Origin of the sequence: Mammaliicoccus sp. P-M59, from assembly GCF_022386135.1 — a bacterium.
In the GTDB taxonomy this organism is placed as follows: Bacteria; Bacillota; Bacilli; order Staphylococcales; family Staphylococcaceae; genus Mammaliicoccus; species Mammaliicoccus sciuri_A.
On sequence record NZ_JAJNJJ010000004.1, the window covers coordinates 57,672 to 232,849 of the forward strand.

Here is a 175,178-nt window from a genome sequence, read left to right on the forward strand (position 1 = left end):
AGTGTGTCGTTGGCACAGATTCAAAATCCCACTTAGGCATATGTTTCGTATCAATTGCTGTTCTTAAAATATCTCCGACATATGCTGATGACCCTGCTCCCGTAAATAGTACCTTTAACTTCCCAGTTGCGTTTTCCTCTATATCTTTAATGAATTTGTCAAAATCTGATTTAATATCTTTAATAATCTCTTCTGTTAATTGCCACATTTCAGGTTGTTGTTTTATCTCTGAATATGTGTCCGTTGTGTTTAACAATACTTTCCCCTCCAATGTTGGTAATGTTGTCATAACCAGTTTGTATATATAAAGACTATATTAAGTCTACTGTGTACTTATAGTCTTTACCGCTTGCAACACTCTCTGTGTACTCAATAATCTCATTATTTACAAAACTATATCTTTCTATAAACATACAAGGATCATTAACATGCTTTTCTAAATGTTGCGCTTGTTCTTTAGTTATATTTTTTGCTGTTAATGTTTCATAAGCATGATTGATTTGAATATGGTAATGCGTATTTAATGTTTCATATAATGAAACTTCATTAAAATCAAATCGATCTAACCCTTCGCAATTCTTTAAAGGTAAGTAACTAGTCTCAAACACTAACGGTTTATCATTGGCTAATCTTAACCTTTTAAGTTCATACACTTCTTGAAATGATTTGAGCTGCATTTTTTCTTGAATATAGATACTTGGCTGTATTCTTTGAATACTTAACACCTTTGTACTTGCTTTGTCGCCGCTTTTTTCAACTTCATCTTTGAAGCTATAAAGATTGTTCATCTTCTGATTATATTGATTACCTAATACAAAAGACCCTTTACCATGTTCTCTTTGAATTAAGCTTTCCGCTTCTAAGTTATCTAGCGCTTCTCTAATTGTAATTCTGCTAACATCATATTCATCGCAAAGCTTTCGTTCTGACGGTAACTTGTCGCCTTCTTTGTATTCACCAGAAATAATCTTATCTTTAATCTTTGTGTAAACTTGATAATATAAATGTGTATTTTTTAACATCTCAATCATTCCTATTCCAACTGGTTATAACCAGTTTTAATTATAAATCATTCTCTTTAAAATGTAAACGCTTTATAAAAATGTATATTTGCACTACTCTAACTTTTAGGTCGATACGGTCTTATGCTCATAAATATTGCGACAAGAGCGAGTATCAATAATGAAGAGGCAAATATCAATGCGCCATTATAGTTATTAGAACTTCCGATAAGAATACCTGCAAAGTAAGGTGCCACAACTTGTCCGAGACTATAGATAAATGTTAGTAAAGCGACTAAATTTCTTCCTGAGACAGCACTCATAAGCTGGCCACGCGACATAAATAAAGTCGTTAAGCCTAAGAATGTCCCACCAAACAAACATGAACTTATGACTAAACTTATAATATTATGCGAAAACACCGGTAAAATCACGCCAATAATTTGAAGAATGAATGCTAAATATATCGCTTTAATAAATCCAATTTTATTGCCTAAAATAGACCATAATACACATGAAGGTATTGCTGCCATACCCACAAACATCCAACTAAGGGCTGCATATTCTTTTAAATCAGGAATTGATTCAACAATCGCAACTAAGAACGTTCCTGTGACAATATATCCTGCACCTTCTAACAAATAAGCAATTGAGAAACATACCATAAACCATTTTGTATATAATGTGCTATTTTGATCATTTATATGTATTGTCTTTTGTTTTAAGTTAACAGGTTCTTTAATTTCTTTCATAAAGAATATAACAATAAAACCTAGTACCAATGAAGCGATACCTAAGATAATCCATGTTGATGCCCAAGTATTATAATCCGTATAAATTTGAATAAATATACTACTTGTAAAGATACCAATCCCTACACCACTATATAAAAATCCAGATAAATGAGATTTCCCGCCTTTATTTAAAGACTCGAGCACAACATTTGAAGCTAACACAAATACAGTACCACTTGTTATACCAGCAATGAATCTTAAAATATTCCATACAATAAAACCTTGCGTAACACCCATCAATAGAACAGAGATAATATTGATTAATAAATAAATTTTTAAATCTACGACTTTACTTTTAATAATTAAAAAGGTCGGAATCATCGCACCAATTAAATATCCTAAGTAATTGACCGTAGCCAGTAAACCAGCATTTTCGTTTGTTAAATGAGTCGCCTTTTGCATAAAAGGTAAAATAGGCGTGTACGAAAATCGCCCAATTGCCATGACAATAAATAGTGATAACATTCCTAGTAGTAATTGTTTATATGCTTTATTTGCTGACAATTTATGCACCTCATTTTCTATATTTAAACATTATTATCCTCCTCATAGTATTAATATACAAGATGAATTTATAGTAAAAAGATATGGAGAATGAGTGTGATGAGGGTTGTTGCGGGTTCTTATAAACACTTCTGGCTAAACTTGTTCATAATAGGGCTCTTGTGAACACTTCTGCACAAACTTGTTCATAACGGAGCTCTTGCGAACACTTTCGCCTAAACTTGTTCATAACGGAGGTGTTAATTACAAAACTCGGCCGAAGTGTTACTATGGGCCGCTATAATTACAAATCTCAGCCGAAGTGTTACTATGGACCTCCTTAGTTACAAAAATCGGCCGAAGTGTTACTAAGGGTAGCCTTAGTTACAAAACTACTGAGAATTGTAATTACTGGGATCCTTATTTGCACTTCTCATCAAACTTGCTAATAACGGTATCAGTATTTGCACTTCTCACCAAACTTGCTAATAACGGTATCAGTATTTGCACTTCTCACCAAACTTGCTAATAACGACCTCAGTATTTGCACTTCTTACCAAACTTGCTCATAAAAAAACGGGACATGCTCAATGTCCCGTTTCAAATCATTACTTTTACGCGTGTGTTCTCTTAAATCTTAATGTATATTCTTTAAAAGTAATGAAGCATTTATTTTTCTCGTCATATAATTTATATTTCAGTGATTCTAAACTCTCTTTAATTGTTATGGTTGTTGCGTGATGTAATGGTGGTGTCTTTTCGTGTGCTTGTTCTAATTGATAGTTTGGAATTCTTGGACTTAAATGATGAACGTGATGGTAGCCAATGTTCCCTGTCATCCATTGGAATACTTTTGGTAATTTATAATATGAACTGCCTTCTATAGCGGCTTTTACATAATCCCACTCTGATGATTCTTCGAAATATGAATCTTCAAATGTATGTTGAATATAAAATAACCAAATACCTAACATACCTGCAATAAACAACATTGGTAGAAATACAAGTACAAATGGAACGGCACCTACAATAAAGAAAATACCTACATAAAGAACTAGCAAGATTATATTATGCAACCATGTGTTACGCTTTTCTTTAGCTTTCGCATTTTTAGCATTCATTCTGTTTGAAATAAACATAAGAAATATTGGTCCTAAAATAAACATTACAAACGGATGTCTATACATTCTATATTTAAATTGAGTGAATTTTGAAGCTTCATGATATTCTTCAATTGTCATAACCCATATATCACCAATACCACGTTTTTCTAAATTCCCGCTACTCGTATGATGTATAATATGCTCTCTTCTCCACTTTTCATATGGGAAGAATGTTAATAACCCAGTTATATTTCCTAACAAATCATTGTTCTTTTTCTTACTCAAAAATGATCCGTGGCAACAATCGTGAAAAATGATAAATGTTCTAATAATAAAACCAGATGCCAATACACCACATAGGATCGATAATGACCAATGCAATTGATAACTTACCAAGCCACCAACAATAAGCGCAATTAATGGGATGATTGTGTTTATAATTTGAATTGTACTTTTCTTTAAATTGTTATTTTCAAATGGTTTAACCATTTTTCGAAGTAACTTTTTCTTTTCTTTTTCGATGATTTACACTTCCTTTTTATTCAATAAATATAAAAAAAAGAAGCACTTGAATGAATCAAGTACTTCCATCTCTATTAATCATGATATAGCATATTTACAAGCTTTACAAACAAAAAATAAACCCAATAAAACGATTACTATACTACTAAAATTTATTTTATTATAATAACAAATTATAACTTGGTCATAACAGTTGATATACACACTATATTCATCTTCGAATACATATACAAAATGATACAATAATAGTATAATACTTTATATTTTATGGAGGTGTTTATGTGGAACTAATCGAAAATAAACATAGCAACAACACATCTAAACATATAAATAAACAATTACAAATACAACCAAAAGAAGTATTAGAAGACAAAGATACTAGAAAATCTCTCGTACTCGAAAAAAAGAAATCTATATCTGAATTGACAGTCGAAAATATCTTTGAAAATTATAATGAAAAACCTGAAAATACATTACTAGTATCTTTTGAAAGTATAGGCAATGAAAAATGGTAAAATAATAATCAATCTAAATATTAAAAAGTACCAAGAAAGCGATTATGCGTTTCTCAGTACTTTTTTTAAATCATTCTTTACGATTCCTTACCACATAATATTTTTAACTGTTTCATCGTTTAATGCTTTTACGATTTCAGCTACTAATTTTACTGCGTTTAAGTAGTCTTCTTTATGAAGGATTGATACGTTTGAATGCATATAACGTAATGGAACGCCGATTGAGATTGTTGGTGTACCTTCGTTTGCTACGTGAATACTACCTGCATCTGTTCCGCCACCTGTTATATTATCCCATTGAACATCAATGCCTTTTTCTTTTGCTACGTTTTTGATGAATTTTCTAAATCCAACGTGACCGATATTCGTACCGTCCATTAACAATACAAGTGGTCCGTTACCTAATTTCGTTTCGTGATCTTGCCCTTTCATACCTGGTGTATCATAAGCAATACCTACGTCCACAGCGATAGATAAATCTGGCTTAATTTTGTTAGCAGCAACTTTCGCACCACGTAAACCAACTTCTTCTTGTACAGTTGCACCTGAAACTAAGTTAATACCAAGGTCATCATTTTTAAGTTCGTTTAATACATCAACACTTAAGGCACAACCGAATCTGTTGTCGAATGCTTTTGCTGTTAAGTAGTTACCGTCACCTAAAGTTTCAAACTCAGAATAAGGTGTCACCATATTGCCGATTTCAATGCCTAGACCTTCAACCGCTTCTTTATTATCAACACCTATATCAATAAACATGTCTTTAACATCGACAGGTTTTTTACGTTCTTCTGGACTTAAAACGTGTGGAGGTTTAGAACCTATAATACCTCTGATTTCTTTGCCTTCATCTGTTGTAATCGTTACTTTTTGTGAAAGCATCACTTGGTTCCACCATCCACCAATTGTTGTGAATTTAATGTAACCATCTTCATCGATACGTGTAACCATAAATCCAATTTCATCTAAGTGACCCGCTATTAAAATTGTTTTAGAACCATTTTTAGCGTTCTTTTTCCCGAAAATACCACCTAGATTATCTTCAATAATTTCATCACTTACAGGTTCTAAGTATTCTTTCATTTTAGATTTAACATTATACTCAAATCCCGAAATACCATTAATATCTGTAAGTGTTTTTAATAATTTTACTGAATCTGCCACAAAAAAATCCCCCTTAAAATTAATTAACACTTTTACTATATCATTCTATTTAAAAAATGTATCAAACAAAGGTTTAATTTAATTGATTTTTCAGTATTTTAAACAAATTATTTGAATGATCAATGACAATATCAAAATTTTCAAGAAGAGGATGCATGAATAATTCATATTGAATACGTCTTTCATCTTGAGATGCCTTTAAAAATTCTATATCTATTCCTCTTACATGTACATCACGATCAAATCTTCTTTTCAGCTCAGTTTCATTATCCGTATAAATGTAGATGGATAAATCAACCCATTTGGAATCTATAAATGTGGTAGTCATACCTTCTAAGATTGTTACTTTCTTTGTCGCATCTAAACGTTCAGATTGTTGCCATGGTGTTTCAATCGTCATGATATCTATACCATTACGTAAAGCACGTATATCGCGTTCCAGAATATCAACATTATGCGCTTCAGGCATACAAGCCGTTACTTTCGCTTCATGCTCTATACCGTTATACATATATTTCGCCTTCGTATGTTTTCTTAAATTCGAGTTTACTATATAAGTATCTGTACTGATCAAGTTATAGTCTTTAGGGTCTAGACATTGTATTAATTCCTGACAAAATGTACTTTTTCCTGAACCACCATGTCCACTAATTCTAATCATGATTTGATGGTTAGAGCGCTTTATAAATTCAACGACTTCTTCAATCACAGCATTCATATTCTTATTACCTTCACTCATCATTTAGCCCTTTCCCGTCTAATATATGATCGATATATTTTTCTACTCGACTAACGCGTGTTGCTGGACGCTTTGCTTGACTAATATAGTATATATATTGGCGTTGTCTTCCTGGCGTCAAATTATAGAAAGCTTCTTTTAAGTTACTATTTTGCTCAAGTTGTTCTTGTAGTTCAACTGGCATTTCATATTCTTCTGTTTTCTTTAATTCTACTTTAGCACCTGACTTTTCAAGCTCGATTGCTTCTTCAACATAAGATTTAATAATATCTCGTTGCTCTTTAATTTGATCTACATTGGTAAATCTCAATTGTCTAGCAGCTTGAACATTTTTCGTTTGTTGAATCAATATTTTTTCAGGATCTTTAAGTAATGAACCTTTATGAAATAAAAGTGCACAATATTCTTTAAATCCATGTATCAATACAACATTCTTACCTTTCAATGTATAACATGGATGCATCCATTTATAATCTTCTTCTAAATCACATTCACGTATAATTTCTCTTAATCGTTCAAATTCATCTTTCCACTTTTTTTCACGTTGCATAAAAGCTTCAACTTTAGGATTTTTCTCCATTTTTTCACTCCTCAATATCATTTCCTGAATGATTTTAATTTATTATATACTAAATGATTAAAAAAGAGCAGATATCCTTAAATATAAGAAATTTCTGCTCTTCTTTGTGACTAATGTATTAATTTTTGTCTATTTTTATCATACTTTTATTCGTATCATGATAAATTTCATCATTCATTTCTTGCATTTTGCGTTCTACATTTGTTATTTCTATTGAACACTCTTTTAATTTTTCTTCATATTGTTCAGTAGATACATGAGAATTCTTATATCTTAATTTATGTTCCAAACTCGCCCACATATCCATTCCAATTGTTCGAATTTGAATTTCAACAGGTATCATTTGAACACTTTCCGCTAAAAATACAGGAATAGATACAACTAAATGTAAACTTTTATATCCATTCATTTTAGGATTTTCTATATAGTCTTTTCTTTTTAACAATTTTACGTCAGTTTGTCTAAGTAATAATTTTTCAATTGTATAGACATCTTCTAGATAATTACAAATCACTCTTATTCCCGCGATATCTTGAATATTCTCTTTTGCTGAATTCGCATTTAAAGGAAATCCTTGCGTCTTAATTTCTTAATAAGACTTGGAAATTCTTTAACACGCTTTTCCATATGGTGAATTGGATTATGTTTATAAGCAACTTGGAATTCATCGTCCAATATTTTCAACTTTGTCCCGATTTCTTCTAAAGCTGCAGCATATTGATGTTGTAGTTCTACAAAATTAAACAACTCTTCTAGCGCTTGTTCAGAAGACTGCGCGTATTCAATTTCACCTAAATTATTCGTAAATTCCTTCTTTAATTCTGCTAAATTGATTGTTGGTTTTCTTTCTATATACATAGATATGCTCCCTTATATTTTTAAATAAAAAATATATATCACTTCATCTAATTATATCATTTAAAAGTTTGCGATTAAAGAAAGTCGATATACGATTGATTGTTCTTAAACGTTTGTAAGACAAAGAAAAACGCGCAAGACTCGTAAGCCTTGCACGCTTATAAATACAAATATATTTCTCAATACTACTTTAATTCTGGCCAGTATTCTTTATTTGCTTCAATAAGGTCATCTAGTATATCTTTAGCTACTGATGCACTCGGAACTGTGCGAGATAACGTTAGTGCTTGCCATAGCTTTTGATAAGATTGTTCTTCATAAGCTTCAACTGTTAATTTCTCAACACCTACTTGTTGTTCCATTAAACTTTTTTGGAATCTTGGGATTTCACCAACTGATAATGGTTCTGGACCTTCGCTACCAACTAAACATGGAATTTCAACCATCGCTGTTGGTTCAAAGTTTGAAATGGCACCTTTATTCTCAACAATCATTAACATTCTTTCTTTCGTATTAAACGCAATTGCTCTTGCTAAGTCTACGATATAAGATGCATGTTCATCTATTGTTAATTCTGTTCCTTCAGCAGTACCTTGATCAATGATTTTTTGACATTCACCGAACACAAATTTTTCTCGTCCTGCCATTACTTCATTTGCTCTTGTATAGTCTTTGTTTGAATGTTCCACAACATAATCAGGGAAGAAGTAATATTTTAAATATGTGTTAGGTAACGTATCTTTATCAAGTGCTTGTACATCACGCGCTTTCTTGAACGTATCATTCCAACTTGCTTCTTGTTCAATATCACTGCCCGTATCTGTCGAATACCCAAATTGTTCAACGTGTTTAATGATACTTGGCATTAAATCATTACCTGACTTATCTCTTATATCTGTCCACCAACCGAAGTGATTCAAACCATAATATTTAACGACCATTTCTTTTCTAGATTTCAGCCCAATATTTGTTGCCATCAGTTCTTCAATTCCAATTGGCATATCACAAATATTTAAAATTTTAGAGTGAGGTCTTAATTTTCGAGTTGCTTCAGCTACAATTGCTGCTGGATTTGAATAATTTAACATCCAAGCATCTGGTGAATATTGTTCCATGTAATCTACAATTTCTAGTACGCCTGTAATAGAACGCATACCATAAGATATTCCACCAGGTCCACACGTTTCTTGTCCAACTACACCGTGTTTCAATGGAATCTTCTCATCTTGTTCTCTCATCGCATATTTACCAACACGTATGTGTGCCATAACGAAATCTACATTTTCAAAAGCTGTTTTAGGATCCGTACTCGCCAGTAACTTAACACCAGGCGCTCTTTCACTAAGAAGTATTTCACAAGCATCCGCAATGGTTTGTTGTCTATCACCATCATTGTCGTATAGTTTAATCGTATCAATCGGAAAATCTTCTAAATGGTCCAGTAACATTAATATAATACCTGGCGTAAATGTACTTCCGCCACCTGCTATTGTGATGTTAAATTTCTTCATTATTTATGACCTCCATATATTTATATCATCGTTTCAAATGAATCTCTTACTTGAGGTACACTAAGTCCCACAATTACTTGAACATTTGTACCACTTTTCGCTACACCATGTGCCATTTGATTATGTGTGAAATAGTCATTATCTTTTACTAAACTTGGATCTTTAACCGTTACCCTTAATCGTGTCGCACAATTTGTAACGTCTTTAATATTGTCTTTGCCACCTAATCCTTCTAAGAAATAAATAGCTTTCGTATCGTATTCTGATGCATTGTCATCCATTTGTGTATCAGCACTTGCTTTCTTAGATTTATAATCTTCTTTCGTATAAAGCTTAGCTTCTCCATCATCAGGCACACGTCCAGGTAATGGTACATTAAATTTCTCAATAATAAACTTAAATACAAAGAAGTAAATTACAACAAAGATGATACCAATGATAAATTGTGCAACGTAAGTCATACCGTGATTAGAGAATAATGGAATCCAGTTTATAGCCGCGATTTCTATCGCACCACCACCTTGAATACCCACTACACCAAATAGGTACATAATTGTAACCATTGTCGCACCTAATAATGCATGAATTAAGAATAAGTATGGTGCTATAAATAAGAACGTAAACTCTAATGGTTCTGTAATACCTGCGAAAATTGCTGTTAATCCAGCTGGTAATACTAATGCTAATACTTTTTTCTTGTTCTCTTTCGGTGTTGAAGCGTACATCGCTAACGCAATACCTAAACAACCAAATATTTTAATGTTACCTTGTAACAAGAATCCATATGGATAAAGTTCTTTAAGAGATTTAGCAGAATTTGAGAATTCTGTTAAGTGTTGAATCCAATAAGGTTTCAATCCACCGTTGACCGCTGCAGGTCCATATTCAAATGGTGTGTATATGAAATGATGTAATCCTGTTGGAATCAGTATTCTTTCTAAGAAGTGGAATAGCCAAACCCCTACAAATCCTGATTTCAACATAACACCTTGTAATGAACCGATACCTGCTTGTACTGTTGGCCATACCGCACATACGATAAAAGCGATTGGGATCATAACAAAGAATCCAATGATAACAACGTATGGTAGACCTTGGAAAATACCAACCATTTCAGGTAATTTCTTATCATAGAAACGATTATGTATCCAAATGACAATTGCTGATATGAAAATTGCACCAATGATACTTGTGTCTAATGTTGGAATACCAGCTATTTCTTTTACACCCGTTAAATTTTCAACACCCTTTGATAAATCTACACCGAACGTCTTTGGCCAAAGGGTTAAAATTGCATTAATAAAATTGTTAAATACTAAATAAATCATTAAAGCTGCTAGTGTTGCTCTACCTTGAGCTTTTTTAGCAAGTGAGATTGGAAGTCCAATCACAAACGCTAGCTCCATATGGTTGAATATTGTCCAACCACCCGCTTCAATTAAACTCCAAATTTTAAACCACATTGTGCCATCTTCAGCTATTGAACCCATAATATTTGGATTTTTAAATAATGTTGCAAATCCTACAACAATACCAAAAAATGCAAATAGTAATACCGGAACAATCATGGCACTACCAAATCGTTTAATTGCATTCATATTTTAACCCCTTTTCCTCATCAATTTATCTCAACAATATAGGAAGCGCTTACATTTGCCAATAGGTTTGACGTAAATAGAAATCACATAGTAAACTTAGATTATATTTTCATAACATGAAAATTTTTTCACTTCGAATGGAGGATTATAATGATTTTGGATAAACTGATTAATGAACATTATCAACAACTTAATGACAACGATATACATATCATACAAATGATTAATCAAAATATTCACTTGATTCATCGATTAAAAATACAAGAAATCGCCGATATATCACACACTTCAATTTCTTCTATTCACCGACTCGCTCGCAAACTTGGCTTTGATGGTTATAGTGATTTTAAAGCTTACATTAAATTAAATAGACAAACATCTAAACCATCGACAGATATCATTGAAAGTTTAGAGCAAGATTTACAACAAACTATGAAACATTTAAAAATGATCGACTTTGATTATATAAGCGAACAAATCAATCAAGCGCCATATATCTACATATATGGTACAGGTGTCGCACAACTAAACGTCGCACGTGATGCTCAACGACACTTTCTTTCTATTAATAAAAGAGTCATGGTTATTAACGACGAGAATGAACTTAAAATCGCTATGAATCAAATGAATAAAGATGATTTAATTTTCATCATTTCATTATCAGGCGAAACATCACACTTAAGAGAGAACGTCGAGATTATGCACACACGAAATATTAGTTATATTTCCATTACAACATTAAAGGATAACTATTTAGCCCAGAATGCGAGCTACAATATATATGTTAATAGTTCTCCGATAGAACTATTTAATCAAACTTCTTATTCCAGCTTCTTACCGTATCACATTGCTTTTGAAGTCATCGTACGTAAATTCAGTGAATGGAAACTTGCTCATTAGGGTATAATTATCATATAAACGATGAAAAGTTCTATAGGAGGTTACATCATGAATAAAGTATTCATAACTGGAGAAATTCCAACAGAAGGATTAGAAATGTTACAAGAACATTTTGAAGTAGAAGTCTTTGAAGGGGATCAATTAATTACGAAAGATACTTTACTTCAAAAAGTAACAGACGTAGATGCAATTATAAGTCCACTATCTACAAATATCGATAAAGAAATTATTGATCAAGCACCAAACTTAAAAATCATCGCAAATTATGGTGCTGGTTTCAATAACATTGACGTTAAATATGCGAGAGAAAAAGGAATAGATGTTACAAATACACCGAAAGCTTCAACAAATGCTACAGCAGATTTAACGATTGGCATTTTACTTGCCGTATCTAGAAGAATTGCTGAAGGCGATCAACTTTGTAGAACAACTGGATTCAACGGTTGGGCACCATTATTCTTTAGAGGTAGGGAAGTCTCCGGTAAGACTATCGGCATAGTTGGACTTGGTGAAATAGGTTCTGCTGTTGCTAGACGTGCCAAAGGTTTTGACATGAACATCCTTTATACTGGACCACATAGAAAGCCAGAACAAGAAGCTTCATTAGGGGCTACTTACGTCAGTCTTGATGAGATGTTAGAACAAGCAGATTTCATTACAATTAATGCTGCCTACTCTGATGATTTACATCATTTATTCAATAAAGATACTTTTGAAAAAATGAAAGATACAGCATATATTATTAACGCATCTCGCGGACCTATCGTTGATGAACAAGCTTTAGTTGAAGCTCTACAATCTAAAACAATCGAAGGTGCTGCATTAGATGTATTTGAATTTGAACCAGAAATTACAGATGCACTTAAAACAATGGACAATGTCGTGATAACACCGCATATCGGAAATGCTACATTTGAAGCACGTGATGAAATGGCAAGAATCGTCGCAAATAATACGATTAAGAAACTACAAGGTGGTACACCAGACTACATTGTGAACAAATAATAAAAAGATCCTCGCACTCATATTAAGAGTCCGAGGATTTTCTTTTATTTAATAAGTTTTCTTTATCGATGATCGTTCTTAATTTATAAATACTTTCTTTTATATCATGTTCATCAATATATGAATAAGAAAATCTTAAACTATGCTTTTCTTTTTCTGAATATATCTCCCCTGGATGAATGAGTAACCCTTCCTCTATGGCCAGTTGGAATAACCTTTTTAAATCAATACTTTCATTAAATTTGAACCATATATAGAAAGACCCTTCTACTTTAGACCATCTACCAATATCTAAGAAAGATTCTGTTAAAGCATCTTCCATCATATCTTTGCGCCTTTTTAAATTGCGTTTAATGTCTTCAATATGTGTCTCATGGTAATGTTCTAACCATTTAGTAGCTATAAATTGAGAAATCGAACTTGCACCATAGTCATTTTGCATTTTTAAATCTGCTAAATGATTAATGACCCGTTCGTTACCAATTAACCACCCTATTCTGAGACCCGGGCTAACTGTTTTAGAAAGACTTCCTAAATACAGCACATTATGACTTGTATCAAGCTCTTTCATAGATTTAGGTATCGGACCTTCAAACCACAGCTCACTATATATATCATCTTCCACAACAGGAATACCCTTCGCTTTACACTGTTCAAGAATTTGTTCTTTCTCTTTCAATGTATATGTGTGTGATGTAGGATTGTGCAATGTAGGATTACAATAAAATATGCTATTACTGTAATCTTCATCTTCTTTAAAAATCGCCTGAATATTGTTTCTTATATAATCAATTGATAAAGGAATCATTTTGGAATGAATTTTGTGCCAAGTTCTAATTGAATTGATATAAGATGGTGTTTCAACGATAATTTTTGATTTAGGAATTAATAATCCATCAGCTATCAACTTCAAACCTTGTAATGCACCAGAAGTGATACAAATTTCTTCTACACTACACTCAATACCTCTTTTTTTAACTAGTTCTTTAATTTGTTGCCTCAACTTAATATTTCCTTTAGGTGCTTCATAATTTGAAGTCAATTGACGACTTAAATCTTTAGAAATGATTTCATGAAATGTATCATTAGGTATTAATTCTGGCGAAAGTTCGCCTGTCCCTAATCTCACCATGTTAGGTATAAATTCGCATCGATTAATTTCTCTAATATAATATTGGTTGTTCTGGTTAATACTATTACCTATATAATCTTGCCAATTTAAATTGTTACTCACATACTCATTCCATTTATTTTTCGAAACGTATATCCCTTTTCTTTCTTTACTTTCAAGCACGCCATAACTTTTCAAAATATCAATAACGTGTACAATTGTTGATCTATTTACACCATACTTTTGTGTTAAAGCTCTTTGCGAAGGTATTTTCATACCAACTTCTAATTGTCCATTATTAATATCTCTTAACATATCATCTATAATTTTTTGGTAGATAGGTTTTTCCATAAATGTAACTCCAATCTGGTTGGGCATAAATTTAATTCTGGATGATTTCATTGTAGCTTATTTCTTTTATACTATACAAAAAGGAGGTTCAATCAAATGTTTCAAGCAGTCATCCACGGTCTTTTATTAGCACTCGGTTTAATTTTACCATTAGGTGCTCAAAATATATTTGTTTTTAATCAAGGTGCAAATCATAAAAGCTTAAATAAAGCTTTACCCGTTGTTATTACAGCTGGTCTATGTGACACATTACTCATATTACTTGCAGTGTTTGGCGTATCACTCATCTTAAATCATTATCCATCACTGCAATTAATCATATATATCGTTGGATTAATTTTTCTATTGTATATGGCTTGGACGTTATGGAACGAAAAATCATCAAGCAATGGTTCAGACTTAGCAATATCAGCTAAAAAACAAATCAGCTTTGCATTATCTGTATCATTACTCAATCCACACGCCATTATGGATACAGTAGGTGTTATCGGTACAAGTGCATCACTATATTCAGGGTATGAAAAAATCGGATTTACAGTAGCAACAATCTTTATCTCTTGGTTCTGGTTCTTCGGACTCGCTATAGCAGGTAAACAAGTCGGCATGTTTGATAAATCAGGTAAATTTATCATCATATTGAATAGAGTATCAAGCATCATCATCTTATTCGTCGCAGCACTCATTATTAAAAATATAATCAATATGTAGAATGAGGTAAATGTATTGCTTGGGATTTAAGGTGGGGGTTGTGGGGCTCATTTTCGCGTATTTTTTAAAATTTATTACCCGCTAACGATCTTGTTTCACTTTCTTGAACGTTAGAATTTCTAACGATCTTGTTTTCGAGTCTTGAGCGTTAGCGCCCCGTTTTCACGCATTTTTTAAAATTTATTGACCGCTAACGATCTTGTTTCACTTTCTTGAGCGTTAGAATTTCTAACGATCTTGTTTTCGAGTCTTGAGCGTTAGAACTACTTTTTTTCAGTTTTTGAGCTCATTTTCGTGCGCTAACGATCTTGTTTTACTTTCTTGAACGTTAGAATTTCTAACGATCTTGTTTTCGACTCTTGAGCGTTAGAACTACTTTTTTTCAGTTTTTGAGCTCATTTTCGTGCGCTAACGATCTTGTTTACGATTCTTGAGCGTTAGATTAGTTTAAACAAAATAAATGCTGGCACTAATTTATTAATCAGTGTCAGCATTTATTAAAAAGTAGAATTTCATCATTATGTTTAACTTTTTATAAAGTTCCATTCAAAAATTGTGCTTCTCCTTTGAAGAAACTCCAATCTTCATCTGTATTCTCGACTATACTAAACATAACGTCTTCTTTTCTTATATTTAATTTGTCATGCAACTCATTTACAACTTCTCTATAGAACTGTACTTTTTGTTGTTGGGTTCTTGGTCTTGTAATAATCGTGAAAATTATAACACCCTCTGTTCGCTCTACACCTAATCCAGTATCTAATATTTCCATCTCATAATCTTCATGTTGCGTAACTATTTGATATCTATCACCTATTGGCGCATCAAATGCAGTTAGCATTGTTTCATATGCTATATCCAATATTTGTTTGATTTCACTCTTTTTTCTTCCTTTTATTATATCTATTTTCATTAAAGGCATATTATCCACCACTTATCGTCTTATTATACTTTGCCATTAGATTGGCATTTATAAATAATTGATTCAACTGTTCGTTCGATTGCTTTTTTACTTGGGTTCAATATTTGTTGTGGATTAAACAAACTTGTATCGTTAGTTAATACTTCTCTAAGTTCATTACTCCACGCAATATTTATTTCTGTATTAAAGTTAATTTTTGCGTGACCTAATTTTATCGCTTTCACTAAATCTTCGTCTGATATACCTGATGCACCATGTAATACTAAAGGTATATCAATTGTTTCTTGAATTTCTTTCATTTCTTTAAATCCTAAATTAGGTTCACCTTTATATTTACCATGTACTGACCCGAGTGCTGGTGCCAATGTATCTATATGTGCTTTTTGTGCTAAGTTTATACAATCTTCTAACTTCGCATATTGTACATTTCCTATGACACCGTCTTCGTTTCCACCAATTGCTCCAACTTCACCTTCTACAATCACGTTATTTTTATGTGCATATTCTACTACTTGTTTGGTAAGTTCTATATTTTCTTCAATTGGTAATTTAGACCCATCAAACATAACTGAATCATAACCAGCATCTACTGCTTTCTTACACCCTTCAACAGTTAAACCGTGATCTAGATGTATAATTACTGGTACAGTTATATTCATTGACTCTATTTTATTTCTGATTGTTTTACAGATAAAATCATACCCACCTAAAAAGTCTATAATTTTATCTGTCGTTCCTAAAATAATGGGGGAACGTGTTTTCTCAGCAACTTTTAAAATACATTCAATCCATATTAATCCGTTAACATTAATTTGTGGAATAGCATAATGTTCTGTCTTTGCTTTGTGTATAAATGTATTCATTCTATAACGTTCCACCTTCCTTTTTTAAAGTGTCTTTGGTTGTTTATTTAATAGCGACTTAGGTTCATTTGATAGTAACGACTCTTTACATTTCACAGCAATTTCTTGAGCTTTATAGCCATCTTCTATTGAACAAATTACATCAGTGTCATTTAAGATAGCTTCAATAAATCCATCCATTTCTACTTTATAAGCGTCACTATAACGTTCTAAGAAGAAGTATGGCGGATTGTCTTTAGATATTCCTTCAGCTCTATGATAATTTAATGTCGTTGTTTGTTCATTACCTACATCAATTGCACCTTTATCACCCAATACTTCAACTCGTTGATCATATCCATATACACTTCTTCTACAGTTTTCAATCATGGCCATTGAGCCATTTTCGAATTTAAGTGTTACAAGTGCTGTATCGATATCATCATATTGAGCAATTTCAGGGTTTACAAGTGCACCACCAGTTGCATACACTTCTGTTATTTCAGATTGCATTAAATATCTTGCCATATCAAAGTCATGAATCATCATATCCATGAAAAGCCCACCTGAGCGTTTAATATATTCTACTGGTGGTGGCTCTGGGTCTCTTGAAGTAATCCTTAATGTTTGAATATTACCAAGTTCACCTTTATTTAAAATATCTCTTAACTCTTTGAAGTTTTTATCAAAACGTCTATTAAAGCCCATTTGCAGTTTCACATTTGATTGTTTTACCGCTTCTAATGCAATTTTTGCTTCATCAATAGACAAACTAATCGGTTTCTCGCAGAAGATGTGCTTTCCTTTTGCACTAGCTTCTTTAATGATATCTACATGCGTATCGGTAGGTGAACATATTACTACTGCATCTACCTCAGGATCATTAATAATATCCATATGATCCTTAGTTTTATTTTCTATTCCTGCTTTTTTGATCCAATCTTCCATCTTGTCGCAATATAAGTCTGAAATCCACTTAATATTTACATCTTTATGTGTTCTTAAATAATTTATATGTAATTGGCCAATTCTACCTGCTCCAATTACTCCGAATGTTAGTGTCATATTTTTCTTCCTCCTATGCTAATCCGAGTGGTGAGAATAATACGTATGTGCCAATAACTACAAATATGATAATACCACCTACTAAATATCTATGTTTCCATGGTGTGATATCTACTTTTGCGTAATTTACACTGAAATCAAACTCATCAGATGGTTTCCATTTATTGAATAACATCACTATAAGTAAATCTACAAAGAATAGTACACTTAATACATATAAGAAATGTATTTCTGTAATCAAAACTTTTGAAAGCGCATACAATACAATGTGTAAAATAAACATCACTTTAGCGCCAAGCTGTGATGTACGTTTTACAAAAAATCCTACCAATACAAGTACTAAAAGTGGCATGTTATAAATACCATTAAACTCTTGTACAACTGCATATAAACCTTGTGGGAACAGAGAAATCATTGGTGCAATTATTACAACAATTACACCTACTAATACTGTAACCAATCTACCAATTCTTGATACTTGTTTATTACTAGCTTCTTTGTTGATAATTGATTTATAAAAGTCTAAAGAGAACAAAGTTGCTGTACTATTTAAAGATCCAACAAACGAACTTAGAATAGCACCAAAAATAACTGCTCCAAATAGACCATATGCCCATTCTGGTAATACTTCATTAACTAGCATTGGATAAGCATTATCAGGATTTGTAACTTTGTCTCCTAACATATTGAATGCTAATACACCTGGAAATACTAAGAATAAAGCACCAAAAATTTTAAATGTACCTACATACATAGCACCCTTTTGTGCTTCTTTTAAACTTTTACCAGCAAGTGCTTTTTGAACAATCATTTGGTTAGTACACCAGAAGAATAAATTGTTGAAGAACATACCAAAGAACAACGTTGGCCATGGTACTATCTTAGAATCAATCGCACCCAGTGAATTGAGTTTTTCCGGCGTGTTCTGAACCACTTTATCAAACCCATGTAAGAAGTTTCCATCTCCAAAAATAATGAGACCTAAAGTTGGTATAGCAAGTCCACCTATAATTAAACCGACACCGTAGATAGAATCACTATGTGCACTTAAAGATAATCCACCTATGAATAAATATATAATTCCTACTATACCTATTACTGTTGATATTAAAATAACTGCAGTCATATCGCTTATATTTAGCATTTCACTTACATTGAAAATTTTATTAAACACTAGTGCACCAGAATATAAGACAACTGGTAAGAATGAAACAACATAAGTAAATATGAATAATAAAGATACGAGTCGTTTCGTGAAAGTATCAAATCTCATTTCAATAAAATCTGATATTGTATCTACACCATACCTAAAATATCTAGGTAAAAAGACAAGTGCTAATATTACAATGGCTACTGATGATGTTACTTCCCATGCCATAACTTCCATACCTGCAACGAAACTTTGACCATTTTGACCAACTATTTGTTCTGTAGATAAATTAGTCATAATAATTGTAGAAGCAATTGTAAAACCTGTTAAACTTCTACCACCCATAAAGAATCCATCTGAATCTTGAGTATTAATCTTTCTACTTCGTAAGTAAGCATATACACCGACACATATAACAACTAAAACAAATGAAATTGCTGCAAACATACTCATGATAATTCTCTCCCTTTAGGAGCCCTTAACTCCTATACCATTTTGTTTAAAATTTTATTGATATTGTGCTATATATTCTTTTGCTTTTTTTGCATATATAAATGGATTTGCAATCGCTGGATCTTGTTCAGCTTCAACTACAATCCACCCACTGTAATCAGATTTATAAATTAAATCTAAGATAGGTTTAAAATCTATTACACCATCTCCAGGTACTGTGAACATACCTTTTTTTACACCATCCAAGAAGCAACTACTTTCTTTATCTACAGCTTCTTTAACATCTTGTCGAACATCTTTAAAATGAATATGTTTTATCCTATCTTCATATCTTTCAAATATGTCTATCGGATCTTCGCCAGAAAGGACAAGGTGTCCTGTATCAAATAAGAGAGAAACATTATCTTTGTTTGTTCTTTCCATTAATTCATCTATTTCTTTTGTCGTTTGTACACCTGTACCCATGTGATGGTGGTATACGATTTCCATATCTTTTTCATGTGCTAATTGTCCTAGCTTCTCTAATCCGTCTATTAATAATTGCCATTCTTGTTCGGTGAATATAGGTTTTTCTTTAAATAATGCTTTCGTTAAATCTCCTTGAATACTATTGCCTTGTTCTGACACAACAATAACGTTAGCGCCTAATGCATGTAAAAAATCTCTATGTTTTATAAATGCTTCTTCTGTTACTTCATATGGTTCGGAAGTTAAATATAAGCTTAACCATGCACTTGCGACTGATAGTCCTCTTGGTTCCAAATATGATTTCAAAACTTCAGGATCTTTCGGGTACTTGTTACCAATTTCTGTACCTTCATACCCAGAGAGTGCCATTTCACTTATACATTGCTCAAATGAATTTTCACGCCCTAGTTCTGGCATATCATCATTTGTCCAAGCTATCGGTGCACATGCGTATCGAATATTTTTAGTCATTTACTTCACCTCACAACTTAATGATTGTTTTCTTTTCATAAGATTCTTGCATTGCAATTGCAACCTCTGTACTTTTCAATCCATCAATACCTGTTATTGATGAAGGAACATTATTATTGATAGATTCTATAAATGCATTAATTTCATTAATAAATGCTAGTTTGAATCGTTCAGGAAAATGACCTGAAGTCGGTCTAACGACGCCGTTTTTGTCATAAAGTGTAACTAAGTTTTTCTCAGGTGCATTTCCGATTCTTATCATGCCTTCAGTTCCTATGATTTCTGTTTCAACATGGTATCCATGTTGTGCATTTCTTCCTGCTAATAAGTATGCGATTGTACCGTCATCTAATTCTGCCAGACATGCACCTGTTTCCAATTCTTCACATTCTGTTAATTCAGGTGCTGCTATGTTATTACCTAGTGAATAAACAGTTTTAAATTCTGAACCTGTGAACCAGCGTACTAGATCAATATCATGAATCGACATATCTAAAAATATGCCACCACTCGCACTGTTCTTCGCAAATTGGATAAAGCTATCTAACCCTGCACTAGGATCAATTCCATAACATCTCATTGCTGTAATTTTGCCTAGTTCACCATTCTGAACAACGTCTTTAGCAAACTGGTATGAATCATCAAATCTACGCATAAAACCTAACTGAAACACTTTGTCTGAGTGACTATTTATTTTTTCAACAACTTGTTTGATATTATCTAACTCAAGTCCAATAGGTTTTTCTGAAAAGACATGCAAACCTTTATCTAATGCTTGTGAAATTTGAACAGCATGAAATCCACTTGGTGAAACAATTACAACTGCATCTAGCTCATCGTTTTCTATCATTTCTGAATAGGATGTATAGCAATTTTTTACACCTAATTCATCTTTGGCGTATGCTAATTCTTGCTCAACAACACTTGCAACAGCGAATAATTCTGCGCCTTTCACATGATTAACAATGTTTTCTGCATGCACTTTTCCTAATCTACCTAAACCAACTTGACCAATTTTTATTTTTGTCATGTTATGAATCTCCTTATTAATATTGTTTTGCTTTTTTCATAGCTTGAACCTTTTCTTGATATGATGTATTTATATTTGATTTTTCACTATGTTCGGATACACCAACATTCCAGAATGATTCATATCCGTCAGTCATTGTTTTAGGTAAAGTCTTAATTTCTATTAATGTAGATTTTGTTTCTTTTTTAGCATCTTTAATTGCATCTTCTAAAGCTTGAAGACTGTTAACCTTGTATGAAACAGCACCATATCCTTCTGCAATTTTCTTATAATCTACATTCATGACTTCGCCGTTATAATCATTAAATTCAGTACAAAAACTTTCACTACCATTACCCATTTGTAAATTGTTGATACAACCAAATCCACTGTTATCGAATAATACAATGTTAATTTTATAGTTATATTGCAATGCAGTTAGTAATTCAGTGTGCAGCATCAAGAAACTTCCATCACCAACTAATGCATATACTTCTTTTTGAGGATTTGCTATTTTTGCACCAAGTGCAGCTGCAATTTCATACCCCATCGTAGAATAACCATATTCCATATTGTAAGTATTAAATATATCGGTCTCCCACAATCTTTCTAAGTCTCCTGGTAAAGATCCAGCAGCGGCAACGATTATTGCATCATTATCGATTGTTTCATTAACTTTAATAACCGCATTTGTTTGTGGTAATTCCGTTTCTAAGGCTTCAATGTATTGATTAAGTTTTTCTTTACTAAAATGACCTGATATTTCAGCTTCAAAATCATTTTTATTAATATCTACATGAGATAATCTTTCTCTTTCTTCTGACCATTTATTTTTTAAATCATTTACTTCATCTAATATATTAAATTGACATTTACTTAATGCTTTATCCAATAAACTAATTGATATTTTTGCGTCTCCAACTACTTGTATCGCATCTAATTTATAAGCATCAACTCTATTAACATTAATGTTTATAAATTTTGCATTATCAAAGTTAGCTACTGTCTTTGAGCTAGTTGTAAAGTCTGAATACCTTGTTCCAATACCAATAATGACATCAGCTTCTTTTGCATATAGATTGGCTGCTAAATTTCCTGTAACGCCAAGACCACCAAGATTCAATGGATGAGAGGCTTCTATTGTTGATTTACCTGCTTGAGTTTCTGCAATAGGAATATTCGTTTTTTCTATAAATGCTTTTATAGCATCTTGAGCTTCTGAATATTTAGCACCACCACCAACAATTAATAGTGGTTTTTTAGCTGTCTTCAATAGTTCAACTGCTACATCTATTGATCTATTAGAAGGTTGAAGTCTATCAACATAATGTACGCGCTTTTCAAAAAATGTTTTTGGGAAATCGTATGACTCTCCTTGAACATCTTGGCTCAATGCTAATGTCACAGGACCCGCTGTTTGAGGGTTTGTCATGACCTCAAATGCACGAATTAAGGCAGACATGATTTGCTCAGGTCTCGTTATGCGATCAAAATATCTCGAAATTGGTTTTAACGCATCATTTGTAGTAATACCAATACTTTGAGGGTTTTCAATCTGTTGTAATACTGGATCTGGTTGACGAGTTGCAAATGTATCTCCTGGTAAAAATAATACTGGTATATGATTTGCTGCGGCTGTACCTGCTGCCGTTACAAGGTTAGCAGCACCTGGACCGACAGATGTTGTCACTGCAAATACTTTTTTTCGTAAACTTTGTTTACTAAAACCAATTGCTGTATGTGCCATACCTTGTTCATTTTTGCCTTGGATTATTTTTAATTCTTTTTGATAATTTGATAGTCCTTCTCCTAAACCAAGGACATTACCGTGGCCAAAAATATTCATGACACCTTCAACAAATCTTGTCTCTTTTCCATCAATCGAAATATATTGTTTCGTCAAAAATCTAACAATTGCTTCTCCAGTTGTTAACTTCACTGTATTAACCATGTTTAATACCACCTTAAGATTGTTCTTTAATTAAATTTTCTATTTTATCAACTGTAGGCATCGCTTCAGATGAACTATGACTACTTACAACAATCGCTGCTGATGCTGCACCATATTTCAATGCTTCTTCAACTGACTTACCTTTAACCAATGCATAAATAAATGCGGCTGCGTATGAATCACCAGCACCAAATGTTTTAACGACGTTGGCTTTAAAGGCTTTACCTTCATAAGTATTGCCTTCTTTATCAAACGCATTTGAACCTTGTACACCGTGTTTAATGACAACTAAATGTGGATTAGCTTTAAATAATAGCTCACTAATTTCTTTGTCTGATAATGCCTTATATCTTTCGACCATATCAAATTCATCACGTGTGCCAATTACGACATCAGCTTGTTCAGCAACTAACTCATAGTAAATAGAAGTTTCTTCTTCGTTTTTCCAACTATAAGGTCTATAATCCAACTCAAAGATTACTTGTACATTATGTTTTTTCGCTAGTAACAGTGCTTTTAATACTGCCTCTCTTGATGGAGATTTAGCTAAAGCAGTTCCTGAAATAAGCAAATATTCCGAATTTTTAACGTATGATTCATCTACATGTTCAGGTGCTAAATATAGATCTGCTACTTCTTCTCTATACATTAATATGCTAGACTCACTCGGACTTTTAATTTCTGTAAACGTTAAGCCGATTTTATGTTCATCTTCATCTACATGTATTTGAGAAGTATCAACGCCTACTTCTTCAAAGTAATTCGTAATAAATCTTCCATGTTGATCATCTGATACATTGGCAATCATACCCACATCTAATCCTAACTTTGCCGTACCAATCATGATATTAGCTGGTGAGCCACCAACATATTTGCGAAATGATTCTGTTTCTTCCATTGGTCTATTAATTTCTATTGAGTTTAAATCTATTGCTGCACGACCTATTGCTATAATTTGTTTTTTATTAGACATTCACGTACACCCCTTATTCTCTATCAATAATCCATTCATGATCTGGTTGATTATAAAATTTCCAAACTTTTTTAGGTCCTGCCATAACATTTAAGTAATAACCATCGTAACCATCAGGTACAGCTACTGGATGATAACCTTTAGGCACAACAACAACATCACTATTCTCTACTGTCATCGTTTCATCTAATGAAAGGTCGTCTGTAAACACACGTTGAAAGACGAAACCTTTACTTGGATTCATTTCATGATAGTAAGTTTCTTCAAGTAATGATTCATTTGGTAAGTTATCAACATCATGTTTATGTGGTGGATAGCTCGACCAATTACCTTGATCTGTATACACTTCAACGACAAGTAATTTTTCACTCGCTGTATGTGTATCAGGTAAAATATTATGAACATGTCGTTTATTTGAATTTTTACCTCTATCTTCTACTGAGTTCTCAGATGCTGGGTTTAATTGTGTTGCTCTTTCTTCATCTGCTGGTGAATAACAAAATACAACTCTTGAATCTTTATTCGCTTTAATTGTCACTTCATGATTTTTAGAAATATAGATACTGTCTGTTGGTATTTTTTCAAATACTGAATCTCTTGTTCCTAAATCTTCATAAGAACTTTCTCCATCTGACACATCAATGTTGCCAGTTAAAGCGACAATACATAGTTCAAAATCACCTGTTGATTCTGTGTAAGTACCTTGTGATTTTATGTCTAAAACTTTAAAACCAATATAAGCTAAATCAATATCTTCAGGTTTCAAATCATGTATCACTTGTACATCATCACTTAATGGATGATGTACAGGTTTATTTAATAATCGAGCCATCTCTATTTTTCACTCCTTAAAATTGTGGATTACCATGTCTTGCAGTTACGACCTTACGATGTGTGTAGAAATCAATACTATCTTTACCGTTTGCATGTAATGAACCATAGAATGATGATTTCCATCCTGAGAATGGGAAGATTGCCATTGGTGCTGGTACACCTAAATTAATACCTAACATACCTGCATCAATATACTCTCTGAAGTATCTAATAGATGATGCACTGTCTGTAAATAAACATGCACCGTTCGCAAATTCAGATTGATTCGCTAATTGAATGCCTTCTTTTAGATCTTTTACTTTAACAAGTGATAGCACCGGTGCGAATATTTCATCTTGCCATAATTTCATATCAGTTGTAACATCTTCAAAAATAGTCGGTTTTACGAAGAAACCATCTTTGTTGTTGTCTTCTCTACCATCTAATACGAGTTTGGCACCTTCTTCGACACCTTGATCAACGTAATTTAATGTACGTTCAACATTTTCTTCTCTAATAACTGGACCTAAGAAAACATTATCTTCTAAGCCATTTCCGATAACGATATCTTTAGAAGCTTGTACAAGTTTTTCTTTAAATTCGTCATAAACACCTTCTTGAACAGCTACTACAGCTGCTGCCATACAACGTTCACCTGCTGATCCAAATGCTGCACCAATTACATCTTTAACTGCGCCATCAATGTTCGCATCATTTAAAATGATTGTATGGTTTTTAGCACCTGTTAAACATTGCGCACGTTTTAAGTTTTCAGTTGCTTTTTTATAAACATATTCACCTACTGGTTTAGAACCAACGAATGATACAGCTTTAATATGTTCATTTTCACAAATACCATTCACAACATCATGTGCACCATGTACAACATTGAATACACCTTTAGGGAAACCTGCTTCTTCAATTAACTCTGCAAGTTTATTAACAAGTAATGGTGTCTTTTCAGAAGGTTTAATCACAAATGTATTACCTAATGAAATAGCCATTGGGAACATCCAACAAGGCACCATCATTGGGAAGTTGAATGGTGTGATACCACCTACAACACCTACTGGATATCTATAGCTTGTTCCTTCTATATTTGTAGCGATACTTGAAAGTGAGTCACCCATCATTAAAGAAGGAGCACCTGCAGCGAATTCAACATTCTCAATACCTCTTTGTACTTCACCTAAAGCTTCTGTCGTATTCTTACCATTTTCTTTTGTAATAATTTCAGCTAATACTTCTCTATTGTCTGTTAATAATTGTTGAAGTTTGAATAAAAGTCGAGCACGTTTAGGTACAGCAACTTCTTTCCATTCTTGAAACGCTTCATGTGCAATTTTTGCCGCTTCATCTAATTCTTCTCTAGTTGAAACAGGTACTTTAGCAATCACTTCTTTAGTAGCTGGATTGTATACATCTATTGTTTCCTTACTTTTTGACGCTTGCCATTGTCCATTAACGTAATTCTTTAAGATTTCTACCATTTACATATCCTCCAGTTATAAATATTAAAGTAACCGCTTTCATCACCTTTTAAAAAATGAGTATATATTGATTAACTATTGGTTACTTGTTGAGATAATATTATAATAACGAGTAGAATATGTCAAATTTTGAGTAACTTATATTTTTTATAGTTGTTATATAAGCAAATTTTGGGTATATTGTAAGAAATGGGGGAATCGTATATGAAATCTAAACGAATTTATGAAATAGAATCTTTCATAAAAAAAAACAAAACAGCTTCAATTGATGAATTGAAGGACACATTTAATGTATCTGTTAATACAATAAGGCGTGACATCAACCTTTTAGTAGATATGAATGTAGTTAAAAAAGTTTATGGTGGTATTGAAGTTATCGAGGATGAATATAAAGCGGTTGATTATCAAAAAAGAAATGTTGAGAATTATCAATCAAAAAAACATATCGGTCAATTAGCTGCTGCACATATCGAAACTAACGACATTATTTATATTGATACAGGAACAACAACAATACATGTATTAGATTATGTCGACAAAAAATTATCATTTACAATTATTACGAACAGTCTTGATATCATGAATAAAGCTTCACAATTTGAAAATGTAACTTTATTTATCATTGGCGAAAAATACAAACCACGTACACGATCATTCATAGGAATAGATACTAATATTTTATTGAATAAATTTAATATTAATAAATGCTTTATGGCAGCTACTGGTGTTAATATTCCAAATGGTCTATCTAATTCAGAGATGGAAGAAAATTTAATCAAACAACTTATTACAAAAAAAGCACGGGAAACTTATGTTTTAGCGGATAATAGTAAGATAGGACATTCAACATTACTAACATACTGCAATTTAAGTGACGTAGACAAAATAATTACTAATAAAGTACTCCCTCAAGAAATACAACAGTTCTGCGATGAAAATGATATTAAGGTACTATATTAGTTAATAAATATAACACGCGTGGATTCTTGATGCGCTAACGATCTTGTTTCGTTTTCTTGAGCGTTAGAATTTCTAACGATCTTGTTTTCCACTCTTGAGCGTTAGCACCCCGTTTTCACGCATTTTTTAAAATTTATTGACCGCTAACGATCTTGTTTCTGTTTCTTGAACGTTAGAATTTCTAACGATCTTGTTTTCGACTCTTGAGCGTTAGCGCCTCGTTTTTGCGCATTTTTTAAAATTTACTGACCGCTAACGATCTTGTTTTACTTTCTTGAACGTTAGAATTTCTAACGATCTTGTTTTCGACTCTTGAGCGTTAGCGCCTCGTTTTTACACATTTTTTAAAATTTATTGACCGCTAACGATCTTGTTTCACTTTCTTGAGCGTTAGAATTTCTAACGATCTTGTTTTTGAGTCTTGAGCGTTAGCGCCTCGTTTTCGCGCATTTTTTAAAATTTATTGACCGCTAACGATCTTGTTTTACTTTCTTGAGCGTTAGAATTTCTAACGCTCTTGTTTTTGAGTCTTGAGCGTTAGCGCCCCGTTTTCGTGCATTTTTTTAAATTTATTGACCGCTAAAGATCTTGTTTTACTTTCTTGATCGTTAGAATTTCTAACGATCTTGTTTTCGACTCTTGAGCGTTAGCGCCTCGTTTTCACGCATAACAAAAAGACGTGATACTGCTATTTTCTAGCGGTATCACGTCTTTATTTATCTTATATTAAGATGTTAAGGCTATTTCATTATAGAATTCGTCTATATTTATCGATTGGCCGTGGTTCAGTCTTGATTCTTCTGCTGCGAATGCCATTAAGTGGCTGATTAAGGATTTACTTGCTATGGATTTAGATACATTCTTGTCTGAGCTATTAATTGCATCTATAAAATCTCTTATAATACCTTCGTCTCCTCCACCATGTCCACTGCTCACTTCAGGGAATTTAATGACTTTTTCTTCTCTTGTTAAAAAGTCAAATATGCTTATTTCATTTGTTTCCATATTCCCTCTTATTTCACCTTTTGTTCCCATTATTTGAACTATTCTTGTTTGTTCTCTTGTAAATGCGCTCATACTAAATGTTGCTGTTGCGCCATTTTCAAATTCCATATTCACAACTTGGTGATCGACAACGTCATTATCTGATTGGAAGACGCATTTTCCATAATCCGTATGATTTAATCTTTCAATGATCGCTTCGTTAGAATTTTCTTCTGTAAATTTCATCGCCCATCCTCTACCGATACCTAAATAATACCTTCCAGCGTGAAATGGACATTCATTTTCTGCTGGACATCCGTCTAAACATCTTAATGGTGCGCCTTCTGGTTTGTTAGCTTCATTAAAGTACATCAATGAACCAAAGGAATTGATCCTTTTACAATCTTGATCCATGATATAACTGATAATATCCATATCATGGCAAGATTTAGCTAATATCATTGGACTTGACTGTTCTTTACTTTTCCAATTTCCCCTTACAAAACTATGCGACATATGCATATATTCTACATTTTCATTGAGTTGGATAGATGCAATCTGACCAATATCTCCATTTTGAACGATAGATTTTATTCTGCTCCAGAATGGTGTATATCTTAATACGTGACAAATCGTTAATGTTCTATCCATTTCTTTCGCTTTTTCTACCATTTTAATGCACTCTTCAGGACTAGGAGACATCGGCTTTTCAAGCAACACGTGATATCCTAAATCTAATGCTTTCATCGTTGGTTCAAAATGGGCTTTATCTTGAGTACATATAATTGCTATATCAGCTTCTGGCTTTAAGTCCAATAATGCTTTCCATGATTCTTGTACGTATCGTTCATCAAGATTATGGTGACTGCTTACACGTTCTCTTCTTTCTTTAACAGGTTCTGCTACCCCAATTAATTTAATTTTATGAGGTAAAGATTTTATCAAATTCGCGTAAACTCTTCCCCCACGGTCACCTGCACCTAACAAAATCGCTTTTTTTATACCCATTGAATCGTCCCCCTTTATCATTCAATAGTTTCATATTACTACTATAAAAGTAAAAAATCACACATTTATCATTATTTTTTTGTTCATATTTGTTCAAAATTGTTATTATTATAAATAAAAAAACAGTAGGCATTCAAATTATAAAAATGAATGTCTACTGTCTAAGTATTGATATATTCAATTACTGACCTTGATTTTGTTGCATTTGCATCAATTCATCTGCTGTAAATTGTACATCAGTTCCAATAATAATTTGGATATTTTTATCACTAATTACTTTGTTTCCTAATGCGCCAGATTGTTTGATTTTATCTTGATCAACAACACTTGTATCTTTTAATGTTAGACGTAATCTTGTTGCACAGTGATCGATAACTTCTATATTATCATTACCACCAATTGCTTCATATATAAGCTTTGTCTTATTAGATACTTTCACACCACTATTGTTTGTTGAAGTACCCGCTTCATCTTCTTCAAGACTAGGATCTTGCTTTGCCGCTTCTTCCATTAAGCCATCTCTACCTGGTGTCTTAAGATTAAATGTACGAATCGCAAAATCAAATACAACGAAGTATACGACACCCATAATCAAACCAAGGACAAGTAACATTAATGGCTTATTCGCAATTGGAATACTTAAACTTAATAAATAATCTATTAATCCTGCACTAAATGTAAATCCTGCAGTCCAATGGAATGTTGCTGCTATAAATAATGAAATACCTGTTAATAACGCATGAATTCCAAATAACATCGGTGCTGCTACTAAGAATGAGAATTCTAATGGTTCTGTGATACCAGTTACGAATGAAGCGATCGCTGCTGTAACCATTAAAGAACCTACTACTTTTCTATTACGCTTTTCAGCATTTTTCCAAATCGCTAATGCTGCAGCTGGTAATCCAAACATCATAATTGGGAATAAGCCTGCTTGGTATCGACCAGTTATACCCGCTTCACCTTTACTAGACCAGAAGTTTGCAATATCATTAATACCTGCAATATCAAACCAGAATACTTGGTTTAACGCATGATGCAATCCAAATGGTAATAATAAACGGTTAAAGAATCCGTATAACCCTGCCCCAAGAGGACCAAGTTTAGAAATCATTTCCCCAAATGACACTAATCCATTATATACTGGTGGCCAAATAAACATAAGCGCGATAGAAATCACTAACATTGCCGCCGCTGATAATATCGGCACAAGACGTTTACCACTAAAGAAAGCAAACGCTGTTGGTAATTTCGTATCTTTAAATCTATTGTAAATTGCAGCTGTAACTAGACCACAAATAATCCCGATAAATACATTACTAATACCCGTAAATGCGATATCAACTTTATCCTCAGCAATATGCAATACTTTCGCCATTGCTTCTGGCTTTAGTACTTGTGTAACCACTAAAAATGATACAAGTCCACTAAGTGCAGCTGCTCCATTTTTATCTTTAGACATACCGAATGCTAACCCTACCGCAAATAGTATTGGTAAATTATTAATAACGGCTAAACCACCATTTGCTAAAAAGTTCGCAACGCTATTTCCTTCCCCGTTAATTGCACCTGAATCAATAAAAGATGCGATACCTAAAAGTAACCCGGCTACCGGTAAAATGGAAATAGGTAGCATTAGAGACTGTGCAAATTTTTGCATATAAGCCTTCATATTTTTCTCCCCTTATATATTTGTTGGAAACGTAATCTCTATTACATATTTACCACAAAAAACATTTGATGTATATAACGAATTAATATTTCAAAAACTTAAAATAATCAATTAATTATTTTTAACAAAAAATAATAAGCATTTCGTTAATATTTATATCAACATACTTTCTAAAAAATTAAGAGCCTGCAACAATTTCAATGTTTCAGACTCTTATACGCTTATTTATTCACTTTTTTAACAACTGATGACTTCAATCCGATTTGTCCAAAGCCAGGTATTTTACAATCAATGTCATGACCATCTTCTGGGTCTACTAATTTGATACCTTTAACTTTTGTACCTTGTTTAATAGAATTAGATGATCCTTTTACTTTTAAATCTTTAATGACCGTTACAGTATCTCCATCATTTAATTCAACACCATTTACATCTTTAATAACTGTGTTTTCTTCATTTGATGCATCTTCGTCGTTTATAGACCATTCATGATTACACATAGGACAAATATAAAATTGTCCATCCTCGTAAGTATATTCTGAATCACATTTAGGGCAATTTGGTAATGTTGCTTCCATCTTTCAACCTCCGAAAGTTTATAATAACCTCTATAATTTATCACATTTTCATAAATACTGGTATTGGATTTTTCATAAATTTAAGGTTTCATGATGATATATGACGTAATCGCTTTTACTTTAGCATCTTTTTTATGATTTTCAAATTCATACATTTCAGCAAAATAAATTTCCTCACCAGAATTCAATATAATTGTGCCATGTGAAGAAGCTTCTTTACCGTGCGTAAGCATTGATTTAATTTCAAGGCTAGATACTTTTTGCAAGTATTCATTTATTTCTTCTAAAAATGCTTTTCTACCCTTTAATTCAAAAGAACCCGGTACTTTCCATACTAAATCATCTGTTAGCCATTCAGTGAGATACTTTTCATCACCAACTAGTGAAGCAATCACAATGTCTCTAATAATTCTTCTTTTTGGTGCATTATCACATTTTAAATCTCCCAGTACAGTGAATTTTACATTTTTTAAATCATCATCTAATTGACTAAATGATAACCCTTGTTCTACTAATGCTTCTTTCAAAATGCCTATTGCTTTTGGTCCCATACCATGTAGTTTCGCCAAATTATGTTCATCTAATTGAGCAACCTGTTCTAACGTCGTAATGTTGATCGTATTCAAAGCATTTGTTGCTGGTTTCCCTATTTTCGGCAAATTTGTCATCCGAACACAGCTCCCTTTATGAAATGTCTTTTCGTTTAAACCCTATAAATCCAATCATGATGAGCACTATAGATATTATGATTAATATACTTATACCCGAATAATTCATATCTTCAACAGGTATTTCAGGAATATGATGAAATGGCGTTATATCTTTTAACCAGTCTTTAATATTTAACAATTGTCCTAAGTAAACGACAAAAAATGTATAAGTTAAATATAAATAAACGATAAAGTGTCCTTTATTAAACCATCCTAAAAGTACAGCACCGAGTGCTACGAAAGATATAATGGCTGGTATATGCACAATCCCTGCCTTTATTATTGTCCAAAAACTAAATGGATCATCTAACACAGATGCTTGGGCAATATACAAACCGAATGCAGCGATAAAAATCATAAAAATAGCATTAAATAATGAAACAACTAAATAGCTACTCAACAATTTAATTCTTGAAATAGGTCGAGACATTATAAGTTCTATTCGATGAGTATCTAATTCGTTTTTTATTTTGTATAAACTTAATAGTGCAGGTATTGTTGATACGATAGCCATTATAATCATTAAAGTCGGTAAGAATGCTTCTATATAATGATCACCTTTCCCAGCTACCATTTGCTGCAACATTTCATTATCTTTAATAAAATCATCTAACTCACCAAATACTGATCCATATGAAGCGCCAAATACAAACATTCCTATTGCCCAGGAAATAAGCCCTACTTTATACAATTTAAGTTGTAAACCTAGTGGAGATAACCATATTTTATGTGCAGTTCTTTTACCTGGTTTAGAAGGCAGTAAGCCAGACTCTATATCTCTTCTAAAATAAAGTATCATCGCTATCATTAAGAATATAATAGCCGTTATCAAAGTTAAGACGATTGGCCACCAATTATTTTCAGAATAAGCAAACGTTCTTGTAATCCATCCTAGAGGTGAAATCATAGAAATATCTTCATTTATGACATCACCAACCGCTCTCACTAAATAACTTAAGAGTAATACTGTAATACTATAGCCTGTAACACTACTACTTGTTTCAGTTAACTGTGCGAATATAGCTGTCATCATACCAAATAGAATACCAATTGATCCTAATGAAACTGCATAAACGATTGAACCTTGCCAATCCACACTATCAATATTCATTAAAGGTAATATCACCATAATCAAAATGGTTATCATGATATTCACAATTATCATCTCAATAAGTGCACTTACGAGAGGAGATACTTTTCCAACTGGCAATGCTCGAATCATTTCAATACGACCTGCAGATTCATCTCCTCTTGTACTTTTTGAAACAAGTAAAATACTCATTATTGCAACGAGAATACCTGTAAATAGTAACATCTCGTGTGTAAATAACACGCCAACTGATACGTGTTCAAATTGTCCTGGTCCTAACATTGCTTCCATTGCAGGATTTTTAGAAGTTTCAACAATTGGTTGCATATCTGATTGGTGTGGATACATACTTTTAAATGTTGGTGGTATAATAACCGTTAAAACGACAATACCTAATATCCAAAACACCATTTTCCATTTATGAGTCTTGAGGTAAAATAACGTTAATTGTCCAACACCGCTAAAGAGATTATTCATATTACTCACCTCTTTCAATATTCACACCATAATGTCTCATAAATAAATCTTCTAATGTAGGTGGCATACTTTCTAATTTCAGCAACTCAAATCGACTTAAATATTTAATAATATTAGAAACTTTCTCTGAATCCACTTGAAAATGATACATCTCACCTTCTTTAGTAATATCATGTATACCATCTTGCTCTTCTAAATCTGTTAAAGCTTCTTTAGACTGAACGACGAAATGCATTCTCGTTAAATGTCTCAAATCATCCAACGTGCCCATTTCTACGATTTCACCTTTTCGAATAATGCCGACTCGGTCACATAGTTTTTCTACTTCACTTAATATATGACTTGATAATAGTACACTTTTGCCCTCTTTTTTCTTTTCTAATACACATGATTGGAATACTTGTTCCATTAAAGGATCCAATCCAGATGTCGGTTCATCTAATATAAGCAGTTGTGCATCAGTAGTAAATGCAGCGATAAGTGCAACTTTCTGTCTATTACCTTTAGAATATGACCCACATTTTTTAGTAGGGTCTAAATCAAATTTTTTAATTAGTTCATCTCTTTTCTCATTATTTTTAGTGCCACTTAATTTCAGAAATAAATCTATCACTTCTCCACCTGTTAAGTTTGGCCACAAATTCACATCACCTGGAACATAGGCAACTTGTTTATGAATTTGAACCGCATCTTTCCAGGCATCTTTATCAAATGCCTCAATAGAACCAGAATCAGGTTTAAGCATCCCTAAAATTGCTTTAATGGTCGTAGATTTCCCAGAACCATTTGGACCGATAAATCCAAATATTTCTCCTTCTTCAACAGTGAAATTTACACCGTTTAAAGCTTTAAATTTACCAAACGTCTTCGTAACATTATTTACTTTTAACAATGTCATATTAATCACGATCCTTATAGAAGATTTTACGCATTTCTTTAATATATAAATCAAATTCATCATAAAAGCTTTGATAATCATTCTGCTCGATCATTTGATGCGTTATTCGTGTCTTCATAGATTCTGCTAAACCATCAATCGAGTACTTTATAATATTGATAGACATTTCAACATTTAAATTATCTTTAAAAAGATCCTTATCTAAATCTTCAAATAGTGCATTTTGAACTTTACTTTGTAATTGTTTAATATGTTGGTCTTGTTCTCCAGATATATAATGATGTTCAGATTCCTCCAGAACAATTTTCGTTAAAAACTTCGACATATGAGGATGAATCGTCATTAAATTAGATTTTATTTTCGCTTGTTTAACTAACCTATTAAAAATATCTTTCTCAGAAGTATCAATCTGTTTAAAATAATATTCCTCAATGAAATCTAATGAATAATCCACAAGAAATTTAAATAGTCCTTTTTTATTTTTAAAGTAATAAAAAAGCATCCCTTTACCAATACCAGCATTTTCAACAATACGATTCGTAGAACTTTGTTGATAGCCATAATTAGAGAACTCCATCAGCCCTGAATTGATTATTTTTTGACGCTTTTCTTCATCTAAATTATAGAATGCATCATTCATCATATACACCTTCCAAAACATATTAGACCAGTTCGGTCGACTACATCATAACGCTATCGACCACATTGGTCAATTATTATTACTAAATAAAAAAGCCGCCAATTCGCAAAATACGAATTGGTGGCTTTTTTAGTACTTACAGCACTATGTACTGACCCCTTTGTTTGCATATAAAGATAAAAAATAAATCGAATTTAAATTAAAGACCTAAAGCTGTAATCAAATCTACGATTGGTTGTAAGATACTTGTTAACATAAGAAACCTCCTCCTTTGTTTAAGTTATTCTTATTCTATATCAAATAATTATAAGTACATAAAATGAGTAATATTACATTACTCATCGTGTTATATATCCTCACCTTTGTCTTACATTTAAAAACATTTATTTATATTAATATGCAAAATACAAATAATCGTAGTATAATGCTTTTTATATTGTTTTTTAAATCTTATTGTTTACATATGTTTTATTGCATCTAAGGAGAGCGAATAGAAAATGGAAAATCATGAGTTAAAAAGAAGTATGTCTAACCGGCATATTCAGTTAATTGCTATTGGTGGCGCGATTGGTACCGGTCTTTTTCTTGGGGCTGGTAAGAGTATTTCATTAGCGGGTCCATCTATTTTATTAGTTTATATTATTATTGGTTTTTTCTTATTTATTATGATGAGAGCTTTAGGGGAATTATTACTTTCAAATAGTAACTATAATTCTTTCATTGATATTGCTGAACATTATTTAGGTCCTTTATTCGGGTTTTTAACTGGATGGACGTATTGGTTTTGTTGGGTTGCAACGGGTATAGCGGATATTACGGCTGTTGCTAAGTATATTCAGTTTTGGTATCCGGATGTTCCTGCATATGTTTCTGCAATTGCGACTGTTGTTATTCTCTTAGGTTTAAATCTTATGACTGTTAAATTATTTGGTGAGGTCGAATTCTGGTTCGCGCTTATTAAAATTATCGCCATTATATTATTAATTGTTATTGGTTTATGGATGATATTTAATGGCTTTAAATCTAGCACAGGTATTCAATCCGGATTTCATAATTTATATAGTCATAATGGTTTCTTCCCAAATGGTGCTATGGGCTTCTTACTGGCATTCCAAATGGCGGTATTTAGCTTTGTAGGAATTGAACTTGTAGGTGTTACAGCACGTGAAACGAAAGATCCTGAAAAGAATTTACCTAAAGCAGTTAATTCTATCGGTATTCGTATTTTAATTTTCTATGTATTAAGTTTATTAATCATTATGAGTATTACACCATGGAATAAAATTGATCCTGCTGAAAGTCCATTTGTTAATTTATTTGTATTAGCTGGTATTCCAGCTGCTGCGGGTATTGTTAACTTTGTTGTGTTAACTTCAGCTGCTAGTGCTGCAAACAGTGGATTATTCAGTAATAGTCGTATGGTTTATGGTTTAGGTCAAACAGGTCATGCTCCTGAAGGATTAAGCAAGACAAATAAACGTGGTGTCCCTTATCCAGCATTAATATTCTCAGGTGTTGTATTATTCTTCGCTGCGATATTAAATTATTTTATACCGGATGACGTATTTACACTCGTTACGACATTGGCTACGATATTCTTTATTTTTATTTGGTCTATCATTTTAATTTGCTATATCAAATTTAGAAAAGAAGATAAATCTTTACATGAAAAATCTAAATTCAAAAACCCATTTGGTGTGATTGGATCATACCTTGCATTAATATTCTTTGTATTTGTATTAGTTATTTTGTTCTTTGCAAATGATACACGTACAGCATTAATGTACTCACCATTATGGATTATACTATTGCTTGTTGTTTATTATTTGAATCAGCGCAAGCAATCTACTTCAAATGAATAAATCTTATAAACAGTAAACATCGTCATATGACATGTTTACTGTTTTTTTATTGAACAAATGTTATATACCATCGAATAATATTTAAATTCTTGTTATATATTGAATGCAATTAATAGTGTAATATTTATCTATATATTCTAAATTTTTAGAAAATACTATTAACTTCTTGATTTAGATATGCTAAAGTTTGACTATTAACTTTAAAAAGGAGGGAATGCTAATGGTTAGTGAACCGCTTATTTCAGCAACAATACTATTCGCATTAATCGTTCTCGGGGAAATTATATCTTATCTTACAAAGGCTCGTGTACCAATGCTCTTAACAGCAATGGTCAGTTACTTGCTTTTATCTTGGGCAGGCGTCTTACCTGAAAAGATATTAGATAATGCCATTTTACCTTCGCTAGGCGCGCTTATTATTGCACCAGTTATTATGCATATGGGTACAATGATGCCGCTTCATATACTTAAATCACAATGGAAAGCAGTTGTTATATCAATCTTAGGTATATTGGGTTCAACAACCTTAATATTAGTCTTCGTTACGCTCCTATTTGATTTCCGTACTGCCGCTTCAGGTGTTGGACCTATTGCTGGAGGTATCGTCGCGCTGCTCATCACAGTCGAAAAGCTTCAAGATTTAGGATTGGCCAATCTCATTGTTTTACCAGCTATCGTGCAGGCACTTCAAGGTGTTATTGGTATGCCATTAAGTTCTATTCTTATGAAGCGCTATTCAAAATATTACTTAGCAAATAGACATTCAGATAAAAATGTCGCTAATATTTCTAATAAAAATGAATCCAAGAAAGAAACGATATTTAATAAGAATCCGTTACTTCAAAACAATGTTATCAGACTGTTTATTATGTTCTTCTTAGCAAGTATTGCCTTCATGATTGGCGAAGTAACAGGCATTCATTTCACGCTCGTCAGTTTATTATTTGGTGTCATCGGTTTGAAAATTGGATTATTTGAACAAAAAGAACTGGAACGTAATCAATCATTCACAATTATGATGGTTATTATCATTTTAATCGTTATCGGTTCTATGGGCGGCATTAAACCACATGATTTATGGGAATACCTACCTGCTATTTTATCTATTCTTGTTATAGGTACAATTGGTATTTTAATTGGTGGATTTATCGGTGCTAAATTAATTGGATGGAAACCAACTAAAGCATTACCTGTTGCTTTAACCGCATTATATGGTTTCCCAGGTGATTTTATTTTATGTGAAGAAGTCAGTCGATCTGTTACTGATAATGAGGAAGACAGAGAAGATGTATTTAATGAGTTATTGAGCCCAATGATTATTGGTGGGTTTACAACAGTTACAGTTGCATCTGTTATTTTAACATCTATATTAATGAACTTTATTAAGTAATTGAGGAGGACTTAGATATGATTATAAAAAACATCAATTTAATAGACGGTACTGGAAAAGACATTCAACGAGGTGTTGATATAAAGGTTGAAAATAATGTCATTTCTGAAATTGGTACTCATTTAAATGGCGACAATATAATAGAAGGAAATGGTCAATATCTATTACCTGGTATGATTGATAGTCACGTACATGTTATGTTGGAAATGGAACCTTTAGAGAGAAGATTAGCGACACCTTTTTCATATAACTTCTACAAAGCAATTGATCATTTAAAACGAACAGTTGATGCAGGTGTTACAACCGTTCGAGATGCTTTAGGCGCAGATTTAGGTTTAAAAGAAGCTGTGAATGATGGTTTAATACTCGGACCACGTTTACAAATAAGTGTTAACGCATTAACCATTACAGGTGGCCATGGAGACAGTTATACTAAATCTGGTATACAACTACCTATTTTGCAAGATGGCTATCCTGGATTACCGAGTGGTATATGTGATGGTGTGAATGAAGTCCGTAAAAAAGCACGCGAAATGTTAAGAGCTGGTGCTGATGTATTAAAAGTACATGCAACGGGTGGTGTAACAAGTGCAACTGACCATCCAGATTATACGCAATTCTCATTAGAAGAATTAAAAGTCATTGTAGAAGAAGCTCAATTTAGAAATAATCGAAAAGTTATGGCGCATGCTCAAGGTTTACAAGGTGTTAAACAATGTATAGAAGCAGGCATTCACTCAATTGAACATGGTATCTATTTGGATGATGAAGCTGTTCAATTAATGAAAGAAAAAGAAATGTACCTCGTACCTACATTACTCGCACCTCTTTCCGTTATAGAATTCGCTGAAGAACTAGGTATGAGTGAAAATTCTATTAAGAAATCTAAACAAGTCATGCAAGACCATATTGATAGCTTTAAAAAAGCCCATCAAGCTGGTGTGAAAATAGCAATGGGTACTGATGCAGGTGTCTTCAAACATGGAACTAATTTAAGAGAATTAGAGCTTATGGTTGAACACGGCATGACAGAAATGGAAGCCATTGTTTCGTCTACTAAGACAGCTGCTGAATGTTTAGGTTATGACGAAGACTTAGGTACAATTGAAGTAGGCAAGAAAGCAGACTTTATTTTACTAGATCAAAATCCTTTAGAAGATATCAAAGTATTAAGAGATCCAAATAACATTAAAGTTGTTTCAATAGACGGTCAAATCGTCAAAGACATTAGATAATATCATAGTATTTAAAAATGTATTCTAGAAATAGATACAAAGAACCCCCTAAAAGTTGTCACTTTTAGGGGGTTCTTTTCTTACATATTACCGATTGATAAATATTTAGTTTCTAAATAAGGTTCAATACCTTCGATACCGCCTTCACGACCATATCCACTTTCTTTAAATCCACCAAATGGTGCATGCGCTGCTGATGGCGCACCATCATTCCAACCTATCACACCAAAATCAAGCTTCTTATAAATATCAAATCCTGTACGATAGTCATTCGTGAAGAAATAAGCGGCTAAACCATATTCTGTATCATTGGCAACTTTAATAATCTCATCTAAATCTTCGTATGCCATGACTGCTGCGATTGGTCCGAATGTTTCTTCGTGCATCACTTTCATTTCAAGATTAGCTTGTCTAATAACGACTGGCTTTAAGAAATTTCCACCTAATTTTAATTGTTCTAATGGTAATGACAATTCTCCACCATTTTGAACAGCATCTTCAATTTGGTCAATGACTTTATCTACAGCTTGTTGATTAATGAGAGGTCCCATTTCAACGCCTTCTTCTAAGCCATTTCCTACATTTAATGCATTTACTTTTTCAGTTAAACGTTCTGTATAAGCTTCTTCTATATCTTGGTGTACATAAATTCTATTTGCGCTTATACAAGTTTGACCTGAATTTCTAAATTTAGTCGCGATTGTTTGATCAACTGCTAATTCAATATCTGCATCTTTATGAACAATAACTGGTGCTAATCCACCTAATTCCATCGTGACATTTTTAACTGTATTTGCAGAATCTTTTATTAAATGTTTACCGACTGGTGTAGATCCTGTGAATGTTATCTTCTGTATAATTGGACTTTCAGTAAATATTCTACCTGCGTCTTTACCGCTTAATACAACATATTGAATGGCATCTTCAGGAATACCCGCTTCATGTGCCAATTCAACCATTCTTATCGTCGTTAATGGTGTTTCTAAAGCTGGTTTACAAACAATTGTACAACCTGCTGCTAATGCTGGCGCCATTTTTCTCGCAATCATTGCTGCTGGGAAATTCCAAGGAGTAATTGCACCAACAACACCTACTGGGAACGGATCAGTGATAATCTTTTTACCTTTTTGATTAGCAGGTATAGTCTTACCATAAATACGTTTTGCTTCTTCTTGATACCATTGAATGTAACTATTTGCGTAAGCAACTTCGCCTAATGCTTCTTTATAAGGTTTACCGTTCTCTAATGTAATTAATTCTGATAATTCTTCTTTATGTTCATCAATTAATTGATACCATTTTAATAAAAGAGATGAACGTTCATGTGCATCTTTTTCACGCCATGATTCATATGCAACTTGCGCTTTATCAATTTGTTGAATAGCTTCTTCCTCTGAAGTATAAGGAATCGTCTTAACGACTTCATTCGTTGCTGGATTGTATACTTTTAGCTGTTTCAAATACTTCATCCCCTTTTGATTTTGTTAAATATAAGACTGCTGCTATACCATACCATACGAATACGATAATCCATTCATGTGGCCAAATAAGTGATGACGGCATTCCTGGTAAATAAATTGCGATAAATGCAATACTTAAAATAACAGCAATCCAACCGACTACTTTACCACTTTTAATACGATATGGTCTTTCTAAATTAGGCTCGCTTTTTCTTAATTTCAAAAATGCACAAGCAACTAAGAAATAACCTAATACAACACCGATGCCACCAGCATCAACAATCCATACTAATGCAGGACGACCTAATAATGGTGCAACAAATGCTAATACACCAAGGAATATAATACCGTGTGTTGGTGTTTTGTATTTAGGGTGAATGTATGCAAACCACTTAGGAATCATATTATTTTTCGCCATCGCATATAAAATACGACTACCACCGATAATAAATGCATTCCAACTTGTGATAATACCAGCAATTCCACCTAATACGAGTAATATACCAAATCCACTTGATCCAAATAAATTCACCATTGCATCTGCTGTAGCTAATTCACTTGTATTTAATTGACTTGGTGTTAAACCAGTTGCAACACCAAACACAATTAATAAATAGAAGATAACCGATGCTATGATAGAGATAACTAAAATACCACCAATTTTTTTAGAAGGTGCTTTTACTTCTTCAGCTATTTGTGGAATAACATCGAACCCTACAAATAGGAATGGAATCATGATCAGTACAGACATTGTTCCGCCTACACCACCATTAAATAATGGTTTAAGATGTGTAAAGTCACCATTGAATCCTGCACCAAAGAATAATAATAAACCGACACCTACAATAAATATTGTAAATACAGTCTGCATAACTGCAGCTGGTTTAACGCCAAAGTAGTTTAATGACGTTAATATAACACTACCTATAGAACCGATAAGTACCCAAGTTAAGTAAACATCCCATCCAGCTAAATTCCACAATAAGCCAGAATGTTCAAATGGTATGACATAGTCTATAACAGTTGGCAATGCGACTGCTTCAAAAGTAATAACAGATACATAGCCAAATAACACTGACCAACCAGATATAAATGCTACGCCAGGACTAAATGCTTTCTTAACGAATACAAATCCGCCACCTGTTTCAGGAATTGCAGAGGCAAGCTCTGCATATGTTAATCCAATAAAAATTACTAATAATCCACCAATTACAAATGCGATAATACTACCTAGAAATCCTGCTTGTGAAATCCATTCTCCCGAAAGAACAACCCAGCCCCATCCAAGCATGGCGCCAATCGCGAGAAATAATACGTCTGCTATGTTCATTGATTTATTAAATTGAGAATTCATAATTATACCCCATTTTTATTAGTCAAATTTCTTAAAGACTAGATTCTAAGATTGATAATCCTTTGTTTAATTCTTGATCTGTAATGACTAATGGTGCTAAAAATCTAATCACATTTCCGTTAATACCAGCTGATAATAATAATAAACCATTTTCATTTGCTGCTTTAACAATTTGTGACGTTTTAACTTTATCAGGTGATTGCGTTTCTGGATCAACAATTTCCATTGCGACCATTGCGCCTAATCTACGAATATCTCCTATAAATGAATGTTCTAATTTAAATGCTTCTAATCTTGATTGAATCGTTGCACCAAGTTGTTCAGCTTTAGCATTTAAGTTTTCTTCTTCAATAATTTCAATTACTTTTAATGCTGCTTCACATGCAAGTGGATTTCCTGCATATGTACCACCAATTTCGCCTGGATTTGGGCTATCGATAATTTCACTACGTCCAACAACACCACTTAATGGGAATCCTGCTGCTAGAGATTTTGATACAGTCATTAAATCTGGAATAACATCAAAATGCTCAATTGCAAATGTCTTACCAGTACGTGCAAAGCCTGTTTGAATTTCATCTGCAATAAATACGATACCCTGTTCTTCACAAATATCTTTTAATGCATGAATAAATTTCTTATCTGGAATGATAAATCCACCTTCACCTTGTACTGGCTCAATCACTACACATGCCACTTCTGAAGGATCCACTGTTGCGATAAAGAAATTCTTCAAATCTTTAATGACTGAATCTATGTATGCCTCATCACTTAATCCTTCAGGTTTATCTGCTAAATAAGGATATGGTGCTTGATATACTTCTGGTGCAAATGGGCCAAACCCAAATTTGTATGGTCTTACTTTACTTGTCATAGACATTGTTAAATTTGTTCTACCATGAAAACCTCTAATAAATGATACAACTTGTTGTCTACCTGTATATTTTCTAGCGATTTTCACAGCGTTTTCTACTGCTTCTGCACCAGAATTTAGTAATACTGTTTTCTTTTTATGGTCACCTGGTGTAATTTCTGCTAATTTCTCTGCTAATTTAATATAGCTTTCATACATAATCACATTGAAACCAGGTAAAATAAATCTTTCAAGCTCGTTTTTTAAATGTTCAGTTATTTTAGGATGTGAATGACCAACGTTTAATGTTCCGATTGCTCCTGCAAAGTCAATCCACTCTGTACCGTCTTTATCTGTAACTGTTGCCCCTTTTGCAAAATCAGCAATATGTGTATTACCATTACTGACACCTCTTGCTACATATTCGTTACGTAAAGATTCTAATTGTTCTTGAGTCTTACCCATCAAAATCCCTCCTATTGTTTATTTAGTACATATTAAAAAAAGATTGGTATAATGAAAAGTACCAGTTTTTAATTTTTAATAGTACCAGAGGGGCGAACGATATGACTCAAACTTACAAATATAGAGAAATTTATCTCAAATTAAAACAAGATATACTCTCTCAGAAATATAACAGTCACGAAAAATTACCATCTAAAAGACAACTTTCAATTGATCAAAATGTCAGTATTAACACTGTTAAGAATGCTTATGAACAACTTTTTGCTGAGGGTTATATTTACACAAAGGAAAGACAAGGTTACTTTGTTGAGGCATTAAATAAGTTAATCATTCAAGATCAACATATTACGCAACCTTTAAACAATAACCCAACTCAAATTAAATCTTCATATCGTTATTCTTTATCGCATATGACAACCGACATCTCACAATTTCCAATAGACTTATGGTCTAAATATGTGAAAGAAGCTTTTCACCTTTTCAAACATGAAATGTCAGAAATCCCTGTATATAAAGGACCGCTTGAACTAAGAAAATCAATCGCTCAATTGATTTCATACAAAAGAGGTGTCGTCTGTTACCCTGAACAAATCATTGTCGGATCAGGTACAGCGAACTTACTCAGTAGCTTATTCAAAGCATTCTCAAACAATCAAAAAATTGCTATCGAAAATCCCGGCTATTCAAGGATGAGAAAGCTATTTATCGGCATGGGACAGGATGTCGTTAATATTCCACTAGACAACAAAGGGTTATCTGTTGAACATGTGAAACAGGCAAAGCCGGATTTTGTCGTGACAACACCTTCACATCAATTTCCAACAGGCACGATTATGCCAATTTCAAGAAGAATTGAATTACTCAACTGGGTAACTGAACATAATAAATATATTATAGAAGACGATTATGATAGTGAATATAAATATGGTACAGACAATATTCCTTCATTATATAGTTTAGATAAGAATGAACGTGTCATATATTTGGGTACATTCGCGAAAACATTAATGCCAAGTTTAAGAATAAGCTATATGGTCTTACCTTATCCACTCTTATATAAATTCGATGCGATAACAGATACATCCATTACAGATTTAAGCTTAATCAATGCTTACGCGCTTCATTTATTTATTAAATCTGGAAACTATGAGAAATATATTCGTAAGATGCATCATACTTATACTGAAAAGAGAGAGCTTTTTCTAAAAGTATTAAAAAAAGCATTTAAAGAAGACGTCTCGATATACGACATGGAAGCAGGACTACATTTTCTAATTAATATTAAGACGGACTTAAGTTATCAAGAAATTGAACAAAAGGCGCATGACCACGATATAGAATTATATACGATTAGACGTTTCATGGCTGATGAACCTGAAAACACACCATTTAAGACACTCATTATCGGGTTTGCGAAAATAAATCGAGAAGATATCGAACCTGCTATTTTAAAATTAAAAGACATTATTTATGAAAGTCATTGATAAATAAAAAAAATACTTTCATAACCAACGCTTCTAAACAAGTTTGGTCATGAAAGTATGATTGTCTTCTATTATATATACTATTTCTTATAATTGATTTGATAACTTGTGACACTATTAAATGTGTCGCCTTTTCTTAAAATTGATGGTGCTGCTTCATTTAATAAATTAATATCATTAGGTAGTGATTGCGTTTCTAATGTAAAGCCACTATGTACATTAATAGAGTCTTCATGATCATTCCAATCTACATCATTCAATGTAAATATGACAACTTCATTCTGATCAGTCGTCATTTCAAGTTCCAATTCATCATTCGACACTTTGAAAGTACCATCTTCTAATGTCACTGGATGATCAATACCATTAAATTGATTGATTTGTTGAAATCCACTGTCGAATATATCTTTAAAAGTTATACTATCTTTCCCAATTTCTACATTAATATTCTCTGTATCAAGAGATTCCACAATTTGATTATCTTTAAGCGGATAGAATTGAACGTTATGATGAAGTTGATGATTTTCAATAGATGCATTTGTTTCATTCAAATTAAAATACACATGATTCATCGGATTCAATAAAGTATCTTCAGTACTCGTTGCTTCATATATAATTGTCCATTTCAAATTTGTTAAATCATATTGATGTGTTACGGTCATGTTAATATCACCTGGGAAATGATCAACTGAATGTTTCAATTCTACATGATATACAATGCGAACAATATCATCTTCATTAACAATGTCATAATCACACACTTGAGTATATAAACCGTTAGAGCCACCATGTAAATTATGAACACCATCATTTTGTTCAAGCTGATAGGATTCACCATTTAATACAAACTGACCATTTTCAATTCTGCCACCATATCTTGCAACAGTCGCACCAAAGAAATAAGGATTTTGCTCATAATATTCTATTAAATCATCACTTTCAGTCGGACCAAGGATAACGGATCTACCATCAATTTTCCAATCGACAATCCGCATACCAAAATTCGTAAATTGAATCTTTGAACGCTCATCATAGATTGTAATCAAATCTATATTCTTCTCTTTATCTAAAGTCTCAATCTCAAATGACATTAGCCTCATCCTATTCTATAAAGTGTACATGCAGTTAGTTAAAGTTTAGCATATTGTTCCAATCAATTCTCATTTACATGATCAAACGAATCAGCGTAAAAGTCATATTTCATATTATTCGTTGGTAAAATTCTTAATTTAGCTTTCCCTACAATTTGTTCGTCGGTAATGAGTCCAACATCTTGGCGACTATCATTACTATTCAAACGATTATCACCGAGGACTAAATATTTACCTTCTGGAATTACTTTTTCACCATCAGAATTTTTTGTATCTGATACATCAAAGTTTTCCGTTAAATACTCCGTGAATTTATGCTTCTTATTAAAATCTAAATAAGGTTCTGCAACTTTTTCATGATTAATATATAATTGATCATTCTTATAACTGACAGTATCACCAGGTACACCTATTAATCTCTTAATATAATCCTTTTCTTCATTCGCATGAAAAATAATCACATCACCTCTATCAATCGTACCAAGCGTTTTCGAAATTTTACTAACAATCAAATTGTCTTTATCATTAAACGTAGGATACATTGACTGTCCATGCACCTCATATCTACTAAATAAAAAAGTCGTAATAAGCCACGCCACAACAATAGCGACAACGATAGACGCAACCCATTCCATTAAATTCTTAACCACTGTAACCCTCCTCAAACTCATATTATTATTTACATGTTATTCAAACGATAGCATATATTCAAGCATTCTTCCCTTTATTGCTCATTTAATATTTAAATGATAATATTACATTATTATATTATACTGAAAAGAGGTATTCTCATGAAAGTATCTTGGATATTGTGGTGGATTTTAACAATCATTGAAGTTGGTGCATTTTTAACGTTCTCAATCTTTTTATGGTTTAGAGAAGTTGATGCCACTGGAGCTGTGCAAACAACAGAAATAAAATGGTTCTCTATCGGTATCATGGCAACACTTTTTATCATTCCATTCTTAACACAACTCGTTTGGTTAATCGTCAATCTCATCACTTCTAAAAAGTTAAAAGCTCAAAATCAAAATATGTAAATATAAATTAACGATACACTCCGTCACTTTCACTTAGATAAAAGATAAAGTCATAGAGTGTATCGTTTGTTTTTAATTAAAAGAGCTATATCAATTCTTGACCCTTTTTGCTACTTTATATGCAGCTATTATAAAGAGAAATATTGAAACTCCCCATAATACTGCAGATAAATTGGTTAAACTTCCTTCTAAATTAGTTGCGATAACTGGAAGTATACCTGCTATTAATATTAATAAAATAATTTGTTTCATAAAGATTCACCCTTTAGTACACTATTCTTTATTTTGGCCATCCTAAATAAATAGCAAAGATAATAAGAACCGCACCAACAACTATAGATCCTTTATAAATATTATGTTCTTTTCTACGTTTTATGCCAACTACTACAATCACTAAACCTAATATAAATGAAAGTAACATTATATAAAAACCCATATGACATACCTCCTCATTTAGTATATTATTTTACCATAAAATGTCATAAATGGTATAATGTTATATAATCAGAAAAATAACGCTTTGAAAAAAGTTTAAGGAGTGTTACGTATGAAAGTTAAAGAATTAATCAAGCAAAGCTACGATGACTTATTAGAGTTAGAATTAACAAGCTATAATATAGCAGTTGTACTAGTTGCGGTTGTTGTCTTAAGCGTCTTAATCACACCTTTATTTGGGATTCCTGTCGGACTTTTAGGTGGCGCATATTACTTAAAAAATTATAAATAATATTTAAAGCCCGTTTTCAAGGAAACGGGCTTTATTGATTAATTCATTATATACTTGCTTGAATTAAACCTATTACAATTACGACAACAAGATAAATCACAGTCCATATTACTGCTGTCTTTCCTTTAAATCTACTTGTTGCATATAATACAACTCCAAATAAATAGGCTGCCAATAATGTTGATAAATCAAATACACCGAGATAATCATTACTTTGGCTAAATACTGCCAAACTTGTAATAGAGTGTTTAACTGGATCTAAACCAACAATTGCTATAATAGCTAAAACGATGAGATTAAAGATTGTTGTAATTAATTTTACAAACGTTGCAGCTGCAAATAAACTTGAAGCTTTAACATCAGATTTCATAATTTTTGAGATGATAAGAAAAATTAGAAATGAAAAAGCAATGCCTATAATTGGTGCTAAAATACCACCTATGTATGCAAATACTGTAGTAAAAGTAGACATTTGATCAATTTCAGTTTCACTTAATCCAGCTTCTTTTAAATCAGCTGTAAGATCCGTTGTTATTGATGTAATCCATATTGAAGCAACTGATAAAATAATGACCAAAATCATATTTAACAACCACTTAGGTCGTTCTCTATAGTTGTTTAAAGTTGGTGCAAATAATAAATTTGAATGTTTCATCACTATACTCCTTTGCTTTTTGTATAATTTAAGGTTAACATTCATAAAGCATTAATAAAATAGTTAATTATATAATTAATATTCTTAAATTTTATAATCGTTATTTAATTTTTGCATAGAATATGATATTCATGTACTTCTTAAAGAACTATGCAAATTAAATATTCATATGATCACTCAACAGAAATAGACAAAATATACCAAATTATGCTATTATGTAAATGAAAAAGGCAACGTGCGGTCACACGTTGCCTGTGAGCCCGTTAAAAAGACGGTGGATTTTTGATTAGGTTAAAAATAACCATCTAAACCTCCAAAGTTAGAGATGGTTATTTTTTATGGTTATTTTTACTAATTAATACTAAACCAATGATCGAAATAACAATCATTAGTATTTCATAATCAGTCATATTACTCCTTTCTAGGAGTTGAAACCATTATCATAGGCATCACCCCTTTATTTAAGAGATTAGCCACCATCCATCTAACTTGCTCTGTTATATTATACCAAATTCCCATTATTTGTAACATTGTTTCAGTATTATAATAGACAAAATATATGTATTTATTTTATAATATATACATAAAAGGCAACGTGCTACAACACATTGCCTATGAGCCCGTTAAAAAGACGGTGGAAAATTTATTAGTTATTAAATAACTATCGCCTCCTCCAAAGTTAGCGATGGTTATTTTTTATGGTTACTTTTACTTATTAATACTAAACCAATGATCGATATAACAATCATTAGTATTTCATAATCAGTCATATTACTCCTTTCTAGGAGTTGAAACCATTATCATAGGCATCACCCCTTCATTTAAGAGATTAGCCACCATCTATCTAACTTGCTCTGTTATATTATACCAAATTCCCATTATTTGTAACATTATTTTTAGGTTGTTATAGACAAAATATTCGTATTTATTGTATAATATGTGCATAAAAAGGTAACGTGCTGTAACACGTTGCCTGTGAGCCCGTCAAAAAGACGGTGGCTTTATATAAATGCCGTTAAAAATAACCATCGAAACATTCCAAAGTTAAAAACAATTATTTTTTATGGCTATTATTACTAATTAGTACTAAACCAATTTCACAGGTGTCACCCACCTTCTTTAAAAGGGGGGATTCACCATATAACCATCGATTTTTCAAAGTTAGCGATGGTTATTTTTTTGTGCTTTTTTATGGATATTTTTAATTTTACGCTCTATCAATCATGTATGATTCCACTATTGTTTGTGAATTACATAAAAAAACATGAATAATTAATTACAAATTTAATATTCTTAAATCTCATAAGTATTATTTTTTATTGTTCCTAACTGTGATAACATTTCCCATGTGAGAATAAAAATATATAGGAGTGGAATAAATTGAAGCGTAAATTATTTTGGATAATCGGGATTGTCGTTATCATTTTGTTAGTTGTTGTTGCGCTTATTGTAAAACAAACGACAAATGACACAGACGATAAAAAAGACGGTTATGATACATATAAAGTTAAAAAGGAATCCCCTTTAAGTATTTCTGGTAAGGCTGCACCTACTAAAATTAAAACTTATAACAATAATGATCAGTTAGGTGAATTTGTGAGTACTGTTGTTGAAGATGGTCAATCTGTTAAACAAGGTGATCAATTGATTAACTATAATGTGAATGATCAAAAGCGCCAAGATTTACAAGATAAAGTAAATGCTGCACAAAACAAGGTGAATCAAGACTACCAAAATATTAATCAGAAACCGAACAATAATGATTTACAAAACACTTTATCTAAAGATTTAAATACATTAAGTGAAGCTAACAAGCAATTATCACAGTATGATCGTCAAGTAAATGAAAGTATGTATGCTTCATTTGATGGTAAAGTCGAAATGGAGAATGATAATGACGCTAACAGTGGTGAAGCGATTTTAAAATTAGTCGCAAGTGAACCTCAAATCAAAACTTCTGTATCAGAATTTGATATTACTAAAATTAAAGTTGGCGATGAAGTTAACGTGACGGTGAACAGTACTGGTGAAGAAGGTAAAGGGAAAGTGACAAAGATTTCTGAATTACCTACAAGTTATGATGATAGTAACCAAAGTGAATCGATGAATACTGCTGATCCAGAAAGTGAAACAACTCAGACATCTAATCCTGTTTCTAATAATCCAAGCGTTGGAAAAGGCAATTCTAAATATCAAGTAACGATTGGTAAATTAGACATTTCTGTACGTAGTGGATTCTCAACTGAAGGAGAGATTCCTTTAGATACGATTAAATTACCTAAGTCTGTATTAACAAAAGGCAATCATGTATTTGTTGTCGATAAAAATCATAAAGTTCATAAACGACATATTAATATTAAACGACAAAATGGTGAAATATATGTTGAGAAAGGACTTAAATCTGGAGATAAACTGATCATTTCACCTAAGAAAACATTAAATAATGGTGAAAAGGTTGAGATAGCATCATGATTAATTTAGTAAATGTTAATCGACACTTTAAAAACGGAGAAGAAACAAATCATATATTGAAAGATATTAATATATCTATTGATACAGGTGAATTTATCGCGATTATGGGCCCTTCTGGTTCAGGGAAAAGTACATTGATTAATATTTTAGGTTTTATAGATAGAGGATACACAGGTGAATATCTGTTTGATGGTGAGAATTATCAACAAGTTTCAGATAATAAGCTTGCCTTTATTAGAAATAAAACAGTCGGTTTTGTCTTTCAAAATTTTAAATTGATACAAAATAATACGATTATGGAGAATGTTAGTATCCCCCTATTATATTCAGGTATGTCTTCAAAAGAACGTAAACAACGTGTTGAATCTGTCTTAAAAGACGTTGGAATAGCAGATAAAAAACATCTTGTACCGAATAAGTTATCGGGTGGTCAACAACAACGTGTCGCCATCGCGCGCTCGATTGTCAATAAACCTAAATTCATTATTGCTGATGAACCAACAGGTGCGCTTGATTCTCAAACTTCTAAAGATATTATGGATTTATTTGTGCGACTTAATCGCGAACAAAATACAACCATGATTATTGTTACGCATGATCGTAAAGTAGCTGAACAAGCTGATCGCGTGATACACATATTAGATGGCCGTGTTCAGCGAGAAGAGGTGATAGAATGAAGAACTTACCGAATATCATATCAGTCTCTCTCAAATCTATCATGAAGAATAAACGCCGTAACATCTTTACGATGATTGGTATTATTATCGGTATAGCTGCAGTCATTACCATTATGTCTTTAGGTAATGGTTTTAAAAAGACAGCATCTGATGAATTTGCTGATACGGGTGCGAGTAAAGGACAAGCTATGATTAGCTTCATGCCTGAAAATATGGAAGGCTCTAAAGAAAATCCATTCGACAAACAAGATATTGATCTCGTCAAACAAATAGACGGTGTCACAGACGCTAAAATTAAAGAAGATGACAGTCAAAGTTATGGGGCAAAAATGACCAATTCACAAAAGCAATCTGACATCAATATCTTTAAAAAAGACTATGTCGACAATGCATCTGAAGGTAAAGGATTCACACAATCAGATAATGAATTGAAAGAAAAAGTCGTCACAATCGATCAAACAATTGCTAAAAAAGCGTTCAAAGGTGACGCGATTGGTAAGACGTTATTTATAGATGACCAAGGATTTAAAATTGTAGGTATTGTCAATAATCCTATGTATGAAAATACAGTGAATATGCCAAGCGAAACTTTCAATCGATATATGGGTGACTTAAGCCAGGACCTTCCACAACTTGAATTAAAAGTAGATAACGATGATAACAAAAAAGAAATTGCTAATAAGGCAGCTAAGCTCTTAAACAAAAGAGGTTCAGGTATGAGCGAAGGTAGTTATCAGTATTCAGATATGGAAGAAATCATGAAAAGTATCACACAAGTATTCGATGCCATTACGTACTTTGTTGCAGCAGTAGCAGGTATTTCATTATTCATTGCGGGTATAGGTGTGATGAACGTTATGTATATTTCAGTCGCTGAACGTACAGAAGAAATTGCGATAAGACGTGCGTTTGGAGCTAAAGGTCGAGACATTGAAATACAATTCTTAATAGAAAGTATCGTGCTATGTCTGATCGGTGGCATTATCGGATTAATCATAGGTATTTTGATTTCTAAACTTGTAGAAGCCGTTACGCCTGATATGGTTCAAAGTGTTGTGAGTCTAGGTTCTATTTTACTTGCTGTCGGCGTTTCAACATTAATTGGTATTGTATTTGGTTGGATACCAGCAAGGTCAGCATCTAAGAAAGAATTAATAGATATTATTAAATAGTTTAAATATAATTTAACCGCCACATGAGTTATCATCCAACTCATGTGGCGGTTTTATTTATTATACTTCAGTTAATGCATCATTAAAATCTGCTTTCATTTTATGCCATGCTTCATCGATACGTTCATCTAAACCGAATAGACCGCTTCTTCCCAATATATAAATATCTGGATTGGCTTTTTGAATTTTACTAAATGTCTTCTTATTTGAAGAGCCATCCATTTCAATTAAATATTTGTATTGATGTTCATCTCTTAACTTTCTCAATTCTACTATTTTATCTAATGTTTCATCGATAAATTTTTCTCCAGCAAACCCTGGGTCAACCGTCATAATTGTAATCTTATCTAAATATTGAATATAAGGTTTAATCACTTCAATGGGTGTTTCTGGATTTAATACAATCCCTACTTTTTTATCTTGATCATGGATTTTATGAATCAATCGGTAAGCAACACCATTGACGACTTCTGCATGTATGCATATATAATCTGTATCTACTTTTAATAATTCATCCACCCAAAACGAAGGTTCTGTGACCATTAAATGCGCAGATATGGGTACGTCAGAAATTTTCTTAACTTGTTCAATAAACCAAGGTGACAGTGTAATATTCGGGACATAATGACCGTCCATAATATCTATATGATAAGATTCTACGTGCTCATTCAAAAATGTAATCTGCTCGCTAAATTTATCTAAGTCCATCGTCATTAATGATGGTGAAAACTTTACATTCTCCATGTATTAAACCTCCATTAGTATACTTTAATATCGTCTAATTCTATGTCATCTTCTTCGATTTCATCGATCATTTCTTCTGATTCATTTACAGGTTTCTTAAGTAGTATAAGTACTAGAGCTGTAACAATAACATTTGCTACGATAGCGATGACGAAACCTAATGGCTGAGACATTGTTGGAATTGCTAACATGCCACCAAACGGCACTTTCGAGTCAGCGTTCATCACCATTGAAATCGCGCCACCTACTGCACCACCGATTCCTGTAGCAATAATACATCTAATAATGTCGTTTAAGACAATCGGTAAGACACCTTCTACAATTTCAATAATGCCCATTGGAAATGCTGTTTTTAATGTTTCTACTTCTACTTTTTTATAAATATTTTTACGCATTAATCTTCCAATCCAATATGCAAATGCGAATCCAATTGGCGTCGCTGTGTTAACGACAATCAATGCTGTTATAGGTTCATGAATACCTTGTGCTTGTAGTGTTAATACAAATGCAAATACTGTTTTATTAATTGGACCACCATAATCGACACTTGCTAATACACCGATGATAATGCCATAAATCAATTTAGAAGTACCACTAAGAGATTGTAAATACTCAGTTAAAATATGCGTAAATTGTGTAATTGGCGCTCCGATTACATAGACCATAATGAGCCCACCTACAAGTGAAGCAATAAACGGAATTACAAGCATCGGCATTAAGCCTTTAGCCCAATTTGGCATTTTGATATATTTAATAATTAATACAACAAGATAACCTGCCAAGAAGCCACCTATTAATCCTCCGATAAAACCTGATCCAACTGCATTAGCTGTTAAACCAATAACGAGGCCAGGTGCTATACCTGGTTTATCAGCAATTGAATAAGCGATACCTGTTGCAATAACAACTGGTAACATGCCTAGTCCAGCACCGCCAAGTGTTGCAAGTACATCCCAGAATGAATAGCCAGTCTTCGTTAAATCTGTTGATGAATCTCCACCTAACGCCATCCCAATTGCAATCATGAATCCCGCTCCACATACAACTGGAATTAAATAAGATATTGCCGTAAGTAAATGACCTTTTAAATTCAACTGATTAAAAAATGTTTTCACGTTATCTCCCCCTTTGTTAGTTAGATAAAATTGCTACAACTTCTGTTTTATTTTTAGAATTTAATAATTGCTCAATCACTTCATCATTACTCAACTTTCTTGCGATTAATGATAAGAGTTTCAAATGCTCTTTAGAATTGTCGCTATCTTCACCAACTGCAAGTAAAATAACGACTTTCGCACCTGTATCATCTAAAGATGGCCACTCTACTTCATCTTTTAAGACGCCAATTGCAATACCAACTTTGTTAACGCTACTACTTTTCCCGTGTGGAATCGCCACAAAGTTACCTATACCTGTTACGCCTTCTGACTCTCTTTTATAAACAGCTTCTAAAAATGCTTCTGAATTGTCTATATATTGTTCTTTATCAAATAAATGAACGAGTGTTTCTAAAGTTTCTTCTCTATTATTTGTCTCAAGTTCTGTTAAGATTGTGTTCTCATCTAATACATCTATTAAATTCATATGGCATCTCCTTTATTGTTGTGAAATTTGTTCGATTTTTTCTATTAATTTATTTGGAGATTTTATTGCGACATCTGTCGGTATTTCGATGACTTTTTTACCTTCAAATCTTTCTTTAGCGCTTACCTTTACATCTACAGCAAGCAACACGATATCAGCTTGTTTTATATCTTCAGGTGACAATTCATTTTCTACACCTATTGTCCCTTGTGTTTCAATTTTGATATTATGACCTTTCTTTTCAGCTGCTTTTTCTAACTTTTCAGCTGCGATATATGTGTGTGCAATACCTACTGTACAAGCACAAATACTCACGATATTCATATTTCATTCCTCCAATTATAATAATGACTCTACAAAGTCTTCGTCTGCTAAATTCCTCATAAATGCTTGAATGTCTTGCAATACTGCTTGATCTTCTTGTGGTTTAAGATTTAGCAAAATAATCAATTTCAATGGCTGGTCATGCCAGTTCATAAGATTTGTCTCATTTTTTATTAAAAATATTTTAGTCTTTAAAATGTTCTCACTTTGAATGTGCGGTAAAATCACTTCTGGAAAAATTTCAATATTCCCATGTTGTTCTCGCTCGTGTACTTCTTCAATAAAAACACTTTCAGACTGAATGTACTGATCTTTCTTTAACTGACTACCTATTACTTCAATGACATCTTGATACATTATGTTAGTTGTTTTAATTTCATAAAATAACGATTCATTCATTGTTATCACCTAACATTTCTATCATCTTTCGCAATTTAATTTGATCATTCTTATTAAACATTGCGCTGATGACCACGATTGGAATTTGCTTTACTTCAGGTATATGAACAGTTGAAATAATCAAATCTATTTTATGCAAGTCTTCTTCTTGTATATCAAAAGAAGATTTAACATCTACAATCTCAATTTCTGGTACGTTTCTGTCTATTTTGGTTTTCAATAATTCAGAAGTACCTATGCCTGTAGTACAAGTAATCAGTGTTTGTATTTTCTTCGGGTTTCTCTCAAGTTCTTTCGCAAAATACAATGTTAAAAAGCCTATTTCATCGTCATTCATTTTTTTAATATGATATGTTTCAGAAATTAGATCTGAAATCTGTCGAATAACTGTAAATACATGTGGATATTCAATTTTAATTTGTTCTATTAAAGCATTCCTGACATTTAACCCATGTTCAATTCGATTGAGCATCGGTTTAATATGTTTAAGAAGTTGCTGCTCTAAATCAATATTTTTAAATGAATGATTTAATTCTTGACTCGCACCGTCTATCAATGCATTTGTTATATCGATGACTTCTTGTGAATATTGCATGTCTTCTTGATTATGCTGAACATTTTGCGTTTCAAATCTCGAAGAAATAAGATATTCAAACAAATAAATCCGTTCATTTTCAGGTAATTGAGTATGAAGATATTGTTCAACATTGCCAATTACCATGTCACTCATTCTATAAAATGATTGATACTCATTTTTTAACTTTATCAATTCAGGTGTCTTTCTATCTTTGTTTTGTTTGATCACACCTCTTTTTCTAAAGCGCATGATTAAAATATATAAATGAGAGAAAATGTTCACATTATAAGGATAAGGAATAATCATATCTTTATAACTCTCAATCTTATTGATTTGTTCTTGCACAAAATGTGCATCTTTATCCTCATTTTGATCCATAACATTATAAGCAGAGAAATTAGACAGTTGCCCATCTCCAATGAGTTCTAACAATGCATTTCGAATATCACTTTCATCACCATTTATAGATAAATGACGATTCTTTCTTTCTAAATTTAAATTAAAACGTTTTAACATCTCTTCAATTTTTTTCTCATCTGTGTTCAGTACACTTTCAGAAATATAATAACGTTCGATAATATTAAAGATAGATATCGATTTAGGGGAGATTAACAATAAATCTTTTGTCATCATATTTCGTCTTTCAATAGGAGAAAACAAATCATTTTGATGAAGATGCCCCGTTTCATGCTGTTCAATATATTCTTTATCATCAATACGATAGCCCTTACCTTTTTCAGATATAATAAGAGGCTCTTTATAATAATCATTTATACGTTTAACAAGTCGATAAATCGTTTTAGTAGAAACATTTAGATGTTTCGCCAATCGATTCGAATCGACAAACGAATGCGCATTTAATAAGTAATGAATTAACTTCTCTTGATTATCACCTTCCATGACTTTTACAACCTCCCTGTAGCTTTATCATAAAACAAATATATGTAAGCGTTTTACTTTTGTTTGTCCATTACAATAGACATTAAAATATCATTCATTATAAACTATCGCGTTACTAAAGTAATGAATTAACCTCTTTTACACTTCTACATCTGTAAAAAGTCTGCATACCAAATAAAATTGCGCACAAAAAAACTCACTTTAGCAAAATTGCTAAAATGAGTTTGAAATTAAAGTTCTATTAAACGCCTGAATACGCCATAAATCCGCCATCGACTGGTACAGTAATGCCATTTACAAATGATGAATAATCTTTATCTAATAACCATAAAATCGTACCGATAAGTGCTTCTGGTTTCCCAAATTCTCCAAGAGGTGTTTGACTTAATATTTTTTCTGAACGTGCCGTCAGACTTCCGTCTTCATTTAATAATAAGTCTCTATTTTGTTCTGTTAAGAAAAATCCTGGTGCAATCGCATTAACTCTAATATCTTCCTCTGCAAAATAAACAGCCAACCACTGCGTAAAGTTATTAATAGCAGCTTTTGCAGCACTATATGCTGGCACTTTAGTCAATGGTGCATAACCACTCATGGAAGAGAAATTAATAATGCTTGCATGTTCTGACTTCAGTAATTCTTTGCCGAATACTTTAGCAGCGACAAATGAGCCAATAAAATTATTATTAAATACATGTTCAAATCCACTTTGTTCTAAATCAAAAAAGTTCTTTTTATCTTCAGCATTGTATGACTCTGAATCTGTAATAGCGTCAGGGTTATTACCACCTGCACCATTAATTAAATAGTCAATTTTTCCAAATGCTTCTAAAATTTCATCTTTAGCTTTCGTTAGCGATTCTTCATTCGTAACATCAACTGAATAGTTACGAGCAATACCACCTTCAGCTTCTATTTCTTTAACAACTTCTACACCTTTATCATAAGTACGATTTAAAATGGCGATTTGCATGCCTTGTTTGCCTAATTCTTTCGCAATTGTTCTACAAAGCACTCCGCTTCCACCTGTAATTACAACGACTTTATCTTTTAAACTTTCATGTTTACTAAACATTTTTACCAGACTCCTTTTCAAGTTGATATGCATCCCATAATCCATTTAAGTACATAATGCCTAATGCTCTATCATATAATCCGTATCCTGGGCGACATTCTTCATTCCATAAATGTCTACCGTGATCTGGACGAATGTATCCTTTATAATCTGCATCTGATAAATGTTTCATAATTTGTGCAATATCAATATTACCGTCTTCTGTAAAATGAGAAGTTTCTACAAAACTGCCATTTTCGGAGATGCGAACATTTCTAATATGCATAAATGGTGCATGCTCATGGTATTTCAAAGCAATTTCTGCCATATCATTATCTTTAGAAGCACCCATAGAGCCCGTACATAACGTAATCGCATTATTTGGACTATTATTAATCTCAAACATTCTTTCGTAGCTATCTGCACCAGTTATAATTCTTGGTAAATTGAAAATAGAATATGGTGGATCATCTGGGTGAATTGCCATTTTAATACCGCAACGTTCTGCAGTTGGAATGATTGCGTTTATAAAGTATGCAAAGTTTTCCCATAATTTTTCTTCATCTATATCTTTATATGCTTCAAATAGTTCTGAAATTTGATCTAATTTTTCTGGTTCCCAACCTGGCATTGTTAGATTTTTACTCGCACTTGAAACAGTTTCTATTAATTCTTTCGGATCTAAATTTTTAACTTTTTCATAATCAAAGTATAGTGCTGTAGAACCATCTTCTAATGGATGGAACATATCTGTTCTAGTCCAATCAAATATTGGCATGAAGTTATAACAAATAACTTCCACACCATATTCAGCTAAATTCTCAATAGTTTGTTTGTAGTTTTCAATTAATTCATCACGTTCACTATTACCTAATTTAATAGATTCATGAACATTCACACTTTCAACAACTTTTGCATTAAATCCATGTGATTCAATATATTCAACTTCTTCTTTAATTTCATCTTTTTCCCAAACAGCACCAACTGGCTTTTCATGAAGTGCCCATACAATCCCAGTTGTATTAGGTATTTGTTTAATATCTTCTAATGTAATTGTGTCATTGTTTCTTCCGTACCAACGAAATGTCATTTCCATTTTATCCATCTCCTAATTGCCGATTATCTTTCTATTATACCTTTACCACTCAAGAAACTTTCTACTTGTTCTAAATATGGCAATCCTTCGTTATCGCCTATTACTTCTGTAACCATTCCGCCTACTGCATTTGCGAATCTTACACGCTCTTTTGCTGTATATCCTTTACTTAAAGCGAACAAGTATCCGCTTGAAAAGCCATCTCCAGCGCCTACTGTATCGATTGGACTTACTGGAAAGACTTCTGTTTCAAATTGTTCTTCATTGCTTACAAATTGTGTAGGTAAATGTCCACCTTTGACAATGATTTCTTGTAAGTCTTGTTCTTTTAATAAATCTTCAATATTTTCAAATGGTGTCGCTATTTTAAGAATTTCTAGTTCTTCATCACTTGTTAACAGAATATCTGTATAAGGTAATAATGCGCCTAGACTTTCACTTGCTGTTTCTTTAGACCAAGTTTTTAGTCTTATATTTGGATCTAAAGTTACAGTTGTATTTGCTTTTTGTGCTTTTTTCATCATTGATTGTATCAGTTCAATTTTATGATGTAATAATGCGACAAACACACCACTGACGTGGAAATAATCAATATCATCAAAGTTAATATGTGCGACATCTTCTTCTGTTAAGTCTTTAATGGGTGCATTGTCTCGATAATAAAATGAAGCACCGCTTCCATCTGCATTGATTTGTTTAAAATAAACGGACGTGTTTTTACCTGGTACTTGTTCGATATGCTCTGTATCAATACCTTCTCCACGTAAATTATTGATAATGTGTTGACCAAATTCATCTTTACCCACTTTTGAATAAAAAGTTGTTTCTAACCCTAATCTACTCGCACCAATTGCTACATTTAATTCCGCGCCTCCAATTGTTCTATGGAATGTATGATTAAATTTCAAAGGTCCTTTATTACTAGGATTCATGGCTATCATGGAATCACCTATTGTGAAAAGCCTCATTTCTACCACTCACTTTCATCGATTTCTAACAGCTTCTACATACTTTTGAGCTTTTTCTGAAATAACTTCAAAATTATTTCCTGTAAATTCTTTCGTTAAGTCGCCACCAATACCTACAGCGAATGAACCTTTTTCAATCCAATCTGATACGTTATCTAAATTCACGCCTCCAGAAGGCATCAATTCAACATTAGGTACTGGACCTTTAATATCTTTAATAAATCCGGCACCTAATTGTCCTCCTGGGAACAGTTTAATTAAATCAGAGCCATTGCGTAACGCTTCTATAATTTCTGTTGCACTACTACAACCTGGTAAGTATGGAATAGAATATACATTACATAATTTAGATATATTGGTGTCTAAATGTGGACTTACAATATATTGAGCTCCTTTATTAATCGCAATTTGTGCTGTAGCAGCATCTAACACTGTTCCTGCACCTAGAACGATATCATCACCATATTGTTTATGTACTTGATTAATCACTTCTTCAGCATTCGGTACAGTAAACGTAATTTCTATATTTTTAAATCCACCTTTAATGATTTCATCCACAATTTTCTTTGTTTCATCCTCGTCATTCCCTCTAACAACAGCAACGAGGTAATTTTCATGTAACTGATTTAAAATTTTATACTTTTTCAAAATAGCCCTCCGTTCCACATTATGATACAATGTATTGTATAGTAATATTTAGTATTATTATAACGTTTGTGAAAACGTTGTCAATTATTTATTTTCATCTATGTTACTTAATTCATAGATTAATTTATGCTATATTTTTATCAAAGAGGTGATGATTATGGCTTCTAACGTTCAATCCATTGACCGTGCATTAAGCATTTTAGAAATCATATCTGAAAAAGAACAAATATCATTAAAAGACTTAGTAGATGAAACTCAATTATCTAAAGCAACTGTACATAGACTTGTTAATTCATTGATTAGCAATGGCTACGTTCAACAAAACGCATTGACCAATCAATATGAAATAACTTTTAAAATGTTCCAACTTGGGAATAAACGTGTACAAAACATTGATTTTTTAAATGTAGCTAAAAGTATGATAAGTCAGCTGATGACAACAGTTGGGGAAACATGTCATTTAGTAGTGGAAGACAATAACGAAGTGGTATATATAGATAAATTTATACCAAGTAATAACAATCGATCGATGGCATCAAAAATTGGGAAACGAGCACCTATGTATTGCACAGCAGTAGGTAAATCTATCCTTTCGACGTATGACAATGAAAGAATCCAAGAAATATGGAATCAATCGAATATAGTTAAACTAACCGAAAATACAATCACAGACTATGATCAATTCATTGATGAAATAGCAGTCATCCGAGAACAAGGTTATTCAGTAGATAATGAAGAAAACGAAAAAGGCATATATTGCGTAAGTACTTACTTCGTAAACTATCGAAACGAAGTCCAAGGCGCTATCAGCCTTTCATTCCCTACAACAGAATTAGATAAGAAAGAGTTCTTTGTAGATGAATTAAAAACATGTGCCAACAAAATTTCGAGATTACTTGGGTATCATTAAGAAATTTAGTAATTTTAGAGCGGGGGTGGCGCACGATATCTCTCAGTCTTCGTGCGTTACACCCTGTTTTTATACCCTAGCGCACGATATCTCTCAGTCTTCGTGCATTATGATGAATGATTTATAAGGGGGCGTTTACATGTATGTACCAAAATATTATCAGATGAGTGATTATGAAAAAATCAAAGATTTTATGATGCATAATAATTTTGTAACCATCATTACTTATGACGAATTAAAACCACTTGCTACACATTTACCTGTTAATATTGAAGAAAAAGATAATACCTTATATGTATCTGGACATTTTGCAAAGGCTAATAAACAATGGCAAACAATCGAATCAAACGAACATATCCTTATCATATTCCAAGGTCCTCATGCTTACATTTCTTCTACATGGTATGAAAAAGAAGATGTTCCAACTTGGGATTACCAAAGTATACATGCGTATGGTAAAGGGCATTTGTTAAGTGAGTCAGAGTTAGTAGATGATTTGACGATCCTTTTAAATAAATATGAAAGTCATCGACAAAATGGTGCTACTTGGAACAATTTATCAGATCAAACGAAAAAACAAGTTAAAGGTATTGTAGGTTTTAAAATGGAAATTGAAGAAATTGATGCTGCTTATAAACTAAGCCAGAATCGTAGTGACATTGATAAAAAGAATATTGTTGAGGAACTTAATAAAAGTGAAAATCCTGCAGATACAGTATTGGCCAAAGAAATTGAAAATAATAAATAAATGTTGTTACATATAACCCCCTCACTTTTAATATTAGTGAGGGGATTTTTTGTATTTATCTAAACTCATAGTTCTTAATTTCATTTACGATCGTATTATATTTATTTGTCTTGTATCTTGATTTGTTAGACACTATAAAGAAATTCCGATTTAAATCTAGGTCGTTTGTAACGATATAATCTTCATCAAATGATTTTATAGAGAAATTAGATAATATCGTAAAGCCCATATTTTGTTTAACGAGTTCTAAAATTAATTGGTTATCGTTAATGACGACTTTACGGGATGTTAAATTCAATTGCTGTAATAGCATATCTTGATAATATCTTATTCCTGATCCTGTTTCTCTAACGTAACATCTTAATTGATTTAAATTTTGGTTTGTTTGTTTATTTTTCACGAGTAATAATTTATCTCTTGTTAGGACTTCACTATTGATTTTGTCGTCCAGTACTGGCTTTTCGATAATGCCTAGGTCTAGTGAGTAATCTTTCAACTTACTTAATATATCAGCTGAGTTATAGACATAAATATGAATATTGAGTTTCGGATATTTTGTTTGTAGATAGATTGTTAAATCTAATAACATCGATTGACCAAATGTGTGACTCGTTCCTATGACAAACTTCCCTTTCACATCTTCTTTATGCTGATTAATTTTCGTCTGCAATTGCTCATCTAATATTGCTAATTGGCATGCATAGTTATATAACTCTCTTCCCTCTTCTGTCAAAATAATATGCTTTCTTGTATTTTCAAAAATCTTAATTTGATATTTCTCTTCAAGTGTTTTGATATCTCTACTTATTGATGGCTGTGATTTATATAACTTTTCGGCAGCATTCGTAAAGCCCTCTTCTTCTACAATAACTTTTAAGATTTGTAATTTATCTTCCACTGCAACCACCTCATATCATTTTTGTTATATTATATATTTAAAAATAGCATTTCACAAATATTCATCTTGCGCTTAAACTTACGTTGAGGTGAACATTATGGGGGAGAGATTTAATAAACGTTTTTTACTCGGTATTGGCTTTACGTTTTTAGTTGCTATTGTCAGTATACTTTTATCGTATTTACCGGTATTTAATAAAGTCGGGGCACTCGCAATTGCGATTATTACAGCTATTTTATATAGACATTTCAGAGGATATCCAACGCAAATCGAATCGGGGATTGCATTTTCATCAAAAAAATTATTAAGATTTGCGATTATTCTATACGGACTTAAGTTAAATTTATGGACGATTATTCATCAAGGTAGCACATTATTATTACTAGATGTTGGTGTCGTCGCTTTTGCGATATTGTTTATTTTGTTTTTAAATAAAATCATTAAAGGAGATAACAATTTAGTCTTGTTATTAGGTGTTGGAACTGGTGTTTGTGGTGCAGCTGCAATTGCCGCGATATCACCTATCCTTAAATCTAAAGACAGTGATGTTGGGATTAGTGTAGGTTTAGTGGCCATAATGGGTACAATATTCTCTTTAACTTACACGTTATTATTCGCTATTTTTCCAATGAATGCTGAATTTTATGGTATTTGGTCAGGTTCAAGCTTACATGAAATTGCACACGTTATTTTAGCAGCAGATGCCGGTGGTCAGTCATCACTAGGTATTGGTTTGTTAACTAAGTTAGGTAGAGTATTTCTATTAATACCATTAAGTATTATTTTCTTAATCATCGTTAATAGAAAGAGATCACATAAAGTGTCACAAAAAATAGACTTTCCGTACTTTTTAATTGGATTTTTAATCATGAGCGCTGTGAATACGTTCATTCCTATTCCTGAAGCCATATTAAATGTAATCAGTACATTTACAACACTCATCTTAATTATGGCAATGGTCGGTATCGGTCTAAATGTATCTTTCAGTGACTTAAAAACAAAAGCATTCAAACCAATGATAGCAATGCTTATAACGTCAATCGTGTTATCAGTATTAACATTTATTGTCGTTGGATTTTTATAATAGCAATATCAGGGTATAACATAGAGATGATTCAATTTTGAGAAAGATTGTGATTAGATGCTGTTATACCTTAAATTATATTTAATACTAATAATTTCCATGTTCAATTATTTATTTATACAGCCTGATGTCCCTGCAACCTATAAAGATACATTTACTAAAGCAACACATCATGATTATCAAGAAGCTTTTAAATTAGGTTCACAAATTCCAAATGAACATCTTAAAATCAAACCATTTCATTCAAACGATAAAACTATCAATCAAGCAGTTGGTAAAGTCACATCTGATGAAACAGGTAAGTCAGGAAATGGCGCAACAGGGTTTGTCGTCGATGATCATACAGTTATCACTGCGTCACATGTCGCAAGTGATGATGATGGAAATAAGGAAAAGAAACAATTTTATTTCTTTCCAGCTAAATCTAATCAATATACACCGATGAAATTCAAGATTAAGCAATTTTATAAATCAAACGAAAGAGATGTCGCAGTACTCATTACTGAAAAATCATTAACACCTAAAATTAAACCTTTAACTATAGCATCCGAACGTGAAATTCAACATTTGAAACCTAATTCAGCATTATTTATGGCAGGTTATCCAAATGAAGAACCATATGACGGTCAATATATGTATCAATCAAAAGGATTCTATCTTAAACCAACTCAAGACTATATCGAATATATCGGACACATGCATCGAACAATAGGATTTTCAGGATCTCCAGTATTTAATCAAGACAACCATGTCATCAGTATACATGCACACGGCATTCGTCCAACAGAAAAAGTCAAAAACCCATCAACTAGAGACATATACACAGGCGGACCACTCATCACCGGTAAGACAAAAGCATTTATAGAAGAACATAAAAAATAACGCTGGGATATAAAATCCTAGCTTTAAAGTATCTATTTATATAGATTTTAAGACATACAAGCGTCTGGGACAGAAATGTTCTAGACGCTTTTTCATATTTTTAGAAATAAAGGCTGAATATTGCAAGTGAGGTGTGACTAGCAATATTGGAGGGCTGAATATTGCAAGTGAGGTGTGACTAGCAATATTGGAGGGCTGAATATTGCTAGTGGAGCGTGACAAGCAATGTTGGAGGGCTGAATATTGCTAGTGGAGCGTGACAAGCAATGTTGGAGGACCTCGTATTTATCAAGACTGACCAAACAAGATAAATAGACGCTTCGTATGTTGCAAGACTCATCAAGCAAGCAACTTAGAACCTCCGTATGTTGCAAGACTGATCAAACAAGCAACATAGACGCTTCGTATGTTGCAAGACTCATCAAACAAGCAACATAGAGGCTCACGTTTACATTGATTTTTCCATATAAAAAAGACTGGGACACAATGTAATGTCTCAGTCTCATTTAATATTTCTGTGCAGTATTAATTTTTATATCTGCGCCACAACGCCGATTACTTATTAATGAGATTATACTAATTCATGTTAAATTATACAATAATTTTCACTCTAAAATTCGAGATATTTTTCATTATTGTCTGTCAGAAAAAGCTCTTTTTCGATTTTTATCTATTAACCATTTATAACAGGAATGAGTATATGAGAATCATATTTTCCACCAGCATAAATATTGTGAACACCTTTATTAACTGTTTCTTCGTGTTCATAACGTGTTTTGAGACCTGGTGTACTATTACCTTTAACGACTTCACTTGCTTTTACGACTACTTCAAGTTGTTCACCTTTTTTAAATAATGTACTTGAAGGTAAGATTTCAATTTCTACTGGCACGATTTCATCTTTAGCTAATTTAAGCTCAGTTTCGTGTTTATGCCATGGTTGTAATGGTGTTGATTTTTCAGTATCTAATTCTCTGTGTGATACACGTAACCAACCTGATGCGACTTGACCATGTTCAATATGGTTGAAGTCTGGGAAATTTACTTCTTCGCCTTGTTTATTGATTTTTTTAATGCCTACAAATAAATCCATATCATCCGCTTCTTCTGCAGATACCCATAATTTCAATTTCATATTACCAGTTAATTCAGTATCTTCATTAAATACTTTATTAAATTTTACTTCGTCTTTGCCTTCTGATTCACTATTATAAGAAACTTTAGTTGATGCTTCTGGTTTCAAATCTTTTAAAGTCATGTCTGATCCGTCTAAATATAAAGCAGTTTCTTTAGTGTTAGGTAATGGGAAGTTTGTTGCTGTTTTAGTATTACCTCTATAAAATTTATCTCTTACTTCATAACTTACTTTAGGTGTATCTTTCCAATCATTTTCAATACCTTTTAAATAATAATCGAAAAATTCTTTTTGTTGTTCAAGAGATTCACGTGCATAATAAGATTCCCATTCTTTACGGCCATGTATTTTGAGCCATTTATCTTCTGATGATGCTTGTTTAAATCCTTCAAAAGTACCGCGATTATGCAATCCTTGAGTTGACCAACTTGCACATACAAACATTGGTACTTTAATTGCTGATAAATCTGCTTGTTTACCTTTCCAATATTCGTCAAACACCGTATGAAGTTTTTGTTCTTTTTTCAAATCTTCAATTTCTGTTTCTGGCCATCTTGCAACAATACCTTCATACCAGAATCTATAGAAACCAGTATCTGGTATACCACCATGGAAAGCAATTTCTCTGTACATATCATTTAAACCTTCCCAAGGTATCATCGCTTTTAAGTGTGATGGATTTAATGAAGCTACCCACCATTGTGTTACAGCTAAATATGAAACACCATTTGTACCGACATTGCCGTTACTCCATTCTTGTTGTCCAGCCCATTCGATAACTTCTGCATAATCTTTCGCTTCTGAAAGACCCCAAGGATATAATGCACCTTTAGATTTCGCACTACCTCTTAAAGCAACTTTTACGACAACATAATCGTTTGGTACCCAGAAACCTGGATCTGGTGATTCTTCTGGTGTAATACTTGATGTAGGAATTGCACCAAGTGTTGGCCATAATGAGCCCATATTTGTAATTTTTGGTTTGTTATCTTTACCATATGTGTCAGCTGACATGACAACAGGGAATTTCCCAGGTTTATTAGGGCGAATGACGTTTACATATAATACTGCACCGTCTGACATTGGTACTGCTACATCTTTTTCCATGATCATTTCTTGATTACCATATTGAATACTATCAACAACAATATGATTGATGCCTTCTTTAATATCTTCAATTGGTGTTACTGTTAATTTTGGATTACCTAGCATTTGTTTAGTCATATATTTCAAACCCTTTCTTTATATAGTGTTACTTTGAATACATGCAAAGCTTAATCCTCATACACATATTACACAATAATCACGACAACTAAAGGTGTTCGAAAATGAACAAACTGATTAAAATTGTTCATTATTTATGCTTGAAATGGCATTTTATGATTTATTTAAGATAATTCTTTATACTAAATATACAAGTCTTGATAAGAGGAGATGTCGTGAATGACACAAGATAGAAGGAACCGAAAAACTCAAAGTGCTATTAAAGATATTTTTCTAAATTTACTACAAAAGCATTCATTTTATGACATTACAGTCCAACAAATAGCTGATCTTGCTGATATTAATAGAGGTACTTTCTATTTTCATTATGTAGATAAATATGATTTATTAGAAAAAATGGAGAACGAAAAGATAAACGATATTCAAACATTTATTACTGAGCAAAATAAAAATGCTGTCTCTGATTCTCCTAAAGATGTAGTCCATAATATTATGGCGTATTTAATTGAACATATTGATCATCATTTAGAGTTTTATAAAACGATGTTTAACATTGGGCAAGTTTCCATGTTACAAGAAAAGCTTTACCAATTGATATTTGATCATTTAAGTTCATATAAAAATATCAACAACACTATTGGTGATATTCCTTTACTATATTTCACAAGCTATGTATCAGGTGCAGGTATTTCATTTATTAAACATTGGATACAAGACGAAAATAGAATCGATAAATCTCATTTAATCAAACATTTCACAACCATCGTCAATAATGGTCCCGTTCCATTAATGGAAAAAGAACAGTTCCCAAAATAATTTTAGGAACTGTTCTAAGTTTTTTATGCTCATCAATTTATAAACCAGCTTGTTTGCACATTTGGTCCTAGTACATTGGCATCGACATTTTGATTAAGTTCTGATGAATAGTAACTATCTGTGTATTGCCATAATACATGTTCTCTTTCAGGTTGTGTTTCTTGATATGAGGCTAACCAATAACCATCATAAGAGCCAACAGCATTCGCTGTATGATTAACCATAAAGTCTTCATAAGAGTATAATAATACTTTCTTATCACCTGAATACTTCCTCATTTCATTCAACCAAGCGAGTGTACTTGCATTCGTATCTCCTGAAGCAACTGATTCTTCCTCATAATCATTGATATAGAAACTTGCATTAGGTGCTCTATTATATAGCGATTTCGCTTCTGTTCTTGCTTCACTTGCATTTTCATACATACTATATGTATATACACCATACTTCATATTATTGGCAGAAAGTAATTTTGAATTTGTATCAAATGTTGCATCTTTATAGTCTGAACCATACTGTGCTCTTATAATAATAAAATCATAATTAGCTTTAAGCTTTTTAACTTGAGCTGACGTTAATTCTCCTTGCCATTCTGATAAATCAAGTATCGAATCATCTTTAGCTACTGTCGAAGATTCCTCTATTTCTTGTTTGTTTCTAAAAGTATTTTGATTTTCATTTTCTATGTATTTCTTATAACCATGACCCATCGTACCTTCTTCTTGGGCCGCTTCTACTTCTTCTGATGATACATTAATGATAAACATCATCGTCACGACTGTTATCATCATTTTTAGAAATCTTCTAGACATTTAAATACTCCTTGTCTTTGATGTATATTTTATTAAACTTTATCTATTACAGGTTTTCCATTCTCATCTAACAATGGTGTTAAACCACTGCCTGTACCTACCCAAGCATTAATATAATTTACGCCTGTTTCACGATCAACAAGAATCGAAATGCGACCTAATCCTTTAACATTATCTACCGATTTAACAAAAAATCGATTATTATCTTTTGAATCATTATCTTTATTACCAAACATATTTTTTCCTCCTTTTCTCATATAATGGTATAATATTTGCCATTATAATTAAATGATAGGAGCTAAATTTCATGAAAATCATCACAACTTTTGATGAATTAAATAAACAGATTGATGCACATACATTCACATTAATCTATGTATCTAGCGAGAATTGTTCGGTATGTAAAGCGGATTATCCAATCGTACAAAAAATGGTTGAGGAATATGACATTCCAGCATACGAAATTGTTGCTAACCAAATGCCAGAAGCAGTCGGACAATTAAATTTATTCACTTCACCTGTCGTATTACTTTATTACAAACAAAAAGAAGTTCACCGACAAGCCCGTATAATAGCCTTTGATGAACTTCAATATCGTATAGAACAATTTAACAATCTATAACACTATTCAACTATCGTATAGAAATCAATTCTCGTTACAGTACCTGTTTCATCAGAAGTGAAGGCAATTTTATAACCATTTAAACTCCAAGAATATTGACCTTCAACACTTCTTGGACTGCCTGATTTACTGAAATCTGTACCGTATGAATCAACTACATCATCTATTGATAAATTAAATTGATTTGCATTTGTCGGTTGTGCATTAGCATCTAAACCGTAGTTACTATATACATTTAAATTTTGATCATATAAATTTATATTTTTAGCTTCATCTTGATGTTCTTTAGCATAATCCTCATGTGCAGGTGTTTCATATCCATTTAACGTGAAATTACCTGACTCAAATCCTTTTTTGAATGTATCCGTTATGAAAAATCCAGGGTCATAACTCACATATCCATTGTAATAAGAAGTATAAGGTTGAGAAGCTTGGCTATCCATATTACTGTTGCTCGCCGCATCAACGGAATGACCGTTACCCGCCGCGCCTACCGTAAATACTGTCGCTACTGCTAAACCGGTTGAAACAAAAACTTTTGAAAATTTGTTCATTCGATTACTCTCCCTTTATATAGATTATGTATCATAAGATGATACACCTTCACCCTACACTTTTAAATTCCAATTACAAGGAATATTAAATAAAACATTTATTTGTTTTTATTACTTTTGTTTAATAGTAATCATTTTAATAAATTTAAAAACCCCAACCCGATATTTTCGAGTTGGGGGTTAATATATACTTCTTTTGCTTTATCAATAATGTCTCAAATTACACCGTCATGTTTTTTAATAAATGTGTAAAGATATGCCAAGATAAAGCATAATACTGCTGTAATGCTGAACGAAATAATATAGAATACTGAATTAATGTCAAAAAGTATACCTGCAACTAAAATTCCAAAAGGCATCATTACTTGTGACATTGTTTGCGACAACGCTAAATATTTACCTTTTATATGTTCTGGCACATTTTTTTGTACATAAATGTTTATCGGTACATTACTCAGTACAACGCCGCTTCCGATAATAAATATACTTATAAAATATATTACAAGTATCGATAAATTATATAAATCTGATATAAACGGAATACATAATATGAGTATTCCTACAGCTAAAGTAATCATGGCAACTTGCACATTTGCTACAAGTGTTCCTTTATTCTTCAATTTAGGATAAATCAAACCAAACAATATACCTGCTAACGGAAATCCTGTTTCAATGATTCCTAACTGTTTAGAATTCATATTAAATATAGTGACAAAACTTCCTGGAATACCTACCGTAACGAAACCAAACATAAAGTTAATGATAGATCCTGATAATAGTATTAAAAATATATCTTTATTTGATTTCAAAAATTTAAATACAACTTTATAACTGTTAAAGAATGTATCCTTAACTTCTTCATAGACTTTATTTTCTAGAACTTTATTAAACGCAATATTAAGCACTATTATTAATGAAATGAGCTCAGTTACAAACATAATAATCATAAAAGTCTTAATATCGAAATAAGCGTATACTATTCCACCTAAAATTGGAGCACCAATTTGTAATACATTCTGAATGACATTTCTATATGAAACTGTTTGATCTATAAAACGTTCACTAACTAAACTTAATAAACCACTGTTAAAAGTGAGTGATACAGCCATATCTGTAACTGTCAAAATGATTACAATTATGTATATGTATAGAAGTTGGTTTAAACTATTTGGTATTAAGTAAATACTTATAATTGATAAAATCGAAATGCACTGCATAAATATGATAAATGCTTTTTTATTAATCTTATCTATATAATATCCGATAGCAGTACTGCCCAATATAAATATGAGCGAATATATAATCATAATATTAGAAAAGGCTTGTACACTTCCTGTTATCTTTAAAACATGAAATGAAAGCGCAAAGGTAAATAATTTACTGCCAATAATGCTAAAAAAGGTAAATAAAATAATAAATATATAGTTTTTCTTCATATTGCATACCACCATATCATGACTTACTTTAATTATATACAAATTATCCTATGTGTGGAATAAGTAAATATGCAACCTCTAAAACATTTCCAATTTTTAAGATTAGCACTTGTTATTCTCAAATAATTTTGTATAATTGAGAAATGTTATCAATTAGAAAATGGGAGGCAATTATGAAAAAGTATATTACCGTCATCGTTTGTGTACTTTTATTATTATCTGCGTGTAGTAATAGTAAAGATGAAGTCAGTCATAAAGATACTGTCACAATTAAGAAGACTTTTGAATATAAAGAAAAGAATAAAGATCATAATAGAGGCAAGAAAAAAACTGAAACTGTAACAATACCTAAGAATCCTAAAAAAGTTATTGTCATGGATTATGGCGCTCTAGATATTATGAAAGATTTGAAATTACAAAATCATATAACGGCTATTCCTAAAGGTCCAAATGGTGATTTCTTACCAAGTTATTTATCAGAGTTTAAAGATGATAAATATACCAATTTAGGGAATCCCGGCAGACCGAATTTTGAAAAAATCGCTGAAGAAGATCCGGATTTAATTTTAATATCATTTAGGCAAGCTTACACTAAAAACTTAAAAGAATTTAAAAAGGCCGCACCTAACGCAAAAGTACTTTACGTGAGTCCTGATGATGATCGTTACATAGAATCTATTAAGGAAAATGCACAAAATATTGGAAAAATATTCGATAAAGAAAGTGAAACTGAATCACTCATAAAGAAACTTGATCAAAAAGTTAAATCTGTAATAAGTAAAGTGAATGATGATACCGTTATGTTTGCGAATATTGACCAAAAAGGCATTAAGACATACGGTAAAACTGGTAGATATGGTGGCTTTTTAAGTGGTGATTTAGGTATTAAACATATTGATCCAGATATGCCAGCGAACTCAAGCGGACAGTTAGTGTCATATGAATATATCGCTGAAAAGAATCCAGACAAAATCTTCTATATAAATAGAACAGATGATGATTCTAAAGGATTAACACAAGAACTTGAAAATCCAGTCATTAAAAATGTCAGTGCAATCAAAAATAAAGATATACTGAAATTCGATTCCAACACATGGTTCTTCGGTTCTGGTGGCATTAGTTCAACAATTAAACAATTAGATGATATAGAGAAAGCTTATTAATTCAATATTTTATACAGCCCTTTTGTAATGATATAATGTAATAAATTACACATATTTTTACAAAGGGGATTTTTAATGTATACAGATAAAGAATTAACTTTTCGTACGAACAGGTTGACGATTCGACCTTTAAACTATGATGACCACAAAGGTTGGATTGAAGGTTTTGAAAATCGATATCCTTCGCAATATAAACACGACAAAGGGAAAATCAATATGGAAGAATGCGACGAAACTTGGTTTAAAGAACTCGTTGATAAACAACAAGCGCTCATTAAACAAGACGATACTTTTATATTTGGAATATTTTTAGAAAATGGCAAACATGTAGGCATGCTGGATATTAAAGTATTAAGCAGATCAGACTTCCAATGGGGAGAATGCGGCTATTTCATACACAATCAATTTTGGAATCAAGGTTATGCATTTGAAGCTATGAAAGAAGTCATCAGCCAATGTTATAAAACATTAAAACTACATCGAATAGAAGCACATATTAATGTAGATAACGAACCTTCTAAAAAACTCATTAAAAAATTAGGATTTGAATTTGAAGTATTAAGAAAGAACTTTATTTATGAATTTGATGAATGGACAGATAACGAAGTATATTATATTAACTTACATAACGAAAAATTGATTGAATCTTAAAGATTGAGCGACCCGAAAACAAGGTTTTCGGGTCTATATTTTTATTTTATCGGCCTGCAAATCCCATTTTCGGGTCGATAATTATTTTTATCGGTCCATATTTCTCACTTCTGGACCGGTAAATTTTTTTATCGGTCCATATTTATCTTTTCTGGACCGGTAATTTATTTTATCGGTCCATATTTCCCGTTTCTGGACCGGTAATTTATTTTATCGGTCCATATTTATCTTTTCTGGACCGGTAATTATTTTTATCGGTCCATATTTATCTTTTCTGGACCGGTAATTATTTTTATCGGTCCATATTTCCCGTTTTTGGACCGATAATTCCCACGCATCGGTCCAGAAACCTCCTCTTTTTCCTCACTCTTCTTCTATTTCACTTTTATTTCCTATTTTATATTCCTTAACAGTATGAAGCGTCTCTCTAAAAGTGTATAATTACATTACAAGTGTGTATAAGCTATTTGAATCCCCCAAAATAAATGTTTATGACACGCATGTCAAAATGGATGTGACAAAGTTGCATTTACTAATCATTGTATATGTACATACATCTTCGTATGATTAAGTTACAAAATACTTTTTATATAAGGGAAGGTGTGTTCAATATGGCAGAACAAGCTGAAAAGAAAAAAGGCATTGGTCCTAAGGTTCAAGCTTTTGGTTCATTTTTAAGTAGTATGATTATGCCAAACATTGGTGCTTTTATTGCTTGGGGGCTAATTACAGCACTGTTTATCAAAGATGGTTGGCTACCTAACGAAGAACTTTCTTCAATGGTTGATCCAATGATTAAATATTTAATTCCATTACTTATTGCATTTAGTGGTGGTCGTTTAGTTCACGGTTTACGTGGTGGTGTCGTTGGTGCGACAGCTACTATGGGTGTTATCGCGGCATTCCCAGATACGCCGATGTTAATCGGTGCAATGATTATGGGTCCATTACTTGGTTGGTTAATGAAAAAAGTTGACCAATTCTTAGTTCCTAGAACACCTCAAGGCTTTGAAATGTTATTCAATAACTTCTCAGCTGGTATTCTAGCTTTCATCATGGCGATTGTTGGTTTCAAAGGATTAGCGCCATTAGTTGAAGGACTTATGAAAGTCTTAGGTATGGGTGTTGACTTCTTAGTTTCTCATCACTTATTACCATTAGTAAGTATTATTATTGAACCAGCTAAAACAGTATTCTTGAACAATGCAATTAACCACGGTGTCTTAACACCTCTTGCATCTGAACAAGTAGCTCATGCTGGTAAATCTATTCTTTATACTTTAGAATCAAATCCTGGACCAGGTTTTGGTATTCTATTAGCTTATATGGTATTCGGTAAAGGTACTGCAAAAGCAACTTCATATGGTGCTGGTATCATCCACTTCTTAGGTGGTATTCATGAAATTTACTTCCCATATGTTTTAATGCGTCCTTTATTACTAGTTGCCGTTATTTTAGGTGGTATGACTGGTGTTGCAACATTTAGTATGTTTGACTTCGGTACTACTGGACCAGCATCTCCAGGTTCAATCTTAGCTTATATCGCTATTACACCTAAAGGAAGTTACTTAATTATGTTACTTGGTATCTTCTTAGCAACATTAGTTTCATTTGTAGTTGCATCTATCATTTTAAAATTCACTAAAGATCCTGAAGGCGACATTGAATCAGCTACTGCTGATATGGAAGCTCGTAAAGGTAAAAAATCTTCTGTTAGCGGTGCTTTAACTGGTTCTAAAGAACAAGAAAAAGGTGAAGCTTCTGAAGAAACAGAAGAAAAAGATGAATCTGAAGAACTATTAGATCAATATGACACAGAAAATATTGATGCACATGATTTCTCTAATGTTAAAAAAGTTATCTTTGCTTGTGATGCTGGTATGGGCTCAAGTGCTATGGGTGCTGGTATGTTAAGAAATAAATTCAAAAAAGCTGAGTTAACTGATATTGAAGTTACAAACACAGCTATTAACCAATTACCAGATGATGCTGATGTTGTCATTACGCAAAAAACATTAACAGATAGAGCAATTAAGAAAAATCCTAAAGCCATTCATATTTCAGTAGATAATTTCTTAAATTCACCAAGATATGAAGAATTAATTAACGAACTGAAAAAATAATTTTACACAAAGGAGTGAAGAACGATGATGATCAGTAACCGGGAAAAGAGTATTCTCAAATTACTATCTGAGCGTCTTCACTCTTTTTTAACAATTCATGATATTGCACAAGCACTTGGTATTTCTTCTCGAACTGTTCATAGAGAGATGAAAAGCGTTGAAGATACACTGAATAAATATCACTTATCTCTGACAAGAGTTCCTAAATTAGGATTACGTATTGAAGGAGAACCAGAAGACATTGACAATTTTGTACAATCATTGACTGAACAAAATACTATTGATTTATCTGATGAAGAAAGAAAAGTTATTATTCTATACAACCTTATTCAATCTAAAGATCCAGTAAAATTATATAGTCTTGCGAATGAAATTGGTTCATCTACACATACACTTAACAAAATCATTGAACAATTGGAACCTGAATTACACACATTTGAACTTTCATTAGAACGAAGACGTGGCGAAGGTTTGATTCTGAATGGTGAAGAAGTCAACAAAAGGCAGTTACTTGCTAGAATCATGTTAGAAAAATTAGATGGTGACAGCGTGTACTCTGTAGTAGAAGATCATTTCGTATATCATACGTTAAACGAAACACATCTTCGAGGTATTGTTGATATAGATAGATTGTTTAATGTTGAACGCTTGTTAATGGATGAACTCGGTACATTACCTTATACATTAACTGAAGCAAGTTACCTCACATTAACGATTCATATCGTTTTAGCAATTGAACGTATTAAGCAAGATGGACATGTAGAAATTGAGGATGATATTTTAAATGAATTGATTTCGACTGATGAATTTAAAGTATCAGAGAGACTTACCAATGTATTAAGCGATATATATGATGTAACATTTAATCATTCTGAAATTGCTTTTATTACAATGCATTTAAGAGGCGCAAGACGTCGCCACGAAACAACTTATGAAAACAATGACATTCATAAGCAGCGCGTAACCGAACTTATAGAATTTGTAAAAGATCAAGGATTTTCATTTAAAGATGAAGATGCCCTATTCAAAGGATTAAATTTACATTTAGAACCTGCGATTAATAGACTTGAGGCAAACATTGAAACCTACAATCCGCTTACCGAAATGATAGAAACCTATGATCAAGAGTTATTTGAAGCTGTTTCATCAGGTTTAAAGATTGTATTCATGAATTATCATTTTCCAAAAAGCGAAGTTGCTTATATCGCACTTCACTTTGGTGGCATGTTACAAGCCAAACAAAGACGTTCATTACATGTTCTCGTTGTATGTAGCAGTGGAATTGGTACAAGCCGTATTCTATCCAATCGTTTGAAACAGCATTTTTCTGAAATCACGCAAACTACCGAAGTTTCTGTCAGTAGTTTAAAGTCGATTGATTTTTCAAAGTATGATGGCATGATTTCAACTGTAGCTGTAGACACAAAGTATCCGCACATTACAGTGAATCCTTTATTACCAAAGCAAGACGCTGAAAATGTGAAATACTTTTTGAAATTACAGCAATCTGTTGTCCATGATCCTCAAAATACGCAGAATCAAGAACAACCTCTATCATATGAAGATTATGATCGCACTGTAACTTTTATAGAAGAAAGTTTGGCACTAATTCAAAATATGATCGTTGAAAAGAAAAAAGTAACACAGTTAGAACGATATCTCATTCAAACATTGTCGAAGCATCGTGTGATTGACAATACACATACGTTCAGTGAAAAGCTTAACAGCCGGATGAATTTACAAGGCTTTGCATTAACCGGTTATCCAGTTGCTATTCCCCATCTTTCTGATGAATCAATCAAAAAGCCACAATTGATTATTACGGAATTAACAAAACCATTAATGCTAAAAACGATTGAAAATGAACAACAAGAAGTAAATTGGCTTGTATGTATGTTTATTCCGAGAAATTCGGAACAAGGACAACTTATGAGCGAAGTGTCATCCTTAATTACAGAACATTTGGATGATATTGATCAGTTGTTAAATGATAGAGTAAAGATAGAGAACACACTCAAATCATTTTTCTTAAATAAATTAAAACAAAAACTAACGAAAACGGAGTGAATTAACATGACAAAATTATTTAATCCAGAAAACATTTTTATGAATCTTTCAGTAAATTCTCAAGAGGAAGCTATCGAAAAAGCTGGCCAAGCATTAGTTGAAGAAGGTGCTGTAACTGACAAATATATTACTGCAATGAAAGAACGTGAACAAATCGTTACAACATATATGGGTAACTTCTTAGCTATCCCACATGGTACAGATGAAGCTAAAACTGAAGTATTAAAATCAGGTCTAGTATTACTTCACATTCCAGATGGCGTAGATTGGGACGGCAATGAAGCTAAAGTAGTTGTTGGTATCGCTGGTAAAGATGGCGAGCATTTAGATATTCTTTCACAAATTGCTATTGTATTTAGTGAAGAAGAAAATGTTGAACGTGTTATCAATGCACAATCTAAAGATGAAATTCTTGCAATCTTTGAGGAGGTTGAACTTTAATGAAAGCCATTCACTTTGGTGCTGGTAACATCGGACGTGGCTTCATAGGTAAAGTATTAAATGATAATGGCTATGAAGTGACATTCGTCGATGTTAACGAAACAATTATTAATCAAATTAATGAAGAAAAAGCTTATCAAGTTGTTATCGCAAATGAAGAAAATACTAAAGAACCTGTTTCAGGCGTTAAAGGTATCAATAGCATTACTGAAACAGACAAATTGAAAGAAGCGATTTTAGAAGCAGACGTCATTACGACAGCTGTAGGTGTAAACATCTTACCTATTATCGCTAAATCATTTGCATCATTCTTAAAAGAACGTGAAGCTGGTAAACCATTAAATATCGTCGCTTGTGAAAATGCTATTATGGCAACAGATCAATTGAAAAAAGCCATTTTAGATATTACAGGTCCTTTATCTGATGACATTAGCTTCCCTAACTCAGCAGTTGACCGTATCGTACCTCAAGGTCAAAAAGAAGGATCATTAGACGTATTAGTTGAACCTTTCTTTGAATGGGTTGTAGAAGCTTCAAAATGGCAAGGTACACAATTACAAGATGTACACTATGTTGATGATTTAACACCTTATATCGAAAGAAAATTATTAACAGTTAATACAGGTCATGCTTATTTAGCTTACTTTGGTCAATACAAAGGTTACAACACAATTCTTGAAGCGATTCAAGATGAAGAAATTAATGCAGGTTTACGTGAAGTATTAAAAGAAACAAGTGAATATCTTGTTTCTAACTTCGATGAGTTTACAAAAGAAGATCAATCTTACTATGTTGATAAAATAATTGGTCGTTTCCAAAACCCATATTTATCTGATGATGTAACAAGAGTTGGTCGTGGCGTATTACGTAAAGTTGGACCAAACGATCGTATCGTTAAACCGCTAGTAGCTTTATCTAAAACGAATAAAAAACATTCTGAACTCGTTAAAGCACTTTGCTATTTATTAGAATATCAAGATGAAAACGATAAAGAAACAGTAGAGAAAAACGACTACATCAAGGAACATAGCGTTGCGGAATTCTTAAGTAAATATGCAGAATTAGAATCAGATATTATCGAAGAAGTAATCATTCAATATACTTCAATCAATAAATAATTTTTAAGAAGTCGTATGTTAAATACGACTTCTTTATATGGTTAATTTTATAATATTCTCATTTAATATCGGCATATTTCGTAATTTTCAATTTATTTTATTGATAGAATTAATAATAACCATGCACTTTAATTTTTTGAGATTATATTATACCTACCTTTCGTTTGTGACAGTTATATTATTTATATTATTATTTAATTAAATCCTACTCTTATTAGTTTACATACAGTTATTTTTAGGCTAAAATAAGTAAATAATTGATAAACTGTATTTATGAATTAAAAATTTAAAACGCTTCCATGTTGATAATGCGAGGCTTTACCACCAAACTGTATTATTTCAATTACAGAAGCAAAATACTCACTTCTAGGGGGATTCAAAATGGCAATTTCTAAAATAGAAAATTGTTCCGATTTATTAGCACTTGTAACATATGTGGACAAATTAAAATCAATCATTAAAAAGGATTTTTCACTTAGCTTTGAAGAATTCGCTGTATTAACTTACATTAATGAAACAGACGATGAAGAATATCATCTTAAAAAAATCATTAGCAAGTTAAACTACAAACAACCACAAATTGTAAAAGCAGTTAAAAACTTATCACAACAAGACTACTTTACAAAAAGAAGAAATGAATATGACGAGCGTACAGTTTTAATTCTAGTTAATAAAAAACAACGTAAATCAATTTCTGAAGTGCTTGAAAAAATCGATAACGAAATCGCTAAAACTGAAATTAACGAATAATATGACGAAGCGGAGACATTCTATGATGTCTCCGCTTTTTTGTGGGGTGTGGGTGATCTGGGGCGATTGGTAAACTAGGTATTCTTGGAAAAGATGTGAGTTTACTGCTTCTTTAACTCACATCTTTTACTATCTCGTGAGTTTATTACGCTTTTAACTCGCATCTTTCATGATCTTGTGAGTTTACTACTTCTTTAACTCACATCTTTCACGATCTCGTGAGTTTAATGCCTCTTTAACTCACATCTTTCACGATCTCGTGAGTTTACTACTTCTTTAACTCACATCTTTTACTATCTCGTGAGTTTATTGCCTCTTTAACTCACATCTTTCATGATCTCGTGAGTTTACTGCCTCTTTAACTCACATCTTTAACGATCTTGTGAGTTTATTACGACTTTAACTCACATCTTTCACGATCTCGTGAGTTTATTACGACTTTAACTCACATCTTTCATGATCTCGTGAGTTTATTACGTCTTTAACTCACATCTTTCACGATCTCGTGAGTTTACTGCTCCTTTAACTCACATCTTTCATGATCTCGTGAGTTTATTACCTCTTTAACTCACATCTTTCACAAACCACACACCTTCCTCACCTTACCAATAAAAAGCTAAGACATCATCAAATGCCCTAGCTCGCTTTATTATATGACTTGTTTATCTCTTACTGGTTGGTTTAAAAAAGATGATACGACTTGTTTGAATTTTTCACTTTCTTCAATAAATGGTGCGTGCCCTGAATGTTCAAATATTTCTGTTTGAGCGTTCTTAATATTTTCCGAATCATTATCAATATCAAAAGGATCATGTTTACCTTTCACGATAAGTGTTGGTATATCTATATGATCTATTTTGATATTTATACCATTTATAGATCTAACAGAAATTGCATCTTCTTCTGGTGTCATTCGATAATATTTTTTCACTTCTTGATACCATTTAAAAGTCGATTTAACATCATGAAATATTTCATTGAACAATATTAACATTGCTTCTTCTTTACTAAATCCTGCGACTTTATCTCTATGTTTAGCTATTAATTTAATAAGTGGTTGTTTACCTTGATTGGAAATTGAAGATACGAGTACTAACTTTTCTACTTTATCTGGATGTTGGTTTGTAAATTCTTGTGCAATGACGCCACCCATATCATGTCCTAATATATAAGCTGATTCTATGTCTTCAGCATCCATTAAATCTACAATATCATCTATATGATTTTGGATGGAAATTTCTTGTTGTTTATCTGATTTACCATGTCCCCTAGAATCCATTGTATATATTGTAAATTGATCTTTCAGAAGCTGTACTGTTGAATTAAATGTCGCTAAATTCATATTTAATGCATGTAACATAATTAATGGTTTCCCTTTACCGTGTTTTTCATACACTATATGAGTCCCATCCCTTGTTAATAATTCTCCCATAATGAGTACCTCCCTACTTTACAGTAATAATATACCCATTTAACAATTTTTCACACTTATAATATTAAGTTAATGCCATAAAAATAAATGCAAAAAATGATTGTAGCCAATACATCATTTTCTGCATTTATGTTATACATATTTTCTTGTAGAATACATCATTACAAAATAAAGGATAATCACGAGGATAATAGACCAACTTGCAAATGTAACAATCATAATTACTGTTTCATTCATCGTTATGGATGCGATTGTTTTTTGAATAACTGCTAATCCCATTGCACCAACTTCGAGCTTTTTCATAAATATTGCGAGTATAACGAGAAGAATCCCTATGCCAAATATGGCTTGAAATACTTGTAACGGTAATACATACATTCCTAACGTAACATTAAATATTTTAAGCATACATAGAACAATGCCTATACTAAATAAGAAAATATTGGTCATCATCAATTTCTGATTAGGATAGAGATAACTATGTTTTTTTATAATTAAATATATAACGAGTGAAATAGACAATATAATTACAAAATAAAATATATACAATCCCGTTACGGCATTAAACGGAATGAGCTTTTTATCAAATAAATATGCTAATAATAAGAAGTGTAGTGTATAAAAAATGATTGGATTATAATTTACAACCACAATATTTCTCTCTATGATTTGAAGTATTTCAGCGTGAGATTTGTGTCGATATTCTGCATAGTCTATATCTTTCTCATCTGACTTTTTCATATCCTTCTTTAATGAATGTTGTACTTTATCAATTTGTTTAGGTAATACACCGACATGCTGTAAATAGTCATTTACATTTTCCAGCAATACATTATTGTTCGGACGCAAATAAATACACCACCTTCATTATAATATTGTATAAATTAATCCCCTATTATGCAATATGTATATAACATAACAGGGGATTAAATTCGTTATTGATTTAGTATTTACCTATATCAACACGATATACTTTAAATTGTTTACTATCAGGTGTTGCTTTTGAAAGCTGGAAGTGTGCTTGTCCATTATTCACGTAAGCATAACCGCCCGTGTACTTATTATTTTGTACACGTTTAGTTGTATTGTCACCAAGAATTGAGACAAGCGAATCTAATTTCACATTTGTTAATTTGTCATAAATCATTGTAACGCGTTTAACTGTTTCTTTATTACCTTTAACTTTGGCAGTAATAATCATATGTCCATTTTTAGTATCAAATTCGTAATAATTTTCTCTATCATTACTATCATCAGAATATGAGAACATTAAATTAGGATACTTTGATTTAATTTTAGAAATCTTATCACCAATTTTAATACCTTCGATTGTTACTGTACCGTCTTTATAGGTCTGCACATTATTTTCGTTAATATTTAATTGATTTTTAGTTGCAGCATTTGCCTCAGCAAAAGTTGAAAATGGCAGAACCATAAGTACCATTGCAATTATTAAGAGACATTTTTTCATATGAGGTTCTCCTTCAGTCTGTGTCTTATATGCTATGCATTGAACTGCGTTAATTATAACATAAAGATTACAAATTGACCACTTTTATTACAATCATGTAACAAAACCGTGAAATATCGCTTGATTAACTTAAAAATTCTTCCAATACTTTAATGAATTTCTCTTTTTCTTCAATAAAAGGTAATTCTCCTGAACCTTCAAACAGTTTAAATTCAGCATTCGGCAACAGTTCACTTATTCTTTTACCTTCGCTATATAATATTTTGCCATCGTATTGTCCAGAAATGACGAGCGTACGTGTTTCAATATCTGGAAGTAACGATATAATATCAAAGTCTTTAAAAGAGCGCTTAACAGCAATTTCTTCTTCCATCGTTTGAAGGTCATTCGACGGAATATGTGACTTTACAAACTTTTTAGCTTGTTTAATATTTTTATATCTGAATCTTAATAAATATTTTTCTTTGTCCTCATCAGACATCGTTCTAATTTCATCAGCATGTCTATCATAAATACGGTTATCTGGAAACGTTGAATGATCGTCTGTAGGATTAATTAACACCATGCCATTGATTAAATCAGGATTCTTATATGTGAGACCTGTTGCAATTGTTGCGCCAAGTTCTAGGCCAATTACATATGCGGAGTTAATGAATAATGCATTTAATAGTTGCTGAATATCTGAAATATAGTCATCTACTCTACTATCATGTGGTGTATCACTTAAGCCATGACCTCTCAAATCAATAGATATAACTTGATAATTTTTACTTAATTTTTTAATCAGTGGTTCAAAGACATCCATGTCTTGAAAAACACCATGTAACAAAATAATTGGATAGCCGCTACCTTTTGTTTTATAGTGTATGGCAACATTTTCTTTCGTTAAAAATAAGTTCATCATGCTTCACCTCTTTCGATTTGTTTACAAACATCTATGAGATCACTTAAACTTTCGATTGTATAATCTAATTCGTGCTCCTCTGGTGTGCCAATGACTGAATTAGCCATCCATGCAGTCTTCATGCCCATAGCATGTGCTGCTGCGATGTCATTTAAAGGACAATCTCCAACATATAATGCATGATGTGCCGTTATGCCAAGATGTTTCAATATATCTTCAAATATGATTGGGTCTGGCTTCATAGCCCCCACCTCATCAGAAGTTGAAACATAATGAATGTATGGATAAATACCGATTGCATTCATAACGTGTGTAATTTCTTCACTCTTACCATTCGCTACAACACCTAATTTATAACCCATGCTGCGTAGTTTATCCAATGCTACCAATGTATCATAGAAAGGAAAATGGTATCTGTAATGATGCATTTTATAGTCGTTATAAAATGTCTTCCACGATATCCTTTCTATATTTAATCTCTTTACGAGTTCTTGATATACCCATTCAACATCTTCTATACCATAGGGATTTAACGTTAAATATACCTTTTCAAAATCACGTCTTTGGACTGTTACCATTAACTCATGAAATCTCTCAAACTGTTCTTCCAAAAACTTCATTCGCGATTTCTCACGATCTACAAGCGTATCTTCTAAGTCAAAAATAATCGCTTGAATATCACACGAACACATGTCATCATCCCTTTCATAGAAACATTTTAAACTATTCCATAAAGAAAGCAATACAATTTTTACATACAAAACACCAACCCTCTATCATAAAGTTTAAAGGATTGGTGTCCGTATGCTATTGGTTGTGATTTAATACTGATAGATACCTTAAATATTCAGTAAGTTCTTTCTTTTTTTCGCTGTTCTGTAATCATTAAATACATCATAATCGGTATGGCAATAATTGAGAGTATAATGCCAACCGGAATTTGAATCGGACTTATGATAATTCTGCCAACAGTATCTGCAATTAATAAAAGTGCGCCGCCGATTAATAAATTCAATATCATTTGAACGTTAATAGGTACCTTGTACACCCTTCTAACAACTTGAGGTACAATCATACCAATAAATCCAATAATACCCGTAAAACTAATAATAACGGCTGTCATTATAGCAGCTAATAGCAAACATGTCCATGATATCAATCGAACATTCACACCCAGTGTAGTTGCTTTATCTTCACCTAATTGAATCATTTTAATATAATGACTCATCATAAACAAGATTAAGATACAGATTAAAGTAACAATCCCAGTGATTTCTACAGTTATTTTTTCGGCAGATGAAACACTACCAAACATATATGACACCATGCTATTAACTTTATCCGGCTTAAGCAATAAAAGGATATAGAGTGCCGAACTAAAGAACGCACCAATAAAAATACCTGAAAGTATCATTGTTGCTACATGAAATGTTTTAACCATCGTTTCTGTAATCAGTACAACAACGATAAGCGTTAACAAGCTGAAGAATATAGAAAATAGTGGCACAAACCAAATGGATACGCCGATAAATACGGCAAGTGCACTTCCGAATGTTGCCCCGCTTGCTAATCCTAACGTAAAACTATCCGCAAGTGGATTATTCAATATCGTTTGATAGATTTGACCACTCATGACTAACCCCATACCAGCAATTAATGCTAAAAGTGTCCGCGGTACTCTTAACTTGTAAAAAATCGTCCATTCAAGTTGATTATCAAATTTCCATGTTATACCCGTAGATCCTACGAATAAAGAAATGCCAATTGCAAACAATAGAACGAGAAACCATATCACAACATGGCGATAAACGTTATGATTATTAGTCATAAACTTTTTCAGAAAGTTCTTTTAGACCTTTCGCTAATCTTGGTCCTGGTCTAGAAATCATATCTGCATTGAGTGCATGAACGTGTTTCTCTTTAACAGCTTTAACTTGGTCAAAACCGTCTCTATTGTTATTTAATTTTTGATATTCCGCTTCAGACTGTCCACTTGTTGTAATCATAACATCAGGATTTCTTTTAAGAATACTTTCTTTATCCGTTTTAATCCATCCTTCTTGATCATGATAAAGGTTCTTAGCTTTGATAGAAGTTAACATATCATCATAAAACGTATTTGATCCTGAAGTGTAAATGTCAGGTTGAGAAGAAATTTCCATAAATACTTTTTTACCTTGTTGGTCTTTAGGAACATCTTTTACAACGTCTTCTATTTCTTTCTTCACTTTACTTACTAATTTATCCGCTTCTTTTTCTTTACCTGTTACTTTTCCAACTTGTTTGAATGTATCATACATTTCATTAATTGAATTTGCATCATCTATGTAGACGACTTTCACGCCTGCATCACTTAATTTTTTTAAATCTTTTTCTTGTGTAGATTTGTTCGACTCATGCGCCAAAATTAAATCAGGTTTTGCTTTTAATAACGCTTCTGTATCGAGTTTAAAGGCATCGAATTGTTTTTTATCTTTCACATCTTTAGGATAATCATCAACAGTTGATACACCAACGACTTTATCTCCAAGTCCTAACGCGTATAATATTTCTGTATTACTTGGAATAAGTGACACAATACGCTTATATTCTTTCTTATCTGTTGTTTCTTGTTTCGTTTCTTTCTTGTTATCCGTATTATCTCCGCTTTGGCAACCCGTCACGATGATCATAGCAGCAAAGATCAAATAAAATATTTTGTTTATTTTCATACTTAATCCCTCCATATATTTAATTAAAAAATGGTACACAAAAAGGCGCAACTCAAATAAGATTGAGCTGCACCTCAATTAAAATAATGATTAAATTACATAGATTCTGGAGCTGACACACCTACTAATGCTAACGCATTGCGAAGTGTAATACGCGCCGCTTCAATTAAAGCTAAATGCGCTTTAGTCTTCTCTGCATCATCTGTTAATACTTTCTCTGCATTATAGAACTTATGGAACTGTGCAGCCAAATCTTGAATATAATTCGTAATACGATGTGGACTGCGTGATTCTGCAGCAGAAACAATTGTTGGTTCAAATTCAGCAATTTTCTTCAATAAATCAAATGCTTTTTCATGTGTAATTAATGATAAATCAACATTTTGATCAATCGTGATACCTTTTTCTTCTGCTTGGCGAATAATAGATGATATACGCGCATGTGCATATTGTGCATAATACACTGGGTTATCTTGTGATTCTTTCTTAGCTAATTCCATATCAAAGTCAAAGTGCGTATCAGGACTACGCATCGTTAAGAAGTAACGAGCAGCATCAATGCCCACTTCATCCATAATGTCACGTAATGTAATAGCATTACCTGTACGTTTACTCATTTTCACTTCAACGCCGTCTTGTAATAATCGTACCATTTGCATAATTTGTATTTCAAGACGTTTTGAATCTACGCCAAATGTTTCAAGAGATGCTTTTAAACGATTAATATAACCGTGGTGATCAGCACCAAATAAATTAATTAATTTGTCAAAACCACGTTCTACTTTATCGTAATGATAAGCGATATCTGGTAAGAAATACGTATACGTACCGTCTTGTTTAATTAACACACGGTCTTTATCGTCACCAAATTCTGTTGTTTTTAACCATGTTGCGCCATCTTGTTCATAAGTATAGCCTAATTCTGTCATTTTATCTAAAACAGCTGAAATTTTGTTTGTTTCATATAATGATGTTTCACTGAACCAATTATCAAAATGAATATTAAAATCTGCTAAGTCTTGTTTTAATTTTTTCATTTCATAATCTAAACCAAGTTTACGGAATGTCTTAATACGTTCTTCTTCAGCTTGATCTTTAATTTCAGGATGTTTTTCAGCTAAGTCTTTACCGATTGCGATAATATCTTTACCGTAATAACCATCTTCAGGTAATTCAGCATCTAAACCTAACGCTTGGTTATAACGCGCTTCAATAGAATGCGCTAAATTTTCAATTTGTTTACCTGCATCGTTAATATAATATTCACGAGTTACATCATAACCAGCTGCACTTAACACGTTTGATAACGTATCACCTACTGCTGCATTACGTGCATGTCCAATATGCAAATCTCCTGTTGGGTTTGCAGATACATACTCAACGATGATACTTTCGTTTTTACGTTCTTCTGTTTGACCAAATGTTTCGCCTTTTGATAAAGCTGTCTTAATAATTTCAGTTAAATATTGTTGATCTAAATAAAAGTTAATAAATCCAGGACCTGCAATATCTACTTTTTTAACATTCGCTTTATTTGTATCTAAATTTTCAACGATTTGATTCGCAATTTCACGAGGATTTTTACGCGCTAATTTTGTTAATACCATCGCAATATTTGAAGAGTAATCTCCATTTGCAGGGTCTTTAGGTGTTTCGATTTTAATTTCTGGAACTGTTTCTACAAGTTCAGACTTAATGATACTTGCTTTAATTTCTTCAATTAACGTTTCTTTAACTTGGTTAATAATGTTCATTCATTTATCTCCTTATAATTAATTTGAAATTGGTATGTTCCAAGTAACCCAGTTTGATCACTTAGCTGATAATGTATCCTGAGTTTACCTTGTTGATCGTCTATAAAATGTTTGATTGATAATGTATTAACGTGCATTGTCATGCGTCCTGCTTCAGTATCATAATAACTAATCGTTTCCTGTCCTTCAACAAAATGAAAGACTGTTTTGACCGCGCCTGTACGGTGGATTTTCACGCCATCATCTTCAATTTTAAGCATGTTTTTTACGATTTGTTCATCAATCGTTTCTTCATATCTAATTATATCGCTATTTCTTCTATGAAATGTACCTGATGTTTTTGTTTGAAATGTTTCTTTCTCGCCATTTTGTTTCACGACTTGTTTAATATTTATATTAATATTTTCTTTCATAATTGGCCACCTCACCGTTTAAGAACGTATATCATTATAGCATATTTGACTATTAAAATTAAAAAAAGCAGGGCGAAAAGCGCCTGCTTTTTTTAGTGTCCTAGCTATAGTAGCTATCAACTATTTTACTTATGATATTGTGAAAAGACAATAGCTATTTAGTTGAATTGTGATAATTCACAATTAAGTCACAAAATAGACATATTTAATTTATCTCTAAAGATGATTTTAGTTCATCACTGCTGTTATGCCACATTTCAGAATTATGTTCTTGAAGGAATTTTTTAAGAATTGCTCTATTTTCGTCACCAATTTGGTCAATCTTCACTTGATGTTTCATAGATTTATCCATCATATTCACATGTTCTGGCATACTTTTATATCCACGCTTCTTAGGTTTATTAACCATTAAATAGCAACCTGTTAGCCCTGCATAATATGGACCTTGTTCGCCACGTTCAGTTGTAACCCAGCAAAGCCAATATTCTTTTGCTTCTTCACCTTTGACTTCTTCTATATCTTTAACCCATTTCACACGCTTTTCTACTTCAGCTCTAGCATGCATGGCACCAATATCGATAAATGCAGTTTGTTCTGATACATCGACAAATACAGGCGCAACGTTGTCTAAACTTATAGAGCCTATATTTGTACCTTTATGCCCATCTAATGGATCATTTTTAATGATATTAAATTGAAATCCTTTCTTTTCAGCCACTTGTTTCACCTCATTTAATTCATGATTACATCATACTAGAGTATCAGACTGACATTCAAGTTTGTAATCTACACGAGTTCATTTAATATATTGATAATATCGCCTTTAATCGTTTCGTCTTCCATTTCTATAATTAATTCTTTAGGATAATACAGTTTATAGTCTAAACGTTTAATCCCTGTAATACTATGGATGATGACTGACTGGCTACTAATTTCTTTAATACGACCTGTCTTCTGTAATAGATGTATCGGCTGTCTATTTGATCCTGGTCGGTCATAATCATACGGTAAGTCTGAGAACGAGTCACAAACGAAATAATATTCTGGGTCAATGCCGCCTTTTTCAAATAGATCTGTCAGTTCACCAATCGTAATAATAGATCCATCAAATGGTAAGTATTTAAACAAATCACGATTAACAAACCTTTTACTTAAATCACTTAAGATTGGATCATCTTCTTCAGTCCACTCTTCTAAATAATACATTACGACCGCTTCATCAAGACGAATATAATCAGCGATTGAAACGTCTTCTTCAAAAAATGGAATTAAATATTTGGGTTGTTCTTTAAATGAATACCCTTGATCATAAAGTACTTTCGCACGCTTAAAGCAGCGATTAAGCAACACTTCTCCACCTCGACTCACCGGGTGAAAATAAATTTGCCAATACATTTGATAACGACTCATTAAGAAGTTTTCAACTGCATGCATACCACTTTCTTTAATCAACACTTCATCTTTAGACGGACGCATCAATCTCAGCACACGTTCCATATCAAATTGACCGTAACTCACACCTGTAAAATAAGCATCTCGCTGTAAATAATCCATGCGATCAGCATCTATTTGAGATGAAATCATTGATATGACTAATTTATTTTCATGTGTCTTATTAATCACTTCTGCTACTTCAGCTGGAAAATCAGGCGACACTCTACTCAATACTTCATTAACTTCTGTATCACCTTTAATGATCAGCTGTGTAAATTTTTCATGATCCGTTAGGAAGATTTTTTCAAAACAGTGTGAAAATGGACCGTGCCCTAAATCATGTAAAAGTGCTGCACATAATGCGAGTGGTCTATCCTTATTATCCCAATGTGCACGTCCTTCAAATACTTCGTCTATCATACGTCGTACAATTTCATATACACCTAGAGAATGTCCAAAGCGACTATGCTCAGCTGTATGGAAAGACAAATAGAGTGTTCCAAGTTGTTTAATTCTTCTTAAGCGTTGAAATTCTTTCGTTTTGATAAGATCCCAAATTAATTGGTCTCTTACGTGTATATAACGATGAACAGGGTCTTTAAAAACTTTCTCTTCAGGTAATTTTTTTGTTCCATAAGCTTCCTGTGTCACTTTGTTCCCTCCATTTCATCCAATTATTCTACAATAAATTCTATTTCTCCGACATTTTCATATACGGCTTTATACTCCCCTTGTGATAAAGGTTTAGGCAAAATAAATGTTCCACTTGAAATAAACATGCCAGGTTTTAATGAACGATTATATTCTTTAATTTCATTAATCAACCACTTAACAGCTTTAGCAGGATGTCCTTCAACTTCTGTACTAAATCCAGAAGCTAATTCTTTACCGTCTAAATATAATGTCCCTTTAATGTTATCTATATCTTCATAACTTAATTTCTTAGGTTCACCGTAAACAACGCCACCACTTACTGCGCTATCAGCAATAATTTCTGTTACAGATAAATTAGGGAACCAGTTACTAAAACGTGAATCCGGAATCTCTACCCCTGGTGCAATCAAACATTTATTCATAATATCTTCAAGGCTATCTTCTTCTGTTAATTCTTCTTGAACAATAAAGACTAATTCTAACTCTGCTAAAGGCTCATTTAAATCATTTAAATAAATATGTTTGTCCAGAATAGTTGTTTCTCCCATTGCACCATATAATGGCGTTGTTGAAGAAAAGATATCTCTTGTTTCTTGACTCGTTAAACTAATTTTATAACCTTTATGAATTTCAGTTTCTTCCTTACGCTGCAACACACCTTCTTGAATATCATATGCAGCATGTTCAGTTATATTCGATGGTAAAACACCATTTGGAATAATTGATTGATTCTCATAAGCTTCATAAAATTGTGAAATCCATTTATTTAGTGATTGTTCCATTACAATCAACCTCCTAAAAAGTTTTTTTCATTAACGTCGTGCGCATTGTGTCACCAAAAAGTAATTCTTCATATTCACGTATCACTTCAAAACCTTCCTTTTTATAAAAGGCTATACCGATATCATTCTTGCCATCCACTTCTAAATAAACTTCATGATATGAATCTTTGTATTGATCTAAACCTGCTTGTAATAAAGCTTTACCATACCCTTCACGTTGCGCTTCAGGTAGAACATAATGAGAAGATAAATACAATTCAGTTCCTTTGATAAAATTAGCAAAACCAACAATCTTATCTTCATCTTCTGCAACAAAGAAATCAGAATCATTAATGCGCTTTTGAAGCATCTCTTTAGAATAAGACGCATTTAAAAATGCCGTCACAGTGCTCGCAGTATAAATATTGGTATACGTGTCATACCAAGCCTTAGACGCTACATTTTTAATACCTGAATAATCTTCAATTGTTGCTTTTCTTACATTTGCCATAAATATCTCTCCTCTATCTACCTTACACATCAATCGTCAATTCATGATGTCTATTAATCTAAGTTTGTAAATCCCCGTTTAATAATGTTCTAATGTACACATTTTAAATAACTTTATATCTCACGTTATAAATAATTATATCATTTATATATTAAAAACTATAATATTCAGAATACTTAATTATACCCGAAAACCCTACAGAAATGTAATATTTGTTAAGTATGTTAACACAAATTTAAAATACAGAACGTAAAAATATAAAAAAGGAAAAACTAACAATCATTTTTACTAAATAATAACCTCCTTCCATTTATATATAGATTTTTAGGATGTTCATTTTAATTTGTCATTTATAAGTATAAATCATTAATTTTCGGAATTATCCGACTTGTTATTTCCTTAACCGTATGCTATTTTTATTTTGTAATTTTATAAAAAGGAAATGATGATGCAATATTAAGTAGGAATTTCAAAGAAAATTTCTTACTGTACTTAACAGTTCAAATACCAAATTAAAAAGGATGGCGAAAAGATGTAATATTACTAACCCTTAATAAAAACAATTGAATAGTAAAATCTTTAAAGGGAGTAATATTTTTATGCATAAATCATCATTTCGCTTTTTATGGATTGGCCAATCTCTCGCAAATAGTGGAGATGTCTTTTATATGGTTGGTTTAATAGCAATCATATATGGAATATCAGGATCTGTAACTTATATGGCATTTGTGCCCTTTTTTATCACAACATCGCGATTTTTAAGTGGCATGATTGCGCCATTAATTATTGAACGCGTCCAATTAAAATCATTGTTGGCATATTCACAATTTGGAAAGACAATTCTTATTCTCATTCTTGGATGTTATACAGAAATTTTTCCTTCTTCTAGCACCATTTTCTTGATTTTTTTATTAGTAATTGCTATTTCTTTTTTAGATGGATGGGCAAACCCAGCAAGAAATGCTTTAGTCCCTATATTTATTGAACAGGATTTTCTAGTGAAGGCTAATAGTTTTCTTGCCATTCTTGACCAAACGATTCGTCTTGGTGGATGGACAGTTGGGGGAATACTCGTTGCTATTATCGGTGGTGAAAATGTTATATGGTTAACATTTTTCTTATTTGTAGCATCTACTATCATGATGTTTCTAATTCAAAACGTCGATAAAAACGGATTTAGTCAAGAAAAACAAAAAAAGCCTTCGAATTGGGACATATTAAAAGAAGGCTGGATAACCATATGGCATACGCCTACTTTACGTACCATAAGTATTGTTGAATTTTTTGAATCTATAGCAAACGTGGTATGGGTAGCTGCAATTATGTATATTTATGTTGAGCAAGTCTTACAAACGAGTGAACAATGGTGGGGATATATAAATGCCAGTTTCTTTGCTGGATTAATGATAGGTGGCTTTTGTAGTTTAAAATGGTCACATTTAGTAACTCGACTTTCTAGTTATGTTATTGTAGTGGGTTCTTTTGGGGCTAGTTTGACTACTCTAATGTTTGGTTTAGTATCGACTCCATGGATTGCACTAGTAATATCTCTGATATTTGGAATAGTAAATCAAATTAAAGATGTAGCTCAACAGACGGCTGTACAAAAGAGTGTTGTTCATAGACTTCTTCCCAAAATATACTCTGCAAAAGACGCTCTAGTAACTGCGACTTTTGGAGTTTCTTCATTAGTTTTAGGTAACTTGACTGATATGTTTGGAGTGAGGTTCACATTTTTATTAGCAGCAACACTTCTCTTCGTTTCTACAATTTTTCTGATGACAAACCGTAACAAGATTAGCTAATCGAATTAAAAAATATGTTAAATAAATAAAGGGAGCAGGACAGAAATCTAATTTGTATAAAAAGATTTCGTAATCTCTCCCGGCAAGGCTGACTAGATACTAATAAAGACTGAGACATTACATTGTCCCAGTCTTTTATTATTTATTTGATATAAAGTTTGAAATTTCTCAGTAATACCTTTGTTTAGTGACTAAAAAATATTAACTAAACTTTTCAACCTTTTTTATATAATCATTAATATATGTAACATACTCTTGTTCAGTTTCAAAAGGTAGTTCTTTTGGATCAACAAATTTCAAGTCTAATGTTTCATCATTATTAGTATTCATAACACCCTCAAATTGATTTGTATAATACAAAGCAGTCACTACATTAATTTGGTCATTGTTTTTCAAAGTAAAAGAATAGTCATTTCCTGAATATAAGTTTATTAATTTCAAATTAGAAATTTCAAGGTTACTTTCTTCGTACACTTCTCTAACTGCTGTATGTTCTAAAGTTTCACCAATTTCCATTAATCCACCTGGTAATCCCCAATTACCATTACTTCTTTTCTGTAATAGAATCTTCCCATCTTTTTCTATAATGACATTTGAACCCACTAGAATTAATGGATCATGTCCAATTTTTCTTCTAATATTTTCAACATAATTCATTAATAGACCCCCAATTATTTATTTGTATAAATTTTTATTAATGTCTACGCACCTATATATCCACATATTACCAAAAATAAAAATTAATCTCAAAATATCGAACTTTAACAAACAATATAAAACATTAGATAATAATTTTTAGGGTGAACGATTTTATTCAATAAAAAAAGTTCCTCACAAAAAGGAACCATTTTTATTGAAAGTATATTTATTTAATCGGGTGCATTCCGTCTTTCCAAGTTGTATAAATAAGTTTACCGCCTTGGTCTTTAAATTTCTTATTTGTTACGCCGCGCTCAAATGGTGCTGCTGGCTCGATGTTTAGAGTTGGTGTGACGTTTAATTCGTTGGCATACCATTTAGCCCAATCGTCTCCTTTTACGGGCTCATCATCTGCTACGTTATAAATACCTGATTCAAAGTTTAATGCTTGAATGGCTGTTTCAACTGCATCATCTATATGAATAAATGATTGTACGCCGTCTGTCATCGTAACTTTACCATTTATAAATTGATTATAAATCATTCCATCTTTACCATACCAAGTACCTGGTCCGTATAATAAACCGTAACGTAAAATAACATGTTTGTTTAATCTAGCTGATTCTTTTTCTAATCCTTCTACACCATCAACTGTTATTTTACGATCGCCACTAGCGTCATAGTCTAAACTTGTTTCTTCTGTTGCTAATGTATCTCCAGCTTCATAAACAAATGCAATACTTTGTGATTGAATATGTGGCACATCATGTTTAATTGCCGCTTCTACAAGATTTCTTGTACCTTCTATTCTAACTTTCGTATTAGCTGACATATCAACTTGTTTTAAGTCCGTGATTTCGTTCATGATTATATCTGGTTTAAAATCACCGATACTTTTTTCTATTGTGTCATATTCTAATATGTTACCTATATATGCTTTTACACCTGCATTATCAAGTTTTTCTTTACCTTTTTCAGAAGTCGTTAACCCAGCTACTTCATAACCTTCTTCAATTAAGCGTTTAGTTAATTTTGTACCTATTAAACCAGTAGCACCTGTAACAAAAATTTTAGTCATGATAATCCACCTTTTTTATTTATATTTTCATTGAGATATATACCCATTTTCAAAGTATAAAAACCATCCTAAAAAACATCAAAATTTTTATTATGTAATGACATAATAATTTATAATGTCACTATTATTAGGTATATAGGCTAATTGACTTATGTAAGCGCGTTATTATATCATTATGTAAATACAAATAAGGAGTGTTTATTTCTATGAAATCTTATACAATTGATGACCTTTGCCGAATGATTGATCACACTAACTTACATGCAGATGCAAGCCCAGAAGATATAAAACAACTTTGTGAAGAAGCAAAGAAATACCATTTTAAGATGGTTGCTGTTAACCAAGTACAATCTAAATTATGTTCAGAAATATTAGCTGGAACCGATATAGGAATAGGCGCTGCCATTGCTTTTCCATTAGGACAGACTTCTATTGAATCTAAGAAGTTCGAGACGCAAGATGCGATTCATAACGGTGCTACAGAAATTGATTATGTTATTAATGTTACTGAATTGAAAAATGGCAATATTGACTACATCAAAGAAGAAATGTCTTCAATAGTAGAAATTTGTAAAGCACACAATGTCACTTCAAAAGTTATCTTTGAAAATGCCTATTTAACTAAAGATGAAATCAAAACTTTATCACTTATCGCAAAAGACGTTAAACCTGATTTTATTAAAACATCTACTGGCTTTGCGACATCAGGTGCAACTGTAGAAGATGTTAAATTAATGTACGAGACTGTAGACGGCGAAGTTAAAGTTAAAGCAGCTGGTGGTATTCGTGATACTGATACATTTATTAACATGATTAAAAATGGTGCAGAAAGAATTGGCGCTAGTTCAAGTATCAAAATCATCAAAGCATTAGAAGAACGTCTTACAGAATCAGATCAGAAAACAATAGAAATTGGATGATAAATTATGATAAACAAACCTTTACATCAACAAATTAAAGAAGATTTACTGAATAAAATTGAATATGAAGACTATAAAGTTGGCGATAAAATTCCAAATGAAGTTGATTTGGCTTCACATTATAAAGTAAGTAGACCTACTGTTAGGCAAGCAATTAATGCACTTGTTATTGATGGCTTTTTAGAACGTCGAAAAAAGCGAGGTACAATCGTTCGACAACGTAAAATCAATCAAGAATTTACACACGTCATCGAAAGCTATAATGATGAAATGACAAGAAAAGGATTAATCCCAAAGACAAAAGTTCTATCATTGAAATCAGAAGTTGCCAATGAAGAAGTCACCCAACAATTAGAACTAAAACCTGGAGAATCTGTATATAAATTAGTCCGTTTAAGATATGCAGAAGAAGATCCAATCGTTCTTGTAACAACTTACATTCCACTATCATTAGTACCTAATTTAAAAGAAATTGATTTTTCAACGACGCGATTTTACGAAGTGTTAGAAAAAAATCAAACACCTATCAAAGAAATTACGAGAAAGCTTGAATTAATCACAGCAGATGAAACCGTAAGTGATTTATTATCTGTAGAGATAGATGCCCCACTCTTCTACTTCCATAGTGTGGGTTATATAGAGAATCGTGTACCAATAGAATATTCTGTTTCTAAATACAGAGGCGATTTAAACTCATTTATCTTTAATATCTCTTCATAATCTAGTTATGTTCAAACAATTGTAAGCTCAACGATAGCAATAATGCAGTCCAATCATGAATAAAAAGGTGATATGCTATGACAAATATATTAGAGCACTTCAAATTACAAGGTAAAGTTGCAATCATTAGCGGTGGCACAATAGGAATAGGTCAATCAATGGCATTAGCATTAGCACAAGCAGGCGTTCAGATTATCATTGCAGATCATAACGCCTCATCAACAAACAAAACACTCTCAGGAATTAAACAGAGTGAAGACATTGAAACAATAGCATTAAAAGTAGACATAACCGATCCAACATCGGTAAATCAAATGCTCAATAACGTCATAGAACAATTTGGCAAAATTGATATGTTAGTCAATAAAGTTGGGATGACATACAACGTAACAGAAGACGAACTCACATTTGAAAATTGGAATAAAGTTATGAATCTAAACTTGAATGGAATATTTTAAGTGAGTTGATGTTTGAAGGCTGTGTTGGCAGGGCTATAGCGCACGAAGACTTCTAGATATCGTGCGTTATAGGGTTAAAATGGCGCTTGGCGCACGAAGACTCCCAGATATCGTGCGTTATAGGGTTAAAATGGCGCTTGGCGCACGAAGACTCCCAGATATCGTGCGTTATAGGGTTAAATTGGCGCTTGGCGCACGAAGACTTCTAGATATCGTGCGTTATAGGGTTAAAATGGCGCTTGGCGCACGAAGACTCCCAGCAAACTCCTTCACTATAATTTTATAAATATAAAATTTAAAGGCCACGCTTATAAAAGCGCAGCCTTTTTTATTAAAATTGTACATATTTATTTTATCCTTAATACATACGTATACATTCATATACTAGATCGAAGAATTCGTCGACTTTGACGTTTTTGGCTACTTTAACGTTATGTTCTTTTTTGAGTACGTCGGATTCGTCACATACTGTTCGTCCATAACTTGGTCCGCGGTTAATGTCGATTTCTACGTACATATCTTGAACTTCAAATAAGTCTTTATTTACGAGGTAGCCTATTGTTGTTGCATCGTGTAATGGACCCGCTTCTAATCCAAATTCTTGGAATTGTGTTTTTAAAGTAAAGTTCATTAAATCACTAAACAATTGCCCAGCTTTATTATTTGTTGATTCCATACGTTTTATAATTTCAGGTGTGCATAGTGTCTTGTTTGTTACATCTAGACCCATCATGACGATTGGTACACCTGATTTAAAAACAATATGTGCCGCTTCTGGATCAGCAAAAATATTAAATTCTGCTGATGGCGTGAAATTACCGTTACCGTATGCACCACCCATTAATACGATTTCTTTAATTTTAGATGTGATGGATGGTTCTAATTTCATCGCTAAAGCAATATTGGTTAATGGTCCAGTTGGTACTAGCGTAATATCTCCTTCGCTATCTAATAAAGTATCAATGATAAATTGTACCGCTCTTTTATCTTCGGGTTCTCTATTTAACGTATCAAATACAGGACCATCCATGCCTGTTTCTCCATGGACATTGTCAGCAACTACACGTTCTCTCACTAAAGGTTCAGACGCCCCACTATATATTTTAACGTCCATATTCAAGTGTTGTGCAACACTCAAACCATTCTTAACAGTTTTCTCAAGCGTTTGATTCCCTGAAACAATTGTTATACCCAGTAAATCAATATTAGGATGAATGTATGCCATTAACATCGTTATTGCATCATCATGACCAGGGTCGCAATCTAAAATTATTTTTTGTTTTTCCATTATAATTCCTCTCCTTTTTGTAAGCCTTTTCTTTATTCTTGTATTATACTTCTGCAAAGATTAAAGTAAGTATGAGAAATATCATATAAGAGGTGTGAAATATTGAGAGAAATTTATAATGACAAACTTAAACAAGATTTAATAGACCAATTCAATTATTTCGATCTCTTTGGATTTGATGTGAAACAACACGTAAAACTCTTTTTCATTCCTCAAAAAGATCATATTATTCAAGACACTCAAAAACCCGAATATTTATTTTATCTTGTTAAAGGAAAGACAAAGTTATATGAATACATGGAAAATGGGCAAGTTTCTTTAATCGATTTTTTTGAGCCTTCTTCTTTTATAGGAGAAATGGAATTGATAGATGAACACGCTGCACCTCTTAATGTCCAAGCAATAGAAGATTGTTGGTGTTTAGCAGTACCACTTAATGAACTTAAAGACACTTTATTAACGGATCCCGTATTATTAAAGAATTTATTATCTTATATCGCACATAAGAACATGAAAAACATTCGAACTTCAACACGTAACCAATCATATCCATTGTCTAAAAGACTCGCTTCTTTTATTTTAGTTACAGAACAAAATGGTAAGTATGAAGAAAAACATACACAAGTCGCACAATATTTAGGTGTATCTTATCGACATTTATTATTTGTTATCGCAGACTTTGTACAAAAAGGATATTTAGCAAAAGAGAAAAATAGCTATAACATATTAAATATGGATGAACTAAAAAAGTTAGCAAATATATAATATGGTATAAAAAAGCATATTTTATTTAATTTGATGCATATCGTCTTTACAAGTTGTATAAATAATTTTACCTCCTTGGTCTTTAAATTTCTTGTTCATAACGTCGCGCTCAAATGGTGCTGCGGGTTCGATGATTAGAGTTGGTGTGACGTTTAATTAATTGACATACCATTTTTAAACACAAAAAAGATTTAAAAATAGAGATAGAGAGTCCTTTTGAATATATATAGTATAGTGAAGATAGAGTAAAAGCACCCATATAATCAACAGGTGCTTTTTTAATATATTTTTTCATCATTATATTTTAATATCTTAGCACAAAGTCTTATTTGCATTAACATTGAGTAACCAAATGATAATGCTCCTACAGATGAAACTTGAAATGATAAAGCAAATATTTTTATTAAAGCAACATAACTAATAAAACATGGTATTAAAAATATAAAAATAAAGTTAAAAATTATATTTCTTTTGGATATATTACCTCTCCTTTAATTTAAAATCCAAAAAACAAACCAAAGAATATAATTGGGTATAGTATCACTATATTAATTACATTTAATATAATACTTATCACTAAATATTTAATAATTTTTTTGTTTTTAAAATAATTATATAAGAATAATAAAATTGACATTACTAATAAAAGAGCTGAAGCGTCAGTAAATATCACAAGTGCATCTCCACCATAGAAATTCGGGAAAAGATTATTGCCGAAAAATAAAAGTATAATAAATAAAATATAATTTAATAGATTTATCACATTGATTAATTTCAAAATTATACGCCTCCTTTTTTACATCATATACCAATTATCCAAAAATATGTATATAATTAGCGATAAATAATATGAAATTAAAAAAGTTAGCAAACATCTAATATAGTATAAAAAAATCCCCCACTACATGTTGTAGTAAGGGGATTTATAGCTAATATTTATATTATGACTGTGTCTTTTTCAACTTCTTATTTAACTTCTCGTCTAATTCTTTTTGTCGACGTTTTCGTTCTTCATTTCTAAGTCGCAATCTTTCTTCTTCTTCTGGATCGCGTTTCTTTTGAAGTTGTTTTTGGATTTTTTCCATTAGTTCGTCTTCTGTTAAAGCGGCACATGGGCGGTTATTTACGAATGCGAATGTCTTTCTTCTACCTGGTCCACAATATGATTGGCATGCTACTTCTATTTCAGCTTCTGGGTCTAATTTTTTAATTTTTTTCAAAAGTGATGGCAAGTTAACCGCTTGGCAATCATCGCAGACCTGAAATTTATTTCGCATTTGTTTCCCCACCTTTCTTAATTGTTAATTTTGCAATAAATTATTATACCACCTTAACAGTTGTTTGAGAATGTCATTTTATCGTTTTTCCATATTTCGAATCATTTTATCATTGCGTTCAATCATTCTTTCGAAATATTTATCGTACAATGTCCATTCTTCTGTTGTGACAGGATCCATATTCAAAGTTGCACCTAAATTTTTCAAACTTCCTAACAATTTAAATAGTATGTCGTTAGTTGTATATTCAGTGCCTAATAATTCGTTCAATGAAGCCATGCTTTCAGGTATGATAGTCGGATAAATGAATTTTGTCTTTTCGTTTTTCAGTGCATGTTCATAGAATGCTTTCATCATTTCGGCACGTTCAGCGCCTGATCCTTCCACACATAAATAGATTTGAACTGCTATACCGCCTCTCACTCTTCGTTGTGATATACCAGCAAATTTTTGATTATGAATACTTAAGTCATAACTACCAGGGCAGTATGATGCAGTAATTTCTTTATTCTCAATTTCATTAGTATCTTCTTTAAACATTTCACGAATAAGACGTAACATCACTTCATATCCTGTATCAATGGATACATCATGCTTACCTTTAAAGATTAAAGATATATTCAGGACACCTTTATCTAACACAACACCTAATCCGCCAGAATTTCTAACGATTGCACTATAACCTCTAACATCTTTTAAATATGCAATACCGTCTTTTAGATAAGGTAATCTAGAATCATGTATGCCTAATATCACGACGTGATTGTGTATCCATGTCCTAACAACACTTGGACTTTTATCATTTCCTACTTGATCACAAAATGTATCATCGAAACTAAAGGACTGCATTGGCTGCAGTCCTGAAGTGTGGTCAATGTATCGCCATTCTTGTGTAAAATAATCTTGCAAATTTGCCATGATTATAATGTTTGAGCAGCTGTAATGATTGAAAGACTATATACGTCTTCAGCTGAACAGCCACGAGATAAATCGTTAACAGGTGCGTTTAAGCCTTGTAATACAGGACCAACTGCATCAAATCCACCTAAACGTTGTGCAATTTTGTATCCAATGTTACCCGCTTCTAAGCTAGGGAAGATAAATACATTTGCATCACCTTGAATTTCAGAATTTGGTGCTTTCTTAGCAGCAACTTCTGGTACGATTGCTGCATCAAATTGGAATTCACCATCTAATACAACATCTTTTAAATCTGTTTCTTTTAAGTTTTCTTGAGCAATAGAAACTGCTTCAGATACTTTTTCAGTATCAGGTGATTTAGCTGAACCTTTAGTTGAGAAGCTTAACATTGCTACTCTTGGAGACATACCAAATGCTTGAGCAGTCTTAGCACTTTCGATTGCAATCTCAGCTAAGTCTTGTGCATTAAGTTCTGGGTTAATTGCACAATCACCGAATACATATTGTTCTTCACCTTTAGTCATGAAGAATACGCCAGATGTTTTTGTAACGCCTGGTTTTGTTTTGATAATTTGTAATGCTGGACGTACAGTGTCTGCAGTTGAATGTGCTGCACCACTTACTAATCCGTCAGCTTGATTTGTGTAAACTAACATCGTACCGAAGTAGTTAACGTTATTTAACAATTCTTCAGCTTGTTCTTGAGTTGCTTTACCTTTACGACGTTCAACAAATTTTTCTACTAAATCTGCTTTTAGTTCACTTGTTTCTGGGTTGATGATTGTAAGACCATCAATTGATAAGTCTGCACCAGCTGCAGTTTCTTTAATTTTTTCTTCATTACCAAGTACGATTGGTGCAACCAAATCCGTAGCTTGTAATTTAACTGCTGCTGTTAATACGCGCGCATCTTCACCTTCTGGTAATACGATACGTACATTTTTACCTGTTAGTTTGTCGCTTAGAACATTAAGTAAATTAGACATAATTGCCTCCTATATATGATTGCTATTATTTTTCCATTCACAATTATAACATTTTTTCATAAATTTTCACGTATCTAAACTGTGAATTTATATTGGATATTTTTAAAATATTATCATTTATATTCTGAAAGCAACATTTTCCATTTTTTATTTAAAATTTTATCCTTTGAAACTGTAAATTTTTCGTTTGGTTTTAAGTTTGGATCTTTACCATTGTAATCTTTAGTTGCAAATCCAGTTGATAGTGATGGTTCACTATTCGGCTTGAATTGATATTCGTATACTTTACCGTTATCTGCAAACAAATATTTCGTAATCGGTTGATCCATTTTAGCGACACTACTGTATCCTTGAATATTAGTTAAATCTTGTGCTCGTTCATCATAACCACCTTGAGTATGCTGTCCTTGATACATCGTTAATCCGACAACATTATGGATCTTAAAATGTTTCCACCCTGGTTTATTATGATCTGTTATTTGTATTTCACCATCGTCAGTAATCGCATATCCATCACCTTCCATTTGTTCGTTTCGACTAAAATAACGATTAGTTACTGCTTTATTCTGATCTTGGCCATATTCGTCAGCAATTTTTAATAATTTTTGTTTCAATGCATCTTTGTCTTGCTCTGAAAGTTGAATCTGCTTAGTTACTGCATGTTTCGTTTCACTATGCTGCTTTGTTTCTTCTTGCGAACCATTTTGGCAACCGCTTAATATCATTATCATCACAATGGCCACACTTAAATAATTGAATACACGTCGCAAAGTAACCGCTCCTTCTATTAACAAATAGGCGCCTCCATATCATCATATTTGAAGGAGACGCCTTATGGATATTTATTTAACTTTGAAATCTATGATTAGTCTTTTTTAATACCGAATTCATCGACTAATTTAACTGTTCTTTGTTCACCTTTACTAATATCGCCATGTAATTGATAAATTTTAACGACTAATTTACCTTCAGATACATCATAAACTGAGAAGTTCTGATCAGATGAATCTCGATTATTTTCATGACTATCATTAAAAGCATCTGTCTTATGAGGTTGCTCGCCTATCGCAAACAAACTATTATAATGATCTAATTGTTCTTGAGTTAAATCTTCTAGCTCTGGTCTAACTTTCTTAATATGTTCTAAAGGACGATCATATATACTGTCATACGCTTTTGTACCACCTGTATTAGGCAGTACGTAGACTGAACCTTCCGGATTGTCATAATAAGTGATGTTATCTTGACCTCTAATTTGTTTAGCATCTTCTTTCTTAGCATTTACAAAGCTATTTTTAGTCGATGTATGTTCTAGTGGTTTCGTACGCGAAAGCACATGGTCATGACCTTGTAACACTAAATCCACATCTAAATCATCAATTTGTTGAGTGAGTTCGTCACGTATTTTAGCGACATCTTCATCTGATAATGCATGATACGATTTAGAATACATTGGTTTATGCAGATTTAAAATAACCCATTTAGAGCCATTCTTTCTGGCATCTTTAATATCTTGTTTAATCCATTCCATTTGTTCTTTGCCAATTGCTTTTTCTTCAGGATTATCTTTAGATTTCTTATTATCATTCGTATTAGCGACAACCATATGTGCACCATTATAATCAAACGAATAATAAGAACCACCATTTACCGCATTGTTTTCTTTAGGTACATTGACATGTTCGTTATACTTTGTCAGTAATTTTTCATCATCTTCGCTTAGCGCATATTCGTCATGATTACCTGGTGCAGAAGCTACAGGTAATGACATAAATGATGGACGTGATTGATCATATAAATCTAACCACTCATCTTCAATTTCTGCAGTTTCTACAAAGTCTCCTGTGTGTAATGCGAAGTTTGGATTACCTGCTGTTTGAATAGCATTGCTTAACGTATCTGCTCCAAATTGTGCTTCATTTCTTACATGTTCATTCCAATAAGCATTTTGTGTATCTGTATACTGTACAAATTGGAAAGGATCGCCGTTGTTGCCAGAAGTCTTAAATTGTCCAACTTCACTTTGAGGACCACTTGCGCTACCTACGCGATAATAATATGTAGTATTCGGCTTTAATCCCGTTGCTTTCGCTTTATAATTATATTCAGGAACTGTCATTAGTTCAGACTTCCCATGTTTATCACCGCGCGTCCATTCAGCACCTTGTGCATGTTCATCTGTATAATATCCATTTATTCTCTCTTTACCTTGAGCATCTTTTACAGGTTCACCTTCGTCATCTTTTTCTACATCCGCAAAGATGAAATTGCCGTTCTTATCTCGTTCAACATATTTAGAATCTACTTGTTTAGAAGTTGCATCAAACGCTTGTGCATCATCAAATTGACCCGTCTCTGACACCCAAACTTTAGCATCATTAAATTGATCTGTTGTATACCAATTAAAAGCCATTTCTGTTTTCGTATCACCATTAAAATTCGTAATAATACGATTCGGCTGATTTTTCTTAGGTACAGGCGCTACCTCCGGCTTCTGTGACATCACTTTAATATCCGAATGAGCTTGTTGATTCACAACAGACGAATCACCAGCACCACTCGCCTCAACCGTACCAGTAGTAGAAATCCCTAATAATAACATCATACATGCCGTACCACTAATGAATCTCTTTGCTATTGACTGATTATACATGTACACTTCCTCCTAATTAACCCTATAGTGATTTAAAAAGCAATCTATTAAGAAGTGTATCAATCATATTTTAACCCTATGTAAAGATAGTATGAGTATTGTATGAATGTAATATGAAGAGAGATAAGTTAGGAGAAAGTACACCGGGCAATATTAATGAATCTATAATGTAAAATTGGTAAAATTATTACATAAATAGAGGGCATATAATAATAATTTGGAGGTTGTATATTTCATATAAATCTTAGTTTTATTATAAGGAGGGTTTATTCTTGATTAAAGCAATAGCGGTTGATATGGATGGGACTTTTTTGAATTCAGAAGGCACTTATGATAATGATTTATTTAAAGATGTATTCTCGTATTTAAAATCACAAAACATAAAATTTATCATAGCGAGTGGTAATCAATATTATCAACTTAGAAGTTTTTTCCCAGGGGAAGATAAATATATTTATTACATAGCAGAGAATGGTGCTATATACGCTGATTATAATAATATTACCAATGTCGCAGAATTTGACGAACAATTATTAATGAATATCTTGGATGAATTAAGTAAGCATAATATTGAGTTTGTTTTGTGTGGTGTAAACAGTGCTTATATTTTAAGTAACTCAAGTGATGCTTTTAAATCTGATATGTCAAAATATTATTATGAACTTAAAGAAGTGAATCATTTAAAAGACTTGCCTGAAGATAAGTTTGTTAAATTGGCTTTATCCGTTTATGATAATGGGCACGAATTTAGAGACTTATTAAATGAAAAGTATGGAGACCAGATTGTAGCCGTTTCTAGCGGGCATCATAATATTGATATTATTCTTAAAGGTGTTAATAAAAGTAGTACGCTTAATAGTTTATTGAAAGAATTAGGATTAACTCGAGAAGAACTGTTGGCTTTTGGTGATGCTGGAAATGATAAAGAAATGTTGGAGTTGGCAAATTATAGTTATGCAATGAAGAATGCCAGTGAGGATATTAAATCAATTACAAAAGAAATTGCGCCATCTAATGATGAAAATGGTGTCTTGTTAACAATTAAAAAAGCACTAAACATATAATTCAAAAATTGATACAAAGGGAGATTATTATGAAAATAGAACATGTAGCATTATGGGCGGACGATATTGATAAATTGAAAGATTTTTATATAAAGTATTTTAATGTAACGAGTAGTGAATTATATTTCAATGAAAAAACGAAATTCAAATCATACTTTTTGCATTTTGAAGAAGGCAGTCGCTTAGAAATAATGAACAAACCATTTTTGAAAGGTCATTTAGGTGATGGTAAAGGCTATGCTCATATCGCTATTTCAGTTGGTGATAGAGAAGCGGTTGATAGCTTTGCTCAGCAATTTAGCCAAGATGGATATCCATTGTTAAGTGGTCCAAGAGTTACAGGTGATGGTTATTATGAGGCAGTCATTCAAGATCCAGAAGGAAACTTACTTGAGTTGACAACTTATTAATAACTTAGCCTATAAAATAACAAAAAAGAAGCTCAACTCGAGCTTCTTTTTTTATATTACTTTATTTTTTTAATAGTTCTTTTTTAAATGTTTCTGCTTGTTTCTCTACTGAGATTAAATCTCCGTATAATGCTTCATTACTTGTGTAGTAAATGACGTTATTGTTTTTAACTGCTTTATTATTTTTCCAGATAGTTGAATTTGTAAATTCATTATTTGGTTTTTTACCGTCTTTTGTTGGAATAAATAAGTAGTCTCCTGAATAATCGTTAAATTTTTCTTGAGGTACTTTCATGAATTTTTCTTTTGGCATTGCTTTTTTAGCTTCTGGATCTTCTTTTAATTTGAAACCATCGAATAGTGCGTCACTACCTCTACCGAATCTTGCGCCGAACTGATAAATATCTTTAGCTTGTACGTCCATAATTGAAGCTGTTTTATCTGCTCCGATATGTTTTTTAATTTCTTTACCATCTTTTAAAAGTTTATCTGATAATTCGTCTGCTTGTTTTTTAGCTTTTTCTTCTTTGTTTACTAATTTACCGTATTCGATATGAGTTTGTTTATAATCTGTGTCTTGTACTTTTAGTGATACAGTTGGTGCTATTTTTGAAAGTTTATTATTATTTTTATTTTCTTTATACGTTACGATTAAATCTGGTTTAAGCTTCGCTGCCGCTTCAACATCTTCTGGATCTATTTTCTTAACGTCTTTCATATCTAAATATTTAGAATCTGGGAATACACTTGTGATCGCTACTGGTTCTACACCTAGTTTTTTCAAGTTACCATAGTTAGCTGTCAGTAATAGAATACGCTTTGGATTTTTAGGAATTTTTACTTTTTCGCCGCCTTCAGTCGTAAATGTTCGTTCTTTACTGTCACTTTTACTACTTGATGCTTCGTTGTTATTACCACAAGCTGCTAACAATAACGCTAAACATAATACAAAACTTAATAATTTTTTCATTTCTACACCTCTTATTTTATTTTAAAACGATGGAATTAACGTATCTTCATGTTTTTCTTTTAAATATTTTTTAACTGCATCACTTTTCATAACTTTGTGCAATTCTTTAATCTTTTCTGAGTCTTTATTATCTTCTCTTGCAACGAGTTGAATTGAGAATCGTGAATCAATGTTTTTCTCTAAGAACAATGCGTCAGCAGGTTTTAAGCCAATTTTAGAAATATAAGTTGGATAGTTATAAACAAGTGATACATCTTTTTCACTATAAGTTTCTGCTAAGTTCAGTAAGTCTACTTTCAACCATTTGAAATCTTTAGGATTTTCGACGATGTCTTTCGTAGTGCCATTTACACCAACGTCGTCTTTCAATTTAATAAGACCTTGTTCTTCAAGAATCGCTAATGCTCTACCTTCATTTGAAATATCATTTGGTATTGCTACTTTTGTCCCTTTTGGAATGTCATTGATGTCTTTATATTTTTTAGAATAAAAACCAACTTTTGCATCATAAATCGGTTGAATTGCGACTAAATTTGCTTTACGTTCTGAGTTGTATTTTTCCATAAATGGTTTATGTTGCGCGAAACTTGCATCCGCTTCTTTACTACTTACCATATCGTTATAAGCAACGTTGTCATTCACTTGGACAAGTTTAATTTCCCAGCCGTCCTTTTTAGCTTCTTTTGCTGCTTGTTTAACAACGTCTGTCATTGGTGGTGCTTGAGAAGCTACTTTAATGACTTTGTCTTCATTATCTTTTTTATTCGCACCACAGCCTGCGATGATAATGCTTAACATTAATAACATAACAAATAAACTTTTTTTCATTTCTACACTACTTTCTTTTATCTATTTTTTGAGCTATAAAGTTTCCTAACATTTGTATGATAAATACACTGATAATGATGATGATGATTGAGAAATACATGATTTCATTTTCATAACTTTGGTAACCGTATCTGATTGCGAAATCACCTATTCCTCCACCGCCAACAATACCCATGACTGTTGAATAAGACACCATGCTTACTGTCGTCGTTGTATATGCCAATATAATGCCGCTACGTGATTCAACTAATATGAAATTCCAAATATATTTATATGTTGAGGCACCTAGAGATTCTGCCAAGACTTTAATATCACCAGGAATATCTAATAATACTTGCTCAACCAATCTTGAAAATATCGCGATACCTACAATACTTAAAGGGATAATCGATGGATATGGCCCAAACGCACTCCCTAATATCATACGTGTAAGTGGGATTAAACTGATTACAAATAATAAGTACGGGAATGAACGTATAAATGTAATTAAGAAATTAAATGACCAATAATAATTGATATTTAACGCTTTAATACTTGGGTTTGATAAAAATAATGCGATGCCTAGAGGTAGCCCAACTAGTAAAGTGATGAGCATGGAATAACCTAACATAATGCACGTTTCTTGTAAGGACTGAATCAATTCTGGTAAGTAGTAATTTATCTTCTCTAAAAATGTCATTCTTCTAAACTCTGCCTAACATTCTCTAAATAAGAATTCGTATTTCTTTCTACACTTACTACTTTATTATCCATAACCTCTAACAATTGACCGTCCTCCATAACACATACTTTTTCACATAATTGTTTAACAACGCTCAATTCATGCGTCACAAAAATAATCGTAATGTTGTATGCTTTATTCACTTTCTTCAACATCTTAATGATGATTTCCGTGTTATGTTCATCTAAACTACTTGTCGCCTCATCACACAATAAAATATCCGGGTTTCTCACGAGCGCTCTTGCTAATGCAACACGTTGTTTCTCACCACCGGATAATTGTGCTGGATAATAATCCTTTTTATCATTTAACCCTACAAACCCTATTAATTCATCTACTTTTGCTTTATCTTGCTGATTAATAATTTTTAAAGGCAAAGCGATATTTTGCTGAACATTAAGGTTATTCAACAAATTATAATTTTGAAATACCATACCTATTTTTTCTTTATACTTCCTTACAACACGCTTTGATAATGCTTCTGTATCTTTCCCGTCAAAAACAATGCGCCCTTCTGTTGGTTGTTCTATTAAATTCAATAATCTCAGTAACGTCGACTTTCCCGAACCACTTTTACCGACAATACCTGTAACAGATCCTGGTTCTATCGTTAAAGAAAAATCTTTTATAGCAAAATTGTCATTATATTTTTTTGAAACATTTTCTAATTTATACAACTTTATACTCCTGTAAAATTATTTTAAAAAGGAAATCTATTTTCATTATCTAATAATTGAAATCGATAATCAATATCAATTAATACATTTAAGTATTCTTTCTTTCACAACAATGTAAAAAGTTGAGTCCTTTCAACCTTATCTAGTATGATAGACTTGTAATGAAGATATCTTTTCTAAAAGGAGCGAAAGTAAAATGAACGAAGCAGCAAAAACATTAGATGGTTGGTACAGCTTACATTTATTTTATGCAATTGATTGGGCAAGCTTAAAAACTGTACCTGAAGAAGATCGAAACACAATGATCAGCGAATTCAAGACTTTCCTTGAAGCGTTGGAAACAGTTCATAATAATAAAGAAGGTTCTCATGCTTTCTATAACATAACAGGCCAAAAAGCAGATTTAATGTTATGGTTCTTAAGACCAGACGTTAAACAATTAAATGCCTTAGAAAATGAATTTAACAAGTTAGATATTAGCGACTTCTTAATTCCAACATATTCATACGTATCAATCGTAGAACTTTCAAACTATCTTGCAGGTGACTCTAACGAAGATCCATATGAAAACCCACATGTTAAAGCAAGATTATATCCAGAAGTACCACGTTCAGAGTACGTATGTTTCTACCCAATGGATAAAAGACGTGACGGCGAAGACAACTGGTATATGTTAGACATGGATCATAGACGTAGCCTAATGCGCTCACACGGTTTAATCGGACGTAGTTATGCAGGTAAAGTAAAACAATTTATTACAGGTTCAGTAGGACTAGACGATTACGAATGGGGCGTAACATTATTCAGTGATGACATGTTACAATTCAAAAAATTAATCTATGAAATGCGTTTCGACGAAGTATCAGCAAGATATGGTGACTTCGGAGCATTCTACGTAGGTAATATATTAAACATTGATGAATTAGATACATTCTTCAAATTGAAATAATATAGAAATAGCCTGGAACTGAGTGAAGTTCCAGGCTCTTCATATTTTGAGTGCTAATGATGTTGATTTGCAGGCCGATAATTTATTTTATCGGCCTGCAAATTCCGTTTTCGGGTCGATATTGTTATTTATCGGCCTGGAAATCCTGTTTTCGGGTCGATATTTATTTTTATCGGCCTGGAAATCTTATTTCTGGACCGATAATTTTCCGTATCGGTCCATAATATTAATTAAGGCTGGGACATAATATAATATCCCAGCCTCAATCTCATTGCCAACTATATTTAACTAAATATATTGATGAATAATGTAACAATTGGTACGCCTAGTAAATCTATTAGGAAGGCGCCAACTACTGGAACTACTAAATAAGCTTTTGGTGATGCACCGAATTTTTTAGTTATAACATCTAAGTTAGCCATGGCATTTGGTGTTGCGCCTAGTCCATGTCCGATAAATCCGCCTATCATAACTGCTGCATCATAATTTTTACCTAGTCCTCTAAACACGACAAATACTGAGAATAGTACGATAAATACAATTTGTACTAATACAATAATTGTTAACGGCAGCGCTAATTGATAAATTTCTGTTAATTTAATACTCATTAACGCGATTGATAAGAATAAACTTAATGAAACATCACTTACTTGGTTTGTAATTTTCATATCAATAATGTTTAAGTTTCCGTAATCAGAGATGTTTCTTATGATAACTGCGACAAACATTGCGCCAACATACACAGGAATATTTATTCCTGTTAAATTCGTAAATCCATCTCCAATATATGTACCAATCGCCATACATACTGCAATAATTGTAAATTGAACAATAAATACTGTTGTAGGGTTCATTCTACTATGTAAGTTCTCGTTATATCCCACTTCGCTAAAATCAATACCTGTATCTTTAGCATCTCCTGGTTTCAAATCAAACTTTTTAATTAAATATCGAACCACAGGGCCACCTATTAATCCACCTGCAACAAGTCCTAATGTCGCTGCAGCAAGTGCCGCTGTTACCGCAGAGTCTACACCTAATGATTCTAATGTCTTACCGTATGCCGCTGCATTACCATGACCACCTTCCATGGACATTGATCCAGCAGTTAAGCCAAGTAGTGGTGGTATATTTAACACTTTAGATAATGACACACCGATTACATTTTGACAAAATGCTAAAATTCCGCAAAAAATAAAATATAAAATCAGTACTCTTCCACCAAGTTTTAATAATTTTAATGACGCACCTAAACCTATTGTTGTAAAGAATGCCAACATAAAGAAGTCCTGTAGAAAATCAGAATCTAATTTAATTGTAATGACATTTAATGATTGTAAAATAGCAACTACAATAGCAAATAACAAGCCACCAATTACTGGCGCAGGAATACATAGACGTCTCAATATAGAAACTTTATTTACAATACCCTCACCTAATAAAAGTAAGACACATGCTATAGCTAAAGTTGTGACAGCATCAAACTGTAACATCATCGTTCCCCCTAAAACCTTATATTTTTATCTAGAAATCGTTTTCAAACACTGATGAACATTATACCTATCTCAAGTAAAGAATGCTACCTTCTATAAATGAGAAATAAAATAAATTCACAAAAAGATTATTATACAATTATTTTAAGTCGAAAAATATTACTAATAAAAAACCAGACTAACGTCTCTCGCTAGTCTGGTATACTATCTATTTATTTTTTCACTTCTGTTTTGGCTTCTAAATCTATCATTTCTTCTTTTGTCTTATCTAATACTAAATAGTTTAACTCATCGTTCGTCATTTTCTTAAGTGATGGGTATCTTATCATAAAGAATACAATACCAAGCACTAACCAAATGAACAACGCGATATAAGATGGTAATGATAAACTTGCTGGTGATCCTGGGATAAGTAATAAACCTAAGAATATACCAGCGATAATTGCACCGATAATCGCAAATGTTTTGTATTTTGGATGATACATCATGCTTCGTTTATCGTATGAAAATAGTTTAAATGCTGATAAACATGTTATGAAATAAGCGATTGAAACACCTGTTGATGACATATCTACAATCCATGTTAATGCTGTTCTACCTAACCATGGTGCAGCGAGTGCCATTACTAATATAAATATAATACTTACATACGGTGTATTATATTTTGGGTGTAACTTTTTAAAGACGCTTGGCATAACAGATGCTCTACCCATAGAGAATAACAATCTACTTGAACTCATAAAGAATCCGTTCAATCCTGTGAATATCCCCATCAATATTGCGACGATTAATACTGCTAAACCAACAAACGAGAAGGCTTCTTGAACGACTGAACCTGTCACCCATAAATCTCCACCTACAGATGATGCATCTTTAAACAACCAACTTGTTAAAAGTATCATCATCACATACGTAAGCGCTGAAGCAATCAAACTAAATACGATTAACTTGAACGTCTTACTTGGTGAAAAGTTAAATTCTTCTGCGGTTTGCGGAATATTATCAAAGCCTACATATGCCCATGGTGCAACTGCCAGAATTACAACGATTGAGGCAAGCCAACCCATGTCATTATTGACAACAGGCTTAAGATTTGAGAATGAAAAATCATGCGTGAAAAATGATCCTGCAAATAAAAGTATAACAACAACTGCTAATACCACACAGAATATATATTGCAGACTTCCTGAAAAACTAGAACCTTTTATACTTATCCAAGCAAATATTAACAATATAAGTGATGATAGTATAATTTCAGTTATGTACACATCCCAACCTGCTACTGTATATAATTTACCTTGTTCTAAAAATCCCGGCATAATAAATTTAAAAAGCAAACTAAATGCTGAGGCGTTTAAAGCAACGATACAAATATATCCAAAAGTTAAAAACCATGATGAGAAGAATGATACATATTTACCGAATCCTAAGTATCCGAATGCAAAAGCACCACCTGATACTGGGAACTTTTCAACTAATGCACCGTAACTAACGGCAATAACAATCATCAATAATGCCCCGATAAATATACCGATTGAAGCGCCTAATGGTCCAGCCTGACTAATCCAGTCACCTGGTAGTATAAATGCACCCCAACCTATACTTGAGCCGTAAGCAATGGCCCACACAAATTTTTCTGATAAGTTCTGATCTAAATTTCCTCTTGATAAATCTTTCTTTTTCCTAGCCATACATGTTCCACCCTTATTTTTTTAAATTTCGTGAAACGTAATTAACCTTTAATTAAATTTTCCAAACAGCAATTACGAGTAATAACCAACTTGCTATAAATAACACGCCGCCAATTGGTGTAATAGCGCCAAGTATTTTAATTTGAGTTACAGCAAGTATATATAATGAACCACTAAAGAATACTATGCCAAACGTCATTAACCATCCAGCTATGTTTAAACTGATAGATGTTGTGCCCGAAATAATACCAATTAAAATTAAACCGAGTGCATGATACATTTGGTATGTTGTTGCTTTACCCCATATATCTAAGTATTTAGCCGATAATTTATTTTCTAAACCATGTGCCCCAAATGCACCTGCTGCTACAGCGATCATTGCATTAATTGCACCTATTATAATAAATAATTTCATTTGTTATCTCCCTTTCTTATTTAAAAATCAAATATTGAATCTCCGTTACCTATGCCATCATCTGTTGTTAATTGATTGTCTGATTTATTTACAGATGGTTCATTACGCACTTTACCACCCATTTTTCTAATTTCTTCATCTGAAATTTGTGGTTTTGCTTTTGGTGTTGGTTTAGGTGTAGAAGAAATATTTTGTTCTACTTTAATATCGTGCGTTAAATCGTCTTCTTTATCTACCAATCCACTTAACGTATGAATGGCATGCATGTGGCGATTAAAGACTTCATTTGTTGAAGCATTGTCAGCAGCAACGAGTTCTTCTTCTATTGCAGCAATTAATTGTGATCTACTTATCATTAAATGTCACCTCCACACCAATTAATGGGTTCTTTACCACTCGCAATAAGATATTCATTCGTCTTACTAAATGGTTTAGACCCAAAGAATCCTCTATAAGCCGATAATGGACTTGGATGTACAGATTGTATAATATGATGGCGTTCTGTATCAATAAGCTTGATCTTAGATTGTGCAGGTTTACCCCAAAGTATAAAAACAACATCTTCTAATTCACTGGAAACATGTTTAATAATTTCATCCGTGAATATTTCCCAACCAATATTTTTATGTGAATGTGCTTGATGTGCTTCTACTGTTAAGACGGTGTTTAAAAGTAATACACCTTCCTTAGCCCAATCTTGCAAGTGAGGTGTCGTTCTCTTACAACCTATATCGTCTTCTAATTCTTTATAAATATTTCTTAATGAAGGTGGGAATTTTGCGTCTGGTTGTACTGAAAAAGCTAAGCCATGCGCTTGATTCGGACCATGATAAGGATCTTGCCCGAGAATAACCACTTTCACATGATCTAAAGGTGTTAAATCAAATGCTTGATAAATATTTTCTCTATCAGGATAAATCGTCTTACTTTTATATGCTTCTTCTAAAAATGACTCCATTTCAGAAAAATCATGTTCGGATTTTATTTTATGAAAAATTTGTTGCCAATCCATATTATTCACCTCAATAAAAATGATAACATAGCACTCAAGAAAAGGTCATAACTATTTTTTACAATTAAAAAACGTGATATGATGAAATATATGAATTATTGGGAGGAATCATCAATGGCATTAAAAAAAGTCTTAACAATAGCAGGATCAGACACAAGTGCTGGAGCTGGAATGCAAGCAGATTTAAAGACATTCCAAGAGCATGACACATATGGAATGGTTGCATTAACAGCAGTCGTTACAATGGACCCACAAACATGGTCACATGACGTAACACCATTACCTCTTGATTTACTAGATAAACAATTAAACACAGCTATTTCAATCGGACCAGATGCAATTAAAACAGGTATGCTTGGTTCTGAAGAAATTATTAAACGTGCACGTCAAACATATGACGAAGCAGACGCTGAAATTTTCGTAGTTGACCCTGTAATGGTATGTAAAGGTGAAGACGAAGTACTTAACCCGGGAAATACTGATGCAATGATTAAAGAACTATTACCAAAAGCAACAGTCGTTACACCAAATTTATTTGAAGCAGGTCAACTATCAGGTTTAGGTAAACTAACTTCAATTGATGATATGAAAAAAGCAGCAGAAAAAATCCACGAACTAGGTGCACAATATGTTGTCATTAAAGGTGGAAAAGCTCTAGAATCAGATAAAGCTTATGACTTATACTATGACGGACAAAAGCATGTCCTATTATCAACAGATAAATTCCAATCAAGTTATAACCACGGTGCAGGTTGTACATTCGCAGCTGCAACAACAGCTAACTTAGCAAACGGCGAATCACCAGAAGATGCAATCATACATGCAAAAGCATTCGTAGCATCAGCTATTAAAAACGGTTGGAAAATGAACGACTTCGTAGGACCAGTAGATCACGGCGCTTCAAACCGTATCGAAAAAATAGAAGTATATACTGAAGAAGTATAATAAAAAGCTGTACGCGTGTGCGTACAGCTTCATAATGTCGACAAGGTCTTAGACTTTGTTGGCATTTTTTTGTGGGGAAGCTAGGAGGTTGTTGCTATTGGGGTTAACGACGGGAGCGGGGGTAGCGGGAGCGTTGTGAACACTTCTCGCCAAACTTGTTCATAACGAGGGCGTTGTGAACACTTCTCGCTAAACTTGTTCATAACGGGGGCGTTAGTTACAAAACTCAGCCAAAATGTTACTAAGGACGTCTATAATTACAAAAGTCGGCCAAAGTGTTATTAAGGACAGCCTTAGTTACAAAACTCAGCCGAAATGTTACTATAGACAGCCTTAATTACAAAACTCGGCTGAAATGTTACTATGGACCGCTATAGTTACAAAACTCAGCCAAAATGTTACTATGGACCGCTATAGTTACAAAACTCAGCCAAAATGTTACTATGGACCGCCTTAGTTACAAAACTCGTAACAACTGTAAACATGGCACTAACTATTTGCACTTTCACCCAAATCTGCTAATAACGACACCACTATTTGCACTTTCAACCAAAACTGCTTTTAACGATAAGAGTCCACCACATGAATTTCTCACAACCAACCCCCAAATATAAACAAAAGCCGAGACAATGTTTCTTGTCTCGGCTTCATTTAATACGATATGCACATGCGTAAAGCTTTTCTATTATGATTGCATGATACTAAATTCCGCTGTGACTTTTGCCACTTCTTTGCGGTTCTTAAATAATGTCATTTGATATTGATAAAATGCATTATCTCCCTCTTTTGTTTCATTTAAACATTCTAATTCTGCGATGTAATTTTCTAATGTCATAATACGTTCTGTCTGTTCAAACTCACTTTTAATTTGTTTAAGTTTTGTATCATTTCTCATAAATGGCTTAAAACTATTAAACTCTCGAAGTACGCTTAATAAGTATTGAACAGGTACTTCTTCATAGTACTGATATCCCATTATATTACAATAATCTAAAACCGCTTCATCGTTAAATGAAATGCGCATTGTTTCCAATAATTCCACCCGCCATTTCTTGAGGCTAATCTCAGTTGTAATTGTACTTTAAAGAGTATCATCATTCAAGTGAATTTTTACTACGACTTATTACTCTAAATGTCTTCTTCTTCACTTAAATACGCATTATTATCTAGTATAACTTCTACATTAGGATGATTATACAAAACAGATGCTGGTAAGTCTGTTGTAATGTCACCTGTTAATAATCGTTTAATCGCTTCTGCTTTCTTCGGTCCATAAGCTAATAGAATTATACGTTTAGCTTTCATAATAGATTGAATACCCATAGAAATGGCTTGTTCTGGTACTTCTTCAATTGTTTCAAAATATCTACTATTCGCTTCTATTGTAGACTCCGTTAAATTCACAATACTTGTCACACTATCAAATGAAGTGCCTGGTTCATTGAAACCAATATGACCATTTTCTCCAATACCAAGTATTTGAACATCTATAGGTCCTTCTTGATCTAATAAAGCTTCATAACGTTTCGTTTCTGCTTCTAAATCTTCTGCTGAACCGTTTGGTAAATGTATACGCGATTCGTTCCAAGATGGTAAATGATTAAAGAGTACGTCATGCATATATGTGTAGTAACTTTCTGGATGATCATAATCAATACCAATATATTCATCTAAATTAAATGTCGTGATTTCACTCAAATCAATTTCATTAATTCTAATCAAGTTCACAAGTTGTTCGTATACACGAACCATCGTTCCACCAGTCGCTAATCCAAGCACACTTTTTTTATTTGAAATAATTTGCTTTAATAACTCATTCGCAACATAGTGGCATGCTTCCTCTTTAGATCCTAAATTCATGATTTGCATAATTATCCCTCTATTTCTTTTATAAATCTTTTCGCTATTTCTAAAGGTCTCGTAATAGCGCCGCCAACAACTGTACAATGTACGCCTAAATCTGTTACACGTTTAAACATTTCAGGTGTAATAACGTTTCCTTCTGCGATTACTTTTGCGTTAACATTGTCTAATACTTCTTTTAAAAATTGAAAATCATTTTCGTATAATACATGACCTTTTGTATATTCTGTATAACCTCTTAAAGTTGTACCTACATAATCAAATCCTAATTTATCGGCCTGAATAGCTTCTTCTAAATCAGAAACATCTGCCATAATTTCAACGTTTGGTGCATGCGCTCTAATATATGAAACAAGTTCTTCAAGTGACTCTTTAGGTCTTTCTTGTTTCGTCGCATCTAACGCAATAACTTCACAACCACTTTCAATTAATTCATCGACTTCTTTTGAAGTTGCTGTGATAAATACTTTTGAACCTTCATAATCACGTTTTACAATGCCGATTACCGGTAAATCAACTTCTTCTTTAATAGCAATAATATCTTCTTTCGTATTTGCTCTAATACCTTTAGCACCTGCTTGAGATGCAGCTAAAGCCATCTTACTCATAATAAAAGATGAATGTAATGGTTCATCCGGTAAAGCCTGACATGACACGATTAATCCTTGTGGTAACATTTATAAAAACACTCCTTATTGATTTTCTAACGCTTCTTCTACTTCATTTTTTATAGTCGTAACATGCGGACCATAAATGATTTGAATACCTGTTCCTTTTTTGACGATACCTCTTGATTCTGTCGTCTTAATGAGATCTTCGTTGAACAAATGCTCATCATTAATCGTTACACGTAATCTTGTTGCGCAACAATCGACTGTATCTATGTTTTCTTTTCCACCTAAACCTTTAATAATTGTTTCGGCACGTTCACTTGCTTCAACAGTTTGAACCGCTTCACTATCTTCACGTCCTGGTGTCTTAAAGTTAAATTTCGTAATTAAAAATCTAAAAGTCACATAGTATAAGAAGAACCAAACTATACCAATCGGAATGACTAATAAATAGTTCGTCTTACTATTCCCTTGTAACACACCGAAGAGGATATAATCAATGAATCCGCCACTAAAGGTTTGACCGACAGTGATGTTAAATATGTCAGCCATCATAAATGCTAAACCATCAAATATTGCATGGATAACATATAATACTGGTGCTATGAATAAGAAACTAAATTCAAGTGGTTCAGTAATACCTGTTAAGAATGATGTTAATGCTGCAGAAAGCATTAAGCCACCTACTACTTTTTTCTTCTCTGGTTTAGCTGTGTGGTAAATTGCTAAAGCTGCACCAAGTAATCCGAACATCATTGTAATAAAACGACCAGACATGTATCTTGAAATACCTGAATAATAATGTGTTAAATCTGCATCTCCTAATTGTGCGAAGAAGATATTTTGAGTCCCTTGTATGATTTTCCCGTTGATTTCCATCGTACCACCAAGTGCAGTTTGCCAGAATGGTAAGTAGAATATATGATGTAAGCCAAATGGCCCAAGCATACGTAATATAAATCCATAAATAAACGTCCCGATGACACCTGTTTTATTAACAAGACCACCCGCATTGAATATCCAACCTTGAATCGTTGGCCAAACAAAGAACAAAATAACACCTAGTACGATTGACGCAATTGACGTTACAATCGGTACGAATCTAGATCCACCAAAGAACCCTAAGAACGGTGGCAATGTGATTTTGTTATATTTATTGTGTAGCATGGCAGTCATAATACCGACGATAATCCCACCGAACACACCTGTTTCGACAGTTTGAATACCTAGTACCATACCTTGTCCTGCTTTAGCTAATGCTTCTGTTGCTGCAACATTATCCGTAATCGTTAATAATGCGTTCATCGTCGCATTCATAATTAAGAATCCTAACATTGCTGCTAAACCTGCTGTACCTTTATCTCTTCTTGCCAAGCCTATCGCAACCCCGATTGCGAATAATACTGGTAAATTCGCAAAAACGATATTCCCCGCTGATGACATTAAAATAAATATATACTGTAATAAATCTACGTCTAAAATCGGATATGCTTTAATTGTGTTTGGATTACTTAAAGCACCACCGATACCTAATAACAACCCTGCTGCAGGTAAAATTGCTATGGGTAACATAAATGATTTCCCGAATTGCTGTGCTTTATCAAAAATTTTACTCATTCGAACACCTACCTCCCTATTTACCCTAAATATAACACCATGAAAATTATAGTCAACTTTATTATTTGTTTTGAAAAATATTTTCAATTATAATGTTATTTATTCTATAAATTGAGGTGTCCTTCATGAATTTTGAAAATCGTATTCAACAATTTTCATACCTTTTCACAAAGTCCGATGAAAAGATTGCTAGATTTATACTCGATCATCCAGTTGGTGATCATTTTTCAACAATTACTTCTTTAGCTTATGCAATTGGTGTATCAACTTCTAGCATTACAAGATTTAGTCATAAATTGAACTATCAACATTTTCAAGATATGAAGTTCAATATTCAACAAACTTATGAGAAGACGGATATTCAAAACGTTCCGCTCATTAAAAGAATCCATGAATATCATCAAACGCTTATACAACAAACTGGTGAATTTATATCTAATGATAAAATTAATCAACTGATTGATATTTTGACTAATAGTCGACAAACACTTTTTGCAGGTTTAGGGAGTTCTGGTTTAACGGCAACTGAATTCTATTATCGAACGATGAGAATGGGCATAGCTGGAAGTTCTGTAACTGATGCGCATCAAATGAAAATTGGTGCTTCGCTATTAGATAGAAATGATGCGTTAATTGCTTTTTCTAATAGTGGCAAGACAGAAGAACTGATTAATGCTGCTAAAATTGCGAAATCTCAAGGGGCAACTGTTATTGCGATTACAAACTATGCTGGCAGTGAACTGACTGCTTATTCTGACATTGTCATCATGACGATTGATCAAACGAGAGTGAACGATAAACAATTCATTAACACACAAATTTCAGCACATTTCTTGATTGATGTTGTCAGTTATATGTTGTTAGAGCGACAAGATAATATGAATCTTTATCAGCATACGAGAGATGTCATACTTCAAGACAATAAATCATAACTTGTGAGCAGAATGTATATAAATTTACTCAAGAATTTAGTAGAATAGTAAAGTATATACTATGAGGAGTGAAAGGCATGGAATTAATTCAAGTAGATCAAGTACAATCACTAATATCGGAATATGAAAATAAGCCAGTTTATCTCCATGTAGAAACAACAAATGGTGCTTATGCAAACCATTTTGATAGCAAAGTATTTAATGCTGGTACATTTTTAAGAAATATTCAAGTTACTTTTACACACGCACATTTAACGGGTGGTAATAAGGAACCTTATCGTGTTGGTTTAAAATTAGACAACAACGGTTGGGTTTATGTTCAAGGATTAACACATTATGAAGTAACTGAAAATAATGAACTATTAATAGCGGGACTAAATTATGAAGGACAACTTGCTGCAACTTTAGAAATTAGTAGCAATCCTTTCAAGGATTAAGAGGTGAATACAATGAATGACGAAAGACAAGTATTAGTTATTTTTCCACATCCAGACGACGAAGCATTTGGAACATCAGGTACATTAAGTAAGTTCGTGGACAATGGTACACCAGTAACTTACGCATGTTTAACGTTAGGACAGATGGGCCGTAACCTAGGTAACCCACCTTTTGCTACACGTGAATCTTTACCATTTATAAGAGAACGTGAATTAGATGCAGCAGCTGAAGCGATTGGTATCACAGATTTAAGAAAAATGGGCTATAGAGATAAAACAATCGAATTTGAACCTAAAGATGAATTAGATAATATGGTAAAATCATTAATAGATGAACTTAACCCATCATTGATTATTTCATTCTATCCTGGTTATTCCGTTCACCCTGACCATGAAGCAACTGCAGAATCAGTTGTAAGAACAGTCAGTCGTATGGAAGCATCAGCGAGACCTAAATTACACCTTGTGGCATTTAGTAATGACACTTACAGCGATTTAGGAGAACCGGATATTAATATAGATATTACTGGATACGAAGAACGCAAGATGAAAGTCCTTAAAGCTCATGCGTCTCAAACAGGTCCAATGTTACAAAACCTTGCTTCAAATACTCAAGAAGGTGAAGCAGCTAAAGATATGTGGATGAAGACAGAACATTTCTGGACATATCATATTGAATAGATAGTGGAGGCAATGTGAATGACACAATTAGATTTATCAACACGTGAAGCGCGCTGGAAATATTTCGGTTCAGTTGACCCTATTAAAGGTACAAAGCCAACTGAAAAAGAAAAGATGCCTGATTTACAAAGCTCTAAGAAAGATTTCCTGTTCGAAATTGAACATGTTGGTATTAAGAACTTAATTTACCCTGTAAGAATTGATGATTTTCAAACAGTTGGAAACTTCGAATTTTCAACTAGTTTAAATCAAGACGAAAAAGGTATTAATATGAGCCGTATTATCGAAAGTGTTGAAAAACATTATGATAACGGTGTAAAACTAGATTTCGATCATCTAACAACATTATTAAATACACTACAAACTGCAATGATTCAAAATACTGCATCAGTTGACGTAACAGCAAAATGGTTCTTTAACCGCTTTAGCCCAGTTACAAACCAAAAGGCAGTCGGTCATGCAGATATTAGATATATCTTATCCGTTTCAGAAGATAAAATAACAAAGAAATCTTTAGGTATAGAAGTACCTGTAACAACGTTATGCCCATGTTCTAAAGAAATTAGTGAATACTCAGCTCATAATCAGCGTGGTATTATCACAGTCCTAATTGATTTAGATCCAGAAGTAAGCCTACCAGATAACTACAAAGATATTGTATTAGACGGTATGGAGGCTAACGCAAGTTCAATGTTATACCCAATCTTGAAACGAACAGACGAAAAAGCCGTTACAGAAAGAGCATATGAGAATCCAAGATTTGTAGAAGATTTAATTAGATTAGTAGCAGCTGATTTAGTAGAATTAGATTGGATTCAAGGATTCGAGATCGAATGCCGAAACGAAGAATCTATACATCAACACGATGCATTCGCAAGATTAAAATATACTAAGTAATTTAAATAGAGAACGGACCGACGTAGAACAGTCGGTCCGTTTTTTGGGGTTGTGGATGCGGGAGGACTATTGGTTGATCTTCATGAAAGCAGTACAGCCATACTTATCTAATGACAATAACTCATTCTTTTCATAAAAATTGATAGTCTTTTCTGATGTATCCGTCATTAATACAACTTGTCTAACATGATTAAATCGTTCTTTAATCATATTTAAAAGTTTGCTACCTATTCCGTTACCTTGATAATCAGGATCTATAAGAATATCTTGTACATATGCAATTGAATGGTCATCACTAATAACTCTAGTCAATCCAACTAATTGATCATGATTCCATACAGTTACAAAGTAACATGCATTTTTTAAAAGCACAGTCATATCTTCATTATTCTTTACATATACATCCCAACCGACACTTAAATATAACTTTTGTAAATCCTCATTGCTAGGTATTCTCTTTATTGAATATTCCATGTTGATACCCCCTATTATTGCTTAATCATCAAGTCATTAAAAGTACTTATTATTTTAATAAGGTAATTATACATTATTATAGGGGTTTGTGATGTTATATGGGGTGGTAGGCTCGTTTTCGGGTCGATAAATTTTTTTATCGGCCTGATAATCTCGTTTTCGGGTCGATATTTTATTTTATCGGCCTGTAAATCCCGTTTTCGGGTCGATATTTATTTTTATCGGTCTGCAAATCCCGTTTTCGGGTCGATAATTATTTTTATCGGCCTGCAAATCCAGTTTTCGGGTCGATAAATTTTTTTATCGGCCTGATAATCTCGTTTTCGGGTCGATATTTTATTTTATCGGCCTGTAAATCTCGTTTTCGGGTCGGTAAATTTTTTTATCGGTCCATATTTCCTGTTTCTGGACCGGTAATTTTTCGTATCGGTCCATATTTTCCACTCCCATCCCGACATTTCCACCATTCTCTATAAAGAAAAGAGCAACAGCCTAAGCTGTTGCTCTCCTCTTATTATGAATTTACTTCTTCTGTTTCAATCCATGGGTTATTTTGTATTAATTTTGTGATTTGTTCTGTAAATAATTTAACGCGTAATTTAATATCATCTACATCTACATAATATGTGCCGTCTTCTGTTTTACCATAGTCTGCATCTTGTGTTGAGATTTGAACTGGCACTGCGATACCTAATAAGTTTCTCATAATAATACGTAAATGTGATAATGGTTCTGTACTGCGCATACCACCACTGTTACATATTAAGCCAACAGGTTTCATTTTAAATTGATCCATCGTTAAATGATCTAATGCATTTTTCAGTATACCTGAATATGAACCGTGATAATTTGGTGTACCGATAATAATTGCATCGGCTTCTTCAGCTTTCTCACGTAATTCATTTACATTATCTTTAACGCGTTCGTCATTTAAATGCTTGCCTGATACATCTAAAAACGGTATTGGTTTATCATATAAATCAAACAATGTTACTTCTGCACCTTGTTCTTCTAAATTACCTCGAACAAATTGTGCTAGTGCATGTGTATGTGAATATTGTTTTGCGCTACCTACAATAAGTAATACTTTCAATGTTGTCACCTCAAAATTTTAATGATTATCATTACCGACCATTATAACATACAAAAAAAGTATGAATTCAAATTTATAGAAAAATCATTCTTTTGGACGATGTTTTAGCGGTCATAATCTTTGAGTGCATGTATAATCGCTTTACCTACACCACTGTGTTCATTAGTGTCTGTAACATAATCTGCTATCTCTTTAACTTCGGGTGCACCGTTTTCCATGGCAACTGCATAGCCTGCTTTTTCTAACATAGAAACGTCATTTAAATTATCACCAATTGCCATTACATCTGACATTGGGATGTTTAATTGATTTGCGATTTCTTCTAAAGCGATACCTTTTTGAGCATCTGAATGCGTAATTTCGATATTCCCTCTTGATGATGAAGATACAGCTAAACTTTTTGATTCAGAAATTTCAGCTTTGGCTCTATCAATTTTAGATAAGTCACTCGCGAATGCTAATATTTTCAAAATGATTTCGCCTGGTCTATTTTCGATTTCATCGTAGCTATCAACAGTTTTTAAAGTACCGTTGTCAATTCTACTTTGAATGTTGGCACGGATTTTCTTAACATCTGCTTTTTGACCTGCTTTTTCAGCGATATCAACGTAGATTTCTAAATCTTTTTCTGGATCTTCTGTATATATACCGAAGTTTGTATATACTTGATAATAAATATCTTCTTTATTTAAGACGCCTGTGATTTTGTTGATTAATGGACGTGTTAATTTAGATGTATGAACGATGTTGAATTCTTCATCTCTTACTTCTGCACCATTCAAACAAATATATGGTAATGTTAAATCTGTTTTTTCAATTGGACTGTTTGCTTCATAAAATGCTCTACCCGTAGCTATAACGACAGTTATCCCTTTAGATTGTGCATACTTTATTGCTTCATAATTCTCATTAGAAACTTCATGTGCAGCGTTTAATAAAGTACCATCCATATCTGTTGCGATTAACTTAATCATGAAAGTAACCTCTTTTCTTTATATTCAACATAAATTTTAACAAATAACCGTAATAATCTCTATGAATCTGTATTATTCTGCTTAATTTGTTTTTTTAAAATCCTTTTTTCCTTAAAAAATGTTCGTAACATATCTCCACATTCTTGTTCGAGTATCCCTCTTTCAACTGTTGATCGATGATTGAAGCGTGTATCTTCTATTAGATTCATTAAGCTACCACTACAACCGCCTTTTAAATCTGTCGCGCCGTATACGACATGAGGAATTCTACTCATAACAATAGCGCCTGAACACATCACACAAGGCTCTAACGTAGCATATAAAGTTGTATCTTCAAGACGCCATGAATTAAGGTGCTTGGCCGCTTCTTGTATCGCTATCATCTCAGCGTGCGCTACAGGACTTTGATCATGTTCTCTTAAATTATGCCCTCTGCCAATTACTTCATCTTTATAAACAATTATTGCGCCAATCGGTACTTCATCCATTGCCCAAGCTTTTTTTGCTTCTTCAATTGCAAGTTTCATATATTTTTCATGCACGTCACATTTCACTCCGTTTAATTTGTGATAGAATAGGTATGTCTATTTTAACATCTGGAGAGATATATATGAAAAAAACCTTTATCGCAATTGAAGGACCAATCGGCGTCGGGAAAAGCTCTTTAACGAAAAAGCTTGCTGAAGCGCTCCATTACACTGAAGAATTTGAAATTGTTGATGAGAATCCATATTTAAGTGATTTTTATGACGATATTTCTAAATGGAGCTTTCAAACCGAAATGTTCTTCTTGTGTCATCGTTACAAACAGTTAACCGATTTAGAAAATATTAATGGTATTGTGAGCGACTATCATATCTTTAAAAATAAGATTTTCGCTAAAAACACATTAAATGAAACTGAATTTGATAAATTTAGTAGAATTTATGATATCTTAACTGAAGATATTCGCATGCCTGACCAAATTATCTTTCTCGATGCATCCCTCGAAGTACTTCAACAACGAATTGCCCATCGAAATAGATCGTACGAAACTCAAATTGAAAATGATTATTTAGCTCAACTTAAACGTGACTATAATCAATTTTATGAAGAAGTAAAAAATGAAATTGATGCCATTCAAATCGATACTTCTCATTTAGATTTCGTGAATAACACCGCAGATTATCAACAAGTCTTAAACTTATTACAACCTTTGATTGGAGAGATTATACATGACAAATAAAGTCATACCAAATGATGCTATCATCACAATTGCTGGTACTGTTGGTGTTGGAAAATCATCTTTAACACAAGCACTTAGCGAACGACTAAACTTCAAGACTTCTTTTGAAAAAGTCGATAACAACCCTTATTTAGAAAAATTTTATCACGACTTTGAACGTTGGAGCTTCCATCTACAAATTTACTTTTTAGCAGAACGCTTTAAAGAACAAAAGAGAATGTTCGAATATGGTGGCGGATTTATTCAAGACCGTTCAATATATGAAGACGTTGATATATTTGCTAAAATGCACGAAGAACAAGGCACAATGACTGAAGAAGATTATGCGACGTATAGAGAATTATTTGAAGCAATGGTTATGACACCTTACTTCCCTAAACCAGACGCATTAATCTATTTAGAATGTGACTATAACGACGTCATCCAACGTATCCAAAGACGTGGACGTCAAATGGAAATCGAAACAGATGAAGCATATTGGAAAAAATTATTCTCACGTTATGATAATTGGATTAACAACTTTACAGAATGTCCAGTTGTACGTGTAAATATTAACGACTATGACTTATATGAAGATCCAGATTCCATTAACCATATTATAGATAAAATTGCGCATGTCATTGAAACACACCGTTCAATCGATACACGCGTGAAATAATAAAAAGGCCATAAACATGCTGTTATAAGCATATTTATGGCCTTTTATTTTATTTACTCCATTCCGCTTCTTGTGCGTAAAATTCATTAATATCTTGATAAATAAAGTCTGCATCTGATAAATCTTCTTTATTACCCGTACCGCTCAGAACGCCAATAACTTTCTTGAAGTGTGCATTCTTACCCATTTGTATATCTGTTGGTGTATCGCCTATAATCACAATTTCGTCTGGTGATACGTTCCATTTTTCATAAAAGTCTTCTACCATTTTTGGATTTGGCTTTTGATAACCGTTAATGGATGCTGTTATTTTTTCATCTATTAAATGACCTACACCTGCATCTTGAATAAATCGATTTGTCCCGTCGATATCATCACTTGTTATAATTGCAACTTGGTATGATTTCTCTTTAAATGCGGTTAATGTTTCTACCATTCCTTCTATAACGATGGTTTCTGGCTCGTACTCTTCGATTAAATCTTTGCTTAATTGTACTGTCCAGTCTTCAATTTCTTTTGGATCAGCATTTTGTGCAAATTGTGTAAACACACGTATGATATCAGCTAATGTTCCAGATGCTAATATACCACTTGATAGAAATTGTCCGTCTACATATCCTAACGCTTCTTGTAATGCTTGTTTCTGCTCTATATGATATTTCTCAACAAAACGATCGATCATCACAAGTGATATTTCAGACCATGTTTCATCAAACTTAAGCAATGTCCCATCTTTATCAAATAATAACCATTTAATCATCACTTTACTCCTTTAAAAAAGAGCCTGCTACAGATACTGTCTCAGACTCTCTTCTTATTATTGAATTTATTTACACAATTTCAATGTGGCTTTCTTGTCCTACAACAACTCTCCAACCATGTTTATCTTCTTTCTTACCTGTTTGGATTGCTGTATATTCATCAAACAACGTTTGAGTAACCGGACCGATTTCATTATTATTAATTGTAATTTCAGCTTCTTCGTATTTTAGGAATCCTACTGGAGAAATAACGGCTGCAGTTCCTGTCCCGAAAATTTCTGTTAAACGACCGTCATGATGAGCATTTATAATATCATCAATAGATAATCGTTTCTCTTCAGTTTCATAACCTAACTCTCGAGCAAGTTCGAGAACTGTTTTACGCGTAATACCTGGTAAAATACTACCATTCAACTCAGGTGTTACAACTTTGCCATCGATGACGAAGAATATATTCATACTTCCGACTTCTTCGATGTATTTTTGTTCAACGCCGTCTAACCATAATACTTGATCAAATCCGAGTTCATTAGCACGTGTTTGCGCGATTAAACTTGCTGCGTAGTTACCACCACATTTAGCAAATCCAACGCCACCTCTTACAGCACGTACATATTCATCTTCAACATATATACTTGTTGGTTTCATTTGATCATCACCGTAATAAGCGCCTACTGGAGAAAGTATTACTAAAAATTCGTAGTCCGTAGAAGAACGCACACCTAAGTATGGTTCAGTTGCATATACAAATGGTCTAACATATAAAGATTGACCTTCTCCACTTGGAATCCAATCGCGCTCTAAATCAATAAGTTGAATTAAACCGTTCAACACTTTTTCTTCATCGATTTGAGGCATTTCAAGTCTTTTTAAAGATAAATTAATTCGCTTGAAATTTTGGTCAGGTCTGAATAACGTAACTTCATCACCATCTTTATATGCTTTCATTCCTTCGAACACTGTTTGTCCATAATGAAGCCCTTGTGCACTTGGTGACAACGTAATCGGCCCATATGGAATTATTTTAGGCTCTGACCAGCCTTCACCCTGTTTATATGACATAGATAGCATATAATCAGTAAAGATTTCGCCAAAGACCAAATTTGAAAAATCCGGTTTCTCTTTAAGCTGTTCACGCTTTTCTACGTAAAATGTTTCTGTCATAATGATTCCTCCTAGGCTAATTAATAATTAATGTTATCAAGTATATCAGTCATAGAGGCGTTATTCAATGAATTTTTGGAAAATTTAAAAAATATACACAATAAAATTACTGTTTAGCTAAATTATCTTTTTCTTCAATGGCTTTAAGCATTAATGATGTCATTTTTTCTAAATCATAAGTTGGTGAAAAGTCCCACTCTTCTTTCGCACAAGTTGAATCAATAGAATTTGGCCAGCTATCAGCAATTGCTTGTCTTTCTGGATCCACATCATAACCTAATTCGAAATCAGGCATATGTTTTTGGATAGCAGCTTTAATTGTCTCAGGATCAACGCTCATTGCGCTCACATTGTATGCATTACGGTTAATTAATCGTGAACTATCCGCTTCCATCAATTTAATGATTGCATCAATAGCATCATCCATGAACATCATATCCATAAATGTACCTTTATCAATATAGCTATCGTATCTTCCTTCTCTGATAGCTTTGAAATAAATTTCCACTGCATAGTCAGTTGTACCGCCACCTGGTTCTTTAACATAAGAGATTAACCCAGGAAATCTCATACTTCTAGTATCTACGCCAAATTTCGTGTAGTAATAGTCACATAATAATTCCCCAGCTACTTTGTTTACACCATACATTGAAGTTGGTCTTTGTATTGTAACTTGTGGAGTCATATCTTTAGGTGTATTTGGTCCAAACGCACCGATCGAACTTGGTGTGAAGAATTGCATATCGAATTCACGTGCTATTTCAAGTGCATTCACTAATCCACCCATATTTAAATTCCAAGCGAATAGTGGATTCTTTTCAGCAGTTGCTGAAAGTAATGCCGCCATATGCATTAAAGTATCTGCATTGAAATTTTTAACTAATTCATGGAATCTTTCTTGATCTGTAACATCTAAAATTTCAAATGGTCCATTATTAATTTCGCTGTCACTTTCTGGTTCTCTAATATCAGTCGCTAATACATTTTCATTACCATATTTATTTCTTAACTTTATAACTAATTCTGTCCCTATTTGTCCTAACGCCCCAGTGATTATTATCTTTTTCATTTTAAATCCTCCTGTATTGTTGAAATGTTCATTTGTACGCACAAGAAAGACAAAAGCGCTTTCTTCAATGATATTTTACTATATTTTTATCGTTTTGTATACTTCAGAAGTACATTAGAAAGATAAATAAAGTTACCTAATACAAAAAAACAATCGTATTGTAATACATAAGTCGAGAATAAAATGTTAGTTACGGTATGTTTCGTTACAAAAGTACGGAGTTCAGTTACTAACTATCGCCTGAATAGTTATAAATTAAAAGCGCATGGGACGTATACATTTGTCCCATGCGCTTGATGAAATATTAATTATAGTAATCCTAATTCTTTACCGATTTTTTCATAAATATCAATTGCTTGATCTAGTTGTTCTTTTGTATGAGCGGCTGTTGGCATGTTTCTTACACGGCCTGTACCTCTTGGAACTGTTGGGAATACGATTGCTTTCGCATACACACCTTCGTCCATTAATCTCTTACTAAATGTTTGAGCTTTTTTCTCTTCACCGATAATTACAGGTGTAATTGGTGTTTCTGAATGACCAATATCGAAGCCTTTTGCTTTTAAGCCTTCTTTTAAGTAATTAGCGTTATCCCATAATTTATCATGTAATTCTGTAGAAGCCATTAATTTTTTAACTGATTCTGTAATAGCTTTAGTATCCCCAGGTGCTAATGAAGTTGAGAATAAGAATGGTCTTGACGCAACTTTTAACCAGTCGATTAAATCTTTAGTACCAGCTACATAACCACCTACAACACCAATTGCTTTTGATAGTGTTCCGATTTGGAAATCAATTTTGTCTTGAAGTCCGAAATGTTTAACTGTACCTGCGCCTTTACCCATTACACCAGAACCATGCGCGTCATCAACATATGTGATTAAACCAAACTCTTCAGCAATTTCTACAATTTCAGGTAATTTTGCTACGTCTCCATCCATTGAGAATACGCCATCTGTAATGTACATAACTTTATTATATTGACCTGATTCAACCGCTTCTTTAGCTTTCGCTCTTAAATCATCCATATCTGAGTGATTAACACGAATAATTTTTGCTTTAGATAAACGACAACCATCAATAATTGAAGCATGGTTTAATTCATCAGATAAGATTGCATCATTTTTATTCATAACAGCTGAAATAGCAGCCATGTTACAGTTAAAGCCTGATTGGTATGCAATTGCACTTTCAGTACCTTTGAACTGAGCTAAAGTTTCTTCAAGTTCTCTATGCAAGTCTAATGTACCATTAATTGTACGTACTGCCCCCGCACCTACACCGTGAGAATCTATCGCATCTTTAGCAGCTTTCTTTAAATCTTCATCTGTTGCTAATCCAAGATAGTTATTTGAAGATAAGTTAATGTAATTTTTACCTCCAATTGTAATCTCAGCACCATTTGCACCTTCAACGACATCAATCTCGTTATATAGGCCATTGTCTTTTAATTCATTTAAATTTGTTTGTAAGAATGAATCTAATGTTTGTACCATTTAAACCTTCTCCTTTAGCACTTTTTCTCAATCATAACACATCAAAATCAAAGAATTAAGCGTTATCATCTTAAATTGAATTGTTTAAATTTTCTATAAATTTTGCTACAATTATCATATTATATTTTTAAAGAACTGAAAGAAGGTTTATTAATGGTTAATTGGAAAGAAGAAGTAGATAAAAAATTCGATCGACTTGTAGACATCAGAAGATATATGCATAAAAATCCTGAACTATCCTATCATGAGGAAAAAACTCATGATTTTATTTTATCTGAATTAAAGAAACTAGATAAATTAGAGATTAAAGCGCCAGTCGGGGAACGTGGTATTGTCGCTAAATTAACAGGGAATGAACCTGGTCAAACGATCGCATTTCGCGCTGACTTTGATGCTTTACCTATTCAAGATGAAAAAGACGTACCTTATAAATCGACTGTTGATGGTGTAATGCATGCTTGTGGTCATGACGGTCATACCGCTACACTCTTAACATTCTGTGAAATACTGCATGAACATCAACATTTGCTTAAAGGGAATGTTGTTTTTATTTTTCAATATGCAGAAGAATTAAGTCCTGGCGGTGCTAGCCCAATGGTTGATGATGGTGCATTAGAAGGTGTCGATAAAGTTTATGGAAACCATTTTTGGAGTGGTCATGAAACATCTTCAATTAAGACACGTCCTAATGAAATGATGGCATCACCTGACTACTTTGAAGTGACCATTCAAGGTAAAGGTGGTCACGGCGCTAAACCTCATACATCAATCGATCCGATTGTAATCGTAGCTGAATACATTTCTAGCATCCAAAAAATCATTTCTCGAAACTTAGACCCAATAGATCGAGGTGTGATTACAGTTGGGAAAGTAGATGCGGGTACTGCATTTAATGTTATTAGTGATACGGCTACTTTAGCGGGTACTGTTAGAACATTTAAACCAGAAGTTAAAGACACAATAGAAGCTGAGCTTGAACGTGTCTTAAAAGGAATTTGTTTAGCCAATAACGCGACTTATGACTTTGAATACCGTAGAGGCTATCCTACAGTCGTCAATCACGAAGAACAATATGAAGTGGTTAAAGAAGCTGCTGAGCGCTTAGATTTAACTTATGAAGACATCCCTCCTATGATGATAGGTGAAGATTTCTCATACTACTTACTTAATCGTCCAGGTTGTTTCTTCCTAACAGGTAGTGGTAATGAAGATAAAGGCTCAACTGCCCCACACCATCACCCTATGTTTGATTTAGACGAAGAAGCGATGAAAACGACGACACAAATGTTTATTCAAGTACTTGAGATAGAAGGTGTTCTATAAGAATGAAAAATATTTTATTACAAAAAGTTGAAGACTATTATGATGAAATGATTGAAATCAGAAGATATTTACATATGAATCCAGAATTATCTTTTGAAGAAGTGAAGACAACTGCTTATATTGCACATTACTTAAGAGAATTAGGCATTGACGTTCGTGAAGGTGTCGGTGGACGTGGTGTTGTAGGTACATTAAACAAAGATAAAGAAGGTCCTACATTAGCGATTAGAGCTGATTTTGATGCATTACCTATCCAAGATGAAAAGGAAGTACCTTACAAATCAACAGTTGATGGCGTCATGCATGCTTGTGGTCACGATGCCCATACGGCTGTATTGTTAATGACTGCGAAAATTTTATCTGAACATAAAGATGAAATTAATGGTCGCGTCGTCTTTATTCACCAACATGCTGAAGAAGTCGATCCTGGTGGTGCTATTCAAATGATTGCTGATGGGTGTTTAACAGGCGTTGATGCGATTATCGGGCAACATGTATCTAGTCATTTAGATGTTGGTAAAATCGGCTATAAATACGGTACAACGACAGGTATTCCGGATGACTTCTGGATTACTTTGAAAGGTAGAGGTGGACATGCTGCACATCCTGATCAATTAATTGATCCACTCGCAGCAGGTATACAATTATGTAACGATTTACAATACATTGTTTCACGTAAAACAAGTGCACTCTCTCCTGCCGTTTTATCCATTACAATGTTCAATGCTGGAGAAACGAATAATGTCATACCAGATACATGCAAAATTGGTGGAACGATTAGAACTTTCGACTCAGATACACAAAATAGTGTCATAGAAGGCTTTAAGAAAGTATTAGAAGGCATTGCGACTTCTACCGACGTTACTTACGACTTGAAATATAGTAAAGGGTATCCCCCTGTCATTAACACGGAACGTGAAACTGATCTTATATTAGAAGCGACTAAAGAAATTGATAGCGTTGAAGAACTCGTAGAATTAGAAGCAAGTTTAGGTGGAGAAGATTTTTCTTATTATCAACAGCGTGTTCCCGGTGCATTTTTCTATACAGGCACGAGAAACGAGCATTTCAAAGCCGACTTCCCTCATCACCATCCAAAGTTTGATATTGATGAGCAAGGCTTAATAAACGCTGTACGCATCTTCTTACTCACAACATTTAAGTTTATGGAAAGGAATGATATTCATGACATTAACGACTGAAGTTAATCAATACATGGATGAATTAATAGAAATTAGAAGACATTTACATCAGCATCCCGAACTTTCTTTTCAAGAAGAAAATACAAAGAAATACATAGCTGATTATCTTGAAAACCTTGGAATTGAAGTTAAAAGAGAGGTCGGTGGTAATGGCTTGTTAGGTTATATAAAAGGTGGACATGAAGGCCCAACGATTGCATTAAGAGCTGATTTTGATGCATTGCCAATTCAAGACGAGAAAGATGTACCTTATAAATCTAAAGTCGATGGTGTGATGCATGCTTGTGGTCATGATGCGCATACAGCAAGTTTACTCATCACTGCAAAAATTCTTAAAAAGCACGAGCAAGATATTCATGGGAATGTCGTATTAATCCATCAACATGCTGAAGAGTCACTTCCTGGTGGCGCTAAAGCGATGGTAGAAGCAGGTGCACTCGATGGTGTGGATTATGTCTTCGGAACACATACAGCAAGTCATATTGACGCAAATAAAGTTGGATTTTGTTCTGGACCAGCATATGCTGCAGCAGATTCATTTGAAATTGATATACAAGGACTAGGCGGACATGGCGCTATGCCTCAACTAGCTAAAGATCCTATCGTTGCTGCATCTTCATTGATTGTCCAAGCACAAAGTATCGTTTCAAGAACAGTAGATCCTTTAGAATCGGCTGTCGTAACGTTCGGCACATTTAAAGGTGGTAATGCATTCAATGTAATCGCAGATAAAGTTCAATTATCAGGCACTATTAGAACATATTTACCATACGTTAAAGATCAAATTAAAGAACGATTAAACGGCATATTAAACGGTATCGAATCAAGTTATGGTGTTAAATGTCATTTGAAATATCACGATGGCTATCCACCAGTAGTAAATCATGAGAAAGAAACAGAATGGGCTAAAAAACTTGCTTCCGAAATTGATTCAGTTGAAGAAGCTTTCGATTTCCCTCCTTCTTTAGGTGGCGAAGATGTTGGTTATTTCTTACAACATGTTCCAGGAACATATTTCTTTACTGGTGTAGGTAACGAAGCACTTAAAGCGACTTATCCGCATCACCATCCAAAATTCGATTTAGATGAACAAGCACTACAAAATAGCGTCAAATTATTCTTATCTATTATTGAACATAGTGATGAATTAGAAAAATAAGCAATAAAAAAACCGAGACAACTTAATGTCTCGGCTTTTATTTTGTTTAATCAAGTTTGTTCAATATCGAATTAAGCTTCGATGATTGTAACAACGCCTGATCCAACTGTACGTCCACCTTCACGGATTGAGAAACGAGTACCGTCTTCAATAGCGATTGGTGAAATTAATTCAACGTCCATTTCAACGTTGTCGCCAGGCATAACCATTTCAGTACCTTCTGGTAAGTTAACTACACCAGTTACGTCAGTAGTACGGAAATAGAATTGTGGGCGGTAGTTTGTGAAGAATGGAGTATGACGTCCACCTTCGTCTTTAGATAATACATAAACTTCAGCTTTGAATTTAGTGTGAGGTGTGATTGAACCTGGTTTAGCTAATACTTGACCACGGTTAACGTCTTCACGAGCAACACCACGTAATAATGCACCGATGTTATCTCCAGCTTCAGCGAAGTCTAATAATTTACGGAACATTTCAACACCAGTTACAGTTGTTTTAGAAGATTCTTCAGTTAAACCGATGATTTCAACTTCTTCACCAACAGTGATTTGACCACGTTCAACACGGCCTGTAGCAACAGTACCACGACCAGTGATTGAGAATACGTCCTCAACTGGCATCATGAATGGTTTGTCAGAGTCACGTTCTGGAGTTGGAATGAATGTATCAACAGCTTCCATTAATTCCATGATTTTATCTTCGTAAGCTTCGTCGCCTTCTAATGCTTTTAATGCTGAACCAGCAATTACAGGAACGTCGTCGCCTGGGAAGTCATATTCAGATAATAAGTCACGAACTTCCATTTCAACTAATTCTAATAATTCTTCATCGTCAACCATGTCAACTTTGTTTAAGAATACTACTAATGCAGGAACACCTACGTTACGTGATAAAAGAATGTGTTCACGAGTTTGAGGCATTGGACCGTCAGCAGCAGATACTACTAAGATACCGCCGTCCATTTGAGCAGCACCAGTGATCATGTTTTTAACATAGTCAGCGTGTCCTGGGCAGTCAACGTGCGCATAGTGACGTTTTTCAGTTTCATATTCGATGTGTGAAGTATTGATTGTAATACCACGTTCTTTTTCTTCTGGAGCGTTATCGATTTGGTCGTAAGAACGAGCTTCTCCGTCACCAGAACGTTTTGCTAATACAGTTGCGATAGCAGCTGTTAAAGTAGTTTTACCATGGTCAACGTGACCGATAGTACCAATATTGGCATGTGTTTTTGAGCGATCAAATTTTTCTTTAGCCATTATGAAATCTCTCCTATTCATATTAAAAATTATTTTTTATTTAAGCCTCATGATGGTTACTCACCATCATGAGGATAACCTATAGTTAATTTATAAATCATTTTGATGAAAAAATCAATTTATTAAAGCGAATGTATTATTCACCTTTGTTTTTCTTGATAATTTCTTCAGAAATTGATTTAGGAACTTCTTCGTAGTGATCAAATACCATAGTATAAGTACCACGACCTTGAGTGTTAGAACGTAAGTTTGTAGCGTAACCGAACATTTCTGAAAGTGGAACAAATGCACGAACAACTTGAGCGTTACCGCGTGCTTCCATACCTTCAACACGTCCACGACGACTTGTTACGTCACCCATGATGTCTCCCATGTATTCTTCAGGCATAACGATTTCAACTTTCATCATTGGCTCTAAGATTACAGGGTTACATTTTTTAGCTGCTTCTTTAAGTGCTAATGACGCAGCAACTTTGAAGGCCATTTCAGATGAATCGACATCATGATATGAACCATCATATAGTTTAGCTTTAACGTCAACTAATGGATATCCAGCTAATACACCGTTTTCCATAGCATCTTTAAGACCAGCTTCAACTGATGGAATGTATTCACGAGGAACTACACCACCGACGATAGCGTTTTCGAATTCGAAGCCGCCACCTTGTTCGTTAGGTGTGAATTCAATATGAACATCACCATATTGTCCACGTCCACCTGATTGACGAGAGAATTTACCTTGAACTTGTGCAGATTCTTTGAACGTTTCACGGTAAGATACCATTGGAGCACCAACAGTACATTCTACTTTGAATTCACGTTTCATACGGTCTACTAAGATATCAAGATGTAATTCACCCATACCACCGATGATAACTTGTCCAGTTTCATGGTCAGTGTGTGCATGGAATGTTGGATCTTCTTCTTGTAATTTAACTAATGCGTTAGTCATTTTATCTTGGTCAGCTTTAGATTTAGGCTCAACAGATAAGTGAATAACAGGTTCTGGGAATTCCATTGATTCTAAGATAATGTTATCTTTTTCATCACATAAAGTATCACCAGTACCAGTATCTTTAAGACCAACAGCACCTGCAATGTCACCAGAATATACAGTAGAAATCTCTTCACGAGAGTTAGCGTGCATTTGTAGGATACGACCTACACGTTCACGTTTACCTTTAGTAGAGTTTCTTACGTATGAACCAGATTCCATTGTACCTGAATAAACACGGAAGAATGTTAATTTACCTACGAATGGGTCAGTCATAACTTTAAACGCTAATGCAGCGAATGGCGCTGAGTCATCAGGTTTAGCAATTACTTCTTCATCTTCGTTATCAGCTCTATGTCCGATAATAGGTTTAACATCTAATGGTGATGGTAAGTAGTCAATAACAGCGTTCAACATTAATTGAACACCTTTGTTTTTGAATGCTGTACCACATAATACAGGGTAGAATTCAACATCACAAGTAGCTTGACGGATAGCCGCTTTAAGCTCATCAACTGTGATTTCTTCTCCACCTAAGTATTTTTCCATTAATTCGTCATTTGATTCAGAAACAGCTTCAATTAAAGCTTCACGAGCTTCTTCAGCTTGTTGTTTATGAGATTCTGGGATCTCAATTTCGTCAATTTCAGTACCTAAGTCATTAGTGTATTGGAAACATTTCATTTCTACTAAGTCAATAATAGCGTTGAAATCGTCTTCCGCACCAATTGGTAACTGAATTGGGTGAGCATTTGCTTGTAAACGCTCATGTAGTGTACCAACTGAATATTCAAAGTTAGCACCCATTTTGTCCATTTTATTAATGAATACAATACGAGGTACTCCGTAAGTTGTAGCTTGACGCCAAACTGTTTCAGTTTGAGGTTCAACACCTGATTGCGCATCAAGAACAGTTACAGCACCATCAAGTACACGTAATGAACGTTCAACTTCAACTGTGAAGTCTACGTGTCCTGGTGTATCGATGATGTTTACACGGTGACCATCCCATTGTGCAGTAGTCGCAGCAGAAGTGATTGTAATACCACGCTCTTGCTCTTGTTCCATCCAGTCCATTTGTGAAGCACCTTCATGTGTTTCACCAATTTTATGGATACGGCCTGTGTAATAAAGAATACGTTCAGTAGTAGTAGTTTTACCAGCATCGATGTGAGCCATGATACCGATATTACGAGTGTTTTTCAAAGAAAAATCTCTTGCCATAGTATTCTTACTCCTTCCAAAACATTGGATATTTGGTTGTTGTTTATATAGATACTTTGATACCCTAAGTGTTTAAAAAACTATAGATGACCTATAAATAAGCCTCTTTATAATTTTAACGCTTAGGGTTCTAAGTTCTATCTTACCAACGGTAATGAGCAAACGCTTTGTTAGCTTCTGCCATTTTGTGAGTGTCTTCACGTTTCTTAACAGCACCACCAGTGTTATTGGCAGCATCTAAGATTTCATTAGCTAAACGCTCTTCCATAGTTTTTTCACCACGAAGACGCGCGTAGTTAACTAACCAACGTAAACCTAAAGTAGTACGACGTTCTGGACGTACTTCTACAGGTACTTGATAGTTTGAACCACCTACACGGCGAGCTTTAACTTCAAGTACAGGCATGATGTTGTTGATAGCTTCATCGAATACTTCCATAGCATCTTTACCTGAACGTTCTTGAACAAGTTCGAATGCAGAATAAAGAATTCTTTGAGCAGTACCACGTTTACCATCAAGCATGATTTTGTTGATTAATTTTGTTACTAATTTAGAGTTGTGAATTGGATCTGGTAAAACATCTCTTTTTGCAACTGGACCTTTACGAGGCATAATCGTAATCCTCCTTCCTCATTATAAAGTTTAATTGATTTATCGTCATTTAAAAAACTGTTATTTACAGAAATTTAATGTCAAATTATTTTTTAGCAGCTTTAGGTTTTTTAGCACCATAAAGTGAACGGCTTTGCATACGACCGTCAACACCAGAAGTGTCTAAAGCACCACGTACGATATGGTAACGCACACCAGGTAAGTCTTTTACACGTCCACCACGAATAAGTACAACACTGTGTTCTTGTAAGTTGTGACCAATACCAGGGATATACGCGTTTACTTCGATGTTGTTTGATAAACGAACACGAGCATATTTACGTAAAGCTGAGTTAGGTTTTTTAGGTGTCATTGTTCCTACACGAGTACATACACCACGTTTTTGAGGAGAGTATACAGTAGTCATTTTTTTCTTCATGCTATTGTAACCTCTGTTTAATGCTGGTGCAGTTGATTTTTGTGTTTTGCTAGTACGAGGTTTACGTACTAATTGGTTAATAGTAGGCATCTTTAATGTCCTCCTCTCTTCATTTCTTAATTCCACACATCCAGGTGGTTCATTTTAAGTCAAATAAAAATAGTAAGCACAGCTTACACATTTATTTAAGCAATGCAACAACTGTCGCATTAACTTCTATTCCATAGCGTGATCCAAGTTCTTGTCGACTAGGACTATAACTTATCGGAACGCCTGTCTCAAATGCTATCGATAACACTTTCGACAAAATATGAATATTGACATCTTGAGCAATGATTACTTGACGTACATCATGCTTCAATAATGCTTTAGTGGTCTGTTTTAAACCAATGACATAACTGTCTTGATTTAAGCTTAAGGCTTTTTCATTAGACATTTCATATCCTCCAAAGCGTCTGCTTTCATCAACCTTAACAATAATAACATTGCACAGTTATAAAGTCAATCATTTTTAAAGTGTTTTTATAATAAAATACAAGCTGTTCTAGGAACCTAGAACAGCCCATATATATTAGTCAGTCACAACTTGTTCTTCAGGTACTACTTCTTTTTCAACTTTTTCAAAGTCAACACCAGTATATCTTCTCATACCTGTTCCGGCAGGGATCAATTTACCGATGATAACATTTTCTTTAAGTCCAAGTAAGTCATCACGCTTACCTTTAATAGCAGCATCTGTAAGTACTCTTGTTGTTTCTTGGAATGAAGCAGCTGATAAGAAACTTTCAGTCTCAAGAGATGCTTTCGTAATACCAAGTAATACAGGTTTAGCAGTTGCTGGACGTTTACGCGTCGCAAATACTTCTCTGTTTGCATCAGTGAATGTATGAATATCAACTAATGCACCTGGTAATAGTTTAGTATCTCCTGCTTCAATAATTCTTACTTTACGAAGCATTTGTCTAACCATAACTTCAACGTGTTTATCTGAAATTTCAACACCTTGCATACGGTAAACTTTTTGTACTTCTTTAAGTAAGTAACTTTGAGTAGCATTTAAGCCTGCAACAGCTAGTAATCCTTTAGGTTCAATTGAACCTTCAGTCATAACTTCACCACGTTCTACGTATTGACCTTCTTCAACTTTAAGTCGAGCAGTACCTGGTGCGTTATAAGTACGGATTTCATTTTCGCCTTTAACTTTAATTTCTTGTTGACGATCTTTAACGATCGTAATTTCAGTTACTTCACCATTAATTTCAGAAATAACTGCTTGTCCTTTAGGGTTACGTGCTTCAAATAGCTCTTGAATACGAGGTAAACCTTGAGTGATATCGGCACCTGCCACACCACCTGTATGGAATGTACGCATTGTAAGCTGAGTACCTGGTTCACCGATTGATTGTGCAGCAATTGTACCAACTGCTTCACCAACTTCAACTTGTTCACCAGTTGCTAAGTTCTTACCATAACATTTTTCACATACACCGTGACGAGTGTTACATGTAAATGCAGAGCGAATATGCATTTCAGTAATACCTGCATCAACTATTTGTTTAGCAATATCTGCAGTTATTAATTCATTAACTTTAATAATTACTTCATCTGTTTCAGGATGACGTAATGTTTCTTTAGAGTAACGACCTTCAATACGTTCAATGAATGGTTCGATTAACTCTGATCCTTCTCTAATATCTGAAACAAGTAAACCACGGTCAGTTCCACAGTCTTCTTCTCTAACGATAACATCTTGTGCTACGTCAACTAGACGACGTGTTAAGTAACCTGAATCGGCAGTTTTCAGTGCTGTATCGGCAAGACCTTTACGCGCACCGTGAGTAGAGATGAAGTATTCAAGTACTGTTAAACCTTCACGGAATGAAGATTTAATAGGTAACTCGATAATTCGACCAGATGGGTTAGCCATCAAACCACGCATACCAGCTAATTGAGTGAAGTTAGATGCGTTACCACGGGCACCAGAGTCACTCATCATGAAGATTGGGTTTAAGCTGTCTAATGACATCATTAATTTAGCTTGAATATCATCTTTAGCTTTTGTCCAAATTTCAATTACAGCAGCATAACGTTCGCTTTCAGTGATTAAACCACGGCTAAACTGTTTCTGTACTTTATCTACTTTGATTTCTGCTTCTCCAATAATTTCTTGTTTATCAGGAAGTACCACAATGTCAGAAACCCCAACTGTAATACCAGCTTTAGATGAGTATTTAAATCCTAAATCTTTCATCTTATCAAGCATTACTGATGTATCTGTAATGTGGAATTTATTAAAGATTTCCGCAATGATTTGACCTAAGAATTTCTTGTTAAATGGTTTAACAAGTTCAACATCTTGTAAGTACTCGATTAATCCACCTTCTGGAATATCAGTAGGTGATACAAAGTATTTGTCAGGTGTTGATTTTTCTAAATTGAAATTCGTTGGTTCATTAATATACGGGAATGAATCCGGCATAATTTCATTGAATATCACTTTACCAACAGATGTGATAAGTAATTTATTGTTTTGTTCTTCTGTAAATGTTGGGTTCTTTAATGATCTTGCATGAACAGCTATACGTGAGTGTAAATGAACATAACCATTTACATACGCTTTAATAACTTCATCTGTTTCACTAAAGATTTCACCAGCTCCTGTAGCGCCTTTACGTTCAAGTGTTAAGTAATAGTTACCTAATACCATATCTTGAGAAGGAGTTACGACTGGTTTTCCATCTTTAGGGTTCAAGATGTTTTGAGCTGCAAGCATTAACATACGTGCTTCTGCTTGTGCTTCTTTTGATAATGGAACATGGACAGCCATTTGGTCACCATCAAAGTCAGCGTTATAAGCAGTTGTTACAAGTGGATGAAGTCTGATTGCACGACCTTCAACTAGTGTAGGTTCAAATGCTTGAATACCTAAACGGTGAAGTGTTGGTGCACGGTTTAATAGTACTGGATGTTCTTTAATAACATCTTCTAGTACATCCCAAACTTCTTCTTCCATTCTTTCTATTTTACCTTTTGCATTCTTGATGTTTGTAGCAATTTCACGTTCAACAAGTTCTTTCATAATGAAAGGTTTGAACAATTCTAATGCCATTTCTTTCGGTAAACCACATTGATACATTTTAAGGTTTGGTCCAACTACGATAACTGAACGACCTGAATAGTCAACACGTTTACCAAGTAAGTTTTGACGGAAACGACCTTGTTTACCTTTTAACATATGTGACAATGATTTTAATGGACGGTTACCTGGTCCAGTTACTGGACGACCACGACGACCATTATCAATTAAAGCATCTACAGCTTCTTGTAACATACGTTTTTCATTTTGAACGATAATACCAGGTGCACCTAAGTCTAATAAACGTTTCAAACGATTATTACGGTTGATAACACGACGGTATAAATCATTTAAATCACTTGTTGCGAAACGTCCACCATCTAATTGAACCATTGGACGAATTTCAGGTGGAATAATTGGTAATACATCTAAGATCATCCAAGATGGATCATTACCTGAGTGACGGAATGATTCAACAACTTCTAGACGTTTAATTGCTCTTGTCAATCTTTGTCCTGTTGCTGATTCTAATTCTTCACGTAATTCTTTTAATTCTTTATCTAAGTCGATATCGCTTAATAAGTCACGGATTGCTTCTGCACCCATTTTTGCTGTGAATTTACCTGGATATTTATCATAATACTCACGGAATTCACCTTCAGTTAATAATTGTTTCTTCTCTAATCCAGTTGGACCTGGATCAATTACAGTGTAAGAAGCAAAGTATATAACTTCTTCAAGTGAACGTGGTGACATATCAAGTAAAAGTCCCATACGACTTGGGATACCTTTGAAGTACCAAATGTGTGAAACTGGAGCTGCTAATTCAATGTGCCCCATTCTTTCACGACGCACTTTTGATTTAGTAACCTCTACACCACAACGGTCACAGACCATGCCTTTATAGCGTACTCTTTTATATTTACCACAACTACATTCCCAGTCCTTAGTTGGACCAAAAATTTTCTCACAGAATAAACCATCTCTTTCAGGTTTTAACGTACGGTAGTTAATTGTTTCTGGTTTTTTCACTTCACCAAATGACCAAGAACGGATCTTTTCAGGTGAAGCAAGTCCTATTTTCATGTAATGGAAATTATTTACATCAATCAAGGAGCCTACCTCCTTCAATTTAAATTAGTTGTGCCGGTTGATTGATAATGTATAACAAATGAAAAGCGCAAATGTTTAATCAAATGCGCTTTATTAACTTTTAGTCAGTTACTTGTTGTCCTTCTATTGATGCATCTTGTGAAACACCTAAATCAACTTTCTTGTCCATCATATCTTCATCTTCTAAATCACGCATTTCGATTTCGTTATCGTGTTCGTCCATAACTTTAACGTCTAGACCTAAACTTTGTAACTCTTTCATTAATACGCGGAATGATTCAGGAACACCTGGTTTAGGGATGTTTTCTCCTTTTACGATAGATTCGTAAGTTTTAACACGACCTACTGTGTCATCAGATTTATAAGTTAAAATCTCTTGTAAAGTATATGCTGCACCGTAAGCTTCAAGTGCCCATACTTCCATCTCACCGAAACGTTGTCCACCAAATTGAGCTTTACCGCCAAGTGGTTGTTGTGTAACAAGTGAGTATGGTCCAGTAGAACGCGCATGTAATTTATCGTCTACCATGTGTGCAAGTTTAAGCATGTACATTACACCTACAGATACACGGTTATCAAACGGTTCACCAGTACGACCATCGTATAGTACAGTTTTACCATCACGAGCCATACCTGCTTCTTCAATAGTTGACCAAACATCATCATCGTTTGCACCATCAAATACTGGTGAAGCAACATGAATACCTAAATTCTTAGCTGCCATTCCAAGATGAAGTTCTAATACTTGTCCGATATTCATACGAGAAGGTACACCTAATGGGTTTAACATGATGTCAATTGGTGTTCCATCTGGTAAGTAAGGCATATCTTCTTCAGGTAAGATACGTGAAATAACACCTTTGTTACCGTGACGACCACACATTTTATCTCCGACATGTATTTTACGTTTTTGAACGATGTATACACGTACTAATTGGTTTACACCTGGAGATAGTGAATCATCGCCTTCTTCTCTGTTAAATACTTTAACATCTAATACAATACCACCTGCACCATGAGGTACACGTAATGATGTATCACGAACTTCACGAGCTTTTTCACCAAAGATTGCATGTAATAATCTTTCTTCAGCTGTTAATTCAGTTACACCTTTAGGCGTTACTTTACCAACTAGGATATCTCCGTCTTTAACTTCAGCACCAACATAAACGATACCACGATCATCTAAGTTCTTAAGCGCGTTGTCAGAAACATTAGGAATATCACGTGTGATTTCTTCAGGTCCTAATTTAGTGTCACGAGCTTCTGATTCATATTCTTCAACGTGAATTGAAGTATAAACATCATCTTTAACAAGACGTTCACTCATGATTACAGCATCCTCATAGTTATAACCGTCCCAAGTCATGAATCCAACGACTACGTTACGTCCAAGTGCCATTTCACCAAGTTCCATTGAAGGACCATCAGCTAAAATTTCACCTTTAGAAACAATGTCTCCGCTCGCAATGATTGGACGTTGATTGTAACAAGTACCTGAGTTACTACGTTTGAATTTAGATAATGGGTAACGATCTAATTCTGTTTCGATCTCTTTACCGTTCTCTTCAACAATACGTCTAACAAGGATTTCTTTTGCTTCTACGTGCTCAACTCTACCTTTATACTTAGCAACTACTGCTGCACCTGAATCACGTGCAGTTACGTGTTCCATACCAGTACCAACGAATGGTGCTTCTGGGTTCATTAAAGGTACCGCTTGACGTTGCATGTTCGCACCCATAAGTGCACGGTTAGAGTCATCGTTTTCTAAGAACGGAATACATGCTGTCGCTGCAGAAACAACTTGTTTAGGAGATACATCCATGTAGTCCATACGTTCTTTAGGTTTCGTAGTGTTGTCCCCACGGAAACGACAAAGTACTTCGTCATCTACGAATTTACCAGTTTCATCAAGTACAGAGTTTGCTTGCGCAACTACATAGCTGTCTTCTTCGTCAGCTGTTAAGTAGTCAATTCTGTCAGTAACTTGGTTTGTTTCGATGTTTACCTTACGATAAGGTGTTTCAATGAAACCAAATTCATTAACTCTTGCATAACTTGATAATGAGTTGATTAAACCAATGTTTGGTCCCTCAGGCGTTTCAATTGGACACATACGACCATAGTGAGAGTAGTGAACGTCACGTACTTCCATACCAGCACGCTCACGAGTTAAACCACCCGGTCCTAATGCTGATAGACGACGTTTATGCGTCAACTCTGCTAATGGGTTTGCTTGGTCCATGAATTGAGATAATTGAGAGCTACCAAAGAATTCTTTAATAGATGCAATTACTGGACGAATATTAATTAATTGTTGAGGTGTGATTGAATCAGTGTCTTGAATTGACATACGTTCACGTACAACACGTTCCATACGTGATAAACCAATTCTGAATTGGTTCTGTAGTAATTCTCCTACTGAACGTAGACGACGATTACCTAAATGGTCGATGTCATCTGTGTAACCTACACCATGTAACAAGTTGAAGAAATATGATAGTGAAGAAATAATATCTGCTGGCGTAATACATTTCACTGCTTCATCAGGGAATGCATTACCAATCACTGTTGTCGTACGTTTTTCTTCATCACCAGGAATATAAATTTTAACTGTTTGAACTTCTACTGGCTCATCTAAGACACCACTATTAAGTTCATAAACATGAATATTAGCGTTTGATTCTAAAACATCGATGATTTTATCTAAATTACGACGGTCTAAAACAGTACCTTCTTCAGCCGCAATTTCACCTGTTTCAACGTCAACGATAGGCTCAGCTAAAGTTTGGTTGAATAAACGATGTTTAAGATGTAATTTTTTATTCATTTTGTAACGACCTACTGCCGCTAAATCATAACGTTTTGGGTCAAAGAAACGTGAATATAATAGACTTTTAGCGTTCTCTACTGTTGGTGGTTCTCCCGGACGTAAACGCTCATAAATTTCAAGCAATGCTTGGTCTGTTGTTTCAGTATTATCTTTGTCTAATGCATTTCTTAAATACTCATTATCACCAAGTAAATCAATGATTTCTTGATCTGATGAGAATCCTAAAGCACGGATTAATACTGTAATTGGTAATTTACGTGTTCTGTCTATTCTTACGTAAGGAACATCTTTAGCATCTGTTTCATACTCTAACCATGCACCACGGTTAGGAATTACAGTAGTTCCAAAACTCACTTTACCGTTTTTATCAACTTTTTCGTTGAAGTAAACGGATGGTGAACGTACAAGTTGAGATACAATAACACGTTCTGCACCGTTAATTACAAAAGTACCAGTGTCAGTCATTAATGGGAAATCACCCATGAATACTTCTTGATCTTTCACTTCGCCTGTTTCTTTGTTAATTAAACGGACTTTAACGCGTAATGGTGCTGCATATGTTGCATCACGGTTTTTAGATTCTTCTAAATCATACTTTGGTTCACCTAGACGGTAATCTACGAACTCTAAAGAAAGGTTACCTGTAAAATCATCAATTGGAGAAATGTCGCGGAACATTTCTAGTAAACCTTCTTTTAGAAACCATTCATATGATTTCGTTTGAATCTCTATTAAGTTAGGTAGTTCTAAAATCTCGGAAATTCTCGCATAACTTCTACGAACACGATGTCTTCCATACTGGATAAGTTGACCTGTCAACAGATTCACCCCTCAAATATTGTGAATATAACTTTGCGCCTTACAAAATAAATATAATAAGACAAAAAGAAAACGGAAAGTCAATGATTCCATTTTCTATTTCGTACGACTTATTCCTAACATTCAATTAAGGGCGACGCAAAAGTACACACTTATTGAATATAATTTTTAACATTCTATTACTATATCAGAACAAAACACCAAAATCAAGCTTTTACACTTTTTAAAATGTAATAACCCTTGCTTTTTTCGATTATTTCTGCATTACCAAAAACATCTTGCATTTTTTTCTTGGCAGAAGGCATACCTTGCTTCTTCTGAATTACAACTAATAGCTGTCCACCACTCGATAATACTTCGATGCTTTGCTCAAGAATTTTATGAACAATTTCCTTCCCTGCTCTAATTGGAGGGTTTGTTAATACAAAATCAAATTCTAAATCTAATACATCATCTAAACAGTTACTTACTTTCAACTGAGCATTTTGAATGTTGTTAAATCGTTGATTATCTTTTGCCAAATCCAATGCACGTTCATTAACATCTACCATTGTCACTTCACTATGCGGAAGTACTTTCGCACACATTAAACCTATTGGACCATAACCACAACCCACATCCAATATTTTCTTTTTAGGACCAGGGGGATTTGCATTTAAGAAAGTTGTTACGAGTAAATCAGACCCAAAGTCTATTTTCCCTTTTGAGAAAACACCATGGTCTGTCTGAAGAGAGAGTTTGTTATCGCGATAAAAATAATCGAAACTTTCTCGTTCCGACTTCACGTTTGGATCGTTATCAAAATAATGACTCATTACGCCACCTCTTTATTGATTAAATGAGTAAATAAAAACCCGTTATCATGATAATAACGGGTTTTTTGATTTAATACAGAGATTATTTTAATTCTACAGATGCGCCAACTTCTTCTAATTTTTCTTTTAAAGCTTCAGCGTCTTCTTTAGATAAACCTTCTTTAACAACTTTAGGAGCGTTGTCTACGATTTCTTTAGCTTCTTTTAAGCCTAAGCCAGTTGCTTCTTTAACCGCTTTAACAACTTTAATTTTTGAATCTCCAGCTGAAGTTAATTCAACGTCGAATTCAGTTTTTTCAGCTGCTGCATCTCCACCAGCTGCGCCAGCTGCTGCTACAGGAGCTGCTGCTGTTACACCAAATTCTTCTTCGATAGCTTTTACTAAGTCATTTAATTCTAATACTGACATTTCTTTAATTGCTTCAATAATTTTTTCATTAGACATGATATATATCCTCCATTAAATAGTTTTATTTGTTGCTGAATTATTCAGCACTTTCTTCTTTTTGTTCTCCAACAGCTTTAACTGCATAAGCAAAGTTACGAACTGGAGCTTGTAATACAGATAGTAACATTGATACAAGACCGTCTTTTGATGGTAATGAACCGATAGTGTTAACTTCTTCTGCAGATACAACTTGTCCTTCAATAACACCTGCTTTGATTTCTAACGCTTCGTTTTCTTTAGCGAAGTCAGCAAGAATTTTAGCTGGTTCAACAACTTCTTCGTTTGAAAAAGCAATTGCGTTAGGACCAGTTAATGTTTCTTCTAAACCTTCGATACCAGCAGCTTCAGCAGCACGACGAACTAAAGTGTTTTTGTAAACTTTATATTCGATACCTGCTTCACGTAATTGTTTACGTAATTCAGTAACTTGCGCAACTGTTAAACCACGGTAGTCAACAATAATTGTTGAAACAGAATTTTTAAGTTGTTCAGTAATTAAATCAACTTTTTGTTGTTTAGCTTCAACGATTTTTGAATTAGACATCTCTACACCTCCATATTAATTGTCCGTGCTTTTATGATGAGGTTTCTCAACAAAAAAGCACTTTTTACCCACGGCAAAAAGTGCTTGAATTTTATACGTTCAAGTCAATTTAAGCCTCGGTAGGATCGCTTTTTAAGTTCAAAATTGAACTCCTACTGTCTTAGGTTAAATATTACACATCCAAAACTATAACGCGTTTTGGAGTTGAAGTCAATATTTTTATATTATAATTTAAAGCTTGAAGTATCAACTTTGATACCAGGACCCATTGTTGTTGTAACAGCAACAGATTTGAAATAAGTACCTTTAGATGATGCTGGTTTAGCTTTAGTTAATGTATCTTGAATTGTTTTGAAGTTATCAACTAATTGTTGCTCGTCAAATGATACTTTACCAATAGATGCATGAACAATACCAGATTTTTCAGCACGGTATTCTACTTTACCTGCTTTAATTTCTTCTACTGCTTTTTTGATATCCATTGTTACTGTACCAGTTTTAGGGTTTGGCATTAAACCTTTAGGTCCTAATACACGACCAAGTTTACCAACTTCACCCATCATGTCAGGTGTTGCAACGATTACATCAAAGTCGAACCAACCTTGGTTGATTTTGTTAATGTATTCTTCACCTACATAATCTGCTCCAGCTTCTTCTGCTTCTTTGATTTTATCGCCTTTAGCGAATACTAATACACGTTGTGTTTTACCAGTACCGTGTGGTAATACTACAGCACCACGGATTTGTTGGTCATTCTTACGTGTATCAATGCCTAAACGAAATGCAACTTCTACAGATGCATCAAAGTTAACAGTACTTGTTTCTTTTGCTAATTTAATCGCTTCTTCAACAGCGTATGTTGCAGTACGATCGATTTTAGCAACTGCTTCTTGATACTTTTTACCTTTTTTAGCCATTTTGTTTTCCTCCTTTAGTGGTTTTAGCGGAATGTTACCTCCCACGTGCATTATCATAAAGACAATGCAATAGCAGACAGCGAAATAGCCGCCTGCTTAAACTTTAAAACTCAATTATTCTACGACAATACCCATGCTGCGTGCAGTACCTTCAACGATACGCATAGCTGCTTCTTCAGATGCCGCGTTTAAGTCAGGCATTTTAGTGTTAGCAATTTCACGTACTTGGTCTTGAGTTACTGTAGCAACTTTAGTTTTGTTAGGTTCACCAGAACCTTTTTCTACTTTAGCTGCTTTTTTAAGTAATACTGCTGCAGGTGGTGTCTTAGTGATGAAAGTAAATGAACGATCTTCAAATACTGTAATTTCAACTGGAATGATTAAACCTGCTTGCTCTTGTGTACGAGCGTTGAATTCTTTACAGAATCCCATAATATTCACACCGGCTTGACCTAATGCAGGACCAACTGGTGGTGCTGGGTTTGCTTTACCTGCAGGAATTTGCAATTTAACAACTTTAACTACTTTTTTAGCCACGATGTGCACCTCCTTGATATCGTGATGTGGTCATGGGGTAATGATATTTTACCCTCCCACTCTTCATTTCGTGACGAAATGGTTGCGCATAGTACGAGCGCGACCTTTAAATAATAACATTGAAATTATGAAATTTCAAGTGTTTTTTTACAACTTTTCAATTTGATCGAATTCAACTTCGACTGGTGTTTCTCTACCGAACATATCAACAAGTACTGTTAATTTGTACTTCTCAACATCGATTTCTTTGATTTCACCAACTTGGTTACTAAATGGTCCACTTGTTACGCGAACTTGTTCACCTAATTCAACTTCTACGTCGACAGTTTTTTCTACCATACCCATTTGTTTAAGGATGAATTTCGCTTCCTCAGGTAATAATGGATTTGGTTTAGATCCTGCACCTGCAGAACCAACGAAGCCTGTAACACCAGGTGTATTTCTTACGACATACCATGATTCATCAGTCATAATTAACTCAACTAATACATATCCAGGGAAAGTCTTCTTGATTTGTGTCTTCGCTTTACCATCTTTAATAGATGTTTCTTCCTCTTCAGGAATCACAACTCTAAAAATTTGTTCTTGCATGTTCATTGTATCAACACGCTTTTCTAGGTTTGTTTTGACTTTATTTTCATAACCTGAATAAGTGTGCACTGCATACCATCGTTTAGCGCCTATCTCTTCTGACATTTTGCCACTCCTTACTATCTAATCAAATTAATTAATTCTGTAATTCCTAAATCTAATGCATAGAAAAAGATTAAGAAAAAGATTACTGTACACACTACTATTGTTGTATATTTAACAAGTTCTTTGCCAGTTGGCCAACTTGTTTTCTGCATTTCTGATTTTACGCCTTGAAAGAAGTTTTCTTTTTTAGCCATTGATTTTCCTCCTTTTAGATGGATTCTTTATGCAATGTATGCGTATTACAAGTTTTACAAAACTTTTTTAGCTCTAATCGTTGATCTGTATCTTTTTTAGGGACTGTATAATTTCTAGCTCCGCATTTCTCGCAATTTAAAGGGACTTTTCTCATCTTATCACCTAATTCATTCTAATCCTAGATTAATATACAAAACAAAACACCTAATTGTCAAACAAAGCTGAAGTAATTTCAGCCTTGTTCAGTTTCTTTTTTAATCTGTATTGTGCGTTGTATATATGTTTCACTGGTACATCTAGTTCATTTGATATTTCTTTTTTTGTTTTTCCTTGTGCCGTTAATTTTAGAATGTCTGTTTCTATAGGCGATAGTTTATTTGAATCCATCAAATAGGATAGCGAACATTCTGTTAACATTTCATTTTCAAAATCCTGACCATGACCATCTCTAAGACACTCTATTAAATTAATCGAATCACTTTTTGTTTCATCAATACTCAATGAATCTTTTAGTATTTGATACTTAGTACTTTTAACTTTTCTTATATAATCAATTTTAGCATTTTTAATAATGACATTCACACAATGTATAAAGGACTCCTGCTTGTCACAATCAAATGTGAGTGCTTGCTTATACAATTTATATCTTATAATTTGTGCGATGTCCTCTTTATCATTATAAGGTAGTCTCAATGTGCCTACCCGCTTCTGAATGTCACTTTCGAAAACATTTAATAATTGATTAAACGCTTCTTTGTCACCGTTTTGAATATCAGCAATCCATTTTAACAACTGATTATCAGTATTCATGTCATTCATCATGCTCATCCCTTGTTGTTGTTTTGAGCATATTTTACAGAGCGACTTCCTTATAAATCAAACTTCAAAAAATCATTTTTATCGATTATTTCTTCTCCATTTTTCAAATTGCTGTAATACTTCATCTGGCAAGTTCAATCTATTCCTAGGCGTCTTAGTTTTAATTTCTGATAGATGCTTTGTAACTACAGATTCTTGATTTGCAATTGTTGACCACATTTCTCTTGATGAGATTCTATACGCACCTGAACCAAAAATAGCATGTTGTTCACTCATATCACTTGTGACTACTGTAATATGCGTAATATGTTTTCTATATAATTCATACGTTAGTCTTTCGATATAACTATCTGCTGTTTCTTTTCCTTTCGTATAAACAACTTTCACACCGTGCTTAAATTCTACTGATTCAGTACCTTCTACACCATATGCATCAAAAACAACAATCATTTCACCATCATGCTGGGTATTATAATTGATAAGTGTGATTAACAATTTATCTCTCGCTTCTTCTAAAGAAACTTGAGCAATGGAAGACAATTCGCTTGATTGTCCTATTAAGTTATAGCCATCAATAATTAAATAGATATCTTTCATTATGATTGTCCTATTGGATGCCTTTTTCTATAAACTTCATACATAAGCAGACTTGCTGCAACAGAAGCATTTAAGCTATTAACGTGTCCAACCATTGGTAATTTAATATAAAAATCACACTTATCTTTCACTAATCGACTCATACCTTCGCCTTCACTGCCTATAACGATAACAAGTGGCATTCCAGCATCCATTTGTCTATAATCAGTCGCATTCTTTGCATCTGTACCTGCGACCCAATATCCTACTTCTTGAAGTCTTTCAATTGTTTGCGGTAAATTCGTCACGCGAATAACTGGAACATGTTGAATGGCACCTGTTGAAGCTTTTGCTACTGTTGCATTTAACTGCACAGATCTTCTCTTCGGAATAATAATGCCATCAATACCTATTGCATCAGCTGTTCTCATAATAGAACCTAAATTATGCGGATCTTCTAAACCATCTAACATCAATAAGCAAGGTACATGGTCAATATCTTTTGTTTCTGAAATGAAATCTTCTAATTCTTTATATGGATATGGCGCAATTTGTGCAGCAATACCTTGATGCGGAACATCTGTTAAATAGTCAATTTTTGATTTAGGTACAGTTTGGACGACTATTTTTTCAGATTTTGCAATTTTTAAAATTTCACCAATTTGTTTCTTGTTAATACCTTCTTGAATTAATATTTTATTAATCGTATGACCTGAAGTTATCGCTTCTTTGACTGCATGCCTACCAACTATAATCGATTCATCCATTGGCTCCCACCCTTTCTTCTGTTATTTCAATCATTTTATTAACGAGTTCTTCCAAGCGTTCTGTTTCATCTATTAAGAATAAATAACCGATGACCGCTTCGATTGCTGAACTTTTTCTATACGTTTGTATATCTGTATTCTTCGCTTTCGTATAACTTTTTGCGTTACGACCTCGTTGTATAATTTCTAATTCTTCTTCTGTAAAAAATTCATTTTCCATCAAAATATTAAGTGCATAAGCTTGTCCCTTTGCAGAAACATATTGTTTAGACAATTGATGTAATCGATTAGGTTTCCCTTTTATTTTAAGGATAATATGCTTTCTGACATACGTATCTAATATCGAATCACCCATGTAAGCTAAGGATAACGGATTTAACATTTTAATTGTTAGTTTATCCACGTCTAAACCTCACACCTTGAGCTGTGTCTTCAAGAATAATATTTTGTTCTTTTAGTGCGTCTCTAATTTCGTCCGCTCTTTGGAAGTTCTTAGCTTTTCTTGCTTCATTACGTTCTTCAATTAATGCTTCAATTTCTTCATCAAGCAATTCATTTTGTTTTTTACCTACTAATGGTACACCAAGAACTTCACTAAAGATTTCATACACTTCTTTGAAACGATTAATTGTTTTTGTAGAAGTTGTATTTTCAAGTAAATATTTATTACCTAATTTATTCAAGTCATACCATGCAGTCATTGCATTAGCTGTATTGAAATCATCATCCATAGATGTTTCAAAGTCTTTTAATATTTCATTAATACGTTCGATATGTTGTTCTGTTTCATCTTCTTCTAATACAGCATGTTGTGCTCTATCAACTAATGATTGATAACTGTTTCTTATTCTTTCTAAACCTCTACTAGCTGCTTGTACAAGTTCTAAATCATAGTTAATTGGATTTCTATAATGCGCACCTACCATAAAGAATCTTAATACATCAGGGTCAATTTCTTTTATAATGTCATGAACTAAAATAAAGTTACCTAATGATTTACTCATTTTTTCATTGTTAATATTTACAAAGCCGTTGTGCATCCAATAATTCGCGAATGTCTTATCATTGTGTGCTTCTGATTGGGCAATTTCATTTTCGTGGTGAGGGAATTGTAAGTCTGTTCCTCCAGCATGGATATCAATCGTATCGCCTAAATGTACTTGTGCCATTACAGAACATTCGATGTGCCAACCTGGTCTACCTTCACCCCATGGGCTATCCCATTTAATTTCGCCTGGTTTAGCTTTTTTCCATAAAGTGAAGTCTAGCGCATCTTCTTTTTGTTCACCAGATTCTATTCTAGCGCCAACTTTTAAGTCATCTAATGATTGATGGCTCAACTTACCGTAATCATCAAAACGTCTTGTACGATAATATACGTCACCACCACTTTCATATGCATAGCCTTTTTCGACTAATACAGCTATAAACGCAATAATATCGTCCATGTGATCCATTACTCTTGGGTTCGCTGTTCCACGTTTACAATTTAAAGCACCTGTATCTTCGTAGAATGCTTCAATAAAACGATCCGCAATTTCCGGAACCGTTTCACCTAATTCATTTGCAGCTTTGATTAATTTGTCATCAACATCTGTAAAATTAGATACATATTGTACATCGTAGCCACGGTATTCTAAATATCTTCTTACAACATCAAATGCTACTGTTGCTCTTGCATTACCAATATGAATGTAGTTGTAAACTGTCGGTCCACATACATACATTTTTACTTTTCCTTCTTCGATAGGAATAAATTCTTCTTTTTGTCTTGTTAACGTATTATATAACGTAATCATCAACAATCTCTCCATTCTTCGTCTTTTCAAGTTGACGTTCTAATTCTTTTAATTGTTCATATATTGGGTCTGGTAAATTTGTATGATTAAAGTTCTTACCAATTTTCAATCCATCTTGTTTCACAATTCTACCTGGAATACCAACTACTGTAGAATAATCTGGTACATCTTTGAGAACGACTGAGTTCGCGCCAATATTCACATTGTTGCCGACTTCAATATTACCTAATACTTTTGCACCAGCAGCTATCAGTACATTATCACCTATATCTGGATGTCTTTTTCCACGTTCTTTACCTGTCCCACCAAGTGTTACACCTTGGTAGATTGTTACATTATTGCCGATACGACATGTTTCACCTATTACAATACCCATGCCATGGTCGATGAATAACCTCTTGCCGATTGTAGCACCTGGATGAATTTCAACTCCTGTGAAAAATCGAGCAATTTGAGATATCGATCTTGCTATAAAGTACATTTTTTTCTTAAAGAACCAATTAGCGATCAAATAACTCCATATAGCATGTAGCCCAGAGTAAGTCATAACGACTTCAAATGAAGATCTTGCTGCAGGGTCTTGATCGAATACCATTTGAATATCATCTTTGACTCGTTTAAACATTTAAATCCCCCCTCAGATAACAAAAAGGCGCCCCTAACAATAATTGCTAGAGGTGCCTTTTTGCACGGTTCCACTCTTTTTAGCATTAAAAAATGCTCACTCTTTTAAATATTAACATCATCATATTTGTAATAAAGGTGCATTCGCTTAAGTAATGTGGCACATTTTCAGCAACCATGTACTCTCTAATTTCACATTAACTAATCTACTTGTCCTTTAAGTCATTTATATAATAATTTTTCGTTCTAAAAAAATCAAACAAAACGTTTTAATCTGTTAAGTACTTTATCTCGACCTAACAACGCAATTGTATTCGGTAATTCAGGGCCATGAGTTTGACCTGAAACAGCGACACGTATAGGCATAAATAATTGTTTACCTTTGATGCCTGTTTCTTTTTGAACAGCTTTAATTGATTTTTTAATTTCTGCTGGTTCAAACGGCTCTAAAGTTTCAAGTTGTTTCACAAGTTCAGCCATTACAGTTGGAACTTGTTCACCATCTAAGACTTCTTGTGCTTCGTCACTGAAATCAAGATGTTCTCTGAAGAATAACTCAGATAAAGGAACAATTTCTCCTGCATAACTCATTTGTTGTTGATATAAACCTACTAAGTCTCTTGCCCAAGTTAATTCAGCTTCAGATGGACTTTCAGGTAATAGACCTGCTTTAACCATATGTGGAATTGTCATTTCAAAGACTGTTTCAGAATCTTTTTCTTTCATGTATTGGTTATTAATCCATTCTAATTTTTTCTTATCAAAGAATGCTGGTGATTTAGAAAGACGTTTTTCATCGAAGATTTTAATAAATTCTTCTTTAGAGAAGATTTCTTCTTCGCCTTCAGGAGACCATCCTAATAAACCAATAAAGTTAAAGATTGCTTCAGGTAAATAACCTAAATCTTTATATTGTTCTATGAACTGTAGAATTTGACCATCACGTTTACTTAATTTTTTACGCTCTTCATTAACGATTAATGTCATATGCGCAAATTGTGGAGGCTCGAATCCAAACGCTTCATAAATCATAAGTTGCTTAGGTGTGTTTGAAATATGATCATCACCACGAATAACGTGTGAAATTTCCATGTAGTAATCATCAATTGCAACTGCAAAGTTATAAGTTGGGATACCATCTTTTTTAACGATTACCCAGTCACCGATACCATTTGAATCAAATGATACTTCACCTTTAACGATATCATCGAATTTATATTCTTTATTTTGTGGCACTCTAAAGCGAATACTTGGTTGTCTACCTTCTGCTTCAAATGCTTCTTGTTCTTCTTTTGTTAAGTGTGCGTGTTTACCACCATAACGAGGCATTTCACCTCTTGCAATTTGCTCTTCGCGTTCTGCTTCTAATTCTTCTGAAGTCATATAACATTTATATGCTTTATCTTCAGCTAATAATTTTTCAATTAATGGCTTATAAATGTCGCCACGTTCAGATTGACGATATGGACCGTATCCTCCGTCTTTATTAACAGACTCATCCCAATCTAAACCTAACCATTCAAGGTTAGAAAATTGTGATGCTTCTCCGTCTTCTAAATTTCTGGCTATATCTGTATCTTCAATACGTATAACAAAGTCCCCATTATAATGTTTCGCAAATAAATAGTTAAATAATGCGGTTCTTGCGTTACCGATGTGTAAGTAACCAGTCGGACTTGGCGCGTATCTTACTCTTACTTTGTTACTCATCGTCTCACTCCTGTTTTATTCTTTACTTGTTAATAATACCACAGCTTGTGCTTGTATGCCTTCTTCTCTTCCTAGAAATCCTAATTTTTCATTCGTTGTTGCTTTTACATTTATATCTTCAATAGACACGTCTAATACTGAAGCAATTGCACTTCGCATTTGATCTATATAAGGCCTGAATTTAGGTTGTTCCGCTACAATTGTAGCATCTACATTCCCAAGTTTATATCCTTTTTTCAAAACTTGTTCATAAGATTCTTTAAGCAATAACTTTGAATCTGCATCTTTAAAAGCTGGATCTGTATCTGGGAATAGCTTTCCTATATCTCCTAGACTTGCAGCACCTAGAATAGCATCCGTAATTGCATGGAGCAACACATCTGCATCACTGTGACCTTTCAAACCATGTGTATGTTCAATCTCAAGACCACCAATGATCAATGGTCTTGCCGGATCAAATTCATGCACATCATAACCGTAACCTATTCTAAACATCGCAAATACCTCGCTTCTCTAGTATAGAATGTGCAATGATTAAATCTTCGTGTGTTGTAATTTTGATGTTGTCGTAATCACCATTTGATATATGTACTTGATACCCTGCTCTCTCTACTAACGAAGCATCATCCGTACCTAAGTAATTTTGTGTTTCTGCTTGTTCATAAGCTTCTAAAATTATGTTTCTTTTGAACGCTTGAGGTGTTTGAACTTGCCACATTGTTGAGCGATCGTAAGTTTGTTCAACAACACCATCGATCACTTGCTTGATTGTATCCTTAGCTTGAACTGCTAAAATCACTGCATCTTTTGTTAAGGCATCTTGATATAATTGGTTAATTTTTTCTTGTGTGATAAATGGTCTTGCACCATCATGAACCATCACAACTTCGGAATTAATCAATACTTTCAAGACTTCATTAATGCTATGTTGTCTTTCTTTTCCACCTGGAATAACACCAGCAACTTTACTAAAGTCCTTTAAATGGTCTTCCATTAATTCAACTTCGTCTGGATGTGCAGCAATAAAAATCTGTTCACATGAATCTATTTCTTGAAACACGGCAACAGTTTGACGAATAATTGTTTCACCGTTAATTTCTAGAAATAATTTGTTGATTTCAGTTCCCATCCTTTTACCTTGTCCAGCTGCAGGAATAATTGTCGTAAACCCCAATTTATGACACCTTCTTCGCAAATATAATTCTACCAGAGGAAGTTTGTAGTAAGCTCATCACTTCAACAGGAATTGTCTTTCCTATATATTCTCGTCCTTTTTCAATGACGACCATTGTACCATCATCAAGATAACCAACACCTTGATCATCTTCTTTACCTATTTTCGTAATTAATAAATCGAAAATATCCCCTTGGTGTAGTACTGGTTTAATCGCTTCTGATAAATCATTTACATTTAGAACTTTTATACCTTGAACTGCACATACTTTATTCAAATTATAATCTGTTGTAATAATACTTGCTTGATATCGTTTAGCTAAATTGATTAAGAGGGCATCTACATCTTTATGTGTAGACGTTGGTTCAATAATTGAAATCGAGAAATCTGTTTTCTTCAATTCATTTAATATATCTAACCCACGTTGTCCTTTATCGCGTTTAACACTGTCCTTTGCATCCGCAATGACTTGTAACTCTTCAATAACACCTTGAGGTACAAGGATTTCTCCATCTATAAAATGACACTTCACGACGTCTAATATTCTTCCGTCAATAATAGCACTTGTATCTAAAATTTTTGCGTATTTCGAAGTTGTTTGTCTCGTTAAAGAATTAGATATACTTTCAGGAAATAATCGTAAAATTTCTTCTCGTTTTTGCAAACCAATCTGAAAGCCTAGATAACATAAAAAAGCAGCAATAATAATAGGTAAAATATGTTTCAGAACTGGTGCACCGATCATTTCTAATATAAACGAAACCATAACCGCGATCATTAAGCCTATCATGACACCAACTGTGGCGAAGAATATTTCAAGAATACTCCTTTTTAATAAATATTTTTCTCCTTGATCAGCCATGTCTACAATCTTATCAATCAAAAAACCAAACAATAGGAAAATAACAACTGCACCTATAAGACCATCGATATATGGATTTGTCAGTACTTGTTCGGGTTGGATACTAAACGCATTAATCAGTTCTGGAATCACCATAATGCCTAGTGAGGAACCTATGACTAAATAACACAGTATGATTAGTCCTTTTAAAATTTTCATACGTTAACCTCCTAATGGTTAATTATGCATTAAAAGCAATTTTCAATGCTTCTCTTGTTGTTGATACGCCAATAACTTCTGTACCTTCAGGGAATTCTAAACCTTTAATATTATTTTTAGGTATGATAATTCGTTTAAATCCTAATTTAGCCGCTTCTTGTACACGTTGATCAATTCTAGCAACCCTTCTTACTTCACCTGTTAAACCGACCTCACCTACGAAACAATCATCACCTTTAGTAGGTTTATCTTGGAAACTTGAAGCTATCGCGATAACAATACTTAAATCTACAGCGGGTTCACTTAATTTTACACCACCGGCAATTTTGATATATGCGTCTTGTTGTTGCAATAAGAAATTCTCTTTCTTCTCTAATACAGCCATCAATAAGCTTAATCTATTGTGATCAATACCTGTTGCCATTCTTCGTGGATTATGAAAAGTCGTTGGTGTTACCAAAGCTTGTACTTCAACTAAAATAGGTCTCGTACCTTCCATAGTTGCCACAATAGTTGAACCCGATACATGTTTCGTTCTTTCTTCTAAGAACATTTCAGACGGATTTTTAACTTCGTTAAGACCCGTTTGCTTCATTTCAAAAATACCCATTTCATTTGTCGAACCAAAACGGTTTTTAACTGCTCTTAATATTCTGTATGCATGATGTGTATCACCTTCAAAATACAAGACTGTATCAACCATATGTTCTAACAAACGTGGACCAGCAATTTGTCCATCTTTCGTTACGTGTCCAACAATAAATGTAGCAATGTTCATTTGTTTTGCGATATGCATTAAATTTTGTGTACATTCTCTAACTTGAGAAACAGAACCTGGCGCAGAAGTGACTTCAGGGTGGAAGACAGTTTGAATGGAATCTATTACTAATACATCTGGTTTTTCTTTTTGAACCATACTATGTATAATTTCTAAATTCGTTTCAGCATAAACATTTAATTCTCCTGAATCTTCAACTAATCTTTCAGCTCTTAATTTCGTTTGTCTTACAGATTCTTCACCTGAAACATATAAGACATTTTTTTGTTGAGATAAAGCCGCACAAATTTGTAATAACAATGTGGATTTACCAATACCAGGGTCGCCACCAATGAGTACAAGCGAACCTTCTACAACACCGCCACCTAATACGCGGTTAAATTCATTGATTTTAGTCTTAATTCTAGGTGTGTCTTCTTCTTTGACGTCTTTTAATTTTTCTATTTTTTGTGCGGGTACATCTGACTTGAATGTATTTTTAGGACCTTTAGTTTCTTTATGTTCTATTGATTCTTCCATTTGGTTCCATGCACCACAATTAGGACATTTCCCCATCCATTTTGGAGATTGATATCCGCAGGCTAAACACTCAAATATTACTTTCTTTTTGGCCATTCAACTTACCTCCGTATTAATTGAATAGTTATATTTTAAACTTGACTGACATTAAAAACAAATTAATATACTTTAAAATCAATATAAAAGCCCGCAAACTATTATGATAAATAGTTTGCGGACTCATTATAATATTAAATTAACATTGTTGATTTTTAAGCTTTTGAAGTTTCTTCTGCTTCTTTATCTTCCTTATGATCTGATAAATCGAATTTAAATTCATCATCTCTATAATCTACAATGACATCTTTACCTACTAAATCTTGTCCAGATAAGATTAATTCACTTAAATTATCTTCGACGTGTTTTTGAATAGCACGTGTTAATGGTCTTGCACCATATTCTGGATCAAATCCTTCATCAGCAATTTTTTCTTGTGCTGAATCTGAAAGTGTAATGTGAATACCTTGTTCTGATAATCGTTTCGTTAAGTTACCAGCCATTTTATTCACAATTTCTTTAAGATGTGTTTTTTCAAGTTTGTGGAAGACGATAATATCATCTACACGGTTTAAGAATTCTGGTCTAAATTGTTGTTTTAATTCATCCATCATTGTTTTTCTGATAGTTTCGTAATCCGGTCCACTTTCTTTAGCACCGAATCCAACAAATTTAGCATTTTGTAATTCTTGTGCACCAACGTTTGATGTCATGATAATAACAGTATTTCTAAAGTCTACTTTACGACCTTTAGAATCTGTTAAATGACCATCATCTAACACTTGTAACAAAATATTAAATACATCTGGATGTGCTTTTTCAATTTCGTCAAATAGGATAACTGAATATGGTTTACGTCTTACATTTTCAGTTAATTGTCCACCATCATCATGGCCTACATAACCTGGAGGAGAACCTACTAAACGGCTGACAGAGTGTTTCTCCATAAACTCACTCATGTCCACTCTGATCATAGCATCTTCTTCACCGAACATTGCATCAGCTAATGTACGTGCAAGTTCAGTTTTACCAACACCAGTTGGTCCTAAGAATATAAAGCTACCAATTGGTCTCTTAGGATCTTTAAGACCAGCACGGGCACGTCTTACTGCTTTAGAAATAGATTTAACTGCATCGTTTTGACCGATTACACGTTCATGTAAGATAGTTTCTAAGTTTAGTAATCGTTCTGACTCAGTTTCGTTTAATTTCGTAATTGGAATACCTGTCCAATTTGCGACAACAACTGCTATATCTTCAGCAGTTACACAAGTATTTTTCTCACCTTGTGCTTTTTTCCATTCGTTTTTAGTATCTTCTAATTGTTTTTCAAGTTTTGTTTGTTTATCTCTTAAATTAGCTGCATTTTCAAACTCTTGAGAATGTACGGCAGCATCTTTTTCTTTCTTAACTGTTTCTAATTCTGATTCAAGTTCTTTCAGACTTGGAGGTGTTGTATAGTTTCTAAGTCTTACTTTAGAACTTGCTTCATCGATTAAGTCGATTGCTTTATCAGGTAGGAATCTATCTGAAATGTAACGGTCACTCATATTAACTGCCGCTTCAATCGCTTCATCTGAAATATTAATACGGTGATGCGCTTCGTAACGATCTCTCAAACCTTTTAAAATTGCAATTGAATCTTCAGTATTTGGTTCATCAACTGTTACAGGTTGGAAACGACGTTCTAATGCAGCATCTTTTTCAATATATTTACGGTATTCATCTAATGTAGTTGCACCGATACATTGTAGTTCACCACGCGCTAATGCTGGTTTCAAGATGTTTGATGCATCGATAGCACCTTCTGCTCCACCTGCACCAATCAGTGTGTGTAACTCATCGATGAATAACACGATATTGCCTGCTTGATGAATTTCTTCCATTACTTTTTTAAGTCTTTCTTCAAATTCACCACGATATTTAGTACCTGCTACAACAGTACCCATGTCTAATGACATAACGCGTTTACCTTTTAATGTTTCTGGTACTTCGTTTTGTACGATTGCTTGTGCTAAGCCTTCAACGATAGCCGTTTTACCAACACCTGGTTCACCGATTAATACTGGATTGTTTTTAGTTCTTCTACTTAACACTTCAATGACACGTGTAATTTCATCTGAACGACCAACTACTGGATCTAACGTACCATCTTGCGCAATCACAGTTAAGTCTCTTGCTAATCCATCTAAAGTTGGTGTTGCTTGATTTTTAGTCGTTTGAGCATTTTTTGAACCTTGCTCTGGACTACCTAATGATTTAACAACTTGTGCTCTTGCTTTCGTGATATTTAAATCTAAATTAGCAAATACACGTGCTGCCACACCTTCGTTCTCACGAATTAATCCAAGTAATAGATGTTCTGTTCCAACAAATGTATGGTTTAACTTTCTTGCTTCATCCATTGAAAGTTCAATTACTTTCTTAGCTCTTGGTGTGTAATGAATCGCACCAACTTGTTCTTGCCCTTGGCCAATTAAGTTTTCAACTTCTTTTGTTACTTTTTCTTCAGTAATACCGAAAGCATCTAACACTTTAGCTGCTATGCCTTCAGGTTCTTTCATTAAACCTAATAATAAATGTTCCGTACCTATATTTGAATGATTCAATCTCATTGCTTCTTCTTGTGCATGCGCTAATACACGTTGTGCACGTTCTGTTAATCTACCAAATAGCATAAACTAACCTCCTATTTTATATATGTTCTCTTAAAAAGGTTGCTCTTTGTTCATCTACAGATTGTTCCGAGTCATTACCTTCAAAGAATGGTGTTTGTATTGTAACCATTAAATTATCAAAATTAAAGTTATTACTCTCGATATGTCCTAAATCTATACCCAGTTTCATTTCACTTAATCTTAATGAAGCTTCTTCAACAGATATTAATTGTGCAGATTTCAATATACCTTTCGCACGATGAACTCTGTCTTTTGTTTCCATATGATTAAAACGATCAAGTCTTTGTCTAATTTGTTCTTCTTCACTAATGATTTGTTCAACAATTTGTGTTAAATCTTCAATGATTTCTTCTTCAGTCTTACCAAGTGTTAATTGATTGGATATTTGATACACATGACCAAGTGCACCTGTACCTTCACCATAAATACCTCGAATAGTATATCCGAATCTATTGATAGCTTGTCCAATTCGTTTCATACGTTTCATAATGCTTAAGCCAGGTAAGTGCAACATAACACTCGCTCTTAAGCCTGTTCCAATGTTCGTTGGACAAGTCGTTAAAAATCCATGTTGTTCATCATATGAAATCGTTAAATGTTTATCAAGTTCATCATCTAATTTAGATGCTGTTTCATACAACTCGTTTAACACGAGATTGTGACCCATAACTTGTATTCTAACGTGATCTTCTTCGTTGATCATAACACTTGTTGATTCATCTTCATTTAATAATACTGCACCAAATTTCTGTTTTGTCAGTGCTGGGCTAATAAGATGTTTGAACACGAGTTTGTTTTGATCCAGTTCACTTAAATCTGATAACTTCGTCAATTTCAATTCTGATAATGCTTTACTCACTTTTTCTATTACTTTGTTGCCTGTTTCATCATCTTCTTCGTATTTGAGCGGATGAACTTCGTCTTGAAGGTTACGTGCAAGTCTTATTCTAGAACTCATGACAATTGGCGTGTCTTCTGTTTCTTTCATCCAATCGCTAATATGTTCATTCATATGCTCTTCCATTTACTCGACCTCACCTTCTGCTTTCAATGCTTTTATTTCATCTCTTACAACTGCTGCATCTTCAAAGGCTTGCTCTTCAATTAAGCCTTGGAGTATTTTTTCTTTCTCAGCAATTTGTTGTTTGAGTTGTATTTTACTTCTTGAAGATACAGGTATTTTACCTGTATGCTCCCCACTGCCCGCTTGAACTCTTCTAATAATTTGCGGTACATCATCTTTAAAAGTTTCATAGCAGTCATGACAACCAAACTTACCAACTTTAGCAATATCTGTTAAAGTCATGCCACAAGTAGGACAGTGCTTTTCTTCTTGTGGTTGAACTTGTTTAAAGTTAATACCATGTTTACCTACTAAATATTGTAGAAATTGGTTCACAACAAATTCTTGGTCCAAATTTTGATCACTCATATGATCATCTTGGAAATAAAAATGTTCTGAAGCACAGTTTTTACATATCCATTGTTCTGTTTTATGTTTCTTACCTGTTGATGTTAATTGAATTGTTGCTTCTTCTTTACCACAAATTTCACAAAGCATACTGTCACTCCTTTTTAACTATAATGTATGACGGCAAGTATACGTTTCAATATATTTGCTCGAATAATATCTCTATATGGTATTTCTATTTGCAATGTATCTCTATGAAGCGTTTGAACAATCATTTTTTTCTCTCTATCTGTAATTAAGTCATTTTCATACAAACCATCCACAATTCTAAATGCATTTGCTTGTGAGATTTGATCACCTGTCAATTCAATTAGATGTCTAATGAATGCTGATTGACTATTCGTTTCAACTTTTGAAATACGAATGTAACCACCGCCGCCTCTTTTACTTTCGATAGCGTATCCGTGCTCATTTGTAAATCTTGTTTTTATAACATAGTTTAATTGGGAAGGTACACAATCAAACTTTTCAGCAATATGTGCACGTTTAATTTCAACGACATCTCCTTGAGCCTCCTCTAGCAATTGCTTTAAGTATTGCTCAATGATATCCGACATGTTGTGCATTAATTCATCACCTCTTTTGACCTTCTTTGACTATATTATATGTTCTGTTGTTTATTATTTCAATTAATTTGTTTCTTTAAAAATTTTTAAAATTTTATACCGCTTTCAAAAGAAATAAGTTATCATATAAGGTAGGTTATGATTGAGTATAAACGAAGGGAAAGGTGTGTCAATTATGCATTATATTATCGGGATTATCGGTATCTTATTATTCCTATTTCTAGCATGGTTAGTAAGCTCTGATAAAATGCGTGTTAGATGGCAGTATATAGGATTAATGATCGTAATCCAGTTTATATTTGCTTTCTTATTATTAAAAACAACAGGTGGATTAACTATCATAGGTGGTATTTCAAGTGGTTTTGGCTACATCATAGCAAAAGCTATGGAAGGGATAAACTTCGTATTTGCGGGTATTGCAAATATCGATCCTAAGACAGATAAGCCTGTTTCAGTTTATTTCCTTAACGTATTAATGCCAATTGTGTTTGTATCAGCACTTATCGGTATTTTACAATATCTTAAAATCTTACCTCTTATCATTAAATATTTAGGTTTAATTATTTCTAAAGTTAATGGTATGGGTAAATTAGAATCATATAATGCGGTCGCATCTGCAATTTTAGGTCAATCAGAAGTGTTTATTTCTATCAAAAAACAACTTCCATTAATTCCTAAACATCGTATGTATACATTAACAGCTTCAGCTATGTCTACTATATCTGCATCAATCGTTGGTGCATATTTTACGATGGTTGAACCAAGATACGTTGTAACAGCTATCGTATTAAACTTATTTGGTGGATTTATTATGGCATCCATTATTAATCCATATACAGTAGATCCAAAAGAAGACGACATCATGATTCAAGAATCAGAAGAAAAACAATCATTCTTCGAAATGTTAGGTGAATATATTTTAGATGGTTTCAAAGTTGCTGTTATCGTAGCAGCAATGTTAATCGGTTATGTTGCATTAATCGGACTATTAAATGGTGTTACGTCTAACATTTTAAGTTTCGTTTCTGGTGGTTCAGTATCATGGGACTTCCAAACATTAATCGGATTTGTATTTGCACCATTTGCCTTCTTAACAGGTGTTCCTTGGGCAGATGCAGTACAATCAGGTAGTATTATGGCTACTAAAGTTCTTTCAAATGAATTTGTTGCGATGGGTATTCTACCTGATGCAGATATTTCAGAAAGAGCAAATGGTATCATTTCAGTATTCTTAGTTTCATTCGCAAACTTCGGTTCTATTGGTATCATCGCGGGTGCTGTTAAATCATTAAATGACAAACAAGGGGATAATGTCGCGCGCTTCGGTATTAAATTATTATACGGTGCAACATTAGTATCATTCTTATCAGCTACAATCGCAGGATTTTTCTTATAATAAAAAGAAGCAGTCTACAGAACAATAATCGTTCTGTAGACTGCTTTTTTGTTTATTATACTTGCTCTGTTTGGTATTGTTTTACGATTTCTTCAATGAAATACGCCATTATTTTGTAGTCTTCAGTAAGTTCCGGATGGAATGAAATACCTAAGTATTGATTTTGTCTTACAGCTACAATTCTATCTTCGACCTTAGATAATACCTCAACACCTTCATGAGCTGATTGTATGTGAGGTGCACGTATAAATACGGCATTAACCGCTTCTTCAATACCTTTAACATCTAAATCTTGTTCAAAGCTATCTACTTGTCTACCAAATGAATTTCTCTCAACTACAACGTCCAATTTATTTAAATGACTTTCTTGGCCAACTACTTCTTTCGCTAAAAGTATTAACCCAGCACAAGTTCCATACATAGGTAATGAGCTATTTCTTAGTGCTTCTGTAAAGCCGTATAAATCCATTAAACGACGCATAGTCGTTGATTCTCCACCAGGTAAGACTAAACCATCAATTTCATCTAATTGCTCTACATGCTTAATTGTAATACCTTCATGGCCAGCTTTTTCAATATGCTTAATATGTTCTCTTACAGCACCTTGTAAACCTAGGACACCTATCTTCATATTACCATCCACGCTCTTGCATACGTTCTTCTAATGATAATTGATTGATGTCTAAACCTTTCATAGCTGGTCCTAATTCTTTAGACAATTCAGCAATTAATTTATAATCTTGATAATGTGTAGTTGCTTGAACAATTGCTTTAGCAAATTTTTCTGGAGCTTCAGATTTAAAGATACCAGATCCAACGAATACACCGTCAGCACCTAATTCCATCATTAACGCAGCATCAGCTGGCGTTGCAACCCCACCTGCTGCAAAGTTTACAACTGGTAAACGACCTAAATCTTTAATTTCTTTTAATACTTCATATGGTGCACCAATATTTTTAGCTTCAGTCATAATTTCGTCGTCACTCATCACAACTAATTTACGCACTTCTGCGTTCACTTGTCTCATATGACGAACTGCTTCAACTATATTACCAGTTCCTGGTTCACCTTTCGTACGTAACATTGCAGCACCTTCACCAATTCTACGTGCAGCTTCACCTAAATTACGGCAACCACAAACAAATGGCACTGTAAATTCATCTTTTTTCAAATGATATTCTTCATCAGCTGGTGTTAACACTTCTGACTCATCAATATAATCAACGCCCATTGATTCCAATACGCGTGCTTCTGTAATATGACCAATTCTACCTTTAGCCATAACAGGAATAGATACAGCATTCATAACTTCTTCTACAATACGTGGGTCAGCCATTCTTGCTACCCCACCTGCTGCTCTAATATCAGATGGTACGCGTTCTAATGCCATTACAGCAACAGCACCTGCTTCTTCAGCTAATTTAGCTTGTTCGGCATTAACCACATCCATGATTACGCCACCTTTTTGCATTTCTGCCATACCTCTTTTAACTTTATCTGAACCAGTAATTTTTGACATCGAAAAACTTCCTCCTTTTAAATCGCTTACTAGTAGGTTATACTAAATTCTGAACTGGTAAAAGAGTCAGATTTATCAAATAATTAGTGGTCAGTTTTCGAGGTGAATAAAATGGAAATGCTCATGTTCGACATCAATAGGAAGATTAATACGCCAATATACATACAACTATATGAAAATATCAAAAAAAACATTATTAACGACGTTATGAGGTATAACGAGAAATTACCTTCCAAAAGACAATTAAGTCATTATTTATCGGTTAGTCAAACAACGATAGAACACGCTTATCAGCTACTTTGTGATGAAGGTTATATCTATAGTAAAAATCGTTCTGGCTTTTATATTAATGATATCGTTAATCTACCGGTAACCTATAAATCCAAGATTCCTGAAGCTCACTATATAGAAGAACAAAAGTATCAATATAGCTTTAAACTAGGCGCAATAGACAAAACGCATTTCCCGAATGACCTTTTTAGAAAATACGCTAAAGAAGCATTTGATGAACAGCAAATAGATTTATTAGATAGTGGCCATAAACAAGGTGATTTTAATTTAAGAAAAGAAATCAGTTATTATGTCTTTCATAGTCGCGGCGTAAATTGTTCTCCAGATCAAATTGTCGTTGGGTCGTCAACAGAACAGTTATTATCCATTATTACAGATATCATTTCAGAGTCTAAATATATGATAGAAGATCCTTTATACAAACAAGTGAGAGATTTATTAAAAAGAAAACATATCCCATTTGACTTTATTCCCGTTACGCAAAATGGGATTGATATAGAGGAAATTATCAAGACGGATAGTGATGTTGTGTATATAACACCTAGTCATCAATTTCCAACTGGTGTCATTATGGACTTAAAACGACGAACACAACTCATCAAATGGGCTTCAGAACAAGACAATCGATTTATTATTGAAGATGACTATGATTCAGAGTTTAGATATAGTGGAAGGCCGATACCAGCACTACAAAGTTTAGATCATTCAGATAGCGTCATATATGTTAGTACGTTCTCTAAATCTATTTCGCCTTCGTTGCGTGTAGCATATGCTGTACTTCCGAAAAATTTAATTGCTTTATATCACAAAAAGACAAACATAGAAGGTGGCACCGTACCAAGACATACACAATATATGTTAGCAAGGTTTATGAATGAAGGACATTTCGAAAGACATTTAAATCGCATGAGAAAAATATATCGAACTAAAAGAGATATCATACTCGAACAACTCAAAAAATACCCTGAAACCTTTTCGATTTCAGGGGAATTAACGGGAATGCATTTTATATTAAATGTTCATAATGGTTTATCTTTAGAGGAATGTATAAGAAAAATTGAAGCATGCAATATCGATATTAAACCCCTCTCTCATTATCGCTTTAAACAAACTGATGAGAAACCTCACTTTGTTCTCGGATTCGGTGGTATTAATATTGAAGATGCCAAAACACATATCAATAGTTTAATAGAATGTTTAACCAAATAAAAAAAGACTTCATCGCGAAGTCTTTTTTTATTTGCTATGACTTAAACTTTGTAATTTCATTAGTTCATTTCTAATACTTGTATATTCTTTTAATTCTGGTAAATCAATTTTTTCATAGTCTGCATTAAAGACCACTTTCTTACAAATATTCTCATAAGTCGCTAAATAAAGTCCTAAGTCATGGTCTGATAGCGTCGTAATCTTACCTTGTGCATAAGCTCTTTCTAACGTAAATGCTAATTGTTCAACTGTAAATATAATCGGATAAACATATTCAATCTTTTTAACTTTGTTATCCATTTCATTCAACGCAGCTTGATACATTGCCTTCGTATTCATGATCTCAGTGTGCAAATCTGTGATGACTTTTGATTTTGCAATATTATGATGATACTTATTAGAAGAAAATATTGCATGAAACAAACTTGCTTGTAGTTTTAACGTATTATTAATCGTCTTAGGTAATTTTTTAGATGCTTGATTTCTTCCTACTATCAGTACACCAATTAAACCTATTACTGAACCAATTACAACATCAACAATTCTTGGCATCACTAAATATGTATCGAAATGTTGAGTGATTGCTGCTGACATTAAAAGAACATTCGGCGTGATGAATGTGACTGCAATTGTATAATTAAATGCGACTAATAACTCAGCTGTCCCCATCAAGATGGCCATTAGTATGACAATCGTCCATGTATTAGGCTCAAATGATAAAATTAAAATTGCGACTAACATACCTGTAATTGTACCTACTGTTCTTTGCAATGCTCTTTGGATTGTAGAGAGTGATGATGAACCTAATAATACAGAACAACAAGATATTGGTATCCAATATGCTCTTTCAAACCCCATACCAAATGCAATAATAACTGAAGTAAATAATATAATTCCATATTGCATCGAAGACATTAAAACTAATGAATCTCTTGATAAATTTTCTTTAATAATTCTTGAGTACATCGGTTTTCTATAAATAATTTGTTTATCAAATTGTAAATTCTTATCGTTAAGAATAATGACTGTATCATTAATTAATTCAGCTAATGACTTTATGTAAGAGCTCTCTCCATCATATTTAATCGGTACATATTGAGCAGATTCATTTCCTGCAATTCTAAGCTGAATATAAGTAAGTGCTTCACTTATTTCTATTGGTAACTCTTTATAACCTTGAGAAGATAATTCTAAACAAGCAGACCATATAGCTTCACCGCGCCCTTTTAACTGCAACATTCTATTATAACCATGCGTTTTATTCCAAAAAGCATTAGCTGTCGTCAAAGTATTTGTTGCATGATGTATCGCATTTAAAGTATTACTACGTGCATCATCAAATTTTTTCCCACTAAAATTTTCAGTTAAATATGCTAAATTTTTATAAATATTTGATACACTTTCAGCTTCCGGTTTTTTATGATTAAACATTGCATCAACAATTACAACAATTGTACTGACAATACCACCACATAAAACAAGTAATCCTCTGTTTAGGAAATCTTCAGGCATAATTGGCATAATAGAAGCTACACTATATGTAAGTACAAAGAATAAAGAAGAAGGACCAGGTATTTGAAAAGCTTTTAAAACGAAATGACCTATCATCCCTATAAGTCCTAATACTAATGCATATAAAAATGGAATCGTTATTGTAATCGTTCCTAACATGATACAAACACTTAATACTATAGAAACTGCTATAACTTTTCTAATTCGTGAAGGATATGACCCATTAATAATGTATATATTACTAAATGATCCTAATAACGCAGTTAGTCCTAGATCGAATCTTCCAAGTAATACACTTCCAGCTAAAATGATAAAAACAATAATAGCTTGCATAAATGCTTTTTTAGTTGCAAGATTGTTCTTATTCACTTTAAACATCACATCAAAATACTTTTTCATGTTATATCTCCTCTCACAATTTTCAAGCAAAAAAAAGAGACCTAACAGGTCTCGAGTGCGGCTCATCGCATCCATTTATAAATATTTGCCCGGCAACGTCCTACTCTCGCGGAACGTAAGCCCAACTACCATCGGCGCTAAAGAGCTTAACTTCTGTGTTCGGCATGGG

Annotated in this window: 173 protein-coding genes, 1 rRNA gene, 1 pseudogene and 1 other annotated feature (1 of these 176 only partly in view); of the genes and pseudogenes, 47 read left to right on the plus strand and 128 right to left on the minus strand. The window is 33.3% G+C overall.

The window, feature by feature from the left end; translation table 11 throughout:
- The 4 genes from LQ617_RS07840 to desA all read right to left on the minus strand — a co-directional run.
- Positions 1-256 carry the 5' end (the start) of an SIS domain-containing protein gene (locus tag LQ617_RS07840; protein WP_239740133.1) on the minus strand. It extends 845 nt beyond the left edge of the window, so 256 of the gene's 1,101 nt are visible here — the first part of the coding sequence; the start codon lies at positions 254-256; the stop codon falls past the left edge of the window.
- Positions 257-311: 55 nt separating this feature from the next.
- A complete protein-coding gene (locus LQ617_RS07845; protein ID WP_196308191.1) occupies positions 312-1,022 on the minus strand; it encodes a GntR family transcriptional regulator in 711 nt (236 codons plus the stop codon).
- Positions 1,023-1,120: 98 nt separating this feature from the next.
- A complete protein-coding gene (locus LQ617_RS07850; RefSeq protein ID WP_239740134.1) occupies positions 1,121-2,299 on the minus strand; it encodes a YbfB/YjiJ family MFS transporter in 1,179 nt (392 codons plus the stop codon).
- A 593-nt stretch (positions 2,300-2,892) separates the two neighbouring features.
- Entirely contained in the window at positions 2,893-3,870 is a 978-nt protein-coding gene (gene desA / locus LQ617_RS07855) for a Delta(5) desaturase DesA (protein ID WP_239740135.1), read from the minus strand.
- A gap of 314 nt (positions 3,871-4,184) precedes the next feature.
- Between desA and LQ617_RS07860 the strand changes: the two genes are divergently transcribed.
- Positions 4,185-4,418 (plus strand): AbrB/MazE/SpoVT family DNA-binding domain-containing protein, encoded by a 234-nt coding sequence (locus LQ617_RS07860; protein ID WP_159316174.1) that lies wholly within the window; start codon positions 4,185-4,187, stop codon positions 4,416-4,418.
- Between the two features lie 87 nt (positions 4,419-4,505).
- On the opposite strand, the gene LQ617_RS07865 is transcribed toward LQ617_RS07860, so the two are convergent.
- The 6 genes and pseudogenes from LQ617_RS07865 to LQ617_RS07890 form a co-directional block, all read right to left on the minus strand.
- A complete protein-coding gene (locus LQ617_RS07865) occupies positions 4,506-5,582 on the minus strand; it encodes a M42 family metallopeptidase (RefSeq protein WP_126477329.1) in 1,077 nt (358 codons plus the stop codon).
- Positions 5,583-5,655: 73 nt separating this feature from the next.
- Complete coding sequence (locus LQ617_RS07870) at positions 5,656-6,324, minus strand: uridine kinase family protein (protein ID WP_239740136.1); 669 nt, start codon at positions 6,322-6,324, stop codon at positions 5,656-5,658.
- Positions 6,314-6,901: a YdeI/OmpD-associated family protein gene (locus LQ617_RS07875; protein ID WP_239740137.1), complete on the minus strand. Its 588-nt coding sequence runs from the start codon at positions 6,899-6,901 to the stop codon at positions 6,314-6,316. The genes LQ617_RS07870 and LQ617_RS07875 overlap by 11 nt, the downstream gene beginning before the upstream one ends.
- 118 nt (positions 6,902-7,019) lie before the next feature.
- Positions 7,020-7,759 (minus strand): annotated as a pseudogene (locus tag LQ617_RS07880) (GTP pyrophosphokinase).
- A gap of 185 nt (positions 7,760-7,944) precedes the next feature.
- Entirely contained in the window at positions 7,945-9,270 is a 1,326-nt protein-coding gene (locus LQ617_RS07885) for a 6-phospho-alpha-glucosidase (protein WP_239740138.1), read from the minus strand.
- A 20-nt stretch (positions 9,271-9,290) separates the two neighbouring features.
- A complete protein-coding gene (locus LQ617_RS07890; protein ID WP_037590360.1) occupies positions 9,291-10,868 on the minus strand; it encodes an alpha-glucoside-specific PTS transporter subunit IIBC in 1,578 nt (525 codons plus the stop codon).
- Positions 10,869-11,018: 150 nt separating this feature from the next.
- Here LQ617_RS07890 and LQ617_RS07895 point away from each other — a divergent pair, with 150 nt between their 5' ends.
- Positions 11,019-11,768, plus strand: a complete 750-nt coding sequence (locus tag LQ617_RS07895) for a MurR/RpiR family transcriptional regulator (RefSeq protein ID WP_037590359.1) — start codon at positions 11,019-11,021, stop codon at positions 11,766-11,768.
- A gap of 48 nt (positions 11,769-11,816) precedes the next feature.
- Positions 11,817-12,773, plus strand: coding sequence for a 2-hydroxyacid dehydrogenase family protein (locus LQ617_RS07900; protein WP_191836113.1), 957 nt, complete (start codon positions 11,817-11,819; stop codon positions 12,771-12,773).
- A gap of 22 nt (positions 12,774-12,795) precedes the next feature.
- Here the strand turns inward: LQ617_RS07900 and LQ617_RS07905 are convergent, their stop codons facing one another.
- Positions 12,796-14,235, minus strand: coding sequence for an aminotransferase-like domain-containing protein (locus LQ617_RS07905; RefSeq protein WP_239740139.1), 1,440 nt, complete (start codon positions 14,233-14,235; stop codon positions 12,796-12,798).
- Positions 14,236-14,331: 96 nt separating this feature from the next.
- Between LQ617_RS07905 and LQ617_RS07910 the strand changes: the two genes are divergently transcribed.
- Positions 14,332-14,943, plus strand: a complete 612-nt coding sequence (locus LQ617_RS07910; RefSeq protein WP_239740140.1) for a LysE/ArgO family amino acid transporter — start codon at positions 14,332-14,334, stop codon at positions 14,941-14,943.
- A gap of 532 nt (positions 14,944-15,475) precedes the next feature.
- On the opposite strand, the gene LQ617_RS07915 is transcribed toward LQ617_RS07910, so the two are convergent.
- Genes LQ617_RS07915 through LQ617_RS07960 form a run of 10 tightly spaced genes read right to left on the minus strand, consistent with a single transcriptional unit; the run spans position 15,476 to position 26,550 of the window.
- Positions 15,476-15,865, minus strand: coding sequence for a tautomerase family protein (locus LQ617_RS07915; RefSeq protein WP_191836115.1), 390 nt, complete (start codon positions 15,863-15,865; stop codon positions 15,476-15,478).
- Positions 15,866-15,888: 23 nt separating this feature from the next.
- Positions 15,889-16,728: a class II fructose-1,6-bisphosphate aldolase gene (fba, locus tag LQ617_RS07920; protein ID WP_159316167.1), complete on the minus strand. Its 840-nt coding sequence runs from the start codon at positions 16,726-16,728 to the stop codon at positions 15,889-15,891.
- A gap of 24 nt (positions 16,729-16,752) precedes the next feature.
- Positions 16,753-17,772: an inositol 2-dehydrogenase gene (gene iolG / locus LQ617_RS07925; RefSeq protein ID WP_204255197.1), complete on the minus strand. Its 1,020-nt coding sequence runs from the start codon at positions 17,770-17,772 to the stop codon at positions 16,753-16,755.
- A 13-nt stretch (positions 17,773-17,785) separates the two neighbouring features.
- Entirely contained in the window at positions 17,786-19,375 is a 1,590-nt protein-coding gene (locus LQ617_RS07930) for a solute:sodium symporter family transporter (protein WP_037590352.1), read from the minus strand.
- Between the two features lie 54 nt (positions 19,376-19,429).
- Entirely contained in the window at positions 19,430-20,314 is an 885-nt protein-coding gene (iolE, locus tag LQ617_RS07935) for a myo-inosose-2 dehydratase (RefSeq protein WP_037590351.1), read from the minus strand.
- A 10-nt stretch (positions 20,315-20,324) separates the two neighbouring features.
- Positions 20,325-21,344 carry a Gfo/Idh/MocA family protein gene (locus LQ617_RS07940; protein WP_037590350.1) on the minus strand — a complete coding sequence of 340 codons (1,020 nt, stop codon included), beginning with the start codon at positions 21,342-21,344 and terminating at the stop codon, positions 20,325-20,327.
- Between the two features lie 16 nt (positions 21,345-21,360).
- Positions 21,361-23,274 (minus strand): 3D-(3,5/4)-trihydroxycyclohexane-1,2-dione acylhydrolase (decyclizing), encoded by a 1,914-nt coding sequence (gene iolD, locus LQ617_RS07945; RefSeq protein ID WP_239740141.1) that lies wholly within the window; start codon positions 23,272-23,274, stop codon positions 21,361-21,363.
- 13 nt (positions 23,275-23,287) lie between these two features.
- Positions 23,288-24,247, minus strand: coding sequence for a 5-dehydro-2-deoxygluconokinase (gene iolC / locus LQ617_RS07950; RefSeq protein WP_239740142.1), 960 nt, complete (start codon positions 24,245-24,247; stop codon positions 23,288-23,290).
- 13 nt (positions 24,248-24,260) lie between these two features.
- Positions 24,261-25,079 (minus strand): 5-deoxy-glucuronate isomerase, encoded by an 819-nt coding sequence (gene iolB, locus LQ617_RS07955; RefSeq protein WP_239740143.1) that lies wholly within the window; start codon positions 25,077-25,079, stop codon positions 24,261-24,263.
- A 16-nt stretch (positions 25,080-25,095) separates the two neighbouring features.
- Complete coding sequence (locus LQ617_RS07960) at positions 25,096-26,550, minus strand: CoA-acylating methylmalonate-semialdehyde dehydrogenase (RefSeq protein WP_103360919.1); 1,455 nt, start codon at positions 26,548-26,550, stop codon at positions 25,096-25,098.
- Between the two features lie 204 nt (positions 26,551-26,754).
- Between LQ617_RS07960 and LQ617_RS07965 the strand changes: the two genes are divergently transcribed.
- The gene (locus tag LQ617_RS07965; RefSeq protein ID WP_185805808.1) at positions 26,755-27,510 is read left to right on the plus strand and encodes a DeoR/GlpR family DNA-binding transcription regulator; all 756 of its coding nucleotides are present in this window, start codon (positions 26,755-26,757) and stop codon (positions 27,508-27,510) included.
- 726 nt (positions 27,511-28,236) lie between these two features.
- On the opposite strand, the gene LQ617_RS07970 is transcribed toward LQ617_RS07965, so the two are convergent.
- The 7 genes from LQ617_RS07970 to LQ617_RS08000 form a co-directional block, all read right to left on the minus strand.
- Positions 28,237-29,502 (minus strand): Gfo/Idh/MocA family oxidoreductase, encoded by a 1,266-nt coding sequence (locus tag LQ617_RS07970; protein WP_204194513.1) that lies wholly within the window; start codon positions 29,500-29,502, stop codon positions 28,237-28,239.
- A gap of 181 nt (positions 29,503-29,683) precedes the next feature.
- A complete protein-coding gene (gene nagE / locus LQ617_RS07975) occupies positions 29,684-31,174 on the minus strand; it encodes an N-acetylglucosamine-specific PTS transporter subunit IIBC (RefSeq protein ID WP_191836117.1) in 1,491 nt (496 codons plus the stop codon).
- 221 nt (positions 31,175-31,395) lie between these two features.
- On the minus strand, positions 31,396-31,752 hold the full coding sequence (locus LQ617_RS07980; RefSeq protein ID WP_025904427.1) for a zinc ribbon domain-containing protein YjdM: 357 nt from the start codon (positions 31,750-31,752) through the stop codon (positions 31,396-31,398).
- Positions 31,753-31,832: 80 nt separating this feature from the next.
- Positions 31,833-32,420, minus strand: a complete 588-nt coding sequence (locus LQ617_RS07985) for a helix-hairpin-helix domain-containing protein (protein WP_239740144.1) — start codon at positions 32,418-32,420, stop codon at positions 31,833-31,835.
- A 16-nt stretch (positions 32,421-32,436) separates the two neighbouring features.
- The gene (locus tag LQ617_RS07990; protein WP_239740145.1) at positions 32,437-34,029 is read right to left on the minus strand and encodes an ABC transporter permease; all 1,593 of its coding nucleotides are present in this window, start codon (positions 34,027-34,029) and stop codon (positions 32,437-32,439) included.
- Between the two features lies 1 nt (position 34,030).
- Positions 34,031-34,927, minus strand: coding sequence for an ABC transporter ATP-binding protein (locus LQ617_RS07995; protein ID WP_204255519.1), 897 nt, complete (start codon positions 34,925-34,927; stop codon positions 34,031-34,033).
- 1 nt (position 34,928) lies between these two features.
- Complete coding sequence (locus LQ617_RS08000; RefSeq protein ID WP_239740146.1) at positions 34,929-35,570, minus strand: TetR/AcrR family transcriptional regulator; 642 nt, start codon at positions 35,568-35,570, stop codon at positions 34,929-34,931.
- Positions 35,571-36,064: 494 nt separating this feature from the next.
- Here LQ617_RS08000 and LQ617_RS08005 point away from each other — a divergent pair, with 494 nt between their 5' ends.
- The 3 genes from LQ617_RS08005 to LQ617_RS08015 all read left to right on the plus strand — a co-directional run bounded on the left by LQ617_RS08005 (position 36,065) and on the right by LQ617_RS08015 (position 40,054).
- Positions 36,065-37,429 carry an amino acid permease gene (locus LQ617_RS08005; protein WP_196307620.1) on the plus strand — a complete coding sequence of 455 codons (1,365 nt, stop codon included), beginning with the start codon at positions 36,065-36,067 and terminating at the stop codon, positions 37,427-37,429.
- A gap of 220 nt (positions 37,430-37,649) precedes the next feature.
- Entirely contained in the window at positions 37,650-38,819 is a 1,170-nt protein-coding gene (locus tag LQ617_RS08010) for a hypothetical protein (protein ID WP_204188351.1), read from the plus strand.
- A gap of 17 nt (positions 38,820-38,836) precedes the next feature.
- Entirely contained in the window at positions 38,837-40,054 is a 1,218-nt protein-coding gene (locus LQ617_RS08015) for a metal-dependent hydrolase family protein (protein WP_159316158.1), read from the plus strand.
- Between the two features lie 80 nt (positions 40,055-40,134).
- Here LQ617_RS08015 and LQ617_RS08020 read toward each other — a convergent pair whose 3' ends face one another.
- Genes LQ617_RS08020 through gabT form a run of 3 tightly spaced genes read right to left on the minus strand, consistent with a single transcriptional unit; the run spans position 40,135 to position 44,186 of the window.
- Positions 40,135-41,514, minus strand: coding sequence for an NAD-dependent succinate-semialdehyde dehydrogenase (locus LQ617_RS08020; RefSeq protein ID WP_239740147.1), 1,380 nt, complete (start codon positions 41,512-41,514; stop codon positions 40,135-40,137).
- Positions 41,477-42,868 carry an APC family permease gene (locus tag LQ617_RS08025; RefSeq protein ID WP_119475298.1) on the minus strand — a complete coding sequence of 464 codons (1,392 nt, stop codon included), beginning with the start codon at positions 42,866-42,868 and terminating at the stop codon, positions 41,477-41,479. The genes LQ617_RS08020 and LQ617_RS08025 overlap by 38 nt, the downstream gene beginning before the upstream one ends.
- 31 nt (positions 42,869-42,899) lie before the next feature.
- The gene (gene gabT / locus LQ617_RS08030) at positions 42,900-44,186 is read right to left on the minus strand and encodes a 4-aminobutyrate--2-oxoglutarate transaminase (RefSeq protein ID WP_239740148.1); all 1,287 of its coding nucleotides are present in this window, start codon (positions 44,184-44,186) and stop codon (positions 42,900-42,902) included.
- A gap of 101 nt (positions 44,187-44,287) precedes the next feature.
- Here gabT and gabR point away from each other — a divergent pair, with 101 nt between their 5' ends.
- Positions 44,288-45,670, plus strand: a complete 1,383-nt coding sequence (gene gabR / locus LQ617_RS08035; RefSeq protein ID WP_206180480.1) for a MocR-like transcriptional regulator GabR — start codon at positions 44,288-44,290, stop codon at positions 45,668-45,670.
- Positions 45,671-45,750: 80 nt separating this feature from the next.
- Here gabR and LQ617_RS08040 read toward each other — a convergent pair whose 3' ends face one another.
- Positions 45,751-46,761, minus strand: a complete 1,011-nt coding sequence (locus tag LQ617_RS08040; protein ID WP_204194506.1) for an aldose epimerase family protein — start codon at positions 46,759-46,761, stop codon at positions 45,751-45,753.
- Positions 46,762-46,823: 62 nt separating this feature from the next.
- Positions 46,824-47,411, minus strand: coding sequence for a signal peptidase I (lepB, locus tag LQ617_RS08045; RefSeq protein ID WP_025904440.1), 588 nt, complete (start codon positions 47,409-47,411; stop codon positions 46,824-46,826).
- 141 nt (positions 47,412-47,552) lie between these two features.
- Between lepB and LQ617_RS08050 the strand changes: the two genes are divergently transcribed.
- Positions 47,553-47,801: a DUF3923 family protein gene (locus tag LQ617_RS08050; protein WP_037590089.1), complete on the plus strand. Its 249-nt coding sequence runs from the start codon at positions 47,553-47,555 to the stop codon at positions 47,799-47,801.
- A 90-nt stretch (positions 47,802-47,891) separates the two neighbouring features.
- Here LQ617_RS08050 and LQ617_RS08055 read toward each other — a convergent pair whose 3' ends face one another.
- Together LQ617_RS08055 and LQ617_RS08060 are read right to left on the minus strand one after the other, a co-directional pair.
- Entirely contained in the window at positions 47,892-48,053 is a 162-nt protein-coding gene (locus tag LQ617_RS08055) for a hypothetical protein (RefSeq protein ID WP_158258743.1), read from the minus strand.
- A 28-nt stretch (positions 48,054-48,081) separates the two neighbouring features.
- Complete coding sequence (locus LQ617_RS08060) at positions 48,082-48,237, minus strand: hypothetical protein (protein ID WP_037590088.1); 156 nt, start codon at positions 48,235-48,237, stop codon at positions 48,082-48,084.
- Positions 48,238-48,348: 111 nt separating this feature from the next.
- Here LQ617_RS08060 and LQ617_RS08065 point away from each other — a divergent pair, with 111 nt between their 5' ends.
- Positions 48,349-48,528: a VraH family peptide resistance protein gene (locus tag LQ617_RS08065; RefSeq protein ID WP_037590087.1), complete on the plus strand. Its 180-nt coding sequence runs from the start codon at positions 48,349-48,351 to the stop codon at positions 48,526-48,528.
- 46 nt (positions 48,529-48,574) lie between these two features.
- Here the strand turns inward: LQ617_RS08065 and LQ617_RS08070 are convergent, their stop codons facing one another.
- Positions 48,575-49,183, minus strand: a complete 609-nt coding sequence (locus tag LQ617_RS08070) for a YIP1 family protein (RefSeq protein ID WP_204194504.1) — start codon at positions 49,181-49,183, stop codon at positions 48,575-48,577.
- A gap of 1,380 nt (positions 49,184-50,563) precedes the next feature.
- Between LQ617_RS08070 and LQ617_RS08075 the strand changes: the two genes are divergently transcribed.
- From LQ617_RS08075 to LQ617_RS08085, 3 genes are read left to right on the plus strand one after another with little or no spacing between them, the layout of a single operon-like run.
- Positions 50,564-51,655, plus strand: coding sequence for an efflux RND transporter periplasmic adaptor subunit (locus LQ617_RS08075; RefSeq protein WP_239740149.1), 1,092 nt, complete (start codon positions 50,564-50,566; stop codon positions 51,653-51,655).
- A complete protein-coding gene (locus LQ617_RS08080; protein ID WP_204255511.1) occupies positions 51,652-52,332 on the plus strand; it encodes an ABC transporter ATP-binding protein in 681 nt (226 codons plus the stop codon). Before LQ617_RS08075 ends, LQ617_RS08080 begins: the two co-directional genes overlap by 4 nt.
- The gene (locus LQ617_RS08085; protein WP_037590083.1) at positions 52,329-53,504 is read left to right on the plus strand and encodes an ABC transporter permease; all 1,176 of its coding nucleotides are present in this window, start codon (positions 52,329-52,331) and stop codon (positions 53,502-53,504) included. The genes LQ617_RS08080 and LQ617_RS08085 overlap by 4 nt, the downstream gene beginning before the upstream one ends.
- A gap of 60 nt (positions 53,505-53,564) precedes the next feature.
- Here the strand turns inward: LQ617_RS08085 and alsE are convergent, their stop codons facing one another.
- The 10 genes from alsE to LQ617_RS08135 all read right to left on the minus strand — a co-directional run bounded on the left by alsE (position 53,565) and on the right by LQ617_RS08135 (position 61,798).
- On the minus strand, positions 53,565-54,248 hold the full coding sequence (alsE, locus tag LQ617_RS08090) for a D-allulose 6-phosphate 3-epimerase (protein ID WP_204188344.1): 684 nt from the start codon (positions 54,246-54,248) through the stop codon (positions 53,565-53,567).
- Positions 54,249-54,262: 14 nt separating this feature from the next.
- A complete protein-coding gene (locus tag LQ617_RS08095) occupies positions 54,263-55,363 on the minus strand; it encodes a PTS fructose transporter subunit IIC (RefSeq protein WP_239740150.1) in 1,101 nt (366 codons plus the stop codon).
- Between the two features lie 16 nt (positions 55,364-55,379).
- Positions 55,380-55,832, minus strand: coding sequence for a PTS sugar transporter subunit IIA (locus tag LQ617_RS08100; protein WP_037590080.1), 453 nt, complete (start codon positions 55,830-55,832; stop codon positions 55,380-55,382).
- Positions 55,833-55,844: 12 nt separating this feature from the next.
- Positions 55,845-56,156 (minus strand): PTS fructose transporter subunit IIB, encoded by a 312-nt coding sequence (locus LQ617_RS08105; RefSeq protein WP_037590079.1) that lies wholly within the window; start codon positions 56,154-56,156, stop codon positions 55,845-55,847.
- A 15-nt stretch (positions 56,157-56,171) separates the two neighbouring features.
- On the minus strand, positions 56,172-56,555 hold the full coding sequence (locus LQ617_RS08110; protein WP_239740151.1) for a PTS sugar transporter subunit IIA: 384 nt from the start codon (positions 56,553-56,555) through the stop codon (positions 56,172-56,174).
- Positions 56,548-58,032: a BglG family transcription antiterminator gene (locus LQ617_RS08115; protein WP_239740152.1), complete on the minus strand. Its 1,485-nt coding sequence runs from the start codon at positions 58,030-58,032 to the stop codon at positions 56,548-56,550. Before LQ617_RS08115 ends, LQ617_RS08110 begins: the two co-directional genes overlap by 8 nt.
- A gap of 241 nt (positions 58,033-58,273) precedes the next feature.
- Positions 58,274-59,107 carry an SDR family oxidoreductase gene (locus LQ617_RS08120; RefSeq protein WP_037590076.1) on the minus strand — a complete coding sequence of 278 codons (834 nt, stop codon included), beginning with the start codon at positions 59,105-59,107 and terminating at the stop codon, positions 58,274-58,276.
- Positions 59,100-60,182, minus strand: coding sequence for a mannonate dehydratase (gene uxuA, locus LQ617_RS08125; RefSeq protein ID WP_107565798.1), 1,083 nt, complete (start codon positions 60,180-60,182; stop codon positions 59,100-59,102). The genes LQ617_RS08120 and uxuA overlap by 8 nt, the downstream gene beginning before the upstream one ends.
- Positions 60,183-60,205: 23 nt before the next feature.
- Positions 60,206-61,150 carry a sugar kinase gene (locus tag LQ617_RS08130; protein WP_239740186.1) on the minus strand — a complete coding sequence of 315 codons (945 nt, stop codon included), beginning with the start codon at positions 61,148-61,150 and terminating at the stop codon, positions 60,206-60,208.
- 15 nt (positions 61,151-61,165) lie between these two features.
- Entirely contained in the window at positions 61,166-61,798 is a 633-nt protein-coding gene (locus LQ617_RS08135; RefSeq protein WP_239740153.1) for a bifunctional 2-keto-4-hydroxyglutarate aldolase/2-keto-3-deoxy-6-phosphogluconate aldolase, read from the minus strand.
- Positions 61,799-61,955: 157 nt separating this feature from the next.
- Between LQ617_RS08135 and LQ617_RS08140 the strand changes: the two genes are divergently transcribed.
- Together LQ617_RS08140 and LQ617_RS08145 are read left to right on the plus strand one after the other, a co-directional pair.
- Complete coding sequence (locus LQ617_RS08140) at positions 61,956-62,708, plus strand: IclR family transcriptional regulator (RefSeq protein ID WP_025904769.1); 753 nt, start codon at positions 61,956-61,958, stop codon at positions 62,706-62,708.
- Between the two features lie 139 nt (positions 62,709-62,847).
- Positions 62,848-63,456: an FMN-binding negative transcriptional regulator gene (locus LQ617_RS08145; RefSeq protein WP_239740154.1), complete on the plus strand. Its 609-nt coding sequence runs from the start codon at positions 62,848-62,850 to the stop codon at positions 63,454-63,456.
- Between the two features lie 55 nt (positions 63,457-63,511).
- Here the strand turns inward: LQ617_RS08145 and LQ617_RS08150 are convergent, their stop codons facing one another.
- Positions 63,512-64,354, minus strand: coding sequence for a LysR family transcriptional regulator (locus LQ617_RS08150; protein ID WP_037590071.1), 843 nt, complete (start codon positions 64,352-64,354; stop codon positions 63,512-63,514).
- Positions 64,355-64,451: 97 nt separating this feature from the next.
- Here LQ617_RS08150 and LQ617_RS08155 point away from each other — a divergent pair, with 97 nt between their 5' ends.
- Both LQ617_RS08155 and LQ617_RS08160 read left to right on the plus strand, forming a co-directional pair.
- Entirely contained in the window at positions 64,452-65,438 is a 987-nt protein-coding gene (locus tag LQ617_RS08155; protein WP_239740155.1) for a YeiH family protein, read from the plus strand.
- Positions 65,439-65,537: 99 nt separating this feature from the next.
- Complete coding sequence (locus tag LQ617_RS08160; protein ID WP_239740156.1) at positions 65,538-66,320, plus strand: trypsin-like serine peptidase; 783 nt, start codon at positions 65,538-65,540, stop codon at positions 66,318-66,320.
- A 673-nt stretch (positions 66,321-66,993) separates the two neighbouring features.
- On the opposite strand, the gene LQ617_RS08165 is transcribed toward LQ617_RS08160, so the two are convergent.
- The gene (locus tag LQ617_RS08165; protein ID WP_239740157.1) at positions 66,994-68,679 is read right to left on the minus strand and encodes a CocE/NonD family hydrolase; all 1,686 of its coding nucleotides are present in this window, start codon (positions 68,677-68,679) and stop codon (positions 66,994-66,996) included.
- A gap of 219 nt (positions 68,680-68,898) precedes the next feature.
- Between LQ617_RS08165 and LQ617_RS08170 the strand changes: the two genes are divergently transcribed.
- On the plus strand, positions 68,899-69,495 hold the full coding sequence (locus tag LQ617_RS08170) for a TetR/AcrR family transcriptional regulator (RefSeq protein WP_239740158.1): 597 nt from the start codon (positions 68,899-68,901) through the stop codon (positions 69,493-69,495).
- Between the two features lie 32 nt (positions 69,496-69,527).
- Here the strand turns inward: LQ617_RS08170 and LQ617_RS08175 are convergent, their stop codons facing one another.
- Positions 69,528-70,307: a GH25 family lysozyme gene (locus LQ617_RS08175; protein WP_481816975.1), complete on the minus strand. Its 780-nt coding sequence runs from the start codon at positions 70,305-70,307 to the stop codon at positions 69,528-69,530.
- Between the two features lie 32 nt (positions 70,308-70,339).
- The gene (locus tag LQ617_RS08180) at positions 70,340-70,543 is read right to left on the minus strand and encodes a DUF6440 family protein (protein ID WP_048541500.1); all 204 of its coding nucleotides are present in this window, start codon (positions 70,541-70,543) and stop codon (positions 70,340-70,342) included.
- Between the two features lie 71 nt (positions 70,544-70,614).
- On the opposite strand from LQ617_RS08180, the gene LQ617_RS08185 reads away from it, so the two are divergent.
- Positions 70,615-70,929 (plus strand): thioredoxin family protein, encoded by a 315-nt coding sequence (locus LQ617_RS08185; RefSeq protein ID WP_239740159.1) that lies wholly within the window; start codon positions 70,615-70,617, stop codon positions 70,927-70,929.
- Between the two features lie 2 nt (positions 70,930-70,931).
- Here the strand turns inward: LQ617_RS08185 and isaB are convergent, their stop codons facing one another.
- Together isaB and LQ617_RS08195 are read right to left on the minus strand one after the other, a co-directional pair.
- Positions 70,932-71,483 (minus strand): immunodominant staphylococcal antigen IsaB family protein, encoded by a 552-nt coding sequence (isaB, locus tag LQ617_RS08190; RefSeq protein WP_049319496.1) that lies wholly within the window; start codon positions 71,481-71,483, stop codon positions 70,932-70,934.
- 215 nt (positions 71,484-71,698) lie between these two features.
- Entirely contained in the window at positions 71,699-72,934 is a 1,236-nt protein-coding gene (locus LQ617_RS08195) for an MFS transporter (RefSeq protein ID WP_345773049.1), read from the minus strand.
- A gap of 158 nt (positions 72,935-73,092) precedes the next feature.
- Between LQ617_RS08195 and LQ617_RS08200 the strand changes: the two genes are divergently transcribed.
- The 7 genes from LQ617_RS08200 to sarA all read left to right on the plus strand — a co-directional run bounded on the left by LQ617_RS08200 (position 73,093) and on the right by sarA (position 81,232).
- Positions 73,093-74,082 (plus strand): siderophore ABC transporter substrate-binding protein, encoded by a 990-nt coding sequence (locus tag LQ617_RS08200; protein WP_239740161.1) that lies wholly within the window; start codon positions 73,093-73,095, stop codon positions 74,080-74,082.
- Between the two features lie 75 nt (positions 74,083-74,157).
- Positions 74,158-74,733 carry a GNAT family N-acetyltransferase gene (locus LQ617_RS08205; protein WP_239740162.1) on the plus strand — a complete coding sequence of 192 codons (576 nt, stop codon included), beginning with the start codon at positions 74,158-74,160 and terminating at the stop codon, positions 74,731-74,733.
- 611 nt (positions 74,734-75,344) lie between these two features.
- Complete coding sequence (locus LQ617_RS08210) at positions 75,345-76,856, plus strand: PTS mannitol transporter subunit IIBC (protein ID WP_037590058.1); 1,512 nt, start codon at positions 75,345-75,347, stop codon at positions 76,854-76,856.
- 24 nt (positions 76,857-76,880) lie between these two features.
- Positions 76,881-78,923 carry a BglG family transcription antiterminator gene (locus LQ617_RS08215; RefSeq protein WP_025905500.1) on the plus strand — a complete coding sequence of 681 codons (2,043 nt, stop codon included), beginning with the start codon at positions 76,881-76,883 and terminating at the stop codon, positions 78,921-78,923.
- Positions 78,924-78,929: 6 nt separating this feature from the next.
- Positions 78,930-79,364, plus strand: coding sequence for a PTS mannitol transporter subunit IIA (locus LQ617_RS08220; protein ID WP_025905499.1), 435 nt, complete (start codon positions 78,930-78,932; stop codon positions 79,362-79,364).
- On the plus strand, positions 79,364-80,482 hold the full coding sequence (locus LQ617_RS08225; protein WP_204255196.1) for a mannitol-1-phosphate 5-dehydrogenase: 1,119 nt from the start codon (positions 79,364-79,366) through the stop codon (positions 80,480-80,482). Before LQ617_RS08220 ends, LQ617_RS08225 begins: the two co-directional genes overlap by 1 nt.
- A gap of 381 nt (positions 80,483-80,863) precedes the next feature.
- Entirely contained in the window at positions 80,864-81,232 is a 369-nt protein-coding gene (gene sarA / locus LQ617_RS08230) for a global transcriptional regulator SarA (RefSeq protein WP_025905497.1), read from the plus strand.
- A 649-nt stretch (positions 81,233-81,881) separates the two neighbouring features.
- Here the strand turns inward: sarA and LQ617_RS08235 are convergent.
- The 13 genes from LQ617_RS08235 to LQ617_RS08295 all read right to left on the minus strand — a co-directional run bounded on the left by LQ617_RS08235 (position 81,882) and on the right by LQ617_RS08295 (position 93,277).
- Positions 81,882-82,664, minus strand: coding sequence for an alpha/beta fold hydrolase (locus LQ617_RS08235; protein ID WP_058590846.1), 783 nt, complete (start codon positions 82,662-82,664; stop codon positions 81,882-81,884).
- Positions 82,665-82,796: 132 nt separating this feature from the next.
- Entirely contained in the window at positions 82,797-83,513 is a 717-nt protein-coding gene (locus tag LQ617_RS08240) for a hypothetical protein (RefSeq protein ID WP_025904922.1), read from the minus strand.
- Positions 83,514-83,607: 94 nt separating this feature from the next.
- On the minus strand, positions 83,608-84,135 hold the full coding sequence (locus LQ617_RS08245; RefSeq protein WP_037590564.1) for an SA0570 family protein: 528 nt from the start codon (positions 84,133-84,135) through the stop codon (positions 83,608-83,610).
- 124 nt (positions 84,136-84,259) lie between these two features.
- Positions 84,260-85,039: an alpha/beta fold hydrolase gene (locus LQ617_RS08250; protein ID WP_196307812.1), complete on the minus strand. Its 780-nt coding sequence runs from the start codon at positions 85,037-85,039 to the stop codon at positions 84,260-84,262.
- A complete protein-coding gene (locus LQ617_RS08255) occupies positions 85,036-85,800 on the minus strand; it encodes an HAD family hydrolase (RefSeq protein WP_227531999.1) in 765 nt (254 codons plus the stop codon). Before LQ617_RS08255 ends, LQ617_RS08250 begins: the two co-directional genes overlap by 4 nt.
- Before the next feature lie 86 nt (positions 85,801-85,886).
- The gene (locus tag LQ617_RS08260) at positions 85,887-86,867 is read right to left on the minus strand and encodes a FecCD family ABC transporter permease (RefSeq protein WP_191836147.1); all 981 of its coding nucleotides are present in this window, start codon (positions 86,865-86,867) and stop codon (positions 85,887-85,889) included.
- The gene (locus LQ617_RS08265) at positions 86,860-87,750 is read right to left on the minus strand and encodes an ABC transporter substrate-binding protein (RefSeq protein ID WP_196307813.1); all 891 of its coding nucleotides are present in this window, start codon (positions 87,748-87,750) and stop codon (positions 86,860-86,862) included. The genes LQ617_RS08260 and LQ617_RS08265 overlap by 8 nt, the downstream gene beginning before the upstream one ends.
- Before the next feature lie 95 nt (positions 87,751-87,845).
- Entirely contained in the window at positions 87,846-89,504 is a 1,659-nt protein-coding gene (argS, locus tag LQ617_RS08270) for an arginine--tRNA ligase (protein ID WP_126476408.1), read from the minus strand.
- Entirely contained in the window at positions 89,501-89,917 is a 417-nt protein-coding gene (locus LQ617_RS08275; RefSeq protein WP_058590853.1) for a YwiB family protein, read from the minus strand. The genes argS and LQ617_RS08275 overlap by 4 nt, the downstream gene beginning before the upstream one ends.
- 205 nt (positions 89,918-90,122) lie before the next feature.
- Positions 90,123-90,635, minus strand: a complete 513-nt coding sequence (locus LQ617_RS08280; RefSeq protein WP_191836148.1) for a YwhD family protein — start codon at positions 90,633-90,635, stop codon at positions 90,123-90,125.
- A 68-nt stretch (positions 90,636-90,703) separates the two neighbouring features.
- Positions 90,704-92,002, minus strand: a complete 1,299-nt coding sequence (locus LQ617_RS08285; protein WP_048541443.1) for an HD domain-containing protein — start codon at positions 92,000-92,002, stop codon at positions 90,704-90,706.
- Positions 92,003-92,025: 23 nt separating this feature from the next.
- The gene (locus tag LQ617_RS08290) at positions 92,026-92,787 is read right to left on the minus strand and encodes a 2-keto-4-pentenoate hydratase (RefSeq protein WP_126476407.1); all 762 of its coding nucleotides are present in this window, start codon (positions 92,785-92,787) and stop codon (positions 92,026-92,028) included.
- 13 nt (positions 92,788-92,800) lie between these two features.
- Positions 92,801-93,277 (minus strand): GNAT family N-acetyltransferase, encoded by a 477-nt coding sequence (locus LQ617_RS08295; RefSeq protein WP_048541439.1) that lies wholly within the window; start codon positions 93,275-93,277, stop codon positions 92,801-92,803.
- Between the two features lie 599 nt (positions 93,278-93,876).
- Here LQ617_RS08295 and LQ617_RS08300 point away from each other — a divergent pair.
- Positions 93,877-95,082, plus strand: a complete 1,206-nt coding sequence (locus LQ617_RS08300) for an MFS transporter (RefSeq protein ID WP_239740163.1) — start codon at positions 93,877-93,879, stop codon at positions 95,080-95,082.
- A 201-nt stretch (positions 95,083-95,283) separates the two neighbouring features.
- Here the strand turns inward: LQ617_RS08300 and LQ617_RS08305 are convergent, their stop codons facing one another.
- Both LQ617_RS08305 and LQ617_RS08310 read right to left on the minus strand, forming a co-directional pair.
- Positions 95,284-95,739, minus strand: coding sequence for an NUDIX hydrolase (locus LQ617_RS08305; RefSeq protein WP_239740164.1), 456 nt, complete (start codon positions 95,737-95,739; stop codon positions 95,284-95,286).
- A gap of 208 nt (positions 95,740-95,947) precedes the next feature.
- Complete coding sequence (locus tag LQ617_RS08310) at positions 95,948-96,799, minus strand: NAD-dependent epimerase/dehydratase family protein (RefSeq protein WP_239740165.1); 852 nt, start codon at positions 96,797-96,799, stop codon at positions 95,948-95,950.
- Between the two features lie 206 nt (positions 96,800-97,005).
- Between LQ617_RS08310 and deoC the strand changes: the two genes are divergently transcribed.
- The 3 genes from deoC (at position 97,006) to LQ617_RS08325 (ending at position 98,897) form a co-directional block, all read left to right on the plus strand.
- The gene (gene deoC, locus LQ617_RS08315; protein WP_239740166.1) at positions 97,006-97,719 is read left to right on the plus strand and encodes a deoxyribose-phosphate aldolase; all 714 of its coding nucleotides are present in this window, start codon (positions 97,006-97,008) and stop codon (positions 97,717-97,719) included.
- Between the two features lie 6 nt (positions 97,720-97,725).
- Entirely contained in the window at positions 97,726-98,439 is a 714-nt protein-coding gene (locus tag LQ617_RS08320) for a GntR family transcriptional regulator (protein ID WP_239740167.1), read from the plus strand.
- A 77-nt stretch (positions 98,440-98,516) separates the two neighbouring features.
- On the plus strand, positions 98,517-98,897 hold the full coding sequence (locus LQ617_RS08325) for an SDR family NAD(P)-dependent oxidoreductase (RefSeq protein WP_239740168.1): 381 nt from the start codon (positions 98,517-98,519) through the stop codon (positions 98,895-98,897).
- Between the two features lie 358 nt (positions 98,898-99,255).
- Here LQ617_RS08325 and rihB read toward each other — a convergent pair whose 3' ends face one another.
- Entirely contained in the window at positions 99,256-100,185 is a 930-nt protein-coding gene (rihB, locus tag LQ617_RS08330; RefSeq protein WP_159316122.1) for a ribosylpyrimidine nucleosidase, read from the minus strand.
- Positions 100,186-100,287: 102 nt separating this feature from the next.
- Between rihB and yeiL the strand changes: the two genes are divergently transcribed.
- Entirely contained in the window at positions 100,288-100,950 is a 663-nt protein-coding gene (gene yeiL, locus LQ617_RS08335) for a transcriptional regulator YeiL (protein ID WP_239740169.1), read from the plus strand.
- A gap of 941 nt (positions 100,951-101,891) precedes the next feature.
- Here the strand turns inward: yeiL and LQ617_RS08340 are convergent.
- The 5 genes from LQ617_RS08340 to LQ617_RS08360 form a co-directional block, all read right to left on the minus strand.
- A complete protein-coding gene (locus tag LQ617_RS08340) occupies positions 101,892-102,227 on the minus strand; it encodes a YuzB family protein (protein ID WP_025904905.1) in 336 nt (111 codons plus the stop codon).
- Between the two features lie 78 nt (positions 102,228-102,305).
- Entirely contained in the window at positions 102,306-103,145 is an 840-nt protein-coding gene (locus LQ617_RS08345; RefSeq protein ID WP_239740170.1) for a lipoate--protein ligase family protein, read from the minus strand.
- A gap of 2 nt (positions 103,146-103,147) precedes the next feature.
- Positions 103,148-104,134 (minus strand): phosphate acetyltransferase, encoded by a 987-nt coding sequence (pta, locus tag LQ617_RS08350; RefSeq protein ID WP_025904903.1) that lies wholly within the window; start codon positions 104,132-104,134, stop codon positions 103,148-103,150.
- 113 nt (positions 104,135-104,247) lie between these two features.
- Positions 104,248-104,928: a hypothetical protein gene (locus tag LQ617_RS08355; protein WP_239740171.1), complete on the minus strand. Its 681-nt coding sequence runs from the start codon at positions 104,926-104,928 to the stop codon at positions 104,248-104,250.
- A gap of 71 nt (positions 104,929-104,999) precedes the next feature.
- Positions 105,000-106,787 carry a purple acid phosphatase family protein gene (locus LQ617_RS08360; protein ID WP_239740172.1) on the minus strand — a complete coding sequence of 596 codons (1,788 nt, stop codon included), beginning with the start codon at positions 106,785-106,787 and terminating at the stop codon, positions 105,000-105,002.
- 272 nt (positions 106,788-107,059) lie between these two features.
- Between LQ617_RS08360 and LQ617_RS08365 the strand changes: the two genes are divergently transcribed.
- A complete protein-coding gene (locus LQ617_RS08365; protein ID WP_239740173.1) occupies positions 107,060-107,851 on the plus strand; it encodes a Cof-type HAD-IIB family hydrolase in 792 nt (263 codons plus the stop codon).
- Positions 107,852-107,880: 29 nt separating this feature from the next.
- Positions 107,881-108,261 carry a VOC family protein gene (locus tag LQ617_RS08370; RefSeq protein WP_107576876.1) on the plus strand — a complete coding sequence of 127 codons (381 nt, stop codon included), beginning with the start codon at positions 107,881-107,883 and terminating at the stop codon, positions 108,259-108,261.
- Between the two features lie 61 nt (positions 108,262-108,322).
- On the opposite strand, the gene LQ617_RS08375 is transcribed toward LQ617_RS08370, so the two are convergent.
- The 4 genes from LQ617_RS08375 to LQ617_RS08390 are packed head-to-tail and all read right to left on the minus strand — an operon-like array spanning position 108,323 to position 111,457.
- A complete protein-coding gene (locus LQ617_RS08375) occupies positions 108,323-109,231 on the minus strand; it encodes an ABC transporter substrate-binding protein (protein ID WP_206166500.1) in 909 nt (302 codons plus the stop codon).
- 21 nt (positions 109,232-109,252) lie between these two features.
- Positions 109,253-110,059 carry a MetQ/NlpA family ABC transporter substrate-binding protein gene (locus tag LQ617_RS08380; protein ID WP_206166501.1) on the minus strand — a complete coding sequence of 269 codons (807 nt, stop codon included), beginning with the start codon at positions 110,057-110,059 and terminating at the stop codon, positions 109,253-109,255.
- A 7-nt stretch (positions 110,060-110,066) separates the two neighbouring features.
- Positions 110,067-110,738, minus strand: coding sequence for a metal ABC transporter permease EmtB (gene emtB, locus LQ617_RS08385; protein ID WP_232180166.1), 672 nt, complete (start codon positions 110,736-110,738; stop codon positions 110,067-110,069).
- On the minus strand, positions 110,735-111,457 hold the full coding sequence (locus LQ617_RS08390; RefSeq protein ID WP_049319465.1) for an ATP-binding cassette domain-containing protein: 723 nt from the start codon (positions 111,455-111,457) through the stop codon (positions 110,735-110,737). Before LQ617_RS08390 ends, emtB begins: the two co-directional genes overlap by 4 nt.
- A 196-nt stretch (positions 111,458-111,653) precedes the next feature.
- On the opposite strand from LQ617_RS08390, the gene hemQ reads away from it, so the two are divergent.
- Positions 111,654-112,406, plus strand: a complete 753-nt coding sequence (hemQ, locus tag LQ617_RS08395) for a hydrogen peroxide-dependent heme synthase (RefSeq protein WP_037589946.1) — start codon at positions 111,654-111,656, stop codon at positions 112,404-112,406.
- A 284-nt stretch (positions 112,407-112,690) separates the two neighbouring features.
- Here the strand turns inward: hemQ and gltS are convergent, their stop codons facing one another.
- The 5 genes from gltS to LQ617_RS08420 all read right to left on the minus strand — a co-directional run bounded on the left by gltS (position 112,691) and on the right by LQ617_RS08420 (position 117,017).
- Entirely contained in the window at positions 112,691-113,899 is a 1,209-nt protein-coding gene (gene gltS / locus LQ617_RS08400) for a sodium/glutamate symporter (protein WP_037589945.1), read from the minus strand.
- A 212-nt stretch (positions 113,900-114,111) separates the two neighbouring features.
- Positions 114,112-115,590, minus strand: coding sequence for an APC family permease (locus LQ617_RS08405; RefSeq protein ID WP_037589944.1), 1,479 nt, complete (start codon positions 115,588-115,590; stop codon positions 114,112-114,114).
- Between the two features lie 52 nt (positions 115,591-115,642).
- Positions 115,643-116,005, minus strand: coding sequence for a DUF423 domain-containing protein (locus tag LQ617_RS08410; RefSeq protein WP_206166504.1), 363 nt, complete (start codon positions 116,003-116,005; stop codon positions 115,643-115,645).
- A gap of 20 nt (positions 116,006-116,025) precedes the next feature.
- Positions 116,026-116,361, minus strand: a complete 336-nt coding sequence (locus LQ617_RS08415) for a DUF5327 family protein (protein WP_159316115.1) — start codon at positions 116,359-116,361, stop codon at positions 116,026-116,028.
- On the minus strand, positions 116,361-117,017 hold the full coding sequence (locus LQ617_RS08420; protein WP_103361275.1) for a uracil-DNA glycosylase: 657 nt from the start codon (positions 117,015-117,017) through the stop codon (positions 116,361-116,363). The genes LQ617_RS08415 and LQ617_RS08420 overlap by 1 nt, the downstream gene beginning before the upstream one ends.
- Positions 117,018-117,131: 114 nt before the next feature.
- Between LQ617_RS08420 and thiD the strand changes: the two genes are divergently transcribed.
- Entirely contained in the window at positions 117,132-117,962 is an 831-nt protein-coding gene (thiD, locus tag LQ617_RS08425; protein WP_025904890.1) for a bifunctional hydroxymethylpyrimidine kinase/phosphomethylpyrimidine kinase, read from the plus strand.
- A gap of 685 nt (positions 117,963-118,647) precedes the next feature.
- On the opposite strand, the gene LQ617_RS08430 is transcribed toward thiD, so the two are convergent.
- The 4 genes from LQ617_RS08430 to LQ617_RS08445 form a co-directional block, all read right to left on the minus strand.
- Entirely contained in the window at positions 118,648-118,986 is a 339-nt protein-coding gene (locus LQ617_RS08430) for a hypothetical protein (RefSeq protein WP_232157687.1), read from the minus strand.
- Positions 118,987-119,090: 104 nt separating this feature from the next.
- Entirely contained in the window at positions 119,091-119,831 is a 741-nt protein-coding gene (gene nagB, locus LQ617_RS08435; protein ID WP_126476312.1) for a glucosamine-6-phosphate deaminase, read from the minus strand.
- A gap of 2 nt (positions 119,832-119,833) precedes the next feature.
- Positions 119,834-120,502, minus strand: coding sequence for an N-acetylmannosamine-6-phosphate 2-epimerase (locus LQ617_RS08440; RefSeq protein ID WP_204188314.1), 669 nt, complete (start codon positions 120,500-120,502; stop codon positions 119,834-119,836).
- Between the two features lie 15 nt (positions 120,503-120,517).
- Positions 120,518-122,053: a PTS transporter subunit EIIC gene (locus tag LQ617_RS08445; protein ID WP_239740174.1), complete on the minus strand. Its 1,536-nt coding sequence runs from the start codon at positions 122,051-122,053 to the stop codon at positions 120,518-120,520.
- 125 nt (positions 122,054-122,178) lie between these two features.
- Between LQ617_RS08445 and LQ617_RS08450 the strand changes: the two genes are divergently transcribed.
- The 4 genes from LQ617_RS08450 to folE2 all read left to right on the plus strand — a co-directional run bounded on the left by LQ617_RS08450 (position 122,179) and on the right by folE2 (position 125,000).
- The gene (locus LQ617_RS08450) at positions 122,179-122,985 is read left to right on the plus strand and encodes a MurR/RpiR family transcriptional regulator (protein ID WP_037589937.1); all 807 of its coding nucleotides are present in this window, start codon (positions 122,179-122,181) and stop codon (positions 122,983-122,985) included.
- Between the two features lie 77 nt (positions 122,986-123,062).
- Positions 123,063-123,422 (plus strand): YojF family protein, encoded by a 360-nt coding sequence (locus tag LQ617_RS08455; protein ID WP_025904884.1) that lies wholly within the window; start codon positions 123,063-123,065, stop codon positions 123,420-123,422.
- A 12-nt stretch (positions 123,423-123,434) separates the two neighbouring features.
- Positions 123,435-124,103 (plus strand): bacillithiol biosynthesis deacetylase BshB2, encoded by a 669-nt coding sequence (gene bshB2 / locus LQ617_RS08460; RefSeq protein WP_037589936.1) that lies wholly within the window; start codon positions 123,435-123,437, stop codon positions 124,101-124,103.
- 18 nt (positions 124,104-124,121) lie between these two features.
- Entirely contained in the window at positions 124,122-125,000 is an 879-nt protein-coding gene (gene folE2 / locus LQ617_RS08465; protein ID WP_037589935.1) for a GTP cyclohydrolase FolE2, read from the plus strand.
- Positions 125,001-125,066: 66 nt separating this feature from the next.
- Here folE2 and LQ617_RS08470 read toward each other — a convergent pair whose 3' ends face one another.
- The 4 genes from LQ617_RS08470 to tadA form a co-directional block, all read right to left on the minus strand.
- Positions 125,067-125,474 (minus strand): GNAT family N-acetyltransferase, encoded by a 408-nt coding sequence (locus LQ617_RS08470; protein WP_204188312.1) that lies wholly within the window; start codon positions 125,472-125,474, stop codon positions 125,067-125,069.
- A gap of 514 nt (positions 125,475-125,988) precedes the next feature.
- Positions 125,989-126,567: an NADPH-dependent FMN reductase gene (locus tag LQ617_RS08475; RefSeq protein ID WP_037589932.1), complete on the minus strand. Its 579-nt coding sequence runs from the start codon at positions 126,565-126,567 to the stop codon at positions 125,989-125,991.
- 104 nt (positions 126,568-126,671) lie between these two features.
- The gene (locus LQ617_RS08480; protein WP_107576865.1) at positions 126,672-127,541 is read right to left on the minus strand and encodes a Cof-type HAD-IIB family hydrolase; all 870 of its coding nucleotides are present in this window, start codon (positions 127,539-127,541) and stop codon (positions 126,672-126,674) included.
- A 59-nt stretch (positions 127,542-127,600) separates the two neighbouring features.
- The gene (tadA, locus tag LQ617_RS08485; RefSeq protein ID WP_239740188.1) at positions 127,601-128,068 is read right to left on the minus strand and encodes a tRNA adenosine(34) deaminase TadA; all 468 of its coding nucleotides are present in this window, start codon (positions 128,066-128,068) and stop codon (positions 127,601-127,603) included.
- A gap of 83 nt (positions 128,069-128,151) precedes the next feature.
- Between tadA and LQ617_RS08490 the strand changes: the two genes are divergently transcribed.
- Both LQ617_RS08490 and LQ617_RS08495 read left to right on the plus strand, forming a co-directional pair.
- Complete coding sequence (locus LQ617_RS08490) at positions 128,152-128,766, plus strand: deoxynucleoside kinase (protein ID WP_037589930.1); 615 nt, start codon at positions 128,152-128,154, stop codon at positions 128,764-128,766.
- The gene (locus LQ617_RS08495) at positions 128,756-129,424 is read left to right on the plus strand and encodes a deoxynucleoside kinase (RefSeq protein WP_025904877.1); all 669 of its coding nucleotides are present in this window, start codon (positions 128,756-128,758) and stop codon (positions 129,422-129,424) included. The genes LQ617_RS08490 and LQ617_RS08495 overlap by 11 nt, the downstream gene beginning before the upstream one ends.
- A gap of 49 nt (positions 129,425-129,473) precedes the next feature.
- Here the strand turns inward: LQ617_RS08495 and LQ617_RS08500 are convergent, their stop codons facing one another.
- The 4 genes from LQ617_RS08500 to LQ617_RS08515 all read right to left on the minus strand — a co-directional run bounded on the left by LQ617_RS08500 (position 129,474) and on the right by LQ617_RS08515 (position 133,914).
- A complete protein-coding gene (locus LQ617_RS08500) occupies positions 129,474-130,184 on the minus strand; it encodes an HAD family hydrolase (protein WP_239740175.1) in 711 nt (236 codons plus the stop codon).
- A 70-nt stretch (positions 130,185-130,254) separates the two neighbouring features.
- Positions 130,255-131,349, minus strand: coding sequence for a branched-chain amino acid aminotransferase (locus tag LQ617_RS08505; protein WP_025904875.1), 1,095 nt, complete (start codon positions 131,347-131,349; stop codon positions 130,255-130,257).
- A 106-nt stretch (positions 131,350-131,455) separates the two neighbouring features.
- Positions 131,456-132,418: an L-threonine 3-dehydrogenase gene (locus LQ617_RS08510; RefSeq protein WP_037589928.1), complete on the minus strand. Its 963-nt coding sequence runs from the start codon at positions 132,416-132,418 to the stop codon at positions 131,456-131,458.
- Between the two features lie 308 nt (positions 132,419-132,726).
- On the minus strand, positions 132,727-133,914 hold the full coding sequence (locus LQ617_RS08515; protein WP_025904873.1) for a glycine C-acetyltransferase: 1,188 nt from the start codon (positions 133,912-133,914) through the stop codon (positions 132,727-132,729).
- A 153-nt stretch (positions 133,915-134,067) separates the two neighbouring features.
- On the opposite strand from LQ617_RS08515, the gene LQ617_RS08520 reads away from it, so the two are divergent.
- The 3 genes from LQ617_RS08520 to LQ617_RS08530 are packed head-to-tail and all read left to right on the plus strand — an operon-like array spanning position 134,068 to position 137,598.
- Positions 134,068-135,237 carry an amidohydrolase gene (locus LQ617_RS08520; RefSeq protein WP_239740189.1) on the plus strand — a complete coding sequence of 390 codons (1,170 nt, stop codon included), beginning with the start codon at positions 134,068-134,070 and terminating at the stop codon, positions 135,235-135,237.
- A 2-nt stretch (positions 135,238-135,239) separates the two neighbouring features.
- Positions 135,240-136,439: an amidohydrolase gene (locus LQ617_RS08525; RefSeq protein ID WP_239740176.1), complete on the plus strand. Its 1,200-nt coding sequence runs from the start codon at positions 135,240-135,242 to the stop codon at positions 136,437-136,439.
- Positions 136,423-137,598 (plus strand): M20 metallopeptidase family protein, encoded by a 1,176-nt coding sequence (locus tag LQ617_RS08530; protein ID WP_239740177.1) that lies wholly within the window; start codon positions 136,423-136,425, stop codon positions 137,596-137,598. The genes LQ617_RS08525 and LQ617_RS08530 overlap by 17 nt, the downstream gene beginning before the upstream one ends.
- Positions 137,599-137,669: 71 nt before the next feature.
- Here LQ617_RS08530 and tuf read toward each other — a convergent pair whose 3' ends face one another.
- The 30 genes from tuf to LQ617_RS08680 all read right to left on the minus strand — a co-directional run bounded on the left by tuf (position 137,670) and on the right by LQ617_RS08680 (position 168,682).
- The gene (gene tuf, locus LQ617_RS08535) at positions 137,670-138,860 is read right to left on the minus strand and encodes an elongation factor Tu (RefSeq protein WP_037589925.1); all 1,191 of its coding nucleotides are present in this window, start codon (positions 138,858-138,860) and stop codon (positions 137,670-137,672) included.
- Positions 138,861-138,996: 136 nt separating this feature from the next.
- Positions 138,997-141,078 (minus strand): elongation factor G, encoded by a 2,082-nt coding sequence (gene fusA, locus LQ617_RS08540; RefSeq protein ID WP_239740178.1) that lies wholly within the window; start codon positions 141,076-141,078, stop codon positions 138,997-138,999.
- Between the two features lie 142 nt (positions 141,079-141,220).
- A complete protein-coding gene (gene rpsG / locus LQ617_RS08545; protein ID WP_025904867.1) occupies positions 141,221-141,691 on the minus strand; it encodes a 30S ribosomal protein S7 in 471 nt (156 codons plus the stop codon).
- 85 nt (positions 141,692-141,776) lie between these two features.
- Positions 141,777-142,199, minus strand: coding sequence for a 30S ribosomal protein S12 (gene rpsL / locus LQ617_RS08550; RefSeq protein ID WP_037589923.1), 423 nt, complete (start codon positions 142,197-142,199; stop codon positions 141,777-141,779).
- A gap of 91 nt (positions 142,200-142,290) precedes the next feature.
- Positions 142,291-142,545, minus strand: coding sequence for a ribosomal L7Ae/L30e/S12e/Gadd45 family protein (locus LQ617_RS08555; RefSeq protein ID WP_025904865.1), 255 nt, complete (start codon positions 142,543-142,545; stop codon positions 142,291-142,293).
- Between the two features lie 135 nt (positions 142,546-142,680).
- Positions 142,681-146,298: a DNA-directed RNA polymerase subunit beta' gene (gene rpoC, locus LQ617_RS08560; RefSeq protein WP_239740179.1), complete on the minus strand. Its 3,618-nt coding sequence runs from the start codon at positions 146,296-146,298 to the stop codon at positions 142,681-142,683.
- A gap of 100 nt (positions 146,299-146,398) precedes the next feature.
- Positions 146,399-149,953: a DNA-directed RNA polymerase subunit beta gene (gene rpoB / locus LQ617_RS08565; RefSeq protein WP_037589920.1), complete on the minus strand. Its 3,555-nt coding sequence runs from the start codon at positions 149,951-149,953 to the stop codon at positions 146,399-146,401.
- Between the two features lie 206 nt (positions 149,954-150,159).
- Positions 150,160-150,768 (minus strand): class I SAM-dependent methyltransferase, encoded by a 609-nt coding sequence (locus LQ617_RS08570; protein WP_239740180.1) that lies wholly within the window; start codon positions 150,766-150,768, stop codon positions 150,160-150,162.
- 82 nt (positions 150,769-150,850) lie between these two features.
- A complete protein-coding gene (gene rplL / locus LQ617_RS08575; RefSeq protein ID WP_153653597.1) occupies positions 150,851-151,213 on the minus strand; it encodes a 50S ribosomal protein L7/L12 in 363 nt (120 codons plus the stop codon).
- A gap of 40 nt (positions 151,214-151,253) precedes the next feature.
- Positions 151,254-151,760 (minus strand): 50S ribosomal protein L10, encoded by a 507-nt coding sequence (gene rplJ / locus LQ617_RS08580; RefSeq protein WP_025904860.1) that lies wholly within the window; start codon positions 151,758-151,760, stop codon positions 151,254-151,256.
- 42 nt (positions 151,761-151,802) lie between these two features.
- Positions 151,803-151,943, minus strand: a sequence feature (ribosomal protein L10 leader region).
- Positions 151,944-151,984: 41 nt separating this feature from the next.
- Positions 151,985-152,677, minus strand: coding sequence for a 50S ribosomal protein L1 (gene rplA, locus LQ617_RS08585; RefSeq protein ID WP_037589918.1), 693 nt, complete (start codon positions 152,675-152,677; stop codon positions 151,985-151,987).
- A 114-nt stretch (positions 152,678-152,791) separates the two neighbouring features.
- Complete coding sequence (gene rplK, locus LQ617_RS08590; RefSeq protein ID WP_025904858.1) at positions 152,792-153,214, minus strand: 50S ribosomal protein L11; 423 nt, start codon at positions 153,212-153,214, stop codon at positions 152,792-152,794.
- 147 nt (positions 153,215-153,361) lie between these two features.
- Positions 153,362-153,910, minus strand: coding sequence for a transcription termination/antitermination protein NusG (nusG, locus tag LQ617_RS08595; protein ID WP_025904857.1), 549 nt, complete (start codon positions 153,908-153,910; stop codon positions 153,362-153,364).
- A 14-nt stretch (positions 153,911-153,924) separates the two neighbouring features.
- Entirely contained in the window at positions 153,925-154,104 is a 180-nt protein-coding gene (gene secE, locus LQ617_RS08600) for a preprotein translocase subunit SecE (protein ID WP_025904856.1), read from the minus strand.
- A 14-nt stretch (positions 154,105-154,118) separates the two neighbouring features.
- The gene (rpmG, locus tag LQ617_RS08605) at positions 154,119-154,259 is read right to left on the minus strand and encodes a 50S ribosomal protein L33 (RefSeq protein WP_075577615.1); all 141 of its coding nucleotides are present in this window, start codon (positions 154,257-154,259) and stop codon (positions 154,119-154,121) included.
- 50 nt (positions 154,260-154,309) lie between these two features.
- Positions 154,310-154,915 carry a sigma-70 family RNA polymerase sigma factor gene (locus LQ617_RS08610; protein ID WP_239740181.1) on the minus strand — a complete coding sequence of 202 codons (606 nt, stop codon included), beginning with the start codon at positions 154,913-154,915 and terminating at the stop codon, positions 154,310-154,312.
- A gap of 87 nt (positions 154,916-155,002) precedes the next feature.
- On the minus strand, positions 155,003-155,521 hold the full coding sequence (locus tag LQ617_RS08615; protein WP_037589915.1) for an NYN domain-containing protein: 519 nt from the start codon (positions 155,519-155,521) through the stop codon (positions 155,003-155,005).
- Positions 155,521-156,267 carry a 23S rRNA (guanosine(2251)-2'-O)-methyltransferase RlmB gene (rlmB, locus tag LQ617_RS08620; protein ID WP_025904853.1) on the minus strand — a complete coding sequence of 249 codons (747 nt, stop codon included), beginning with the start codon at positions 156,265-156,267 and terminating at the stop codon, positions 155,521-155,523. The genes LQ617_RS08615 and rlmB overlap by 1 nt, the downstream gene beginning before the upstream one ends.
- Positions 156,260-156,649 carry a Mini-ribonuclease 3 gene (locus LQ617_RS08625; protein ID WP_037589958.1) on the minus strand — a complete coding sequence of 130 codons (390 nt, stop codon included), beginning with the start codon at positions 156,647-156,649 and terminating at the stop codon, positions 156,260-156,262. Before LQ617_RS08625 ends, rlmB begins: the two co-directional genes overlap by 8 nt.
- 13 nt (positions 156,650-156,662) lie before the next feature.
- A complete protein-coding gene (cysS, locus tag LQ617_RS08630; RefSeq protein ID WP_232194109.1) occupies positions 156,663-158,066 on the minus strand; it encodes a cysteine--tRNA ligase in 1,404 nt (467 codons plus the stop codon).
- Positions 158,050-158,691: a serine O-acetyltransferase gene (cysE, locus tag LQ617_RS08635; RefSeq protein WP_025904850.1), complete on the minus strand. Its 642-nt coding sequence runs from the start codon at positions 158,689-158,691 to the stop codon at positions 158,050-158,052. Before cysE ends, cysS begins: the two co-directional genes overlap by 17 nt.
- Positions 158,692-158,945: 254 nt before the next feature.
- Positions 158,946-160,400 carry a glutamate--tRNA ligase gene (gltX, locus tag LQ617_RS08640; protein WP_204255781.1) on the minus strand — a complete coding sequence of 485 codons (1,455 nt, stop codon included), beginning with the start codon at positions 160,398-160,400 and terminating at the stop codon, positions 158,946-158,948.
- Positions 160,401-160,415: 15 nt separating this feature from the next.
- Positions 160,416-160,895, minus strand: a complete 480-nt coding sequence (gene ispF, locus LQ617_RS08645) for a 2-C-methyl-D-erythritol 2,4-cyclodiphosphate synthase (RefSeq protein ID WP_025904848.1) — start codon at positions 160,893-160,895, stop codon at positions 160,416-160,418.
- Positions 160,888-161,574 carry a 2-C-methyl-D-erythritol 4-phosphate cytidylyltransferase gene (gene ispD / locus LQ617_RS08650; RefSeq protein WP_239740182.1) on the minus strand — a complete coding sequence of 229 codons (687 nt, stop codon included), beginning with the start codon at positions 161,572-161,574 and terminating at the stop codon, positions 160,888-160,890. The genes ispF and ispD overlap by 8 nt, the downstream gene beginning before the upstream one ends.
- 1 nt (position 161,575) lies before the next feature.
- Positions 161,576-162,634: a PIN/TRAM domain-containing protein gene (locus tag LQ617_RS08655; RefSeq protein ID WP_037589912.1), complete on the minus strand. Its 1,059-nt coding sequence runs from the start codon at positions 162,632-162,634 to the stop codon at positions 161,576-161,578.
- Positions 162,635-162,656: 22 nt separating this feature from the next.
- Positions 162,657-164,027: a DNA repair protein RadA gene (gene radA, locus LQ617_RS08660; protein WP_025904845.1), complete on the minus strand. Its 1,371-nt coding sequence runs from the start codon at positions 164,025-164,027 to the stop codon at positions 162,657-162,659.
- A gap of 155 nt (positions 164,028-164,182) precedes the next feature.
- Complete coding sequence (locus LQ617_RS08665; RefSeq protein WP_025904844.1) at positions 164,183-166,645, minus strand: ATP-dependent Clp protease ATP-binding subunit; 2,463 nt, start codon at positions 166,643-166,645, stop codon at positions 164,183-164,185.
- Between the two features lie 16 nt (positions 166,646-166,661).
- Positions 166,662-167,669, minus strand: coding sequence for a protein arginine kinase (locus LQ617_RS08670; protein WP_025904843.1), 1,008 nt, complete (start codon positions 167,667-167,669; stop codon positions 166,662-166,664).
- Entirely contained in the window at positions 167,670-168,206 is a 537-nt protein-coding gene (locus tag LQ617_RS08675) for a UvrB/UvrC motif-containing protein (protein WP_025904842.1), read from the minus strand.
- A 14-nt stretch (positions 168,207-168,220) separates the two neighbouring features.
- Positions 168,221-168,682: a CtsR family transcriptional regulator gene (locus LQ617_RS08680; RefSeq protein ID WP_025904841.1), complete on the minus strand. Its 462-nt coding sequence runs from the start codon at positions 168,680-168,682 to the stop codon at positions 168,221-168,223.
- A 175-nt stretch (positions 168,683-168,857) separates the two neighbouring features.
- On the opposite strand from LQ617_RS08680, the gene LQ617_RS08685 reads away from it, so the two are divergent.
- Positions 168,858-170,078, plus strand: coding sequence for a NupC/NupG family nucleoside CNT transporter (locus LQ617_RS08685; protein WP_037589906.1), 1,221 nt, complete (start codon positions 168,858-168,860; stop codon positions 170,076-170,078).
- A gap of 55 nt (positions 170,079-170,133) precedes the next feature.
- Here LQ617_RS08685 and pdxT read toward each other — a convergent pair whose 3' ends face one another.
- Both pdxT and pdxS read right to left on the minus strand, forming a co-directional pair.
- Entirely contained in the window at positions 170,134-170,709 is a 576-nt protein-coding gene (gene pdxT / locus LQ617_RS08690) for a pyridoxal 5'-phosphate synthase glutaminase subunit PdxT (RefSeq protein ID WP_037589905.1), read from the minus strand.
- 1 nt (position 170,710) lies between these two features.
- On the minus strand, positions 170,711-171,598 hold the full coding sequence (gene pdxS, locus LQ617_RS08695; protein WP_025904838.1) for a pyridoxal 5'-phosphate synthase lyase subunit PdxS: 888 nt from the start codon (positions 171,596-171,598) through the stop codon (positions 170,711-170,713).
- A 111-nt stretch (positions 171,599-171,709) separates the two neighbouring features.
- On the opposite strand from pdxS, the gene pdxR reads away from it, so the two are divergent.
- Positions 171,710-173,098, plus strand: a complete 1,389-nt coding sequence (pdxR, locus tag LQ617_RS08700; RefSeq protein ID WP_239740183.1) for a MocR-like pyridoxine biosynthesis transcription factor PdxR — start codon at positions 171,710-171,712, stop codon at positions 173,096-173,098.
- Positions 173,099-173,125: 27 nt separating this feature from the next.
- On the opposite strand, the gene LQ617_RS08705 is transcribed toward pdxR, so the two are convergent.
- Positions 173,126-175,009: an FUSC family protein gene (locus LQ617_RS08705; protein ID WP_239740184.1), complete on the minus strand. Its 1,884-nt coding sequence runs from the start codon at positions 175,007-175,009 to the stop codon at positions 173,126-173,128.
- Positions 175,010-175,096: 87 nt separating this feature from the next.
- Positions 175,097-175,178: ribosomal RNA gene (rrf, locus tag LQ617_RS16140) — 5S ribosomal RNA — on the minus strand; the annotation flags it as partial.

Bases quoted from the DNA above. Each gene is read 5' to 3' on its own strand.
- LQ617_RS07845 (WP_196308191.1), bottom strand. From the start codon at position 1,022: ATGTTAAAAAATACACATTTATATTATCAAGTTTACACAAAGATTAAA.
- desA (WP_239740135.1), bottom strand. From the start codon at position 3,870: ATGGTTAAACCATTTGAAAATAACAATTTAAAGAAAAGTACAATTCAA.
- LQ617_RS07870 (WP_239740136.1), bottom strand. From the start codon at position 6,324: ATGATGAGTGAAGGTAATAAGAATATGAATGCTGTGATTGAAGAAGTC.
- LQ617_RS07875 (WP_239740137.1), bottom strand. From the start codon at position 6,901: ATGGAGAAAAATCCTAAAGTTGAAGCTTTTATGCAACGTGAAAAAAAG.
- LQ617_RS07885 (WP_239740138.1), bottom strand. From the start codon at position 9,270: ATGAAGAAATTTAACATCACAATAGCAGGTGGCGGAAGTACATTTACG.
- LQ617_RS07890 (WP_037590360.1), bottom strand. From the start codon at position 10,868: ATGAATGCAATTAAACGATTTGGTAGTGCCATGATTGTTCCGGTATTA.
- LQ617_RS07895 (WP_037590359.1), top strand. From the start codon at position 11,019: ATGATTTTGGATAAACTGATTAATGAACATTATCAACAACTTAATGAC.
- LQ617_RS07900 (WP_191836113.1), top strand. From the start codon at position 11,817: ATGAATAAAGTATTCATAACTGGAGAAATTCCAACAGAAGGATTAGAA.
- LQ617_RS07905 (WP_239740139.1), bottom strand. From the start codon at position 14,235: ATGGAAAAACCTATCTACCAAAAAATTATAGATGATATGTTAAGAGAT.
- LQ617_RS07910 (WP_239740140.1), top strand. From the start codon at position 14,332: ATGTTTCAAGCAGTCATCCACGGTCTTTTATTAGCACTCGGTTTAATT.
- LQ617_RS07915 (WP_191836115.1), bottom strand. From the start codon at position 15,865: ATGCCTTTAATGAAAATAGATATAATAAAAGGAAGAAAAAAGAGTGAA.
- fba (WP_159316167.1), bottom strand. From the start codon at position 16,728: ATGAATACATTTATACACAAAGCAAAGACAGAACATTATGCTATTCCA.
- iolG (WP_204255197.1), bottom strand. From the start codon at position 17,772: ATGACACTAACATTCGGAGTAATTGGAGCAGGTAGAATTGGCCAATTA.
- LQ617_RS07930 (WP_037590352.1), bottom strand. From the start codon at position 19,375: ATGAGTATGTTTGCAGCAATTTCATTTGTTTTAGTTGTTATATGTGTC.
- iolE (WP_037590351.1), bottom strand. From the start codon at position 20,314: ATGACTAAAAATATTCGATACGCATGTGCACCGATAGCTTGGACAAAT.
- LQ617_RS07940 (WP_037590350.1), bottom strand. From the start codon at position 21,344: ATGACAAAAATAAAAATTGGTCAAGTTGGTTTAGGTAGATTAGGAAAA.
- iolD (WP_239740141.1), bottom strand. From the start codon at position 23,274: ATGGTTAATACAGTGAAGTTAACAACTGGAGAAGCAATTGTTAGATTT.
- iolC (WP_239740142.1), bottom strand. From the start codon at position 24,247: ATGTCTAATAAAAAACAAATTATAGCAATAGGTCGTGCAGCAATAGAT.
- iolB (WP_239740143.1), bottom strand. From the start codon at position 25,079: ATGGCTCGATTATTAAATAAACCTGTACATCATCCATTAAGTGATGAT.
- LQ617_RS07960 (WP_103360919.1), bottom strand. From the start codon at position 26,550: ATGGTAGAAATCTTAAAGAATTACGTTAATGGACAATGGCAAGCGTCA.
- LQ617_RS07965 (WP_185805808.1), top strand. From the start codon at position 26,755: ATGAAATCTAAACGAATTTATGAAATAGAATCTTTCATAAAAAAAAAC.
- LQ617_RS07970 (WP_204194513.1), bottom strand. From the start codon at position 29,502: ATGGGTATAAAAAAAGCGATTTTGTTAGGTGCAGGTGACCGTGGGGGA.
- nagE (WP_191836117.1), bottom strand. From the start codon at position 31,174: ATGAAGGCTTATATGCAAAAATTTGCACAGTCTCTAATGCTACCTATT.
- LQ617_RS07980 (WP_025904427.1), bottom strand. From the start codon at position 31,752: ATGGAAGCAACATTACCAAATTGCCCTAAATGTGATTCAGAATATACT.
- LQ617_RS07985 (WP_239740144.1), bottom strand. From the start codon at position 32,420: ATGACAAATTTGCCGAAAATAGGGAAACCAGCAACAAATGCTTTGAAT.
- LQ617_RS07990 (WP_239740145.1), bottom strand. From the start codon at position 34,029: ATGAATAATCTCTTTAGCGGTGTTGGACAATTAACGTTATTTTACCTC.
- LQ617_RS07995 (WP_204255519.1), bottom strand. From the start codon at position 34,927: ATGACATTGTTAAAAGTAAATAATGTTACGAAGACGTTTGGTAAATTT.
- LQ617_RS08000 (WP_239740146.1), bottom strand. From the start codon at position 35,570: ATGATGAATGATGCATTCTATAATTTAGATGAAGAAAAGCGTCAAAAA.
- LQ617_RS08005 (WP_196307620.1), top strand. From the start codon at position 36,065: ATGGAAAATCATGAGTTAAAAAGAAGTATGTCTAACCGGCATATTCAG.
- LQ617_RS08010 (WP_204188351.1), top strand. From the start codon at position 37,650: ATGGTTAGTGAACCGCTTATTTCAGCAACAATACTATTCGCATTAATC.
- LQ617_RS08015 (WP_159316158.1), top strand. From the start codon at position 38,837: ATGATTATAAAAAACATCAATTTAATAGACGGTACTGGAAAAGACATT.
- LQ617_RS08025 (WP_119475298.1), bottom strand. From the start codon at position 42,868: ATGAATTCTCAATTTAATAAATCAATGAACATAGCAGACGTATTATTT.
- gabT (WP_239740148.1), bottom strand. From the start codon at position 44,186: ATGGGTAAGACTCAAGAACAATTAGAATCTTTACGTAACGAATATGTA.
- gabR (WP_206180480.1), top strand. From the start codon at position 44,288: ATGACTCAAACTTACAAATATAGAGAAATTTATCTCAAATTAAAACAA.
- LQ617_RS08040 (WP_204194506.1), bottom strand. From the start codon at position 46,761: ATGTCATTTGAGATTGAGACTTTAGATAAAGAGAAGAATATAGATTTG.
- LQ617_RS08050 (WP_037590089.1), top strand. From the start codon at position 47,553: ATGAAAGTATCTTGGATATTGTGGTGGATTTTAACAATCATTGAAGTT.
- LQ617_RS08055 (WP_158258743.1), bottom strand. From the start codon at position 48,053: ATGAAACAAATTATTTTATTAATATTAATAGCAGGTATACTTCCAGTT.
- LQ617_RS08060 (WP_037590088.1), bottom strand. From the start codon at position 48,237: ATGGGTTTTTATATAATGTTACTTTCATTTATATTAGGTTTAGTGATT.
- LQ617_RS08065 (WP_037590087.1), top strand. From the start codon at position 48,349: ATGAAAGTTAAAGAATTAATCAAGCAAAGCTACGATGACTTATTAGAG.
- LQ617_RS08070 (WP_204194504.1), bottom strand. From the start codon at position 49,183: ATGAAACATTCAAATTTATTATTTGCACCAACTTTAAACAACTATAGA.
- LQ617_RS08080 (WP_204255511.1), top strand. From the start codon at position 51,652: ATGATTAATTTAGTAAATGTTAATCGACACTTTAAAAACGGAGAAGAA.
- LQ617_RS08085 (WP_037590083.1), top strand. From the start codon at position 52,329: ATGAAGAACTTACCGAATATCATATCAGTCTCTCTCAAATCTATCATG.
- alsE (WP_204188344.1), bottom strand. From the start codon at position 54,248: ATGGAGAATGTAAAGTTTTCACCATCATTAATGACGATGGACTTAGAT.
- LQ617_RS08100 (WP_037590080.1), bottom strand. From the start codon at position 55,832: ATGAATTTAATAGATGTATTAGATGAGAACACAATCTTAACAGAACTT.
- LQ617_RS08105 (WP_037590079.1), bottom strand. From the start codon at position 56,156: ATGAATATCGTGAGTATTTGTGCTTGTACAGTAGGTATTGCACACACA.
- LQ617_RS08110 (WP_239740151.1), bottom strand. From the start codon at position 56,555: ATGAATGAATCGTTATTTTATGAAATTAAAACAACTAACATAATGTAT.
- LQ617_RS08115 (WP_239740152.1), bottom strand. From the start codon at position 58,032: ATGGAAGGTGATAATCAAGAGAAGTTAATTCATTACTTATTAAATGCG.
- LQ617_RS08120 (WP_037590076.1), bottom strand. From the start codon at position 59,107: ATGTTTAGTAAACATGAAAGTTTAAAAGATAAAGTCGTTGTAATTACA.
- uxuA (WP_107565798.1), bottom strand. From the start codon at position 60,182: ATGGAAATGACATTTCGTTGGTACGGAAGAAACAATGACACAATTACA.
- LQ617_RS08130 (WP_239740186.1), bottom strand. From the start codon at position 61,150: ATGAGGCTTTTCACAATAGGTGATTCCATGATAGCCATGAATCCTAGT.
- LQ617_RS08140 (WP_025904769.1), top strand. From the start codon at position 61,956: ATGGCTTCTAACGTTCAATCCATTGACCGTGCATTAAGCATTTTAGAA.
- LQ617_RS08145 (WP_239740154.1), top strand. From the start codon at position 62,848: ATGTATGTACCAAAATATTATCAGATGAGTGATTATGAAAAAATCAAA.
- LQ617_RS08155 (WP_239740155.1), top strand. From the start codon at position 64,452: ATGGGGGAGAGATTTAATAAACGTTTTTTACTCGGTATTGGCTTTACG.
- LQ617_RS08160 (WP_239740156.1), top strand. From the start codon at position 65,538: ATGTTCAATTATTTATTTATACAGCCTGATGTCCCTGCAACCTATAAA.
- LQ617_RS08165 (WP_239740157.1), bottom strand. From the start codon at position 68,679: ATGACTAAACAAATGCTAGGTAATCCAAAATTAACAGTAACACCAATT.
- LQ617_RS08170 (WP_239740158.1), top strand. From the start codon at position 68,899: ATGACACAAGATAGAAGGAACCGAAAAACTCAAAGTGCTATTAAAGAT.
- LQ617_RS08175 (WP_481816975.1), bottom strand. From the start codon at position 70,307: ATGTCTAGAAGATTTCTAAAAATGATGATAACAGTCGTGACGATGATG.
- LQ617_RS08180 (WP_048541500.1), bottom strand. From the start codon at position 70,543: ATGTTTGGTAATAAAGATAATGATTCAAAAGATAATAATCGATTTTTT.
- LQ617_RS08185 (WP_239740159.1), top strand. From the start codon at position 70,615: ATGAAAATCATCACAACTTTTGATGAATTAAATAAACAGATTGATGCA.
- isaB (WP_049319496.1), bottom strand. From the start codon at position 71,483: ATGAACAAATTTTCAAAAGTTTTTGTTTCAACCGGTTTAGCAGTAGCG.
- LQ617_RS08195 (WP_345773049.1), bottom strand. From the start codon at position 72,934: ATGGTGGTATGCAATATGAAGAAAAACTATATATTTATTATTTTATTT.
- LQ617_RS08200 (WP_239740161.1), top strand. From the start codon at position 73,093: ATGAAAAAGTATATTACCGTCATCGTTTGTGTACTTTTATTATTATCT.
- LQ617_RS08205 (WP_239740162.1), top strand. From the start codon at position 74,158: ATGTATACAGATAAAGAATTAACTTTTCGTACGAACAGGTTGACGATT.
- LQ617_RS08210 (WP_037590058.1), top strand. From the start codon at position 75,345: ATGGCAGAACAAGCTGAAAAGAAAAAAGGCATTGGTCCTAAGGTTCAA.
- LQ617_RS08215 (WP_025905500.1), top strand. From the start codon at position 76,881: ATGATGATCAGTAACCGGGAAAAGAGTATTCTCAAATTACTATCTGAG.
- LQ617_RS08220 (WP_025905499.1), top strand. From the start codon at position 78,930: ATGACAAAATTATTTAATCCAGAAAACATTTTTATGAATCTTTCAGTA.
- LQ617_RS08225 (WP_204255196.1), top strand. From the start codon at position 79,364: ATGAAAGCCATTCACTTTGGTGCTGGTAACATCGGACGTGGCTTCATA.
- sarA (WP_025905497.1), top strand. From the start codon at position 80,864: ATGGCAATTTCTAAAATAGAAAATTGTTCCGATTTATTAGCACTTGTA.
- LQ617_RS08235 (WP_058590846.1), bottom strand. From the start codon at position 82,664: ATGGGAGAATTATTAACAAGGGATGGGACTCATATAGTGTATGAAAAA.
- LQ617_RS08245 (WP_037590564.1), bottom strand. From the start codon at position 84,135: ATGAAAAAATGTCTCTTAATAATTGCAATGGTACTTATGGTTCTGCCA.
- LQ617_RS08250 (WP_196307812.1), bottom strand. From the start codon at position 85,039: ATGATGAACTTATTTTTAACGAAAGAAAATGTTGCCATACACTATAAA.
- LQ617_RS08260 (WP_191836147.1), bottom strand. From the start codon at position 86,867: ATGACTAATAATCATAACGTTTATCGCCATGTTGTGATATGGTTTCTC.
- LQ617_RS08265 (WP_196307813.1), bottom strand. From the start codon at position 87,750: ATGAAAATAAACAAAATATTTTATTTGATCTTTGCTGCTATGATCATC.
- argS (WP_126476408.1), bottom strand. From the start codon at position 89,504: ATGAACATTATTAACCAAGTTAAAGAAACGTTAATTGAAGAAATTAAA.
- LQ617_RS08275 (WP_058590853.1), bottom strand. From the start codon at position 89,917: ATGAAAGAAAATATTAATATAAATATTAAACAAGTCGTGAAACAAAAT.
- LQ617_RS08290 (WP_126476407.1), bottom strand. From the start codon at position 92,787: ATGGAACAATCACTAAATAAATGGATTTCACAATTTTATGAAGCTTAT.
- LQ617_RS08295 (WP_048541439.1), bottom strand. From the start codon at position 93,277: ATGGCAAATGTAAGAAAAGCAACAATTGAAGATTATTCAGGTATTAAA.
- LQ617_RS08300 (WP_239740163.1), top strand. From the start codon at position 93,877: ATGCATAAATCATCATTTCGCTTTTTATGGATTGGCCAATCTCTCGCA.
- LQ617_RS08305 (WP_239740164.1), bottom strand. From the start codon at position 95,739: ATGAATTATGTTGAAAATATTAGAAGAAAAATTGGACATGATCCATTA.
- LQ617_RS08310 (WP_239740165.1), bottom strand. From the start codon at position 96,799: ATGACTAAAATTTTTGTTACAGGTGCTACTGGTTTAATAGGTACAAAA.
- deoC (WP_239740166.1), top strand. From the start codon at position 97,006: ATGAAATCTTATACAATTGATGACCTTTGCCGAATGATTGATCACACT.
- LQ617_RS08320 (WP_239740167.1), top strand. From the start codon at position 97,726: ATGATAAACAAACCTTTACATCAACAAATTAAAGAAGATTTACTGAAT.
- LQ617_RS08325 (WP_239740168.1), top strand. From the start codon at position 98,517: ATGACAAATATATTAGAGCACTTCAAATTACAAGGTAAAGTTGCAATC.
- rihB (WP_159316122.1), bottom strand. From the start codon at position 100,185: ATGGAAAAACAAAAAATAATTTTAGATTGCGACCCTGGTCATGATGAT.
- LQ617_RS08340 (WP_025904905.1), bottom strand. From the start codon at position 102,227: ATGCGAAATAAATTTCAGGTCTGCGATGATTGCCAAGCGGTTAACTTG.
- LQ617_RS08345 (WP_239740170.1), bottom strand. From the start codon at position 103,145: ATGGCAAATTTGCAAGATTATTTTACACAAGAATGGCGATACATTGAC.
- pta (WP_025904903.1), bottom strand. From the start codon at position 104,134: ATGTCTAATTTACTTAATGTTCTAAGCGACAAACTAACAGGTAAAAAT.
- LQ617_RS08360 (WP_239740172.1), bottom strand. From the start codon at position 106,787: ATGTATAATCAGTCAATAGCAAAGAGATTCATTAGTGGTACGGCATGT.
- LQ617_RS08370 (WP_107576876.1), top strand. From the start codon at position 107,881: ATGAAAATAGAACATGTAGCATTATGGGCGGACGATATTGATAAATTG.
- LQ617_RS08375 (WP_206166500.1), bottom strand. From the start codon at position 109,231: ATGAAAAAATTATTAAGTTTTGTATTATGTTTAGCGTTATTGTTAGCA.
- LQ617_RS08380 (WP_206166501.1), bottom strand. From the start codon at position 110,059: ATGAAAAAAAGTTTATTTGTTATGTTATTAATGTTAAGCATTATCATC.
- emtB (WP_232180166.1), bottom strand. From the start codon at position 110,738: ATGACATTTTTAGAGAAGATAAATTACTACTTACCAGAATTGATTCAG.
- hemQ (WP_037589946.1), top strand. From the start codon at position 111,654: ATGAACGAAGCAGCAAAAACATTAGATGGTTGGTACAGCTTACATTTA.
- gltS (WP_037589945.1), bottom strand. From the start codon at position 113,899: ATGTTACAGTTTGATGCTGTCACAACTTTAGCTATAGCATGTGTCTTA.
- LQ617_RS08405 (WP_037589944.1), bottom strand. From the start codon at position 115,590: ATGGCTAGGAAAAAGAAAGATTTATCAAGAGGAAATTTAGATCAGAAC.
- LQ617_RS08410 (WP_206166504.1), bottom strand. From the start codon at position 116,005: ATGAAATTATTTATTATAATAGGTGCAATTAATGCAATGATCGCTGTA.
- LQ617_RS08415 (WP_159316115.1), bottom strand. From the start codon at position 116,361: ATGATAAGTAGATCACAATTAATTGCTGCAATAGAAGAAGAACTCGTT.
- LQ617_RS08420 (WP_103361275.1), bottom strand. From the start codon at position 117,017: ATGGATTGGCAACAAATTTTTCATAAAATAAAATCCGAACATGATTTT.
- thiD (WP_025904890.1), top strand. From the start codon at position 117,132: ATGGCATTAAAAAAAGTCTTAACAATAGCAGGATCAGACACAAGTGCT.
- LQ617_RS08430 (WP_232157687.1), bottom strand. From the start codon at position 118,986: ATGCGCATTTCATTTAACGATGAAGCGGTTTTAGATTATTGTAATATA.
- nagB (WP_126476312.1), bottom strand. From the start codon at position 119,831: ATGCAAATCATGAATTTAGGATCTAAAGAGGAAGCATGCCACTATGTT.
- LQ617_RS08440 (WP_204188314.1), bottom strand. From the start codon at position 120,502: ATGTTACCACAAGGATTAATCGTGTCATGTCAGGCTTTACCGGATGAA.
- LQ617_RS08445 (WP_239740174.1), bottom strand. From the start codon at position 122,053: ATGAGTAAAATTTTTGATAAAGCACAGCAATTCGGGAAATCATTTATG.
- LQ617_RS08450 (WP_037589937.1), top strand. From the start codon at position 122,179: ATGAATTTTGAAAATCGTATTCAACAATTTTCATACCTTTTCACAAAG.
- LQ617_RS08455 (WP_025904884.1), top strand. From the start codon at position 123,063: ATGGAATTAATTCAAGTAGATCAAGTACAATCACTAATATCGGAATAT.
- bshB2 (WP_037589936.1), top strand. From the start codon at position 123,435: ATGAATGACGAAAGACAAGTATTAGTTATTTTTCCACATCCAGACGAC.
- folE2 (WP_037589935.1), top strand. From the start codon at position 124,122: ATGACACAATTAGATTTATCAACACGTGAAGCGCGCTGGAAATATTTC.
- LQ617_RS08470 (WP_204188312.1), bottom strand. From the start codon at position 125,474: ATGGAATATTCAATAAAGAGAATACCTAGCAATGAGGATTTACAAAAG.
- LQ617_RS08480 (WP_107576865.1), bottom strand. From the start codon at position 127,541: ATGATTAAGTTAATCGCAACAGATATGGATGGTACTTTATTAAACGCT.
- tadA (WP_239740188.1), bottom strand. From the start codon at position 128,068: ATGAAACTTGCAATTGAAGAAGCAAAAAAAGCTTGGGCAATGGATGAA.
- LQ617_RS08490 (WP_037589930.1), top strand. From the start codon at position 128,152: ATGAAAAAAACCTTTATCGCAATTGAAGGACCAATCGGCGTCGGGAAA.
- LQ617_RS08495 (WP_025904877.1), top strand. From the start codon at position 128,756: ATGACAAATAAAGTCATACCAAATGATGCTATCATCACAATTGCTGGT.
- LQ617_RS08500 (WP_239740175.1), bottom strand. From the start codon at position 130,184: ATGATTAAATGGTTATTATTTGATAAAGATGGGACATTGCTTAAGTTT.
- LQ617_RS08505 (WP_025904875.1), bottom strand. From the start codon at position 131,349: ATGACAGAAACATTTTACGTAGAAAAGCGTGAACAGCTTAAAGAGAAA.
- LQ617_RS08510 (WP_037589928.1), bottom strand. From the start codon at position 132,418: ATGAAAAAGATAATAATCACTGGGGCGTTAGGACAAATAGGGACAGAA.
- LQ617_RS08515 (WP_025904873.1), bottom strand. From the start codon at position 133,914: ATGGTACAAACATTAGATTCATTCTTACAAACAAATTTAAATGAATTA.
- LQ617_RS08520 (WP_239740189.1), top strand. From the start codon at position 134,068: ATGGTTAATTGGAAAGAAGAAGTAGATAAAAAATTCGATCGACTTGTA.
- LQ617_RS08525 (WP_239740176.1), top strand. From the start codon at position 135,240: ATGAAAAATATTTTATTACAAAAAGTTGAAGACTATTATGATGAAATG.
- LQ617_RS08530 (WP_239740177.1), top strand. From the start codon at position 136,423: ATGACATTAACGACTGAAGTTAATCAATACATGGATGAATTAATAGAA.
- tuf (WP_037589925.1), bottom strand. From the start codon at position 138,860: ATGGCTAAAGAAAAATTTGATCGCTCAAAAACACATGCCAATATTGGT.
- fusA (WP_239740178.1), bottom strand. From the start codon at position 141,078: ATGGCAAGAGATTTTTCTTTGAAAAACACTCGTAATATCGGTATCATG.
- rpsG (WP_025904867.1), bottom strand. From the start codon at position 141,691: ATGCCTCGTAAAGGTCCAGTTGCAAAAAGAGATGTTTTACCAGATCCA.
- rpsL (WP_037589923.1), bottom strand. From the start codon at position 142,199: ATGCCTACTATTAACCAATTAGTACGTAAACCTCGTACTAGCAAAACA.
- LQ617_RS08555 (WP_025904865.1), bottom strand. From the start codon at position 142,545: ATGTCTAATGAAAAAGCCTTAAGCTTAAATCAAGACAGTTATGTCATT.
- LQ617_RS08570 (WP_239740180.1), bottom strand. From the start codon at position 150,768: ATGAGTCATTATTTTGATAACGATCCAAACGTGAAGTCGGAACGAGAA.
- rplL (WP_153653597.1), bottom strand. From the start codon at position 151,213: ATGTCTAATGAAAAAATTATTGAAGCAATTAAAGAAATGTCAGTATTA.
- rplJ (WP_025904860.1), bottom strand. From the start codon at position 151,760: ATGTCTAATTCAAAAATCGTTGAAGCTAAACAACAAAAAGTTGATTTA.
- rplA (WP_037589918.1), bottom strand. From the start codon at position 152,677: ATGGCTAAAAAAGGTAAAAAGTATCAAGAAGCAGTTGCTAAAATCGAT.
- nusG (WP_025904857.1), bottom strand. From the start codon at position 153,910: ATGTCAGAAGAGATAGGCGCTAAACGATGGTATGCAGTGCACACTTAT.
- secE (WP_025904856.1), bottom strand. From the start codon at position 154,104: ATGGCTAAAAAAGAAAACTTCTTTCAAGGCGTAAAATCAGAAATGCAG.
- rpmG (WP_075577615.1), bottom strand. From the start codon at position 154,259: ATGAGAAAAGTCCCTTTAAATTGCGAGAAATGCGGAGCTAGAAATTAT.
- LQ617_RS08610 (WP_239740181.1), bottom strand. From the start codon at position 154,915: ATGAATACTGATAATCAGTTGTTAAAATGGATTGCTGATATTCAAAAC.
- LQ617_RS08615 (WP_037589915.1), bottom strand. From the start codon at position 155,521: ATGAAAGATATCTATTTAATTATTGATGGCTATAACTTAATAGGACAA.
- rlmB (WP_025904853.1), bottom strand. From the start codon at position 156,267: ATGGATGAATCGATTATAGTTGGTAGGCATGCAGTCAAAGAAGCGATA.
- LQ617_RS08625 (WP_037589958.1), bottom strand. From the start codon at position 156,649: ATGTTAAATCCGTTATCCTTAGCTTACATGGGTGATTCGATATTAGAT.
- cysS (WP_232194109.1), bottom strand. From the start codon at position 158,066: ATGATTACGTTATATAATACGTTAACAAGACAAAAAGAAGAATTTATT.
- cysE (WP_025904850.1), bottom strand. From the start codon at position 158,691: ATGTTTAAACGAGTCAAAGATGATATTCAAATGGTATTCGATCAAGAC.
- gltX (WP_204255781.1), bottom strand. From the start codon at position 160,400: ATGAGTAACAAAGTAAGAGTAAGATACGCGCCAAGTCCGACTGGTTAC.
- ispF (WP_025904848.1), bottom strand. From the start codon at position 160,895: ATGTTTAGAATAGGTTACGGTTATGATGTGCATGAATTTGATCCGGCA.
- LQ617_RS08655 (WP_037589912.1), bottom strand. From the start codon at position 162,634: ATGAAAATTTTAAAAGGACTAATCATACTGTGTTATTTAGTCATAGGT.
- radA (WP_025904845.1), bottom strand. From the start codon at position 164,027: ATGGCCAAAAAGAAAGTAATATTTGAGTGTTTAGCCTGCGGATATCAA.
- LQ617_RS08665 (WP_025904844.1), bottom strand. From the start codon at position 166,645: ATGCTATTTGGTAGATTAACAGAACGTGCACAACGTGTATTAGCGCAT.
- LQ617_RS08670 (WP_025904843.1), bottom strand. From the start codon at position 167,669: ATGGAAGAGCATATGAATGAACATATTAGCGATTGGATGAAAGAAACA.
- LQ617_RS08675 (WP_025904842.1), bottom strand. From the start codon at position 168,206: ATGCTTTGTGAAATTTGTGGTAAAGAAGAAGCAACAATTCAATTAACA.
- LQ617_RS08680 (WP_025904841.1), bottom strand. From the start codon at position 168,682: ATGCACAACATGTCGGATATCATTGAGCAATACTTAAAGCAATTGCTA.
- LQ617_RS08685 (WP_037589906.1), top strand. From the start codon at position 168,858: ATGCATTATATTATCGGGATTATCGGTATCTTATTATTCCTATTTCTA.
- pdxT (WP_037589905.1), bottom strand. From the start codon at position 170,709: ATGAAGATAGGTGTCCTAGGTTTACAAGGTGCTGTAAGAGAACATATT.
- pdxS (WP_025904838.1), bottom strand. From the start codon at position 171,598: ATGTCAAAAATTACTGGTTCAGATAAAGTTAAAAGAGGTATGGCAGAA.
- pdxR (WP_239740183.1), top strand. From the start codon at position 171,710: ATGGAAATGCTCATGTTCGACATCAATAGGAAGATTAATACGCCAATA.
- LQ617_RS08705 (WP_239740184.1), bottom strand. From the start codon at position 175,009: ATGAAAAAGTATTTTGATGTGATGTTTAAAGTGAATAAGAACAATCTT.